The organism is Streptomyces sp. Y309, from assembly GCF_056712025.1.
On the sequence record NZ_CM160048.1, the window covers coordinates 8,636,356 to 8,865,927 of the forward strand.

The 229,572-nt window shown below is 72.1% G+C and carries 187 protein-coding genes, 7 pseudogenes and 1 riboswitch (2 of these 195 cut by a window edge); of the genes and pseudogenes, 98 read left to right on the forward strand and 96 right to left on the reverse strand.

The annotated features are described in order from the left end of the window. Window positions 1-8 (reverse strand): annotated as a pseudogene (locus AC0KTA_RS36370) (BNR repeat-containing protein) (it extends 1,398 nt beyond the left edge of the window). 17 nt (window positions 9-25) lie between these two features. Next, window positions 26-1,501 (reverse strand): glycoside hydrolase, encoded by a 1,476-nt coding sequence (locus AC0KTA_RS36375; RefSeq protein WP_481052449.1) that lies wholly within the window; start codon window positions 1,499-1,501, stop codon window positions 26-28. A 313-nt stretch (window positions 1,502-1,814) separates the two neighbouring features. On the opposite strand from AC0KTA_RS36375, the pseudogene AC0KTA_RS36380 reads away from it, so the two are divergent. Both AC0KTA_RS36380 and AC0KTA_RS36385 read left to right on the forward strand, forming a co-directional pair. Continuing rightward, window positions 1,815-1,982: pseudogene (locus AC0KTA_RS36380) on the forward strand (MFS transporter); the annotation flags it as partial. A 95-nt stretch (window positions 1,983-2,077) separates the two neighbouring features. Further along, entirely contained in the window at window positions 2,078-2,776 is a 699-nt protein-coding gene (locus tag AC0KTA_RS36385; RefSeq protein ID WP_481052450.1) for a DUF1326 domain-containing protein, read from the forward strand. 587 nt (window positions 2,777-3,363) lie between these two features. Here the strand turns inward: AC0KTA_RS36385 and AC0KTA_RS36390 are convergent. Then, window positions 3,364-3,906 carry a GNAT family N-acetyltransferase gene (locus AC0KTA_RS36390; RefSeq protein ID WP_481052451.1) on the reverse strand — a complete coding sequence of 181 codons (543 nt, stop codon included), beginning with the start codon at window positions 3,904-3,906 and terminating at the stop codon, window positions 3,364-3,366. Between the two features lie 291 nt (window positions 3,907-4,197). On the opposite strand from AC0KTA_RS36390, the gene AC0KTA_RS36395 reads away from it, so the two are divergent. From AC0KTA_RS36395 to AC0KTA_RS36405, 3 genes and pseudogenes are all read left to right on the forward strand, one after another. Then, the gene (locus AC0KTA_RS36395) at window positions 4,198-5,055 is read left to right on the forward strand and encodes a hypothetical protein (RefSeq protein ID WP_481052452.1); all 858 of its coding nucleotides are present in this window, start codon (window positions 4,198-4,200) and stop codon (window positions 5,053-5,055) included. Window positions 5,056-5,097: 42 nt separating this feature from the next. Further along, window positions 5,098-5,628 (forward strand): carboxymuconolactone decarboxylase family protein, encoded by a 531-nt coding sequence (locus tag AC0KTA_RS36400; RefSeq protein ID WP_481052453.1) that lies wholly within the window; start codon window positions 5,098-5,100, stop codon window positions 5,626-5,628. Window positions 5,629-5,712: 84 nt separating this feature from the next. Then, a pseudogene (locus AC0KTA_RS36405) lies at window positions 5,713-5,998 on the forward strand (MFS transporter); the annotation flags it as partial. Window positions 5,999-6,379: 381 nt separating this feature from the next. Here the strand turns inward: AC0KTA_RS36405 and AC0KTA_RS36410 are convergent. Next, complete coding sequence (locus AC0KTA_RS36410) at window positions 6,380-7,090, reverse strand: ArsR/SmtB family transcription factor (protein ID WP_481052454.1); 711 nt, start codon at window positions 7,088-7,090, stop codon at window positions 6,380-6,382. Window positions 7,091-7,156: 66 nt separating this feature from the next. Here AC0KTA_RS36410 and AC0KTA_RS36415 point away from each other — a divergent pair, with 66 nt between their 5' ends. The 5 genes and pseudogenes from AC0KTA_RS36415 (at window position 7,157) to AC0KTA_RS36435 (ending at window position 10,540) form a co-directional block, all read left to right on the forward strand. After that, window positions 7,157-7,810, forward strand: a complete 654-nt coding sequence (locus AC0KTA_RS36415) for a flavin reductase family protein (RefSeq protein WP_481052455.1) — start codon at window positions 7,157-7,159, stop codon at window positions 7,808-7,810. Window positions 7,811-7,830: 20 nt separating this feature from the next. After that, window positions 7,831-8,679, forward strand: a pseudogene (locus tag AC0KTA_RS36420) (transposase); the annotation flags it as partial. A 100-nt stretch (window positions 8,680-8,779) separates the two neighbouring features. Next, window positions 8,780-8,923, forward strand: coding sequence for a hypothetical protein (locus AC0KTA_RS36425; protein ID WP_481052456.1), 144 nt, complete (start codon window positions 8,780-8,782; stop codon window positions 8,921-8,923). A gap of 688 nt (window positions 8,924-9,611) precedes the next feature. After that, entirely contained in the window at window positions 9,612-9,767 is a 156-nt protein-coding gene (locus AC0KTA_RS36430) for a hypothetical protein (RefSeq protein ID WP_481052457.1), read from the forward strand. Between the two features lie 353 nt (window positions 9,768-10,120). Beyond that, entirely contained in the window at window positions 10,121-10,540 is a 420-nt protein-coding gene (locus AC0KTA_RS36435; protein ID WP_481052458.1) for a nuclear transport factor 2 family protein, read from the forward strand. A 251-nt stretch (window positions 10,541-10,791) separates the two neighbouring features. Here AC0KTA_RS36435 and thpD read toward each other — a convergent pair whose 3' ends face one another. The 6 genes from thpD to AC0KTA_RS36465 form a co-directional block, all read right to left on the reverse strand. After that, window positions 10,792-11,715, reverse strand: a complete 924-nt coding sequence (gene thpD / locus AC0KTA_RS36440; RefSeq protein WP_481052459.1) for an ectoine hydroxylase — start codon at window positions 11,713-11,715, stop codon at window positions 10,792-10,794. Beyond that, window positions 11,708-13,714, reverse strand: coding sequence for a primary-amine oxidase (locus AC0KTA_RS36445; RefSeq protein ID WP_481052460.1), 2,007 nt, complete (start codon window positions 13,712-13,714; stop codon window positions 11,708-11,710). The genes thpD and AC0KTA_RS36445 overlap by 8 nt, the downstream gene beginning before the upstream one ends. 10 nt (window positions 13,715-13,724) lie before the next feature. Further along, window positions 13,725-14,471: a thioesterase II family protein gene (locus tag AC0KTA_RS36450; RefSeq protein WP_481052461.1), complete on the reverse strand. Its 747-nt coding sequence runs from the start codon at window positions 14,469-14,471 to the stop codon at window positions 13,725-13,727. Next, window positions 14,464-17,472: an amino acid adenylation domain-containing protein gene (locus tag AC0KTA_RS36455; protein ID WP_481052462.1), complete on the reverse strand. Its 3,009-nt coding sequence runs from the start codon at window positions 17,470-17,472 to the stop codon at window positions 14,464-14,466. Before AC0KTA_RS36455 ends, AC0KTA_RS36450 begins: the two co-directional genes overlap by 8 nt. Before the next feature lies 1 nt (window position 17,473). After that, a complete protein-coding gene (locus AC0KTA_RS36460) occupies window positions 17,474-18,754 on the reverse strand; it encodes an acyl-CoA dehydrogenase family protein (protein WP_481052463.1) in 1,281 nt (426 codons plus the stop codon). A gap of 217 nt (window positions 18,755-18,971) precedes the next feature. Beyond that, window positions 18,972-19,895: a LysR family transcriptional regulator gene (locus AC0KTA_RS36465; RefSeq protein ID WP_481052464.1), complete on the reverse strand. Its 924-nt coding sequence runs from the start codon at window positions 19,893-19,895 to the stop codon at window positions 18,972-18,974. 268 nt (window positions 19,896-20,163) lie between these two features. Between AC0KTA_RS36465 and AC0KTA_RS36470 the strand changes: the two genes are divergently transcribed. Continuing rightward, on the forward strand, window positions 20,164-20,361 hold the full coding sequence (locus AC0KTA_RS36470) for a hypothetical protein (protein WP_481052465.1): 198 nt from the start codon (window positions 20,164-20,166) through the stop codon (window positions 20,359-20,361). Window positions 20,362-20,432: 71 nt separating this feature from the next. Further along, complete coding sequence (locus tag AC0KTA_RS36475) at window positions 20,433-21,245, forward strand: EamA family transporter (protein ID WP_481052466.1); 813 nt, start codon at window positions 20,433-20,435, stop codon at window positions 21,243-21,245. Between the two features lie 523 nt (window positions 21,246-21,768). Here the strand turns inward: AC0KTA_RS36475 and AC0KTA_RS36480 are convergent. Both AC0KTA_RS36480 and AC0KTA_RS36485 read right to left on the reverse strand, forming a co-directional pair. After that, a pseudogene (locus AC0KTA_RS36480) lies at window positions 21,769-21,921 on the reverse strand (HNH endonuclease); the annotation flags it as partial. Window positions 21,922-21,945: 24 nt separating this feature from the next. After that, the gene (locus AC0KTA_RS36485; protein WP_481052467.1) at window positions 21,946-22,419 is read right to left on the reverse strand and encodes a Haze protective factor 1; all 474 of its coding nucleotides are present in this window, start codon (window positions 22,417-22,419) and stop codon (window positions 21,946-21,948) included. A gap of 370 nt (window positions 22,420-22,789) precedes the next feature. Here AC0KTA_RS36485 and AC0KTA_RS36490 point away from each other — a divergent pair, with 370 nt between their 5' ends. Then, entirely contained in the window at window positions 22,790-22,954 is a 165-nt protein-coding gene (locus AC0KTA_RS36490; protein WP_481052468.1) for a hypothetical protein, read from the forward strand. Window positions 22,955-22,978: 24 nt separating this feature from the next. Here AC0KTA_RS36490 and AC0KTA_RS36495 read toward each other — a convergent pair whose 3' ends face one another. Further along, window positions 22,979-23,962, reverse strand: a complete 984-nt coding sequence (locus tag AC0KTA_RS36495) for a Rid family hydrolase (protein ID WP_481052469.1) — start codon at window positions 23,960-23,962, stop codon at window positions 22,979-22,981. A gap of 62 nt (window positions 23,963-24,024) precedes the next feature. On the opposite strand from AC0KTA_RS36495, the gene AC0KTA_RS36500 reads away from it, so the two are divergent. From AC0KTA_RS36500 to AC0KTA_RS36515, 4 genes are all read left to right on the forward strand, one after another. Beyond that, the gene (locus tag AC0KTA_RS36500; RefSeq protein WP_481052470.1) at window positions 24,025-25,023 is read left to right on the forward strand and encodes a helix-turn-helix transcriptional regulator; all 999 of its coding nucleotides are present in this window, start codon (window positions 24,025-24,027) and stop codon (window positions 25,021-25,023) included. A 480-nt stretch (window positions 25,024-25,503) separates the two neighbouring features. Further along, a complete protein-coding gene (locus AC0KTA_RS36505; protein ID WP_481052471.1) occupies window positions 25,504-25,659 on the forward strand; it encodes a hypothetical protein in 156 nt (51 codons plus the stop codon). 285 nt (window positions 25,660-25,944) lie between these two features. Further along, window positions 25,945-26,673 carry a hypothetical protein gene (locus tag AC0KTA_RS36510; RefSeq protein ID WP_481052472.1) on the forward strand — a complete coding sequence of 243 codons (729 nt, stop codon included), beginning with the start codon at window positions 25,945-25,947 and terminating at the stop codon, window positions 26,671-26,673. Between the two features lie 516 nt (window positions 26,674-27,189). After that, on the forward strand, window positions 27,190-28,023 hold the full coding sequence (locus AC0KTA_RS36515) for a PIG-L family deacetylase (RefSeq protein WP_481052473.1): 834 nt from the start codon (window positions 27,190-27,192) through the stop codon (window positions 28,021-28,023). Window positions 28,024-28,147: 124 nt separating this feature from the next. On the opposite strand, the gene AC0KTA_RS36520 is transcribed toward AC0KTA_RS36515, so the two are convergent. From AC0KTA_RS36520 to AC0KTA_RS36530, 3 genes are all read right to left on the reverse strand, one after another. Continuing rightward, on the reverse strand, window positions 28,148-29,428 hold the full coding sequence (locus AC0KTA_RS36520; protein WP_481052474.1) for a low temperature requirement protein A: 1,281 nt from the start codon (window positions 29,426-29,428) through the stop codon (window positions 28,148-28,150). Between the two features lie 314 nt (window positions 29,429-29,742). Then, entirely contained in the window at window positions 29,743-30,294 is a 552-nt protein-coding gene (locus tag AC0KTA_RS36525) for a GNAT family N-acetyltransferase (RefSeq protein ID WP_481052475.1), read from the reverse strand. Between the two features lie 100 nt (window positions 30,295-30,394). Further along, the gene (locus tag AC0KTA_RS36530; RefSeq protein ID WP_481056689.1) at window positions 30,395-31,693 is read right to left on the reverse strand and encodes an MFS transporter; all 1,299 of its coding nucleotides are present in this window, start codon (window positions 31,691-31,693) and stop codon (window positions 30,395-30,397) included. 185 nt (window positions 31,694-31,878) lie between these two features. Here AC0KTA_RS36530 and AC0KTA_RS36535 point away from each other — a divergent pair, with 185 nt between their 5' ends. Then, window positions 31,879-32,628 (forward strand): AraC family transcriptional regulator, encoded by a 750-nt coding sequence (locus AC0KTA_RS36535; RefSeq protein ID WP_481052476.1) that lies wholly within the window; start codon window positions 31,879-31,881, stop codon window positions 32,626-32,628. Between the two features lie 37 nt (window positions 32,629-32,665). After that, complete coding sequence (locus AC0KTA_RS36540; protein WP_481052477.1) at window positions 32,666-33,259, forward strand: helix-turn-helix domain-containing protein; 594 nt, start codon at window positions 32,666-32,668, stop codon at window positions 33,257-33,259. 27 nt (window positions 33,260-33,286) lie between these two features. On the opposite strand, the gene AC0KTA_RS36545 is transcribed toward AC0KTA_RS36540, so the two are convergent. Further along, window positions 33,287-33,658 carry an ArsR/SmtB family transcription factor gene (locus tag AC0KTA_RS36545; protein ID WP_481052478.1) on the reverse strand — a complete coding sequence of 124 codons (372 nt, stop codon included), beginning with the start codon at window positions 33,656-33,658 and terminating at the stop codon, window positions 33,287-33,289. A gap of 108 nt (window positions 33,659-33,766) precedes the next feature. On the opposite strand from AC0KTA_RS36545, the gene AC0KTA_RS36550 reads away from it, so the two are divergent. Further along, on the forward strand, window positions 33,767-34,408 hold the full coding sequence (locus tag AC0KTA_RS36550; protein ID WP_481052479.1) for a GNAT family N-acetyltransferase: 642 nt from the start codon (window positions 33,767-33,769) through the stop codon (window positions 34,406-34,408). Window positions 34,409-34,542: 134 nt separating this feature from the next. Here the strand turns inward: AC0KTA_RS36550 and AC0KTA_RS36555 are convergent, their stop codons facing one another. Beyond that, complete coding sequence (locus AC0KTA_RS36555) at window positions 34,543-35,034, reverse strand: glutathione peroxidase (protein WP_481052480.1); 492 nt, start codon at window positions 35,032-35,034, stop codon at window positions 34,543-34,545. Between the two features lie 16 nt (window positions 35,035-35,050). Next, a complete protein-coding gene (locus AC0KTA_RS36560; protein ID WP_481052481.1) occupies window positions 35,051-35,899 on the reverse strand; it encodes an ABC transporter permease in 849 nt (282 codons plus the stop codon). Between the two features lie 128 nt (window positions 35,900-36,027). On the opposite strand from AC0KTA_RS36560, the gene AC0KTA_RS36565 reads away from it, so the two are divergent. The 5 genes from AC0KTA_RS36565 to AC0KTA_RS36585 all read left to right on the forward strand — a co-directional run bounded on the left by AC0KTA_RS36565 (window position 36,028) and on the right by AC0KTA_RS36585 (window position 39,922). Then, the gene (locus AC0KTA_RS36565; RefSeq protein WP_164327118.1) at window positions 36,028-37,113 is read left to right on the forward strand and encodes an S-(hydroxymethyl)mycothiol dehydrogenase; all 1,086 of its coding nucleotides are present in this window, start codon (window positions 36,028-36,030) and stop codon (window positions 37,111-37,113) included. Continuing rightward, window positions 37,113-37,787 carry an MBL fold metallo-hydrolase gene (locus AC0KTA_RS36570; RefSeq protein ID WP_481052482.1) on the forward strand — a complete coding sequence of 225 codons (675 nt, stop codon included), beginning with the start codon at window positions 37,113-37,115 and terminating at the stop codon, window positions 37,785-37,787. The genes AC0KTA_RS36565 and AC0KTA_RS36570 overlap by 1 nt, the downstream gene beginning before the upstream one ends. Window positions 37,788-37,909: 122 nt before the next feature. Then, complete coding sequence (locus tag AC0KTA_RS36575; RefSeq protein ID WP_481056690.1) at window positions 37,910-38,305, forward strand: GNAT family N-acetyltransferase; 396 nt, start codon at window positions 37,910-37,912, stop codon at window positions 38,303-38,305. Window positions 38,306-38,493: 188 nt separating this feature from the next. Beyond that, window positions 38,494-39,210, forward strand: a complete 717-nt coding sequence (locus AC0KTA_RS36580) for a DUF2470 domain-containing protein (RefSeq protein ID WP_481052483.1) — start codon at window positions 38,494-38,496, stop codon at window positions 39,208-39,210. A 91-nt stretch (window positions 39,211-39,301) separates the two neighbouring features. Next, on the forward strand, window positions 39,302-39,922 hold the full coding sequence (locus tag AC0KTA_RS36585; RefSeq protein WP_481052484.1) for an isochorismatase family protein: 621 nt from the start codon (window positions 39,302-39,304) through the stop codon (window positions 39,920-39,922). Here the strand turns inward: AC0KTA_RS36585 and AC0KTA_RS36590 are convergent. After that, a complete protein-coding gene (locus AC0KTA_RS36590; protein ID WP_481052485.1) occupies window positions 39,903-41,012 on the reverse strand; it encodes a 2-dehydropantoate 2-reductase in 1,110 nt (369 codons plus the stop codon). The two genes, AC0KTA_RS36585 and AC0KTA_RS36590, sit on opposite strands and share 20 nt — an antisense overlap. A gap of 117 nt (window positions 41,013-41,129) precedes the next feature. Between AC0KTA_RS36590 and AC0KTA_RS36595 the strand changes: the two genes are divergently transcribed. Then, on the forward strand, window positions 41,130-41,771 hold the full coding sequence (locus AC0KTA_RS36595) for a CGNR zinc finger domain-containing protein (protein ID WP_481052486.1): 642 nt from the start codon (window positions 41,130-41,132) through the stop codon (window positions 41,769-41,771). A 196-nt stretch (window positions 41,772-41,967) separates the two neighbouring features. Further along, on the forward strand, window positions 41,968-42,372 hold the full coding sequence (locus AC0KTA_RS36600) for a hypothetical protein (RefSeq protein ID WP_481052487.1): 405 nt from the start codon (window positions 41,968-41,970) through the stop codon (window positions 42,370-42,372). 349 nt (window positions 42,373-42,721) lie between these two features. Here AC0KTA_RS36600 and AC0KTA_RS36605 read toward each other — a convergent pair whose 3' ends face one another. Both AC0KTA_RS36605 and AC0KTA_RS36610 read right to left on the reverse strand, forming a co-directional pair. Continuing rightward, the gene (locus AC0KTA_RS36605) at window positions 42,722-43,036 is read right to left on the reverse strand and encodes a hypothetical protein (RefSeq protein ID WP_481052488.1); all 315 of its coding nucleotides are present in this window, start codon (window positions 43,034-43,036) and stop codon (window positions 42,722-42,724) included. Between the two features lie 109 nt (window positions 43,037-43,145). Then, on the reverse strand, window positions 43,146-44,342 hold the full coding sequence (locus AC0KTA_RS36610; RefSeq protein ID WP_481052489.1) for a lactonase family protein: 1,197 nt from the start codon (window positions 44,340-44,342) through the stop codon (window positions 43,146-43,148). 249 nt (window positions 44,343-44,591) lie between these two features. Here AC0KTA_RS36610 and AC0KTA_RS36615 point away from each other — a divergent pair, with 249 nt between their 5' ends. The 3 genes from AC0KTA_RS36615 to AC0KTA_RS36625 all read left to right on the forward strand — a co-directional run bounded on the left by AC0KTA_RS36615 (window position 44,592) and on the right by AC0KTA_RS36625 (window position 46,844). Next, the gene (locus AC0KTA_RS36615; RefSeq protein ID WP_481052490.1) at window positions 44,592-45,716 is read left to right on the forward strand and encodes a hypothetical protein; all 1,125 of its coding nucleotides are present in this window, start codon (window positions 44,592-44,594) and stop codon (window positions 45,714-45,716) included. Window positions 45,717-45,875: 159 nt separating this feature from the next. Then, on the forward strand, window positions 45,876-46,568 hold the full coding sequence (locus tag AC0KTA_RS36620; protein WP_481056691.1) for a TNT domain-containing protein: 693 nt from the start codon (window positions 45,876-45,878) through the stop codon (window positions 46,566-46,568). Between the two features lie 33 nt (window positions 46,569-46,601). Further along, a complete protein-coding gene (locus tag AC0KTA_RS36625) occupies window positions 46,602-46,844 on the forward strand; it encodes a hypothetical protein (protein ID WP_481052491.1) in 243 nt (80 codons plus the stop codon). Between the two features lie 74 nt (window positions 46,845-46,918). Here AC0KTA_RS36625 and AC0KTA_RS36630 read toward each other — a convergent pair whose 3' ends face one another. From AC0KTA_RS36630 to AC0KTA_RS36645, 4 genes are all read right to left on the reverse strand, one after another. Further along, window positions 46,919-48,250: a bifunctional folylpolyglutamate synthase/dihydrofolate synthase gene (locus tag AC0KTA_RS36630; protein ID WP_481052492.1), complete on the reverse strand. Its 1,332-nt coding sequence runs from the start codon at window positions 48,248-48,250 to the stop codon at window positions 46,919-46,921. 83 nt (window positions 48,251-48,333) lie between these two features. Next, complete coding sequence (locus AC0KTA_RS36635) at window positions 48,334-49,494, reverse strand: GTP-binding protein (protein ID WP_481052493.1); 1,161 nt, start codon at window positions 49,492-49,494, stop codon at window positions 48,334-48,336. A gap of 9 nt (window positions 49,495-49,503) precedes the next feature. Further along, window positions 49,504-49,674: a 50S ribosomal protein L32 gene (gene rpmF, locus AC0KTA_RS36640; RefSeq protein ID WP_481052494.1), complete on the reverse strand. Its 171-nt coding sequence runs from the start codon at window positions 49,672-49,674 to the stop codon at window positions 49,504-49,506. A gap of 93 nt (window positions 49,675-49,767) precedes the next feature. Continuing rightward, complete coding sequence (locus AC0KTA_RS36645) at window positions 49,768-50,133, reverse strand: DoxX family protein (RefSeq protein WP_481052495.1); 366 nt, start codon at window positions 50,131-50,133, stop codon at window positions 49,768-49,770. A 144-nt stretch (window positions 50,134-50,277) separates the two neighbouring features. Here AC0KTA_RS36645 and AC0KTA_RS36650 point away from each other — a divergent pair, with 144 nt between their 5' ends. From AC0KTA_RS36650 to AC0KTA_RS36660, 3 genes are all read left to right on the forward strand, one after another. Next, on the forward strand, window positions 50,278-50,931 hold the full coding sequence (locus AC0KTA_RS36650; RefSeq protein WP_481052496.1) for a helix-turn-helix domain-containing protein: 654 nt from the start codon (window positions 50,278-50,280) through the stop codon (window positions 50,929-50,931). A 137-nt stretch (window positions 50,932-51,068) separates the two neighbouring features. Next, on the forward strand, window positions 51,069-51,947 hold the full coding sequence (locus AC0KTA_RS36655; RefSeq protein ID WP_481052497.1) for a MerR family transcriptional regulator: 879 nt from the start codon (window positions 51,069-51,071) through the stop codon (window positions 51,945-51,947). Continuing rightward, window positions 51,944-53,152 carry a glycosyltransferase gene (locus AC0KTA_RS36660; RefSeq protein ID WP_481052498.1) on the forward strand — a complete coding sequence of 403 codons (1,209 nt, stop codon included), beginning with the start codon at window positions 51,944-51,946 and terminating at the stop codon, window positions 53,150-53,152. The genes AC0KTA_RS36655 and AC0KTA_RS36660 overlap by 4 nt, the downstream gene beginning before the upstream one ends. A gap of 106 nt (window positions 53,153-53,258) precedes the next feature. On the opposite strand, the gene pdxR is transcribed toward AC0KTA_RS36660, so the two are convergent. Further along, complete coding sequence (pdxR, locus tag AC0KTA_RS36665; protein WP_481052499.1) at window positions 53,259-54,728, reverse strand: MocR-like pyridoxine biosynthesis transcription factor PdxR; 1,470 nt, start codon at window positions 54,726-54,728, stop codon at window positions 53,259-53,261. Window positions 54,729-54,775: 47 nt separating this feature from the next. Between pdxR and AC0KTA_RS36670 the strand changes: the two genes are divergently transcribed. Both AC0KTA_RS36670 and AC0KTA_RS36675 read left to right on the forward strand, forming a co-directional pair. Further along, on the forward strand, window positions 54,776-55,228 hold the full coding sequence (locus AC0KTA_RS36670) for a carboxymuconolactone decarboxylase family protein (RefSeq protein WP_481052500.1): 453 nt from the start codon (window positions 54,776-54,778) through the stop codon (window positions 55,226-55,228). A gap of 125 nt (window positions 55,229-55,353) precedes the next feature. After that, window positions 55,354-56,583 carry an MFS transporter gene (locus AC0KTA_RS36675; protein ID WP_481052501.1) on the forward strand — a complete coding sequence of 410 codons (1,230 nt, stop codon included), beginning with the start codon at window positions 55,354-55,356 and terminating at the stop codon, window positions 56,581-56,583. Here AC0KTA_RS36675 and AC0KTA_RS36680 read toward each other — a convergent pair. The 3 genes from AC0KTA_RS36680 to AC0KTA_RS36690 all read right to left on the reverse strand — a co-directional run bounded on the left by AC0KTA_RS36680 (window position 56,479) and on the right by AC0KTA_RS36690 (window position 59,576). Further along, a complete protein-coding gene (locus AC0KTA_RS36680; protein WP_481052502.1) occupies window positions 56,479-57,600 on the reverse strand; it encodes a glutathione S-transferase family protein in 1,122 nt (373 codons plus the stop codon). The two genes, AC0KTA_RS36675 and AC0KTA_RS36680, sit on opposite strands and share 105 nt — an antisense overlap. Further along, window positions 57,597-57,968, reverse strand: a complete 372-nt coding sequence (locus AC0KTA_RS36685; RefSeq protein ID WP_481052503.1) for a hypothetical protein — start codon at window positions 57,966-57,968, stop codon at window positions 57,597-57,599. Before AC0KTA_RS36685 ends, AC0KTA_RS36680 begins: the two co-directional genes overlap by 4 nt. Window positions 57,969-58,091: 123 nt before the next feature. Then, entirely contained in the window at window positions 58,092-59,576 is a 1,485-nt protein-coding gene (locus AC0KTA_RS36690; protein WP_481052504.1) for a cytochrome P450, read from the reverse strand. 110 nt (window positions 59,577-59,686) lie between these two features. Between AC0KTA_RS36690 and AC0KTA_RS36695 the strand changes: the two genes are divergently transcribed. Continuing rightward, the gene (locus tag AC0KTA_RS36695; protein WP_481052505.1) at window positions 59,687-60,304 is read left to right on the forward strand and encodes a TetR/AcrR family transcriptional regulator; all 618 of its coding nucleotides are present in this window, start codon (window positions 59,687-59,689) and stop codon (window positions 60,302-60,304) included. A 69-nt stretch (window positions 60,305-60,373) separates the two neighbouring features. Here AC0KTA_RS36695 and AC0KTA_RS36700 read toward each other — a convergent pair whose 3' ends face one another. The 3 genes from AC0KTA_RS36700 to AC0KTA_RS36710 all read right to left on the reverse strand — a co-directional run bounded on the left by AC0KTA_RS36700 (window position 60,374) and on the right by AC0KTA_RS36710 (window position 62,382). Continuing rightward, entirely contained in the window at window positions 60,374-60,877 is a 504-nt protein-coding gene (locus tag AC0KTA_RS36700; RefSeq protein ID WP_481052506.1) for a hypothetical protein, read from the reverse strand. After that, window positions 60,877-61,089, reverse strand: coding sequence for a hypothetical protein (locus AC0KTA_RS36705; RefSeq protein ID WP_481056741.1), 213 nt, complete (start codon window positions 61,087-61,089; stop codon window positions 60,877-60,879). Before AC0KTA_RS36705 ends, AC0KTA_RS36700 begins: the two co-directional genes overlap by 1 nt. A 66-nt stretch (window positions 61,090-61,155) precedes the next feature. Further along, the gene (locus tag AC0KTA_RS36710) at window positions 61,156-62,382 is read right to left on the reverse strand and encodes an MFS transporter (RefSeq protein ID WP_481052507.1); all 1,227 of its coding nucleotides are present in this window, start codon (window positions 62,380-62,382) and stop codon (window positions 61,156-61,158) included. A 64-nt stretch (window positions 62,383-62,446) separates the two neighbouring features. Here AC0KTA_RS36710 and AC0KTA_RS36715 point away from each other — a divergent pair, with 64 nt between their 5' ends. Next, a complete protein-coding gene (locus tag AC0KTA_RS36715) occupies window positions 62,447-63,043 on the forward strand; it encodes a CGNR zinc finger domain-containing protein (RefSeq protein WP_481052508.1) in 597 nt (198 codons plus the stop codon). Window positions 63,044-63,133: 90 nt separating this feature from the next. Further along, window positions 63,134-63,628: a winged helix-turn-helix transcriptional regulator gene (locus AC0KTA_RS36720; protein ID WP_481052509.1), complete on the forward strand. Its 495-nt coding sequence runs from the start codon at window positions 63,134-63,136 to the stop codon at window positions 63,626-63,628. A 16-nt stretch (window positions 63,629-63,644) separates the two neighbouring features. Here the strand turns inward: AC0KTA_RS36720 and AC0KTA_RS36725 are convergent, their stop codons facing one another. From AC0KTA_RS36725 to AC0KTA_RS36740, 4 genes are all read right to left on the reverse strand, one after another. Beyond that, on the reverse strand, window positions 63,645-64,313 hold the full coding sequence (locus AC0KTA_RS36725; RefSeq protein WP_481052510.1) for a response regulator: 669 nt from the start codon (window positions 64,311-64,313) through the stop codon (window positions 63,645-63,647). Between the two features lie 37 nt (window positions 64,314-64,350). Continuing rightward, window positions 64,351-65,901, reverse strand: a complete 1,551-nt coding sequence (locus tag AC0KTA_RS36730) for a sensor histidine kinase (RefSeq protein WP_481052511.1) — start codon at window positions 65,899-65,901, stop codon at window positions 64,351-64,353. 73 nt (window positions 65,902-65,974) lie between these two features. Continuing rightward, window positions 65,975-67,324 (reverse strand): ABC transporter permease, encoded by a 1,350-nt coding sequence (locus AC0KTA_RS36735; protein ID WP_481052512.1) that lies wholly within the window; start codon window positions 67,322-67,324, stop codon window positions 65,975-65,977. Continuing rightward, window positions 67,321-68,139 carry an ABC transporter ATP-binding protein gene (locus AC0KTA_RS36740; RefSeq protein ID WP_481052513.1) on the reverse strand — a complete coding sequence of 273 codons (819 nt, stop codon included), beginning with the start codon at window positions 68,137-68,139 and terminating at the stop codon, window positions 67,321-67,323. The genes AC0KTA_RS36735 and AC0KTA_RS36740 overlap by 4 nt, the downstream gene beginning before the upstream one ends. A gap of 395 nt (window positions 68,140-68,534) precedes the next feature. Here AC0KTA_RS36740 and AC0KTA_RS36745 point away from each other — a divergent pair, with 395 nt between their 5' ends. Beyond that, window positions 68,535-68,954 carry an SGNH/GDSL hydrolase family protein gene (locus tag AC0KTA_RS36745; RefSeq protein WP_481052514.1) on the forward strand — a complete coding sequence of 140 codons (420 nt, stop codon included), beginning with the start codon at window positions 68,535-68,537 and terminating at the stop codon, window positions 68,952-68,954. Window positions 68,955-69,045: 91 nt separating this feature from the next. Here the strand turns inward: AC0KTA_RS36745 and AC0KTA_RS36750 are convergent, their stop codons facing one another. From AC0KTA_RS36750 to AC0KTA_RS36765, 4 genes are read right to left on the reverse strand one after another with little or no spacing between them, the layout of a single operon-like run. Beyond that, the gene (locus AC0KTA_RS36750; protein WP_481052515.1) at window positions 69,046-69,960 is read right to left on the reverse strand and encodes a DUF6734 family protein; all 915 of its coding nucleotides are present in this window, start codon (window positions 69,958-69,960) and stop codon (window positions 69,046-69,048) included. Further along, the gene (locus AC0KTA_RS36755) at window positions 69,957-70,859 is read right to left on the reverse strand and encodes a hypothetical protein (RefSeq protein WP_481052516.1); all 903 of its coding nucleotides are present in this window, start codon (window positions 70,857-70,859) and stop codon (window positions 69,957-69,959) included. The genes AC0KTA_RS36750 and AC0KTA_RS36755 overlap by 4 nt, the downstream gene beginning before the upstream one ends. A 6-nt stretch (window positions 70,860-70,865) precedes the next feature. Continuing rightward, window positions 70,866-71,438, reverse strand: a complete 573-nt coding sequence (locus tag AC0KTA_RS36760) for a hypothetical protein (protein WP_481052517.1) — start codon at window positions 71,436-71,438, stop codon at window positions 70,866-70,868. A 33-nt stretch (window positions 71,439-71,471) separates the two neighbouring features. Further along, complete coding sequence (locus AC0KTA_RS36765; RefSeq protein ID WP_481052518.1) at window positions 71,472-73,586, reverse strand: twitch domain-containing radical SAM protein; 2,115 nt, start codon at window positions 73,584-73,586, stop codon at window positions 71,472-71,474. Window positions 73,587-74,140: 554 nt separating this feature from the next. Here AC0KTA_RS36765 and AC0KTA_RS36770 point away from each other — a divergent pair. Together AC0KTA_RS36770 and AC0KTA_RS36775 are read left to right on the forward strand one after the other, a co-directional pair. Beyond that, window positions 74,141-75,373, forward strand: coding sequence for a GNAT family N-acetyltransferase (locus tag AC0KTA_RS36770; protein WP_481052519.1), 1,233 nt, complete (start codon window positions 74,141-74,143; stop codon window positions 75,371-75,373). Window positions 75,374-75,475: 102 nt separating this feature from the next. Beyond that, window positions 75,476-76,333: a maleylpyruvate isomerase family mycothiol-dependent enzyme gene (locus tag AC0KTA_RS36775; protein ID WP_481052520.1), complete on the forward strand. Its 858-nt coding sequence runs from the start codon at window positions 75,476-75,478 to the stop codon at window positions 76,331-76,333. Window positions 76,334-76,363: 30 nt separating this feature from the next. Here the strand turns inward: AC0KTA_RS36775 and AC0KTA_RS36780 are convergent, their stop codons facing one another. Next, on the reverse strand, window positions 76,364-77,512 hold the full coding sequence (locus AC0KTA_RS36780) for a serine hydrolase domain-containing protein (protein ID WP_481052521.1): 1,149 nt from the start codon (window positions 77,510-77,512) through the stop codon (window positions 76,364-76,366). A gap of 16 nt (window positions 77,513-77,528) precedes the next feature. Continuing rightward, a complete protein-coding gene (locus AC0KTA_RS36785; protein ID WP_481052522.1) occupies window positions 77,529-77,720 on the reverse strand; it encodes an ASCH domain-containing protein in 192 nt (63 codons plus the stop codon). A 146-nt stretch (window positions 77,721-77,866) separates the two neighbouring features. On the opposite strand from AC0KTA_RS36785, the gene AC0KTA_RS36790 reads away from it, so the two are divergent. Then, on the forward strand, window positions 77,867-78,499 hold the full coding sequence (locus tag AC0KTA_RS36790; RefSeq protein ID WP_481052523.1) for an SRPBCC family protein: 633 nt from the start codon (window positions 77,867-77,869) through the stop codon (window positions 78,497-78,499). After that, window positions 78,499-79,614, forward strand: coding sequence for an LLM class flavin-dependent oxidoreductase (locus AC0KTA_RS36795; RefSeq protein WP_481052524.1), 1,116 nt, complete (start codon window positions 78,499-78,501; stop codon window positions 79,612-79,614). Before AC0KTA_RS36790 ends, AC0KTA_RS36795 begins: the two co-directional genes overlap by 1 nt. Here AC0KTA_RS36795 and AC0KTA_RS36800 read toward each other — a convergent pair. Then, window positions 79,596-80,348: an HD domain-containing protein gene (locus tag AC0KTA_RS36800; protein ID WP_481052525.1), complete on the reverse strand. Its 753-nt coding sequence runs from the start codon at window positions 80,346-80,348 to the stop codon at window positions 79,596-79,598. The genes AC0KTA_RS36795 and AC0KTA_RS36800 overlap by 19 nt on opposite strands. A gap of 65 nt (window positions 80,349-80,413) precedes the next feature. Next, window positions 80,414-81,001, reverse strand: a complete 588-nt coding sequence (locus AC0KTA_RS36805; protein ID WP_481052526.1) for a TetR/AcrR family transcriptional regulator — start codon at window positions 80,999-81,001, stop codon at window positions 80,414-80,416. A gap of 75 nt (window positions 81,002-81,076) precedes the next feature. Between AC0KTA_RS36805 and AC0KTA_RS36810 the strand changes: the two genes are divergently transcribed. Next, window positions 81,077-82,066 (forward strand): alpha/beta hydrolase, encoded by a 990-nt coding sequence (locus AC0KTA_RS36810; RefSeq protein ID WP_481052527.1) that lies wholly within the window; start codon window positions 81,077-81,079, stop codon window positions 82,064-82,066. A gap of 47 nt (window positions 82,067-82,113) precedes the next feature. Beyond that, window positions 82,114-82,899 carry an NAD(P)-binding domain-containing protein gene (locus AC0KTA_RS36815; RefSeq protein WP_481052528.1) on the forward strand — a complete coding sequence of 262 codons (786 nt, stop codon included), beginning with the start codon at window positions 82,114-82,116 and terminating at the stop codon, window positions 82,897-82,899. A 119-nt stretch (window positions 82,900-83,018) separates the two neighbouring features. Here AC0KTA_RS36815 and metG read toward each other — a convergent pair whose 3' ends face one another. Beyond that, window positions 83,019-84,596, reverse strand: coding sequence for a methionine--tRNA ligase (metG, locus tag AC0KTA_RS36820; RefSeq protein ID WP_481052529.1), 1,578 nt, complete (start codon window positions 84,594-84,596; stop codon window positions 83,019-83,021). A 318-nt stretch (window positions 84,597-84,914) separates the two neighbouring features. Here metG and AC0KTA_RS36825 point away from each other — a divergent pair, with 318 nt between their 5' ends. After that, complete coding sequence (locus tag AC0KTA_RS36825; RefSeq protein ID WP_481052530.1) at window positions 84,915-86,132, forward strand: MFS transporter; 1,218 nt, start codon at window positions 84,915-84,917, stop codon at window positions 86,130-86,132. Between the two features lie 48 nt (window positions 86,133-86,180). Here the strand turns inward: AC0KTA_RS36825 and AC0KTA_RS36830 are convergent, their stop codons facing one another. Together AC0KTA_RS36830 and AC0KTA_RS36835 are read right to left on the reverse strand one after the other, a co-directional pair. Then, window positions 86,181-86,816: an alpha-ketoglutarate-dependent dioxygenase AlkB gene (locus AC0KTA_RS36830; protein WP_481052531.1), complete on the reverse strand. Its 636-nt coding sequence runs from the start codon at window positions 86,814-86,816 to the stop codon at window positions 86,181-86,183. 97 nt (window positions 86,817-86,913) lie between these two features. Further along, complete coding sequence (locus tag AC0KTA_RS36835; RefSeq protein WP_481052532.1) at window positions 86,914-109,383, reverse strand: amino acid adenylation domain-containing protein; 22,470 nt, start codon at window positions 109,381-109,383, stop codon at window positions 86,914-86,916. Between the two features lie 89 nt (window positions 109,384-109,472). Here AC0KTA_RS36835 and AC0KTA_RS36840 point away from each other — a divergent pair, with 89 nt between their 5' ends. Continuing rightward, complete coding sequence (locus tag AC0KTA_RS36840; protein WP_481052533.1) at window positions 109,473-109,628, forward strand: hypothetical protein; 156 nt, start codon at window positions 109,473-109,475, stop codon at window positions 109,626-109,628. A 232-nt stretch (window positions 109,629-109,860) separates the two neighbouring features. Here AC0KTA_RS36840 and AC0KTA_RS36845 read toward each other — a convergent pair whose 3' ends face one another. After that, on the reverse strand, window positions 109,861-110,733 hold the full coding sequence (locus tag AC0KTA_RS36845) for an aldo/keto reductase (protein WP_481052534.1): 873 nt from the start codon (window positions 110,731-110,733) through the stop codon (window positions 109,861-109,863). Between the two features lie 395 nt (window positions 110,734-111,128). On the opposite strand from AC0KTA_RS36845, the gene AC0KTA_RS36850 reads away from it, so the two are divergent. Beyond that, window positions 111,129-111,791 (forward strand): NADPH-dependent F420 reductase, encoded by a 663-nt coding sequence (locus AC0KTA_RS36850; RefSeq protein WP_481052535.1) that lies wholly within the window; start codon window positions 111,129-111,131, stop codon window positions 111,789-111,791. On the opposite strand, the gene AC0KTA_RS36855 is transcribed toward AC0KTA_RS36850, so the two are convergent. From AC0KTA_RS36855 to AC0KTA_RS36875, 5 genes are read right to left on the reverse strand one after another with little or no spacing between them, the layout of a single operon-like run. Continuing rightward, entirely contained in the window at window positions 111,736-112,809 is a 1,074-nt protein-coding gene (locus AC0KTA_RS36855) for an ABC transporter ATP-binding protein (RefSeq protein ID WP_481052536.1), read from the reverse strand. The genes AC0KTA_RS36850 and AC0KTA_RS36855 overlap by 56 nt on opposite strands. 19 nt (window positions 112,810-112,828) lie before the next feature. Continuing rightward, complete coding sequence (locus AC0KTA_RS36860; RefSeq protein WP_481052537.1) at window positions 112,829-113,875, reverse strand: ABC transporter ATP-binding protein; 1,047 nt, start codon at window positions 113,873-113,875, stop codon at window positions 112,829-112,831. After that, window positions 113,875-114,861 (reverse strand): ABC transporter permease, encoded by a 987-nt coding sequence (locus AC0KTA_RS36865; protein WP_481052538.1) that lies wholly within the window; start codon window positions 114,859-114,861, stop codon window positions 113,875-113,877. Before AC0KTA_RS36865 ends, AC0KTA_RS36860 begins: the two co-directional genes overlap by 1 nt. After that, complete coding sequence (locus tag AC0KTA_RS36870) at window positions 114,858-115,793, reverse strand: ABC transporter permease (RefSeq protein WP_481052539.1); 936 nt, start codon at window positions 115,791-115,793, stop codon at window positions 114,858-114,860. The genes AC0KTA_RS36865 and AC0KTA_RS36870 overlap by 4 nt, the downstream gene beginning before the upstream one ends. Window positions 115,794-115,807: 14 nt before the next feature. Continuing rightward, the gene (locus AC0KTA_RS36875) at window positions 115,808-117,547 is read right to left on the reverse strand and encodes an ABC transporter substrate-binding protein (RefSeq protein ID WP_481052540.1); all 1,740 of its coding nucleotides are present in this window, start codon (window positions 117,545-117,547) and stop codon (window positions 115,808-115,810) included. Window positions 117,548-117,678: 131 nt separating this feature from the next. Here AC0KTA_RS36875 and AC0KTA_RS36880 point away from each other — a divergent pair, with 131 nt between their 5' ends. The 13 genes and pseudogenes from AC0KTA_RS36880 (at window position 117,679) to AC0KTA_RS36940 (ending at window position 133,057) form a co-directional block, all read left to right on the forward strand. Next, window positions 117,679-119,040 (forward strand): aminopeptidase P family protein, encoded by a 1,362-nt coding sequence (locus AC0KTA_RS36880; protein ID WP_481052541.1) that lies wholly within the window; start codon window positions 117,679-117,681, stop codon window positions 119,038-119,040. Between the two features lie 131 nt (window positions 119,041-119,171). Further along, window positions 119,172-120,326 carry an NAD(P)/FAD-dependent oxidoreductase gene (locus AC0KTA_RS36885; protein WP_481052542.1) on the forward strand — a complete coding sequence of 385 codons (1,155 nt, stop codon included), beginning with the start codon at window positions 119,172-119,174 and terminating at the stop codon, window positions 120,324-120,326. A 34-nt stretch (window positions 120,327-120,360) separates the two neighbouring features. Then, window positions 120,361-120,681 (forward strand): (2Fe-2S)-binding protein, encoded by a 321-nt coding sequence (locus AC0KTA_RS36890; RefSeq protein ID WP_481052543.1) that lies wholly within the window; start codon window positions 120,361-120,363, stop codon window positions 120,679-120,681. After that, on the forward strand, window positions 120,662-122,272 hold the full coding sequence (locus AC0KTA_RS36895; RefSeq protein WP_481052544.1) for an FAD-dependent oxidoreductase: 1,611 nt from the start codon (window positions 120,662-120,664) through the stop codon (window positions 122,270-122,272). Before AC0KTA_RS36890 ends, AC0KTA_RS36895 begins: the two co-directional genes overlap by 20 nt. Window positions 122,273-122,397: 125 nt before the next feature. Beyond that, complete coding sequence (locus AC0KTA_RS36900; protein ID WP_481052545.1) at window positions 122,398-123,306, forward strand: dihydrodipicolinate synthase family protein; 909 nt, start codon at window positions 122,398-122,400, stop codon at window positions 123,304-123,306. Window positions 123,307-123,363: 57 nt separating this feature from the next. Beyond that, window positions 123,364-124,368: a proline racemase family protein gene (locus AC0KTA_RS36905; protein WP_481052546.1), complete on the forward strand. Its 1,005-nt coding sequence runs from the start codon at window positions 123,364-123,366 to the stop codon at window positions 124,366-124,368. Beyond that, window positions 124,365-125,780, forward strand: coding sequence for an aldehyde dehydrogenase family protein (locus tag AC0KTA_RS36910; RefSeq protein ID WP_481052547.1), 1,416 nt, complete (start codon window positions 124,365-124,367; stop codon window positions 125,778-125,780). Before AC0KTA_RS36905 ends, AC0KTA_RS36910 begins: the two co-directional genes overlap by 4 nt. 47 nt (window positions 125,781-125,827) lie before the next feature. Beyond that, window positions 125,828-126,529, forward strand: a complete 702-nt coding sequence (locus AC0KTA_RS36915; protein ID WP_481052548.1) for a GntR family transcriptional regulator — start codon at window positions 125,828-125,830, stop codon at window positions 126,527-126,529. Window positions 126,530-126,769: 240 nt separating this feature from the next. Next, entirely contained in the window at window positions 126,770-128,035 is a 1,266-nt protein-coding gene (locus tag AC0KTA_RS36920) for an alpha/beta fold hydrolase (protein ID WP_481052549.1), read from the forward strand. A 23-nt stretch (window positions 128,036-128,058) separates the two neighbouring features. Further along, on the forward strand, window positions 128,059-129,249 hold the full coding sequence (locus AC0KTA_RS36925; protein ID WP_481052550.1) for a M6 family metalloprotease domain-containing protein: 1,191 nt from the start codon (window positions 128,059-128,061) through the stop codon (window positions 129,247-129,249). A 22-nt stretch (window positions 129,250-129,271) separates the two neighbouring features. After that, window positions 129,272-130,882, forward strand: coding sequence for a murein biosynthesis integral membrane protein MurJ (gene murJ, locus AC0KTA_RS36930; RefSeq protein WP_481052551.1), 1,611 nt, complete (start codon window positions 129,272-129,274; stop codon window positions 130,880-130,882). A gap of 183 nt (window positions 130,883-131,065) precedes the next feature. Further along, window positions 131,066-131,575, forward strand: coding sequence for a VOC family protein (locus AC0KTA_RS36935; protein WP_481052552.1), 510 nt, complete (start codon window positions 131,066-131,068; stop codon window positions 131,573-131,575). Window positions 131,576-131,697: 122 nt separating this feature from the next. Further along, window positions 131,698-133,057, forward strand: a pseudogene (locus AC0KTA_RS36940) (ROK family transcriptional regulator). A 114-nt stretch (window positions 133,058-133,171) separates the two neighbouring features. Here the strand turns inward: AC0KTA_RS36940 and AC0KTA_RS36945 are convergent. Continuing rightward, complete coding sequence (locus AC0KTA_RS36945; protein ID WP_481056692.1) at window positions 133,172-133,888, reverse strand: TetR/AcrR family transcriptional regulator C-terminal domain-containing protein; 717 nt, start codon at window positions 133,886-133,888, stop codon at window positions 133,172-133,174. 177 nt (window positions 133,889-134,065) lie between these two features. On the opposite strand from AC0KTA_RS36945, the gene AC0KTA_RS36950 reads away from it, so the two are divergent. From AC0KTA_RS36950 to AC0KTA_RS36960, 3 genes are all read left to right on the forward strand, one after another. After that, window positions 134,066-135,706 (forward strand): CocE/NonD family hydrolase, encoded by a 1,641-nt coding sequence (locus tag AC0KTA_RS36950; RefSeq protein WP_481056693.1) that lies wholly within the window; start codon window positions 134,066-134,068, stop codon window positions 135,704-135,706. A gap of 323 nt (window positions 135,707-136,029) precedes the next feature. Continuing rightward, a complete protein-coding gene (locus tag AC0KTA_RS36955; RefSeq protein ID WP_481056694.1) occupies window positions 136,030-137,754 on the forward strand; it encodes an ABC transporter ATP-binding protein in 1,725 nt (574 codons plus the stop codon). Between the two features lie 125 nt (window positions 137,755-137,879). Then, a complete protein-coding gene (locus AC0KTA_RS36960) occupies window positions 137,880-138,698 on the forward strand; it encodes a maleylpyruvate isomerase family mycothiol-dependent enzyme (protein WP_481052553.1) in 819 nt (272 codons plus the stop codon). 81 nt (window positions 138,699-138,779) lie between these two features. Here the strand turns inward: AC0KTA_RS36960 and AC0KTA_RS36965 are convergent, their stop codons facing one another. Together AC0KTA_RS36965 and AC0KTA_RS36970 are read right to left on the reverse strand one after the other, a co-directional pair. Next, window positions 138,780-141,089, reverse strand: coding sequence for a collagenase (locus AC0KTA_RS36965; RefSeq protein WP_481052554.1), 2,310 nt, complete (start codon window positions 141,087-141,089; stop codon window positions 138,780-138,782). Between the two features lie 265 nt (window positions 141,090-141,354). After that, the gene (locus AC0KTA_RS36970; RefSeq protein WP_481052555.1) at window positions 141,355-141,612 is read right to left on the reverse strand and encodes a hypothetical protein; all 258 of its coding nucleotides are present in this window, start codon (window positions 141,610-141,612) and stop codon (window positions 141,355-141,357) included. A gap of 175 nt (window positions 141,613-141,787) precedes the next feature. Here AC0KTA_RS36970 and AC0KTA_RS36975 point away from each other — a divergent pair, with 175 nt between their 5' ends. The 5 genes from AC0KTA_RS36975 (at window position 141,788) to AC0KTA_RS36995 (ending at window position 144,404) form a co-directional block, all read left to right on the forward strand. Further along, window positions 141,788-142,195, forward strand: a complete 408-nt coding sequence (locus AC0KTA_RS36975) for an XRE family transcriptional regulator (protein WP_481052556.1) — start codon at window positions 141,788-141,790, stop codon at window positions 142,193-142,195. A gap of 153 nt (window positions 142,196-142,348) precedes the next feature. Continuing rightward, a complete protein-coding gene (locus AC0KTA_RS36980; protein ID WP_481052557.1) occupies window positions 142,349-142,633 on the forward strand; it encodes a hypothetical protein in 285 nt (94 codons plus the stop codon). Window positions 142,634-142,801: 168 nt separating this feature from the next. Beyond that, complete coding sequence (locus AC0KTA_RS36985; protein ID WP_481052558.1) at window positions 142,802-143,722, forward strand: trypsin-like serine peptidase; 921 nt, start codon at window positions 142,802-142,804, stop codon at window positions 143,720-143,722. 54 nt (window positions 143,723-143,776) lie between these two features. After that, on the forward strand, window positions 143,777-144,226 hold the full coding sequence (locus AC0KTA_RS36990; protein ID WP_481052559.1) for a cytidine deaminase family protein: 450 nt from the start codon (window positions 143,777-143,779) through the stop codon (window positions 144,224-144,226). A 22-nt stretch (window positions 144,227-144,248) separates the two neighbouring features. Continuing rightward, window positions 144,249-144,404 (forward strand): hypothetical protein, encoded by a 156-nt coding sequence (locus tag AC0KTA_RS36995; protein ID WP_481052560.1) that lies wholly within the window; start codon window positions 144,249-144,251, stop codon window positions 144,402-144,404. Window positions 144,405-144,609: 205 nt separating this feature from the next. On the opposite strand, the gene metE is transcribed toward AC0KTA_RS36995, so the two are convergent. Then, window positions 144,610-146,928, reverse strand: a complete 2,319-nt coding sequence (gene metE / locus AC0KTA_RS37000; protein ID WP_481052561.1) for a 5-methyltetrahydropteroyltriglutamate--homocysteine S-methyltransferase — start codon at window positions 146,926-146,928, stop codon at window positions 144,610-144,612. Window positions 146,929-147,090: 162 nt separating this feature from the next. Continuing rightward, window positions 147,091-147,308, reverse strand: a riboswitch (cobalamin riboswitch). Window positions 147,309-147,401: 93 nt separating this feature from the next. Beyond that, window positions 147,402-148,031: a class I SAM-dependent methyltransferase gene (locus AC0KTA_RS37005; protein ID WP_205035544.1), complete on the reverse strand. Its 630-nt coding sequence runs from the start codon at window positions 148,029-148,031 to the stop codon at window positions 147,402-147,404. A gap of 36 nt (window positions 148,032-148,067) precedes the next feature. Between AC0KTA_RS37005 and AC0KTA_RS37010 the strand changes: the two are divergent. After that, window positions 148,068-148,979: pseudogene (locus AC0KTA_RS37010) on the forward strand (IS5 family transposase). Window positions 148,980-149,069: 90 nt separating this feature from the next. On the opposite strand, the gene AC0KTA_RS37015 reads toward AC0KTA_RS37010, so the two are convergent. From AC0KTA_RS37015 to aceA, 3 genes are all read right to left on the reverse strand, one after another. Next, entirely contained in the window at window positions 149,070-149,939 is an 870-nt protein-coding gene (locus AC0KTA_RS37015) for a 3-hydroxybutyryl-CoA dehydrogenase (RefSeq protein WP_481052562.1), read from the reverse strand. Next, window positions 149,936-151,525, reverse strand: a complete 1,590-nt coding sequence (aceB, locus tag AC0KTA_RS37020) for a malate synthase A (protein ID WP_481052563.1) — start codon at window positions 151,523-151,525, stop codon at window positions 149,936-149,938. Before aceB ends, AC0KTA_RS37015 begins: the two co-directional genes overlap by 4 nt. Window positions 151,526-151,632: 107 nt before the next feature. Further along, window positions 151,633-152,919 (reverse strand): isocitrate lyase, encoded by a 1,287-nt coding sequence (aceA, locus tag AC0KTA_RS37025; RefSeq protein ID WP_481052564.1) that lies wholly within the window; start codon window positions 152,917-152,919, stop codon window positions 151,633-151,635. A gap of 232 nt (window positions 152,920-153,151) precedes the next feature. Here aceA and AC0KTA_RS37030 point away from each other — a divergent pair, with 232 nt between their 5' ends. From AC0KTA_RS37030 to AC0KTA_RS37050, 5 genes are all read left to right on the forward strand, one after another. Further along, window positions 153,152-154,639, forward strand: coding sequence for a short-chain fatty acyl-CoA regulator family protein (locus AC0KTA_RS37030; protein ID WP_481052565.1), 1,488 nt, complete (start codon window positions 153,152-153,154; stop codon window positions 154,637-154,639). Window positions 154,640-154,679: 40 nt separating this feature from the next. Then, window positions 154,680-157,784, forward strand: a complete 3,105-nt coding sequence (locus AC0KTA_RS37035) for an AfsR/SARP family transcriptional regulator (RefSeq protein WP_481052566.1) — start codon at window positions 154,680-154,682, stop codon at window positions 157,782-157,784. Between the two features lie 186 nt (window positions 157,785-157,970). After that, window positions 157,971-158,705, forward strand: coding sequence for a CHAP domain-containing protein (locus AC0KTA_RS37040; protein ID WP_481052567.1), 735 nt, complete (start codon window positions 157,971-157,973; stop codon window positions 158,703-158,705). A gap of 130 nt (window positions 158,706-158,835) precedes the next feature. After that, window positions 158,836-159,480 (forward strand): M15 family metallopeptidase, encoded by a 645-nt coding sequence (locus tag AC0KTA_RS37045; protein ID WP_481052568.1) that lies wholly within the window; start codon window positions 158,836-158,838, stop codon window positions 159,478-159,480. Between the two features lie 79 nt (window positions 159,481-159,559). Next, a complete protein-coding gene (locus AC0KTA_RS37050) occupies window positions 159,560-160,522 on the forward strand; it encodes an ArsR/SmtB family transcription factor (protein ID WP_481052569.1) in 963 nt (320 codons plus the stop codon). Between the two features lie 109 nt (window positions 160,523-160,631). Here the strand turns inward: AC0KTA_RS37050 and AC0KTA_RS37055 are convergent, their stop codons facing one another. Beyond that, window positions 160,632-161,084, reverse strand: a complete 453-nt coding sequence (locus AC0KTA_RS37055; protein WP_481052570.1) for a hypothetical protein — start codon at window positions 161,082-161,084, stop codon at window positions 160,632-160,634. A 315-nt stretch (window positions 161,085-161,399) separates the two neighbouring features. Between AC0KTA_RS37055 and AC0KTA_RS37060 the strand changes: the two genes are divergently transcribed. The 4 genes from AC0KTA_RS37060 (at window position 161,400) to AC0KTA_RS37075 (ending at window position 168,071) form a co-directional block, all read left to right on the forward strand. Further along, window positions 161,400-162,533 (forward strand): radical SAM protein, encoded by a 1,134-nt coding sequence (locus AC0KTA_RS37060; RefSeq protein WP_481052571.1) that lies wholly within the window; start codon window positions 161,400-161,402, stop codon window positions 162,531-162,533. A 79-nt stretch (window positions 162,534-162,612) separates the two neighbouring features. Continuing rightward, window positions 162,613-165,534 (forward strand): class IV lanthionine synthetase LanL, encoded by a 2,922-nt coding sequence (gene lanL / locus AC0KTA_RS37065; RefSeq protein ID WP_481052572.1) that lies wholly within the window; start codon window positions 162,613-162,615, stop codon window positions 165,532-165,534. Between the two features lie 5 nt (window positions 165,535-165,539). After that, entirely contained in the window at window positions 165,540-165,641 is a 102-nt protein-coding gene (locus tag AC0KTA_RS37070) for an ALQxL family class IV lanthipeptide (RefSeq protein ID WP_481052573.1), read from the forward strand. Window positions 165,642-165,779: 138 nt separating this feature from the next. Further along, on the forward strand, window positions 165,780-168,071 hold the full coding sequence (locus AC0KTA_RS37075) for a M14 family zinc carboxypeptidase (protein ID WP_481052574.1): 2,292 nt from the start codon (window positions 165,780-165,782) through the stop codon (window positions 168,069-168,071). A 6-nt stretch (window positions 168,072-168,077) separates the two neighbouring features. Here the strand turns inward: AC0KTA_RS37075 and AC0KTA_RS37080 are convergent, their stop codons facing one another. Next, window positions 168,078-168,752, reverse strand: a complete 675-nt coding sequence (locus AC0KTA_RS37080; RefSeq protein ID WP_481052575.1) for a response regulator — start codon at window positions 168,750-168,752, stop codon at window positions 168,078-168,080. Further along, on the reverse strand, window positions 168,745-170,847 hold the full coding sequence (locus tag AC0KTA_RS37085; protein WP_481052576.1) for a sensor histidine kinase: 2,103 nt from the start codon (window positions 170,845-170,847) through the stop codon (window positions 168,745-168,747). Before AC0KTA_RS37085 ends, AC0KTA_RS37080 begins: the two co-directional genes overlap by 8 nt. Before the next feature lie 171 nt (window positions 170,848-171,018). Between AC0KTA_RS37085 and AC0KTA_RS37090 the strand changes: the two genes are divergently transcribed. Together AC0KTA_RS37090 and AC0KTA_RS37095 are read left to right on the forward strand one after the other, a co-directional pair. Continuing rightward, window positions 171,019-173,163, forward strand: coding sequence for an AfsR/SARP family transcriptional regulator (locus AC0KTA_RS37090; protein ID WP_481052577.1), 2,145 nt, complete (start codon window positions 171,019-171,021; stop codon window positions 173,161-173,163). 188 nt (window positions 173,164-173,351) lie between these two features. Continuing rightward, the gene (locus AC0KTA_RS37095) at window positions 173,352-174,227 is read left to right on the forward strand and encodes an alpha/beta hydrolase (RefSeq protein WP_481052578.1); all 876 of its coding nucleotides are present in this window, start codon (window positions 173,352-173,354) and stop codon (window positions 174,225-174,227) included. Window positions 174,228-174,282: 55 nt separating this feature from the next. Here AC0KTA_RS37095 and AC0KTA_RS37100 read toward each other — a convergent pair whose 3' ends face one another. The 10 genes from AC0KTA_RS37100 to AC0KTA_RS37145 form a co-directional block, all read right to left on the reverse strand. Continuing rightward, window positions 174,283-175,305 (reverse strand): SDR family oxidoreductase, encoded by a 1,023-nt coding sequence (locus tag AC0KTA_RS37100; RefSeq protein ID WP_481052579.1) that lies wholly within the window; start codon window positions 175,303-175,305, stop codon window positions 174,283-174,285. Between the two features lie 2 nt (window positions 175,306-175,307). Then, window positions 175,308-177,137: a thiamine pyrophosphate-requiring protein gene (locus AC0KTA_RS37105; RefSeq protein WP_481052580.1), complete on the reverse strand. Its 1,830-nt coding sequence runs from the start codon at window positions 177,135-177,137 to the stop codon at window positions 175,308-175,310. Window positions 177,138-177,184: 47 nt separating this feature from the next. After that, window positions 177,185-180,322, reverse strand: a complete 3,138-nt coding sequence (locus tag AC0KTA_RS37110) for an FAD-binding and (Fe-S)-binding domain-containing protein (protein WP_481056695.1) — start codon at window positions 180,320-180,322, stop codon at window positions 177,185-177,187. Window positions 180,323-180,610: 288 nt separating this feature from the next. After that, window positions 180,611-181,621 (reverse strand): non-homologous end-joining DNA ligase, encoded by a 1,011-nt coding sequence (gene ligD, locus AC0KTA_RS37115; protein WP_481052581.1) that lies wholly within the window; start codon window positions 181,619-181,621, stop codon window positions 180,611-180,613. Further along, the gene (locus AC0KTA_RS37120; RefSeq protein ID WP_481052582.1) at window positions 181,618-182,316 is read right to left on the reverse strand and encodes a DNA polymerase ligase N-terminal domain-containing protein; all 699 of its coding nucleotides are present in this window, start codon (window positions 182,314-182,316) and stop codon (window positions 181,618-181,620) included. The genes ligD and AC0KTA_RS37120 overlap by 4 nt, the downstream gene beginning before the upstream one ends. A gap of 21 nt (window positions 182,317-182,337) precedes the next feature. Continuing rightward, complete coding sequence (locus tag AC0KTA_RS37125) at window positions 182,338-182,928, reverse strand: hypothetical protein (RefSeq protein ID WP_481052583.1); 591 nt, start codon at window positions 182,926-182,928, stop codon at window positions 182,338-182,340. Window positions 182,929-182,978: 50 nt separating this feature from the next. Beyond that, window positions 182,979-184,433, reverse strand: a complete 1,455-nt coding sequence (locus AC0KTA_RS37130; protein WP_481052584.1) for a sensor histidine kinase — start codon at window positions 184,431-184,433, stop codon at window positions 182,979-182,981. Beyond that, a complete protein-coding gene (locus AC0KTA_RS37135) occupies window positions 184,430-185,128 on the reverse strand; it encodes a response regulator (protein ID WP_481052585.1) in 699 nt (232 codons plus the stop codon). Before AC0KTA_RS37135 ends, AC0KTA_RS37130 begins: the two co-directional genes overlap by 4 nt. A gap of 158 nt (window positions 185,129-185,286) precedes the next feature. Beyond that, complete coding sequence (locus tag AC0KTA_RS37140; protein WP_481052586.1) at window positions 185,287-186,513, reverse strand: acyltransferase family protein; 1,227 nt, start codon at window positions 186,511-186,513, stop codon at window positions 185,287-185,289. 67 nt (window positions 186,514-186,580) lie between these two features. Then, window positions 186,581-187,402, reverse strand: coding sequence for an SGNH/GDSL hydrolase family protein (locus AC0KTA_RS37145; RefSeq protein ID WP_481052587.1), 822 nt, complete (start codon window positions 187,400-187,402; stop codon window positions 186,581-186,583). A gap of 271 nt (window positions 187,403-187,673) precedes the next feature. Between AC0KTA_RS37145 and AC0KTA_RS37150 the strand changes: the two genes are divergently transcribed. After that, window positions 187,674-188,981 (forward strand): aminotransferase class V-fold PLP-dependent enzyme, encoded by a 1,308-nt coding sequence (locus tag AC0KTA_RS37150; protein ID WP_481052588.1) that lies wholly within the window; start codon window positions 187,674-187,676, stop codon window positions 188,979-188,981. A gap of 79 nt (window positions 188,982-189,060) precedes the next feature. Here AC0KTA_RS37150 and AC0KTA_RS37155 read toward each other — a convergent pair whose 3' ends face one another. The 3 genes from AC0KTA_RS37155 to AC0KTA_RS37165 are packed head-to-tail and all read right to left on the reverse strand — an operon-like array spanning window position 189,061 to window position 192,287. Beyond that, complete coding sequence (locus AC0KTA_RS37155; protein ID WP_481052589.1) at window positions 189,061-190,614, reverse strand: helix-turn-helix domain-containing protein; 1,554 nt, start codon at window positions 190,612-190,614, stop codon at window positions 189,061-189,063. Between the two features lie 36 nt (window positions 190,615-190,650). Next, window positions 190,651-191,445 (reverse strand): SAM-dependent methyltransferase, encoded by a 795-nt coding sequence (locus AC0KTA_RS37160; protein WP_481052590.1) that lies wholly within the window; start codon window positions 191,443-191,445, stop codon window positions 190,651-190,653. Further along, a complete protein-coding gene (locus tag AC0KTA_RS37165; RefSeq protein WP_481052591.1) occupies window positions 191,442-192,287 on the reverse strand; it encodes a helix-turn-helix domain-containing protein in 846 nt (281 codons plus the stop codon). Before AC0KTA_RS37165 ends, AC0KTA_RS37160 begins: the two co-directional genes overlap by 4 nt. A 128-nt stretch (window positions 192,288-192,415) precedes the next feature. Between AC0KTA_RS37165 and AC0KTA_RS37170 the strand changes: the two genes are divergently transcribed. Both AC0KTA_RS37170 and AC0KTA_RS37175 read left to right on the forward strand, forming a co-directional pair. Beyond that, window positions 192,416-194,386 (forward strand): helix-turn-helix domain-containing protein, encoded by a 1,971-nt coding sequence (locus AC0KTA_RS37170; protein ID WP_481052592.1) that lies wholly within the window; start codon window positions 192,416-192,418, stop codon window positions 194,384-194,386. A gap of 147 nt (window positions 194,387-194,533) precedes the next feature. Beyond that, the gene (locus AC0KTA_RS37175) at window positions 194,534-196,798 is read left to right on the forward strand and encodes an ATP-binding cassette domain-containing protein (protein WP_481052593.1); all 2,265 of its coding nucleotides are present in this window, start codon (window positions 194,534-194,536) and stop codon (window positions 196,796-196,798) included. Here the strand turns inward: AC0KTA_RS37175 and AC0KTA_RS37180 are convergent. Beyond that, on the reverse strand, window positions 196,771-197,382 hold the full coding sequence (locus AC0KTA_RS37180; RefSeq protein WP_481052594.1) for a helix-turn-helix domain-containing protein: 612 nt from the start codon (window positions 197,380-197,382) through the stop codon (window positions 196,771-196,773). The genes AC0KTA_RS37175 and AC0KTA_RS37180 overlap by 28 nt on opposite strands. 139 nt (window positions 197,383-197,521) lie before the next feature. Between AC0KTA_RS37180 and AC0KTA_RS37185 the strand changes: the two genes are divergently transcribed. Further along, entirely contained in the window at window positions 197,522-198,004 is a 483-nt protein-coding gene (locus AC0KTA_RS37185) for a DinB family protein (RefSeq protein WP_481052595.1), read from the forward strand. Between the two features lie 58 nt (window positions 198,005-198,062). Here AC0KTA_RS37185 and AC0KTA_RS37190 read toward each other — a convergent pair whose 3' ends face one another. Next, window positions 198,063-199,208: an RNA polymerase sigma factor gene (locus AC0KTA_RS37190; protein ID WP_481052596.1), complete on the reverse strand. Its 1,146-nt coding sequence runs from the start codon at window positions 199,206-199,208 to the stop codon at window positions 198,063-198,065. Window positions 199,209-199,252: 44 nt separating this feature from the next. After that, the gene (locus AC0KTA_RS37195) at window positions 199,253-199,660 is read right to left on the reverse strand and encodes a YciI family protein (RefSeq protein WP_481052597.1); all 408 of its coding nucleotides are present in this window, start codon (window positions 199,658-199,660) and stop codon (window positions 199,253-199,255) included. Window positions 199,661-200,078: 418 nt separating this feature from the next. Here AC0KTA_RS37195 and AC0KTA_RS37200 point away from each other — a divergent pair, with 418 nt between their 5' ends. The 7 genes from AC0KTA_RS37200 to AC0KTA_RS37230 all read left to right on the forward strand — a co-directional run bounded on the left by AC0KTA_RS37200 (window position 200,079) and on the right by AC0KTA_RS37230 (window position 205,442). After that, window positions 200,079-201,302 (forward strand): cytochrome P450, encoded by a 1,224-nt coding sequence (locus AC0KTA_RS37200; protein WP_481052598.1) that lies wholly within the window; start codon window positions 200,079-200,081, stop codon window positions 201,300-201,302. Beyond that, window positions 201,302-201,496 (forward strand): ferredoxin, encoded by a 195-nt coding sequence (locus AC0KTA_RS37205; protein WP_481052599.1) that lies wholly within the window; start codon window positions 201,302-201,304, stop codon window positions 201,494-201,496. The genes AC0KTA_RS37200 and AC0KTA_RS37205 overlap by 1 nt, the downstream gene beginning before the upstream one ends. Window positions 201,497-201,564: 68 nt before the next feature. Then, entirely contained in the window at window positions 201,565-202,119 is a 555-nt protein-coding gene (locus tag AC0KTA_RS37210; RefSeq protein WP_481052600.1) for a GNAT family N-acetyltransferase, read from the forward strand. A gap of 120 nt (window positions 202,120-202,239) precedes the next feature. Next, window positions 202,240-202,704 carry a hypothetical protein gene (locus tag AC0KTA_RS37215; protein WP_481052601.1) on the forward strand — a complete coding sequence of 155 codons (465 nt, stop codon included), beginning with the start codon at window positions 202,240-202,242 and terminating at the stop codon, window positions 202,702-202,704. Window positions 202,705-202,767: 63 nt separating this feature from the next. Then, complete coding sequence (locus AC0KTA_RS37220; RefSeq protein ID WP_481052602.1) at window positions 202,768-203,331, forward strand: DoxX family protein; 564 nt, start codon at window positions 202,768-202,770, stop codon at window positions 203,329-203,331. 136 nt (window positions 203,332-203,467) lie between these two features. Continuing rightward, entirely contained in the window at window positions 203,468-204,100 is a 633-nt protein-coding gene (locus tag AC0KTA_RS37225) for a GrpB family protein (RefSeq protein ID WP_481052603.1), read from the forward strand. Between the two features lie 16 nt (window positions 204,101-204,116). Beyond that, window positions 204,117-205,442 carry a deoxyguanosinetriphosphate triphosphohydrolase family protein gene (locus tag AC0KTA_RS37230; protein WP_481052604.1) on the forward strand — a complete coding sequence of 442 codons (1,326 nt, stop codon included), beginning with the start codon at window positions 204,117-204,119 and terminating at the stop codon, window positions 205,440-205,442. A 4-nt stretch (window positions 205,443-205,446) separates the two neighbouring features. On the opposite strand, the gene AC0KTA_RS37235 is transcribed toward AC0KTA_RS37230, so the two are convergent. Further along, window positions 205,447-206,505, reverse strand: a complete 1,059-nt coding sequence (locus AC0KTA_RS37235) for a LacI family DNA-binding transcriptional regulator (protein ID WP_481052605.1) — start codon at window positions 206,503-206,505, stop codon at window positions 205,447-205,449. A gap of 214 nt (window positions 206,506-206,719) precedes the next feature. Between AC0KTA_RS37235 and uriH the strand changes: the two genes are divergently transcribed. Continuing rightward, the gene (gene uriH / locus AC0KTA_RS37240) at window positions 206,720-207,667 is read left to right on the forward strand and encodes a uridine-preferring nucleoside hydrolase UriH (RefSeq protein WP_481052606.1); all 948 of its coding nucleotides are present in this window, start codon (window positions 206,720-206,722) and stop codon (window positions 207,665-207,667) included. Next, complete coding sequence (gene uriT, locus AC0KTA_RS37245) at window positions 207,664-209,115, forward strand: uridine transporter UriT (RefSeq protein ID WP_481052607.1); 1,452 nt, start codon at window positions 207,664-207,666, stop codon at window positions 209,113-209,115. Before uriH ends, uriT begins: the two co-directional genes overlap by 4 nt. A gap of 3 nt (window positions 209,116-209,118) precedes the next feature. Here uriT and AC0KTA_RS37250 read toward each other — a convergent pair whose 3' ends face one another. After that, window positions 209,119-209,661: a cytochrome P450 gene (locus AC0KTA_RS37250; protein WP_481052608.1), complete on the reverse strand. Its 543-nt coding sequence runs from the start codon at window positions 209,659-209,661 to the stop codon at window positions 209,119-209,121. Window positions 209,662-209,846: 185 nt separating this feature from the next. Next, window positions 209,847-210,881: an amidohydrolase family protein gene (locus AC0KTA_RS37255; protein ID WP_481052609.1), complete on the reverse strand. Its 1,035-nt coding sequence runs from the start codon at window positions 210,879-210,881 to the stop codon at window positions 209,847-209,849. A gap of 253 nt (window positions 210,882-211,134) precedes the next feature. Here AC0KTA_RS37255 and AC0KTA_RS37260 point away from each other — a divergent pair, with 253 nt between their 5' ends. Next, window positions 211,135-211,806 (forward strand): TetR/AcrR family transcriptional regulator, encoded by a 672-nt coding sequence (locus AC0KTA_RS37260; RefSeq protein WP_481052610.1) that lies wholly within the window; start codon window positions 211,135-211,137, stop codon window positions 211,804-211,806. On the opposite strand, the gene AC0KTA_RS37265 is transcribed toward AC0KTA_RS37260, so the two are convergent. From AC0KTA_RS37265 to AC0KTA_RS37320, 12 genes are all read right to left on the reverse strand, one after another. Then, entirely contained in the window at window positions 211,776-212,519 is a 744-nt protein-coding gene (locus tag AC0KTA_RS37265; protein WP_481052611.1) for an ABC transporter ATP-binding protein, read from the reverse strand. The genes AC0KTA_RS37260 and AC0KTA_RS37265 overlap by 31 nt on opposite strands. Window positions 212,520-212,620: 101 nt before the next feature. Next, the gene (locus tag AC0KTA_RS37270; protein WP_481052612.1) at window positions 212,621-214,402 is read right to left on the reverse strand and encodes a branched-chain amino acid ABC transporter ATP-binding protein/permease; all 1,782 of its coding nucleotides are present in this window, start codon (window positions 214,400-214,402) and stop codon (window positions 212,621-212,623) included. Continuing rightward, complete coding sequence (locus AC0KTA_RS37275) at window positions 214,395-215,273, reverse strand: branched-chain amino acid ABC transporter permease (protein WP_481052613.1); 879 nt, start codon at window positions 215,271-215,273, stop codon at window positions 214,395-214,397. The genes AC0KTA_RS37270 and AC0KTA_RS37275 overlap by 8 nt, the downstream gene beginning before the upstream one ends. After that, window positions 215,270-216,517 carry an ABC transporter substrate-binding protein gene (locus AC0KTA_RS37280; RefSeq protein WP_481052614.1) on the reverse strand — a complete coding sequence of 416 codons (1,248 nt, stop codon included), beginning with the start codon at window positions 216,515-216,517 and terminating at the stop codon, window positions 215,270-215,272. Before AC0KTA_RS37280 ends, AC0KTA_RS37275 begins: the two co-directional genes overlap by 4 nt. Window positions 216,518-216,650: 133 nt before the next feature. After that, a complete protein-coding gene (locus AC0KTA_RS37285) occupies window positions 216,651-217,610 on the reverse strand; it encodes an esterase/lipase family protein (RefSeq protein ID WP_481052615.1) in 960 nt (319 codons plus the stop codon). Window positions 217,611-217,639: 29 nt separating this feature from the next. Further along, entirely contained in the window at window positions 217,640-218,443 is an 804-nt protein-coding gene (locus AC0KTA_RS37290) for an enoyl-CoA hydratase/isomerase family protein (RefSeq protein ID WP_481052616.1), read from the reverse strand. Beyond that, window positions 218,440-220,164 carry a CocE/NonD family hydrolase gene (locus tag AC0KTA_RS37295; protein ID WP_481052617.1) on the reverse strand — a complete coding sequence of 575 codons (1,725 nt, stop codon included), beginning with the start codon at window positions 220,162-220,164 and terminating at the stop codon, window positions 218,440-218,442. Before AC0KTA_RS37295 ends, AC0KTA_RS37290 begins: the two co-directional genes overlap by 4 nt. After that, complete coding sequence (locus AC0KTA_RS37300; protein WP_481052618.1) at window positions 220,161-221,750, reverse strand: AMP-binding protein; 1,590 nt, start codon at window positions 221,748-221,750, stop codon at window positions 220,161-220,163. Before AC0KTA_RS37300 ends, AC0KTA_RS37295 begins: the two co-directional genes overlap by 4 nt. A gap of 88 nt (window positions 221,751-221,838) precedes the next feature. Continuing rightward, the gene (locus AC0KTA_RS37305; protein ID WP_481052619.1) at window positions 221,839-222,573 is read right to left on the reverse strand and encodes an SDR family NAD(P)-dependent oxidoreductase; all 735 of its coding nucleotides are present in this window, start codon (window positions 222,571-222,573) and stop codon (window positions 221,839-221,841) included. After that, the gene (locus AC0KTA_RS37310) at window positions 222,570-223,643 is read right to left on the reverse strand and encodes a hypothetical protein (RefSeq protein ID WP_481052620.1); all 1,074 of its coding nucleotides are present in this window, start codon (window positions 223,641-223,643) and stop codon (window positions 222,570-222,572) included. The genes AC0KTA_RS37305 and AC0KTA_RS37310 overlap by 4 nt, the downstream gene beginning before the upstream one ends. Beyond that, window positions 223,640-224,095 carry a Zn-ribbon domain-containing OB-fold protein gene (locus AC0KTA_RS37315; RefSeq protein WP_481052621.1) on the reverse strand — a complete coding sequence of 152 codons (456 nt, stop codon included), beginning with the start codon at window positions 224,093-224,095 and terminating at the stop codon, window positions 223,640-223,642. Before AC0KTA_RS37315 ends, AC0KTA_RS37310 begins: the two co-directional genes overlap by 4 nt. Before the next feature lie 59 nt (window positions 224,096-224,154). Further along, window positions 224,155-225,342 (reverse strand): thiolase family protein, encoded by a 1,188-nt coding sequence (locus AC0KTA_RS37320; RefSeq protein ID WP_481052622.1) that lies wholly within the window; start codon window positions 225,340-225,342, stop codon window positions 224,155-224,157. A gap of 248 nt (window positions 225,343-225,590) precedes the next feature. Between AC0KTA_RS37320 and AC0KTA_RS37325 the strand changes: the two genes are divergently transcribed. The 3 genes in view from AC0KTA_RS37325 to AC0KTA_RS37335 are tightly spaced (each overlapping or abutting the next) and all read left to right on the forward strand, a layout consistent with a single transcriptional unit that may run on beyond the window. Then, the gene (locus AC0KTA_RS37325) at window positions 225,591-226,880 is read left to right on the forward strand and encodes a beta-ketoacyl-[acyl-carrier-protein] synthase family protein (RefSeq protein ID WP_481052623.1); all 1,290 of its coding nucleotides are present in this window, start codon (window positions 225,591-225,593) and stop codon (window positions 226,878-226,880) included. Next, window positions 226,877-228,688, forward strand: coding sequence for a CoA-transferase (locus AC0KTA_RS37330; protein ID WP_481052624.1), 1,812 nt, complete (start codon window positions 226,877-226,879; stop codon window positions 228,686-228,688). The genes AC0KTA_RS37325 and AC0KTA_RS37330 overlap by 4 nt, the downstream gene beginning before the upstream one ends. Further along, a protein-coding gene (locus AC0KTA_RS37335) for a 3-oxoacyl-ACP synthase III family protein (RefSeq protein ID WP_481052625.1) crosses the window boundary here: on the forward strand, window positions 228,685-229,572 show its 5' portion. It continues 183 nt past the right edge of the window; only the first 888 of its 1,071 coding nucleotides appear in the window; its start codon is at window positions 228,685-228,687; its stop codon lies off the right edge, out of view. The genes AC0KTA_RS37330 and AC0KTA_RS37335 overlap by 4 nt, the downstream gene beginning before the upstream one ends.

Genomic DNA, 229,572 nt, shown 5'->3' on the forward strand with positions numbered 1-229,572 from the left:
AGCACCATCGCCGCCACCACGCCCCTCACCGGACCACCCCGTCCACCTGGATCGTCTGGACGGCGCCCGCCGCGAACGGCACGCGTACGAGCTTGCCGCTCACCGTGAGGTCTTGGCGCCGCGTGTACCGGTCGCCGGATCCCGACGTCAGCGTCGACCAGCGGGTGGCCGTGCCGTTCGGCACCGTGGCGAACGGCGCGAGGTTGAACGTCAGGTTCTGCGCGGCACCGTTGTTCGCGGCAACGATCACCAGGCGGTGCGCGGCCGGGTCGTGCGCCGCCACCGCGTAATCCACGCCGGTGTTGATGATGCGCATACCGGGCCGGATATGCCGGGTGAACTGTGCCAGCACGTACAACTTCGTCTCCACGGCGCCGGCCTGCCCCGAGTTGCCGTCGTAGCGGATCGCACCCCAGCCGGCCGTGGGGTCCATCACCTGCCAGTAGCACCAGGCCGTCGGCTTCAGCCAACGGAAGTCCGCCAGCAGGCAACGGGCCGTCATCATGCCGCTGCCGTTGTTGTCACCGTGCTCGGAGTTCCACAGGATCTTGCCCGACGCGCGCACGTCGTTGCCCAGCAGATCACGACGGCCGCTGAGGCCCTGGTACCCGTGCACGTTGACCTGGCGCACCCGGCCCTTGGTGGCCGAGTCGAAGCTGTTCCAGGTGGTGCGGGCGAGGTCGTAGCTTGTCTCGTCGGATGCCGAGACCGCCACGCCACTCAAGCCAAGCCGGTCCAGCTCGGTGCGCAGGTTGGCGATGACGCTGCGCTGAGTCGTCGCGTCGATGTGGCAGCCCTCCTGCTTGCCGTCGGCCTTCCACCAGTTCGACGACGGCTCGTTGAACGGGTCCACCGTCCGGAAGGTCACGCCCCACTGGTCGCGGGCGCGGCGGGCGGTGGCGGCCAGGTGCAGCGCGTGCTGGCGGTGGTTCCACGACTGGAGGTTGTTGCCACCGTCTGCCGCGCCGGACGGGTTGTGGTTCGAGCACATCCACCACATCGGCGAATTGGCGAACAGCTCGCTCATCGCGCCGCGCTGGGTCGCCTTGACCAGCATCGCGCGCTGCTTGGCGTCGGCGTTCCAGTTCCACGCCGAGGACGCCGGGTCCTCGTTGCGCCAGTCCTGCCAGAAGCCCTCGATCTGCTTGAACCGCGGGATGTTGGGCGAGACGGCCATGCGCGCGCCGCCGACGTCGTTCCAGCTGCACGCGCCGAGGTTGTAGCGGGCGATGTTCATGCCGAGGCCGGGCAGCGAGGCGCCGTTGTAGCTGACCGTCTTGGTGGTGAAGAACAGGTCGGCGAAGTCGTCCCGGTTGCCGAACACGTTGGCCCACCAGGCGAGGGAGGTGCCCCAGCCTTCCCAGGCGCCCTGATCGGAGGCGGGGTCGACGCCCACGGTCGCGTCGGCTCGCGCCACGCCGGTGCCGAGGGTTCCGGCCGCGACCGCACCGCCGGCCGCGGCGAGCAGGGTCCGGCGGTTGATCCTTGCCGGCAAATCCATGGTGCTCTCCTCGTTGAAAGGTGACGCGGGCAGCACCGTGCGCCGTGACGCAGCGCTGTCGCCGCCCCCTGGCGGAGTGATGACGACACTTCAATGGCATGGCGTAGTGCCGGTCAACGGGACGAACAGGATCGATCAGAGTCGAACGAAACCGACCGGCCTCACGAGCTCACAGCTCCAAAGGCCCCAAAGGCGCGGTGGGGCCGAAGTGGGCGGTGGGGTCGCCACCCTCGCGGACACCAAGCTGCCGCCCGTCGTCGAGCCCCGCCGCGGCAGAGTGGACGTACGCGGTGCTGTATCCGTCACCGCGGGTCTCGCCCTCGCGGCAGGTCTGCTGTGGCTGTCGGCCGTCGAGCCGACCGGCACGTTCGCGGTCGACGTCCTGCCTGCCTCTCTGGTCGGCTCGGCCCTTGGCCTGGCAGCCCTAGCCGGTCGGCCGCCCGGGGTGGCGGCGCAATGCTTGCCACCCTCACAACTAGGCACCCCCTAGAGGTAGTTGACGTGCTGTTCGTCGGAGCTTAGTCTCACCGGTGAAGATACCCCCCAGGGGTACAGCTATAGATCAGGAGGACCGCCATGTGCACCACGTCCGCCGTATCGCAAAGCACGCCCGCCGTCGTCCGAGCGGGTACAAATGACAGCGCGCTGCCCGACTGGCACTTACGGGGCGAGTGGTTCGACGTATGCAGCTGTGCGCTGCCCTGCCCCTGCACGTTCGCCCAGGCGCCGACCCATGGAGACTGCCTCTTCACGCTCGTCTGGCAGGTTCGCGAAGGACACTTCGGCGACGTGCGCCTGGACGGCTTGGGCGTGGTGGCGCTGGGCGAGTTTGCCGGGAACATGTGGGTCGGCGACCCGGACGCCACGATGAAGGTGATGCTCTACATCGATGCCAAGGGCGACCAAGCCCAGCGAGATGCGCTTGAGCAGATCTTCGCCGGTCATGTCGGCGGCTGGCCGGGCCAGTTCGGCTCGCTCATCAGCGAACTGCGCGAGGTGCGGTACGCGGCGGTCCACTTCGACGCCGCCGAGGATCTCTCGTACTGGAGGGCCGGCGTAGCCGACAAGGTCGCCGTCGGTGCCACCGCCCTCACCGGACCCACTGCCGACCCCTCCCGCCGCGTCCAGCTGGTCAACGCCCCGGGCGCCGAGGTCGGGCCCGGCCAGATCGCCACCTGGGGCGTCGTCGAGAGCGACCGCGCGGAAGGGTTCGACTTCTCCCATGAATACCGCGGTGGATCCAGCAAGCACTTCCCCTTCGACTGGCGCCCTTGATCGCGGGCAGGGACAGGAAGGCGGTGTGGGGGGGCTCGTCCGGCGGCTGATCGGCGGACCCGGGGCGGTCGGCGCGGTCGGCCACACCGACCAATATTCCGGCCCCGTGCCCAGACAACCGGCGTATTCATGCCATGGCGTGCCTGTGCCGTGGCGCATGCACGTCGCGGTGTGAACGCGCAGCCCCAGCACGTGGATTGAGTCGCGGTGCCCCGACACCCTGAGGATAGGTGCCGCCAGCGGGCGGTGCCGCACCCTGTGTGAAGGAGAGACCTCAGTTGAGTATGTCGCTGAGCACCCCCGTGGAGCGAAACACGGGGCACCCGTCCGCCGCTCGATTCCGCATCCACGCCTGTGGCGCACACCGAGCAATTGCCCGGACGTCGAGCCGGGCGCCGCTTCCGGGCATGTGGCACCCCCGTCGTTCTGGATCAGCACAGCTCCGCTGGCGTCCGCCGGAGAGCTGACGAACTCGGGCTGCTGCACGGGTACCGTGCCGGACTTCTCGACTCGGGGATCTTCTCGGAAGTGAGGTGCCCGCAGAGGATGCCCGCAGGGAGGTACGGATTGGTGCCCCTGATGACTCGTCATGTCGCAGCTATCAGCGCCAGCAGCAGCCGGTCGTAGACGTCGGCCACATCCGCCTCCTGCCGCCAGGGTTGCAGCACTCGGGCGGCGCTGCAGACGAGGTTCAGTTCTCCACCACCACGCGGCTCCTCCAGTCTTGGAGGAGCCGCTGGGCTCGTTTGCAAGAGCCCCTGCCGGTTGTAGAAGCGGATGGCATCCGCGTTGGTGGCGATGACGTCGAGCCGGAACTCCTGTGCCTCGCGCTTCACGGACTCGGCGCGGACAGCCTCGAACAGGCGCGTCCCGGTCCCACCGCCCCGCTGGTCGGCCCGTACCGAAAGGCTTTCCAGGACACCGGTCTTCGCTCCTCGCTCCCAGGACCCCGGCTGCTGTTCCTGAACGCGAGCCATGGCATAGCCGACGAGTTCGGCATCGGCTTCAGCTTCGGCGGCAAGGACGAAGGCATCCGAGGAGGCAAGCCACGTCGCGTACTTTGCCCTGCGGTTCCTCCACGATGCTTCGGGGGACAGCGAAGGCGAGAGCTGTTCCAGATGCCCGGCCACGGCCACATGGTGGCGATGCAGTCGGCAGTCCGATGGGTACAGCGGTGGCCACGCCGGTACGGCTGAGTGTCCGGCGTGGTGACGGCGCCTCCACAAGCCTCTCGCCTGCCCCTCGATGCGCCGCAGTTGCCTTTCCCTGCCGCGCGTCGGCAGATGCACTGACCCGTCCACGCACGCCCCTCGCGAGATTTCGACCATCGAGGTATCCGTAATACCCCCGGGGGGTATATGGTTCTGATCGTCGTCCTGAACGGGCAACGCCAGAAGGCGCATCACACCAATGGAGATGTCATGAGGAATCACTCCGGCCACGACCAGAGCAACCACGGCGGCCACGCCGGCCACGCCGGAGCCCAGCCCGGCGGGCTGTCGGTCTCCGAGAACGGGTACACCCTCGAGCTCGACTCGACGATTCTCGGCGCCGGCGTGCAGCCGGTCAGCTTCCGGGTGATCGGCCCCGACGGGCAGGCGGCGACGGAGTTCATAGCCGAGCACGAGAAGGAACTGCACTTCATCGCCGTCCGGCGCGACACGGCCGGGTTCCAGCACGTGCACCCGGTGAGGGACGGGAAGGGCACCTGGAGCGTCGAACTAGCCCTGGAACCAGGGGACTGGAGGCTCTTCGCCGACATCCACCCGGCCGGCCACGACGGGACCATGACGCTGGGGATCGACGTCGCGGTCGCCGGGCCGTACGACCCGCTGCCGCTCCCCGACGCCACCGGGATCGCGCAGATCGGCGAGTACACCGTCGCGCTCGACGGCGAACTCCTGCCCGGCGAGGCGAGCGAACTGACTCTCACCGTCAGCCGGAACGGTCGCCCCGTCACCGACCTTCAGCCCTACCTGGCCGCGTACGGGCATCTGGTGGCACTGCGGGTCGGCGACCTGGGCTACCTCCACGTCCACCCGGAGGGCGAACCCGGTGACGGCACCACCGCACCAGGGCCCGGGATCTCCTTCATGGCGGTCGCGCCTACGGCCGGCACCTACCGCCTGTACCTGGACTTCCAGCACAACGACGTCGTCCGGACAGCCGAGTTCACGGTGCGGACCACCTCGACCACCCCCAGCCCGGACGCGACATCCCAAGCCGCACCCAACCACGGCAGCCACCACCACGACCACGGCGGCCACGCACACCACTGACCGCCACCGCCCCCAGACATCCCCCACATCGGAAGGAGCGTCATGCCTCGCCTGACCCGACTCACGCCCGACACGGCGGTCGGCGCTTCGCGCGACCTCCTCGCCGACCTGGTCTCCCGCCATGGCCAGATCGGCGACATGGTCTCCACGATGGCGCACTCGCCGGCCGTACTCGGCGGATACCTGCAGCTCAGCCGGGCCATGGGACGAGCCAAGCTCGACCGCAGGATCAGCGAACGGATCTCGATCGCCGTCCAGGCCGTGCAGGGATGCAAGCTGTGCCTCGACGCGCATGTAAGTGCCGCCCGTGCCCTGGGAGTTGACGAGGAAGAGATCGAGCGAGCCCACGCGGGCACCTCGGCCGATCCCGCGATCGCGGCGATCATCACCATCGCCCTCCAGATCTATCGCGAGCCGACGTCGATCACTGACGAACAGGTCATCGCGCTGCGCGAGCACGGCTACAGCGACCGCGCCATAGCGGACGTCGTCGGCGTCGTCGCCCTCAACATCCTCACCGGTGCCTTCAACGTCCTCGCGGGCCTCACTCCCGGAGGCGACATCGATGCCTAGCCAGGACACCCCCGCCTGTACGCGCGGGGCACGGCCGCCGCCCCGGGGCCGTGCCCCGCCGCATGGACACGGAAGGAACCCGTCATGCGACTGTTCGCCATCCGCGACTACCGCCACCTGTTCGGCGCCCAGGTCATCGCCTTGTTCGGTACCGGACTGACCACATTGCCCTCGGGTTGCTCGCCTACGACGTCGCAGGACCGCGTGCCGGCATGGTCCTCGGCACCGCCCTGACCATCACAAGATGGTCATGTACGTGGTCATAGCCCCGCTGGCCGCCGCGGACGTCGACCGACTCCCCAGGAGAACTCTGCTGGTCCTCCTCGACGTGGTCCGCGGTGCGGTGGTCCTGGCACTGCCGTTGGTCAGCCTCTTTCGAGCCGATGCAGGCCTGGAGTCGCTACGTGCTTGGGTGGTTCACGAGGCGTGGGTGACTGACTTGCCACTGCGTCGAACGCGTTCGGGGCACCATGATCACCGGTGATGGGGCCGGGCTGGCAGGCTGCGCTCGTGGCCCTCAACGATGCCTGGACGCCGGTTAGGCCGAAACCACCCCCGCGCAGACCAGGGAGGCTGCCGTATTCCAGTGCTGGTGGCCTCGGAACCGGCCCCATCCCGCCGAACTCTAAGCGCGGGGTCTGACAACCGGGTCGCAGCATGGAGAACGTGCTCTCAGCTTGTTCTTTATGCTCCGGACGATGTCCCGAAGATGATCGCCCGGACGGGTAATCGTCGGACATGAAGAACAAGCTCAGCGAGCCGTGAGTGCCTCGTCAGTCAGTCCCAGGTGCCGTCGGAAGGCGTCGCGCCCCTGGTCCGTCAGCCGCACGACACGGGAGCCTTCGGCCGGCAGGAGCCAGGATTCCTGAACCGCATGGTGGAATACGGCCGCGGCGACCGCGCCCGCCAGATGCAAGCGCCGCTCCGTCCAGTCCAGGCACGTGCGTACGTGTGGTGCCGTTTCCTGGGTGATGCCCGTGTCCGTGAGCCATGCGGCGCCCGAGGGAGTAAGGGCCGGGCCGAACTCCCAGTCCAAAAATCCCTGTTCGGTCATCGCATCGGTGATCGCCACGGACAAAGAGCCGCCGAGATGGTCGTAGCAGATGCGGGCGAAGGCCACGGCACGGTGCTGGCGGGCAGCAACGAGCGAGCGGACCGGGACGAGCTGCTGCGGTGCCCGGGCGGCAAGGGCTTCGATCATCTCGGCGATGGCGGGGTCCGCCAGGCGCACATAGCGGTGCCGACCCTTGCGCTCCTCGGCCAGCAGGCCGCCGGTCACCAGCCGGTTCAGGTGGCTGGTCGCTGTGGACGGTGCGATCCCCGCGAGCTGTGCCAGTTCCGTCGCTGTCCATGCGCGGCCGTCGAGCAGTGCGAGGCAGATAGCGGCGCGGGTGCGGTCGGCCAGCAACGCCCCCAGGGCGGCGAGGTCCGGTTCCTTGGCGTACATATCGGGGCTGATCACAGCACCATTGTCGTCAGCCGATGCTTCGACGCACATCGAAACGTCCCGCCCCTAGCGTCTTGAGGCATGACGACTGACACCCACCGAGTGGTCCGGCCGAGCATCCTCTACTTCGGCACGCCCGTGGTCCTGCTGACCACCGAGAACGATGACGGCACGGTCAACCTTGCCCCGATCTCCTCCGCCTGGGCGCTGGGACAGCACATCGTCCTGGGCCTGGGCAGTGAGAGCCAGACCGCGCGCAACCTAGCGGCGCGCTCCGAGCTGGTGATCAACGTTGCCTCGCCTGAGCTGTGGGAGCAGGTGGAGCGCCTGGCACCGCTCACCGGGGCCAACCCGGTGCCCGAGAGCAAGCGAGCGGTGTACCGGTACGAGTCCGACAAGTTCGCCGCGTCCGGGCTCACCCCGGCCGATTCCCACATCGTGAAGCCGCCGCGGGTCGCCGAGTGCGCGCTGCAGTTGGAGGCACGGGCCCGCGCACTGACGCCGGGCGGAGCGGGGCTCTTCTTCAGCGTCGAGTGCGACGTGCTGCGCGTCCACGCCGACGAACGCATCGTCGTGCCGGGCACGCACCACATCGACCCCGCTCTCTGGAGCCCGCTCATCTACAACTTCCGCCACTATCACGGTCTGGCACCGGAGGTCGGGTACGGCTTCCGCTCAGAAACGGTGAACACATCGACCCGTGCTGCAGTGTGCTCCGACCAAGGACACACCTGACCAGCACGAAGGCCGTCGGGATGAGTCTGCTGCATCACGCCGCCCGGCGGGAGCCGTTCACTTTGGCGTCACACTTCCGGGATGACTTCTACGCGTGCCTGACCGCCCGTCGCGGCGAACTGTTCGAGCTCACCGATGCCTTGTTGTGTGGTGACGGTCCTGTGACAACGCCGGTGGACCTGACACTGTTGCCCGAGCACCGCCGTGGTCACGGCGCACTTGTACGACGCGCTCAATCGCGGCCGCGTTGACGCCGGGCGGCCGCGGTGGATCCTTGCCGCGCTGCCGCAGCCGAAGGCGGCTGACAACCGGCTCGTCCTGGCCGTCGACGTCAGCAACTGGCTGCGGCCGGATGCCCCCACCAGCGCGGAGCGGCTGTTCTGCCACACCTACGGCCGAGGCCGCGACCAGCACCCGCTCCGCGTGGATCGACCATGAAGGCGAACTCCCCCTCATCGAGGGCACGTTGAGCCGACTCCAGGTGACCATCTGCCTGGCGGCGGCGTCCCGCTGCCGGTCTGGCTGTGGTCCTCGAAGACCGGTATGACCGCCGCAGACGTCGATGTGCGCCGGCAGGCGTTCCTCCGCAGATTCGATCTTGAACACACCTTCAGGATGGCCAAGCATACGCTCGGCTGGACCCGCGCCCGAAGATCCGCACCCCCGAGGCGGCGGACCGGTGGACGTGGTTGATCATCACCGCCCACACCCAACTCCGGCTCGCCAGGACGCTCGCCGACGACATTCGTCGCCCCTGGGAGAAGCTCGCCGAGCCGACCCGGCTTACCCCGGCCCGCGTCCGCCGGGGGTTTCGGAACCTCCGTGCGCACTTGCCGAGGCTGTCGCACGGCTCCTGCCCGGTGAAGGTCAAGAGCGATTCGTTGTTCGGTTCCGAGGATCAGGGAGGCGTCGGAACCTTGGCTGGTGGGGCGGAACTTCTTGTCGTGCGACCGTGAACGTGATCTTGAGATGCCGCGGGATGTCCGGGAGTGGCTGCCGCCCGAGCACCTGTGCTGGAAGGTGCTCGACGTCGTCGAGCTACTTGACCTGTCGGTGTTCGAGAACAGCTACCGTGACGACGGGCGGGGCGGGGTGGCCTACCGCCGAACGTGACCAGGTCAGACCATAGAGAACAAGCTGAGGGCAGGGGCACGGAAGTACAGGCAGAGCGGAAGCACGGCAACGGCTCCCCACAACCGCCCGCCGTTGCTCACACTACGTCAACGAGCGTCGGCCTCCGGTGAGGTCGTCACGCGAACGCCACACTCCCAAAGCTTCTGTCGGCGTAGCTGAAGAACCCGGGTGGGAGCGGAGCTCCGACCTGTGGCCCCTGACAGCTGGAACCCTCATACAGGTAGGGGTGCGGTCAGTGTCATTGCCCACGTCGCCTCTACTGGCGGCTACCACGTAGCAGACCCTGTCGAGGGGGTCGCGGAGGCTGCGCTCCTCAGATCCCACGGTATAGTAGAAGGTGCCGGTAGCAGCCTGTGCGCTGAGTGGCACAGTCACGGTGAGAATCCCGGCGGCAGCCAGAACACCGAGGGCACGACTCGCCTGTCGCATCATTGAGGTTCCCCTTCGCCGTGAGGGCACGGACGGAGCACTTGGTCGGCGTCTGCACACTTGGAGGCCAGACCATCGTTGTCCTGTACGTGGCATTCGCGCAGTCCCTCATTCGGGTGAAGCGAGAAGCTCTGAGCCGCAGCTGCGTACCTGCTGCACCCGGCCAAAGGTCGTGATGGCTGCTTGAACCTTGGCTGCGGGACCATGGTGGGGGGCGCGGGGTCCGGGAGTCGTGTTCATGGGCCGCCCCACCCGCGCCAATCGGGCGCCTCTTGCTGCTTCGGGGATTCCGAGTCCGACCGATCTGCAGCAGGAGACCCTGGTGCCGCTGTTGTATGCGCTCGCGCCCGGATCGCTCAACTCGTCCGACGTGTCGTGCGATCAGGTCAAGTAGCTCGACGACGTCGAGCACCTTCCAGCACAGGTGCTCGGGCGGCAGCCACTCCCGGACATCCCGCGGCATCTCAAGATCACGTTCACGGTCGCACGACAAGAAGTTCCGCCCCACCAGCCAAGATTCCGACACCTCCCTGATCCTCGGAACCGAACAACGAATCGCTCTTGACCTTCACCGGGCAGGAGCCGTGCGACAGCCTCTGCCCTGCCCGGCCCGTGCGCCGAATCCGGACTTGTTCCTGACATGCGCTATGCCTCGCGGACCAGGTGCCTGCCACATCGCGGTGCGAAACAGCACCGCAGCCTGTTGAATGACAGGCCGGATCTTGAGGCGCGAGTGACGGAGCAGTCATGGGCGAGACAGAGAACACGCGACTGATGCAGCACATCTGCGCAGGGCTGGCCCAGGGGGACGGCAGGCCCCTCGCTGAGAACCTCGCCGACGACTTCCGCTGGACGATCATCGGCACGACGAAGTGGTCCGGGACCTACGAGGGCAAACAGGCCGTCCTCAATGAACTCTTTCGTCCGCTGCTCGCCCAGTTTGCAGACTTGTACACGAACACAGCGCAGCGTTTCATCGCCGCCGGCGAATACGTAGTGGTGGAGTGCCGTGGCCGCGCCACAACCATCGATGGGGAGCCCTATCACAACACGTACTGCTGGGTTTGCCACATCAAAGACGGAAAGCTGCAAGCACTCACCGAGTACTGCGATACCGATCTGATAGCGAGAACGCTTGGAGAACCAGGCAAGCCGAAGCCCCGATGATCAAGACAGCGGAGCGGGGAGTCGCGTTAAAGACGTTCCTCATGGAAGGGGCTTCGAGGCTCGGTGTGACTTTCCCGCCCACGCTGCGAGCCTGGTACCGGCTTCACGACGGCATCGACGATCCCGCGTGCGGAGGGCTGACGTGGGTGGACCCCCGCGATGAACGCCAGTTTCCCGAGGGCCGGATCCTTCTGGACGGGCCGCGCTGATGCCAGGTGGCTCGGCAGGAGCAATGTCAGGGCAGGTTCGGTTCAAGGGGATGGAGGGCCGGCCGGTGCGCCCGACGCGGCGGCGCTCACGGGGGTGAAGTCCCGGGCGGCGATGAACGTCGGGCGGCGTGCGGGTGCGGCGAACGGCTCGGCCAGAGGGTTGGCCACGCTGTTGTAGACGATGAAGACATTGGACCGCGGGTACGGCGTGATGTTGCCGTTCGAGCCGTGCATGCAGTTGGAGTCGAAGAAGACGGCCCCGCCGGCCGCTCCGGCGAACTGCTCGATGCCCCCGTCCCTGGCCAGTTCCGCCACCGCCTCGTTGTCCGGCATCCCCACCGTGACGCCGTGTGTGCGCAGAGAGTTGCGGTAGTGGTCGTGTGGGGTGCGGCCGACGCAGGGCACGAAGGTGCGGTGCGAACCTGGAATAATCATGAGGCTGCCGTTGTAGTGCAGGTTCTCGGTCAGTGCGAGGGAGACGCTGAGCGCCCGCGGTGCGGGCATCCCGTCCTCGGCGTGCCAGGTCTCGAAGTCGGAGTGCCAGTGGAAGGGGCCGCCTGCGAACCCCGGCTTGTAGTTGACCCGGCTCTGGTGGACGTACACGTCCGAACCGAGGATGTGCTGGGCCGGGCCCAGCAGCCGGGGATCGCGCACCAGGCGGTCGAACGTCTCGCTGATGCGGTGCGCTTCGAAGACCGAGCGGACCTGCTGGGAGCCCTCCTCGATCACGGTCCTGTCGTCACCCTGCCAGCGCGGGTCGGCGGCCAGGGCGGAGACATCCCGGGTGAGTGCGGTGACTTCGTCGGGGTTGAGGAGGCCGGGCCGCACCAGGTAGCCGGTCCTGTCGTACGCGTCGAGCTCGGCCGCGTCCAACGGCCCGTCGTCAGCACTGCCCCAGACCACGGGGTCGGTGCGAGACAGGCTTGGGGCCCGCTCGTCGAGTCGGGTGCGATAGCGGTCAGTCATGTCGGTGCTCCGGGGCCGGAAGGTCGAGTGCGGGGTTGCCGTCGAAGAACCCGTGGGGCCGCAGCGAGAAGCCGGTGCTGACCACGGGCATCGCGGGCCAGTCCTCCGGACGTACGACATGGTGCTCACCAAAGGTGTGCCAGAGCACCACGTCGGCCTCGCTCAGCGGGCGGTCGTGGGCGACGAAGGCGGGCAGGCCGTCTCCGCCGCGGCTCTGATAGGGATAGTCACCCGCCGCGTACATCTGCCGCGGGTCGTAAGCCGTCACCCACAGGTGCCCATAGCTGAACCGGGCGCGGTGCCACTGTGCCGTGCCCGCGGGCTGTATGGGCAACAGGCCGGACTCCGGCACCAGCTTGTAGCCGACCGGCTCGCCGAGGCCGTTGTGTACGCGCGGATTCACCACGTTCCAGAACCGTCCGGTGGCGGGCCGCGCGACCCGCTGCTCCGCCTCCTTCTCCGATGCCAGGAGCGTCGCCTCGGTCCGCCAGCCGTTGCCGAGCGGATTGCCGCGGCCGCCCGGCAGCGGCACGGAGTCGACCTCGTACACCGAGTTGTGGTCCCCGTCCACGCCGATGTCGATCCGCATGTTGAAGAAGTGCTGGTGGTGCGGGCCGTACAGTCCCGGCGCGACGGCTGCCCCCGAGGCGGGCCGCGCTCCGAGGAAGGCGCCGGTGGAGATCATGCCGGTGAGTTTCACTTCGAACCTGACGGTGCCGTCGACCGAAAAGTACCAGAAGTAGCCGTACTGGTAGTTCCCCAGGACCGCGAAGGTGGAGACGACGAGGCGGCGTTGCCGCCGCGTCACCACCTTCCCGGTGCGGAAGTCGGTGTGCTTCCAGGCGATGCCGACGTCTTCTTCGTGCATGCAGACGGCGTTCTTCCGGACGACCGGCTCGCCGGCCTGGTCGTGCGTCGTGGCGTCGAAGTAGCGGATCTCGCCCAGGCAGTCGCATCCCGGCTCCAGGGAGTTCACCATGAAACCGGCGCCGTACTCTCCTTCGTCAAAGGCCCTTTTGTACCGGTGGGTGAGTCCGGGATCGCCGTACGGGGTGTAGATCTCCGCCAGCGCGGCCCGGTGGAACACCGGACGGACCCGCCCCTGGTCCTCGTATCCGACCTGGTGCATCACCAGGCCCTCGCGGACGGTGAACCCGATCCGGAAGCGCCACTTCTGCCAGCGCACGGCATACCCGTCGACCTCGAAACTGGGCCCTTCGGGCTGGGAGATCGCGACGGGCCGCAGGTCCTGGCGTACGCGCGCCTCGGCGGGCCAGTTGCCGGGCCCCGGCGCTCGCGCGTCCGGGTCGTAGTTCCCCGACAGGGGCGGCAGTGGCACCACACCGCTGTCGATGACCTGCAGGACGTTCAGGGAGTCGAGGTCCACGAGTGCGACGAGGTTCTCCACGGGGCGGGCGTAGCCGTTGTCTAGGGGGTGCGCGCGGACGAAGGTCAGGGCGTAGGCCAGCCGCCTGGCCGTGCGGTCACGGCGTTGCTCCATCGCGCCCTGGCGTCGCTCGGCGGGTCCGCCGCGTTCGACTGTGGCGTCTTCCTCTGTGGTGTCTTCCTCCGTGGCGTCGTACGGCCACGCGTCGATCATCGCCAGCGACAAGTCGTCCACGTTGCGTCGACGCATCGCCTCCTGCCAGTGAGGGTCCCCGCGTACGGCCTCGCCGCACTGGGTGAACTCCTCGTCCGTGATGGGGGTGTGCGCTCCGGGGATCTCCTCCCAGCGGACCACTTCGGCGGCCGTGAGCGAGACGACGGCCTCGTAGGTCAGACGCTCCTTTCTGTCACGCAGCACCATGAAGACCTCCCTGGGCAGGCGGCGGTCCTCGCCCTGGGCGCGCAGCTGCCGCTTGTCCGGTTCGTGGAGGGTGATCGCCACGAACCGGACGTCGGCGGTGAGTTCACGCCGTTGTCGCAGGATCGATACGGCCCGGCGTATCTCGTCCGCGGTGAGTGGTGCCAGCGGATGCGGGGGTGCCGAAGGGGTCACACCGTCTCCTTCACGTTCGCAGTGCGGCGTCCAGGTCTTCGCCGATCGCACGCAGGACACCGGCACGCGCGTCGTCGAGATAGAAGTGACCGCCCGGGAATATCCGCTCGACGCACCGCTGTCCGCCAAGGTGCGTCAGCCGCGCCCACTCCCCGAGGAGTTCGTGCCGGACGGTGTGGTCGGCCTCGCCCGCGTACACGGCGACAGGGCAGGACAGTGGTGCGCCGTCGCGATGGGTGTAGGTCTCGGCGACGCAGTAGTCCGCCCGGAGCCGGGGCAGCAGGATGCGCAGCAACTCCGGTTCCTGCAGTACGTCTTCGGGTGTGCCGCCCTGCCGCAGCACATCGCGCAGGAACGCGTCGGCGGGCAGCAGATGGCGGTCGGCCGCGTGCTCGGCCACGCGGTGGGGAGGGGCGCTGCCCGACGCCAGGAGCAGCACCGGCGGACGGCCCCGGCGCTGCATCTCGCGTGCTGTTTCGTAGGCGACGACAGCGCCGAGGCTGTGCCCGAACAGGGCGTAAGGAACAGGGTCCGGGCCGTCCTGCAGTGCGCTGAGCCAGTCGCTCACGTCCGCCGTCACGGCGTCCATGTCCCGCAGGGGTGGCTCTCGCAGTCTGCTGTCGCGTCCCGGGAGTTCGGCGGGGAGCACCTCGATGTCCGGCGCCAGGCCCGCCGACCACGCGCGGTAGGTTCCGGCGCTGCCGCCCGCGTGCGGCAGGCAGATCAGACGGGCCCGGCACGCCACCGCTTCACGCACGGCTGCAGCGCTCCGGGGCACCATCGGGGCGGACATCGCCGTCGTGACCGCCATGGCCGTCGCGGCTGAGTGCCTCGGCAAGGGCCTTGACGGTGGGCGCTGCCAGGAAGGTCTCCAGATCGACGCGCAGGTCGAGTTCGCCCCGCACTCGGGAGACGAAACGCGCCGCGTGCAGCGAACTGCCTCCGGCGGCGAAGAAGTCCTCGCGCGTTCCCAGGCCCGGCACTCCGAGAACTCGGGCGGCAAGGCGGGCCAGCTCCCCTTCCAGACCGGGGCGTGCGCCGTCTTCCTCTGCACCGGCTCGCGGCAGCAGGGAAGGCAGCGTGTCGTGGTCCACCTTGCCGTTGGGGGTCAGAGGAAAGGCGGGGACGAAGGCGATGCCCGAGGGCACCATGTACGACGGCAGCGTCTGCCGCAGGTAACCGCGCAGCTCTTCCTCGTTCGCCGCGTCCGCCCCGTCGGGGGCGACGGGAATCACATACGCGTCGAGGCGCCCCGCGGCGGCCCTGACCACGGCCGACCGCACATGAGGGTGGCGTTCGAGCGCGGCGCGGATCTCGCCGGGCTCGATCCGATGGCCACGGATCTTGACCTGGTCGTCGAGCCGCCCGAGGAACTCAAGGGCTCCGTCGGCACGCAGCCTCACCAGGTCGCCCGTCCGGTAGAGCCGTGCCCCGGGCGCGCTGGTGAACGGGTCCGGCAGGAAGCGCTGCGCGGTCAGGGCGGGCCGGTGCCGGTAGCCGCGGGCGACGCCGGCACCGCCGACGTACAGCTCACCGGGGCAGCCCACCGGAACGGGTGTCCCCGTCTCGTCGACGACATAGACGCGGACATTGGCGAGGGGCGCCCCGATCGGCACCGCGGTCGCGGCGTCCCGCGGACCGCACCGCCAGTGCGTGACGTCGATGGCGCACTCGCTGGGGCCGTAGCAGTTGTGCAGGGCCGCGCCCGTGCCCGAGCGCTCAAAGCGTGCGACGAGGGCGGACGGGAGCGTCTCGCCGCCGCAGAAGACGTGCCGCAGGCCACCCACATCGGCGAGGCCCGGCTCCCGTTCGTCGAGCAGCAGCTCCAGCACGGAGGGCACACAGGTGAAGGCTGTCACGCCCGTGTCCGCCATCGTCCGCAGCAGCCCTCCCGGATCGCCGGCCGCCCGCGGCGCCGCAAGGACCAGGCTCGCGCCCGACATCAGCGGGGCGAAGACCTCCCAGATCGAGGCGTCGAAGCCGAGCGCGGTGTGCTGGAGCACCGCGTCCCGCGGCTCCAGCGGGAACATGTCACCATCCCAGTACAGCCGGTTGACGAGGTTCCGGTGCTCGACCTCCACGCCCTTGGGGGTCCCGGTGGAGCCGGATGTGTACACCACGTACGCCAGATGCCGGGCCGTCGCCTGGGGCGTCACCCGGTCCGTCGGCTGCCCGTCGAGCAGCGTCCGGACGCGGTCGACGGCGAGCACCGGCGCAGCGGAGTGGGAAAACCACGCGCGAAACCGGTCCTGCGTGAGCACCGCGACGGCACCGCTGTCCCGCAGCAGGAAGGCAGTGCGCTCGACCGGATGCTCCGGATCCAGGAGCAGACAGGCGCCACCGGCCTTGAGTACGGCAAGGATGGCGACGATCGCGTCGACGCCGCGCTCCATGCAGATGGCGACCGGGTCGTCAGGGCCGGCACCGTGAGCGCGCAGCACGTGTGCGAGTTGATTGGCCCGGGCCTCAAGTTCCTGGTAGGTGACCGTGGTTGCCCGCCCGCGCAACGCGATGCGGTCCGGGTGCCGTGCGGCGGCCTGCTCGAAGAGGTGGTGCAGGCAGGTGTCGTGGGGGTAGGGGGCAGCCGTTTCGTTGACCGTTGGGGGCATCCTCCTGTGCAGGAGGCGGGCGAGGTCTGTGGGGCGTGGGGCCTTCTCCCACAGGAGGTGCGGCTCGGTGTCGGTGGGAGCGGGCCGTGGCAACGGGCCGTGCCCCGCGGCTCCGACGCGCGCCTCCTCGGCCAGAAAGCGGAGGTAGCACCGTGCCGAGGGCGAGCCGTCAGCGAGGCCGGACGCGCCGCACACCTGCAGGGCATGGGCGACGCAGTCCCGCACCACCGGCCGCACCGCTTCCTGGACGGCTTGAGCTTCGTACGCCGATTCCGCCAGGGTTTCGTACGTCCATTCCTTCGTCCCTTCCTTCATGGTCCGGCCCTCGCTGACGCCGGCGTCGAGACGCATGAGCTGGGCGTCGATCTCCAGGCGCAGCCCCTCCAGGCGGGCACGCTGCATGGCGATGGGGAAGGCTATGGCCTGGTAGTTGCCGATGGGCTTCCCGAACTGCCGTCGGTTGCGGGCTCGTTGGCCGGCGGTGCGCACCGCGGTGAGGCCGAGTCCCACGAGGTGGGCGCTGCGCAGCAGATCCGCCGCGGTCCACAGGGGCCCCGGGGGCAGCCGTCGCGACGGGGACGGCTCGTCGGGCACCACTATCTCGACGGCCCGTCCTGCCGGGGTGACGATCTCTTCCTTGCGCAGCTCTTCGGTGGCAACGGCACACACACCTGATGCCGGGTCCTCGGGCGGGCCGCCGGGCAGGAGAAGGACATCCGGGGCCGCGTCGGTGAAGTACGCGGCGCGGCGGTGGGCGGTGGGCGGCACCGGCGCCAGGACGCCCACCGTCATCTCGCCCTGGAGCAGGGCGTCCAGGGGCTGGGGTGCCGCGTCCAGGGACTGGGATGCCGCATCCAGGGGCTGGGGTGCCGCGGCGGTGAACCACAGCGCGGCGATCACGGTGTCCAGCACATCACTGGGCCACAGCCCCCGGCCCAGCTCCGTGGCCAGCAACCCGGCCTCGCGCCAGCCCGCACCCATGCCGCCCTGACTGGCGGGTACGCACAGGCCGTTCCAGCCGCGCCGCGCCATGGCCCGCCGTGCCCGGACCACGCGGTCGCCGTCGGCCTCGGAGTGCCGAGTGTCGACGGACCACGCGGCGGCGAAGTCCTGAGTGAGCTGCTGCCTCCATGCGGTGGAAACAGGCACGTCAGGACACCTCCCAGGGGTCGCCGCCGTCCAAGAGCTCGGTGGCCACGGTGGTCAGCAGGACCTCCGACGTCCCGGCAGCGAGGGTCAGCCCCGGCGCTTCGCGCACAGCGAGGGCCAGATCAGGAAAGTGAGCGTCGTCAAAGTCGGCGTCGTCGCGCGGCCGCTTCGGCGCCGGACCGAGCAACTCCCAGGCCAGCCAGGCCACACGCTGCGCCAGTTCGCTGGCCCACCATTTGGCCGCCGCGGCCGCTGCGGCGTTCTGCCGCCCGTGCGCCAGGTCGCGCACGGCCCGCCACGACAGCATGCGGGCGGCCCTGATCTCGGCATCGAGGCGGCGCAGACCGTGCTTCGGGGTGGCCTCGGCCAGGCGGCCCCCGGCCCGGAGCGCCGCGGTCAGTTGGTCGAACCAACGCCTCGCCCTGCCCGCGAAGTTGACCCCGGTGCGCTCGAGGCCGAGCGCCTCGGTGAGCAGCGACCAGCCCTGCCCGGGGCGTCCCACCAGGGCGTCGGGCGGCAGCCGCACGTCCCGCAGGCGCACCCGGAAGAGGCGTTCGTGATTGAGCGTGCCGATCGGCTCGACCCGGATGCCCGGATCCCGCAACGGCACGATGAACAGGCCGATGTCGGCGAAGCGCGCGCCTCCGTCGGCACTGCTGGTGCGCGCGGCTGGATCGCCGTCGGTGCGGGCGGCCGGATCGTCGGTGCCGCGAGCGGCTGGATCGTCGGTGCCGCGCTCGGCTGGATCGTCGGCGACGCGGGCGGCCAGGATGCCGAACTCGGCGAGCGACGTCCGCGCGTTCCAGCTCTTGACGCCGTTCACGCACCAGCCGTCGGACACCGCGACCGCCCGGCTCGCGAGCCCGCCGAGGTCGCTGCCGACGTCCGGTTCCGTATACAGCACGGAGAAGACCGTGGTGCCCCGGGCCATACCCGGCAGGTACCGGCCGCACTGCTGTGGTGCGTCCGCCGCGAGAAGGGTGGCCCCGGCGTTGTCGATCGTGTTCACGCGGGCGCTGTCGGGGATTCCGTGCAGGGCCAGTTCCTCGGCCACCACGGCCGAGGCGTACGCACTGAGGCCAAGGCCCCCGTAGCGGCGCGGCCAGTGCGGCGCGAGCACGCCACGCTCGCCGAGCGCCTCATAGACCCGGGCCGGATGCGGGCACTCATCCGCGCCGTCGGCCCACACCCGCCTCAGCTCTTCGCGAGCGAAGGGCCGGGCGAGGAGCGCCCGGAGGTGTGCGCGTAGGTCCGCCTCGTCGACGTGCGCTGGATTGCCCACGACAGCCCCCCGTCGGGTACCGCGGCGACCGGGCACCTGCCGCCTCTGACAGGGCAGTTGACAAGGCCGCGGCCGCTACCGCATTTCATGGGAACATCCCCGACAGCGCCGCCGTCAAGGCCAGAGCAGCGGCGACCCCCATGTTTCGGCCATGTGACGAGCGGTGTGGGTGCGCCGTCGGCGCTGCGCGCGCCCCCGCCGTTCTTCGTCGTGCCCCTCAGTCGGCGAGTCGGCCCTGCTCCGCGGCCAGGGTGTCGAGGAGGAACGAGGCCGCCGCGATCGCGGGATGGTCCCGGCTGCCACTGCGCGTGACGCTCAGCAGCCGCCGCGACGGCTTGACCCTGCCGGTCAGCGGTGTGCGCACCAGGCCGAGAGCCGGGGGCAGCTGGGCCGCGTTCGGGACCAGGGCGATGCCCAGACCGTGCGCGACGAGGCCACCGACAACATTCCAGTCGAGGGCCTGATGGGCGATGCGGGGAGTGAACCCGGCACTGCTGCAGGCGGCCAGCACGATGTGGCGCACCGAGCTCCCCGCCGGCCCGACGATCCATGGTTCACCCGACAGGTGCCGCAGCGTCACCGCGGCGCGGCCCGCGAGGTGGTGGTCTCCGGGCGAGAGCAGGTCGAAAGGGTCGTCGAGCAGGGGGTGCTGCTCGAACCGGCCGTCGCTCAGGGGCGGGTTGTCCACGGTCGCTTCGACGACGGCGAGGTCGGCGTCACCGGAGAACAGCAGGTCGAAGCAGTCGCGAGGCTCGGCTTCGAGCACCTGGACCGCCAACGCCGGCCAGTCCCGCGTCAGTCGCGCCGCCAGCGGGGCGAGCAGGGCGAACACGGCGGTGGGGAAGCCCGCGAGCCGCAGCGGCCCGCCCGGCGTCGCGCTCATCGCGGCGTGCATACCTGCCTGGGCCTGCTGCCAGTAGCGCTCGATCCGGTCGGCGTGCCGCAGCAGGACCCGGGCGGCGGGGGTGAGGCGTACGCGGCGGCCATGGGGTTCGAGCAGCGCAAGCCCCACGTCCCGGCTCAGACGGCGCACTTGCTGTGAGGCGGCCGAGGGCGACAGGTGCAGTGCCTCGGCGGCGGCCGTGACGGTGCCGTAGTGAGCGATGGCGCGGAGCACCGCGAGCCTGCGTAAATCAACCATGAACGTGGTGTACACGATGCCGTGCAGAAATCGAACCTGGACTCGTACGGTGCGCGGCTTGAGACTTGCTGTGCCGACAGCTCGCCGGGAGCTCGCCAGGAGCGTGCCTCGCCAGGAGCTTGCGGAGAGAGTGAGCGCGCGGACGCCTGCGCGTGCCCGCGCGGAGACCTTCATGCGCCCCGTGAGGACCGGGTGTCGCGCAGCCGTGCGGGAGTGGCTGCGCGTGCGCACGAGGGACGGCCCGCACCTGCCCATGAGGAGAGTCTCCATGTCCACGTGCCCCTACTGCGGTTGGCCCGACGACAAACCGGCGGAGACCCTCTCCCAGCACGGCACCGGTGAGGGCGTCACCGTGTGGACCCGGTGTGCCTGCGGATCGCTGCAGGCCAGACAGCTGACGGCAGGGTCCGTGAGCATCGCCCTGCGCGGCCCGCCCACCCACTCCTCTCAGCCCGGTACCAGGTGAGCTGAGCGATGCCGACGGGGGATGTCCGGCACACGTCTGCTCACCTCACACCCCGCACTGCGGGGATCTGCATGGTCCTCTGCAGCGCCCTCGCCATGCAGGGCAGCCAGGCGGCGGCGAAACTCGCTTTCGCCGCCAGCGGCCCCCTGGTCGTCACGGCACTGAGGTTCGGCTTCGGCGCGAGCATGCTGTGGGCACTGTGGCGCCCGCGGCTGCCCGCCGACCGTTCGACCGCGTACCTCACGCTCGCCCTGGGCACGTCCCTGGCCGGGGCAAGCACGACCATCTACCTCAGCTTCGACCGGCTCCCCCTGGGTATGGCCGTCACCCTGCAATCACTCGGCGCCCTGCTGATCTCCCTGCTCACCGCACGCCGCGGCCGACATGTGATGTGGGCGCTGCTCGCTGCCGGCGGCGTCGTCCTGATCAACTACGACCCGACCGGCACGCTGTCCGGAACCGGCACCGCCCTCGCCCTCGCGTCAGCGGCCTGCTGGGCGGCGTACATCCTGCTCAGCGCCCGTGTCGGCGCCCGCACGACGGGAGCCGGAGCGCTGGCCCTCGCCAGCGCGTGGGCGGCGCTGCTCACCCTCCCGTTCGCCGCGGCCACACACCCGCACGCATTCCTCGATGTACGGGTCCTGGGCACGGGCCTTGCCGTGGCGTTGCTCAGCACGGTGGTGGCCAACTCCCTTGAACTCCAGGCCCTGCGCCGTATCCCGCCACGCGTCTTCGGCGTCCTGGTGAGCCTGGAACCAGCCATGGCCGCACTCCTCGGCCTCGTCATCCTGGGCGAGCAACTCAGCCTCGCGCAGTGGACCGCGACAGCCATCATTGTCACGGCCTCCATCGGCGTCAGCACGGACAGGGCCTCGGCCGGTTGATGCCGGTTGATGCCGCGAGCCGCTTGTGCATCGCATCGAGTTCCTGGTGCGACGCGGCCATCTCGCCGCGCACAGCCGCTTCTTCCCGTGCCAAGCGCGGGAAGAGAGTCCCCACAACACGCCCCGGCTCTCCTCAAGCGCCTTGGATGCCCTGAGCGGACCCGTTCGAGATCGTGGCACCATGTGCGGCATGACGACGAGCCGAAGGGTCCATGCCGCGTAGACGGCCAGGGCACATCCGGGCCGACACCGCCCGCCACCGGACACCAGATGCAAAGCCAGTCATCGACGGCTTGTCCTCACGCGCACTGTCCGAGATCTTCCGTCTCGAGCACACTCTGGATCGCATGTATGATCTTGGTGTAACTCCGGTGCAGGGCACGGGAGTACACGCGTCTGTGGTCCAAGGCAAGACGTCCATCATCCGATGGGAAATGCAGGTGCAAGGCCTGCCGGGCGCTCCGCACACGAAGGTCCCCTCACTCGGTGAAGTGAGGGGACCTTCGCCGTTCCCAGGGGCCGGTCAGGCGGCGGGCTCGTAGTCGACAGTGGTGGTCGGGCAGTCCTCCGCCAAGCCGAGCAGGGCCTGGCGTTCAGTGTCGTCCTTGTCGGCTTTGGATCTGTTGGAGGCGGCCGAGACGGCGATCAGCGTGTCCGGGGAGCCCTGGTCGTTCGCGCCGGGCGGGGGCAGGCGCCGGGCTCAGGCGGCCTCGAAGCAGATGACGTACTCTTCCAGGCCGGTGATCGGGTACACCTCCCCCTGCAGACGCTCAAAGGCCTCCCGGGCCGTATCCCTGCCCTTCGCCCATACCCGCACGCGGTACTCGCGGTCGGCGTCCAGAAGTTGGGTGCACAGCTCCGGCTCGGGCCCGTCGATCGTGGAAACCACGAGATCGCCGCTGTAACTGGCGAAAGGCCACGACCCCAGCTCGGTGAACTCCGGCCCGGGGGCCGGGGGTTCGCTTCCGCACCGCAGGGTCACCGCCGCGTCGTGGGACGGGGCATTGCTGTTGAACACCAGCGTGCCGTCCCCGACCGTGACAGCACACTCGAAGTCGATCTCCAGCTCCCAGCAGGCAGGCCGCTCGGCCTCCGACGGCCTGCGCATTTGATCAATGGCAAACATCCCCCTGTCCAGGCTCGCGATTCCTGAGACACCGCGGTCGACGGCCATGCCGTTCTCCCTCCTCCTGCACCGCTCCCTCCCCAGCACTCCGGGGCCCTCGGCGCGATCGGCAGCAGAGCGCCGAGCGCACTTTCACCACATCACAGCCACCACCAGGTGCGCGGCTCACCGACGACTTGTCCTACCTCCGGCGGCCTCGTACGCCAGGGCCTCGGTCAGCTCCCGCAGGCGGTCGACGTGTCCGTGCCGACGGCGACCGCGTCGACTCCCGCAGGAAGACCCCCGGATCGAAGCGCTCCCACACCTCCTGGGCTGTGCTCCCGCCGAAGGGGCTCATGCCCCATACTTGCGACGGACACCACCGCGTCACCAGGGCCTCGGCTGCTCGACGGCGGTGCTCTTCGTCGAGGAGCCCGCGATGACGGCTGACAAGCCGATGGGCCTCGTCTGCAACGCTGATGCCATCCTGCTGAACACAGCTTCGATGCCGGCCGCGAGAAGCTCGCCCAGCCTGGGCAGGCTGGCACGCAGCAACGCAGCCACCGGCCCGATCAACATCGGCATGCTGATCGTCCGGGGCTGACGGAACTCGATCCGTGGGTTCGTCCTATTCGGGAATGGTCGCTACTGCGTCGATCTCCACGAGCGCGCCCGGGCGAGCGTGGCCCGCGGTGGAAACGACCGTGATGGCCGTGCGGTGATTGCCCCACACTGATTGCGAGGCCGCGTATCCCACCTGAGCGTCGACCCCGTCGGCGAGATAGATGTTGAGTTTGGCGACATGCTCGGGACCGGTGCCTGCGGCGGCAAGTACGGTCAGTACGTTGCGCATTGCCTGAGCGGTCTGCGCCTCGATGCCGTCGAGCAGCTTTCCGGAGCTGTCGGTGCCGAGCTGGCCTCCGACATGGAGCATCCGGGCGGCGGGTGTGATCACGCCTTGGGTGAAGGCAGGGTTGCGGTGGAGCTCTTCAGGGTCGAGGTGCGTCGTCTTGGCGGTCATGGGCTTCTCCCGGCGGGTGTCTGGGTTTGTGTGCAGGTGCAGGTAGAGGTCACGCAGCAGGCAGACCTCGGACAGGTGGTGGATCAGCTCGCGGTGGATGTGCAGCACCAGGTCGGCCATGGGGATGTCGGGGAAGGGTTCCTTCGCGCCGACCGGGATCCGGAGCCCGGCGTCGCCGAGGTCGCGTACCCCCGCCAGCCAGACGTCGAGTTGGGTTTCGAGCTGGTCGAGCGCCATCTTCGCGCTGCCGGCGAACTCCCAGGTTTCGTACGACGCCGTCGGCGCGCCGAAGTGCGCCGCGTTGCGCGCGGCGAGCACGCCGACGATGACATGGCCGAGCCGCCAGGCGATCGTCGTGAAGGGCGCGGGGGCCGGCTGGGGGGAGGCGTATTCCAACGTGAAGGCTCCGGCGCCGAGTTGCATGGGAGCCGTCGAGCTGCCGCGCGGCCGGATGCTCCAGGCATCCGGAACCGGCGACCAGAAGTACTCATCGTCGGTGAGACCGTCGAGCCGGGCCCGCAGTTGATGGTTCCAGTGGAACTCAAGCTGCTCGCGTAGCGACCGGTTCACATCGAGTTCGTTTGCGTCCATGGAGTCACCGTGACACCTGAGGCGGACAGGATCGGTCCGCTATCTCTGGCAATGTGGGTGGCATGAACGGGGCAAGCGGTGACGGGCGAGATACGACGGAGCGGGTGCTCACCCTGCTCGGGCTGCTACAGCAGCGCCAGGTCTGGAGCGGCCCCGAGCTCGCCGAGCGGCTCGGGGTCACGACGCGCACGGTACGGCGCGATGTCGAGCGGCTGCGCACTCTCGGCTATCCGGTGCATGCCGGCCAGGGCGTCGGCGGCGGCTACCGACTCGGCCCTGGGCAGGACCTGCCGCCGCTGCTTCTCGACGACCAGGAGGCGATCGCCACCGCGGTCTCGCTGCTCGCCGGCGCGGGTGGCGCGGTCGCCGGCGCCGGCGACTCCGCGCTCCGGGCGCTGACCAAGCTCGATCAGGTGCTGCCTACCCGGCTGCGGCACGAGGTGCGCGCGCTCTCCGGCTCGGTGGAGTCCTTTGGCGGAGGCCGCACGCCGGTCGACCCGGAAGTGCTCATGATGCTGGCCAGAGCCTGCCGCGACGAGGTCGAGGCCGGCTTCGACTACCCGTCCGGGAGCGAGGTGCGACGGCGACGGGTCGAGCCCTACCGCCTGGTCGCTTCCGACCGGCGCTGGTACCTCCTCGCCTACGACCTCGATCGCGACGACTGGCGCAGCTTCCGCGTCGACCGGATGACCGAGGTGGCTGCCCGGACCTGGCGCTATTGCCCGCGCGCGGCACCCGACGCGGCGGCGTACGTGCAGGAGAGTGTGGCGAGTCGGGTCTACCCGCACCGGGCGCGCTTCCTCGTGCACGCGTCGGCCGACACGGTGCGCGCGCAGATTCCGGCGTCGGCGGCCGTCGTACGACGGCGAGGCAGCGAACGCTGCGAGGTGCTCAGTGGCGCCGCCAGCCTCGACGCCGTGCTCATGCACGTACTCCTGCTGGGGCACGACTTCGAGATACTCGACCCTCCGGAGCTCGGGAGCCGCTGCCGCGCGCTGGCGCAGCGACTGCTGGCGGCCGGTGCAACGAACTCACCGGCGCCGGAGCGGCCGCCGACGTAGGGGCGGGGGCGACCGCATTCGCCGCGGTGGGGCAGGGGGGCGTCCCGAGCACCTGCTTCACGGAGGGCCATCAGCAACTTGGCGACGCGGAACGGTGCGGGTGGCTTGCCGGTCCGCAGCAGCGAGGGGTTGTCGTGGAGCGACTGGGCGAGGTTGCGGCGGCCGGCCCGTGAGCGTGCCGCACCTGGTCCGGACCGTAGGAGCGGGGCGCGAGCCGGCAGTCGAGGGGGAGTTCGATCAGCTCGCTGGTCCGCGTGCCGCTCAGCACGGTAATTGCGAGGATCCTTGCCTTCGCCCTGGCAACGGGCGCGTTGTTGACCACGGCGGGAGCGAAGGACGCGCTGGTCACCGAGGCCGACCTGGAGGACGACTGGACCCAGGTGAAGGACGCGGCCACGTGGCGTGACTCGCTCCTCATCGGCAAGGTGAAGGCGGCACACGGACGGGTCGCCCACCACGCTGACGCTCGACGTCGCCGCTGTGCGCTTCGGCCCGAACGCCCTCACCGTCACCGGCGGTGGACTCGACGGCCTCGAGGGCGACACCACCGAGCAGGCCGCACGTCAAGGAACTGACCGGCTCGAGGACGTCCTCGCCGGCCGAACACCGCCCGCTCAGCCCAGCGATGTCGACTGACGACGTTCATGCCGTGGCATAGCGACGACAGACGCGAATCCACGGTCGTCTCGTCGGCTACGGCTCCGCTCTTGGCGCTGCCGGAGCGATCGAAGCGGTGATTACCTTGTTGAGCCCGCACCATCACGCGGTGCCACCGACGGCGAACCCGCTCGGCGGAGCGATCGCAACCCTCGTCCTGCCTTCTCGCACTGCGCGTGGCGGCGTCCCTTCGTACCGCTGGCGTCCGTCACAGGCGGCGTTTCACCCGCGACTCGGGGGAGCGGCGTATGCGATCTTGCGGACATGGCGCATGACGAGACAGACAGCAGCGGGCACCACAACGGGCTGCCGCTGACCATCGCGGCGGTCCTCTTTCTTGTGCTGCGGCTGTTCGCCGTCGCCGACTACGACTGGCACACCGCCTTCGCGGTGCTGCACACCATGGACGTGGACGACAGCATCAGCATCGTCATGGGCACCCTGATGGCCGATCCGCTCGCCGCGGCCGTCTACCTCGCCCTGCTCACCCCCATCGCCGTCCTGTGGCTGTGGCTGAGCCTGCACGAGGCCCGACAACTCGACGCGGGGGTCACGGCGCAGAGCCGGCCGAGACGACTTGGCCTGAAGAGCGGGGTCCTCCTCCTACTCGGCGCTCTGGTGCCACTCAGCGCGTACGTCTGGTCCTTCCACGCATGGTGGCTGCCCCTGGCCGCCCTCGCCATCGGCATTGCGCTGTTCGCCATCGGCCGCGGGACGAAGGCCGACGGGCGGTTGCAGCAGCTGGCCCGGTGGACAGGCCGCCGCCTTGGGCTGCTGATCCTGGTGGGATGGCTCCTCGCCGCAGCGACCGTCAAGACCCCCTGGGTTCCTCTGGAGCGCGTCGACCTGCGCGACGGGGCCCACGTGCGGGGATACGTCCTGCAGGCCGAACCCGGATTCCTCAAACTGCTGACCGAGCGCCACCGGGAGTTCCGCATCCTCACCGACCACGAGGTCACCTCCAGGGAAGAAATCCAAGGGCACGGGGAGTGAGCCCGTTCTGTCTTGAACGCTGCGGGTCAAGAGGGCTGGTGTGGGGGCGGGTTGAGGTTTCACCACCGGTCGGGGGTTGATCCCTTCGTGGTGGTCATCCGTCATCGGGAGGCCTCGGCTTTCGTGAGGACGAGCAGGGCCCCGCAATAGCGCGGTGGCGCGTTTCGGGTTCAGGCGGAGCTCGGCGAGGATCCTCCAGTTCTTCAGGTCGGCGATGGACTGGATCCGCCAGACCCAAATCCAGAGAGCCCCATCAACCGCGTGGGGGCCGCCTTCACGAGACACAGGAGACACCCGCATGACCCGGATCACCCTCACACCGGTGGAGGTGATCCGCCGCGTCGGGAACAGCCGGTCCGGCCGGCACGGTTGCATCGACCGAGGGCACGGCGCCGTACGGGCGGGGGAACACGGAGACCACAAGGTCGACCGCCCCACCAGGATCCGGGCCCCCGGGATCGCGGTACGCCCGCCGCGCGCTCGGACCAAGACGTATTTCTGCAGGAGGACTGTTTCATGACTGACCGGCCCTTGACGCTCATGGCAGTACACGCCCACCCCGACGACGAGGCCACCGGAACCGGAGGGGTCCTCGCGCAGTATGCGGCGGAGGGCATCCGCACGGTTCTCGTGACGTGTACCGACGGCGGTTGCGGTGACGGACCGGGGGGTGTCAAGCCGGGTGATCCCGGGCACGATCCGGCGGCCGTCGCCTTGATGCGCCGTCAAGAGCTTCAGGCGAGCTGTGACGTCCTGAAGGTCAGCGATCTGGAGATGCTGGACTATGCCGACTCCGGGATGATGGGCTGGCCGAGCAACGACGCCCCCGGATCCTTCTGGCAGACCCCCGTGCAGGAAGGCGCCGCCCGACTCGCGGAACTGATGCGGCACTACCGGCCCGATGTGGTCGTCACCTACGACGAGAACGGCTTCTACGGTCACCCCGACCACATTCAGGCCCACCGCATCACGATGGCGGCGCTGGAGATGACCGCGCTGACACCGAAGGTGTACTGGACGACGATGCCCCGCTCGGGGATGCAGCGGTTCGGCGAGATCATGCGCGAGTTTCATCCGGACATGCCGGAGCCGGATCCTGCCGAGGCCGCCGCGATGGCCGAGATCGGCCTCCCCGACGACGAGATCACCACGTGGGTGGACACCACCGCGTTCAGTGGTCAGAAGTTCGACGCGCTGGCCGCGCACGCCAGTCAGGGCGAGAACATCTTCTTCCTCAAGATGGGCAAGGAGAGGTTCGCCGAGTTGATGGGCATGGAGACCTTCGTACGTGTCAACGACGCCACGGGCGCCGCCGTACCCGAGAACGATCTCTTCGCCGGACTGCGCTGATCCGCCCGTCCGACCGGGGCCCGGGGAAGCTCATCGACCGCACGGCGCGATCGAGCGGGTCACACAGGTCCGGGTCGCGCGTGTCGATGGTCTGCTGTGATGCCTGGTGCAGACGGTGCCCTGGCTACCGCGTACCGATCTCTTCCAGCATGTGCTGTTGGTGGCGGTGGCCGATCGTCTCGTAGCCGAGCACGGTGACGAACGGCGCGAGCATGACCACGAGCAGACACACCGCGATGGCCACGCCGGCGGCGGCCAGCAGGATTGCGGCGAGCAGCACGGCAAGGGTGAGGGAGATCAGGAGCAGGTGGAAGGGGTCGGCGGCGGACAGCAGGAGGGTGTGCAGCAGATAGACCATGAGGAGGTACAGGCCGACCGGGAGGGCCAGGGCGAGGACGACGGCCGTGCCGGAGATCTTGGCGTGGTGCTCCATGTACAGACCCGCCACGTGCAGGCCCGCGCCGGCTCCGGCGATGCCGATGAACAGGGGGATGTGGCCGTAGCCGAAGAGGTATCCGCGGCTGCGGCGGTGCACCAGGATGTCGCCGAACGGCGTCATGAAGTACATCCACCACATGCCGAAGGTCAGGCCCACGCCGGCGATGACGACGGCGATCGCGTTCCAGGTCCAGTGCGTGCCGTCGCCGCCGCCGAGGAGGTCGCCGGAGGAGGCGACGGTGCCGACGACGCCCTCGCCGAGCGTGATGATCGCGAAGAGTCCGTAGCGTTCGGCGACGTGGTGCGGGTGCCAGGGTGTGCCGCCCGCGGAGCCCTGCGTGAGCAGCGGCAGGACGAGTTCGAGGGCGCCCAGGACGCCGAACGCAACGAAGACTGCGGCGATGGGCGGATGGACGAAGGCCACGACGATCCAGCCGGCCTGGGCGATCACCGTCCAGCGGATGTTGGCCATGCCGACGTCGTGGAACGGAGGGGACTGCCGGGCGGCGCGCCACCACTGGAGCACCATCGCGATCCGCATCACTACGTAGCCGATGACCATGGCGCGCAGTTCGAGGTGGCCGCCCTCCTCGACGGAGTGGAACAGCGCGGGCAGGCCGAGCGAGAACACGACGACGCCGATCATCTGCACCATCGTCAGGGCCCGGTAGAGCCAGTCGTCGGTGGCGAAGGCGGAGGCGAACCAGCTGAAGCTGATCCAGGCGACGCTGATCGCGAACATTGCCAGTACGAAAGCGATGACCGCTTGCCCGGCGTGCCCTTCGGCGACCATCTCGGCGAACTGGGACGCCGCCGTGCCGACCGCCACCACGAAGGTCAGGTCGAACAGCAGCTCCAGTGGTGAGGAGACCCGGCCGTGCTCTTCCGGGTCACGGCCGGTCATCGGAACCAGCCGTCGCGACAGGGAATGCGCGCCAGGCTCGCTGGTGTGCTGGGGATCGTTCATGCGCACCATCTTTTCCAACACCGCCGCTCGGTGTGCTCGCGCCGCACGGGGCGAGCTCCCCCGGCCGCCGCAAAGTAAGTCGGTGGCGGCGAGCCCGAGCCCGCGCCAAGGACTAAGTCCGGGAGTTCAACGCGGCCCTCGCCCCTTGGCGGCGCGATCCCGCGGTACGCGACTTCATCCACCGCACCCGCAAGGAACTCGGCGTCGCCGGAGCTCCTGCAGCTGCGCCGGCTGTGACATGCCAGTCCCTCAGCCCCTCCAAGTCGAGACCGACCGGCGGGATCGCCGCCGGTCGGCCCGAGGGAGGGGGACGGCTAGCGCTGGGTGAAGTCTGCCGCCACGGCGCGGAACCTTGCCGTGGCCGCGTCCGTGCTCGGGGCTGTGTCTGCGGTCCAGCGCCGTAGTCCGGCCTTCTCCAGGACGCGGACGGATGCCGGGTTGGACAGTTCCACGGTCGCGTGCACGGCGTTCACGCCGGGTGCGGTCAGGGCGAACTCGACCAGCGCACGGGTGGCTTCGGAGGCGTAGCCGCGGCTCTGGCGGGAGGCGACGATGCCGTAGCCGATCTCCAGGGCGCCGTCGGTGGGCGGCCAGAACAGTCCGATCGAGCCGATCGCCTGGCCCGTGGCGCACTCGATCACCAGGCGGTGGCCGTAGGCGGTGAGGCCCTCGGGGTGCTCGGTGAGGAAGCCCGCGATGACGCGGTCGCCCTCGGCGGGGAAGTCCTCGGCCCAGTCGGCGAGGCGGGGGCCGTCGACTACGGCGGCGAGTTCGGCCCGCGACCACGGGCGCAGCACGAGCCGCTCCGTGGTCAGTTCGGCGCCGGTCACCGAGAAGGTCGAGAAGGAAAAGGACGGAGAAGACATGCGGTACTCCAGGTCGTTTCAGACGACCGGGCCGCGGTTCACAGTCCGTGCGCGGCCCGGACAAGGGCATGCTGATGACGGGCCCGGCAGGCCATATTCATCAACCTCCCTCGTCGGAGCGGCAGTCGGTGGCGGGCGCGGGGTGTGCGCGCGCCGAGAGATCGTAACAAGGGAGCTCGGGCGCCGAGCGGGCGGCCGCCTCGCCAGGGGTGCGGGCGGCCACCTTGCCGCGAGTGGGCGGCTGGACAGGGCTCGCGGTGGGCGGCGGGTCGGGCGTCGCTTCCGGCATGGCCGGCTCGCGCAGCGGGCGCAGCAGGAGCCAGCCGACGGCGGGCAGGGCGATCAGCGGTGCGAGGGCGATCTGGAGGGAGGTCGCGTCGGCGAGGGCGCCGATGAGGGGGCTGGCGACGCCGCCGACGCTGACGGTCAGGCCGAGCGTGACGCCGCTGGCCGTGCCCACGCGTCGCGGCAGATAGTCCTGGCCGAGCGTGACGTGCAGGGAGAAGGGCACGTACAGACCCGCGGACGTGAGCGCGACGAATACGTAGAGCGCGGGACCCGGGACGAGGACGACCCCGGCGACCGCGAGCACGCTCAGCGCGTACGACCACCGGACCACCGTGACGCGGCTGTGCCGGGTGGCGAGCCGTCCCCCGGCCACCGTGCCCACCGCGCCGCCGAGGTAGAGCACGAACAGCGCCGCCGTACCGGAGAACTCGCTTCCGTGGGTGCGCTCGCGTACGTACAGCGCAATGAACGCGCTCAGGCCGACGAAGACGATCGAGCGGCACACCACGGCACCGGAGAGCCGGAGGAAGGACGGCCAGTCGTCACAGCCGGCGGCATCCCCGCCGCGCGTCGCCGCCGTCGCGGCCCCAGGTGCGCGCAGCGCCCGCAGCGCCGCCGCGCACAGCACCGCGCCCGCGAGGGCGGGCACGACGAGCAGCGGGGACGCGCCCAGGCCACCCGTGGCGACGACGGCGGCCACCAGCAACGGTGCCGTCGCGAAGCCGATGTTGCCGCCCAGCGAGAACCACCCCATCGCGGTGTGGCTGCCACGGCTGGCGACGCGCGCCACGCGGGCGGCCTCGGGGTGGTACGCGGCGACGCCGATCCCGGAGACGGCGACGACCGCCAGGGTCAGGGCGTAGGAGTCGCCGACGCCGCTGAGCGCGACACCGGCGCCGCCCACGAGTGCGCTCACCGGCAGCAGCCACGGCATCGCCCACTTGTCGGTGAGCGCCCCGAACAGTGGCTGCACCACGGACGAAAGGAGGGACGCGGCGAGGACGATGCCGGAGGCGGCCGCGTAGGAGTAGGCGCGCTCGGCCACGAAGAACGGTACGAGGGCGGCGACGGCTCCCTGGTAGACGTCCACGCAGGCGTGGCCGAAGGACATCAGGGCGAGGGGCTTGTTGCCGGTCTTGTCTTGGCTGTTGGTCCGGTCTCTGTTGTCTCTGTTGTCTCTGTTGTTGGTCTTGTCTCTGGGCACCCGTTGATCGTCGCGATGTCACCCGGTGTCGGGCTTCCGATAAAGTGCCAGCTTGTATCGATTACCCGCCAGGTGCCGAGGTGGTACGCCCCATGCCGGAAGCCGTCCGCCACACCCCCAAGGCCCCCACCCACGTCCGCACCCTCGCCGCCGGGGAGCGCATCGACGCCCACCGGCACGACGACCACCAGATCGTGCTGCCCGGGTCCGGGGTCGTCGCCGTCACCACCGAGGCCGGTACGTGGTTCGCACCCGGCACCCGCGCCATCTGGGTCCCCGCGGGCACCGTCCACGCCCATCGCGCCCACGGCCGTCTGAACGCGTACTTCGTCGGCCTGCCCCCGGACGAGAACCCGCTCGGCCTGGACGCCCCCACCGTCCTGTCGGTCAGCCCGCTGCTGCGCGAGCTGATCGTCGAGTACACCCGCGTCCCCGCCGACACCGGCCCCCGACGCCGCCGGCTGCGCGCGGTCCTGCTCGACCAGCTCCGCGCCTCGCCCCAACAGCCCATGCAACTGCCCACCCCGGCCGACCCCCGCCTCGCGGCCGTCTGTGCGCTCGTCCACGACCAGCCCGAAGACCCCCGCACGCTCGCCGCCCTGGGGGCCGCGACCGGGGTCGGCGAACGCACCCTCAGCCGCCTCTTCCGCTCCGAACTGGGCATGACCTTCCCGCAGTGGCGCACCCAGTCGCGCCTCTACCACGCCCTGCGGATGCTCGCGGACGGTACGCCCGTGACCACCGTCGCCCACCGCTGCGGCTGGTCGTCGACGAGCGCGTTCATCGACGTCTTCCGCCGCTCCTTCGGCTACACGCCCGGCACCCACAACCGCCGCCCCTGACCCGTGGGCCGGCGCCGCAGCTGCTTAGGATGCCGTCATGGCTGCTCCGGACCCCTCGACCCGTCCCTCCGCGCGGGATCCGGAGCTGGGCTTCCCACCGCCCGGCGAGGTGCTGCACCGGCTGCGTACGCAGCGGGGCATGTCGCTGCGTCAGGTCGCCGCGGAGTGCGGGCTCTCGGTGTCCTTCCTGGCCTCCCTGGAGCGCGGCGAGACCGACATCGCGCTGGAGCGGCTCGGCCGGCTCGCGAAGGTCTTCGACCACGACGTCGGCTCGTTCCTCGGCTTCTCCCGGGGCCGGGCCACCCCCTCGGTCTTCCCGAGGGAGGAACAGGAGACGCTGAACCGGGCCCCCGGCGTGGTCTACCGCGTGCTGCGCTCGCCGGAGCTCGGATACCAGGTCGTCACGGGCGACTTCCAGCCCGGCCACGGCCTCACCGAGGACCTCCAGCACGAGGGCACCGACCTCGTCATGGTCACCAGGGGCACCCTCGTCGCCCGCTACAACGGCGTGGACCACGAACTGCGCGCCGGGGACTGCATCCAGTGGTCGGCCGGACATCCGCACACCTTCCGCAACGACGGCGAGGAACCGGCCCAGATGGTGGTCGTGCTGTTCTCCAGCCTCTACTGAGGCCTCGCCTGCCTGCCGCGGGGCGGATCAGCGTGCGGCGGTGGTCAGCAACTGCCCCATCGCGGCCAGGACGGACGGCTCGACCCGGTAGTACACCCAGGTCCCGCGCCGCTCGGAGCTGAGCAGCCCGGCCTCCTTGAGCTTCTTCAGGTGGTGGGAGACCGTCGGCTGTGAGACGCCCACATCGGAGATGTCGCACACGCACGCCTCGCCGCCCTCGTGCGAGGCGATCAGCGAGAACAGCCGCAGCCTGACCGGGTCGCCGAGTGCCTTGAACATCTTCGCGGTCCGCTCGGCCTCCTCGGCCGTGAACGGCCGCTCGGTCAGCGGCGGGCAGCACGGCGCCACGGAGTCATTGTCATTGAGGACCGGTAGCTCTACCACGCTCGACTTCGGCATACGCCAATATTGACATCCATCGAAGCGGCAGGCAAGCTTCCCCTCTCGCCATGAACAATATTCTGGACTATCGTGCAATTTAACGCACGCGATTCTTGGGAGGGACTCATGGACGTCGCGGAACTGGTCAGGACCTGGGTGGCGGGCTGGGCCGTGTCACGGCGGACGCCCCGGCCGACGGAGCTGCCTTGGGGGCTGTACGTGGATGTGGAAGTGGACCACCCCAAGGAAGTGGGCCGCCATGTGCTGCCCGAGCCGAGCGCGGCCGCGGTGCGCGCGGCGGCCGCCTCGGTCGAGGCGCCGTACACCTGGCTCAAGTTCCCCGCGGAACCGCACGACGCGGAACCGTGGCTTCCCGAGGGCTGGGTGGTCGACAAGGAGGAGTCGGGCCACCTGATGGCCGTCGATCTCCGGCCCACGGAGCCGGTGGTGCCCGACGGCTACACGGCGTCCGTCGAGATGAACGACGGCGTCACCTTCGTGCGGGTGCACGACGGGGCGGGCGAGCTCGCGGCCCAGGGGCAGATGGCCGTCCTGGGGCACGCGACCGTCGTGGACCGGGTCGTGACGCAGGAGGCGTACCGCCGCCGCGGCCTCGGCGGCTTCGTCATGCGCACCCTCGCCGACGAGGCCCTGGCTCGCGGGGCGGGGCTGGGTGTCCTGGGTGCGACCGACGAGGGCCGTGCGCTGTACGAGACGCTGGGCTGGCACCTGAGCGCGCCGCTGGCGGAGTGCGTCTACCGGCCCTGAGCGAGGCCCTCAGCGTGGCCCGGCGGGCAGGCCTGAAGAGGCCGGGCCCTGAGCGTGGGCCTAAATGGGCCGGGCCCCGAGCGTGGGTGCGCCCGCACCGAGCGGACGGGTGCGCCCACGCCGCGCAGACGTCTTCAGGCGGGGAGGTTCGCCTCGATGGCGGCGACGACATCGGGGGAGTCGGGCTCGGTCCGCGGGGAGAAGCGGGCGACGACCTCGCCGTCGCCGGAAACCAAGAACTTCTCGAAGTTCCAGCGGATGTCGCCGCTGTGGCCCTCGGCGTCCGCCGTCGTGATGAGCCGCTCGTACAGGGCGTGCCGTCCGTCGCCGTTCACGTCGACCTTCTCCGTCATCGGGAAGGTCACGCCGTACGTCGCCGAGCAGAACTCGGCGATCTCGTCGGACGTGCCGGGCTCCTGGCCCATGAACTGGTTGCAGGGGACGCCGAGGACGGTGAAGCCGCGCGCGGCGTACGTCTCGTGGAGGCGCTCCAGGCCCGCGTACTGCGGGGTGAGCCCGCACTTGGAGGCGACGTTGACGATCAGGACGGCCTTGCCCCGGTACTGGGGGAGGTCGGCGGGGCCGCCCTGGAGGCTGTCGATTTCTACTGCGTCGTAAACAGACATGAGGCCGAGCGTACGCTCAGCCGGCGCGGCCGGACGCGGCGCCTCCCGGCCTCTGACCGGGGTCATGGGACCGGTCGCCGGAGGCCGCGGGCTCGTCGCGGTGGAGCCTTCCGTGCGCGATGAGCTCGACGGTCACGGCGACGGCCACCGCCTGTACGGCCATCAGGGCGATGAGGACGAAGAGCTGGACCGCGCCCGCCTGTACCGGCGTCGCGCCGCCGAGCAGCATGCCGACGAACGCGCCGGGCAGCGTGACCAGGCCGACCGTGCGGGTCTGGTCGAGGCCGGGCAGGAGCGCGTCGGAGGCGGCGGGGCGGATCACCTCCAGGCGGGCGTCGCGTGCCAGCAGGCCGAGGGCGAGGCCCGCCTCGAACTCGCCCGTGCGGGTGCGCAGTTCGTCCAGGGCGCGGCGGCCGCCGAGGACCGTCGCCGTGAGCGCGCCGCCGATGAGGATGCCGGTCACGGGGATCATCGCGATGCCGTGGACGGGGACGAGGCCCGCCAGGGTGAGGGCGGCGACGACCGGCACGACGGGCGCGGCGATGGGCACCGCCGCCCACCACCAGGTGCCGTTCGGGGTGATGCGGCGCCCCGCCGTACGGGTGGCCACGGCGAACATCAGCAGCAGGAAGGCGAACAGGGCCGCCGTGTGGTGGACCACCCAGCCGATCACCAGGGACACCGCGGCCAGTTGGGCCGTGGCCCGCACCCCGGCCACGAGGATCTCCCGCGCCCGGCCCCGCGAATCGTCGGGCGAGAGCCGGAACACGGCGGCCGTCGTCGCCGCGGCGAGCAGGAGCACCAGAAGGACGACGGCGAGCGTCGCGTTGACGGGCAGCAGGGTCTGAGCAGCGATTTCGCGCACGTTCTCACCCTAGGCGCGGGGGGCCGTAGGCTCCTCGTACCGGCGTGTTCGCGGCCCCTCGGGCCGGCGGTGCCGGACGGAACGTACGCAGGCGAGAGACGTACGCAGGCGAGAGAAGGGCGAGAGTCATGGCGCAGCAAGTGCGGGGCGTGATCGCACGCGCGAAGGGCGAACCGGTGCGGATCGAGACCATCACCGTGCCGGACCCGGGGCCGGGCGAAGCCGTGGTGAAAGTCCAGGCGTGCGGGGTCTGTCACACGGACCTGCACTACCGCGAAGGCGGCATCAACGACGACTTCCCGTTCCTGCTCGGCCACGAGGCGGCGGGCGTCGTGGAGTCGGTGGGCGAGGGTGTCACCGAGGTCGCGCCCGGCGACTTCGTGATCCTCAACTGGCGTGCCGTGTGCGGCCAGTGCCGCGCCTGCAAGCGCGGCCGCCCGCAGTACTGCTTCGCCACGCACAACGCGAAGCAGAAGATGACCCTTGCCGACGGCACCGAGCTCGCGCCCGCCCTTGGCATCGGCGCGTTCGCGGAGAAGACGCTGGTGGCGGCCGGGCAGTGCACCAAGGTCGACCCGGCGGCGTCCCCGGCAGCGGCTGGTCTGCTCGGCTGCGGGGTGATGGCCGGACTCGGCGCCGCGATCAACACCGGTGGCGTGGGGCGCGGCGATTCGGTGGCCGTCATCGGCTGCGGCGGCGTCGGCAACGCCGCCGTCGTGGGGGCCCGCCTGGCCGGAGCGGCGAAGATCATCGCGGTGGACATCGACGACAGGAAGCTGGAGACCGCGCGCGGGCTCGGCGCGACGGACACCGTCAACTCGCGTTCCGGGGACCCGGTGGAGGCGATCCGGGAGCTGACGGGGGGCTTCGGCGCCGACGTCGTCATCGAGGCGGTCGGCCGCCCGGAGACGTACGAACAGGCCTTCTACGCCCGGGACCTGGCGGGCACCGTCGTCCTGGTCGGCGTGCCCACGCCGGAGATGCGGATCGACCTGCCGCTGCTCGACGTCTTCGGGCGCGGCGGCGCGCTCAAGTCCAGTTGGTACGGCGACTGTCTGCCCTCGCGGGACTTCCCGATGCTCATCGACCTCTACCGGCAGGGGCGGCTCGATCTCGACGCGTTCGTGACCGAGACGATCGCGCTCGACGAGGTCGAGAAGGCCTTCGAGCGGATGCACCACGGCGACGTGCTGCGCTCGGTGGTGGTCTTCTGATGGCCACCGAATCCACCGGACCCACCGGTACGTCCGCGTCGGCGGGTGGCGCGCGCGTCGACCACCTCGTCACCTCCGGCACGTTCTCGCTCGACGGCGGCACCTGGGACGTCGACAACAACGTCTGGATCGTCGGCGACGACCAGGAGGCCGTCGTCATCGACGCCGCCCACGACGCCGAGGCCATCGCCGCCGCCCTGGGCGGGCGCCGCCTGGTCGCGATCGTGTGCACGCACGCCCACGACGACCACGTCGACGCCGCGCCCGCGCTCGCCGACCGCACCGGCGCGCCCGTCCTGCTGCACCCCGCCGACCTGGAGCTGTGGAAGCTCACCCACCCGGACCGGACGCCGGACGGCGAGCTGGCCGACGGCCAGGAACTGACCGTCGCCGGAACGGTGTTGCGGGTCCTGCACACCCCCGGGCACTGCCACGGCGCGGTCAGTCTCTACGCGCCCGCGCTCGGCACCGTCTTCACCGGGGACACCCTCTTCGCGGGCGGACCCGGCGCGACGGGCCGCTCCTTCAGCGACTTCCCGACGATCGTGGACTCCATCCGCGACCGGCTCCTGACGCTGCCGCCCGAGACGGTGGTTCGCACCGGGCACGGCGACAGCACGACGATCGGCGCGGAGGCGCCGCACCTGGAGGAGTGGATCGCGCGCGGTCACTGACGCAACGCGTGACACATCCCTGAGGAACGCGTGACACACCCCGAAGGCCACCTGGGTGCACCCCGGGTGGCCTTTTCCGCACTGCTAGCCTGTAGCAGGTGAACAGCATTAGTGACCATTACATGATGCGGGTGGAAATCCCCTCCGTGGAGACCTATCTCCGGCTGCGGGTCGAGTCCGGGCTGAGCGCCAGGACGGTGGAGGCGGCCCGTGCCGGACTGCCGAACACCTGGCACGCGGTGACCGTCCACTGCGCGGGCGAGGCCGTCGGAATGGGGCGCGTCGTGGGCGACGGCGGCTGCGTCTTCCAGATCGTCGACATGTGCGTCCTGCCCGCCCATCAGGGCCGCGGCCTGGGCAAGCGGATCATGGCGGCGCTGGTCGACGAACTCGAACGGCGCGCGCCGCAGGGGGCGTACGTCTCACTCATCGCGGACGGCGACGCCAGCTTCCTGTACGAGAAGTTCGGCTTCCGGGCGACGGCGCCCGAGTCGATCGGGATGCATCGCTGGACCTGACGGCGAGGGGTGCGGATCGGAGGGCGTCGCGTCGCGGCGCCCTCCTCGGCGTCCGCGGCTTTCTCCGTGGTGTACGCCGCGCCGTCACGGCGTACGCCGCGTCCTCACGCAACTCGCAGGTCACGCGTGCTGGCAGCACTTCGCGATCTCCGATAAGTTAGGCAAGGCTTACCTAATGGAGGTTGAGGATGGGTGTCCGACACGTCAGCACGACCATGCCCACCGCGGCGGCGCGCGCCCGCTCCGTGCTCGCCACCGCCTGGTCCTGCGCGGTGACCACGGAGATCGGCAGAGACGACCTCGTCGGTGCCCACACCGTCAGCGAGCGGGGCACGGTGCTGCTGCACCCGCCCGAGGACAGCGCGCTCGCCGCCGCCCTGATCTGCGCGCCGCGCGGCGAACCGTCGACGCTCGTCGAGTTCGCGGACGTCGCGCCGGTGCCCGTCAGGGACCGGGTGCGCTCCCGGCTCTGGCTCTCCGGAACCCTCACGGCCACCCGCGACCACCTCGTGTTCGAGCCGGCCTGCGCCGTACTGCACGACGGACAGGGCCGCACCGGAATCGACCTCGAGGAGTTCGCGCTCGCCGACCCGGACCCGCTCGCCCTCGCCGAGGGCCGGCTGCTCACCCACCTCGCCGACGCCCACCCCGAGGCGGTCGAGCAGCTCACCCGGCTCGTCGCCGCGGACAGCCTGTCCGGCGTCGTCGCCGTCAAACCGCTCGCCATCGACCGGCACGGCCTGACGCTGCGCCTGGAACGGGTCAGCAGCCAGGCCGACGTGCGCCTGCCGTTCTACGAACCCGTCGACGACCTGGGCCAGGTCACCGAGCGCATGCACGCGCTGCTCACCAAGGCCCGCCTGCTGCGGCGGCCCGTGCTGCGGCCGGCTCCACCGGAGTCCTGAAGGAGTCTTGAAGGGGCATGGCCCGCCTGGGCCCTGTAGAGACACGGGGGCCGGTGCGGGACGCCGGTAACCCGCAGGGATGATGGGGCACATGAGTTCTGCCACCGCATCCTCGAGCCAGTCGACGCCCGCCGGATCCGTCCCTGCCCGGCCCGTCGAACCCGTCGAGGCCCTGATCATCGTCGACACCCAGTCCGGCTTCGTCGTCGGCGACGAAGCCGTGCCCGACGCGGAGCGTCTGCTGCCGCGCATGGAACAGCTCCTCGCCAAGGCGCGGGCGGCGGGCGCGCTCGTCGTCCAATTGCAGAACGACGGCCCGGACGGCGCCCTCGACGAACGCGGCACGCCCACTTGGGAGACGCACTTCCCGGTCGACGCCGAGCGCGGCGAGCTGGTGTTCCACAAGACCGTCGACGACGGCTTCGAGGAGACCGAACTGGAGGACGTGCTGCGGGCGGAGGGCGTCGGCGCGCTCGCCGTCTGCGGTGTCATGTCGGAGATGTGCGTCAGCGCGACGTCGCGCACCGCCCTGGACCTCGGCTTCCGGGTGGTCATCGCGCACGACGCGCACGCGACGTACGACATTCCGGCGGCGGCGGGCATCAGCGACGTCGTTCCGGCGGCGACCGTGTCGCGCGTCGCGGAGTGGGCGCTCGGCGACGAGGTCGAGATCGTGCCGAGCGTGGACGACGTCAGCTTCGTCGCGCTGTAGGCGCGGCGGCCCGACGCTCGGGTGAAGCCCTGTCGTTCCGGCACCGGAACGACAGGGCGCGACAGGGGCGTACGGCGACGGCCTCAGCCCTTGCCGCCGCCACCCGTCTCCCCGGACCGCGCGGCCAACACGCTCGCCACCTCGTACAAGTACCGGTGGACGGGTGTCGGCGTCCCGTGCGCTCGCCCAGGCGCACCACCGAACCGTTCCACGCGTCGAGTTCGGAGGGGCGGCCGGCGCGGATGTCGCGCTGGAGGGACGACGTGCCCGCTGCGGGCTGCTGGTCGATGAAGTCGAGCGTCCGGGCCACGATGTCGTCCGGCAGCCGGACGTCCATGGCCCGCGCCACCCGCTCGATCTCCGTCATCCCTTCGACCAGCAACTGCCGCGTCCCCGGCCGCGAGCGCAGCACCCCGAACGGGGCGTCCGCCACCGTGCCGAGCCCGCCGAAGGGCACCACGAACAGGAACTTGGCCCACAGCTCGGCCCAGATGTCGTCGGGCACCGAGGCGTTCACACCCGCATCGGTGAGCGCGGCGCGGAGCCGCTCCACGCGGGGCGTGGCGCGGTTGTCCCACTCGGTGAAGGCCAGGGCACCCGGACCACCCACGTGCCGCACCCGGCCCGGGCCGTCCAGCTGCGCCAGGATCTTCGCGGTGCCGGGCAGCACCGCGTCGCGCCCGACCTCACGAGCCACCTGCTCCGGCGCCTCGACGCCGTTCTGCAGCGTCACGACCGCTGTCCCGGGGCCGATCAGCGGTTTCAACGCGGCGATGGCGGGCGGCAGTTGCCAGGTCTTGACGCACAGCAGGACGACGTCGACCTCTCCGATGTCACGCGTGTCGTCGCTCGCGCGCACGGGCGTGACGGTGAAGTCGCCCGCCGGGCTGTCCACCGTCAGGCCGTCGCGCCGCAGCGCCTCCAGGTGGGCGCCCCGCGCGACGAACCCGACGTCGTGCCCGGCCTCCGCGAGGCGTCCCCCGAAGTACCCGCCGACGCCACCGGTGCCGACCACCGCGACCTTCAGCGCCCCACCCTGCGGTGCTTCGCCCTTCAACGCCCCGCCCTTGTCCCGCACGGTATCCGTCACGAAGAACCTCCCCTGGCTCCCGCTCGCCGCAGACGAGCCCGGCCGTGCGTCCGCAGGCCGGTCGCCCCACCTTAATCCAGTTACTGGTTAAAGCAGTAACACTGCTAGCGTACGTCCATGGCGCAGGCGCACACCGGCCGTGAGGCACGCCTCGGCGGCCCGCACACCGACGACACGGCGAGCCCGGCCGACCGGCGGTTCCGCCTGCACGGCGGCCGGCCGTCGCTGAACTTCACCGCGACCCTCGGCAAGCGCGCCCACGCACCCGTGGAACGACTGCGGGAGCCGTCCGACCTCACGCGCTGGTTCCACGCGGCCGAGCTGACCACGGATCACATCCCTGTGTCCCGCGCCGAATTGACGAAAGCTCGGGCGCTCCGCGAGGCGTTGTACCGGCTGTTCACGGCGGTACGCACCCCTGCCGCACCGCCGCCCGCGGACGTGGACGCGGTCAACGGCTGGGCGGCACGCCCGCTCCCGGGCACCGGCCTCACCCTCGGCGCGGGCGGCGTGCTCCGTCCGGCGCCACCGGCACTCGACACCCTCGGCCTGCTCGGCCTGCTGGCCCGCGACGCCGCGGACCTCCTCGGCGGCCCTCTCGCCGACCGCATCCGCGAATGCGCAGCCGCCGACTGCTCCCTGCTGTTCGTCGACGAGAGCCGGGCCGGTGCGCGGCGCTGGTGCTCGATGGACGCGTGCGGGGCGCGCGCGAAGATGGCGGAGTACCGGGCCCGCCGGAGGACCGGGTCGGCCCCCTGAGGCTCAGAACCTGTATTTGAACCCTGCTCACGGGGCTGCTGAGGCTGGTTACGTGAGGCCCCGCCGTCCGCAGGGCTGCGGCGTGTCACGTTTTGCCGACCTGTTTCGTCAGTACTGGAAGGGCGAGGGCGGATGCGATCCATGGACTACGTGGCCCCGCCAACGCTGAGTCATCGACAGCAAGGGCAGGAGATTCATGCGTATCAAGGGGATGCTCAAGGCCAGTGGCGTCATGGCGGCGGCAGTCGTCGTCTCCTTAGCCACGGCCACGGGGGCACATGCCGACGGCGGCGACCTGTGGACCGACGACGACAACCCAGGCGGCAAGCTCTCCTTCAACAGCGAAGGCGACAAGACAAAGGTCTGTGACACTGATGCGGACGGCTGGAGCGCGATCGGCTACGTCATCAACCCGAACGGAAGCACCCGCTACTCGATCAGAGCCCGCGGGGACGGCAACTGCAACGGTCGAAGCGCCGACGACGGCGGCCGGTACAACCTCGCCGACGGCACCAAGTACACCTTCCGCATCTGTCTCGATCACGACGGTTCAGGCACCGGTGACGACCGCTTCTGCGACAACCACAAGTGGCGCGCGTGAGAGCCTGAACTGGAAGGCTCCACGCTGAGCTGGGCGCCGCGGCCGCGCCCAGGGGAGAACGGCGGCCTGCTGGGCGGCCACCAGCGCAAGCTCCAGCAGGCCACTACCTCAGAGCCCAATCCTCAGGTGATCTTGCGCCAGCGTCGCGTTGGGCGTCTGTGCGCACGGCTGGCTCGGTACGTTCAGAAGTCACGATGGTGTGGCAGGCGCCTTGCGGAGAGCTCTCGGATGCTCCACGCGCCCAGGTGGTGCGCCTTCCCGCCGACGCCTCACCCCCCAGCCCGCCCACCCCACGGCCGCCCTTCCACGGCCAGGCGAAGCCCTGAAAGCAGCATGATGCGCCGAGGCCTCACGGCAGCCAGTGGTCCGGCACCGAGCTCGATGCCACGACATCGTCCAGCACCCGGTCCCTCAACTCCTCAGCGATCCGGTTCGACTCGTTGATCAAAGCCAGCACCAGGCTGCCCGACTCATCGGACACGACTGCGGTCTCAACGTCTTCCAGGAGCTTCGCAACATCACGGGCAAGCTCCTCACGGACGACTGCCTCGCCGTCATCACGGCCGTGCAGTTCCTCGGGGGCGAGCGCCAAGGCGATGCCCAGCAACTCGCGGTTACGAGAGGCCATATCCCGAATCGCGCGGTCCAGCGATTCGTTCAGCACACCTCCGCAACGACGTGCCACGCGCGGAGTCACCCTGCAAGACAGCATGATCAATGGATCGAAGACGGGTTCTCAGCCAACGGCCTGCCTCTCCCATCCCCCCGCGCCGCTAGAGCGGCAGCGCGCACACCGCGACCGGCGCCGCGAACGGCCTGCCCGCGAGGGCGAGTTCGCCTGTGGCCGCGGCCACGCGGAAGACGCTCACCGAACCCGATCGCTGGTTCGCGGTGAACAGCAGACGTCCCGACGGGGAGAGCGCGAGGTGGCGGGGGAAGTCGCCGCCCACCGGCACCGTGCCGAGCAGCCGCAGCCGCGCGCCGTCCCGCTCGACGGCGTACTGGGTGAGGGAGTTGTCGCCGCGGTTGGCCAGGAAGGCGAAGCGTCCGTCGACGGTGACCGCGAGCTGGGCCGGGTGGCTCGTGACGCCGGGCTTCGTTCCTGTGGGCTGCGGTTCGCCGGGCGTGAGGCGGCCGGTCGCGGGATCGTAGCCGCAGACCACCACCGTGTTGTCGAGTTCGTCGGCGAGATACGCGAACTTCCCGGAGGGGTGGAAGGTGAGGTGGCGTGGCCCGGCGCCCGGCCGCACCGTCGCGTACGAGACGCGGCTGAGCTTCCCGGCCGCCGTGTCGAGCCGGTAGGTGTAGACGGTGTCGGTGCCCAGGTCGACGGCGATGACGTGTCGGCCGTCCGGGGCGGTGAGGAACTGGTGGGCGTGCGGGCCCTGTTGGCCGGGTCCGGGCGGCGGGGTGGAGTGCGTGACGAGGTCGGTCCGCTCGCCGAGCGCGCCGGACGCCTCGATGGGGTGCACGGCCACGCTGCCGGACGTGTAGTTGGCGCTGAGCAGCCAGTCGCCGCCGGGGTGCACGGACAGATGGCAGGGGCCCGCGCCGCCCGTGGAGCGCGTGCCGAGCACCCGGTGGGCGCCGTCGGGGGAGAGCGCGATCGCGGTCACCCCGCCCTGTTCCCGCTCGTTGACGGCGTACAGCGTCCGCCCGGACGGATGCGCCGCCAGATACGAGGGGTCCGGCACGCCGCCGAGCGTGCCGCTGCCGGTGACCTCGCCGGTCTCGTCGTCGTACGTGGCAAGCCCGATGCCCGTGCCGCCGCCCGGCTGGGACGTGTACGTGCCCAGGAACAAGGGCCGTTGCGCACGCGCCGCCGAACCGGAACCGGCCGCGGCGCCATGAGGTGCTTTGCCACGTGACCCGGCGGGCGGCGGTGCGGCGGCCGCGCCGGAAGTGACCGCGCCGGAGGCGACCGTCGTCGCCGCGGCGAGGGTCGAACCGATGAACCGCCTTCTGTCCATGACTGCACCTCGGGGTGGGGGCCGGTGGCGTCGGATCTGGCAGACACAGTGGCCCTCGAACACCTCAACAGGCAATAACCGCAACATGAGTTACACGGTGTGCAACGAGCCCCATCAGTCGTGTGGACCAGTTCCTTCCGCCATGCGGGGGAGGCGGTTGGCCCGCGGGAGCGATGTGCGGGGCCGGGGCTGCAGGGAGGGTCGGATCCAACTGCACCTCGAACACCGAACCGCATCCCGGAGGACAACGTGGCGCTCCCGCCCCGCACCGCCGCCAGACAGGCACCGCCCGCACCGACGTCACGCGCAGGCGCGCGGCCCGCGCCGCCGTGGCGGCGGCCCACGTGGGCGCCGCGCGCGGTCGCCGTGTGGAGCGTGCCCTACGCGGCGGTCCAGGTCGGCTGGGCAGCGTCGGGCACGTGGGTGCCGGTGACGCCGAAGGAGCCGTATCCGGTCGCGCTGCTACTCGCCGAGGCGCTGTTCGCCCTGCTTGCGGGCGGGGCCGCCCTGGCCACCACCAGGACGCTCGGGCGGGCCGGACGGACCACGGTCGGTGTCGCCCTGGCCGTGCTGATCCTCGCGCTGGGCTGGGGCACCCCCGCGCTGCCGATCACCTTTGTGACGCTGGCGTCGGGTGCCGGCGTGGACAGCGTCACGGGCCTGGTCCATCTCCTCCTGAACACGTCGGGCACGGCGCTGCTCGTGCTCGTCGCCGTGTCGTACCGCCGCCGCCTGCGCGGCAGATGTCCCCGCTGCAACCAGTCGCATCCTGGCGCAATGGATGGCTCGCTGGCCCACCCGGCCGCCTCGGTCGCGTCGCTGCGGACACGCGTCGCGGCGTACGTCCTGATGTGCGGCCTGCTGCCGTGGGCCGTCGTGAAGACGATCTGGCTGTTCGGTGGTGACGCGATCGGCGTGAGCGGTGAAGCGTGGCAGGACCACATGGAGTCCGAGGCGACCGGGGCGGCCAAGCCACTCGCGGCGGTGGGCGTCGACGTGACCGTGCTCGCCGCGTTGCTCGGCGTCTTCCTGCTGGCCGGGCTCATGCACCGCTGGGGCCAGGTGTTCCCGCGCTGGACGCTGCCGCTCTCCGGCCGCCGCGTGCCGCGCCTGCTGCCCCTGATCCCGGCCTGGCTGACGGGCGGTGGCCTTGCCCTGTACGGGACGCTGCTCACCGTGGCGGCTCCGCTCATGGCCGCCGGAGTCCTGGAACGGCCGGAGCCGGACGGGGTGTTCACCACCAGTACGGGGATCACCTGGATGGTGGCGTTCGGCGGTTACGCCTTCGGCGGGCTCGGGTGGGCGCTGCTGATCGCCGCGCGCTCGTACGCGGCCCGTACCCGGCCGCACTGCGTTCAGGCCGAGGAGGACTGAGCCGAAGAGAAACCAGCCGAAGAGGAATCAGCCGAAGACGACTCAACTGAGGCGCGCCGACACGAGAGTTGACCACTGAACGCCACAGCTCCGCTACCGTGTGCGAGTGAATCTTGTTCTCGCACTGACGTGAGGAGCCACTGAGTGGACCACAGCCGTCTGATCCGGATCCGTACGACCCTGGCCGCGATGGGGGTGACGGCCGCGGTGGTGACGGCTGTGGCCGCCGCGCCCACCGCGAGCGCCGCGCCGCCCGGCCCGTCGGCGCACAGCTCGGCACCAGGGGCGAAGCCGGAGCCCTGCACCGGCGCCTTCCAGGGCGACGCCCGTCTCGGCCCCAAGTGGCTGCCCCAGAAGTGGGAGAGGCCCGTCGGTCCGCTCCTGAAGAACTGGAAGCGCACCGGCAAGCTCACCCCCGCCGCCTTCCTGAAGAAGTACTGGGAGGGCCCGGCCGACACCGGAAGCTGGAAGTACCCGCCGAACGACGGCTTCGAGACGGTCAACGGCCAGGTCGACAAGCACCCGGAGGAGCTGGAGAAGGGCGAGCTGCTCGACCGCTTCGGCTCCGAGTACGGCTCGTTCCTCGCGCCCGCCGGGGACTCCTACGCCGAGCGCGCGCTGCCGCCGCAGAACCTCAACACCCGCGACGCCGCGTACGCCTGCGACTATCGCGTCTACAAGGTCGCCAAGCCGTTCTACGCCTGGCAGGGCGGCATCGCCCCCTGGTTCGAACAGCCCGGCGGCGGCGAGCAGATCAAGCTCGACCCCGTGTTCCTCGACCCGGGCGAGGGGCAGCGCCTGAACGTGAAGTGGCTCCTGGAGCACGGGTACCTCGAGCCGGCCGCCGGCTAGCGGCAGGACGAAGACGACAGGACCGGCAAGACAGTGGACGTTCACGAACTGCTGGCCGCCCTGCGCGCGGCGGGCGTGCCCGACGGCTACTACTGGATCGAGGGCGTCCACGAACCGGCCCCCATGCCCCCGGACTTCGCGTATCTGCGCAGGGAACGCGAGGACCAGGGCGGGGCGTGGGAGACCGGGACGTACGAACGGGGGCAGCATCACCCGCTGGCCCGCGACAGGGACGAGGCGGAGGCGTGCGCGCGGCTGTTGCGCCTGCTGACCTGAACGCCGGTGGTCCGGCCGCGTGCCGGTGGTCCGACTGAACGCCGATGGTCCGGCCCCATGCCGTTGGTCCGGCGTCAGCCCGGCGGGAGGCCCAGCAGGGTCCGGGTCTCACCCACCAGGGCCAGCGAGCCGATGACCACGATCTGGCCGCCGGGCCCGGCGAGCCGCGCCGCGTGCCGCAGGGCCGCGGGCAGGTCCGGCGCACGGTGGACGTGCGGGCGGCCGGCGACGAGGCGGGCGAGGTGGTCCGGGTCGGCGGCCTTCGGGGACGCGGTGCGCGTCAGCAACAGGGGCCAGTCCGGGGGAAGTTCCGCGAGCATCTCGTCGGCCGCCTTGGTTCCCTCCACCGCGAAGACGAGTACGGGGGTCCGCCCCGCGTCCGTCATCCGCACGATGTCCGGGAGCACGGCGGCCACGCTGTGCGGATTGTGCGCCCCGTCCATGAGGACCGACCCCGACCAGCCGTCGAGACGGGCCGGGCGCACCAGTTCCAGGCGGCCCGGCCACGTGGTGGCCGCGAGCCCGGCCCGCAGTCGGTGCTCGGTGAAATCGGGCACCAGGCCGCGTTCGCGCAGGGCGTCGATCCCGGCGACGGCCAGGGCGAGATTGCGGTGCTGGTGGGCACCGCGCAGCGGGCAGGGCAGATCGCGGTGGATCCCGAGGGGAGTGCCGACCTCCACAAGGCTTTCGTGCGCGGTCGTGTCCGCCGACGGCGTGGCACCCGCCGACGCCGCGGCGACCCGGATCTCCTCGCCGAGCCGCCACACCGTAAGACCGCTGTGCTCGGCGAGCACCCGCCGTACCGTGCACGCCGCCTCGGGCGGCAGCTCGCCGAGGATCACGTGGTCGCCGTCCCGGACCACCCCGGCCTTGGCCCAGGCGATCTCCGCGTACGAGTCGCCGAGGAGGTCGGTGTGGTCGAGGGCCACATTCGTGATGACCTTCACGCCGAGGTCGAAGGAGTTCACGGCGGTGTCCCGGCCTCCGGCGCTCGCCTCCATCACGGCCAGGTCCACGCCGACCCTGCGGTAGTGCACCGCTGCCGCGGCGGCCCGGAAGGCGGGCGCGTCGAGCGGATCGCTCAGCCGCCGGGCCGCGGCGTCGACCTCGCTGTAGGCGGCGGCGTACGCGGCGTGCGAGGCGGGCACGTTGTTCACGCGGATGCGTTCGGTGGCTTCCTGGAGCGGCGGGCCCGGCATGCTGCCGACGCGCAGCCCGAGCGCGGCCAGGCCCGACACCGCGAACGCGCAGGTGGACCCCTTGCCGTTGGTGCCGACGACCAGCATGCCCCGCAGCCCTCGGTCCGGCCGGTCAAGGGCGGTGAGCAGCGGAGGCAGATAGTTCTTGAGCGGCAGTCTCACCGCCCGGCGTGCGGCGGTGAGATCGCGGGCTCGCTGATAGTCCATGGCAGGAGATGCTGCCGTAACCGAGTCGCCGCCGCGTAACCTAGTCGCCGCGGCGCAACCGAGTCGCCGTGGCGCGGCCGGTCTCAGGAAGCGGCGTCCCAGGCCGGGAACGGGTCCCGCGCCGGAAGTTCCTCGCCCTCGGCCATCAGGCACGCGGACAGCGCCGACCGCAGCGCCGCCGTCCGCAGCCCGGTGCCGATGAACACGAGCTCCTGGCCGCACACGGCGTCGTCGTGTGCGTCGTCGTCCGCGTGGTCGTCTGCGTGGTGCGCGCCGGTCGGCTCGAACCGCGCGACCGACCCGGCCTGCGACCAGAGCCCGGTCACGCGCGGGCGGCTCGCGAGCCGGAAGAACCCCTTGGAGCGCAGCACCTGCCCATAGGTGCCGCTGTCCATGCCCTTGGTGACGAACGACCACAACCGCTCGGGGTGGAAGGGGAGTTCGGCCCGGAAGACGGTACTGGAGATCCCGTACTCCTCGGTCTCCGGCACGTGGTCGCCGTTCAGCTCCCGCACCCAGCCCGGCGCGAGCTGCGCGCGCTCCAGGTCGAAAAGTCCGGTGCCGAGAATGTGCCTGAGGTCCACCCGCCCCTGCGTCGCGGTGACGACGCGGGCGGCCGGGTTGAGGCGCGCGAGCGTGGCTCCGAGCCGGTCGGCGTCCTCGGCGGTCACGAGGTCGAGCTTGTTCAGGACGATGACGTCGGCGAACTCGATCTGGTCCATCAGCAGGTCGCTGACGGTGCGCTCGTCGTCCTCGTACTGATCGAGCCCCCGCTGGACGAGCCCGTCGCCGCCGGTCAGTTCCGGCAGGAAGTTCGCCGCGTCCACGACGGTGACCATCGTGTCGAGGCGCGCGAGATCGCCGAGCGTCGCGCCGTCGTCGCGCGGGAAGGCGAACGTCGCGGCGACCGGCATCGGTTCGGAGATGCCGCTGGACTCGATGAGCAGATGGTCGAAGCGGCCCTCACGGGCCAGCCGGTCGACCTCCTCGAGGAGGTCGTCGCGGAGCGTGCAGCAGATGCAGCCGTTGGTCATCTCGACCAGGCGCTCCTCGGTGCGCGAGAGCGCCGCCTCGCCGCCGCGCACCAGCGCGGCGTCGATGTTGATCTCGCTCATGTCGTTCACGATCACCGCGACGCGCAGGCCGTCGCGGTTGCCGAGGACATGGTTGAGCAGGGTCGTCTTGCCCGCGCCGAGAAACCCGGACAGGACGGTCACCGGCAGCCGGCCGTCGTCGGACGTCATGGAGTGTGCTCAGCTCCCCGGCTGGATCAGCCCGCGCTCGTACGCCTTCACGAGCCGCTGCGGTACGAGATGGGTGACGCCGTCGACCGTCACGGGAACCAGCTGCGACGTGCTGGCCTTCCACTGCGCGCGGCGGTGACGCGTGTTGCTGCGGGACATCTTCCGCTTGGGTACGGCCATGGGGTCCTCCAGGGGTGGTGGGTGCGGGTGGGGGAGCCGGTCAGGGACGGCCAGAGGCTACATGAAAATGGATCCCATTAACAAAAAGTGCCCTTACGCGGTGAGCGCCACCGCCGTCGCCCACGCGATGTAGCCCGCGTTCACCGCAAGCCGCGCCGCGACCCCCCACGGGCTGTTGAGCGCTCCGGAGCGCGTACGCGTACGGCAGGCGGCGTCGACGTGCGAGACCTGGAACACGGTGAGGAGCCCGGCAGCCGTCCACGCGCCCGCCACACGCGTGTGCGGCGCGGCGAGCAGCAAGGCGGTGCCGAGTTCCGCCAGCGCGCTGCCGATGACGAAGATGGCGGGATGCGGGAGCCACACGGGGACCAGGGAACGGAAGTAGGCGGGGAACGCGAAGTGCGCGAGGGCGGTCGTGGCGAGGAACAGGGCGAGGGCGAGGGCCGCGAGGGTCGACATGCGCCGATGATCGGGGCGCGGCTGCGGCGGCGTATTGAACGGAACGATTGCCTTGAACAGAACGATTGCGCGGGGTCGGGGCGGGTTCCGCTGCTCGCCGTCGCAGGCGGGGCCGCCGTCTTCGCCGAGTCCCGTGCGTACGAGGTGACTCGGCACCGTCATCCGGCGTGGAAGGTCGTCCTGCCGGTGCGCGGGGACGTGCGCGTGGACGGGAGGGTCGGCGCGGGGGTGCTGGTGCCGCCGCAGTACGCGCACACGTGCGCCACCTCGGCCGGCTTCGTCGCCGTCTTCCTGGACCCGTGGTGCGTGCGGGCCGACCGGTCGGGGCCGACGTGGCTGGACGCCCGGGGCGTGCGGCGGCTGGCCGAGGCGTCGGGGGCGTACGCGGACGCCGGTGCGCCCGGCCGGTACGCGGACGCCGACGTCCACGGCACGCGCGTGGACGTCGACGCGCTGCGCCGCGAACTCCTCGCCCTCACCGGGCCGCCCGCCCCCGTCGACCCGCGCGTCCTGCACGCGGTGCGGAGCAGCGCGCGGGCGGACCGGCTCGACAGGGTCGCCGCCGAAGTCGGCCTCTCCCCGACGCGACTGCGGGCACTGGTGCGGGCGGAGGTCGGAGTTCCGCTCGGGGTGATGCGCCGGTGGCGACGGCTGCGTACCGCCGTGGGCACGCTGGTGGACGGTGGTGGAGCCATCGCGGACGCGGCCGGCGCCGCGGGCTTCTGCGACCAGGCCCACCTCACCCGCACCGCGCGCACGCTCATCGGCCGCACCCCCGCGTCGCTGCTGCCGCGCTGAACCTCGTCGGCCGCCCCCCCCCGCGTCGCTGCTGCCGCGCTGAACACGGCACCGGCGTCCGGCACCGCCCGCCGCTGCCGGTTGACCCTCACGTCACGTCAGGCTGCACGCTGTACGGCGACGAAAGGGCGACGATCATGAGCTACACCGTCGGGCAGGTCGCCGGCTTCGCCGGAGTCACGGTCCGTACCCTGCACCACTACGACCGGACCGGACTGCTCACACCCAGCGAGCGCAGCCCCGGCGGCTACCGCCTGTACGGCGACCCCGACCTGGCCCGGCTCCAGCAGATCCTCTTCTACCGCGAACTGGGCTTCGCGCTCGACGAGATCGCCGAGATCCTCACGGACCCGCAGGCCAACGCCCTCGACCAGCTCCGCGCCCGGCGCCGGGCGCTGCGCGAGCAGATCGGCAAGCTGGAGCGGCTCGTCGAGGTCGCCGAGCGCGCCATGGAGGTGCAGCGGACGGGCGTCCGGCTGAGCCCGCGCGAACGGTTCGAGGTCTTCGGCGAGATCACCTTCGACCTGAGCTACGCCACCGAGGCCGAGCTCAAGTGGGAGGGCAGCGCCGGCCACAAGGAGGCCATGGCCCGGGCCGCCGCGCACTCCAAGGAGGACTGGGCCCGCATCATGGGCGAGGCCGCGGCCTGGTGCGACCGGATCCTCGCGGCCGTCGACGCCCACGAGCCCGCCGACGGCCCGCGGGCCCGCGAACTCGCCGAGCAGCACCGGCAGCACATCAGCCGCTGGTTCACCGACTGCCCGCCCGACATGCACCTGCGCATCGCCGACGACTTCGTCACCGACGCGCGGGCGTTCGCCCTGGTGATACCGCCCTCGCAGCAGCGTCCGGGGCTCGCCTTCTATCTGCGCGAGGCGGTCCGCGCCAATGCCGCCGAGGTACGCGGCGACACTCAAGGCCGACGTGACCGACGTGAGGCTAAAGCTAAACCTGAGGTTGAGAGTTCCAGGGATGGTGACCCTGCGGGCGGCGCGCGTGGAGGTGACGGCCGATGAGGATTCTGCTCACCGCCGCCGGTTCGTACGGCGACATCGCCCCGTACACCGGCCTCGGCGCCCGCCTGCGCGCGGCGGGCCACGACGTCGCGCTCGCCACCCACGACAGCTTCGCGCCGCTCGTGCGCGGCGCGGGTCTGCGGTTCCGTCCGCTGCCCGCCGACGCGAGAGCCCCGGGCCCGGGGGCGGGACGGCGTGAGCTGATGCGAACGGCGAGCGCCTTCGTACGCGATCTCGGCGCCGGGCTCGCGGATGCCGTCGAGGAGGGCGACGAGCTGCTTGTCCTGTCCACGACGACGGCGCCGCTCGGCTGGCAGCTCGCGGAGGCCCTCGACGTGCCGACGATCGGCGCGTACCTCCAGCCCACCCATCCGACCCGGGAGTTCGGGCCCGTGGTGAGCGGTGCCCGTTCCCTGGGCGGCTGGGGCAACCGGGCCATGGCCCGCTTCTCGCTGCGGATGGTCGACCGCGTCTACGCCGACGCGGTCAGGGACCTGCGGTCCCGCCTCGGCCTGCCCGCCGTCGCCCCGGCCGCCGTCCGGGCCCGCCGGGAACGAGAGGCCTGGCCGGTGCTGCACGGCTTCAGTCCGGCGGTCGTACGACGCCCGTCCGACTGGCGCGCCGGGCTCGACGTCGTCGGCAACTGGTGGCCGTACCACGACCCGGCCGCACAACTGCCGCCCGACGTCGAGGACTTCCTCGGCTCCGGCCCAGCGCCGGTCTTCATCGGCTTCGGGAGCATGGCGGCGGGCGAGGGCGAGCGCCTGGGCGAGCTCGCCGTGGCGGCACTGCGCCGCGCCGGGCGTCGCGGCGTGCTGCAGTCCGGCCGGGCGGGTCTGGCCGCTTCCGGCGACGGGATCCTCACGGTCGGCGAACTCCCGCACGCCCTGCTCTTCCCGCGTATGGCGGCCGTGGTGCACCACGCGGGCGCGGGCACCACGGCGGCGGGACTGCGCGCCGGTGTCCCGGCCGTGCCCGTACCCGTCACCGCCGACCAGCCCTTCTGGGCCGCCCGCCTGACCGCGCTCGGCGCCGCCCCCGCTCCGGTCCCGTTCAAGGACCTCACCGCGGACCGTCTCGCCGACGCGCTCGGCCGCGCGGTGCGCGAGGACTCGTACGCGTCCGCCGCCGGAGCCGTCGCCCGCGCGATGGCGGCGGAGGACGGAGCGGGCCGGGTCGCCAAGGCCGTCGAAGGGCTCGGCTGAGGCTGAGGCCGAGTCGTGCGGGGGCGAATCTGTGTCATGCGCGGGATGATCGGAAAGGCTCCCGCGTGGGATCGGCGACGGGCTCCCGAGTGGGATCGGCGAGGGGCTACTTCGTGGGATCGGCGACGCTCAGGGCCAGGCAGAGGGCGTGCAGGGCGGCGTCGAAGGCGTGCTCGGGAGGGGTGCCGTAGCCGATGACGAGGCCGTCGCGGGGCGGCATGGTGCTGTCGGGGTGGCGGTAGGGGGCGAGTCCGTCGAGGGCGAGCCCCTGGCGGGCCGCCGCGCGGACCGCGTCCGGCTCGGTGCCGGGCGGGAGTTCGAGGACGGCGTGCAGCCCGGCGGCGATACCGCTGACCTTGATATGCGGAGCCTGCGCGGCGAGGGCGGCGACGAGCCGGTCGCGTCGGCGGCGGTAGTTCAGCCGCACCCGGCGCAGGTGCCGGTCGTAGGCGCCGCAGGCGATGAAGTCGGCGAGGGTGAGCTGGTCCAGGGACCCGGTCCACAGCTCGCGGGGGCCCTTGACGGCGAGGATGTCGGCGACGAGGTGCTCGGGCACGGCCATCCAGCCCAGGCGGAGCGCGGGGGACAGGCTCTTGCTGGTGGAGCCGAGGTAGATCACGCGGTCCGGATCGAGGCCCTGGACGGCGCCGACCGGCTGGCGGTCGTATCGGAATTCGCCGTCGTAGTCGTCCTCGATGACGAGCCCGCCATGGGCGCGTGCCCAGTCGACGACGGTGGCACGGCGCTCGGGGTGCAGAGGGCCGCCGGTGGGGAACTGGTGGGCGGGCGTGAGCAGAACGGCGGTGGCACCCGTGCCGGGCAGTTCGTCGATGACGGCGCCCTCCGCGTCCACCCGAAGGGGGACCGCGCGCCGTCCGGCCGACGTGAGCAAGGAGCGGTGGAAGTCGAGTCCGTACGCTTCGACCGCCACCGAGCCGTCCAGGACCTCGGCCAGCATGCTGAGCGCGTGGGCGAAACCGGCACAGACGATGACGCGGTGCGGGGCCGTGCGCACGCCGCGGGCCCGCGCGAGGTATGCGGTGAGCACAGTGCGCAGCTCCGGGCGGCCGCGCGGATCGCCCACGCCAAAGGCGTCGTTGGGCGCCGCGTTGAGGGCGCGGCGTGCGGAGGTCTGCCAGGCCGAGCGCGGGAACGTGGCGGCGTCCGGTGAGGTGGGCATCAGGTCGTGGGCCGGGCGGCGCGGCGACGGGGCGGAGCGGCGGGAGCGGTCCGGGGGCAGGGGAGTGCTGCGCCGCGCGACATAGGTGCCCGACCCCTGACGTGCCGTCAGCCAGCCCTCGGCGACCAGCTCGCCGTACGCCTCGCCGACGGTGTTGAGGGCGATGCCCAGATCCTTGGCCAGGCTCCGGTACGGGGGCAGCCGGGTGCCGGGTTCCAGGCGGCCGGAGCCGATGGCCTCGCGCAGGGCGTGCATCAGCTGCTCGCGGAGGGTGCCCTCGCCGGAGAGCTCCAGGTGGAGGTCGGCACCGGCCCCCGGGGCGGAGGTGCTCGACTCGGGCTCCGCTGCCTGGTCCGGCTCACGCCCTCGTACCGAATTGCCCCATCGATTCGCCATGGAAATGCACCATACCCTGGGGCTATCCGGCTCCTACGGTTCATGGCATGACAACAGTTGAGATTCCCCAGCGCATGAACTTCGCCACCGTCGCCCCCAAGGTCTTCAAGGCCGTCCTCGCCCTTGACGCCGCGGCCCGCCAGGGCCTCGACCCGGTGCTGCTGGAGCTGGTGCAGATCCGTGCCTCGCAGATCAACCGGTGCGCGTACTGCATCGACTACCACACCGGTGACGCCCGCAAGGCGGGCGAGAGCGAGGACCGCATCTACCAGCTCAGCGGCTGGCAGGAGTCCAGCCTCTACACCGCGGAGGAGCGCGCCGCGCTGGCCCTGACCGAGGCGGTCACCGTGCTGCCCGAAGGCGTCCCGGACAGCGTGTACGACGAAGCGGCCCAGTACTTCGACGAGCAGACGCTGGCCCAGCTCATCGCGCTGATCTTCACCGTCAACGCGTGGAACCGGATGAACGTCAGCACTCGCAAGACCCCCGGCACCGAGTAACCGGGTCCTTCCCTCACCACGGGCGGTGGCCGCCCCGCAGGTCGGCCACCGCCCGTGGCATGTCCAGGCACACCCCGCTTTCCGAATCCCCGACATCTCCGAAGTTCCGAAAGGACGTACGGACCATGACCGTCACAGCCACCGACGCCGACTCACCGGATGCGGACGCCAACTCGCCGGATACAGAAGTGCGTTCGCCACTCAAGGGATGGCTCGCCGTCCTCGCCGTGACGCTGGGCATCTTCTCGCTGATGACCTCCGAGCTGCTGCCCGTGGGTCTGCTCACACCGGTCGGCGCCGACCTCGGCGTGTCCGAGGGCACGGCCGGGCTGATGGTGACCGTGCCGGGCCTTGTGGCCGCCTTCTCGGCGCCGCTCGTCACCGTGGCCACCGGCCGCGTCGACCGGCGCCTCGTGCTGATCCTGCTCATCGGCCTGGTCGGCGCGGCCAACCTGGCCTCCGCCTTCGCCACGAGCTTCGCTCTCGTCCTGGTCGCCCGCTTCCTGATCGGCGTCAGCGTGGGCGGGTTCTGGTCGATCGCGGGCGGCATCGCGCTGCGCCTCGTCCCGGAAAGGCATGTTCCGCGCGCGACCGCCGTGATCTTCGGCGGTGTGGAGACCGCCTCCGTGCTCGGTGTCCCGACGGGTACGTTCATCGGTGATCTCAGCGACTGGCGCACGGCGTTCGCCGTCGTCGGCGCCCTGGGTCTGCTGGCGCTCGTCTGCATGGTCTTCCTGCTGCCGGCCCTCCCTCCGGAGCGCACCGTCACACTCGCCGACCTGCCGCGCGTGTTCCGGTCCAACGCCGGTGTACGCGTGGGCATCGCCATGACGTTCCTGGTCATCACGGGTCACTTCATCGCGTACACCTTCGTCCGCCCCCTGCTGCAGGACCACGGCGTCGACGACGGCAGCATCAGCCTGCTCCTGCTGGTCTTCGGGGTGGCGGGCATCTGCGGCAACTTCGCCGCCGGGGCACTGATCGGCCGGCACCTGAGGCGGACCGTCGGGGCCATCGCCGTGGTCCTGGCCGCGGCGATGGCCCTGTTCGCCCTGACGTCCGGCGGCGCCACCATGTCCGCCGGAGCGCTCGTCCTGTGGGGCCTGGGCTACGGTGCGGTCCCGGTCACCCTGCAGACCTGGATCCTCGATGCCGCACCCGAGGCCACGGAGGCCGCCTCGTCGCTGTACGTCTCGATGTTCAACCTGTCCATCGCCCTGGGCGCCCTGTTCGGCGGCCTGACCGTCGAGTCACTGCCCCTCACCGCCGTCCTGTGGATCGGCTGCGGACTCGCGCTCCTCACGCTGCTCGTGCGCGGGCGCGGGCGTGGAACGGCCGACGGCCGGAGCAAGTGACCCCGAGACCGCCTCGCCGCGCGGCACCGGTCCCGGCGCCGTCCCCGCCCCGAACGGGCTCCCGCCGAGCTCCTGCCGGTGATGCGGCGTCAGCCACCCGGCGAGGTCCGGCCCGAGGGGCACGATGCCGGTCGGGTTGATGCCGGTGTGCACTTGGTAGTAATGCCGCTTGATGTGGTCGAAGTCGACCGTGTCGCCGAAGCCCGGGGTCTGGTACAGATCGCGCGCGTACGCCCACAGCACCGGGTCCTCGGTCAGCTTCCAGCGGTTGCACTTGAAGTGGCCGTGGTAGACCGCGTCGAAGCGCACCAGCGTCGTGAACAGGCGGATGTCCGCCTCCGTGATGCTGTCGCCGACCAGATAGCGGCGGTCGGCGAGGCGCCGCGAGGTCTCCTCAAGCCGCCGGAACACATCCCGGCACGCGTCCTCGTACTCACTCTGGGAGGAGGCGAAACCGGCTCGGTACACGCCGTTGTTGACGTCTCGGTAGATGCCCTCCATCACGTCGTCGATCTCCGGCCGCAGCGGCTCCGGGTACAGATCGGGGGCGCCGGGGCGGTGCAGGGCCGTCCACTCCGTGGCGAGGTCCAGGGTGAGCTGCTGGTAGTCGTTCGTCACGAGCTTGCCGCTCGGTACGTCCACGATCGCGGGCACGCTCACACCGCCGGGATAGTCCGTCTCGCGTGCGTCGTACGCCTCGCTGAGATAGCGGATGCCGAGGACCGGGTCGCGGCCGTCCGGGTCGAGGGTGAAGCGCCAGCTCCGGTCGTCCTGGATCGGGTCGGCGACCGCCAGCGAGAGGGCGCCCTCCAGGCCGAGCAGCCTGCGGGAGACGAGCGCGCGGCTCGCCCAGGGGCAGGCGCGGCTCACCACCAGGCGATAGCGCCCGGCCTCCACCGGCCAGCCGTCCCGGCCGTCGGCCGTGACGCGGTCGGTGAAGTGGCTCCGGGAGCGCTTGAACGGCTTCTTGCCGTACGCCTCGTTGCTCGCCGCCGTCTGCTGCTCCGCTGCGCTCACCGCAGGCTCCCTTCGCGACGCGAGGCCGGGGCGGGCGCGGGCCCGGCGGGCCCGCCGGTGTCGGCAGGAGGGTGCATGGGGGTGTCGGCGGGAGGATGCGCGGCGTCGGCGGACACGGGAGGATGCGCCGCGTCGTCGGACCGGGGAGTCGGGCCGGGCGGCGCGAGGTCGTAGATCCTGTTCAGCAGCGCGGCCTCGTTGCCCGCGAGGCCCGCGCGCCGCAGCGCCTCGTCGGCGTCCGCGATCGGCACGGCGAGCAGCGCCGCGGTCTGCGCCGTCACCGGTCCGTCCAGGGCGGCGCGTGCGGTGTGCAGCAGCCGCAAGCACGCCTGCGCGGCGGCCAGTTCGGGGTACGTCGTGCCGGTCATGTCGGTTGGCTCCTTAACGCGCGGGTTCCATGGGTCGAAGGTGCAACTCCCACTCTTGCGCACGGGTCTGACAATTGCCCTTCAACCACCACGCGCGCCGCCCCGCGGAAGGCCACCGCGGCGTCACCCGGACCGGCGCACCAGGCGCATCCGCAGCCCCTCCGGCATGAGCGTCAGACGCTCGGCGACCCGCAGCCGGTAGCCGGGCTCCGGCACCAGGTCGTAGCGGCGCAGCAGCAGCGCGAGCACCAGCGTCGCCTCGTGCAGCGCGAACTGACGGCCGATGCAGGCCCGCGCGCCGGTGCCGAACGGCTTGAAGACGTGCGGCGGCCGGGCGCGCACCGCGGCCGGCGTGAACCGGTCGGGGTCGAACTCCTCCGGCCGCGCGCCCCACGCCTCCGGGTCCCGGTGCAGCAGCACCGTCAGGACCAGTGCCCAGGCGCCCCGCCGCAGCGGATGCACCCCGCCGAGCACCGTGTCCTGCCGGGCCTCACGCGAGAACGCCGGCGCGGTGGGCCACAGCCGTAGCGACTCGTCGAGCACGCGGCGTACGTAACGGAGCTTGGCCACCTGCTCGTACCCCGGCGTCTCCGCCTGCCCCCACACCTGGTCGACCTCCTCCCGCGCGCGGGTGAGCACGTCGGGGTGGCGCGCCAGGTAGTGCAGCGCGAACGACAGGGCACCCGACGTGGTCTCGTGACCGGCCACCAGGAAGGTGATGACCTGACGGCGGATGTTCTCCGGAGACAGCCGTTCGCCCGTGTCGGGGTGGGCGACGTCCAGCATGCGGTCGAGCAGGTCGCCGCGGGCGCCCGAGGCGTCCGCCGCGCGCCGGGCCGCGACGACCTCGTCCACGGTCCGGTTCAGATACGCCCTGTTGGCGGCGTTGCGCCGGTCGGCGCCGCGCAGGAGCAGCGGCGCGAGGGCGGGCGGCATGAGGTTGCGGCGCTGGGCGTGGGAGAGCGTGCCGACCATGGCGGTCACGAAGGGGTGCGGCCGGGTCCGCTCGAAGGAGCCGAAGTCGTGCCCGAAGCCGGTGCGGGCGATCGTCTCCAGCGTCAGCTTCGTCATGTCCCCGGGGACGTCCACGGCCCGCCCCGCGGCCGCCTCACCGTCCCAGCGCGCCATGAGCCGCCGGGTCACGTCGAGCATCAGCGGGTGATAGCCCGCCATCGCGTCCCGGCTGAACCCGGGCGCCAGGATGTCGTGCGCCAGCTGCCAGTTGGGCTCGTCGTTGTACGCGGTGAACAGGCCGTCTCCCGCGACGGGCCGCAGATTGGCCACCCCGAGCCCCACGTGCTTGGCGAACCGCGCCTCGTGGGCCAGCTCGCCCGCGAGCCCCGCGCCCCAGACGAAGACGATCTCCTTGCCGAAGGCCTTGCGGCGGAAGATGGGCCCGAGACTGCGGCCGATGCGCATCGAATCCTGCACGGGGGTGCGGAGGTTCACGCCGAGCACGTCGCCGACCAGCGGCACCCGGCGGGGCGGGTGCGGTATGCGGCGCAACTGGGGCCAGCCGGCCTCCGCGCCGCGAAAACCCTTCGGCAGGTCCCCGCGCCCCGGCCCACCACTTCCCGTCGGCCGCGCCGGCTCCGTCTTCTGTGCCATGGCCGCCATCTCCCTTGCGCACAGGGCCCGTTGGCGCCTGTTGTACGTGGATTCAATACGGGCTTCCAGTCTGGTCCTGTTGTTGAACCGACGTCAAGTAAGCTGCGGGCATGGCCGCGAACCCGCAGGAGCGCACGCGCCGCAGGCTCAGCACCGAGGAGCGCAGGGAGCAGCTCCTGACCGTGGGGGCGCGGCTGTTCGCGCAGAATCCGTACGACGACGTCTGGGTCGAGCGGGTCGCCGAGATCGCGGGCGTCTCCCGCGGGCTGCTGTACCACTACTTCCCGACCAAGCGGGACTTCTTCGCCGCGGTCGTACGCCGCGAGAGCGAACGCATGCTGCGCCTGACGGCCGCCGAGCCGGGCCTGCCCGTGCGCGAGCAGCTCGGCGCCGGCCTGGACGCCTTCTTTGGGTACGTGGAGGGCCACGCCCAGGGCTTCCGCGCCTTCCACCGCGCGGAGGCGGCCGGGGATCCCGTGGTCCGCGAGGTCTACCGCGAAGGTCTCGCCGCCCAGGAACGCCGGATCCTCGCCGCCCTCGCCGCGGACCCCGAGACCGCGCCCCTGACGGCCGAGCTGCCCGCCGTGCGCCTGGCGGTGCGCGGCTGGCTCGCCTTCATGGTCGCCGTGTGCCTGGAGTGGCTGGAGGAGCCGGAGCTGACGCGCGCACAGGTGCGGGACCTGTGCGCGCGAGCTCTGTTCGGGGCGATCCTGCCGCGGGACTCGTGACGCGCGCCGGGGCAGGAGCGACGCGGGCTGCGCCTTCGTGACTCCCGCCGGTTCGCTGCGCGTTGAGACTCACGCGGGCAGGAATCCCGTGCCGAAGTGTTCCGTCAGGGCCTGCCGGGCGTCCTCGGCGTCGTCGGCGAGGCGCTCGGCGGCCCACAGGAAGAAGTCGTCCGCGACGGTGTCGATCCAGTCGTACGTCGGGTCGGCGGGCCCGGGATCCGGTGCCGGGTAGCGCAGTTCCAGCTCCGGGCCGCGCACCCCGAATACGGTGAACAGCCGGTACCCGTCCGGCTCGGACGCCTGCCGCACCGTGACCGAGGAGCAGTCCCACCACTGCGGCCCGTACTGCAGCCAGAGCGTTGTGCCGCCTGCCCCCGTGGCGTACAGGGCGGCCGCGACGGGTGCGTCGCCGCGCCGGGAGGCGTCCGTGAGATGGACGAAACCGTGGCAGCGGCCGGACGCGGGCGTGAGCAGGCCCGTCGCGGTGTCCAGCGACCAGACACGGCCGTGCCGGTCGTAGTCCTGCAGCACGACCGCGGACGGCGGTGCGGCGGGGTTTCCCATGGCAGGCATCAGTTGCGGCGCTCCAGTCCGAGCTCCTGGTCGACGGCGGCGCTGCTGCGCACCGCCGCCTCGATCACGGCCGCCCAGCTCCCGTACCTTGCGTACTGTTGGTCGGCCGTCGGTCCCAGCGGGTTGCCGTACTTCTTCATGTTGCGTGCTTCCGCCCGCTCCTCGGGCATCATCTTCCGAATGGCGCAGACGATGGTTCCGGGCTGGTGCACGGCTCGTCGAGACGAAGCGGACGTTACGGCCGTACGTGTGCGTGGGAGCCGTGTGGCGTCGGCGCGTCAGGGTGACGTACGAGTTCCCTGGGTGGGGCGATGTGTGTGTCCCTTTTGCGGCCCGGGGCGAGCCGCGCTGAGTGCCCAGAAGCCCAGCGCGGCGAGGACTTCGAACCCCGCCGCCACGACGAGCGCACCGGAGAGCGACCAGGTGGCGATGGGGCCGCCGATGCCCGCGCCGATCGCGTACCCCGTGATCTTCAGGCTGGCGCCGGTGGTGAAGATCTGGCCGCGCAGACGCGCGGGGGCCTCCCGGTGACGTACCGCGAAGAGCGCCGTGAGCTGCGGGCCCGCCCCGGCTCCGGCGACCGCCATCGCGGCGAACAGCGCGAGGGGCGACACGGTCGCGGCCAGGAGCAGCGCGACGCCGAGGGCGAGGGTGCTGGCCAGGATCGTCGCGTCGGGCCGCAGCAGTCCGGGGCGCTTGGCGAGCAGGGCGTTCGCGGCGAGGGACGCGGCGGCGAGGGCGGCCAGCAGGAACGTCCCCGATCCGGTGTCGCCGAGGGCCCGTTCGCCGAGCAGGGGAGTGCAGGCGACCAGCATTCCGACGCCGACGTACGACAGGACGGAGGTGAGGGTCGCGCGGGCGAGGGGCCGGGTGCGGCCGATGGCGCGGAAGCCGGCCACCAGATCGGCGACGACCGGCCGGGGATGCGGGTGAGGGGCGGCCCGGAGATTCCGCGGCAGCGTCCACGCCGTCGGCAGCGCGAGGGCGATCAGGGTGAGGGACACGACGACGCTCGCCGAAGCGCCGGACACCATCGCGACCGCGCCCGCCAGGGCCGGACCGGCCAGGCTCGCGAAGTCGTACGTCAGCGCGTCGAGCGCGTTGGCGCGCGGCAGGCCCTCGGGGGCGGCCACGCGCGGGAGCTGCGAGGTCCACCCGCCGGCGAGCGCGGGCCCGAGCAGCCCGCCGCACACGGCCACGGCGAGGACGACCGGCAGCGGCAGCCGCCCGAGGCTCAGCAGGATGACGAGCAGGGCGAGGCAGTACGCCGCCAGCGCACCGGCGAGGAGCCGCCCCGGACGCACCGCCCTGTCGAGCATCGCCCCGAAGACCGGCCCGCCCACGGCGGCCGAGACGGTGATCCCCGACAGGAGCGCCGACGCGGTGGACGGCGACCCCGTCACCGACAGACCCACCAGGAGCAGCGCGGGACCCGACATCTCGTCACCGGCGCGCGCGGCGGTGGCTCCCGTGAGGTACCACACCATCCTGTAACGTCTTGACATTCACATCACGTTACAGCGTAACGGGAGACGAAGCCATGGGCGTTACTCCGTTACCCTCACCTTTGTGAAGAAGCCGAACGACGACGGCGCGCGGCCGTCGAAGGACGAGTGGTCCACCCGCCATTCCGTGCTGCGGTCCGCGCAGCGCACCGCGGCGCTCGTCAACGCCCTCAGTGCCGACGAGCCCGGGACCGGCACGGTCGAAGCGGTCCTGCGCGAGTACGGCGAGGACGTCCCGCTGGACGTGTCCGCCGCGGACGTGCGGGAGATGCGCGCGGTGGCGGCGCGGCTGCGCGAGGTCTTCGCCGCCCCCGACGTCGACACGGCCGCTGCCCGCCTGAACCGGCTCCTGGCCGAGGGCTGCGGCCCGGTCCGGCTCACCGCGCACGGCGGCGGCACCCCGTGGCACATCCACCTGGACGGCGACGACGACGCGCCGTGGGCGGAGTGGTTCCTCGCGTCGTCCTGCATGGCGCTCGCCGTCCTCGTCTGGGACCGGCAGCGGCCTCCCGGCGGCCTGTGTGCGTCACCGACCTGCGCCAACGTGTACGTCACCGGCGGCAGCGGAACGACGCGTCGCTACTGCTCGCCGCGGTGCGCGACGCGCGAGCGGGTGGCCGGCCACCGCCGCGCCAAGGAGCGCCGCTCCGACGGGAGTTGAGCCCGCGGCGGCACACGGCCGGGTGCACGGTGAGTGTCCGGTGAGCGCCGGAGGGCGTACGCATGCGCGAACCCTTTCTATGCTGACCCCATGAGGCGGACATCCTTTGCCAACTGGCCCTGCTCCATCGCGCGCACCATGGATCTGCTCGGCGACTGGTGGACGCCGCTCGTGCTGCGTGAGGCGTTCTACGGAGTCACGCGGTTCGACATGTTCCAGCAGGAGCTGGGCATCGCGCGCAACACCCTCGCCGACCGCCTGCGGCGCCTCGTCGACGAGGGCCTCATGGAGAAGCGCCCGTACCAGAGCGAACCGGTGCGCCACGACTACGTACTCACCGAGAAGGGCCGCGACTTCTTCGGTGTCCTCGCCGCCATGAACAGCTGGGGCAACCGCTGGCTCAGCGGCGACGACGGCGCACCGGTCGTCTTCCGCCACGAGCCGTGCGGCCACGACAGCACCGCCGAGGTGGTGTGCGCGCACTGCAAGGAGCCGATGACCTCCGAGGACACCCGCCCCCGGATGGGCCCTGGCTTCCCGTCCCGCCTGGCCGAACGGGCCGAGGTGCGCAAGAGGTTCGCCTAGGGGGTGGCGTTGAAGTTCAGTCGAGCCGGTCGAGGTAGTGCAGGACCGCGAGGACGCGCCGGTGCTGGGAGTCGGTTCGGGGCAGGCCGAGCTTGTCGAAGATCGCGGCGGTGTGCTTCTCCACCGCCCGGCGGGAGACGCCGAGTGTGTCCGCGATGGCCGCGTTGGTGCGGCCCTCGGCCATGGCGGACAGCACCTCGCGTTCCCGTCCGGTGAGCGGGGCCAGTGCCTCGGCCGTGCGGCGCGCGGCCAGGAGTTGGGTGACCACCTCCGGATCGAGCGCCGTGCCGCCGTCCGCGACCCGGTGCAGCGCGTCGACGAACTCGTCGATGTCCACGACGCGTTCCTTGAGCAGATAGCCGAGTCCGGCGAGGCCGCCGGCCGCGAGCCGGTCGGCGTATCGGGTCTCGACGTACTGCGAGAAGAGCAGCACGCCGAGGTCCGGATGGCGCTCGCGGAGTTCCAGCGCGGCGCGCAGGCCGTCGTCGCGGTGGGTCGGCGGCATCCGGATGTCGGCGACCACGGCGTCCGGGCGCTGCTCCTCGACGGCGGCGACCAGGGCCCCGGCGTCGCCGACGGCGGCGACCACGTCCAAGCCGCGGTCGCGCAGGAGCTGCACCAGGCCCTCGCGGACGACGGCCGCGTCCTCGGCGACGACGACCCGCAGCGGTGCGGTGGGTGGCATGCACTCTCCCCTGGTTACGGGATTCACCGTGCCCCCGTCAGGACGTCCGACTTGGGGTCGGACCCGCTGCGGGGAAAGGCAGTTCGACGGTGATGGTGGTGGGGCCGCCATCGGGGCTGACGATCAGCAGCCGTCCGTCCACCGTACTGATCCGCTCGGCGAGGCCGGCGAGCCCGGTTCCGCCGGCGCCCCGTGTCGCGCTGTGCAGGCCCAGGTGCGCGCCACCTCGGCCGTCGTCCCGGACGGTGAGCCGGAGTACGGCTCCGGCGGGCGCGGTCTCGATGCGCGCCCCGATCCGGACGGCGGTGGCTCCGGAGTGCCGGGCGGCGTTGGCGAGCAGCTCGGCCGCGCAGAAGTAGGCGATCGACTCGATCGCCTCCGGCGGCCGCAGGGGAAGCTCGGTCTCCGCCGTGGCCGGGATCCCGGCCCGTGCGGCCAGGGTCTCCAGGGCCACGTCGAGACCGTCGTCGAGGGCCGGCGGGTGGATGCCGCGGATGAGTTCGCGCAGTTCGCCGATCGCGGTCCTGGACTCGGCGAGCGCGGTGTCCACCAGCTCGCGCCCGGAGGCGAGTTCGGGCTCCGCACCGGGCACCCGGGCGAGGCGCTCGCGTGCCCGGGCGAGCGTCATCGCCACCGCGATCATCCGCGCCTGGGCGCCGTCGTGCAGGTCGCGCTCGATCCGGCGGAGGGTGGCGGCGGAGTCCTGCACGGCGAGCGCGCGGGTGTCCTCCAGAACGTGGACGCGGGCCTCAAGGCGGCCGGGCCCGAGCAGGGCCCGGGCCATCGGCCGGACGGCCAGGTCGAGCAGCGCCCGGGTGCACCAGGTGGCGAGCGCCATCGGCAGGAGACCGGCCAGGCCGGTCAGCAGCGCGGCCGGCCAGTTGTCGAGCTGGACGCCGCCGAAGCCGAGTCCGAGACCGCGCCGGCCGTCGTCCGACGGGACCAGCCACCACCAGAGCGGATAGGTCAGCGTGATGAGTCCGTACAGGCGAATCGTCACGAGCATCAGCAGCAGGAGTGCCGCGACCGGCAGGAAGGCGAGGGTGAAGGCGGCGGAGCGCCAGCCGTCGGTGTCACTCAGCGCGGCACGGGCGCGTGCCAGCGGCCCGCCGCTGGAGCGAGGCCGGCGGGGCGGTGGCTGGATCCGCTCGCCCAGGAGTCCGCCGAGCAGCGCGCGGTGCACGGCCCCGGCGCCGCGCGCCGCGAACGGTACGGCGACCAACAGCACCGGGCCGACCAGGACGACCGCCCCGAGCAGACCCGAGGCGAGCAAGAGCAGCAGCACGGTCCCGCAGAAGATCCCGGGCAGCGGTGCGAGCAGCGCGTACGCGGCCTCGCGCGGCGTGCCGAGAGCCATGCGGAGCAGGCCCCGCGTCAGCCGTCGCGTCCGTGGGCGCCGCTGCGCCGAGCCATCGGGCGCCGCCCCGCCGCCGGTCTCGAAGCCGCGCCCGCCGCCGGTGCCGGGAGCCCGCTCGGCGGGGGTGTCGGACTCGGCGGGGGTGTCGGAGGCGGGCTCGGAGGGGGTGTCCGAGGTGGGCTCGGCGGGCCGAGGGCGGTCAGGGGGTTGCTGGTGGGGTGGGGGGTTCATGGTCGTCTCTCTCGGCGTGGCACGCCGCCTCGAAGCGGCTCTCATTGTCACCGACCGCTCTCCTGGAGGGCCGTCAATTGCTGTGGCGGGTCAGGCCGTCCATCGGCCGCACCCGCAGCATCCGCAGCAGGGGCGCACCCGAGGAGAGTCCGACCAGCACCGCCCCGCACAGCGCGACAGCGAGCCAGGCCCAGCCCGGCACCCCGCTCAGCGGCGTTCCGACACGGGCGCCGAGCGGCAGCATCACCGCGCAGCCCACGGCCACCCCCGCGCCGACCCCGGCCACCGTGACGATCGCGCCTTCGGTCGCGATCATCCGGACGATCTGCCGCCGCTCCGCGCCGACCGCGCGCAGCAGCGAGAACTCGCGCAGCCGCTCCAGGGTCACCATCACCAGGGTGTTGGCGGCGACCAGTCCGGCGAAGCCGACGTACAGCAGCGTGCCGAAGACCTCACCCCAGTCCCCGGACCCTTCCCCGGATCCGGTGAACGAGGACAACTTGGCCACCCCGAACGCCGTGACCAGCGCGACCGGGGTGATCGCCGCGGACAGCCGGCGCGCCCTCGCCCGCGTGCCGGCCTCCGCCAGCTCCCCGGGCGCCCCGCCGAACGCCCGCAGCAGAGGGGCGCACAGCGCGATCGTGCACCGCCCGATCCACGGCCCGGCGAGGCCGATCGCGATCAGGTAGGCGAACACGACCACCGGGATCACCTCGCCCGCGTCCTCGGCCGGGCCCACGGCCGCGACCACGGTCACCACGACCGCACCGGCCAGGGCGACCAGGGACGCCAACCCCCGTACCCTGCCCGCTCGTTCACCGCCCTGGACCAGGGACTCGGCGAGCGCCGCCGACGGCCGGGCACGGGACGCCCGCCAGCCCCCGATCAGACCGCCGAGCTGCGCGCAGACCAGCAGCACCGCGCCCGTGGTGACCGGCGACTGCCACCCGAGACGGAAGGAGACACCGGCCGGGGCCATGCCGTGCGCGACCAGGCCGTCCAGCCAGCAGCGGCCGAGCAGCGCCCCGAGCCCGTATCCGACGGGCAGCGCGGCGAGCGCGGCACCGAGCGCCTCGACGGCGACCATCCTGCGGACCTGCTTGGGCTCGGCGCCGATCGCGCGCAGCAGGGCGCTCTCCCGCCGGCGCTGAGCCACCGCAAGCGCCATCACCTGGCCGATCACGAAGATGCCCAGATACGCCATCATCTGGCTGAAGGCGATGCCCATGTCGGAGAGCTCGGCGAGCTGTGCGCGGGCGGCCGCATCGGCCCCCGGCGGCGCGGTCGACGCCGAGACCGTCAGCGCGACGCACGCGGTGACCACGGTCGCGGTGAGCACAAGCGCCGCGAACGTACCCGCCAGGGCGGACGGGCGGGAGCGGACGGCCGCGGTGGCCAGACCGGTGGGACGCAGGACGCTCATCGGACCTGCCCCTCCGCTGCCGCGGCGGCGCGCGCGACGCTGTTCGGGGCGACGGTTGCGGCGGTCGCGTCGACGGTTTCGGCGTTCGTGGCGAGGGTTGCGGCGTTCGCGGCGTCGGTTTCGGCCCCGCTGTCCTGGACAAGGCGTCCCTGGACAAGCCGCCCCTGGGCGAGCCGCAGCACCCGGTCCGCCCGGGCCGTCACCGCGGGATCGTGCGTGACCACCACGACGGTCGCCCCCTGCTGGTCCACCGCCTCGCGCAGCAGGTTCAGGATCTCGGCGCCGGTCTCCTGGTCGAGGGACCCGGTCGGCTCGTCGGCGAAGACCACCTCGGGCTCGGTGATCAGGGCCCGGGCGATGGCCACCCGCTGCTGCTGCCCGCCCGAGAGCTCGCCGGGACGGGCGTCCGCACGTCCGTCCAGGCCGACCCGGGCCAGCAACTCCCGCGCGCGGGCCGGATCGCGGCGCCGCCCGTCGAGCCGGAGCGGCAGCAGCACGTTCTGCTGCACGGTGAGCGCGGGCAGCAGATTGAACGACTGGAAGACGAACCCGACATGTGCACGCCGCAGCCGGGACAGGCCGCGCTCCGTCATCTCGCTGATCACCCGGCCGCCGAGGCGCACCACCCCGGAGGTGGGCCGGTCAAGACCCGCGGCGCACTGCAGAAACGTCGACTTGCCCGAGCCGGACGGGCCGATCACAGCAGTGAGCGAGTGCCGTGGCACCTGGACGTCCACCTCGCACAACGCGTGCACCGCACGCTCACCGCTGCCGTAGGACCGGCTGACTCGCTCCAGCTCAAGCACGTTGTTCATGCCATCGACGCTACGAATTCGCAGCTCAGAGCCACAATGGCGCGCTCCCCCGGAAAAGGGGGTTCGGTTCTTCCGAACCCCGCACGATGAACTTACGTCCGGCTCGTTCGCCTCTCCTCGTGGGCCTCGACGAAAGGGCACAGGCATGTCTTCGGCCATGCGTAAGACGACGAAATCTCCGGTGGTACGGCGACTGGCCGCCGCGGCCGTCGCGTTGGGCAGCTGCCTGGCGCTCACCGGCCCGGCGGGAAGCGCCGACGCGGCGCCCGCCGACCCCGTACCGGCCGTCTTCTGGGGACGAACCGGCCGCCAAGTGCGGCGAGTTCCTCGCGTCCGGGGACGGAAAGCAGTGGCTGGACGATCAGTTCGAGCGGGTCGGATGGGACCTGGAGGAGATGTTCGAACGCATCAGGTACTTCGCCCCCGACGCGGAGCCCGTCCTGGTCGGCTACCCCCGGCTCGTGCCCGAGGACACGAAGAAGTGCCTGACCCCGGCGCCCGGTCAGACCGAGCTGCCGCTCGCCGACATCCCGAAGGACGCCATGCCCGTCTTGGACCAGATCCAGAAGCGGCTGGACGACACGATGAAGAAGGCCGTCGCGGACGCCGGTGCCGACTTCGTGGACTTTTACGACCACACCGGGAACAACACGGCGTGCGACGGCGTCAACCGGGGCATCGGGGGCCTGCTGGAGAACTCCCAGATCGGCAGCGGCGACCAGTGGCTCCCGTGGTACGCGCACCCCAATGAGAGGGGCCGCGACATCCAGGTCGAGCGCGTGGCCGACAAGGTCGAGCAGGTCCTCAACCGGTAAGGGGCACACAGCTCCCTGCTGAGGCCGGCCGCACCGGCTCACGCCGGTGGCAGCGACCGCCGTGCCGGTGCGCAGTCCGGTGGCCCCGGTGCTACGGGTGCGGCAGGCCGTCAGCCATTCGAAAGTGTTCCCGCAGGAGCTCGGACCTCGCGAGTACCTTCGCGACTTGCGGGTAGTCCCGTCGCACTCTGCGGGCGTACCGTGCGCAGAGTTCCCTTCTCTTCCCAGGGTCGTTGTGCAGGAGGGACTTCGCGTTCCACAGGTGGGTGAATGTCGTGTTCTTCCGTCCGGACCACAGCTCGGCCCCCGTGTAGTCACGAAGGAACGAACCGATGCGCACGCCGCTCGCCTTGGCGCACATGGGCAGCAGCCGCTGCTCCGCGAAGATCGGGTGTGCGGGCACCGACCCGTCGGGCTCCGACCGGACGGGGTTGCCCGCCATGAACGACAGCGCCCGGTCGGCGTATTCATCCTTGAACGCGTCTTTGGTGAAGAGAAGCAGCGCGGCGCTGCAAGGAGCGACCGACCAGTCGAGGCCGCTCCAGTCGAATCCGGGTGGTGCGACGAGGCGGTCCCGGCCGACGTAGGCGGCGAAGCCGAGTGACTCCTCGTGCAGGCTCATCACTTCCGCGGTGACGAGCTGCCGGATGCCGTCCCAGACGATGAGGTCGATGTCCATGACGCAGCACGGCGCTGTCTCCTGCCGCAGAGCCACGATCTTCCCGAAGGACCAGAAGACGCCGCCGTTGATCGTCTGAGACGCCGACTCCAGGAGTCGGGCATCGACCCCGCCGTCCCAGAGGTCCAGAAGTCCGAGCCGGTCGTAGAACTCCTGGCCCGCAGGATCCGTATAGAGCCGGATCACTCCGTTGTGCCGACGCCACTCCAGGGCCGACAGGACGGTCGTGAGGACCTCGAAGTCCTCCTGCCGGTAGGGGGAGCCTTTGGCCCGCGAGACGTAGTAATTCGTGGTCGGCCGGGTGGAAACGACGTGGATCGCCTTCACGACAGGTACTGCCGGATGCTGGGCATGTGACGCAGCATTCCTACGAGTTCGGGGTAGTCGCGGCGGATCCGGGTCACGCACCGCCGACAGAATGACTCCCGGCAGTCCGGGTCGCTCTTGAGCGCGTCCTTGTACGCCCAGACGTGGGTGACCAGTCGGTTCCTCGCACCGTCGGCCATCGTCTCGCTGTTGAGCTCGGGCCTGGGCCAGTCGAGGAAGTACGCCGGTCGCACCCCCAGTCTCAGCGCGCACATCGGCAGCAGCCGCTGGGCCACGAACACGTCGTGGACCGGCAGACGGCTCTCGGCCTCCTGCCGGATCGGGTTCCCCAGGATGAACTCCATCGCCTTGTCATGGAACGTCTCGGTGAGCCGGTCGGCCGCGTAGTACGTCAGCGAGGCGTTGCACGGGGGCGCCTCCCAGTCCCACTCCTCCCAGACGTAACCCGTGGGCGTGCTCAACTCGCACCGGGGTCGGTACACACCGTGGTGCAGGGGTTCCTGGTGCAGTGCCATGAACTCCGAGGTGATCAGGGTGTCGAGCGCTCCCCAGACGACGAGGTCCGTGTCCAGCGAGACGAAGGGTGCCGCCTCTGCCCGGAGGGCCGCGACGCGTCCGGCCGTCCAGAACACGTCGTGGTTGATGGAGGCGGGCAGCGATTCCAGCACGTCCGTGTCGATTCCGCCCTCCCACAGTTCCGTCATGCCGAGGCGCCGGTAGTACGCCTCCCCGACACGGTCGGTGTACAGCTTGATCGGGCCGTTGAAGCGGCGCCAGGCGGCCGCCGAGAGGATGGTCGTGAGGAGTTCGAAGTCCTCCACCTCGTAGCCGTCGGGGCCCTTCAGCCGCCCCAGGTACGGCACGGACGGCAAGGTGGAGTTGACGTGGATGGCCTTCATCCGGCGTCAGAGCTGCGGGCGGCCGGTGAGCCGGTTGACGACCTCTGCCAACTGGGCCAAGGCCGGGCGGACGCTCGGGGGAACCATCGAGGCGCGCAGCACGAACGGGACCTGCCCCCGGTCGATCCTCATCGCCACCTCGTCGCCCTCCGGAGGATCCTCGTCCTCGACCGGGAACCACAACGTGATCCGGGCGTTCGCCGACGTGATGGCGACCGAACCGACGAGCGAGTCTGGAACGTACCCCTCGTCCGCGTTCGACGGGAGCTCCATCAGGGACTCGACGTCCAAGTGCCGAGCCAGGGCCGCCAGTTCCTCGGGGCGAATCGCCTCCGAGAACCGTTCGTCGACGTCCCGCAGCTCGTCCACCTGGGTCACCTCGGCCTCGCCCCCGGAAGGGACCGAAGCCCGGAAATCGACCCGCTGTCCCGGGCAGCCGCCGGAGATGTACAGGTCGATCGTCACGTCGTCGGCGGCAGCGCCCTCTTGATCGCCCTTCGGCCCGCCGGCCAGCCGTGCGACCGCGGCCTTCATGCGCTCGACGTCGGGCCGCGTAAAGGATTCGATGGTTACCCTCATGTCGTCCTCGTCCTCGTCGTGAAGCGGTCGGGCCTAGATGAGATCCAGGCCGATCGAGAAGACCTCGGCCGCGAGCGGCGCCGAGACACAGATCCGGTTGACGTGGCGCTGCAGCGCCGGTCCGGTGTTGTTGTCCATGACCGTTCCCGTGTTGACGGGGTTGCGGCTCGGGCAGCGGGTGTCGGAGTACTCGTCCGGATTGCCGAGCATGTGGCCGAACTCGTGCGCGGCGACGTCGCCGCTGTCGGACGTGTCCCACGTCGTCATGTCGGTCTGGGCAGGGCCTTGGCGCACCCGGACGACGTGGTGCGGGCTGGAGGTCACCCACTGCACGTCAACAGTGATGACAGAGCTGCCGTAGGGCCCGGCGCAGACGAAGTGGTTGCTCCACTTGTTCTCGATGCCGGTCTCCCACGTCTGGCGCAGCGTCGCCATCGTGGCGGGCGGGATCCCCGCGTCGGGGTTGAGCTGGATCCGTACCGTGACGGCGGTGCAGTTCTGGAAGTACGCGGCGTTCCAGGCGAAAATGCACTCGGACACCCGGAATCCGCGCTGGCCGACGTAGGGGCAGGGGCCCGCGAGGGCCTCGGGGCCTTCGGCGGGCTCGGGGGCATTGTGCGACACGACGACTCCCTTCGCCGCCACCGGATCGGGAGCGACAGGCTGGGAAGCGGATGAGGGTGAGGGTGCGGACCTCGGCCGGGGCGGCCCCGACGAGCCGGACGCGCCGGGCGTGAGGTAATCGCTGTACTCCGGCAGCGGATCGACGCCGTAGAACGCGTCGGTCCTCCGGGTCAGATCCAGGAACTCGGCGAAGAGGCTCGGGGAATAGGGAACCGAGTCGATCCGGTGGAGGACGTTTCGCGCGTACGCCCGCGCGTTGTTCGCCTTGAAGTCGAACGCGTCCGACGGTGTCGCCCCACCCGCGTCGCCCAGCGCGCGCAGAAAGCCCTCGATGCGCTCGCGCGCCAACTGCCGGAGCTCGGGCGGCAGCGTGGAGATCCGGTGGACCGCCGGCACCGTGGCGATGTAGCTGGAAATCGAGTCGGCGTCGGCGAACTCCCCCGACAGGACCATCGCGTAGTACGCGGGCAGGTCGAACAGGTTGAGGTTGGTGATCGTGTTGTGCAGGTTGACGGTCGTGTTGGGCAGGGACTTGATCTCCGTGAAGTGGCGGAACACGTCGTCGAAGTCGCTGTGCATGCGCACGTATTCTGTCGTCCGCCGCGTGCCGTCGAGGCTGATGTTGAAATGAACGTGCCGGAATCGCGACAGGTGCGGGCGGATGTCGACCTTTCCCGAGGTCAGCGTGGAACCGTTCGAAATGATCTCCACGGACACGTCGTTCGACAGCTCGCTGAGCACGTCCAGGAAACGGGGCTCGTTGATGGGATTGCCCCCGTGGAACGTGACGATACGGATCGGGTTCGCCCGGATGAAGCTGATGACCTTGTCGATGTCATTGCGCCGGTACCCGACCGGCTCCACGCCCAGCATTCGGTGGCGATCCGAATTCAGCCGTGTGCTGAGCTTGTCGAAGCACATCCGGCAGCTGTAGGTGCAGAGGTTGCTGAGGGCGATCAACAGATACTGCGTCCGACTGACGTCGCCGGTCGTCTCGTCGTAGGCCTCCGCGACATCCCGCCAGCGGAATTTTTCCTCGTAGTAGTTGTGGACCGTCGGCTGGCGCGTTGCCTCGTCGAGGCATGCGCGGCAGCCCTCCGGCACCTCACCGCGCATGAACTGCCGGCGGGCGAGACGCATCTTTTCACTGTTGACAAGCCCGGACACGTCGTCGACCAAGCCCAGACGACCGGCCTGCGGCCCCTTGTCCTCGCAGCAGATGACCGACTCGCCATCGGCCCAGATGGCCAGCGAGACGAAGGGGGCGATGCAGAGCGGAGTCCTGTTCTCGGGCTTCTGATTCATCACGGCTCCCGGCGGGTAGCGGATGAAGAACGTCAGCGGTCGGCCGGGGAAACCGAACCAGCCTCGTCGTACGGCATTCTCTCGGAGGAATCCGGGAGTCCGCCATGGGGAATAAGTATCCATAGTTGAAGACCGGCCATACCGCGCGCCACAAGGGCGAGCAGATTCGCTGCCTAACTCGTGGGCAGCGCCTGGGAGATGACTGTTCTCGTCCCGCACTCGCTGATCCTCAGTGCACAATTTTTACGTCCGAAATGGCTCGTTTCCTATTCGGAAGCATTGGGAACAGGAGTGCTATTCAGGTATGCGATTATCGCGGCACGCGGCATAAGTATCCCGCTTCCCTCGCGGGCGAAGAGCTGGGTCTCGCTGGTGGAGTGCGTGCCCATCACGCCGATGCGGAGGGCCTGGGCCAGGGTCACCACAGCATGGGGTCCGTTTCTGGTTCGGGGGCTCCGGGCAGGCCGGGCGGCACGGCCGCGGCGACACCTTGTAGTCCACGTGCGCGGCCTGGTGAGCCACCAGCCAGCTATCGGTGGGGCTTGCTACGGCAGGGGTGGGTGAGGGGCGGTCATGCCGGAGGTCGGCGGAGGGAACCACCCTCCGAGCCCAACCACCGCGACTGACCTTCCGGCGCCGGGTTGGGATCGGGCTGTGCTGTGACCGGCCGCGGGCCCTGGCGTAATTCGCTTGCCCTGGCCGCGGGGCAACGCTGCACTGTGGCCGGACACCACGAGTTGTGGTGCCGGTATGTCGAGGAGGCAGTGGCGGCAATGGAGATTCGTTCCACGACCGATGAGGACTTTGACGTCTTCGTCGACACAGTGCATGCCGCGTTCGGGCGCTTCCCGGAAACCCCGGTCGAGGGCGGCGGGCTGTGGTGGTCGGCGCTCGAAGTGGACCGCTGCCTGCTCGCGCTGACGGCGGACGGGCGGCCTGTCGGCACCGCCGCCGCGCACTCCTTCGAGCTCACCCTGCCCGGTGAGACCCTCGTCCCGGCCGCGGGGGTGACCGCCGTCGGCGTCCTGCCCTCGCACCGGCGCCGGGGCGTGCTCAGCGCGATGATGCGGCATCAGCTCGCCGGGCTGCGGGCCCGCGGGGAGTTCCTGGCCGTGCTGCTGGCCTCGGAGGCCCCGATCTACGGCAGGTTCGGCTACGGTCCTGCGACGTACACGGCGCAGCTGACGGTGCCGCGCCACCAGGCTGCCTTCGCCGTTCCCCGGGCGCGAACAGTGGCCGACGCGCCGGCGATCGGCTCGGACACCGGCTCGGTCGAGGTGCTGCGTCGTGCCGAGTGCGGCGAGATTCTGGAGGAGGTCTACGACCGGTACCGCCGCGTCCAGCCGGGCGCGTTGTCCCGGCCGCACCGCTGGTGGGCCTTGCGCGCGGGCCAGCCCCCGATCTCGCCGGCGCCGCGCTACATCGCCGTGCACCGGGACCGCGACGGCGTCCCGGACGGGTACGCCAGCTACTCGATCGGCGAGCCCCAGACCTTGACGGTCGACGAGACCGTTGCCACCGACGACGCCGTCTTCGCGGCGCTGGCCCGGTTCGTATTCGGACACGACCTGGTCTCTCGCGTCGTGTTCAAGCATGTCCCGCCCGGGCACCCGCTGCGCTGGCAGTTCGCGGACTTCCGCGCCGGTGAGGTGAGCGGTGACACCGACTGGCTCTGGGTGCGGCTGCTTGACGTCCCGCGTGCGCTGACCGCGCGCGGCTGGTTCATGGACGGCGAGCTCGTCCTCGACGTCGAGGACCCGTTCCTTGGCGAGCGCGGCCGCTATCTGCTGACCGTCCGGGACAGCAAGGCCGACTGTGTCCCCACGGACCGGGAGCCCGACCTGTCGCTGGACGTGAGCGACCTGGGCTCGGTCTGCCTCGGCGGCACCGCCCCGAGCACGCTCGTTCGGGCCGGACACATCCGGGCCCACCGCCCGGGCGCGGCCGCCCTCGCGGACGCCCTCTTCCGCGCCGAGCGCTCCCCGCACTGCCTGCACTGGTTCTGACCGCGCTCGCAAGCCTGGACGGGTCGGGCCGACTTGCGGCGCGAGCGGCCCAAAGGGGGATATTCGGTGGTCAACCGAGTACGTGGTTGGCAGGCTTGGGTGATGAACTCCCAGCTCAATGACGTACCGGGCCATTCCTGGCTCGGTACCCCGATCGACGCCCGCCCTCTGTTCGCTCTGGAACACGCCGCGCTGATGGCGACCCTGCGCGGCCTGGCGCCCGCCGACTGGGGTGTGACCGCGGTGCCGGGCTGGACCGTGCGGGATCTCGCCGCCCATGTGCTGGGCGACTGCTATGGGCGCCTTGCCCGTGACCGCGACGGCCACGGTGCGGGGCCCGCCTTCGCGCCGGGGGAGACCCTGGAGGCGTTCATCCACCGCATCAACCAGGAGTGGGTGGACGCATTCTCCCGCGTGAGCCCGGCCGCGCTCACCGACACCCTGGACCTGATCGGCGGGCAGACCGCCCGGTTCTTCGAGGCGACCGACCTCGGATCCCCGTCGCTGGGTGTGTCCTGGGCCGGTGTCGACCCGGCACCGATGTGGCTGGACAGTGCCCGCGACTTCACCGAGTTCTGGGCGCATCGCCAGCAGATCCGCCACGCCATCGGCCAGGACACCGACCCCGATCCGCGGTTCCTGGCCGTGGTCCTCGACACGTTCATGCGGGCCCTGCCGCACACGCTGCGCGAGGTGGACGCACCCCTCGGCACGCAGATCCAGGTGCGGATCGACGGGGCGGCGGGCGGCAGCTGGACAGCCACGGCCACCGGGGATCGCTGGTCGCTGGCCCAACCGGACACCGGGCGTCCGGCGGCGCTGCTCAGCCTGGACACGGAGACCGCCTGGCGCCTGTGCACGCGCGGCATCCAGCCGGCCGACGCGCTGGCCCGCGCCCGCGTCGACGGCGACCGTGAACTGGCCGAAGCCGCTTGCCGGATCGTGTCGATCGTCTACTGACTGCTGGGCGGCGCTAGGTGGCGGGGGTGCCTAGGCAAGGTGGGACCGGATCTCGTCCGCCGCAAGCCGCGCCGCCCGGTCCGCCTCGCCGCCCACCAGACGCGTGCGGGTGAGCGCGAAGGACAGGCCGCGCTCGCGGTCGGCGAAGGCGATGCTGCCGCCGCTGCCGTGGTGACCGAAAGCCGTTCGCTCGCCGCCCATGTCGGGCAGCCCCAAGAAGTAGCCGAGGCCCTTGGTGAACCGGCCGAGCAGCATCTGGTCCTTGCCCTGGACCGCGACCGCGGTGGCCTGCTCCAGGCGCTCCGGTGAGATCAGCCGTACGCCGTCGACCTCACCCAGGAGCGCGGCGTACATCCGCGCGGCGGCGCGGGCGGTCGTGGTGCCGCCCGCCGGGACGTCGGCGAGCAGGAAGCCGCGGCGGTTGGCCAGTTCGGCGGTGGTCCACACGCTCCGGTTCGGTGCGACGAGGCGGCGGAAGGGCACGGGCGGGGGCAGATTCTCCAGCCAGGCCGCCCAGTTGCCCTCCACGAGCGGTGCGACGCGGGGCAGTTCCGCTTCGGGAACGCCGAAGTACAGCTCGTCCGCCACGCCGAGCGGCTCCGTCACGTACGTACGCAGCGCACTGGCCGGAGTCAGGCCGGTGACGCGGCGTACCGGCTCGCCGAGGATCCAGCCGAAGGTCCAGCCGTGGTAGCCGCTGTCCGATCCCGGCTCCCACAGCGGCTTCTGGTCCGCGACGAGCGCGCACATGGTGTCCCAGTCGCACAGCTCGGCCGGGGTGATGCCGGGCGGGAGCTGTGGGATCCCGATCGTGTGGGTCAGGGCGTGGCGGACGGTGGCCCGGTCCTTGCCGTGGGCGCCGAACTCCGGCCAGTAGTGGGCGATCGGGGTGTCGTAGTCGAGCAGGCCCCGCTCGGCGAGTACGTGCACGAGCGTGGCCATGAAGCCCTTGCCGATGGAGAAGCCGTGGACCAGGGTGTCGGGCGCGAGCGGGAGAGGGGCGCCGGGCCCCGGCGTCCGATCCCCGGACGGGGCGTACGTGCCCGCGCAGGAGTCGACGATCTGCTCCCCGCCCACGTACGCGGCGACTTGCAGGCCGCTCTCCGCGCCGGACTCCACGAGCCCCTGGAGGAGGCTGTCGACCCGGGCCCGCACATCCGCACTCTCGTCGCGACTCACCCGGGCATGATGGCACTCAAGGCCGCACCGCCCGGAAGGCCAGGCACACCACGAGCGTGTCGTCCGTGACCGGTGTCCCCTGGTCCGCCCAGTAACGCCGGTGTCCCGCACGCCAGCCGGCGAGGGAGGTGAAACCCTCGCCCTTGGCGTCGGCATGGGCCCAGGTCACCTCGGAGAAGGCCATCATTCCGTTGACTCGCGGCCACATCGTCCTCCGCCCTTCCCCTCACCTCACCCGCGGGTCCGTCGGCGCCGACACCGAGGCGCCGGTTCGGCGGGTGTCGTGGCCGACCTTAGAGGTGCCGGGCCGACAACTCCTTGACACGTAAGTACAGTTGAGCAACTCTGCTGGTCATGGAGTGGACAGGGGTACGTTACGCGGAGGGGCCGACCGTCGAGGTGCGCACCTGGATCGACGCGCCGCCCCAGCGGGTGTGGGCCATCGCGAGCGACATCGCGCGGATGCCGGAGCGGAGCGAAGAGCTGCAGGCCGTGGAATGGCTGGACGGAGCCGTCGCCCCCGTGTGCGGGGCGTGCTTCGCCGGGCACAACAAGCACGAGGCGTTCGGCGAGTGGACCACCGTGTCCCACGTGGTCGAGTGCGAGGCGCCGCGCGTCTTCGTGTGGGCGGTGACCGATCCCGAACACCCCACCGCCACCTGGCGGTTCAGCCTGCGGGAGCGCGACGGCGGCACCGAGCTCTCGCACTGGATGCGGATGGGCCCGGCCCGGTCCGGGGTCTCGCTCGCGATCGAGCGGATGCCGGAGAAGGAACAGAAGATCGTCTTCGTACGGATGCGGGAGCTGGAGCGGGGGATGAGCGCGGCCGTCGAGGCCATCAAGGCGCTCGCGGAGTCGGCGGCCGACAGCGCAGACAGCACCGAGAGTGCCGACAGCGCCGACAGCGCTAGGAGTACGGGCACTCGTACGGGAGGCGGCACCGGTGCCGGAGGCGGCATCGGTGCCGGAGCGGAGCGTGACGCCTGATGCGTACCGCCACCACCATCGAGGCGTCCTGCGGCGACTGGCAGGACACCGTCGCCTACGTCACCGAGGCCGAGAAGCTCGGCATGGACATCTGCTGGGTGGCCGAGGCGTGGGGCGCCGAAGCACCGTCCCCGCTCGGCTACTTGGCGGCCCGGACCGATCGCATGCTGCTCGGCTCCGGCATCATCCAGCTCGCCACCCGCACCCCCGTCGCCATCGCCCGTGCGGCGATCACGCTGTCCAACATCTCCGGCGGCCGGTTCCTGCTCGGCCTCGGCCCGTCCGGGCCGCAGGTCGTCGAAGGGCTGCACGGGGTCCCCTTCGACCGGCCGCTGGCCCGGATGCGGGAGACCGTCGAGATCGTGCGGCAGGCGGCTTCCGGGGAGAAACTGGCATACGAGGGGCGGGAGTTCACCATCCCGCTGCCGGGCGGGGAGGCCAGGCCGATGCGCCTGTCCCTGCGCGCCGAGCACGACCTGCCCGTCTACCTGGCCACGCTCTCGCCCCGCATGCTCCGCCTGACCGGCCGCGTCGCCGACGGCTGGCTCGGCACCAGCTTCGTACCCGAAGGCGCCCAGGCGGCCTACTTCGACCACCTGGACGCCGGACTCGCCGAAGCGGGCAGGCAGCGGGCGGAACTCGACATCTGCCAGGGCGCGGAGGTGGCGTTCGCCGACGACGAGGACGCGCTGCGCGCCCTGGTCGCCGGGCGCAAAAAGGAACTCGCCTTCAGCCTCGGCGGCATGGGTTCGGCGTCCACGAACTTCTACAACGACGCGTACAGCCGCCAGGGCTGGGCCGACGTCGCCGCGGCCGTGCGCGAGCGCTGGCAGGCGGGCGACAGGGACGGTGCCGCGCGCCTGGTCAGCGACGAGATGGTCCTCGCGACGACGCTCATCGGCACCGAGGACATGGTGCGCGAACGGCTGCGGGTGTGGCGGGCGGCGGGTGTCACCACGGTCCGCTTCTACCCGGCCGGTGACACCCTCGACGCGCGCCTCACCACGCTGGGCCGGGCCCTCGACCTCGTACGGGACATGGATCCGGCGCCGGACGGGGATCCCGCACGGGACGTCGTAGACCGGCCGGGCGAGTATCAGGCCGACGGGTCGTAGCCCTCGTAACCCTCGTAGTCGCCCCAGCCGGGGGACTGCGTCACCTGTTCCCACGTCGGCCAGTCCGTCCCCGTCCGCTGGCGCACCAACTCGCCGGGGAGGGTGAACATCGGCGCCTTGCCGGACTTGGCGAGGGCCTGGCCGAGGATGGCGTCGCGCAGCGCGGGGACCGTGTGCAGGCGGGGGAGCACCGCGTGCACGCGGTCGGCGTACCCGTCCGGAAGCTCCTTCGGGCTGCCCGCGACGTCCAGCCGCGCCCCGGCGCTCACCAGCGCGATCTCCGGGCGCTTGCGCAGCGCGATGGTCTCCGTGGTGTGCAGCGCGATGGCGTCCCAGACGACCTCCACGCGGTCGGCCGCCACGCCCTCACGGGTGAGGAACTCGGCCGCGACATCCGCGCCGTCCACCTCGAATCGCTGCTGCCGGTCGCCCTCGGCGCTGAGCCCCGCGTCGTGCAGCACGCAGCCCAGGAAGAGCAGTTCGTCGTCGTAGTCGCGGCCGGGCAGCACCCCGTCCCGCTCGCCGGCATACCGGCCGTAGAGGTAGGTGCGCAGGCTGTGGTTGAAGATCACGGGGGACTCCAGGGAGCGGGCGTGGCGCACCGCCCGCGCGGCCAAGTCGGTCCGGGGAAAGGGGAATGCGTCGTATCCGTCGAACTCGGCGTGTCCGTCGAACTCTTCGTATGCGTCGGACTCGTCGTGCCCGTCGAACTCTTCGTATGCGTGGTCGTCCATGACTGACGATTCTTGAACCGCCCACGGATGTCCGCAATGACGAGAAGCCCACCTATTCTGCCAAGCTATTCCGCCGAGCCCGCGGGGCCGGGATCGTCGGCGAAGTGCGGCAGCACCATCTCGACCAGTGCGGCGACGTCGGCGTCGGCCATCGGCCTGCCCGTCATGCCCATCCGGTGGAGCAGGACACCGACCACGACGTCGATGAAGAACAGGACCCGGTGCTCCGGCTCGCCGAGCGCGTCCTGGAACGCGAGCCGGTACGGGTCCTGCAACCGCGTGGACAGGATCTCGCGCAGGGCCGGGTCGCTGACGGCGTCACTGAACACACCGGCGAACGCGTCGCCCACCCCGGGCTCGGCGATCTTCGCCGCGATCCAGTGGATGATCGAGGTCATGAGCTCGGCGCGACCGGCGCTTTCCAGCGGCGCCGGGCCGAACGCGTCCAGGAGGCAGTCCACGATCAGTTCGCCCTTCGACGGCCAGCGCCGATAGACCGTCGACTTCGCCACCCCGGCTGCGGCGGCGATGCGCTCCACGGTGGCGCGCGCGTAGCCGAGCTCCTCGACCGTGCTCAGCGTCGCCGCGAAGACCGCCGCGTTGAGGCCGGCGCGCGGCCGACCGGGCGGCCTGGAGGAAGTGTGCGACGTCATACCCGCACGATACCTGTTTCCGCTACCTTAGGTATCGATACCGGAAGTCGCGAAACTCTGGGCGAGGGGGAAGACATGAGCGAGGTCACTGCCACGGAGCGGCCGCCGGAGCCGGATTGGCTGGCGATGACAGCCGAGGAACTGATCGCCTACCGCGACGCGGAGAACCGCTTTCGCGCGTCTGCCGCGGCGCGTGCGATCACCGGCGAACCGGATCCCGGCGCCGCGGTGGGGTGGCAGCGGGTGGCGCTGCCCGGCCGCGAGCTCCCGGTCCGGGTGTACCGGCCAGCCGCCGGGCGCGACAGCGAAGCAGGCCCAGGCGGAGCAGGCCGAGGCGAAGCAGGCCCGACCGGCCTGCCGCTCGTGCTCCATGTGCACGGAGGCAGCTTCGTGGGCACGGCGGTGCAGAGTGACTGGGTCAACAGCCATCTCGCCGCCCGACTGCCCGCGGTCGTCGTCTCGGTCGAGCACCGCCTCCTCGACCCGGGAACTCCGCTGTCGGCGGCCGTCGACGACGGCTGGGACGTGCTCCAGCACGTGGTGCGGCATGCCGCGCAGTGGGGCGTCGACCCGGCGCGGACCGCCGTCTTCGGCGAGAGCTGCGGTGGGTTGATCAGCGCCCTGGCGGCGATCCGGGCCCGCGAGTCCGGCCTGCGCCTGCGGGCACAGGTGCTGGTCAACCCCGCCGCCGATATGACCGGGACGATGCTCGAGCACGCCTCGGTCACCCGGCACGCCCACACCCCGACCCTGGCCGTGCCCCAACTGCGCCTGTTCCAGCGGCTCGCCGTGCCACCGGGAACCGACCCTCGCGTACTCTCGCCGCTGTACGCCGACGACCTGAACGAGCTCGCACCGGCGCTCGTGGTGGTCCCGACCCACGACCCCTTGGCCGACCACGGCCGCCGCTACGCCGAACGACTGCAAGAGGCGGGGACACCCACGCGGCTCACCGAATACGCCGGAGCGGGGCACGCGTTCCTGAGCTTGCCGGGCCTGGCACAGCAGGCCGAGGCCGCGCGGGCGGAGATCCTCGAGTTCCTCGGGGCCGCACTCACCGCGTGACCCCCAACAGACACCATGCCCGCAACACACCATTGCCCCAACACACCATGGAGGAAGACAGAGTGAAGCGCATCGGCATCGTAGGGGTGGGCGAGATCGGCCGGGCTCTCGTGGAGGGCCTGTGCGACGGGCCCGGCGAACCGCCTGAGGTGTTCCTGTCCCCCAGGGGAGCGCGCACGGCCGCGGAGCTTTCCTCGCGCTACGAGGGCGTACAGGTCTGCGCCGACAACCAGGACGTGGTGGACCGCTCCGAGGTGGTGATCATCGCCGTACGCGGACAGGACCGGAACGAAGCACTCGCCGGGCTGCGGGTGGACGACGACAAGACGGTGGTCAACGTGATGTCCGGCGTCGCCAACGACGACCTGCGCCGGATACTCGCCACCGACGCCGTGCTGGTACGCGCCATCCCGCTGCCTTCCGTACGCGAACGCCGCTCCGTCACGGTGACGTATCCGTCCCACCCGGTGACGGACGCGCTCTTCGAACTCCTCGGCGGGGCGCAGCCGGTCGCGGACGAAGCGGCCTTCGACGTCTTCTCCGCGCTGACGGGGACGCTGACCACCCACTACGCGTATCTCGCCACGCTCACGTCGTGGGCCGTCGGCCACGGCATCGCCCCCGAGGCCGCCGACCGCTACGTCCGCGGGCTCTTCCAGGGCGTCGGCCGCGCCCTGAGCGACGAGACACGCTCCCTGCACCAGCTCGCCGCCGACCACGAGACCCCGAAGGGCAACAACGAACGCATCCGCACCACATGGTTCGACCCGGCCAACTCACAGGCACTCGACAAGGCTCTCGACGACCTCCTCGCCCACCTTAGGCGGCTCTGAGGCAGCGCTGAAGCAACTCTGAATCAGCACTGGGTCACCGGGTGAAAGGCTCGCACCGGCCCTCACACCCGGACCCCGGTGCAGCCACCCCGTTCAGCCCTCCCCGTTCAGCCCCCCGCTCAGCCCTCCGCGTCACCGACCCGCGCGAACAGTGGCCGCGCCACCGGCAGCCGCCCGTCGACCTCCGCGCACTGCGCCGCCACCCGCGCCGCCGACTCCGGTACGAGGGGCCCGAGTTGATCCGCGAGCGTGCGGCACGCGCCGACCAGTGCCGTGAGTACCCCGTCGAGCCGCTCGCCCGCCTCCCGGTCGCCCGCGCGCTCGGCCTTGGCGAGCGCCCACGGCCGGGTGGCGTCGACACAGCGGTCGGCCTCCTCCACGATCCGCCAGGCGGCGGCCGCCGCCCGCCGGAAGTCGAAGTCCGCCAGGGCGTCGTCGACATGTCCGGACACCTCACGACAGGCGGCCGTAAGCCGTTCCGTGCCCTCGGCCACCCCTGTGCGCCGCTCCGGCACGCGGCCCGCGCGGAAGCGGTGGACCATGGTGACGACCCGGTTGACGAGGTTTCCGAGCCCGCTGGCGAAGTCGGCGTTCGCCCGCGCGACGAGCCGCGCGCGGGTGAAGTCCGCGTCGCCGACGCGCGGCACGTCCCGCAGCAGCCACCAGCGCACCGCGTCGGTGCCGAACTCGGCCACCAGCTCCGCCGGATCGACCGTCGCGCCGGCGGACTTGCTGATCTTGCGGCCGTCGACGGTGAGATAGTCGTGTACGAGGATGTCCGTGGGCAGCGGCAGGCCCGCCGACAGGAGCATGGCCGGCCAGTACACGGCGTGGAAGCGGACGACGCCCTTGCCGACGAGGTGGGTGCGGCGGGTACTGCCGGTCCACCACCGGTCGTACGCGGGGTCGTCGGTGCCGTAGCCGAGGCTGGTGACGTAGTTGCCGAGGGCGTCCCACCAGACGTACACGACCTGCTCCGGGTCGTCCGGCACGGGGATGCCCCAGCCGCGGGCGCGGGTGTGCGAGCGGGACACGGAGAAGTCGCGCAGGCCGCTGTCGATGAGGGCGAGCACCTCGTTGCGGCGGACGGCCGGTTCGACGCGCAGCCGGCCGGAGGAGATCAGTGCGCGCAGGCGGTCCGCGTACCGGGACAGCCGGAAGAACCAGTTCTCCTCGGCGACGAGTTGAGGCTCGGTGCCGTGCTCGCCGCAGCGTCCGTCGACGAGTTCGGCGGGCGTGTAGAACTGCTCGCAGCCCACGCAGTACAGGCCTTCGTAATGCTTGCGGTAGAGGTCACCGGAGGCGGCGCAGCGCCGCCACAGCCGCTCCACGCCGACACGGTGGCGCGGGTCGCGGCTGGTGCGGATGAAGTCGTCGAAGGACAGGGCGAGCGGGCCGCGCATCGCGGCGAACGCCTCGGCGTTGCGGTCCACCAGGTCCTGCACGGGGACGCCTTCGGCGTCCGCCGCCAGCACGTTCTTCAGGGAGTTGTCGTCCGTGCCGGTGAGGAAGCGGACCCGGTCGCCGCGGTGGCGGCGGTGGCGGGCCAGCACGTCCGCCTGGACGAGTTCGAGGGCGAAGCCCAGGTGCGGGCGGGCGTTGACGTACGGGATGGTCGTGGTGACGTACGTGGTACGTGACGTGGCCGGTGCCGGGGGCAGGGGCGTGGTCGGCCGTGTGGTTGGCGGTGTGGTCATGGGAGCCTCCAGGATCTCCAGGGGGAGAGGCGGGGCTCCGCAGCCGTTCGGAACGAGGCCCCGTCTCGGGGCCTCGGACACGCGCGTCCGGAATCAGCGGCCCCGTCGGCGGGGCATCATGGCGACACGGAACTCGGGCGTGATCATGCGGCGATGCTAGCAGCGGGGGCGGCGGCCGGGCCGGGCATTTTCTCGCGGTCCGCGCGGGTTCCCGTGGCCCGCGCAGGGCTCACTACGGCGTCGATTACCTGCCAGACCACAGGCATTCCCTCCTGTTGAACTGACGGGCATACACCCGAACCCCGCCAGGACGGAACCATGCCTCGCGCCTCCACGACCACCCCCGCCACCCCCGCCGCCGAGCACCTCCACGCCCGCTCGACTCCCCGTTCCCCACTGCTCGGTTGGCTCGCCGTCGCGTCCGTCACCGCGGGCATCTTCGCCATCGTCACCGTGGAGATCCTGCCGATCGGTCTGCTGCCGGAGATCGGGCACAGCTTCCGCGTCACGGACGGGACGGCCGGGCTGATGATGACGATGCCCGGCTTCCTCGCCGCGCTGTCCGCGCCGTTGGTGACCACGGCCACGGCCCGCGTGGACCGGCGCACCATGCTGTGCGCCTTCATGGCGCTCCTCGCGGCGGCGAGCTTCCTCGTGGCGGTGGCTCCCGCCTACTGGCTCGTTCTCGTGTCCCGCGTCCTGGTCGGCGTCACCATCGGCGGGTTCTGGTCGATCGGGGCCGGGCTCGCCGGGCGGCTCGTGCCGCGGGAGTCGGTGGGCCGGGCGACGGCGGTGATCTTCTCGGCGGTGCCGCTCGGGTCGGTGCTCGGCGTGCCGGTCGGCACCTTCGTGGGCGACGCCGCGGGGTGGCGAACGGCCTTTGTCGCCCTGGGAGTTCTGTCCGTGGGCGTCTGGGTGGTCATGCTCGTGGTGATCCCCCCGCTGCCGCCGGAAGAGGCACTGCGCGGGTCGGTCCTGCGGGACGCGCTGCATGGCGCCGGCACCCGCTGGGCCCTGCTCGTGACGGCCCTCGTCGTCCTGGCGCACTTCGGCGCCTACACGTACGTGACGCCGTTCCTGCGGCAGGCGACGGACGTGGGCCCGGGACTGGTCACCGTGTTTCTGCTGGCATACGGAGCCGCCGGGATCGTCGGCAACTTCATGGGCGGCGCGGCAGTGGTGCGGCGGCCGCGGGCCGCGTTCGCGGGGGCCGCAGGTCTGATCGCCGTCGCCACCCTGCTGCTGCCCGTCCTCGGGACCCGGCCGGCCGGGGCGGTCGTGCTGCTGGTGGTCTGGGGGATCGCGTACGGGGCCGTGCCGGTCTGCTCGCAGGCCTGGTTCGCCGCGGCGGTGCCCCGCGCTCCGGAGGCGGCATCGGTGCTGTTCACCGCCTCGTTCCAGGCGACGTTCGCGCTCGGTGCGCTCGCGGGCGGCGTGGTGGTCGACGGGGCCTCGCTGTCGGCGGTCATGGTGCTGGGCGGGCTGACGGCCGTGCTCGCGGTGGTGGCGGTGGGACTGCGCGGCCGCAAGGGCTGACACCCAGGGGGAGGCGCTCCCGCCGCGGGACTCCTGGTTCGCTCCGAATCAGCGGCCAGTGTGCTGCAGCAGCGTGCGGAAGGTCACCGACACGCGCCGTCCGCGGGGGACCCGCCCGGTCACGCCGGGGTCGCTCTTGCGCGCGGCGATGGCATGGCGCCAAGTGAAACGGGCCGGACCCGTCATGACCAGCAGGCTGCCCGGCGCGAGCGGCACCGCCAGCTTCGTGCCGTCCTCGGGATGGGTGAAGTCCATCAGGCAGCTGGAGCCCAGCGATATCGCGGCGATGACCGGACCGAAGCACGGCAGGCAGTCGACGTGGGCGCTGATCCCTTGACCCGGCTGGTACTCGTTGACGATGACCTGCTCCGCCTCACGGTCCATCAGGCCCTCTCCCACCAGACGGGCGGCCGCGTCCTGGGCCCATGCCGGAAGCGGTGGCGCGGCTGTCCCCTGGTCGGCGGCCACGCTGCGGCGGCCGTAGTCGTAGCGCTGGCCGTAGTGCTGCACGCGCCGCTTCAGCTGCGCCGACCAGGCCGCGGCGTCAATGTCCGAGAGCAGGGACTCGCAGGCGTCGGGAGTGAGCCAGTCGGCGGCATACCGCAGGCCCGGCACCGTGGCGGGCGGCCGCGGCTGGGGTGCGACATCGATGCCGAGGGAGAGTTGGCCGGAGGTCTCAGACATCTCCGAACAGTAGCCACTCCCGTGCGCGGGGCCACAAGAGTGCTGCAGAGCCGGAGCCCGGGGTGTGCAGGGAACCCCCGCACACCCCGGGAGACAGTCAGCGGCCCCCGTCCGCGGCGAGTTCGGCGAACGCCTCGACCAGATGATCGGCGAAGGACTCCATGTCCGCGGCGGCGACGGAGCTCCGGTGGACCACGCCGAGCTCCAGCACCCCGGCCTGCACGTGGGTTTCCACGACGACGGGCACCTGGCCGAGCATCGAGTCGGGCAGCGTCACGAGGGTCATCGGGCGGGGCCGCACGTAGGCGCCGCCCAGCTTGGTGAGCCCGTCGTTGCCGCTGGCCACGTGCTCCACCAGGACCGGCGGCTCGGGCAGCGCGCGCACCTGCGACACCGCCGGGGTCGCGGGGCTCAGGTGGCGCAGCACCCCGTACCCGATGCCGTCGTTGGGCACCGAGCGCATGGCCGCGGCGACGCCCGGCAGGGTCTCGGCGACCGTGGCCCCGGGCGCCACGCGCAGGTAGGCCGGGAACAGATGGGTGAACCAGCCGATCGAGTCGGTGCGGTCGCCGTGCCACAGCGCGTTCGGCGCACTCCCCATGCCCACGGTGCTCAGGAAGGCGTCGGGCGCGCCGCGCCACCGCGACCAGGCCACGGCGACCGCGGCCATCGCGGCGTGCTGCCCGCCGGGGCCGTTCTCGGTCAGCTGCGCCCCGACCCGGTCGGCGGCGAGGGTGCGGCGCACCAGTCCAGGGGGCGTGCCCGGCGTACCGTTCTCCGGCAGGGGCTGCGCGCCGGCCGCCGCGCTCAGGATGCCCTTCCAGTACGGGAGTTCGCCGGCGACCTCGTCGGAGGTGGCCATGGCGCGCAGCAGCCCGGTCCACTCGCGCCAGGCGGCCCGGGGCGGGGCGGCCGGGACCTCGCCCGCGAACGCGGCGTTGAGGTCCTCGATGAGCGGCACGAACGACGTGGAGTCGTAGACGAAGTGGTGGATCGCGAGGACGACGATGCCCGGCAGGTCGGCGCCGCGGTCGTAGAACCGGACCCGCAGCACCGGGCCGCGGCCTGGGTCGACGTCCGCGAGCAGCTCGTCGAGGTCGGCCTCCAGATACGTCTGCAACTGCTCCTCGTCCAGCGGCGGCAGCACCCGGGCGTCGACGAACGGGGCGCTCTCGCGTTCGACGCACTCGATGCGCCAGCCGAGGCTGTTGCGCCGGAACCGGTAGCGCAGCGGCTCCTGGAGTTCGACGAGGCGCTCGAACGCCGCCCGTACCTGGTCCGCTCCGACGCCCGCCGTCGTCTCCAGGATCACCGGAGTGACGAAGTCCCGGGCACCCCCGGGCGCGGCGGCCAGCAGGGCCGCGACCAGAGGAGCCGGCGGGACCGGCTCACGCGGCACGCGCACCGTGGGCGCGGCGGTGGCGATGGCGGGCGCGGCGACGGTGGCAGCGGGCGCGACAACGGTGGCGGCGGCGGGCTGGGGGACGGCGCCCTTCGCGGCGACGGTGGCGAGCTCGCGCAGGACGGGGTGGCTCAGCACGTCGTGCGGGGTGAGGGGAAGACCGGCCCGCGTGGCGCGCGAGGCGATCCCCACGCTCAGCAGCGAGTCGCCGCCGATCCGGAAGAAGTTGTCGCCCGGCTCCACCCGCGCGACACCGAGCAGCTCGGCCCATATCCCCCCGAGGATCCGCTCGGCCTCGCGTCCCGCCTCGTCGAGGACGGCCCCCGGGACCACGGCCGTCGTCACCGACGTCAGCTCGTTCATCGTGTCGTTGTCGGACATGTCCCTCTTCCTGATCGTCTGGCGGTCGAGCTTTCCGTTGCTCGTCCTGGGCAGGTCGGCGTGGCGCCGTACGCGGCCCGGCACCATGTAGGCCGGTAGCGCGCCGGCCACCCACTGCGTCAGCTCGGCCTCGTCGGGCAGGTCATGGCCGGCGACGTGCGCCACCAGGAGCGGGGCGCCGGAGGGCTGTTGCTCGCCGAGGACGAGGGCCTCGCGCACGCGCGGGTGCGCCAGCAGTGCCCGTTCGATCTCGGCGGGCTCCACGCGGTAGCCGCGCAGTTCGAGCTGGTGGTCGGCGCGCCCCTGGAACTCCAGGCTGCCGTCCGCGCGCACCAGGGCCAGGTCACCGGTGCGGTACATCCGGGCGCCGGGCTCGGCCGCGAAGGGGTTCGCGACGAACCGGGAGGCGGTGAGGCCGGGCTGGTGGTGGTAGCCGCGGCCGACGTGCGCGCCGCCGATGTACACCTCGCCCCGCTCGCCGCGCGCCACCGGCAGCAGACGGTCGTCCAGGATGTAGACGCGGACGTTGGGCAGAGGCCGGCCGATGTCCGGGATGACGTCGGGGGCGGCCCCGGCGGCCGCCACCGGCGTGGCGGTGGCGAGGACCACGCACTCCGTCGGCCCGTAGCCGTTGATCAGCACGAACGGTGTGTGCCGCGGCGGCCGCACGCGCAGCAGGTCACCGCCGGTGAGCACGCGGCGCAGCGCGAGGTCCGGCACCTCGGGCAGGTCGGAGAGGACGGCCTCGGCGAGCGGCGTCGGCATGCAGGCAACCGTGACGCGGTGCGCGGCCAGTTCCCCGAGGAGGGCCTGAGGGGTCTGCAGGGGATCGGCGACGAAGTACAGGGTGGCACCGTGGTACAGGGCGGACATGACCTCGAACATCGCCAGGTCGAAGCCGGCGGCGGCCATCTGCGCGACGCGGTCCCCGGTGTCGAGCCCGGCCTCCCGGCCGTACCAGCGCAGGACGTTGAGCAGACCGCGGTGCTCGACCTCGCAGCCCTGCGGGAAGCCCGTCGAGCCGGAGGTGTGGACGACGTAGGCCAGGTTGTCCAGGCCGGCCCGTTGCCGCGGTGCGGTGTCGGCGTCCGCGTCCGTGTCCCGGCCCGGCCCGGTGTCGCCGATCCGGACGACGGCGGTGCCGTCGCCGCCGGGAGCGGTCATGCCCTCGCCCACGACCAGGACGGACGCGGTGATCCCGGCGAGGATGGAGTGAACGCGCCGTTCGGGCACGGCCGGGTCGAGGGAGGCGATGGCGGCGCCCGCCTTGTGCACGCCGAGCCAGCCGACCACCAGGTCGGCGCCGCGGGCGGCGAGCACCGGGACGGTGCTGTCCGGTCCGACGCCGTGTGCTGCCAACCGCCGGGCCAGCCGGTTCGCGCGCCGGTCGATGTCGCGGAAGGTGTGGCTGCCCGCGGCGTCGATCACCGCGAGCTCGTCCGGCCGCCGCGCGGCGTGCGCCTGGAAGACCTCGCTCACCAGGCGCGTGTCCTCCAACTCGCGGTGCTCGCCGATGAGGATCGAGAGGTCGGCGGTGGCGTCGTCCTCCAACTCGCGGTGCTCGCCGATGGAGATCGAGGGCTCGGCGGTGCCGCTGTCCCCGTCGGACTGCTCCACCAGGTGGGCAGGGTCGTACTGCTCCACCAGGTGGGCGAGCTCGTGCAGCGGCCGGTCCGGGTCGGCCATCACGGCCGCGGCGATGGACTCGAAGAGAGCGGCGAGGCGGCGTGCGGTGGCGGCGTCGAACAGGTCGACCGCGTACTCCAGGTAGCCGGTCATCGGGCTGTCGTCCTGGTCGTACAGACCGAAGGTGAGGTCGAACTTCGAGGTACCCGGGGCGACGCCGGAGACCCCGGCGAGGTCGTCCGCGAGGGCCTGCGGGCGCAGACCCGCCAGGTCGAGCGAGGCAGCGGTGGTGTTCTGGTGGGTGTAGCAGACCGTGAACACCGGGTGCCGCGAGGGGTCGCGGTGGTCGGCGTCGGCGACGATCTTCGCGAACGGGATCTCCTCGTGGTCCAGGACCCCGGTGGCCGTGGTCGAGCACCGGCCCACCAGTTCACGGAAGCTCAGCCGCGGCTCCACCTTCGTACGGAACGGCAGCAGGTTGTTGAAATAGCCGACCAGGTCGTGGGTCACGGGGTTGAACCGGCCCGTGGTGGCGGCGCCCACGACCACGTCCCGCCGGCCTGCCCACAGGTGCAGCAGGGCGTCGACGACGGCGAGCATGGTGACGAAGCTCGTCGTGCTCTCGCCCGCGCTGAACGCGCGCAGCCGCCGGGCGAGTCCGTGGTCGAGCGCGAACTTCACGGTGTCGCCGCGGAAGGACTGCACGGCCGGGCGCGGGCGGTCGAGCGGCAGCTCCTCGACCTCCAGATCGCGCAGCTGCTCGCGCCAGTACGTGAGGCCGCGCTCCATGCGCTCCGTGTCCAGCCACTGACGCTGCCAGGCCGCGAAGTCCGCGTACTGCACAGGCAGGTCGGGCAGGTCGGCGCGGTGCCCGGCGCGCCGTGCCGTGTAACAAGCGGACAGCTCGCGGTAGAAGACGGCCGGGGCCCAGCCGTCGAAGGCGATGTGGTGGAAGGTGTGCAGGGACACGTGGTCCCGCTCGCCGAGCTTGATCACCACGGTGCGGAGCAGCGGCCCCCGCGCGAGGTCGAAGGGCGCCGTCGCCTCCGCCGTGATCGCCCGCCCCAGCTCCGCGGTGCGCTCGGCCTCGGGCAGCGCCGCGAGGTCGAGGAACGTCAGGTGCGGCTCGGGCAGGTCGGCGAGCGCGTAGGGGCGGCCGTCCTCGTCCAGGATGCGGGTGCGCAGGACTTCGTGGCGGCCCACCACGTCCCGTAGCGCGCCGGTGAACGCGTCGAGGTCGAAGTCACCGGTGTAGCGCGTGTTGACGGGGAGGTTGTAGAGGGGCGTGCCCGGCTGGAGCCGGTCCAGGTACCACAGCTGCTCCTGGTTGAAGGAGAGCGGCAGCCGGCCCGGGCGGGGGAGCGGCGTGATCGTCCAGTCGTCGTGCTCGGTCCCGGCGGCGCGCAGGGCGTCGATGCGACCGGCCAGCGTCCGCAGCGTGGGGTGCTGGTGCAGGTCGGCGAAGGTGAGGTGGACGCCGAAGTGCCGCTCGGCGTCCCGCAGGACGGTGATGCCCGCGATGGACGTGCCGCCCAGCTCGAAGTAGTTGGAGTCCGCGTCCACCCCGTCGGCCTTGAGGACACGCGTCCACAGCGCGGCCAGGGTGCTCTCGGTGTCTTCGGCCTGTGCGCTCGGTACCGGAGCCGGAGCCGGAGCCGGAGCAGGCTGCCGGGCCGGTTGCGGGGCCGGGGCCGCCGCGTCGCCGCGCTCGGGCCGCGGACCGCCCGGCGGCAGGCACCAGCAGGACACCTCGTCCGCGTCGAAGGGATACGTCGGCACCTCGATGCGGCGTGCGCCGGTGTCCGCGTAGTACTGGTTCCAGTCCAGGTCCACGCCGAGCGCGTAGAGCGCGGCGAGCGCCGAGAGCACGCCGTCGCGTGAGGGGTCGGCGAAGAGACGGACGACGGGCAGCTCGGGGACGACCCGGGAGAGCTCCCGCGCCAGCGTGCCGTCCCTGGCCGGCTCGACCACCACGGCGCCCTCCTCGACGAGGTTGCGCGCGGCGTGCCGCAGCCCGGCCTCGTCGACCTGGCCGGTGAGGGAGGACTCGGCCGCCTTGCGGCGGGCCTCGTCCGCCGTCGCCGGGTCCTGCACCGACCGCACGGCGAGGTTGCCGACGCCGGAGCCGACCAGGCGCGCCTCGGTCAGGCCGAAGGAGCGCGCGATCTGGTAGACCGCGAGCTGCCGGGTGAGCAGTCGGGCGCCGGGCGTGCCCTCGGTGGCGTCACCGGCGTCGGCGAGCTCCGGGAAGGCCGCACACAGGCTGGTCCACGCGGTGTCGTCCAGGTCCGCGTCGCCGGAGAACAGCAGCACGAGCGGGGCCGACGGTGTCGGCTCGCGCTCCTCCAGGCGGGCCGCGCGCAGCAGGGCGGCCAGTTCGCGCTTGTCGCGCGCGACGCCCGCCCAGCGGTACGGATGGTCGTCACGGCCCCGGTTCAGCGCGTGGGCGATGTCGGACAGCCGGTGGTCGGTCGTGTCGAGGAAAGCGGCGACGCGTCGCGCGTAGGCCGCGAGCGCCCGGGGGGACTTCGCGGAGAGGGTGACCAGTTGGGCCGCCGGTTCCCGGCCCGCGGGCTCCTGGGCCGTGGCGGGCGGCTCCTCGATGACGGCGTGCACGTTGGTGCCGGTCAGGCCGAAGGAGCTCAGGCCCGCCCGGCGCGTCGTGTGCGGCGCGGGCTCCCAGGGCGTGGCGTCGGCGTCGACAGTGACCGGGCCGCTGAAGTCGATGAGCGGGTTGGGCGTGCTGAAGTTGGGGTTTGGGTACCGGGTGCCGTGCCGGAGCCCGGCCAGGACCTTGAAGAGCCCGGCGACACCGGCGGCGTGGTTGAGGTGGCCGATGTTGCCCTTGATGCCGCTGATCCCGAACGGGTCGGTCAGCCCCACCTCGGCACAGGCCTGCCGCAGTCCCTCGGCCTCGATGACGTCGCCGAGCCGGGTGCCCGAGCCGTGGCACTCGACGTAGTCGACGGGGCCCGAGCCCGCCTGCCGCCAGGCCTCGACGATCGCGTCCGCCTGGCCCTGGGCGCTGGGCGCGCTCATGCTCGTGGCGCGCGAGCCGTTGTGGTTGACGGCGACGCCGCGGATCACGGCGTGGATGTGGTCGCCGTCGGCGAGCGCGTCGGACAGGCGTTTGAGGACGACGACCCCGCCGCCCTCCCCGCCGGTGGAGCCGTCGGCCCCGGCGTCGAAGGGACGGCACACGTTCTTCGTGGACGAGATGCCGAGCATGGGCACGTAGTCGCTCTCCGGCACCATCGCCGGGTACAGACTGAGCCCTCCGGCGACCGCCAGGTCCACCTGCTGGTCGCGCAGGTAGTCCACGGCGACGGAGAGCGCGGTCAGGCTGCTGCTGCACGCGGTGTCCACCACGAGCGCAGGACCGGCGAAGTCGAAGAGGTAGGAGACGCGCGCCGCCGTGGCGGACGGGTGCGAGCCGAGGAGCTGCTGCGGGTCGTCCTCGGTGTACAGGCCGGAGTAGTGGGGTTCGGGGGTGGTCATGACGACCGCCGTGTTGGAGCCCTTCAGCTCACCGGGCGCGTAGCAGGCGTTCTCGATCGCCCGGTGGGTGAGCTGGGCGGCCATGCGCTGGTGGGGGTCCATCAGCTCCGCCTCGCGCAGCGACAGATCGAAGAACCGGTGGTCGAAGAGGTCGATGCGGTCCAGGTAGCCCATGTGCAGATAGCCCGCGTCCGCGGGTGCGCCGGCGTAGTGGACCCGCTCCATGCCCGGCGCGCGGACGCTGACCCGGCTGTCGAGCAGGTTCCGGTGCAGGGTGTCCAGGTCGTCGGCGTCGGGGAGGGCGAGGGCCACCCCGATGACCGCCACGGCTTCCCGGCCGGAGTGGCTCGGGTGCGTCATAACTCGCCTCGTTTCGTCGGTGGTTTCGCGGTTGGTGTCGCGGGTGGTTTCGCGGTCGGGCCGGTTGTCGACCAGGCGTGCCATCGCCTCGACCGTCGTGTGCTCGAAGAGGGCGCTCAAGGGCACCTTGTGGGGGCCGAGTCCGGCCAGCCGGCGGCTCAGCGTGAGCAGGGAGAGGGAGGTCCCGCCGGCCTCGAAGAACTTCTCGTGCACGCCGATCTCGTCCCGGCCGAGCAGTTCGGCCCAGATCGCGGCGACCGCCCGCTCGGTGGCCGTACGCGGCCGCGCGAGCGCGACCGGGTGCCGGGCCTCCGGGCGCGGCGGGGACGGCAGGGCGCGGCGGTCCACCTTGCCGTGGCGGGTGAGCGGGAAGGTGTCCAGCGGGACGAAGGCGGCGGGGACCATGTACGGCGGCACACGCCGCGCCACGTGGGCGCGCAGCTCCTCCGGTACGAGGGCCGCGAGGCCTTGGGCGCCTTCGGTGTGTGCGTCGCCGGTGCCCGCGGCCGGTACCACGTAGGCGATCAGTTGCTGCCCGCCGGCGCCCCCGGGGGCCTCCCGGGCGACCACGGCCGCCCCGCCCACCTCCGGGTGTGCCATGAGGGCCGCCTCCACCTCGCCGGGCTCGACACGGAAGCCGCGGATCTTCATCTGGTCGTCGGCGCGGGCCTTGAACACCAGCTCCCCGTCCTCCGTCCAGGCCACGACGTCCCCGGTCCGGTACATGCGCTCACCGGGCGGCCCGAACGGGCAGGCCACGAACCGCTCCGCGGTGATCCCCGGCCGGTGCGTGTAGCCTCGTGCCAGGCCCGAGCCCGCCAGGTACAACTCGCCCTCCACGCCGGGCGGGACGGGCCGCAGCAGACCGTCGAGGACGTACACCTGTGTGTTGTCCAGCGGACGCCCGATGGGGACCACCGCACCGACCCGGTCGGCGGAGGCGAGCCGGTGGCAGGTGGCGTACACCGTCGCCTCGGTCGGCCCGTAGGCGTTGACGACCGTGGTCCCCGGACAGGCGCGCAGTACGCGGGCCACCGCGTCCGGGGGCACCTGCTCGCCACCGGTCAGCGCCTCGCGCACCCCGGTGAAGCTCTCCGGCCGTTCCCCGGAGATCACGGCGAAGAGCCCCGCCGACATGCACACCCCGGTCACCCGGTGCTCCGCGACGAGCTCGGCGAACATGTCGACGTCGAGCTTCCCGGGCGGAGCCACCACCGCGGTGCCGCCGTTGAGCAGCGGCACCCACATGTCGTACCCGGAGATGTCGAACGTCGGCGCCGAGTGCAGGAGCACCCGTTCGTGGGCGCCGCCCGCCCAGCCCCGGTCCGCCGCGAGGTCCACCACGGCGCGGTGGCTGACCCCGGCGCCCTTGGGCACGCCGGTGGACCCGGAGGTGTAGATGACGTACGCGAGCCGGTCCGGCAGTCCCGCGTCCGGCAGGTCGTCCCCCGCTTCGCCGGACACGGCCGCCGCGGTGGCCGGATCGTCCAGGACCAGGCGCGGACACCCCGTCTCGGGCAGATCGGCCGCGGCGCCGGAGGTGGTCACGAGCAGCACGGGGTGCGCGTCGCGCAGCATCGACGCCAGGCGCTGCGCCGGGTCGTCGTGGGCCAGCGGCACATACACCCCGCCGGCCTTCAGCACGGCGAGGACCGTCACCACGTACTCCGGCGACCGGGGCACGGCCACGGCCACCGGCGACTCGCGGCCCACGCCGCGCCGCACCAGCGTGCGGGCGAGCCGGTTGGCGCGGACGTTCAGCTCTCGGTACGTCAGGGACTCGGCGCCCCGCACCAGGGCGACGGCGTCCGGTGTCTCGGCGGCCCGCCGCTCGAAGAGCGCCGGGACTGTCACCGGCGGTGTGGGCGCGGCGGTGTCGTTGATGTCGCGCAGCAGGTCCCGCTCGGCGGACGTCAGCGCGTCCACCGCGTCGAGCCGGGTCCGCGGACGCGTCGCCAATTCCCGTACGAGGCAGGCGAACCGGTCGGCCAGGGCCGTGACCGTGGCGCGGTCGAAGAGGTCGACGGCGTACTCGACGAGCCCGGAGAGTCCCTGCCCGGCCCGCCGCTTCTCCTGGGTCGGCTCTCCGAGCTGGAAGAGCAGGTCGAACTTCGCGGTCCCGGTCACGACCGGTTCCGGGGTGGCCCGCACCTCGCCGAGTTCGAGGCCACCGCTCGCCTCCTGCCAGGAGAACGCCACCTGGAACAGCGGGTGGTGGGCGGTGGACCGCTCCGGGTTCAGCGCCTCGACGAGCCGCTCGAAGGGCACGTCCTGGTGGTCGTAGGCCTTGAGGGCCTTGTCCCGCACCTGCCGCACCACGTCCTCGAACGACGGGTCGCCCGACAGATCCGCGCGCAGCACCCAGGTGTTGACGAAGAAGCCCACCAGCTCCGCCAGCCCGTCGTCCCTGCGCCCCGCGATGGACGACCCGACGGTCAGGTCGTCACCGCCGCTCATCACGTGCAGCAGCACCGTGAGGGCGGACTGGAGCACCATCGGTACGGTGGCGCCCTGGGCGTGGGCCACTTCCTTGACGGCGTTCACGGTGTCCGTGTCGAGGGTGAAGGCGACGGTGTCACCTCGATGTGTGGCCACGGGGGGACGGGGCCGGTCGAGGGGGAGGGACAGCGGCTCGCGCACGCCGTCCAACTCCTCGCGCCAGTACGCCAGTTGGCGCGTGAGGAGGCTGTCGGGGTCGTCCTCGTCGCCGAGCAGCTCGCGCTGCCAGAGCGTGTAGTCGGCGTACTGCACCGGCAGTTGGTCCCAGTGCGATGCCTCGCCTTGTTGTCGGGCGGTGTAGGCGGTGGTCAGGTCGCGGGCCAGGGGTGCCATGGACTCGCCGTCGGCCGCGATGTGGTGCATCAGCAGGATCAGGACGTGTTCGTCCGGTCCGAGGCGCAGCACGCACGCCCGCACCGGAAGCTCCGCCGACAGATCGAACCTGCGGCTCACCTCCCCGGACACCGCGGCGGCCACCGCGTCCGGAGCGACGTCCCGTACGGGCACCTCAAGGCTGACGCGGTCCTCCGGCACGACGACCTGGGCCGCGTCGCCGTGGTCGTCGGCGACGAACAGGGTGCGCAGGCTCTCGTGCCGCGCCACGACGTCCCGTACCGCCGACGCCAGCGCCGCCACGTCCAGTCGACCGCGGAGCCGGACCACGAGCGGAAGGTGGTACGTCGGCAGCGGCTCCAGCTCGTCGAGGAACCGCAGGCGCTGCTGGGCGAAGGACAGCGGTACCCGCTCGGGCCGGACCTCGGCCCGGCGCAGGGCCGGACGCGACGGGTGCGTGTGCGTGCCGACGCGTTCCGCGAGGCGTGCCACGGTCGGTGCCTCGAAGACCGCCCGGATGGGGACGTCCACGCCCAGGGCCGCCCGCATCCGGTTCACCAGCCGGGTGGCCAGCAGCGAATGCCCGCCCAGGTCGAAGAAGCCGTCGTCGATCCCGACGCTCTCGATCCCGAGCACCTCGGCGAACAGCGCGCACAGCACTTCTTCCCGGTGGGTGCGGGGCGCCCGGAAGACGGTGGCGGACTGGAGCTCGGGGACCGGGAGTGCCCGGTGATCGAGCTTGCCGTGGGGGGACAGCGGCAGGTGGTCGAGGGTGACGAAGGCGCTGGGCACCATGTGTGCGGGCAGCAGGTCGGCGGCGAACGCCCGGAGCTCGGCGGGGCCGGGCCGGGAAGCGCCGCCGGCGGTGGGCACGACGTAGGCGACCAGCCGACGGGCGTCCGCGGCACCGTGGGCCGTCACGGCCGCCTGGCCGACGTGCGGGTGCGAGGTGAGGGCGGCCTCGATCTCGCCGGGCTCGACGCGATGGCCGCGAATCTTGACCTGGGCGTCGGTGCGGCCCAGGTACTCCAGTTCGCCGTGGACGTTCCGGCGGGCCAGATCGCCGGTGCGGTACATGCGCTCCCCGGCGGGGCCGAACGGGTCGGCGACGAACCGCTCGGCGGTTGCCGCGGGCCGCCCCCGGTAGCCGCGGCCGACCCCGGCACCGGCCAGGTACAGCTCGCCGACGGCGCCTTCCGCCAGGGGCGCGAGGCCCGGACCGAGGACGTAGGCGCGCAGGTTGCCCAGCGGACGCCCGATGGGCACGCCGGACGCGTAGGAGTGGTCCGGCCGCAGGGTGTGCGTGGTGGCGTAGAACGTCTCACTGGGGCCGTAGCCGTTGACGATCCGGGCCCGCGGCCAGTGGGCCCGTATTCGCTCCACCAGCGCCGGGGACAGCGCTTCCCCGGCGAGGACCAGTGCGGCCGGGCGCGCGCGGTCACCGAGCTCGTCGACGAGTTCGGCGAAGGCGGAGGGCACCGAGCTGACGACGTCCAGGTCCCAGCCGTCGCCCTCGGCCAGGGCGAGGACGTCGCGGACGATCTCGACGCACCCGCCGGTGGTGAGCGTGGCGAACAGTTCGAAGGCGGCGACGTCGAAGCTGATGGAGGTGGCGCTCAGCATCCGCCGGCCGGGCCCGAGGCCGGCCCGCCGGACCAGCCCGTCCAGGCCGTTGACGACGTTTGCGTGACTGAGGGCCACTCCCTTGGGCCGCCCGGTGGAGCCCGAGGTGTAGACGACGTACGCCAGGTGATCCGGGCGCGGGGCGGCAGGAACCCGCGGGCCTTCGGCGGCCGTTGCGCGTTCCGCCTCCTCGAACAGGAGGGCCGGCGTGGCCGTCCCGGGCAGCCGCTGGAGGGTGTCGGCGTCGGTGAGGAGCAGGCGCGGCGCGGCGTCGGCCAGCACGTGGCCGAGGCGGGCGGCCGGGTGGGCCGGGTCGATCGGCAGGTAGGCGCCCCCCGCCTTCATGATGCCGAGGACGCCCACGACCAGGGCCGCGGTGCGCGGCAGGGCGAGGGCCACGACACTCTCCGGGCCCACGCCGTGCCCGGCCAGCGCCCGTGCCAGGCGGTCGCTGCGGGCATCGAGCTCGGCGTAGGTGTGGGTGACGTCGCCGCACACCACCGCGACCGCGTCCGGCGTCCGCGCGGCCTGCCGTGCGAAGAGCGCCGGGATCGTCGCGTCCGGCACGGCCGTGTGCGTGGCGTTGAGCGTGCGCAGCACCCGCTCCCGCTCCTCGGGCGCGAGTACGTCCACCGTGCTCACCAACGCGTCGGTGTCGGCGGCGAGTTGGGTGAGGACGTGCCGGAACCGGTCCGCGAGGCCCCGGACCGCCTTGGCGTCGAGCGTGTCCCGCTGGTGCTGGAGCGTCAGCCGCAGGTGGGGGTCGGCGGCGGCCATCACGGTGAGCGGGTAGTGCGAGCCGGACAGCGGGCGGATGCCGGTGACCTCCACTCCCGCGGCCGCCATCGCCTCGCCGAAGCCCACCCGGTCCACGGGGTACGACTCGAAGGCGACGAGGCTGTCGAACAGCACGCTCGTACCGGTGGCCCGGTGGATCTCGGTGAGGCCGTGATGGTGGTGGTCGAGCAGTGCCGCCTGACGGTCCTGGAGGCCGGTGAGGAGGTGGGCGAGGCTGTCGCCGGGCCTGCAGCGGACCCGCACCGGCAGCGTGTTGATGAACGCGCCGGCCATCGCGTCGACGTCGGGCACGGCGGCCGGGCGGCCGGACACCGTGGCGCCGAACACCACGTCGTCCTGGCCGGTCAGGGCGCCGATCAGCAGCGCCCAGGCGCCTTGGACCACGGTGTTCAGGGTGACGCCCAACTCGGCGGCCCGCGCGGAGAGTCCGCGGGCCAGGTCCACGGGGACGGGCACCTCGATCTGGCCGAACCCTTCGGCCTCGGGCTCCGTCGGCTCCGTCTTCGCCGTCTCCTCCGATTCGGGTTGCGGCGCCGCCGCGCCCCGCCCTGCTGCCACCACGGGGGCGAGGAGCGTCGGCTCGGTCACCCCTTCCAGTTCCTGCGCCCAGGCGTGCGCCGCCGCCTCCTGGTCCTGCCTGGCAAGCCAGGTCAGGAAGTCCCGGTAGCGGGGCGGCGCGGGCAGTGCGGAGGCATCGCCTCCGGCCCCGTACAGCCGCAGCAGGTCCTGGGTGAGCACCGGCAGCGACCAGCCGTCGAACAGCAGGTGATGGGCGGTCAGGACCAGCTCGAAGCGGTCGGGGCCGCGCTTCACCAGGGCCATGCGCAGCAGGGGGGGCTCGGTGACGTCGAAGGGCTTGCGCAGGTCCTCGGTCAGGAAGGCCTCGAAGGCCGCGCTCCGCTCGGTGTTCCCTTCACCCGCCTCTCCGGCTGCTCCGGCTGCTCCCGCTGCTCCGGCTGCTCCCAACTCTCCGGCGTCTCCGGCCTCTTCGGCCAGGTCGATGTCACGCCAGGGCAGCTCGACGCCGTCCACCACGACCTGTACGGGTTCTCCGTCGGCGGCCGCGGTGAAGGCGGTGCGCAGATTCGCGTATCGGTCAAGGAGAGCCTGCCCGGCCGCCCGCATCCGCGGGGCCTGGACCCGCCCCCGCAGGTGCAGGACGAACTGGACGACATACGCGTCCGGCTCCCCGTCGGCGTACTGCGCGTGGAACACCAGGCCCGACTGGAGCGCCGTGAGCGGCCACACCTCCGCGAGCTGCGGATACCGGCGCTCCCATGCCTCGATGTCGTGCTGGCCGACCGGCACCAGCGGCACGTCCGAGGGCGTGAGCCCGCCCGCGTCCGGCCGGTCGGCGTGGCGGGCGAGCCCGTCGAGGGCGGCGGCCCACAGGTCTGCGAGTTCCTGTATCCGCTCACGGGACACCGCGCCGGTGGCGAACTCGAACTCCGCGTCGAGGCACGGCCCGTGCGCGGTGTCGACGACCATCGAGTTGATCTGCAGGGCGGTGAGCGCGGGCATGTCCGGGGCCGTCTCGCCGGTCGGCGCGCCCAGGTCGGTGACCTGTGTGAAGCCGAGGCCGCGCAGATGTTCCGGCATGTCGGTGGGGGAGAACCGGCCCAGGTAATTGAAGCCGATCTGGCCGGTGGAGTGCGCGCGCAGCGCGGCGGCCGCCCGCGGGTTGAGCTCGCGCAGGAGGCCGTAGCCGATGCCGTCGTCGGGCACGGCCAGGAGCTGTTCCTTGACGGCCTTGACCGCGCCGCCCGCCGCGGCACCGCCCGCGAAGGCCTCGTCGAGATCGCATCCGGCCACGTTCAGGCGGACGGGGTACATGCTGGTGAACCAGCCCACCGTGCGCGACAGATCGGCTCCCGGAATCGCCGCTTCCGTGCGTCCGTGGCCTTCGAGGCCGAGGAGGAGCGAGGGTTCCTCGTCCGGCTGCGAGAGTGCGTCGTCGGCCGGGGAGGGTGCGTCGGCTCCCTGGGCGCGGCGCCAGCGGGCGACGGCGAGGGCGAGTCCGGCCAGCAGGCCGTCGTTGACCCCGCAGCGGAACGCCGTGGGCACGGCCGTCAGGAGGGCTTCGGTGACGGACGCGGGCAGCCGCAGGCGCACGGTGTCCACCGTGGACCGGACGTCCACCGCGAGGTCGAACCGGCGGTCGCCGAGGGCCGGATCGGGCCCGTCCACGACGGCGAGCCACCGGGGCAGCTCGGCCGCCCTGCGCTCGCTGTTCGCCTCGGCCACCAGCGCGTGCGCCCACCGCCGGAACGACGTGCCCACCTCAGGCAGCACCGGTGTCCGGCCCGCGCGCACCGCGCCCCAGGCGGCCGCGAGGTCCGGCAGCAGGACGCGCCAGGACACCCCGTCCACCACCAGGTGATGCACGACGACCAGAAGCCGCCCCGCTTCGCCGGCGGGGCCCGGGTCGAACCAGACGAACCGCGCCATCACCCCGGCCGCCGGATCGAGCAGGTCCGTCGCCGCGGCCCGCTCGGCCGCCACCGCCCGTTGCCACCACGTGCCGTCGGCCGTGTGCTCCGGCCCGCAGTCCACGTGGCGCAGCAGTGCCGCCGTGTCGACCGTGCCCGGTGCGGCGACCAGCAACTGCCCGGCCGGTTCCGCGTCTTCGTCGGTCACCAGGCGGGCACGCAGCATGTCGTGGTGGTCGACGACCGCGTCCAGGGTGGCGAGCAGCCCGGCCCGGTCGATGCCCTCGGGCAGGTCGAGCAGGACCGCCATGGAGAACCGGTCGGTGTCGCCGCCGCGCTCGTGGATGTAGCGCGCGATGGGCGGCAGCGGCAACAGCCCCCTGCCGCCGCCGTCGAGTTCGGCGAGGACCGGCGCTCCGGCGCCGTCCTCGTGGCCGGTGGGAGCGAGACGGGCCAGTTCGGCGATCGTCCGGTGCTGGAAGATCTGGCGCGCGGTGACCTCCACGCCCCGGGTGCGGGCGCGCGAGACCACCTGGATCGAGCGGATGCTGTCGCCGCCGGACGCGAAGAAGTCGTCGTCGACGCCGACCCGGTCCAGGCCCAGGACCTCGGCGTACACGTCCGCGAGTACCTGTTCCCGCGGGGAGCGCGGCGCCCGGTAGGCGTCGGTGGCGAACTCGGGCTCGGGCAGCGCCGACCGGTCCAGCTTGCCGTTCGGTGCCAACGGCAGTTGGTCGAGCATCACGTACGCCGCCGGGGCCATGAACTCCGGCAGCCGGCCGGCCACGAACCGGCGCAGCTCCGCGGCGGACACCCCGACGTGGAAGTCGATGTCGCCGGTGCCCGCGATGCCGCCCTCGGTGACGCGCACGACGTACGCCACGAGCTGACGGGCGCCGCCCGGCTGCTCCCGCACGGCCACGACGGCCTGCGCCACACCGGGGTGCGCGGTGAGCACGGCCTCGACCTCGCCGGGCTCGATCCGGAACCCGCGGATCTTCATCTGCTCGTCCGTGCGGCCCTGGTAGACCAGGTTGCCCTCGCGCGTCCAGGTCACGAGGTCGCCGGTGCGGTACATGCGCTCACCGGCCGCGCCGAACGGGCAGGCCACGAAGCGTTCCGCGGTCAGGGCGCGGCGGCCCAGATAGCCGCGGGCCAGCCGGTCGCCGGCGATGTACAGCTCGCCGGGCACCCCGGTGGGCACCGGCCGCAGCGCCGCGTCCAGGACGTACAGACGGGTGTTGTCCAGAGGCCGCCCGATCGGCACGACCGTGCCCACGTCGGCCGTCTGGCGCAGCGCGTGCACCGACGCGGCCATGGAGGCCTCTGTCGGCCCGTAGGCGTTGACGACCGCGGTGCCCGGGCAGGCGGCCAGGACGCGCTCGACGGCGCCCGGGGGCAGGACGTCGCCGCCCGACCACACCTCGCGCACGCCCGTGAACGCCTCGGGCCGCTCCTCGGCGACCACCCGGAAGAGCCCCGCCGTCAACAGCAGCCCGGTGACCCGGTGTTCGGCGATCACCTTCGCCAGGCCGGCCGGGTCGTGCGCGCCCGGAGGGGCCACCACGATCGTGCCACCGCGCAGGAGCGGCACCCACAGCTCGTACGTCGAGGCGTCGAAGGCCTGCGTCGAGTGCATCAGGACGCGCTCGTGACCGCCCGCGAAACAGCGGTCGAAGGCCAGACGCACCACGCCGCGGTGGGTGACGCCGACGCCCTTCGGGGTGCCGGTGGAGCCGGACGTGTGCATCACATAGGCGAGGTGCTGCGGCGACAGGCGGGCGGTGCCGTCCGCGTCGTCGTTGTCGGAGCCGTCGTCGAGGTCCAGCTGGTCGAGGAGCACCTCCTCACACCCGTGCGGGGGCAGCACGTCCCGCGTCGCCGTGTCGGTGAGGACGAACCGCGGGTCCGCGTCCGCCAGGACGAGGCCCACGCGGCCGCTCGGGTAGCGGGGGTCGACGGGCACATAGCCCGCACCGGCCTTCAGCACGCCGAGGAGCGCGACGACCAGCTCGGCCGAGTGCGGCAGCGCCACCGCCACGAGGTCGTCGGGGCCGAGACCGCGCCGCACCAGCGCGCGGGCGAGCCGGTTGGCCCGTGCGTTCAGCTCGCGGTACGTCAGCGAGCTGTCGCCGTGCACCACCGCGGGGGCGTCGGGCGTCGCCGCGGCCCGCTGCTCGAAGAGCGCGGGAATCGTCAGGTCCGGCGTGGTGACGTCCGTGTCATTGAAGGTGCGCAGCAGCCGGTCGCGCTCTTCGGCCCCCAGCACGTCCACCGTGCGCAGCCGCGCACCCGGGGTCGTCGCCAACTCCCGTACGAGGCGGGTGAACCGGTCCGCGAGGGCCTGGGCGGTGCTCCGGTCGAACAGATCCGTGGCGTACTCGACGCCGCCCACGACGCCACGCCCGGGGGTGTCGGCCAGCGTGAACGCGAGGTCGAACTTCGCGGTACCGGTCGGGACGAGGCCGAAGGCCGAGCGGAGCCCCGGCACGTCGAAGACCTGGCCGCCGGTGCTGTGCCAGCCGAACATCACCTGGAACAGCGGGTGATAGGCGGTGGACCGCTCCGGGTTCAGCGCCTCGACGAGCCGTTCGAAGGGCACGTCCTGGTGGTCGTAGGCCTTGAGAGCCTTGTCCCGCACCTGCCGCACCACGTCCTCGAAGGACGGGTCTCCCGACAGATCGGCCCGCAGCACCCAGGTGTTGACGAAGAACCCGACCAGGTCCCGGAGCTCCTCGTCGGTCCGCCCGGCGATCGGCACGCCCACGGTCAGGTCGTCACCGCCGCCCATGAGGTGGAGCAGGACCGTGAGGGCGGACTGGAGCACCATGGGTACTGTGGCGCCCTGAGCGTGGGCCACTTCCTTGACGGCCGCCAGGACATCGGCGTCGAGGACGAATTCGACAGTGTCGCCCCCGTGGCTGGCCACCGGCGGACGCGGCCGGTCGAGGGGGAGCGGCAGCGGCTGTCGTACACCGGCCAACTCCCCGCGCCAGTACGCCAGTTGGCGTGTGAGGAGGTTGTCGGGGTCGTCCTGCTCGCCCAGGAGGTGGCGCTGCCAGAGGGTGTAGTCGGCGTACTGCACCGGCAGTTGGTCCCAGTGCGGTGCCTCGCCTTGTCGTCGGGCGGTGTAGGCGGTGGTCAGGTCGCGGGCCAGGGGTGCCATGGATTCGCCGTCGGCCGCGATGTGGTGGATCAGGAGCACCAGCACGTGCTCGTCCGGGCCGCGGCGCAGCACGCACGCCCGCACGGGCAGCTCCGCTGACAGATCGAACCGGTACGCGGCTTCCTCCGCCACGGCGGCGTCCACCGCATCCGGCGCCACCTCCCGCACCGGCACGTCGAGGACGACGTCGTCCTCGGCCACCACGATCTGCGCCGCGACGCCCTGGTCGTCGGCGACGTACAGCGTGCGCAGGCTCTCGTGGCGTACCACGACGTCCCGCACCGCCGAGGCGAGCGCCGCCACGTCCAGCTCACCGTTCAGAGGCAGCACGTAGGAGAGGTTGTACGTGGCCGAAGGGCCCTCGTAGCGGTCCAGGAACCACAGGCGGTGCTGGGCGAACGACAGCGGCACCCGCTCGGGCCGGACGTCGGCCCGCCGCAGCGGCGCACGCGCCGACCCGGCCTCCGCGCCCACGCGCTCGGCGAGACCCGCCACGGTGGGCGCCTCGAAGACCGCCCCGATCGGGACGTCCACGCCGAGCACCGCACGCATCCGGTTCACCAGACGGGTGACCAGCAGCGAATGCCCGCCCAGGTCGAAGAAGCCGTCGTCGATCCCGACGGCCTCCACCTCGAGCACCTCGGCGAACAGCGCGCACAGCACCTCCTCCCGCACGGTGCGCGGCCCGCGGCCCGCGGACTCCGCGCCGGTGCGGTCGGGTGCGGGCAGCGCGCGCCGGTCGAGCTTGCCGTTGGGGTTCAGCGGCACCTCGGCGAGGGGGACGACCACCGACGGCACCATGTACGCGGGCAGCCGCGCGGCGACGAACGCGCGCAGTTCCCCGGAGGCCGGCGCGGTGGCGCCCGGCTCGGGCACCACGTAGCCCACGAGGCGCCGGTCACCGCCGTGGGCGTCGCTGACGACGACGGCCTGGGCCACGTCGGGATGCTCGCTCAACGCGGCCTGCACTTCGCCGAGTTCGACGCGGAAGCCACGGATCTTGACCTGGTCGTCGGCGCGCCCGTGGAAGACGAACTGCCCGTCACGGCCCCGGGTGACGACGTCCCCGGTGCGGTACATGCGGCGGCCGGGCTCCCCGTACGGACAGGCCACGAAGCGTTCGGACGTCAGGCCCGGACGGCCCAGGTAGCCGCGGGCCAGGGAGTCGCCCGCCACGTACAGATCTCCGGCCACTCCCGTGGGGACGGGGCGCAGCGCGGCGTCGAGGACGTACAGGTCGGTGCGGGCGATGGGGTGGCCGATGGGCGGCGTGCGGCCGTCGGCGGCCAGCGGGTCGCTGAAGGTCACGATCGCCGTGGTCTCGGTCGGGCCGTAGGCGTTGACCATCTGCCGGCCGGTGGACCAACCGGTCACGAGCTCGGGGGTCGCCGCGTCGCCGCCGACCGCCAGCGAGGTCACGGTGGGCAGCGAGCCGGGCGGCAGCGCGCCGAGCACGGCGGGCGGCAGGAAGACATGCGTGATCCGCCGCTCGGCGATCGTCCCCGTCAGCGGGGCGCCGGGGGCGAGCCGCTCCTGCGGGGCGAGGACCAGCACGGCGTCGGTGAACAGCGCCATCCAGACCTCGTAGAGCGAGACGTCGAAGCTCGGTGAGGCGAACTGGAGCACGCGGCTGTCGGCGGTCAGGCCGAGGCGCCGCCGCTGCGTGGCGACGAGGGCGGCGATGCCGGAGTGGGTGACGGCCACGCCCTTGGGCCGCCCGGTCGACCCGGAGGTGTAGATGACGTACGCGGCGTCGGCGACGGACAGGGCGGCGCCCCGCTCGTCGTCGGTCACCGGGCCGTCGTCGTGCCGGGCCACCGTGGCGGCGGTCCCGGGGTCGTCCAACCGCAGGACGGGCACGGCCAGTTCGGGCAACTCCGCCGCCGTGGCGGCGTCCGCCACGGCGAGCAGGGCGCCGGAGTCGGCCAGCATGTAGGCGATCCGGTCCGCGGGATAGGACGGGTCCACCGGCAGATAGGTCCCGCCGGCCTTCATCACGGCGAGCAGCGTGACCACGAGGTCGGGCGAGCGGCCCAGCGACACCGCCACCGCCGTCTCACTCGTCACCCCGCGCCGCAGCAGCTCACGCGCGAGCCGGTTGGCACGGGCGTCCACCTCCGCGTACGTCAGTGACTCCTCGCCGCACTCGAGGGTCACCGCGTCGGGCATTGCGCGGACCTGCTGCTCGAACATCCCGGGGAAGGTGCCCTGTTCGACCGGCGAGGCGGTGTCGTCCGCACCATTCAGCAGCTGCGTCCGTTCGGCGGACGTGAGCAGGTCGAGCCCGGCGACGGTCACGCCGGAGTCGGCGGCGATCTGCCCGAGGATGTGCGCGAGGCGCTCCGCGACGTCCTGGGCGGCCGCGCGGCCGACGAGGGGAGACCGGTACTGCACGGCCACGCGCAGGAGCGGCGCCGTGGTGACGGTCACCGTGAGCGGGTAATGGGTGCCCACCGACGGGCGGACGCCGGTGACCGCGAAGGAGCTGCCGCCCGCGTCGCCGTCCTCCACCGTGTAACTCTCGGACGTCACCAGCGTGTCGAACATCTGGCCCGTGCCCGTGACCCGGTGGATGTCGGCCAGTCCGCAGGTATGGCCGTGCAACGCCTGCTGCCGCTCGCGCATGCCGCGCAGCACATCCGCGACGGTGTCCGTGGCCGCCAGACGCACCCGCACCGGGAGCGTGTTGACGAAGAGACCGGCCATCGCCTCGACATCCGCCACCGCCTCCGGACGCCCCGGCACGGTCGCGCCGAAGACCACGTCCTGCCGCCCGGTGAGGGCGCCGAGGAGCAGCGCCCAGGCACCCTGCACCAGGGTGTCCGGCGTGATGTCCAGCGCGTCCGCCCGCCGGGACAACGCGTGCGCGGTCTCCTCGGGCAGGGGCACTTCGACCTCGCCGTGGCCGTCGGCCGGGGGATCCGCCGTGACGACGGGCGCAAGAAGCGTCGGCTCCGACACCCCTGCCAGCTCCTCGGCCCACACCTGGGCAGCGGCATCCCGGTCCTGCTCGGACAGCCACACCAGAAAATCGCGGAATTCGGCATTCCGGGGCACGGCGGACGTGTCCCTACCCGCCGCATAAAGACGTTGCAGATCCCTCACCAGAACGCGCAGCGAAAGCCCGTCAAAAAGAACTTGATGAGCCGTCAGAATCAGCTCGTACGACTCTTCCCCGGTCCGGGCCAGAGCCATCCGCAGCAAGGGCGGCACACTGAAGTCGAAGGGCTTACCCAATTCCTCCGACAACAACGCATCCAAGGATTCCGGGGCGGTCGCTCCTGTCTCCCCGTCCGTCAAGTCCACCGCGCGCCACGGCAACTCCACCCCGGCCACGACGGCTTGAATCAGATCTCCGTCAACGCCCGCCATGAAAGCCACGCGCACATTCGCATGCCGGTCCAGAAGGGCCTGCCCGGCCGCCCGCAACCGCTCACCGTCCACCGGCCCCCGCAGGTGCAGCACGAACTGCATGCGATAGGCGCCCTCAGCGGAGTCACCCAACAGCGCATGAAAAAGCAGCCCCGACTGCAACGGGGTCAGCGGCCACACTTCCGTGAGGCCTGGACAGCGCCGCTGCCACTCCTCCATCTCGCGCGGCCCCGTCGGCACCAAGGACACGCCGACCGTCCCGAGCCGCCGGTCGGGCTCGGCCACGACCTGGCGTACGACCCGCACGAACCGCTCCGCGAACCACTCCGCCCGCCGCCGGTCGCACGTGGCGTCGGCGTACTGGAGCACAGCGGACACCCCACCACCGGAGCCCACGTCAAGGGGGCGGTGCAGGGCGAACGGAAGCCCCTCGGCGCCCTGGCCGTCCGGGTCCCGTTCCCGCATCCGCCGGATCAGCTCGGCGAACGACGGATCGTCCTGCCACAGGGCCGCGGGGATCGCCGAGGCATCGGTGAAGAGCCACACGGGCCCGCCGTCGGCCCCGCCGGCTCCGGTGGTCGTGACGGCCCCGGCGATGGGCAGCCCCACAGCCAGGCCCTCGCTCCCGCCCTCACTCTCGCCGAGCCGCCGCAGCAGCACCGCGAACGCCGCCTCCAGCACACTGAGGGCTGTGGTGCCCCACTGGAGGGCCAACGCCTCGACCGCGTCCAGGAGTTCGCCGTCGAGGCCGAATTCCACCGTGCCGACGGCGCCCTTGACGGGGTCCGGCCCACGCCCGGGCGGACGGCCTCCCCGGCGAGCGGCGTATGCCGTCTCCAGGTCCCGCACGAGCGACGCCGACCGCCCGGCCCCGTCACCCGCGCCTTCGCCGCGCACCGGGAGGTTCACCACATGCTCGTCGGTGCCGCGCCGGACCAGCCCGGCGGTGCCACCGCCTTCGGTGTCGCCGCCGTCTTCGGCACCCGTGACCTCCAGGACCGCCGACGCCAGCGCGTCCGCGTCCAGTTCGCCCTTCAGGCGCAGGACGAGCAGGTCCGCCCGGACCGTCGTCGAATCCACGTGGCGTTCCGTGAACCACGCCCCGCGTCGCACCGAAGATAAACAGATCACCGAGTCAGCTCCTGTTCCTCGCATACCGGAACAGACCCGTGATGGATCTGATCCGCCCGCCGTTGATGCGCGAAATGAAAGGCAGCGTTCCGCGGTTGGCTCGTGCCGGAACGGTCGAAGTCGGCATGCCCGCCGGCATTCACGACGCCGCCGCGACAAAGTATCCCGGCGGCGCGGCTGTCCCGTCGACATGACAACAGAAATCCGCCTGCTATTCAGCGAATTGCGCTCAGAAGGTTTCGGCGGCTTCCTGGCTCACCGCAGCAAGGTGGAGCGGGGAGCCCTCCCGGGGCCGCTCGCGAGCTTTTCCCCCACCGAGCGGGAGAGGTTGCTGTCCGCCGAGCGATACATTGCAGAACCCACGTAAGGATCAAGGTTCTCGGCCGGCGCTCACCGTCGTGCGGTGAGCGCCGGAGGCGGCGTGTCTCAGACCGCTGCCGCGAGCGCCTCGTACTGCGCGTCCGTCAGGCTGATGCCCGCGGCGTCGGTGTTCTGCTCCAGGTGCGCCACCCGGGACGTGCCGGGGATCGGCAGGATCACCGGCGAGCGGCGCAGCAGCCAGGCCAGGGCGAGCTGCGACGGGGCGGCGCCGTGCTCCTTGGCGGCGGCGTCGAGCGGGCCGCCCGGGCGGGCGAGTTCGCCGGTGGCGATCGGGAACCACGGGATGAAGGCGATGTTCTCGCGCTCGGCGTACTCGAGCACGTCCTCGGAGCTGCGGTTGACCAGGTTGTACTGGTTCTGCACGGAGGCGATCTCGGCGTGCTCGCGGGCCGCCTTGAGCTGATCCACCGTCACCTCGGAGACACCGATGTGGCGGATCTTGCCCTCCGACTGCAGCAGGGCGAGCTCGCCGATCTGGTCGGCGAGCGGCACCTGCTCGTCGATACGGTGCAGCTGGAACAGGTCGATGCGCTCCACACCGAGGTGGCGCAGGCTCAACTCGGCCTGCTGACGCAGGTATTCGGGACGGCCGACCGGGCGCCAGTCGCTCGGGCCCGAGCGGGTCAGCCCCGCCTTGGTGGCGATGACCAGGTCGTCGGCGTACGGGTGCAGGGCCTCGCGGATGAGGACCTCGTTGACGATGGGGCCGTAGGAGTCGGCGGTGTCGATGAAGTTCACGCCGAGCTCCACGGCGCGGCGCAGTACGCGAACGGCCTCGTCCCGGTCCTTGGGCTCGCCCCAGACGCCCGGTCCGGTGAGCTGCATGGCGCCGTAGCCGAGGCGGTTGACGGGGAGGTCGCCGCCGAGGGCGAAGGTGCCCGAGGCGTCGGCAGGGCGCGAGGGGTTCGAGGTGCTCATGGGAGCGGTCCTTTCGCAACGTGCGTACGACAAGATGTGTGACTCCGAACCTATGCGTAAGAACAGGTGAAGAGCGGATTCGGCCGTGCACGGGCAGCCGCCGGGACCGTGCGCGGCGGGCCGGTGCCGTGTGGTACCGGCCCGGCGTCACGTCGGACAGGACAGCCGAAAGCCGCAGGTGGGAGCGGGCTCCTCGCCGATCCGGCCACCTCACGAGCGGCGTCAGCCCAGCTTCTTCAGGAGCTCCGCGGCGCCGCACTCCGGCGGACGCGCCACGCACGCGCGGCGGCCTCCACATATTCCCGCAACCCGGCGGAAATAGTGCCGACGACCTCGCGGTTGCAGCCCCACATGCGGCAGCGGCACCCGGTCGCGGCACATCCCTGGAGGACCCCATGAAGATCGGCATCATCGGCGCGGGCAACATCGGCGGCAACCTCACCCGCCGTCTGACCGCCCTCGGCCACGACGTGTCCGTGGCCAACTCCCGCGGCCCGCAGACCCTCACCGCACTCGCCGAGGAGACCGGGGCCACGCCCGTCACCGTCGCCGAGGCCGCGCGCGGCGCCGAGCTCGTCGTCGTGACGATTCCGCTGAAGAACGTTCCCGACCTGCCGTCCGGCCTGTTCGACGAGGCCGCCGAGGGCTTCGTCGTGCTCGACACCGGCAACTACTACCCCCAGCAGCGCGACGGCAGGATCGACGCCATCGAGGACGACGGCCTGACCGAGAGCCGCTGGACCGAGCGGCACATCGGCCACCCGGTGATCAAGGCGTTCAACGGCACGTACGCCTCGGACATCCTCGACAAGCCGCTCCCCAAGGGCGACCCCGAGCGGATGGCGCTGCCCGTGGCCGGGGACGACGAGGCCGCCAAGAAGGTGGTCCGCGACCTGATCGACGAGCTGGGCTTCGACACCGTCGACGCCGGCGGCATCGACGAGTCCTGGCGCCAGCAGCCCGACACCCCGGTCTACGGGCTGCGGGCCGGCGTCGCGGCGGTCACCGAGGCGCTCGCGGCGGCGTCCCCCGAGCGTCCGGCGACGTTCCGGGCGTAACCGCGGCACCGTCGTGTGCCGTCCCCTCGGGGAAGTGGCAGGCGACCTGCCGCGCCTCGCCCGGCGTGGCGATCCGCAGCACCGGCGCCTCGGTCCGGCAGATGTCCTGCGCCTTGGGGCAGCGGGGATGGAAGGTGCAGCCGGGCGGGGGCGCGGCCGGGCTCGGCGGGTCGCCCAGGAGCGTGATGCGCTCGCGGGCCCGCTCGGCCGCCGGGTCGGGCAGCGGCACGGCGGACAGCAGCGCCCGGGTGTAGGGGTGGGCCGGGGCCGCGTACACCCGCTCCTTGGCGCCGATCTCGACGATGCGGCCGAGGTACATGACGGCGACGCGGTCACAGACCCGCTTGACCACCGACAGGTCGTGGGCGATGAAGAGGTAGGCCAGGCCCAGCTCCCGCTGCAGCCGCTCCATCAGGTTGACGATCTGGGCCTGGACGGAGACGTCGAGGGCGGAGACGGGCTCGTCGGCGACGACGAGGCGCGGCCCGGTGGCCAGCGCCCGCGCGATGCCGACGCGCTGAGCCTGGCCGCCGGAGAACTCGTGCGGATAGCGGTCCCTGTGCTCGGGGATGAGCCCGACGAGCTCCATCAGTTCGACGGCGCGCCTGCGGGCGTCGGCGGCCGAACTCCCTTGCACCAGAAGGGGGTCGGAGATGATCCGGGCCACGGTCTGGCGCGGGTTGAGGGAGGAGTGCGGGTCCTGGAAGACCATCTGAATCTCGCGGCGCAAGGGCCGCAGCGCACGCTGCGACAGATGGCTGATGTCGCGGCCGTCGTACGCGACCGTGCCGCTGGTCGGCTCCAGGAGCCGCACGATGGTGCGGCCGGTGGTGGACTTGCCGCACCCCGACTCCCCGACGAGGCCGAGGGTCTCGCCCGCGCCCACGTCGAAGCTGATGCCGTCGACGGCGCGCACCGGGGCCGTGCCGCGCCGCCTGGCCGGGAAGGACGTCGTCAAGTCCCGTACGGAGAGGAGCGGTTGAGGGGCGGTGGTCGTGAGGTGGGTCGCTGTGGTCATGAGGTGACGCCTTCGTGAGTCAAGAGGTGACGCCTTCGTACGCGGGGAAGTGGCACGCGGCCGGATGGCCGGACGGGCCGTGGAGCAAGGGCTGTTCCGTCTCGCACCGCAGCCGTTCGCTCGCGGAGGAGGCCGCGGCCCGTGGGCAGCGGGGTGCGAAGGCGCAGCCGGGGGCCGGGGTGAGCAGGGAGGGCGGGCTGCCGGGGATGGCCCGCAGCGGCTCGTCGTCGGCGTCGTCCAGGCGCGGCAGGGAGTCGAGCAGGCCGCGCGTGTAGGGGTGGGCGGGGGTCGCGAACAGCGTGTCCACCGGGGCCTGTTCGGCCGCCCGGCCGCCGTACATCACGAGCACGTCGTGGGCGACCCGGGCGACCACGCCCAGATCGTGGGTGATCATGACGACGGCGAGGCCGCGGTCCTGCTGGAGGCGGGCGATCAGCTCCAGGATCTGCGCCTGGACGGTGACGTCCAGCGCGGTGGTGGGCTCGTCCGCGATGAGCAGCTCGGGTTCGCAGGCGAGGGCCGTCGCGATCATCACGCGCTGGCGCATGCCACCGGAGAACTGGTGCGGATACTCGCCCGCCCGGCGCTCCGGCTCGGGAATGCCGACCTCGGCGAGCATCTCCACCGCCCGCCGCCGGGCCGCCGCGCGACGGGAGCCGAAGTGGACGCGGTGGTGTTCGGCGATCTGTTCGCCGACCGTGTAGTACGGGTGCAGGCTGGAGAGCGGGTCCTGGAAGATCATGGCCATGCGGCGGCCGCGCAGCCGGTTCAGGCCGCGCTCGTCGAGGCCGACCAGCTCCTGGCCGTCGAGGCGGATGGAGCCGCTGACGTCGGCGCCGGTGTGCAGGCCGAGCACGGCCAGGGAGGTGACGGACTTGCCGGAGCCGGACTCTCCCACGATGCCGAGGGTGTGCCCCCGCCGCACCTCGAAGGAGAGGCGGTCCACGGCCTGGACGGGCCCGCGCGCGGTGCTGAACGCGACGCTCAAGTCGCGTACGGACAGCAGGGGTTCGGAAGTGTCCGGCCCGGCAGGACCGGGCGCGTCCTCGTGGGACAGCAGGGTCATCAGAACCTCACTCGCGGGTCGACGACGGCGTACAGCAGGTCGACGGCCAGGTTGGCGACGACGATGAAGGTGGCGGCGAGCAGCGTGACGCCGAGGATGACCGGCTGGTCGCCGGTGGACAGGGCGCCGTAGAAGAGCCGTCCGATGCCCGGCAGGCCGAAGATGGACTCGGTGATGACGGCGCCGGCGAGCAGCCCGCCCAGGTCCATGCCGAAGAGGGTGAGGATCGGCGTCATGCCCGCCCGCAGACCGTGCTTGACGACGACGGTGCGGCGCGGCAGCCCCTTGGCGCGGGCCGTGCGGATGTACGGCTCGGCCATCGTCTCGATCATCGAACTGCGGCTCTGGCGCGCGTACATGGCCGCGTACAGGATGGCGAGCGCGAGCCACGGGAGCAGCAGGTTGGACGCCCAGTCGACGGGGTCGGAGCCGAAGGGCACGTACTGCGGATAGGGCAGCAGGTCCGCCGTCCGGATCAGCCCGTAGATCAGCATCATGGACGTGAAGTAGACGGGCAGCGAGGCGGCGCCGACGGCGCCGACCATGAGGAGCTTGTCGGTGAGGGTGCCCTTGCGCAGCGCGGCCGTCACCCCGGCGGTCAGGCCGAGCGTCAGCCACAGCACGGCCGCGCCGAGCGCGAGCGAGGCGGAGACCGGCAGCCGGTCCATCAGCAGGCCCCACACGGACTCGCTGTTCTCGTAGCTGTAGCCGAGGCACGGGAAGTCGCAGTGCAGCGCGTACTGGCCGGTGCCGATGGCGCGGCCGGTGAAGATGCCGGCGAGGAAGTCCCAGAACTGCTGCCAGACCGGCTGGTCCAGGCCCATGTTGGCGCGGATCGCCGCCAGGCGTTCGGCGCTGCACGACTTGCCGCAGGCCGCGGCGGCCGGGTCGGACGGCAGGACGTAGAAGATGGTGAAGGTGACGGCGGCGACGGCGACGAGCACGCCGGTCACGGCGAGGAGACGGCGGCCGATGTAGAGGATCATGTGCGGCTTCCCCTCGGGTCGAGGATGTCCCGCAGCGCGTCGCCGAGCAGGGTGAACGCGAGCACGGTCAGGAAGAGACAGGTGCTCGGGACGACGAAGTACATGGGATCCGTGTCGTAGAAGGCGACGCTCTCGGCGATCATCTGGCCCCAGGAGGGCGTGGGTGGCCGGACGCCGACGCCGAGATAGCTCAGCGCCGCCTCGGTGGCGATCATCCCGGGGATGATCAGGGTCGTGTACGCGATGACGGGCCCGGCGACGCCGGGGAGGATGTCGCGGCTGAGGATCCGCCAGGGCCCCGAGCCGCCCACGCGGGCGGCGTCGACGTACTCGCGGTGTTTGAGCGAGAGGGTCTGGCCGCGCACCACGCGGGCGATGCCGGGCCAGCCGAAGAGGCCGATCACGGCGGTCATCAGGAGGATGCGGTTGACGTCCTTGGCCACCGACATCATCGCGATCATGAAGATGAGGGAGGGGAAGGACATGGTCAGGTCCATGATCCGGCTGAGGACGGCGTCGACGCGGCCGCCGAAGTAGCCGGCGGCGATCCCGGCCGCGGTCCCGGCGACGACGACGATCCCGGTCGAGGCGAAGGCGATGAGGAGGGAGACCTGGGCGCCGTGCACGACCCGGGCGAACAGATCGCGTCCGGTGACGGGTTCGACGCCCAGCCAGTGCTCGGCGGAGATCCCGCCCAGCGGCCCGATGGGCTGCCCGCCCAGATAGGGGTCGACCGCGGTCTTGTCGAACTCCTCGGGCGACCAGCCGCCCAGAGCGCTCAGCAGCGGAGCGGCGACCGCCATCACGACGAACAGCGCGACGATGACGAGCGCGATCTTCGCGGAGGTGCGGCGGCGCAGTTCCGCGCGGGCTGTCCGCCAAGGGCCGCTGCCCGCGGCGACGACCGGTGTCGGTGGGGTGAGGGTGGTCATGGTCGTGCCGCCCCTCAACCCTGGCTCTTGGAAGGGTCCTTGAGGCCGACCGTGGCGTAGTCGAGCTGGCCGCCGAACGATGTCTGGCCGTACGCGCCCGCGATGTTGGTGCCGAGCACCAGCGGCCAGCGGCGCACCAGGACCGGCACGGTCGGGGCCTTGGCGAGGATCTCGCCGTCCAGCTCCCGCCAGGCGGCGGCCGCCTTCTTGGCGTCGGTCATGGCGGCGATCTCGTCGATGCGCTTCATGGTCGGCTTGTCGCGGAACAGGGAATGGTTGCCCTGGTTGCCCTTCTCCTTGATGAACCGGCCGTCGAAGACGAAGGGCAGGAAGGTGGAGCCGGACGGGTAGTCCGGACACCAGCCCGTGTAGACCATGTCGGTGCGGTTCTTGGTGTCGCCGATCGTGGCGTAGAACGCGGACGGGTCGACGGTCTCGATGGTGACCTTGATGCCGGCCTTGCCGAGCGACTGCTGTATCGCCTCGGCGCGGCCCTTGTCCCCGACGGAGACGGTCATCTTGGTGGTGAAGCCGCCCGGCTTGCCCGCCTCCTTGAGCAGCTTCTTGGCCTTCTCGACGTCACCCTCCGCGGGGATCTTCAGGGTGTCGGGCTGCTTGCCGTCGAAGAGGCCGGCCGGCATGTAGGCGGTGGAGGGCTCGTTGAAGGCGGGCCCGCCGGACGAGGTGAGCACCGACTCCTTGTCGAGGGCGTACTGCACGGCCTGACGGACCTTCACGTCGTCGAACGGGGCCCGCCCGGTGTGCATTTGAACCATGTCGGTGCAGTTGGTGGACTCGGCGATCAGCCGCTTCTTCACCTCGGCGCTCGGCAGCACCTTGGCGGCGCTCTCCGGCCGCACGGCTCCCCAGGACACGGCGGAGGCGTCCGCGCCCTGCGAGGCGATGAGCCGGTCGTCGATCTGGTTGGCCTTCAGGCCCATCACCATCATGAGCTTGTCCGGGTACGCCTTGCGCACCTGGTCGGTCGACGGGCTCCAGTGCGGGTTGCGCACCAGGACCAGCTTCTTCCCGCGCTGGTACGACTGGATCTTGTACGGCCCCGAGGAGAAGGGCCTGTTGTCGTACCGCGGCCCGTTGTCCCGCTTCTTCGGCACCGGCGCGAACGTCGGCATCACGGTGACGTTGCGGAACTCCGCGAAGGGCTTGCGCAGTTCGAAGACGATCGTGTGGTCGTCCGGGGTCTTGATGGAGTCCAGGTGCTTGCCCTCGGCCGGGCCCCGGTAGCCCTCGGCCCCGGTGAGATAGCGGGCCGCGTAGTCGGCGCCGCCGGGCAGGTCGGGGGAGAAGGACCGCTCCACGTTGTACTTGATGTCCTGGGCCGTGACGGGGGTCCCGTCCTCGTACTTGACGCCCTTCTTGAGGCGGAAGGTCCAGGTCCTGGCCCCGTTGGAGGGGGTGCCGAGATCGGCCGCGAGGTCGGGCACGAGCTCGCCGCCCGCGGTGCCGGGTGCGGCTTTGTACGTGACGAGGGTGCGGTACAGCAGCCGGGTGCCGAAGTCCATCGTGCTCACGACCCAGTTGCGGGCCGGGTCGAGGTGCTCGAAGTCCTGGTTGGACAGGACGGTCAGAGTGCCGCCCTTCTGGGGAGTGCCGCCAACTGCGGCGCCTGCATTGGCAGTTGCTGGGTTCTTGCCGCCGCGCCCCTTGCCCGGAGAGCCGGAACAGCCCGCCGTGCCGAGGGTGACGGTCGTCGCCAGGACGGCGGCGACTGCGGTGAGGGTGCGCTTGTTCATCAGTGGTCACTCCGAGAACAGTCGGCCAGCCCGGAAAGGTGGCTGGAATGTGACCGGTAACATAGTAATGTGAAATTGTACTGGCAAGGTGTCATCCCGTCCGTTACTCACCTGTGTCCGAAGGGGGTCTCGTGAACGAGCCCGCAGCGACCGGCATCCGCACGGTCAGCCACGACCTTCCCGCCTCACCCGAGTTCGCGTCCTTCATGGCCCGCGACTGGGCTCCCACCCCGCTGCCCGACGGCATCCGGCTGCCCGCCGCCGGCCTCACCCCGGCCCGCCGCGCCCGGCTCTCCGCCCGCTTCCCCGGCGAGCGCCTGATCGTCCCGGCGGGCGAGCTCAAGGTCCGCGCCAACGACTGCGACCACCGCTTCCGCCCGCACAGTGCCTACACCTGGCTGACCGGCCTGTCCGGCGAGGACCAGGCGGGCCATGTGCTGGTCCTCGAACCCGACGGTCCTGCCGGCCATGAGGCGGTGCTGCACCTGCGCCCCCGCTCCCCGCGCACCGACAACGGCTTCTACCGCGACCGCCGCTACGGCGAGTTCTGGGTCGGCCGCCGCCCCGACCTCGCGGAGGCCGAGCGGATGACCGGCATCCGGTGCATGCGGCTCGACGGCCTGCCGCCGGGCCGGAACGCCGCCCGCGACAGCGAACTCGCCTCCGTGCTGAGCGAGTTGAGGCTGGTCAAGGACGCCTGGGAGATCGGTCAGCTGCAGCTCGCCGTCGACCACACCACGGCCGGCTTCGAAGACGTCGTACGCGCCCTGCCGCGCGCCCTCGCCCACCCGCGCGGCGAGCGCTGGATCGAGGGCGTCTTCGGGCTGCGCGCCCGCGCCGAGGGCAACGGGACCGGCTACGAGACCATCGCCGCGTCCGGCGCCCACGCCTGCGTCCTGCACTGGATACGCAACGACGGCCCCCTGGACGCGGGGGAGTTGCTGCTGCTCGACGCGGGCGTCGAGACCGACAGCCTCTACACGGCCGACATCACGCGCACACTGCCGCTCTCCGGCCGCTTCTCCCCGGTCCAGCGGCAGGTCTATGAGCTCGTCCTCGCGGCGCAGGACGCGGGCATCGACGCGCTGCGGCCCGGCGCCCGCTTCCGCGACTTCCACCGGGCCGCCATGCGGGTCATCGCCGAAGAGCTCGTGGAATGGGGGGTGCTGAAGCACGCCGACGGCGACTTCCACCGGCGCTACACGCTCTGCAGCAGCGGTCACATGCTCGGCCTCGACCTCCACGACTGCGCCCAGGCCAGGGCCGACGCGTATCTCGACGGCGTGCTCGAAGCGGGGCAGGTGCTCACCGTCGAACCCGGCCTCTACCTCCAGCCGGACGACGAGACCCTGCCGCGCGAACTGCGCGGCATCGGGGTGCGCATCGAGGACGACCTCGTCATCACCGAGGACGGGGCCCGGCTGATGTCGGGCGCCCTGCCGAGGACGCCGGACGGCGTGGAGGAGTGGATGGGCGCCTTGCTGGAGGGCTGACGTCGAAGGTGCCGCGGTGGCAGGGGTGACGGCCCAATGGGGCCGCGGCGACAACCTGGCGGGGCCGCGGCGACAGGCGACAGTTGCGCGAAAGCCTTGGCATTGTCTGTGCCATGTGAAATATTACTGACGTGCTCACGAGAAACTCCTCGGACGTCATCGTCGTCGGCGCGGGCGTGGTCGGCGCGGCCTGCGCGTACTACGCCGCGCAGGCCGGCCTCACCGTCACCGTGATGGACCGCGGTCCGGTCGCGGGCGGCACCACAGGCTCCGGCGAGGGAAACCTCCTGGTCTCCGACAAGGAGCCGGGACCCGAACTGGAACTGGCCCTGCTCTCCGCCGAGTTGTGGCGGGAGCTGACCGAACTGCTCCCGCCGCAGATCGAGTACGAGGCCAAGGGCGGCCTGGTCGTCGCCTCCGGGGAAGAAGGGATGCGCGCCCTGCGCGCCTTCGCCGCCGGGCAGGAGACGGCCGGGGTGCGGGCGGAGGAGGTGCCGGGCGACCGGCTCCACGACCTGGAGCCGCACCTGGCTCCCGGCCTCGCGGGCGGCTTCCACTACCCGCAGGACGCGCAGGTCATGCCCGCCCTCGCCGCCGCCCACCTGCTGAAGGCGGGCGGCGACCGCGTGCGCCTCAGGCTCGGTGAGGAGGTCACCGGCCTCCTCACCGGCGGCAACGGAGAAGTGCGCGGGGTCGCGACGGCGACCGGCGAGCTGCACGCCGCGTACGTGGTGAACGCCGCGGGCACCTGGGGCGGCGAGGTCGCCGCACTCGCGGGCGTGGACCTGCCGGTCCTGCCCCGCAGAGGCTTCGTCCTCGTCACCGAACCGCTGCCGCGCGTGGTGCGGCGCAAGGTGTACGCGGCCGACTACGTCGCCGATGTCGCCAGCGGCTCGGCGGCGCTGCAGACCTCGGCGGTCGTCGAGGGCACTCCGGCGGGCCCGGTCCTGATCGGCGCCAGCCGGGAGCGGGTCGGCTTCGACCGCACCCTGTCCACCGAGGTGCTGCGGCGCCTCGCGGCCCAGGCGACCGCGCTGTTCCCGGTCCTCGCCGGGGTCCGGGCGATGCGGACGTACGCCGGGTTCCGGCCCTACCTTCCCGACCACCTGCCCGCGATCGGGTCCGACCCCCGCGTGCCCGGTCTGCTGCACGCCTGCGGGCACGAGGGCGCGGGCATCGGGCTCGCCCCGGCCACCGGGCTGATCGTGGCGCGGTGCCTGACCGGCGGTGAACTGCCCTTGGACACGGGCCCGTTCGATCCCAGACGCTTCGCGGCCACAGTCTGACCCCCGCGCTCGCAGATACGAGAGGAGGCCCACCGTGGCCCGTGCCCGTACCCCCGCCGACCTGGTCGGCGCGCAGCCCGGACCGCCGTTCGAGATCACCTTCGACGGCCGTCCCGTCACCGCCCTGCCCGGGCAGTCCGTCGCCGCCGCGCTGTGGGCCGCGGACATCCTCGCCTGGCGCACCACCCGGGTGGGCGGCCGACCGCGCGGCGCCTTCTGCGGCATCGGACAGTGCTACGACTGCCTCGCCACCATCAACGGCTCGCCCAACCGCAGGGCCTGCCTGGTGCCGGCCCGCCCCGGCGACGCGATCACGACCCAGGAAGGACACGGCCATGACCGCCTCGGCGCCTGAACCGGCCGGACCGGACGGATCTTCCGGATCGGCCGGGCCTTCTGGACCTTCCGGACCGTACGACCTCGCGGTGATCGGCGCGGGCTCGGCCGGCCTCGCGGGGGCCGTGACCGCCGCCGAACTCGGCCTGTCCGTCGTCCTGTTGGACACCGCGACCGGCACCGGCGGGCAGTTCTACCGTCACCCGGCACCGGCCGTCGGGGCGCTGCGCCCCGAAGCCCTGCACCACGACTGGTCCGCCTACGCCGATCTGCGCCGGCGCCTGGAGGCGAGCGACGTGACCCGTCTCGGCGGGCACCACGTATGGACCGTCTCCCGGGAGGGCGACGACTCGTGGACCGCGCACGCCGTCACCGGGGCCGACGGCTGCGCGGAGCGGCCGGTGCGGGTGCGGGCCCGGGCCGTCCTCCTGGCGACCGGTGCGTACGAACGTCAACTCCCCTTCCCCGGCTGGACGTTGCCCGGCGTGGTGGGGGCCGGGGGAGCCCAGGCCATGCTCAAGTCCGGCCTCGTGCTGCCCGGCAGGCGCGTGGTCGTGGCCGGCAGCGGCCCCCTGCTCCTCGCGGTCGCCTCCTCGCTGGCCGCCGCCGGAGCGCGGGTGCCAGCCGTGATCGAGGCCTCCGGCTATCTGGCGTACGCACGTCACCCCCGCGTTCTCGCGGCCAACCCGCACAAACTGGCCGAGGCGGTGGTGCACGGCAGTGTGCTGCTGCGGCACCGGGTGCGGCTGCGCACCCGCAGCGCGGTCACCGAAGTGCACGGCCGCGACCGGGTGGAGGCGGTCACGGTCGCCCGGCTCGACCGCGACTGGCGGCCGCTGCCGGGGACGGGGCGACGGGTCGCGTGCGACGCGCTCGCCGTGGGGCACGGCCTCGTACCGCAGATCGAACTGGCCACGACGCTCGGCTGCGCGACCCGCACCACCCCGGACCGCGCCACCGCCCTCCTCCTGGACGACCTTCAGGAGACGTCGGTGCGAGGCCTGTGGGCGGCGGGAGAGACCGGCGGCATCGGCGGGGCCCAACTCGCCCGCGTGGAAGGTGAATTGGCGGGACTCGCGATCGCCGCCCGGCTGCGCGCCCGCCCCGCCCACGGCGGTCGCGTCCGGGAACTCCGGCGCCGCCGCGACCGCATGCGCGCCTTCGCCGACGCCATGGCCGCCGCGCACGCCCCCGGACCGGGCTGGTCGCGCTGGCTGACCGACGACACGGATGTGTGCCGGTGCGAGGAGGCGACCGCGGGCAGCATTCGCGCGGCGGTCGCCGATCTCGGCGCCCGTGACGCGCGCACCGTCAAGCTCCTCACCCGCGCGGGCATGGGCTGGTGTCAGGGGAGGATGTGCGGGGCGGGCGTGGCCTGCCTCGCGGCGGGCGACGGGCCAGGGGAGCCACCCGCCGAACGCCGCCCGTTCGCGGTGCCGGTACCGCTGGCGGCGCTCGCCTCGCTCGACGAACAATCCGCCGGGCCCGCCGCACCAGCCGAGCCCGCCGAACCAGCCGGACCCGACGGACACGGACCCGCCGCCCCCGATGAACGCGCGGACCCTGCCGATCCGTCCGCACCCGGCTCGGCCCCCCGTCGCCCCCACTGACCCCCAGATCCACCGCCCCCCACGCACCCATACATCCACAGACCCGTAAACCCGCCGGCCACGGCCCCCTTGTGGTCGCCGCGCATTTCAATAAAATGTCACACACTATAGAGAGGTCGTCCGACATGACCGTCACCACCTGGAACACCACCCGCCCCTGGCGCGGCGTCATGGTCGCCACCGCGCTGCCGCTGCGGGACGATCTGGCCGTGGACTACGACGCCTACGCCGAGCACGTCCGCTGGCTGATCGACAACGGCTGCGACGGCGTCGTCCCCAACGGCTCGCTCGGCGAGTACCAGACCCTCACCGACGACGAGCGCGCCCGCGTGGTGCGCACGGCCGTCGAGGCGGCGGGCGACGCGGCGCGCGTCATGCCCGGCGTCGCCGCCTACGGCAGTGCCGAGGCCCGCCGCTGGGCCGAGCACGCGGCCGAGGCCGGCTGCGGCTCGGTCCTGCTCCTTCCCCCCAACGCCTACCGCGCCGACGAGCAGGCCGTGCGCGCCCACTACGCCGAGGTCGCCAAGGCCGGGGTGCCCGTCGTGGCGTACAACAACCCGATCGACACCAAGGTCGACCTCACCCCCGCGCTCCTCGCCGAGCTGCACCGGGAGGGCTCGGTCGTCGCGGTCAAGGAGTTCTCCGGCGATGTGCGCAGGGCGTACGAGATCGCCGAACTCGCCCCGGAACTGGACCTGTTGATCGGCGCAGACGACGTACTGCTCGAACTCGCCGTGGCCGGAGCGGTCGGCTGGATCGCGGGCTACCCGAACGCCCTGCCCGCCTCCTGCGCCGAGCTCTACCACGCGGCCGTCGCGGGCGACCTGACCACGGCCCTGCCGCTCTACCGCTCCCTGCACTCCCTGCTGCGCTGGGACTCCAAGACCGAGTTCGTGCAGGCGATCAAGCTGTCCATGGAGGTCGTCGGCCGCCGCGGCGGCCCGGTCCGCCCGCCGCGCTCCCCGCTCGCCGAGGAGATCAGGACCCAGGTCCTTGCCGCCACCGAGAAGGCCGTCGCCCACGGTCACCGCTGACGGCGACCACCCGCTCCGCACCGCTGACCGCGACCACCCGCTCCGAAAGGACTCCCTGTGCGTACGCGTCATGTCTTCCACGCCGTCGACTCGCACACCGAGGGCATGCCCACGCGCGTGATCACCGGTGGCGTCGGGGTCATCCCCGGCGCCACCATGGCCGAGCGCAGGCTGCACTTCATCGATCACCTGGACCACCTCCGTACGCTGCTGATGTACGAGCCGCGCGGCCACTCCGCGATGAGCGGGGCGATCCTCCAGCCGCCCACCCGCCCCGACGCCGACTACGGCGTGCTGTTCATCGAGGTCTCCGGCCTGCTGCCGATGTGCGGCCACGGCACCCTCGGAGTGGCCACCGTCCTGGTGGAGACCGGCATGGTCGCGGTCACCGAACCGGTCACCACGGTGCGCCTGGACACCCCGGCGGGGCTGATCCCGGTCGACGTGCGCGTCGAGGACGGGGCCGCCAGGTCTGCCACGATCACCAATGTGCCCGCGTTCTGCGCGGGCCTGGAGCGCAAGGCGGAGGTGCCCGGCTTCGGCACGGTCACCTACGACCTCGCCTTCGGCGGCAACTTCTACGCCTTCGTCGAACTCGACGCGCTGGGCCTGCCGTTCGACCGCTCCCGCAAGAACGACCTGCTCGCCGCCGGGCTCGCCGTCATGGACGCCATCAACGCCTCGCCGGACCGGCCCGTCCACCCGGAGCGGCCGGACATCGCCGGTGTCAAGCACGTCTACCTGGCCGCGCCCGGCTCCGACGCCCGCCACTCGCGGCACGCCATGGCCATCCACCCGGGCTGGTTCGACCGCTCGCCGTGCGGCACCGGCACCTCGGCCCGGATGGCTCAGCTGCACGCCCGCGGCGAACTGCCGCTGGACCGCGACTTCGTCAACGAGTCCTTCATCGGTACGCGGTTCACCGGCCGGCTCGTCGCCGAGGCCGAGGTCGGCGGGGTGCCCGCCGTCGTACCGACCATCACCGGGCGCGCCTGGCTCACCGGCACCGCCCAGTACTTCCTCGACCCGGACGACCCCTTCCCCGGAGGCTTCCTCCTGTGACCGCCGAATCCCCTCTGTCCGCCCAGTCCGCCGGGTCTTCCGCGGCCTCGCTCACCTCCCGCAACCCGGCCGAACCGTCCGACGTGGTCCTCCGGTTCACCGCCCCCGGTGCCTTCGCCGCCGTCGACACCGTCGAGCGGGCCCGCGCGGCCAAGACCGGCTGGCTGCTCGGCGGAGCCGCCGCCCGCTCGGCCGCCCTCGGCACGGTCGCCGCCGCGGTCGAGGCCGCGGCGGAGGAACTGGCCGCGCTCGCCGTCCGCGAGGTCGGCAAGCCGCTCACCGAGGCCCGCGCCGAGGTCGCGCGCACCGCCGCGATCTGGCGGTACTACGCCCAGGCTCCGTACGAGTCCGCCGGCGCCGTCCACGAGCCGGCCGCCGGTGCCGGGCTGCTGCTGACCCGCCGTCGGCCGCACGGCGTGGCCGGCCTCATCACCCCGTGGAACTTCCCCTTCGCCATCCCCAGTTGGAAGGCGGCCCCGGCGCTCGCCGTCGGCAACGCGGTCGTCCTCAAGCCCGCGCCGGAGGCCACCGCCTGCGCCCAGCGCCTGGCCGAGATCGTCCAACAGGCCCTGCCCGCCGGGGTGTTCACCGTGCTGCCCGGCGCCGCCACCGAGGGCAACGCGCTCGTCTCCGCCTCCGACGTGGTCTCCTTCACCGGCTCCACCGCCGTCGGCCAGGCGGTCGTGCACACCGCCACCGCCCGCGGCATTCCGGTCCAGGCCGAGATGGGCGGCCTGAACGCGGCCATCGTCCTCCCGGACGCCGACATCGACGTGGCGGCCGCGCACATCGCCGCCGCCGTCGCCGGATACGCGGGCCAGAAGTGCACCGCCACCAGCCGCGTCATCGCCGTCGGCGCGGCGCTCGACCCGCTGCGCGAGGCGCTCTCCGACGCGCTGCGGGCCGTCCCGGTCGGCGACCCCGCCGACCCGGCCACGGTGTGCGGGCCGCTCATCGGCGCCCCCGCGCGCGACCAGGTCGGCGACGCCGCGCACGGCCTGAACGTGCTCGCGGGCGGCACCGTGCCCGAAGGGCCCGGCTGGTACGCGGCACCGACCCTGGTGGAGAAGGTCCCGTCGGGGCACCGGCTGCTGTCCGAGGAGGTCTTCGGCCCCATCGCCGCCCTGCTGCCCGCCGAGGATCTCGCCCATGCCGTCCGGATCACCAACTCCGTGCCCTACGGCCTGGTCACCTCGCTGCACACAGCCGACCTGGACACCGCCCTGACCGGGCTCGACCAGCTCGACACCGGGATGATCCGGGTCAACGCCCCGTCCACCGGCGTCGACTTCCACCTGCCCTTCGGCGGCGCCAAGGCATCCAGCCACGGCCCCCGCGAGCAGGGCCGCGCGGCCCTGGAGTTCTATGCCACGACCCGGACTTACACCCTGTCACCTGCGAAAACAACGTGACATTGTACCCTGGTGATCCGCTCCGCCATGAAGGGATCACTACCGCCATGGGTCACCTGAAACAGCGCGACCTCAACGCCACCCGCGAGCGTCTGCGGGACCAGGTCGCGCACGCCCTGCGGGCCGCCCTGATCTCCGGCGAGCTGCGGCCCGGCGAGGTCTACTCGGCCCCGGTGCTCGCCGAGGACTTCGGCATCTCCGCCACGCCGGTGCGCGAGGCCATGCTCGACCTGGCCCGCGAGGGCCTGGTCGAGCCCGTCCGCAACAAGGGCTTCCGGGTCACCGAGGTCAACGAGCGCGACCTCGACCAGTACACCGAGATCCGCGCCCTGATCGAGATCCCCATGATCGGGCGGATCACCCGGTCCGCGACGCGGGAGGAACTGGAGGCGCTGCGGCCGGTGGCCGAGGAGATCGTGCGCGCCGCCCGCGACCACGACCTCATCGGCTACCTGGAGGCCGACCGGCGCTTCCACCTCTCCCTGCTCGCGCTCTCCGGCAACGACCGCCTGGTCGAAACAGTCGGCGACCTGCGCAAGCGGTCCCGTCTCTACGGCCTGAACGCCCTGGACGAGCGCGGCGAACTGATCCCGTCGGCGGAGGAGCACGTGGAGCTGCTCGACCTGATGCTGGCGGGCGACGCCAAGGCCGCGGAGAAGTGCATGGCGAAGCATCTGGGGCATGTTCGGTCGCTGTGGGCGAAGAATGGGCCTGCGGCGGGGGCGGGTAAGCGGGGCGCCGCCCGCTGACGGGAGACGGGCCTCCCTGGCGCGGGTCGATGCTCGGGGCAGGCCCGTCCTAAGCGCTCCGTTGAACCTGCCGGCCGGTGGGGGCTGGTCGCGCTCACGCGGCGGAGCCGCATATCGACACAGCCCCGCGCCCCTAACGGGGCGCCTCTGCACGCTCGGGCGCCCCTAACGGGGCGCCTCTGCACGCTCGCATGCAATGTCACACGTCATGCTTTAGTTGTCGACCTTGGAAAGGGGACCATGAACCCCGCGTACGCGACCGTCGATCACGTCTTCGCCGTCCCCCTGGACCACTCCGCACCCGGCGGGCCGACCATCCAGGTCTTCGCCCGTGAGGTCGTCGACCCGGCCCGCGCGGGGGAACGGCTGCCGTGGCTGCTGTATCTGCAGGGCGGACCGGGCGGCAAGTCCCCGCGCCCGTCCGCCGGTTCGCCCGGCTGGCTGGACCAGGCGCTCAAGACCCACCGCGTGCTCCTGCTCGACCAGCGCGGCACCGGCCGCTCCACACCCGTCACCGCCCGGGCCGCCTCCCGCTTCGCCGACTCGGCCCGGCTGGCCGCGTACCTCGGCCACTTCCGTGCCGACGCCATAGTCGCCGACGCCGAGCTGATACGCCGTCAACTCTGCGGCGACGAGGCCTGGGAGACCCTCGGCCAGAGCTACGGGGGATTCATCACCCTCACCTATCTGTCCCGGGCGCCCGAGGGCCTCAAGGCCTGTTACGTCACCGGCGGCCTGCCCGGACTCACCGCCCCCGCCGACGACGTCTACGCCCGCACCTACCCGCGCGTGCGCGACCGCGTGCGCGACCTCTACGCCCGCTACCCGGGCGACGCCACCCGTCTGCGCGAGATCGCGGACCTGCTCGCCGCCACCGAGGTCCGCCTGCCCGACGGGGACCGCCTCACCCTCCGCCGCCTGCGCACGCTCGGCCTCGTCCTCGGCATGGGCGACGGATTCGAGCGGATCCACTGGCTGCTGGACGAAGCCCTGGACGCGGAAGGGGAGTTGACCGACACCTTCCTGCACCAGGTGACGGCGGTGACCGGCTTCACCGACAACCCGCTGTTCGCGGTGATGCAGGAGACGCTCTACGGCCAGGGCGCCGGGCCGACCGGCTGGGCGGCGGCGCGGGCGCTGGAGGACTTCGCGGAGTTCACCGAGGACGCGGACCCGCTCCTGCTCACCGGCGAGATGATCTACCCCTGGATGTTCCGCGACATCGCGGGTCTGCGCCCCTTCGCGGACGCCGCCGACCTGCTGGCCGAACGCGCCGACTGGCCCCCGCTGTACGACCTCGGCCGGCTCGCCGCCAACCAGGTCCCGCTCGCCGCCGCCGTCTACCACGACGACATGTACGTGGACGCCGGGCTGTCCCTGCGCACCGCCCGCCAGGTCGGCGCCGCCCGGGTCTGGGTCACCAACGAATGGGAGCACGACGGCGTCACCGCTTCCGGCGGCCGCGTGCTCGAGCGCCTGACGGCGATGGCCGCAGGCCGCGCATAGGTTTCCTCACACCCGGGAGAGACATGCCCGCACAGCCCCTCCGCCCGCGGCCGTTGGCCGCGGCGTTCGCGCTCGTCACCTGCCTCACCACGACCGCCCCCACCGCGGACGCGGCCACTCCGCCCCGGCCCGCCGCGCCCGCCGCGGACTGCGCGCTGCCCGGCCGCACCGGCTGGACCGACGAAGGCCACGACACCGACCCCCGGCAGTTCCAGCGCGCCACCGGCACCCGCAAGGTCCTCACCCTCTTCGTCGACTTCCCCGACGCGCCCGCCACCGACTCCACGCGGACCTACGCCGACCAACTCGCCCCCGCCGCCCCATGGTTGAAGCAGGCCAGCTACGGCCGCTCCCGGCTCGCCGTCAGCTCGCTGCACCGCTGGATCCGGATGCCCGCCGCCTCCACCTCGTACGGATTCGAGCGAGGACTGACCTTCGAGGCGCACGAGAAGTACGTACGCGACGCCATCACCGCCGCCGACCCACACGCGGACTTCTCCCGCTACGACATGGTCTATGTCGTCCCCGCCAGGACGGCGGCCGCCATCTCCTTCTCGCCGACCTACCTCTACGACCCCGCAACGCCCGGCGTCGTCGCCGACGGCAGGCGCGTCCGGTGGGGGATCACCTTCGGGCAGGACCTGTGGCGCTGGGGACACAAGGTCGCCGCCCACGAGACCGGCCACACCTTCGGCCTGCCCGACCTCTACGCGTTCTCGGGCGACACCCACCGGTACGCCGGCGGCTGGGACGTCATGGGCAACATCGCGGGACGCGCGCCGCAGTACCTCGGCTGGCACTCCTGGAAGCTCCGCTGGATCCGTGACGGCCAGGTGGCCTGCCTGCCCGCGAACGGACGGCGCACCGTCCGGCTGACTCCGGTGGAGCGCCCGGGCGGCACCAAGATCGCCGTCCTGCGCACCGGCGAGACGACGGCGTACGTGGCCGAATCCCGCCGCGCCGAGGGCCACGACCGCACCGCCTGCTCCACCGGCGTCCTCATCTACAAGGTCCACTCCGCCACCGAGACCGGCGAGGGCCCCATCAGAGTCATGAACCCCGAATCGTCCGCCACCCCACCTCCCGGCTGCACCTCACTGGACCTGGCCGCCCACGCCCCCGGCCAGACCTTCACCGACCCCGAAACCGGCGCGAGGATCACCGTCGTCTCGGGCGGCGGGGCGGGCGACACCGTCCGGCTCAGCAAAACGTGAGAGCAATTGCTGACAGCAGCTGATGGCCGTCGGCACCGTCGGCACCGTCGGCACCGTCGGCACCGTCGGCACCGTCGTCTCCCGCGCGACCGGCCTGATCCGGCAGGTCCTCCAGGCGGCGGCACTCGGCACGGGCTTGCTGGCCGGCACGTACAACACGGCCAACACCGTGCCCACCGGCCTGTACACGCTGCTGATCGGCGGCGCGCTCAACGCCGTGCTCGTGCCGCAGCTCGTACGGGCCCGCGCCACGCAGCCCGACGGCGGCCGCGCCTACGAGCAGCGCCTGGTCACCCTGGTGCTGTGCGTCCTCGCGGCGGGCACGGCGCTCGCCGTGTGGGCGGCCCCGCAGATCGTCGGCCTGTACATGCGCGACACACCACAGAGCCACGAGGCCTTCGAACTCACCGTCGTCTTCGCGCGGTTCCTGCTGCCGCAGATCTTCTTCTACGGCATGTTCGGGATGCTCGGCCAAGTCCTCAACGCCCGCGAGAAGTTCGGCGCGATGATGTGGACGCCGGTCCTGAACAACGTCGTCCTGATCGGCATGTTCGGCGCCTACCTGACGCTGATGACCGCGCCGGACCGCGTCGAGGACATCACCGCCTCCCAGGTCCGGCTCCTCGGCCTCGGCACCACCATCGGCATCGCCCTGCAGGCCCTCGCGCTCATCCCGTACGTCCGCGAGGCCGGCTTCCGCTTCCGGCCGCGCTTCGACTGGCGCGGCGCGGGCCTGCGCAAGAGCGCCCGCGCCGCCCGCTGGACCCTGCTGTTCGTGCTCGCCAACCAGGTCGCGCTGACCGTCGTCACGAACTACGCCAACGCCGCAGACCAGCAACTGCCCACCGCCGGCGCCGGATACACGGCGTACTCGTACGCGCAGACCATCTGGCTGCTGCCCCAGTCCATCGTGACCGTCTCCCTGGTCACCGCGCTCCTGCCACGGCTGAGCAAGGCCGCCGCGCAGGGCCGCACCGACGACCTGCGCGGCGAACTGTCCCGCGCGCTGCGCCTGACCGGCGTCGTGATCGTGCCCGCCGGGTTCTTCTTCCTGGCGCTCGGCCCGCAGACGGCGGCGCTGCTGTTCGGCCACGGCACGGCCGACGCGGCGGCCACGCGGCCGCTCGGCCAGATGCTGCAGGCCTTCGGCCTCGGCCTGGTCCCGTTCTCCGCCCAGTACCTGCTGCTGCGCGGCTTCTACGCCTTCGAGGACACCCGTACGCCGTTCTGGATGGCGGCGTGGATCGCCTCCGTGAACGTCGCCCTGGCCACCGCCTGCCACCAACTCCTGCCTGCCCGCTGGGCGGTCGTCGGCATGGCCGCCGCGTACACGGTGTCGTACGCCGTCGGTCTGCTGCTCACCGCGCGACTGCTGCGCCGACGCCTCGACGGCCGCATGGACGGCAAGCGGCTGGCGCGCACCTATGGCAAGCTCACCCTGGCCGCAGCCCCGGCCGGTGCCCTCGCCTGGCTGGTGGCCCGCGCCTGCGCGAACTCGGCGGGCACCACGAACACCGCGACGACAGCCCTCGCGCTCACCGCGGGCGCCGCCGCGCTGGTCGTCGGATACCTGCTGCTCGCGCGGCTGCTGAGGGTGGGTGAGCTGCGGCTGCGCCTGCATGCCTCCCGCTGAATCAACGAATCAATCGGCGGTGGCCGTCAGGAGCGCGCGGCGCCGATGAAGCGGGCGGCGCTGGCCCGCGACGCCGAAGCTGGTGCGGTGCGGTCCCGGTTGACCTGAAGCTTGGTTGAAGTTCTACGTTCTTCTCATGAGCCCGGCGGGACCGCATCGCCGGGCCGGTACGAGGAGACCCCCATGGCCACGCAGCAGACCGCGCCCGCAGACCGCACCGAGCAGGCCGCACGCAACGCGCCCGGCCGCTACCGTCACGCCGTGGTCGCGCACATCATGATCGACGGCGCCGCGCGCGCCATCGACTTCTACGCCCAGGCCTTCGGCGCCGAAGAGGTCTTCCGCGTCGCACACCCCGACGGGCGGGTCCTGCACGGCGAGATCAGCGTCCACGGCTCGCTGGTCATGGTCGGCGACGCGGACGGCCCCTTCGTGTCGCCGGTCCGGGCCGGGGGATCGACGACCGGCCTCCATGTGTACGTGGACGACGTCGACGCCGTCTTCGCGCGGGCCGTCGACGCCGGGGCCGAGTCGCTCCAGCCGCCCGCCGACATGTTCTACGGCGACCGGAGCGCCATGCTGAGGGACCCCTTCGGCCACATCTGGGTGTTCCTCACGCACCAGGAGGACCTCGACCCGCGGGAAGTCGCCCGCCGCGGCACCGAATTGCTGGCCTCGGGCGCCTTCGGGTGAGCCGTGCCGGGGCGCTCGGACGGTGCGGGCGCAGGGTCTCCAGGCCGCCGGCGTCGATCTCCCTTCACGTCTTAATTCAGGACGTCGCGCACGGGTATGTTGCGGGCGGGGAGAGGAGCCACATGGCCGAGCGGAACAGCCGAACCGTGCGTGACCTGCGCCTGGGCAACAGGGCGACGGTGCTGCGCCGGTTGTACTTCCACGGACCGATGAGCCGCCAGGCACTCGGCGGCGCGACCGGACTCAGTTCGGGCTCCGTGAGCAACGTCGTCGCCGAACTCACCGCCGACCACCTCCTGGAGGAGGCCGGCGTCGTCGAGTCCGACGGCGGTCGCCCCCGCACCCTGCTGCGCGTGGCCCCCGGCAGCGGCCACCTCATCGGCGTGGACGTCGGCGAGACCCGCGTCCGCGTCGAGGCCTTCGACCTCTCCCTGGCCGAACTGGCCCGCAGCGACCGCCCGTTGCCCCCGACCGGCCACGACGTCGAGGCGATCGTGGGCCACATCCGCGACGGCATCGCGGAAGTGACCGCGGCCGCCGGGCTCGCGGCGGGCGAGGGGCCCGGCGGATCGCGCGGCGGGGGCGGCTTCGGCGGCGGGGGCCTCATCGGCGTGGGCGTCGGCGTCCCCGGCATCGTCGAGACGACCGCCGCCGGCGGCGCCCTCGTGCACGGCCAGACCATCGGCTGGGACGCCGTCCCCCTGGAGGCACTGCTGCGCGAGGACGTCCAACTCCCGCCGGACACCGCGTACTTCATCGACAACGGCGCCCGCGCGCTCGGCCAGGCCGAGATGTGGTTCGGCGGCGGGCGCGGCGTACGCGACGCCGTCATCGTCCTGTTCGGCTCCGGTGTCGGCGCGTGCGTCGTCACCGACGGTGTCATCCACGGCGGTGCGCGCGGCGGGCCCGGCGAGTGGGGTCACCTGACGGTCCATGTACGCGGACGGCGCTGCCGGTGCGGGGCGCTCGGCTGCCTGGAGGCGTACGCGGGGGCGGAGGCGCTGCTCGACCGCTGGCGCGAGGCTGGTGGTGAACTGCCGTCCGGCGTGGGGGAGGAGAGCGGGGTGGCCGCCCTGCTCGCGGCCGCCTGCCCCAACGGCACCGATGGCGGCATCGGCGCCCCGGATCCCGTGGCGCGGGCTGTGCTCGACGAGACCGCCGAATACGTGGGCGCGGGCATCTCCGGCCTCGTGAACCTCTTCAGCCCCGAACGCGTCCTCGTCGGCGGCTGGGCCGGCCTCGCCCTCGGCCCGCGCCTGCTCCCGGGCGGTCCGCGCCCACGCCGCCGCGTACTCGCTGCGGCATCCCGCCGCCCGCGTCACCGTCGAGCTCGGCGAGCTCGGCCCGGACGCGGTGGCCGTGGGCGCGGCGACGCTGCCGCTCGCGGACTTCCTGGCGCGGGGCGGACGGCGGCGGGTGGAGAGCGGGGAAGTCCCGGGCGGAGGGCCTCTGTTGGGGCCCGCATCCCGCGCGGCGTTCTGACCGGTACGTTCCCCGCTGCCGCTGCCGCTGCCGCTGCCGCTGCGGGTGACCTCGCCCAGCTCGAGCGGGCCGCCCGCGTGCCCCAGGCCATCGGTGAGGAATTGAGGAGGGGGATCAGCCGGTGTCGAGGCCGTCGATCAGGCGGTTGAGGAACCGGGTGAAGGTGGCTTCCGAGGTGAGGGGCCGCCCGGGTGCGGAGAGGGCTTCGGCGAGTTCCGGATGGCGGCCGTCCGCGGCGACGGCGGTGAGGTAGCGGGCTTCGGCCGCGCTCCGGTCGGGGGATCGTGCGGCCGCGGCCTGAGCGATCTCGTGGCTGACGTGTCCGGCCACGAAGGCGGTGAGCTGGGCGACGATCTCCAGCTTCGCCGCACCGTCGAGCCCGGTGGGCCGCAGGGCGGCGAGGGCGTGTTCCAGAAAGGCCAGGGTGCGGGGGCCGGGGGTGCGGCGGGTCGACAGGGCGGCGGGCAGCCAGGGGTGTCGCAGCATGAGATCACGCTGGAGGTGGGCGATGGCCTTCAGGTCGGCCCGCCAGTCGCCGGTGAGCGGGTTCGTGGTCGGCAGTTCGCCACTGACGTGGTCGACCATCAGTTCCAGCAGCGTCTCCTTGTCGGGGGCGTAGCTGTAGAGCGACATGACGCCGGCTCCGACCTTGGCGGCGACCTGCCGCATGGTGACTGCATCGAGGCCCTCCGCGTCCGCGAGGGCGACGGCTGCCGCCGTGATCGCCTCACGGCTGAAGGAGGGCCTGCGGCCCCTGCGTGGCTCGGCGGGACGCAGCCAGAGCTGTTCGGGGTCGACTCCCGTGGCGCCGGGTCCTCCGTCATGAGGCACGGTCTCGCGCTCCTTCCCCTCGTTGTCGTGGCGGCCCTTGCCAAGGTCATCCAAGCATCCTCTATTCTCGTACAACGTACGAGAATGAGGAGAAGAACCATGCCCTCACGCATGCCCGATGCCGTGGCCAGGCCGGCCTGGGTGCCACCCGCCGGAAAGCCGCCCCTGTCCGCACGGATGATGAGGGCGACCTGGCGAGGCCTCCCGGCCAGGCGGCACGACGTGGGGTGGGAACCGGGGCTCGTGGTGCCGGCCGCCGACGGGAGCCCGTTGATCACTGATCACTACTTCCCGCGCGCGGCGGGCGACTTCCCCACCCTCATGGTCCGCTCGCCCTATGGCCGAGGCCTGCCGTGGTCTGCCATGTACGGTCTGCTCTTCGCCGAACAGGGCTTTCACGTCGTCCTGCAGAGCTGCCGCGGTACCGGTGGTTCGGGCGGCGCGTTCGACCTGTGGCGCAACGAGCCCGACGACGGCCGGGCCGCGGTGTCGTGGCTGCGCGAGCAGCCCTGGTTCGACGGAACACTGGGGACCGTCGGCCCCAGTTACCTGGGCTACGTGCAATGGGCCCTCGCTCTGGACCCGCCGCCGGAACTGAAGGCGATGGTGGTCCAGGTGGGCCTGCACGATCCCTACGCCCTGTTCCACGCGGACGGTGCGCTGCGCCTGGAGAACGCCCTCACCGTCGGCATGGGCATGACCTACCAGCACCAGGGCGTGGCATCGTTCCTCAGGGCGACGCTGCGCCTGCAGCGCCGTATGCGCGACGTCACCGCCGCGCAGCCCCTGCGCGGGGCGTACGCGGCCGCCCTCGGGGGCGAAGTGCCCTGGCTGGACGACGTGATGACCCACTCGGACGCCACGGACGCGTACTGGCGCGGCGCGTCGCTGGCGGAGCCGGCGGAGCGGCTCGGCGTGCCCACGAGCCTGATCACCGGATGGCACGACGGGCTGGCCGACCAGACCTTCGAGCAGTACGAGCGGCTGCGTCGGGCCGGATGCGAGACCGCCCTGCTCGTCGGCCCCTGGACCCACACCTCGGCCCTGCAACAGGGCTGGCCCGAGGTGTTCGCCGAGAGCCTCGCGTGGCTGCGCGCCCACCTGCACGCCGACCCCTCCGGCCTGCGCCCCACCGCGGTGCGCGTGCACGTCGGCGGCGAAGACGCCTGGCGGAACCTCGACGACTGGCCGCCCGCCCCCGCCGCCACCTCCTGGTACCCCACCCCGGGCGGGCATCTCACCCGGCACGCCCCCACGGACTCCGCACCACTGACGTCGTTCCGCTACGACCCGGCCGACCCCACACCGTCCCTCGGCGGCCCGCTGCTGTCACGCACCGCCGGCCCGCGCGACAACAGCACCCTGGAAGCCCGAGCCGACGTCCTCACGTTCACCGGCCCCCCGCTGACCGAGCCCGTGGACATCCTGGGCCCGGTCTCCGCACGGCTGAGCATCTCCACCGACACCGGGTACACCGACGTCTTCACCCGCTTGTGCGACGTGGACCCGCAAGGCCGCTCCGTCAACATCTGCGACGGTCTCGGCCGGCTTCGCACGACCGAACCTGTGCCCTCGCAGGTCACCGTGCCGATGAGCGCCACCGCCCATCGCTTCGCCGTCGGCCACCGCATACGCTGGCAGATCAGCGGAGGCGCCCATCCGCGCTACGCCCGCAATCCCGGCACCGGGGAGTCGATTGCGCCGGTGGACGCCACCACGTTCCCGCCGGTGCGCATCACCCTCCACGCGGACTCGGCGTTGACGCTTCCCCACAGCTCCGGGCCCGCGTCGTGCGCCGACCCCGCGGAGAAAGACTGACGAAGCCGTCGGGGCCCGGGAGAAGCGATCGCTTGTGCTGTGCGGTCAGGCGGGACGCGTGCTGACGCGTCCTGTCGTGTGTGACTAGTCCAGAACCGACGTTCGACAAGCAGCCGCATCCCGAGAGAGACCCGACCGCCCCGACTGCCCCGACCGACGACCCGACCGACCGCGAGGACGCCATACGCACCAAAAGCACCGAAGACGCAAAGAAGGTGAGAGAAACCGCAAAGGAGGCGAAAGACGCCAAGGGCGCCAAGGGTGCCAAGAACGGCAAAGACGCCGAAGTCGAACGCCTCCCCGCCAAGGAGACCTGGACCGTCCTGTACCGCCACTTCCGCCCGCACCGCGGAGTCGTGGCCCTCGGCGCGCTGTTCACCCTGATCGGCGCCGCCGCCGGTCTGGCCCAGCCGGTCGCCATCGAGCAGTTGGTGACGCGGCTCTCGGACGACGAGTCGATCGCCTCGATCCTCATCCTCCTGAGCGGACTCCTGGTGATCGGCACCGCGGTCGACTCCCTCGGCAGCTACATCCTGGAACGCACCGCGCAGTCCGTCGTCCTCGACTCACGGCGGTCCCTCATCGGCCGCCTGCTGCGGCTGAAGGTCGCCGAGGTCGAGCGCGTACAGCCCGGCGACCTGATGTCCCGCGTCACCTCGGACACCACGCTGCTCCAGGCGGTCACCACCCAGGCCGTGGTGTCGGGCTTCTCCGGCGCCCTCACCGTCGTCGCGACCATCGTGATGATGGCCCTGATGGACGCGGTGCTGCTCGGCGTCACGCTGGGCGTGATCGTCCTCATCGGCGCCGCAACCGCCCTGGTCATGCCGAAGATCTCCAAGGCCACACAGCGGGCCCAGGAAGCCGTCGGCATGATCTCGGCCGCCCTGGAGCGCGCCTTCGGCGCCTTCCGTACCTTGAAGGCCTCCGGTGCGGAGCAGCGCGAGGCGGCCAAGGTCGAGGAGGCGGCGCGGGAGGCGTGGCGGCACGGGGTGAAGTCGGCCAAGTGGCAGGCGGTGGCGTGGAGTTCGATGGGATTCTCCATCCAGGTCTCGTTCCTCGGGGTGCTCGGCGTCGGCGGCTCGCGCGTAGCCTCCGGCGCGATCTCGGTCGCGACACTGGTGGCGTTCCTGATGCTGCTCTTCTACCTGATCGACCCGGTGAGCCGCCTCATCGAGGCCGTCACCCAGTACCAGGTGGGCTCCGCCGCCGTGGCCCGCATCGTGCAGGCGGAGCGGATGGAGACCGAGGAGACCGAGGAAGGCGCCGCGCCCTCGCCGTCGGACGTCCCGGCCGCCGAACGCGCGCCTGCCTCCGTCCTCTTCGAGGACGTCACCTTCCGCTACCGCCCGGAACTCCCGTACGTCCACCACGGCGTGAGCTTCGCCGTCCCCGGCCCCGGCATGACCGCCTTCGTCGGCCCGTCCGGCGCGGGCAAGACGACCGTCTTCGGGCTCGTCGAGCGGTTCTACGAGGCGACGGGCGGCCGCGTCCTCGTCGACGGCAAGGACGTACGGGAATGGCCGCTCGCCGAACTGCGCGCCACCATCGGGTACGTCGAGCAGGACGCCCCCGTCCTCGCGGGCACCCTGCGCGAGAACCTCCTGTTCGCCGCGCCGGACGCCACCGAGGCCGACATCCACGACGTCCTCGTACGCGGCCGTCTCGACGCCCTCGTCGAGAAACTGCCCGACGGCCTGGACACCGTGGTCGGCCACCGCGGCTCCAAGCTCTCCGGCGGCGAACGCCAGCGCGTGGCCATCGCCCGGGCCCTGCTGCGCAAGCCCCGGCTGCTGCTCCTGGACGAGGCGACCTCGCAACTGGACGCCGTCAACGAACTCGCCCTGCGCGACGTAGTCGCCGAGGTGTCGCGGGACGTGACGGTCCTCGTCGTCGCGCACCGCCTGTCGACGGTCACACTGGCGGACCGGATCGTCGTCATGGACGCGGGCCGGGTGCGCGCGGTGGGCACGCACGACGAACTGGTCCGGGCGGACCCGCTGTACGGGGAGCTCGCGGCGACGCAATTCCTGGCGACGTCGTCCTGAACGACAGGGGCTTGACCGGGACAGAGGGCGGCCGCACGCGCGGCCGCCCTCGGCGCTCCGCGCCGGGGAAAGTGCCGGGGAAAAGTGGCAGGCCCCGGCGCCGGACCGTCGCCTATCGTGACCCCATGACCGACTTGACCTTGGACCGCTACGCCGCCGAAATCATCGCGCAGACCGAGCAGTTGACCGCATCGCTCAAGGGCGCGGACCTCGCCGCCCCGGTGCCGACCTGCCCCGGCTGGAGCCTCGGCGACCTGCTGCGGCACTTGGGCGGCGCGCACCGCTGGGCCGAGGAGATCGTCCGGAGCCGGGCGACGGGCCCGGTGCCGGACGACCAGGTGAACGACGTGTCCGGCGACGACCGGACGGACACCGGCGCCCTCACCGCCTGGCTGGACGAGGGCGCGGCGCTGGTCGCGGACGCCCTGCGGGAGGCGGGACCGCACGCGCCGGTGTGGACGGTGGCGCCGGACGGCACCCCGGTGTTCTGGGCGCGCCGCATGACGGTGGAGTCGGTGGTGCACCGCGCGGACGCGGTCGCGGCCGTCGACGGGACGTACACCCTGGACCAGGACGTCGCCCTGGACGCCCTGGCCGAGTGGCTGGGCTTCATCGAACTGCCGCAGGTCTACGAGTCCGCGGAGGCGATGCGCGGCCTGCTCGGCCCCGGCCGGACGCTCCACTTCCACGCGACGGACGCGGGCCCCGGCGCGGCGGGCGACTGGCTGATCGACCTCACCGGCGAGGCGCCCGCCGTACGGCGTACGGATGCGACGGGACGTACGCACGGAGAGGCAGCCGTGACCCTGCGCGGGACCGCGGCGGCGCTGCTGCTGCTCATGTACCGGCGGGACTCCGTCCTGGCGGACGCGGTGGAGATCGACGGGGAGCGGGGGCTGTTCGAGGAGTGGCGTGAGGGGGCCAGCGCCTGGCTCCGGAGGTGACGGCTCAGGGGTTGACAGGGGTGCCTCGGGCGAGGCGGGCCGAGGCCTCGCCCGAGGACGTGCCCTGACGGCGACGGCTGGTCAACGGCGCAGCGGGCCCTCGCAGTGGAACTTGGAGGTGCCGCCACGGCCGTCCGACCAGATGTCCACTTCACCGAACGAGCAGTTCATGTCGGTGAGGTTGTTGTCACCGCCCTTGGCCCGGTCGAGGATGAAGTAGTCGACCGTCTCGGACATTTCCTTGAAGACGAGGTCTCCGTTGCCCGCGTCGGTGAGCCGAGCCGTGACGCTTCCGGTGCAGGCGAAGCGCGGCCGGTCCTGTGAACCGCCGGGCGCGCACTGCGGTGTGATGGCGGTCGTCGCCTTGAAGGAGTCGCGGACCCGGTCGGCCGAGGTGGCGTGCAGCTTGTCCACCGGGACGTACTTGGTGTCCGGCACGAACAGGTCGTCGACGTTCCTGATCTGCTCGTCGAGGAACGCGTCGTACTCCCGCTGCAGGTTCGCGTCCCGGCCGAGCCGGTCGCGCCAGGCGTCGAAGGCCGCGGGGTTGTCGGCGCGCAGCAGCCGGTACATCTCCTTGAGCAGGGAGGGGTGCTTGGCCCACAGGTACTCGAAGAACGTGCCCGCGTAGTTGTAGAAGCGGAAGCCGTCGCCGTCGTACGTGGCGTGCAGGATCTGGTGGACGCTCATGCGCGGGCCGCCGTTCGCGGTGTCGGCGATGATGCCCTTGACCAGGGACTTGCGGACCTTGACGCCGTCGTCGCGGGTGGCGCCGTCGAAGAACTCCGCGGTGCCCTCGTCCATCGCCGTGGTCCGGTCGCCCTGGTACCACGGGCCCTCGCCGAAGAAGCCGGGCACCGCCCAGCGGCCGTTGAGGTAGTGCGTGTACTCGTGCCGGAACAGCTCTTCGAGGGTGAGGGAGGAATCCTGGGGGACGCGCCGCTGGTAGGTGTAGAACGTGGCGCCCTTCTCGATGTACATGCCGCCGTTGTCGGTGCTCAGGCCGGTCAGGAGCGGCTGGAAGTTCTCGTACTCGGCCCGGGAGGCGTAAAGGACCACGCGCAGGTTGGAGTTGGGGTCGCCGGTCAGCGGGGCCTGGGAGCCGATCACCCGGTGGAATTGGGCCTTGACCTGACTGCTCGCGTAGTAGAGCTGGTCGACGGTGGCGCGGTCGAGCGCCGAGCGCACCACGATCCCGTCCGTGCCCTGCTTGCCGTAGCTGTACGTGCGGGGAAACAGCCGCTTCTCGATGTCCTCCCGGCAGACCTTGTACGGGGCGCAGGCGTCGAACTCGACCAGCCAGGTGGCCACCTTCGCCCACGGCGCGCTGAGGTCGCCGAAGTTGCGGGCGGTGACGTCGAGCAGCGGGCCGAGGCCGGAGACGATCTCGGCGCGGATCGCGTCGACCTGGCCCATGCGGCCGTACTCGAGAAGGGTGTCGCGCACCACCCAGGCGTTGTCTGTGCCCTTGAGGTGGGTGTGGCCCGCGAAAGCCTTGAAGGCGGCGCGGTAGGAGGGGTCGGCCGCCACGGCGGCGTGGAAAGCGGTGTCCTTGTTGCCGGGGTAGATGCCCAGGTAGTTGAGGGAGAGGCCGGCGAGCGCGGCCCCGGCCCAGGAGCGGTCCTTGTGGGTGTCCGGGCGGTCCGCGTCCATGGTCCTCAACACCCGGTTGATGAGCGGCAGTTGGTGCTGACGCAGGCCCGGCGCGCTGGCCGCGTACAGGGCCTCGCGGAGCGTCTCGGCATTGGTGCGGGTCGCGTCGAAGGTGCGGGCGGCCGAGCCGAAGGCGTCGACGGCCGCGCGCATGGCGGCGACGGTCGGCGGGTCGGTGACGTCGATCTCGTCACGGGAGAAGTCGTGGTACGCGACGGCGTGCAGGTACGTGAACATCTCCAGGAGGTGGCTGCCGTTCTTGCCGTCGTGGCCCGCGGCGAGCGAGCCGATGCGGCGGGAGACGGCCTGAACGTGCGCGTCGGACATCACCGGGGCAAGGCGCTGGTCCCAGGTCCAGATCAGCGAGCGCAGGCAGCCGTCGGCGGTGACCGCGGGGTCGGCGAGGAAGTCCGCGAAGGCCTCCGGTGACAGCCGGGTGACGTCGTCGAGGCTGCACCCGGCGGCCGCTGACCGGTGCTTGGGCTTGGGCGTGCGCGGGCCGGGGATACGGCCGTCGGTCAGGCCGCCCGGGGCGGGGATCTGCCCGGCCGCGGGCTTGGGCGCCTTGGCCAGGCGGTCGGCGTGGTCGTACGGGTCGGGCTTCGCGGCGCCGGGGCCGAGTGCGGCGGCCGGGCGTATCGCGTCCGGGGACTGGGCGGAGGAGTCCGCCTGTCCGAGCGGGGCGGCGGTCGCGCACAGCGTCACCGCTGTCGCGACGGTGAGCAGGGATCTGCGCACGGTTCTCGACGTTCTCGGCGTGCGCGACGTTCTCGACGTACGCGAAGTTCTCGAAGGAAACACAGAGGGCTCCCGGTGTGGGGGTGGAGGGAAAAAGTGGGCAGGGCTGTCGCGCTCGTGGCCCAACTGCCCTGCCCCTGGCGGTGCTTGGCATGCTCGCGCCGCCATGTGATGTGTAACGTAGTAATGTGAAATTGCACTGACAACCCCCTTGCGGCCGTCAGTTCGAGAAGGACCCTCGGCCGCCACCTGGCCGTGGGGAGCCCTAGTCGTGGTAGTCGTGGATGCGCCAGCCGACGCCGGGGAGTTCCTCGAAGAGTTCGGCCGCGACGAGTTCCTCGGCCTGCCGCCGCGGTGCCCGTGCGTCGACCACGAGTCTGAGCTCCGTCGACGTGATGACGCGGTCGGTGGGGTTCCCCGCCGACCAGCAGATCGCGGAAACGTAGAGGCGGAACGCCCCGTCGGACAGGAACCGCACCCTCCAGTTCCATGGGAACCGCTCATCGATGTGCGCCCACGGCATCGGCGCCCCTTTCCTCGGCGTTGACTGCTCCTCGGCTGTTCTCTTCTCGTATACAGGATGTCTACGGAAACGCACGGGGCTTTCAGGATTCGCGTCACGGCGTTCCCGGGGGATGGCGTATCCGCGGTTTGTGGCGTAGGCATGAGCAGGCCGACAAGCAGGCAGGATGAGCCTCATGGGCGAGCAGGAGCGGACGGACTTCAACGACCTCGTGCGCGAGCGCCGGGCCGAGCTGGGCATCAGTCTCCGGGAGTTGGAGGCGCGGTCCGTCGACCCGGAGACCGGGGAGCAGGCCCGGTTCGGGTGGATCTCCAAGGTGGAGAAGGGGAGGGGGATCGACGCCCCGCCCTCGGCGCTGTTGCGCGCCCTGGCGGTGGGCCTCGCGCTCCCGCTGCGGGTGCTTCAGGAGGCCGCGGCGGCGCAGTTCCTCGGCATGACGTCGTACGTGTGGAGCGAGGACCGGACGACGCGGGTGCTCGCCGCGCACATCGAGGAGATGTCGGACGCCGAGCGCCGGCAACTGGCGGACATCGCGGAGACGTTCGCACGCAGGCGCGCGCGGAGTGAGGGTGCGCCGGGGTAGTGCGGGGCGTCGGCACGCAGCGACTCCCTCTGGCCGCCGGGTGGCCGGTGTGGCACAGTCGGTGATCCGCCGCCTGGGGGGCGCAGCCGGATCCCACCGCTCACGGTCTCTGCCGTGCGGCGGCGGTGACGAGTGTGGCCGCGAAGGGCTGGGATGGCAGACGACGACGCGCAGCGACGCGACGAGCAGCGATGCGATGAGCAGCGATGCGACGAACCGGGCGAGTTGAGCGAGCCGCGGGCGGAGTTCGACATGGAGTTCGTCGACTCGCTGCCGGGCGGCCGGGCCGTGATCCCGGTGGAGAGCCGGGGGCGGTTCACCTGGCTCGTGGTCCGCGGGCACATGTCGGAGCAGGCGCGCCGCGAGTTCGTACAGGAGGTCCAGCACATCGTGGGCCGCGGACTCTGGCAGCAGAACTGGCCGCCTGAGGCGGACTAGGTTCCGCCTGGCGCGTCTGGTGGGAAACGCAGGCGGGCGTGGCGGGCGCGCCCTTGTGTCACAGGTCGTCGACAGCGCCAACCGGAGAGGCAGGTCTCCTCTCTTGCAGGGCGGACCGACAGCAGCCCCTGTCGTCCACCGCCCGTATCGACCGAGGAGACATTCGCCATGACAGAGACACCCCCTTCCGTGATCCGGCGCCTTCGTGGCCGGGCCACGGGACTCGCCGTGACCGGTACGGCCCTCGTCCTGGCCGCCCCGATCCCGGCGACGGCCGCGGTCGCCCAGGACCGGGCCGCGTCGTCCGACCCGGTCTCCGTCATGAAGTACACCGCCGAGGAACGCAAGGACGCCCTCGCGTACTGGACGCCCGCCCGCATGAAGGCCGTCGGCAAGTCCGTGGACCTCGGCCCGACCGGGCCGAAGGCCAAGCCGTGGCGAGGCAGTACGTTGAAGACCGTCGGGCGGCTCTTCTTCGTCAACGCGAACGGCGCCGACACCTGGTGCACGGCCACCGCCGTGAAGAGCGCCAACAAATCCGCCGTGCTGACCGCGGCCCACTGCGTGCGCCGGGGCTCCTCTCCCTTCAACACCAACACCGCGATGGTGTTCGTACCCGGCTACAGCAAGGGCAAGAAGCCGTACGGCGTCTTCGCGGTCCGCTCCGCCGCGACCCCGCGCAGTTGGGAGACGGACTCCGCCAACGACATGTCCGCGCTGGCCGTCGACCCCGGCAAGAACGGCAAGAAGCTCACCGATGCCGTGGGCGGCCAGGCCATCGCCTTCAACCGCCCCGTCGGCGGCACCATTTCCGCCTTCGGCTACTCCGCCACCCGCCCGCAGCTCGGCGAGGAACTCCTGCACTGCGTCGGCAAGGCGAAGAAGAAGCACGGCGGCCAGGCCATCCCCTGCGACATGAGCGGCGGCGCCAGCGGCGGCCCGTGGCTGGCCGACTTCAAGGCCACCACCGGCACGGGCGTCCTCGTCTCGGTCAACAGCTCGCTGGACTCCCTGACACCGACCGAGATGCAGGGAGAGGTGTTCGGGGCCACGGCGAAGAAGGTGTACGACCGGGCCCAGCGCGGCTGACACACGGGCGAAATGCCTTTCACCCGCCGCGCCAGGTGTCCGTAGCCTGCGGGCATGAAGATCCCGTTCCGCGCACTCACCGCAGCCGACCAGGAGCTCATCGACCTCGCCCGCGCCGTCGTCGACGCGAACACCGACGGCGAGGACGGAATCCACACCATGGGCGCCGCGGTGCGAGCCGCCGACGGCAGCATGCACCGCGGCATCAACGTGTACCACTTCACCGGCGGGCCCTGCGCCGAACTCGTCGCGCTGGGCAACGCGCGCGCCTCCGGCGCCCGGCAGCTCACCACGATCGTCGCCGTGGGGAACATGGGGCGGGGCGTCGTCGGGCCCTGCGGCAGGGACCGGCAGGTGCTGTTCGACTACCACCCGGACATCCGCGTCATCCTGCCCACGGAACATGGCCTCGGCAGTGTCCCCATCAAGGACCTCATGCCGTTCGCCACCGCGTGGAGCCCCGAGGGCGGATCGATCGCGTACGAAGGTGACTCGACCCGTTGAGCTACGAAGGTGACTCGACCCCATGAGCCCTGAACGACGAGCCGGGGCGGGCCGGGGGGTGAGTGCGGTGGTCGTCGACAGCGCGGGCCACGTCGCCCGCGCGCCCCGGCCCGCCGTCCTGGCGGAAGCGCTCCGCCTGCCCTTCCGGGACGAGACGTTCGACGGCGGCAGCCGCTGAGTTTCGATGCCGAGAACGCGGCCGAGCAGCTCGGCCGCGTCTTCGACGTCGTCGACATCCAGCGATGGGGCCGACCCGTGGTCCACCTCCCCGACCGCGCCGCGCTCACGCTCTATCTCCGCGGCCAGGGGACTGTCCGAACAGGACGCACCCGTGGCCGCGAACCGGCTCGAGACGCCGTTGTCCGGCGAGGTGAAGCCCCCGGTCAGGACGCGGGCAGCTCCCCGCGCACCGTGCGGGCCGCGGTCACCAGGTTCTCCAGTGACGCGCGGGTCTCGGGCCAGCCGCGGGTCTTCAGGCCGCAGTCGGGGTTGACCCACAAGCGCTCGGCCGGGATGGCCTCGAGCCCCTTGCGCAGCAGGGCCGCGGCCTCGTCGGTGCTGGGCACGCGCGGGGAGTGGATGTCGTACACACCCGGACCGGCCTCGCGCGGATAGCCGTGCCCGGCCAGCTCGCGGGCGACCTGCATGTGGGAGCGGGCGGCCTCCAGGCTGATGACGTCGGCGTCGAGGTCGTCGATGGCCTGGACGATGTCGCCGAACTCGGCGTAGCACATGTGGGTGTGGATCTGGGTGCCGGGCCGTACGCCGCTGGTGGTGAGGCGGAAGGACTCGGTGGCCCAGTCGAGGTAGGCGGGCCGGTCGGCGGCGCGCAGCGGCAGCGTCTCGCGGAGCGCGGGCTCGTCGACCTGGATGATCGAAGTGCCCGCCGCCTCCAGGTCGTCGACTTCGTCGCGCAGGGCGAGGGCCACCTGGCGGGCGGTGTCGCCGAGCGGCTGGTCGTCGCGGACGAAGGACCAGGCGAGCATGGTGACGGGGCCGGTCAGCATGCCCTTGACCGGGCGGTCGGTGAGGGAATTGGCGTACGACGTCCAGCGCACCGTCATCGGCTCGGGACGGGAGATGTCGCCCGCCAGGACCGGCGGACGCACATAGCGGGTGCCGTAGGACTGGACCCAGCCGTGCTGGGTGGCGAGGTAGCCGGTGAGCTGCTCGGCGAAGTACTGCACCATGTCGTTGCGTTCGGGCTCGCCGTGCACCAGGACATCGATCCCGGTCTTCTCCTGGAAGGAGATGACCTCGCGGATCTCGTTCTCGATGCGCTGTTCGTACCCTGCGGTGTCGATGCGTCCCGCGCGCAAGTCGGCGCGGGCGGCGCGCAGTTCGGTGGTCTGCGGGAACGAGCCGATGGTGGTCGTGGGCAGCAGCGGCAGCGCGAGGTGGGCGCGCTGGACGGCGGCCCGCTCGGCGTACGGCTGTGAGCGGCGGCCGTCGGCGTCGGTGACGGCGGCGGCACGGGCCCGTACGGCCGGGTCGTGGGTGATCGCCGATCCGGCGCGGGACGCCAGATCGGCCCGGTTGGCGGCGAGTTCGGCGGTGATGGCGTCGGTGCCCTGCGCCAGGCCCTTGGCGAGGGTGACGATCTCGGTGGTCTTCTGCCGGGCGAAGGCCAGCCAGCGCAGGATCTGCGGGTCGATGTCCCGCTCGGCGGCGGCGTCGATCGGGACGTGCAGGAGGGAGCAGGAGGCGGCCACGTCGACGCGGTCGGCCAGGCCGAGGAGGGTGCCCAGGGTGGACAGGGACTTCTCGAGGTCGTTGATCCAGATGTTGCGGCCGTTGACCACGCCGGCGACGAGGCGCTTGCCGGGCAGTCCGCCCACCGCGGCCAGCGCGTCGAGGTTGGCGGCCGCGGCATCGGTGAAGTCGAGGGCCAGGCCGTCGACCGGGGCCTTCGCCAGGACGGGCAGGGCGTCGCCGAGCCGGTCGAAGTAGGAGGCGACGAGGAGCTTGGGCCGGTCGGTGAGGGCGCCGAGGTCGCGGTAGGCGCGCGCGGCGGCGTTGAGTTCGGCCGGGGTGCGGTCCTGGACCAGGGCGGGCTCGTCGAGCTGCACCCACGCGGCGCCGGCCGCGCGGAGATCGGCGAGGACCTCGGCGTACACGGGCAGGAGCCGGTCCAGGAGGGTCAGCGGCTCGAAGTCGGCGGCCACGCCGGGCGCGGGCTTGGCGAGCAGCAGATAGGTGACCGGGCCGACCAGGACCGGGCGGGCGGCGAGGCCGAGCGCGAGGGCCTCTTTGAGCTCGGCGACCTGCTTGGCGGAGTCGGCGGTGAAGACGGTGTCGGGGCCCAACTCCGGCACCAGGTAGTGGTAGTTGGTGTCGAACCACTTGGTCATCTCCAGCGGCGCGACGTCCTGGGTGCCGCGGGCCATCGCGAAGTAGCCGTCGAGGGCGTCGGCGTCGACGGCCGCGCGGTGCCGCCGGGGGACAGCGCCGACCATGACACTGGTGTCCAGGACGTGGTCGTAGTACGAGAAGTCACCGGTCGGCACCTCGTGGATGCCGGCGTCGGCCAGTTGCCGCCAGGTGGCGCGGCGCAGCTCCGCCGCGGTCTCCTTGAGGGCGGCCGCGGTGACGCGGCCCTTCCAGTAGCCCTCGATGGCCTTCTTCAGTTCACGGTTCGCGCCCTGGCGGGGGTAGCCGTACACGGTGGCCCGTGCTGCCGCGGCTGCGGACTTCGCTGTCACGGAAATCTCCTTCGCGAGATGACTCCTGAGAATCCCGGGGACGGGACACGGACGCGAAGGGATGACAGACCGGACCGGCCGCACCGGCGCCACTGGCGCGATGCTCCGTCCGATATGCACGCCGACCCGCCCACGAGGTCACCGGGATATCCGCACGCGATGGTCACGTGCGGGCAACGGGCAGGTCTTCGGACTCGCGGGCACATCTGCCGGGGCAGATTCCTACTGGCCGTCGCTTCCCGGATCCGCGGTCGGATCCAGTGCGTATGACGGCGGTCGTTCCCACTCACCGCTGCGGGGCAGTCCCGGATTCCCACCGGGTTCCCTCTTGCGACGCGCCTGCCTGGCGGGCAGGGCGAACCAGCTGCACTGATCAGCCTAGGGGGTGTCTGATAATTCCGGTCTGATCAGCGAGATTCGGCTGAGCTGGCAATCCGGAGGTGCGCCGATCGGCTGGGGGGACTGGGCAGTGGCTACGAACGGCGGGCCAGTAGATGGGCGTCGAGGAAGCCCCGATCAGAGGATGGATCGTGGAGCAGCCGGGCGAAGGGATCGAGCCCAGCATCGCCCAGCAGTTCGGCGAGGCGATCCACCGGCCAGCTGTAGGCGGGCGCCACCTTGTGGTCGAACCGGACCGGTTCTTGTCCGTCGGTCCCGAAGAAGGAGACCAGGAGCAGACCGTCCGGTGCCAGGACGCGTACCTGTTCGGCGAGCAGCTCCGGTAGTTCCCCCGGAGGGGTGTGAATCATTGAGTAGTGGGCCAGTACGCCGCCGAGCGCGGCGTCCTCGATCGGCAGGGATTCCATCCGCGCCTCTTGGAAGCGCAGCGCCGGATGGGCCTGCCGGGCGTGGTTGACCATGCCGGGGGCAAGGTCTAGTCCGAAGGCGTCCAGGCCGAGTTCGTGCAGCATGGCTGTCAGATGTCCGGGCCCGCACCCGACGTCCGCTGTCCGCAGGTTGCCCGTCGCGCGCACCAGTTCGGCGAAGGTGCCGATCATCGCCCGGGAGAAAGGCTGTGTTTCCAGCCGGTTTGCGAACAGCGATGCGTACAGCTCGACGACACCGTCGTAGGCCGTCCTGGTCTCGTCCTGATGATTCGCCACGGGCAGGACTCTATAGCCGGTCTGATAATTGATCTTGTGGCAGGTCGAGGTGAGTTGACGGATGCGGCATGGAGGCGGATAGAGCCCCTTTTGCCTCAGGTGGACGGACGGGGCCGTCCGTGGCGTGATCACCGGCAGGTGGTCAACGGGGTGCTGTGGCGGCTGCGGACCGGGGCTCCGTGGCGGGATCTTCCCGACCGGTTCGGGCCGTGGCAGACCGTCTACGAGCGGTTCGCCCGCTGGGAGGCGGACGGCACCTGGGCACGGTTGCTGGAGCACGTTCAGGTCCGCGATGACGCGGTGGGCCGGGTGGAATGGACCGTCTCCGTCGACTCCACCATCAACCGAGCCCACCAGCACGCAGTCGGCGCCCGCAAAAAGGGGATGTGAACGGGGACGAACTGGAAGATCCGGGCCGCTCGCAGGCGCGCCAGGCCCTCGGCCGCTCCCGAGGCGGACTGACCACCAAAGTCCATCTCGCCGTCGATGGCCGGGGCCTGCCCCTGTCGATTGTGCTCACGCCCGGCAACGTCAACGACGCGACGGCGTTCGGCCAGGTCCTCGACGGCATCCGCACCCCGCGCCTCGGCACGGGCCGCCCGCGCACGACACCGGACCGTGTGCTGGGTGACAAGGCGTATTCCAGCAGGGCCATCCGCCATCTGCTGAGGCGCCGGGGCATCGCTGCCACGATCCCCGAGCGCCGCGACCAGGCGGCGAACCGCCACCGACGCGGAGCCCTCGGCGGCCGGCCGCCGGCCTTCGACAAGGTCACCTACCGCGACCGCAACGTCGTCGAACGATGCTTCGCCCGCCTCAAGCAGTTCCGCGCGATCGCGACCCGGTTCGACAAGCTCGGCGACCGCTACCGTGCCGGAGTTGTCCTGGCTTCCTTGATCCTCTGGCTCCGCGAGTCCACGGGGTAATCATTTGTCAGACAGGCCCTAGGGGGCGGGTGCCGTCTTGGGCAGTGCTGCCCGGATGCCGGAACGTGAGATGTGCGACACGGAGTTCGGCCCGGCGGCGGCCCCGGGCCCCTCAGCCCCGGTCGTAGGTGTGGAACCCGCGGCCGCTCTTCCGGCCGAGCAGCCCCGCCTCCACCATGCGCTGGAGCAGCGGCGGCGGGGCGTACAGAGGTTCCTTGAACTCTTCGTAGAGCGACTCGGCGATGGACGCGACCGTGTCCAGGCCGATCAGGTCGGCCAGCTTGAGCGGCCCCATCGGATGGGCGCAGCCCAGCTCCATCCCGGCGTCCACGTCGGCCGCGGTGGCGAATCCGGACTCGGCCATGCGGATCGCCGAGAGAAGGTACGGGACCAGCAGGGCGTTGACGACGAACCCGGCCCGGTCCTGGGAACGCACGACGGTCTTGCCCAGGGCCTGCGTGGCGAAGTCCTGTACGCGGGCGACCGTTTCGGGGGCCGTGTGCAGCGAGGAGACGACCTCGACCAGGGGCAGGACGGGCACGGGGTTGAAGAAATGCAGCCCGAGGACGCGGTCGGCGCGCCGGGTCGCCATGCCCAGGCGCATGACCGGGATCGAGGAGGTGTTGGTGGCGAGGATCGCCTCTGGGTCCTCGACGATCTTGTCGAGGGCAGCGAACACCTCGGTCTTCGCCGTGGTGTTCTCGACCACCGCTTCGATGACGAGTTGGCGGTCGGCCAGGTCGTCGAGGCTGCCGGTGAACACCGTTCGGGCCAGGGCGTCCTCGGCGGAGACGCGGTCCAGTTTGCCGCGCTGGACGGCGCGTTCGAGCGAGACGGCGACGCGTTCGCGGGCGTCCCGGGCGGCGACGGCGTCCGCCTCGCAGACCACGGTGTCGAGCGCGGCGCGGGCGCACACCTCGGCGATTCCGGCGCCCATCTGGCCGCCGCCGACGATGCCGACGCGGCGGATGGCTGTGGTCATTTCTGTCCCTCCGGATGGTCCACGAGGTGGCGGGTGTAGGCGTCCGTGGTGAAGAAGGCGGGCAATTCCCGTGCGAGAGCGGTGCGTTCGAAGAGCGCGCGGACCTCGTCGACGGGAGCCCAGGGGTACTCCGCGCCGAGGGAGGCGAGTTCGGCCTCCAGCAGGTCCACGACCGTGGCGCGTTCGACGACCCGGTGCCGCAGCCACTGCCAGATCTGCACGCGGGCCATCTCGGCGGTGGCGGCGTCCTCCATCAGCCCGTCCAGGGCGACGGCTCCCCGCCCGCGCAGCCATGCCGCGAAGTACCGCACGGCGGCCGCGATGTCGGTGCGGATGCCCTCGGGCGTGGGCGGCCCGCTGACCCGGCGTACGTTGAGCAGCTGCGCCGCCGTCACCTCGACGTCGCCGCGGGTGCGCTCGATCCGGTGCGGGCGGGTGCCGAGCACCCCGTCGAAGACCTCGCGGCAGACCGGGACCAGCGCGGGATGGGCGACCCAGGAGCCGTCGAAGCCGTCCTCGGCCTCGCGTTCCTTGTCGAGCCGCACCTTGGCGAGGGCGGCCTGCCGGGCCTCGGCGTCCTTGGCGGGCACCTGGGCGGCCATGCCGCCGATGGCGTGGGCACCGCGCCGGTGGCAAGTGCGCACGAGGAGTTCGGTGTAGGCGCGCATGAAGGGGGCCGTCATGGTGACCTTCGCCCGGTCGGGGAGCAGGAAGTCGGTGCGGTGCCCGAAGGTCTTGATGAGGCTGAACAGGTAGTCCCAACGCCCGGCGTTGAGGCCGGAGCTGTGCTCCCGCAGCTCGTAGAGGATCTCCTCCATCGCGAAGGCCGCCGTGATGGTCTCGATCAGGACGGTGGCCCGGATCGTGCCGCGCGGGATGCCGAGGAGATCCTGGGCGAGGACGAACACGTCGTTCCACAGCCGTGCCTCGCCGCGGCTCTCCAGCTTCGGCAGGTAGAAGTACGGGCCGTACCCGGCGTCGATCTGCCGCTGGGCGCAGTGGAAGAAGTAGAGCCCGAAGTCCAGCAGCGAGGCGGGTGCGGGGCGGCCGTCGAACTCCAGGTGTGCTTCGGTCAGATGCCAGCCGCGCGGGCGCACGACGACGGTCGCGAGCCGCTCGCCGAGCCGGTACCGCTTGCCCTCGGCCGTGCTGAAGTCGATGCGGCGCTCGACGGCGTCGAGCAGATTGAGCTGGCCGCCGACGATGTTGTTCCAGGTGGGGGAGGTCGCGTCCGCGAAGTCCGCCATCCACACCTGGGCACCCGAGTTGAGGGCGTTGACCGTCGCCCGGCGGTCCGGCGGCCCGGTGATCTCCACCCGGCGGTCGGTGAGACCGGGCGCAGGGGGTGCCACCCGCCAGGAGTCGTCGGCGCGGACGCGAGCAGAGGTGAGGGAGAAGTCGAGCGGCGATCCGGAAGCCAGCCGGTCCTTCACCCGCACGCGTTCCTTCAGTATTTCGAGCCGGCGGTCGGCGAAGGCACCGACAAGACGGCCGACGAACTCCAGGGCTTCGGGGGTGAGGACTTCGTCGTGCCGGTCACCGGGTGCGCCGAGCACCTGGATCCGTCCGGTCAGGGTGGTGGGCATGGGGTCTCCTTGGCGGAAGCGGGACAGGAGAGCGCCCCGAAGGGGCGCGGGGAACTGCGCGACCAGCCACTGACGGCCCGCAGATCCGCACCGGCACAGCGAAGCGCCTAGTGGAACTGCTCGGCCTCCGTGGACCCGGCAAGCGCCGTGGTGGAGGAGGCCGGATTGACCGCGGTGGAGACGAGGTCGAAGTAGCCCGTACCAACTTCCCGCTGATGCCGAACGGCAGTGAACCCGTGCCGCTGCGCGGCGAACTCCCGCTCCTGGAGGTCGACGTACGCGGTCATGCCGTGCTCGGCGTACCCGCGGGCCAGGTCGAACATGCCGTGGTTGAGGGAGTGGAACCCGGCCAGGGTGATGAACTGGAACCGATAGCCCATCGCGGCCAGCTCCCGCTGGAACTTGGCGATCTGGTCGTCATCCAGGGCCGCCTTCCAGTTGAAGGACGGCGAGCAGTTGTAGGCGAGCAGCTGCTCGGGGTGCTCGGCATGAATGGCCTCGGCGAACTCGCGGGCCTGAGCGAGGTCCGGGGTGCCGGTCTCCACCCAGATCAGGTCGGCGTACGGGGCGTAGGCGAGGCCGCGCGCGATGACCGGGGCCATGCCGTTCTGGACCCGGTAGAAGCCCTCGGCGGTGCGCTCGCCGGTGACGAACCGCGCGTCGCGCTCGTCGACGTCGCTGGTGAGGAGGTTGGCGGCGAGCGCGTCGGTACGGGCGACGAGCACCGTCGGCACGTCGGCGATGTCGGCGGCGAGACGGGCCGCGTTGAGTGTGCGGATGTGCTGGGCGGTGGGCACCAGGACCTTCCCGCCGAGGTGGCCGCACTTCTTCTCCGAGGCGAGCTGGTCCTCGTAGTGGATCCCGGCCGCACCGGCGGCGATCATCGCCTTGGTCAGCTCGAAGGCGTTGAGCGGACCGCCGAAGCCGGCCTCGGCGTCGGCGACGACCGGCGCCAGCCAGTCCACTTCACGGTCGCCCTCGCTCGTGGCGATCTGGTCGGCGCGCAGCAGCGCGTTGTTGATCCGGCGCACCACCTGCGGCACCGAGTTGGCGGGGTAGAGCGACTGGTCGGGGTAGGTGTGTCCGGCCTGGTTGGCGTCGGCGGCGACCTGCCAGCCCGACAGGTAGATCGCCTGCAGGCCCGCCTTCACCTGCTGCACCGCCTGGCCGCCGGTCAGCGCGCCGAGCGCGTGGATGTAGTCGCATTCGTGCAACTGCCGCCACAGCCTCTCGGCGCCGCGTCGGGCGAGCGTGTGCTCCTCACGGACGCTGCCGGAGAGCCGGACGACCTCCTCGGCGGTGTACGTGCGCTCGATGCCCTTCCAGCGGGGATCACTCGCCCACCGCCGGGCCAGCTCCTGCGCCGTTTCCGCCGTCGTCCCTGCCTGCGCCATGACCGTCTCCCGGAGAATCGTGAACTGTGCGAATACCTGGCACTGAGTGCCGATCGACCTCTCTGAACTGCGGCTCCGCTGCGTTCTTCGGGCCGCACACACGACTGTTCCATCAGGCACTCAGTGCCAACAACCAGGGAAAGCTGCTAACTTCTGCGCATCTTCCTCCGCCGTTCTGCCAACTCTGTTAAGCAGCACGGGCGATCGTGACCTGACCGGGAAGGAGCCACGGATGAGCAAGACGTACGCGGGCCCGAGGCTGCGGCGGCTGCGCGAGGAACGGCGCATGAGCCAGGCCGACCTGGCCCGGACCCTCGGCATCTCGCCGAGCTATCTGAACCAGATGGAGCACGACTCCCGCCCGCTGACCGTGCCCGTGCTGCTGCGCCTCACGGAGGCCTTCGGCATCGACCCGGGCTTCTTCTCCGAACGCGACACCAGCCGGCTCCTTGCCGACCTGCGCGACGCGCTCACCGGCGAGGTCTCCGCCGGCCGGGTGTCCGCGACCGACCTCGCGGACCTGGCCTCCCGGATGCCCGCCGTGGCGACAGTCCTGGTGGACCTCGGCCGACGCAACCAGCACCTCACCGAACGGCTCTCCGAAGCCACGGAGGGCCGGGGCCCGGTGGCGGAGGCGCAGCCCCGCTCCGCACACGAGGAGATCCGGGAGTTCTTCTACCGTCGGCAGAACTACCTGCACGACACCGACCTCGCCGCCGAACAGCTCGCCACCACGATCGGCATCCGCCCCGGCGAGGTCGTACGGGCCCTGTCCGCCCGCCTGGCCGAGCGGCACGGGGTGCGCCTGGCAGCGGACTCCGACCGGCTCCTGCACCACTACGACCCGGCGGCCCGGGTCCTGCACCTCTCCGGCCGGCTGCGCCCCGGCCAGCAGGCCTTCCGGATGGCCACCCAGCTCGCGCTGCTCGAGTACGCCGACGAACTCTCCGCGCTCGCCTCGGAGGACTTCGCACCGGACTCCGCCGCCTGGCCGCTCGCCCGCATCGGCATCGCCAACTACTTCGCCGCCGCCCTGGTCCTGCCGTACCGCCGTTTCCACAGGGCCGCCGAGGAATTCCGCTACGACATCGAGCGGCTGACCGACCACTTCGGCCTCGGCTACGAAACCATCTGCCACCGCCTCAGCACGCTGCAGCGGCCCCGGCTGCGCGGCGTGCCCTTCTCCTTCGTCCGCGTGGACCGGGCGGGCAACATGTCCAAACGCCAGTCCGCCACGGCCTTCCACTTCTCCCGCGCCGGCGGCACCTGCCCGCTGTGGAACGTGTACGAGGCGTTCGCCGCCCCCGGCCGCATCGACGTCCAGATCGCCGCCATGCCCGACGGGCAGCGCTACTTGTGGACCGCCCGCGCCGTCACCCGGCACCGCGGCGGCTGGGGTGAGCCCGGCAAGACGTTCGCCATCGGCCTGGGCTGCGAGATCCGGCACGCCTCCCGGCTCGTCTACTCCGAGGGCCTCGACCTCGACAACGTGTCCGCCGCCGTCCCCATCGGCATGGGCTGCCGCCTGTGCGAACGCACCGACTGCCCGCAGCGGGCCGTGCCGCCCTTGGGCCGCGAGCTGGCGATCGACGAGAACAGCAGCACCTTCGTCCCGTACCCCGTGGCCGGAAAGCAGCCGGGCCTCGGCACCGGCACCAGACGCCAGAAGGTCGGACTCGCCCCAACTCGTGGCCCTGCCAAGGATGTTGGAGGACCATGAGGCGTGAGCAGTGTCGCTGACGCCTTGGGGGAAAGAACACATGGCAGTGGAGTACCGCTTGCTCGGGCCGGTCGAAGTGCTGTGGGAAGGCCGTCCCCTGCGGGTGGGCGGGCCCAAGCCCCGTGCCCTGTTGGCCGCGCTGCTGCTGCGTGCCGGCCATGTCGTGCCCGCCGATGTGCTGGTGGACGTCGTATGGGGCGAGGAGCCGCCGGAGACGGCCCGGGCGCTGATCCAGACGTATGTCTCGGCCTTGCGGCGGGCCCTGCCGGAGGAGCGCCGGGGGGCGATCGAGACGCGGGCGCCGGGCTATGTGATCCGGCCCGACGCCGGGGCCGTCGACCTCGGGCGGTTCGAGGAGACGGCCGCGGCCGGGCGGCAGGCCGCCGCGCACGGGGACCATGCCGGCGCGGCCCGGTTGTTGCGTGACGCCCTCACGCTGTGGCGCGGTGCCGCGCTGGGCGGGGTCGGCGAGGCGTTGCGGAGTGAGGCGGTACGCCTGGAGGAGGCCCGGCAGGCCGTACTCGAAGAGCGCATCGCCGCCGAACTCGAAGTCGGGGGGCGGGAGAGCGAGCTGATCACCGAGCTCAAGGGGCTCGTCGGCACCCACCCCACCAGGGAGCGGCTGCGCGGACAGCTCATGCTCGCCCTCTACCGGGTGGGGCGGCAGGCCGACGCCCTCGCGGTGTTCGAGGACGGACGTGCCGTACTCGCCGGGGAACTCGGCATCGACCCCGGGCCGGAGCTCGGCCGGCTGCATGGCGCGATCCTCAGGGCCGACCCCGTGCTGCTGCGCGCCGAGGGCGGTGCGGCGGCCACCGACGTCTCGGCGCCGCAGGTGCCCGCCGCGCCGTGGCCCGTGTGCCTGCTGCCCGCTGCCATCGGGGACTTCACCGGACGGAAGGCCGAGATCGCCGAGGTCGTCGACGGGCTCACCGCACCCCGGGACGCGACCTCCGTCGTGGTGGTGTCGGGGCCGGCCGGCGTCGGCAAGTCCGCCCTCGCGGTGAGGGCCGCCCACCTGGCCATGGACGCCTTCCCCGACGGGCAGTTGTACGGCGAACTGCAGGGCACCGGGGCCCCCGTGCCGCCCGGAGACGTCCTCGGGAGGCTGCTGCGCGCGCTGGGTGCGGCACCGCCCGAGGATCCCGCCGAGCGTGCCGACCTCTTCCGCGGCCTCGTCGCGGGGCGCCGCCTCCTGCTGGTCCTCGACGACGCGGGCAGCGAGGCTCAGGTGCGGCCCCTGCTGCCGGGCAGCGCGGGCTGCGGCGTCCTCGTCACCTCGCGGGCCCGGCTCGGCGGCCTCGACGGGGCCCGGCGCACCGACCTCGCCGTCCTGGACGAGGCGCGCAGCCTTGAGCTGCTGGCCCGGGTCACCGGCCCCCAGGGCGCGACGGACGATCCCGCCGAGGCGGCCGCGGCCCGGCGCATCGTCACCCTGTGCGGTGGTCTGCCGCTGGCCCTGCGGATCGCCGGGGCCCGGCTGACCACCCGCAGGCACTGGACTCCCCGCCTCCTCGCCGACCGCCTCGAAGACGAACGGCGGCGCCTCGACGAGCTGGCCGTGGGCGACCTGGAGGTGCGGGCCAGTCTGGGGCTGAGCTACGAGTCGCTCGATCGCGACGCCCGCACGGTGCTGCGCCGCCTGGCCGTCCTCGGCCCGTGCGACGCGGCCCCTTGGATGGTGGCGCTGCTCGCCGACGGGGCCGAGGACGATGTGGAGGAGCTGCTCGAACGGCTCGTCGACGCGCAGCTGCTGGACTGGACGGGGACCGACTCCGCCGGTCAGTCGCGCTATCGGGCCCACGATCTGGTGCGGGTGTACGCCGCGGAGCGGGCCGAGGCCGAGGACGCGGTCGAGGTACGCACGGCGGCGGTGGGGCGGGCGCTCGCCGCCGGACTGCGACTGGTGGAGCGGGTCGCGGAGGAGGCGCCTTCGGGGATAGTCGTGCTGCGGCCCTATCTCGGAGGTTCGGCGAGCGTCAACAGGTCCGCCGGCGGGGCCAAGGCGGAATGGGGCGAGGCGGGCACGCGAGGCCGCGGACCGGTCGCCGACGTCGGTGCGGCGACCACGCGGCGGGCGCTCGCCGATCCGTTCGCCTGGTTCGAGGCCGAGGCCGACACGCTCGCCACGGCCGTCGAGCGCGCGGCGGCCTTCGGCCTGCACGCCCTCGCCTGCGCCGCCGCGACGGTGCTGTGCTCGTCGTCGTTCGCCGTCGGCAACCGTTTCGACGCCTGGTGGCGCAGCCACGACGCCGCTCTCGCCGCCGCCCGGCGCGCCGAGGACCACGCCGGCGAGGCGCTGCTGCTCATCGGCCTGGGTCAACTGCGGTTCGAACAGGACCGGTACGCCGAGGCGCAGGAGTACTTCCGGCAGGCCGAGCCCCTGTGCGCCGCCATAGGGGATCTGCACGGCCGGGCCGCCGCCCTCGCGGGTCTCGGCGGCAACCTGCGCGAGCTGGGCCGACTGGACGCCGCCGACGAGGCGTTGGACGGCGCCGTCGACGTCTTCCGGCGCCTGGGCGACGACGCGGGCATCGGCCTTGCCTGTCGGCTCCGCGGCTCCGTACGCCTCGAACTCGGCGACCACGACGGCGCGTCGGCACTCCTGGACGACTCTCTGCGGGCCTACCGGAGCCTGGGCAGCCGACGAGGTGAGGCGCTCACGCTGCGCACACTGAGCCTCGTACACCGCTCGCTCGGAGCGTACGAGGAGGCCGAGCGGCACGCCGGGCGGGCGCACGAGATCCTCGCGGGTCTCGGCGATCCGCTGATGGCGGCGTACGCCGAACGGGCCCGCGCCAAGGCCCGGTTGAGGCTGGGACGTACGCGGGAGGCAGAGGCGGAGCTGCTCGGTGCGCTCGACGTCTGCCGGGCATACAGGGACCGGTTCGGCGAGGCACTGACCCTGCGCACGCTCGGCGAGTGCGCTCTGGCCGACGGGCGGCACCAGGAGGCGGAGCAACGGCTGGCCGCCGCCGTGTGCCTGTGGGACGCACTGGAGCTACGGCTGCCCCGGGCCCGCACGCTGCGTGATCTCGCAACCGCCCGCGAGGCACTGGGCGACAGGCAGGGGGCGGCGGCACTGCGTACGGAGGCGATGTCCGTGTTCACGGAGTGCGGGGCGCTGGAGCGGACTGAGCTCTGAGCGGACTGAGCTCTGAACGAGGTGAGCTCCGGACGGGGTGAGCTCCGGACGGGGTGAGCTGTAAGCCGCTGGAGCCGTGTTGCGGAGGACTTGGAGGCAATTTGCAGAAGCCTCGGCGAACCTCGTTGGCGTCGGAGGGAAACAGCCTCCGGCGCCAACGGGGAATCAACGGGGAAAGGACCATCGATGTCCAGTACGAAGCACAGCACCACCGCCGACCCGGCGCCCGCCTCGGCACCCGGCAGGACCTCCCGCTCGACGAAGAAGCCCGTCTTCCGCCGCCCGGCCGTCATGCTTCTGGTCACCGGCCTCGCCGGCGGCGCCGTCGCCGCGGGGTCGCTGACTACGACCGCGTCGGCCGCGGCGAGCCCTCTGCGCACGAAGATCGTCAAGAAGGCCACCGCGGAGAAGAACAACCCGAAGCACAACCGTGAGGCCGCCAACAACTGCAACTTCTACAGCGGGTACTACAAGCCCAGCGGCAACGGCAACTGCCGCCAGTCGACCGACGGCGTGCGGTGGCGCTCCAACGAGTGGTGCGCGGACTTCGCCCGCTACGTGTGGAAGAAGTCGGGTGCCAAGACCAAGGGGCTCACCCCGTTCGCGGGCTCCTTCTACCGGGCCGCCAAGACGCACGACACCGGCAAGTGGCACAAGCGTGGTTCCTACGTCCCCAAGCCCGGTGACGTGGTGCTCTTCGACTGGGACGGCCGCAAGCCGAGCCTCGGCAACAACGGCTGGGACGTCGACCACGTCGGTGTCGTCACCAAGTACCGCAAGAGCGGGAAGAAGTTGACGACCATCGAGGGCAACACCACCAAGACGGCGAGCGGCGGCGGCAAGGAAGGCGTCTACAAGCGCACGCGGCACAACACGGCGCCCGGCCGCGTCGTCGGCTACGTCTCGCCGGTCAAGAGGTAACACGCACCACCGGCCGACAGGGCCACCGAAATGGGGGGTGCCCCGGGGACAGCCGCATCGGCCGCTCCCCGGGGCACGGGTGCGCACCGGCCGCCGACACCGCCCGCACGCAGGACGACAAGGACGTGACATGCCCCCGATCATTCTCATGAATGCGCCCGAAGTGGCCCACATGCCCGTCGCCGAGTGCGGAGAACCCCTGGTCGACCTGAGGGAGTTGTGCCATCTCGAAGTGGACCCGCGGCAGGCGGATCCGGACGGGGCCTATGCCATGGTGCGCGAGTCGGTCGCCCTGCGCCTCGAGAGGGCGGCACGGCTGCTGCCCGACGGACTGCGGCTGCTGGTCACCGAGGGGTACCGGCCCCTTGCCCTGCAGGCCCGGTACTTCGACGCGTACGCGGCCGAATTGCGCCGGGCCAACCCGGACTGGCCGGACGACCACCTGCGCGCCCAGGCCAGCCGTTCGCTGGCGCCGCCCGAGATCGGGCCGCACGTCGCCGGTGCCGCGGTGGACCTCACCCTGTGCACCGCGGACGGCCACGAACTCGACCTCGGCACGGCGGTCGACGCCAGCCCGGAAGCCAGTGCCGGAGCCTGCTACACCCATGCCCCGGGCATCTCCGACCGAGCACGCCGCAACCGGCTCATCCTGTGCGCGGCGCTCACCACGGCGGGAATGGTCAACTATCCGACGGAATGGTGGCATTGGTCCTACGGCGACCGCTACTGGGCGCTGCTGAGCGGGGCCCCGGCGGCCCGGTACGGGCCGGTATGAGCGTACGTAACTGAGTTCGTACGTAGCTGAACAGGCGTCGTACGCAGTGACAGCTGTGATCGGGGGACACATGCTGCGCATGCACTTCACCGCATCGGACCTCGCCCGGACGCGGGTGGCGAGCGCTCCGGCCCTGATGTGGGAGACCGTACTGAGCACCCACTGGCTCCGGGACGGCTGCGCCGGCCTCCTCGGAGCCTGGTGGCGCGGGCAGGTGCGACCGCACCTGCCGTGGCCCGCCCGGGCCCTGGCCGAACTGATCCCGAAGCAGGGCTACTTCCCGGACTTCCTCACGCCGCACACCGTCACCCTGAGCCTGGCCGAGGCGGTGGAGCCCGTCCTCCTCACCCCCAAGGACGAGGTGCGGCAGGACATGGAACTCCTCGCCGCCGACTGGCCGTTGTCGCCGTGGGGCCGTGACCTCCACAGCGGTCTTGCCCCGGCGCTCGCCCGCCTCGACCAGTCCTTCCGGGACTACCAGCGCGTCGCGATCACACCGTTCCGCGGCAGGATCGTGTCTCACACCGCACGTGAACGGGCACGGGCCGGCCGGCTCCTCGCCTCCGGCGGGGTGGAGGCGCTGCTCGGCAACCTGTCCCCGTCCGCGCGGTGGCGCGCGCCGGTCCTCGACATCGACTATCCGGCGGACCGCGACCTGCACCTGGAAGGGTGCGGGCTGCTGCTGGTGCCCTCCTACTTCTGCCGTTCCCACCCGGTGACGCTGGTGCGCTGCGAGGAGGCGCCGGTCCTGGTGTACCCCCTCGGCCATGAACCGTGGGACACCGAGGCGTCGGACGACGCGCGCGACACGCTCGCCGACCTCGTGGGCTCCAGCCGTGCCGCGGCGCTGGAGGCCGTCGGCGAATGCTGCCAGGGCAACACCAGCCAGCTCGCCCGCCGCGCAGGCCTGCCGCTGTCGTCGGCCAGCGAGCACCTCACCGTGCTGCGCCGCGCCGGCCTGATCGTCAGTTCCCGCGAGGGCAACAGCGTGCTCCACGAGGTCACCCCGCTGGGGGCCTGCCTGCTCGAGCGGTACCTGTGATCACACGTCCGTGCCCTGCGCGCTCTTGCGGCCCACGCAGCAGCGTCAGCAGCATCCCCCCGGATCCGTTCCGGGGGGATGTCCCTACGCCAGGGTCAGAACGTCCGGGTCAGAACGTCCGGTTCGAGATCCACGTGGCCTGGCTGCCGGGATTGGCCACGTCGGTGCTGACCCCGCTGAGACGGCGGTCGCCGTCGAGGGAGCCGATGTAGCGGCCCTTTGTGCCGTTGGTCCAGGCGATGACGAACTCGATGTACCTGCCGTCCACGAAGCCCTGCTCGAAGGTGCCCGTCGTGCTTCCCACCGAGGCGGTGCCGGTGAGGTTCCCCAGGGCGTCCTGGCGCACGTCGACGGTGGGGTGCAGCCCATTGCTCTGGGTGATGCCCCAGATCCCTGAGGCATCGAAGGCGGGAGCCTCCTTGATGGATGAAGCCTCCTCGACGGATGAGGACGACGCCTGTGCGGGGGCGGCCGAGGCGACGGCGGCGGGAGCGAGCGTGAGACCGCCCAGGCCGGCGGCGAGAACCGCGGCGAAGGCGGGGAGGACGAGTTTGGCGTTCATGCGAAGTCCCTTCATGGGGGGCCACTTGTGCCCGTGTGTGTTGGCGTAAGTAGCCCCGGAGCCGCTAGGGAGCTCAACCCCCGAAAGCTCGGGATACCGGCTCGCTCCGCTCCGGGACACCATCGGTCTGCGGCCCCGATCGGGGGCCAGCATCGGGCCCTCCGGAGGTCTGCCGCAAGAGCGGCCCGAAGCGGCCGCAAGAGCGGCCTAAGGCAACGGACAGAGTCGTCACCACCATGGTGAACACCGGGGGCACACCGCCGGGTGCAACAGCTCTCGGCCGTGTATGGACGCAGCGAAGGAGGTGCTTGTCGGATGGGCAGTGAAGGGACGACGACGCAGGTCGCCGCAGGCCCCAGAGACGTCATCTGGGACATCACCTATGCCTGCCCGCTGCGCTGCACGCACTGCTACTCGGAGTCGGGCCGACGGCCCAGCCGGCAGCCAGGCCATGACGACATGCTGCGGCTCGCCGACGCGATCATCGCGCTGCGGCCGGGTGTGGTCTCGCTCGGCGGTGGTGAGCCCCTGCTGGTCAAGGGGATCCGCGAGATCGCGGAGCGGCTCGCGGGGGCGGGGATCCAGGTGGTGATCTACACGGGCGGCTGGTCGGTGACACGTCGTCAGGTGGAGGAGCTCGCGCCGGTGTGCCACCGCTTCGTGGTGAGCCTGGACGGGGCGACCGCCGAGGTGCACGACCGCATACGGGGCAGGAGGGGATCCTTCGAACGGGCGCTGCGCACGCTCGCCCTGCTCGACGAAGTCTCCCGCGAGCGGCGTGAACAAGGCCTGCCGGGCCTCCAGTTCGGCATCGACACGGTCGTGGTGCGCAGCAACTTCGACCAGCTGGACGCGTTCTGCACGCAGATCGTGCCGCGCTTCCCCGAGCTGCGGATCCTGATGTTCGGGGCGGTGATCCCGGCGGGTCTGGCCAGCCGGACGGGTTTCGTCGAGCACGAACTGCTCCTGGACGCCCAGGTGGCGCGTCTCGGCGGCGAGGAACTGCCGGCCCGGCTGCGCTCTCTGGCGCCGCCGTCCGTGCTGGTCCTGACGTCCGACAACCAGGAACTGCAGATGAATCCGCGCCAGGTGGCGCGCGGCCTCGGATTCCAGGTCATCCAGGTGGAACCGGACGGGGGCGTGCGCGCCATGCCGGTCTATGAGGGCACGGTGGGCAATCTGCTGACCGACCCGGCGGAGGCGATCTGGCGGCGCGCGGTCGCGCGGTGGAACGACCCGTTCGTGGTCCGGACCCTGTCCGGGGTGCGCACGGCGGCCGACTGGGCGCAGGCGCTGCGGCGTATCGACCACCGCTTCGGTTCGGACGACGACCGGTCCCGCATCGACCGCCGACCCGCCTTCGTCCCTGTCGAAGCCGAAGCCGAAGCCGAAGCCGAAGCCGAAGCCGCGGAACGTCCGCTTTCCGACGGGGCGGCGGGCGGGGGCTGACATGAGGCGGACAGCGGAGGCCGGGACCGACATGCGGGGGACCGGGACCGACACGACACGGGCAACGGAGGCCGGTGACATGACTGCGATGCCGGAGCGCGAAGCACCGCACCCGGGCGACGAGAGGGTACTCGTCGACCTGGTGGAGGCGGTCCTCGCCCGTGCGCGAGCGGGAGCGGACAGCGGCGCCGAGTGGCGGACGCGCACGGGGGACTTCTGGTGCTACGTCACGCCCTCGGGGGACGATCCCCGGCTCCAGGGCTGGAAGCTGCACGTGTCGGCGACGCCGCTGTCGGCGCCGATGGTGCTGTCCCGGGCGGCGGAGGTGCTGGTGCGCCACGGGAGCCGGTTCAAGTTCGCCAAGTCCGTCGACCGGGCCGCTGAACTCGTCTCACACCGCTGTGCGCGCAGCGGGGGAGGGAAGTTCCTCACCGTCTACCCGGAAGGGGACGCGGAGCAACTGCGCGATCTGGCCGGAGAGTTGCACCGGGCCACTCAAGGTCTGCCGGGCCCCGGCATCCTCTCCGACCGGCCGTGCTTCCCCGGCAGTCTGGTGCACTACCGGTACGGGGTGTTCGGCGGCGTGCCGGTGCTCGGCGACGACGGGCTACGGGGCGCGATGCTGGTCTCGCCCGATGGGACGCTCGTCCAGGACCGGCGACGGGCCTGGTTCGCGCCGCCGGAGTGGGCGCCGCGCGATCCGTTCGCGCCTCGCTCGCCCGACGCGTCCCGCTCGCCCGACGCGTCCCGCTCGTCCGACGCGCCCCGCTCCTCGGAGGCCCCCGCCGCACCGGCCGGCGGCGGTGGCGCGCCGTCCTCGGTGCTGCTCGACGGCCGGTACCGGGTGCTCGGTGTGATCCGGCACGCGTTCGGTGGCGGTGTCTACCGGGGGGTCGACACCGCCACCGGACACGCCATCGTCGTCAAACAGGCACGTCCGCACACCTCGGCCACGCTGACCGGCCAGGACGGGCGCGACCGGCGACGCCACGAGGCCGCGATGCTGGACCGCTTCGCCGACAGCGGTTTCACCCCGCGCCCGGTGGCCCTGTTCGAGCAGCAGGGCGATCTGTTCCTGGTGCAGGAGGCCGTCGCGGGCACGACCCTGCGCGAGTGGGTACAGGAGCGCATCGTCCCCGACGACGGTGGAGCGTGGGGGCTGCCGCTGCCCGACGCCCTGCGCATGGCGCGCCGACTGGCCGTACTGATGCGCACGGTGCACGCCGAAGGCTGGGTGCTGCGGGACTTCAACCCGAGCAATGTGATGGTGGCCGACGACGGTGAACTGCGCCTGATCGACCTGGAGATGCTCGCCCGCCAGGGCGGACCGGCCCTGCGCATCCACACCCCCGGATACGCGGCGCCGGAGCAGGTCGCCGCGCCGCGGTACGGCTCCCTGCCCAGGACCGAGTCCGATCTCTACAGCCTCGGCGCCACCCTGTTCCATCTCGTCACCGGCGCCGACCCGCTCCCGTCGGACGACGACCCCGGCACCCCTGACCACAGCGAGCGGATGCGGGCCTGGCTCGACCGCATGGCGCCCGGCAGCGCGGCCGCGCTCCGGCTCACCCCCCTGATCGTCTCCCTGCTGGACGAGCACCCGGCGCGGCGCCCCGGCATGGAGCAGGTGCTCGCCCACCTGGACGAGCAGCCCGGTCTGGACGAGCAATCCCACCTGGCCGAGCAGCCCGGTGACACCGCCGAAGAAGCCGTCCACGTCGCCCGCGCGGCACGCCGCCCCGACGACGCCGAGCTCAAGCGGCTCACCGCGGACGGCATCGGTCATCTCGTCACCACCATGGACCCCGCGTGTGCGGACCGGCTCTGGCCCCCCAGCGAGGCGGGCGCCGTGGCGGACGCGTTCAACGTCCAGCACGGCGCGGCCGGAGTGCTCGGTGTACTCGTCCGCGCGTACGCGGCCGATCCTGCTCCGGACGTGCTCGCCGCCGTCCGGTCGGCGGCGACATGGATCAGCCGCGCGGAGGGCCGCGAACCGCGTACGCTGCCGGGGCTGTACTACGGACGGTCCGGGACCGCCTGGGCCCTGCTCGACGCTGCCGAACTCCTCGAAGACGACGGGCTGTTGGGGCACGCCGAGGAGCTGGCCGAGCGGGTCCCGCTGCGCTGGCCCAGTCCCGACGTCTGCCATGGCGTGGCCGGGGCCGGCCTGACCCAGCTCCGGTTCTGGGAGGCCACCGGCGAGCAGCGCTTCCTGGAGCGGACAGCGCGCGCGGCCGACGAGGTGGCCGCCATGGCCGGGCGGCAGGACGGGCTGCTGCGGTGGACCATCCCGGCGGACTTCCTGTCCGGCCCGCACGACATCGCGCACTACGGGTTCGCCCACGGGGTGGCCGGCATCGGAGCGTTCCTGCTCGCGGCGGCGCGGGCCACCGGCAGCACCGCGCACGAGAAGCCGGCCGTCGAGGCGGCACACACGCTCCTGTCGGTCGCCGAACTCGTCGACGGTGCCGCGTACTGGCGCAGCGGCGAGAAGGGCAGCCCGCGCCGGACGCACTGGTGCAGCGGCTCGTCGGGGGTGGGGTCGTTCCTGGTGCGCGCCTGGCAGGCCACCGGCGACGAGGCCATGCGCACGGCGGCCCATCAGGCGGCCGTCGCGGTACGGCGCTCGCGCCGGCGGGTCGGTACGGCCCAGTGCCACGGGCTCGCCGGGGACGGCGAGTTCCTCCTCGACCTGGCCGAAGCGACGGGGGACGCCACTTACCGGGAGTGGGCCGAGGAACTCGCTGTCGCGATCCAGGTCCGCCAGGTCGTACGGAACGGGCACACGGTCGTCCCCGACGACACGGGGACGCGAGTGTCGGCCGACTTCAACACGGGCCTGTCCGGAGTGCTCGCCTTCTTGCTGCGCCTTGCCCACGGAGTCCCCCGACTGTGGCTGCCGCGGTCGCTCACCGCGCACAGCCCTCACGACTCCGGCACCGCGGCGGCATCGGCCGTCGCCGTGCCGGTCGCCGCCGACCGAGAACTTGAGAGGAGGTGAAAGCAATGGAGTTTGACGTGAACGCACTTCAGCTTCTGGAAGAAGAGATGCCTGAGGAAGGCGCCTGGCCGCCGCCGACGAGGGGCACCTGCTGCAGCACCTTCTGACGGTCTCGCCGTCCGTGGCCACCGGTCGCACCCTGACGCGACCGGTGGCTGCCGTCTGTCCCGGGCCGGCCGCCGACGACGGCGGCGCGGCGGCGTACGAGGGGAGAAGGCGTGGCGGCGTACGAGGGGAGAAGAGGAATGGGCACTCGCACTCGACACAGGCAGGCCCGCAGCATCCGGATGCTGGTCGCGGCGGCCGTCGCCGGACCGCTGCTGACGCTGCCCACCCCGGCACCGGCTCCGGCGGCCACCGCGGCCTCGGCCGCGGACACGGTGCGCGCGGCCCGCCCGGTGACCCGGCCCTGCTTCGCCGCGCCGCTGCCCGCACGCACCCCCGGCGTCAGAGCGCGCGTCGTCACCGCCACGGTCGACGGGGTGGTGCGGGCCAGGCTGACGCCCCGGGGCGGCCCGGGAGGCGACTGGGACCTGGCGGTCTTCGACAAGGACAGCGGGGGACTCGTCGACGCCTCGGCGGGGCCGCGGAGTCGGGAACTGGCAGTGGGCTCCGTCCGCAAGGGCCAGCGGCTGTGGGTGCAGAGCTGCCGCTACTCCGGCCGCGGCGGCCCGGCCTCGCCGCAGGTGGAGTTCCTGCCGCAGCCCGGACAGGCCGGACCCGCGCGCCGGGCGACGGCCCCGTCTGCGCGACGGCCCGCCCCGGCTGTGGGGCGGTCCACCACGGCTGTGGGGCGTTCCGCGCTGCCCTCGGGCCGCTCCCAGTACCGTCATCTGTACGAGTACGACTACGAGGTGAAGGAACTCGCCCGCACCCACCCCCTCCTCGTCCGGTCCTTCGTCCTGCCCGAACCCTCCGTCGAGGGCCGGGACGTGAGCGGCATCGAGATCTCCGAGCGGGCCGGCGGCACCGAGGACGGCAAGCCGGTCATGCTCACCCTGGGCCTGCACCACGCGACGGAGTGGCCCAGTGGCGAGATGGCCCTGGAGTGGGCGTACGAGCTGGTGGACGGCGAGCGCCGCGACCCGGCGATCCGCGCGCTGACGGCGCGGACCCGCAGCGTCATCGTGCCGGTGGTCAACCCGGACGGCTTCTCCGTGTCCCGTGAGGCCGTGCCCAAGGGCGACTTCTCCCGCTTCGACTACGAGAACAAACGCAAGAACTGCCGGGCCGCACCGGCACCACCGCCGTTCAGCGCCGGGCCGTGCGCGGCGAATCCGGCCGGACGTGACCGGGGCGTGGACCTCAACCGCAACTACGCCGGCTTCTGGGGCGGCCCGGGTGCGTCGCCGTTGTGGCACGACAACTACTTCCGGGGCCCTGCGCCCTTCTCCGAACCCGAGACCCGCAACGTGCGGCACCTCGTGTCGACCCGGCAGGTCACCGACCTGGTCAGCCTGCACACCTACGGCAACCTGGTGGTGCGCCCGCCGGGCACCGAGGACACCCGGGCACCGCTGGACGAGCCGGAGTACCGGGCGCTCGGCGCGCGCCTGGCCTCCCGCACCGGGTACCGCAACGTGCAGGCCTGGCAGCTGTACGAGGCCACGGGCATGACCGAGGACTGGTCGTACTGGGCGACCGGCGGCTTCGCCTTCACCCTGGAGACCGGGCCTTCGGCAGCCCATCCGACGTACGCGGACGGGGTGACCGCCGAGTACACCGGCACCGCCCCGGCAGCCGGTGCGGGCAGGGGCGGCGTCCGCGGGGCCCTGCGCGATCTGCTCGCGCACACGGCGGACCCGGCGGCGCACGCCACCCTGACGGGTTCGGCGCCGCGCGGATTCCGGCTGCGCCTGCACAAGACGTTCCGTACCCCGACGTCACCGGTGCGGCAGCCGGACGGCACGAACGGGCCGCCGATCCAGGTCACCGACACCCTCAAGTCGACACTGCGGGCTCCGGGGGGCCGGTTCACCTGGTCGGTGAACCCGTCCACCAGGCCCTACGTGGCGGGCCGGTACGGCCGGGATCCACAGGCACCGGCACAGACACCGGTCGAACTGCCCAATCCCGCGGGGTTGCCGCCGCAGAACACCCACTACCCGGCGGACCCCGCTGCGGACCGCATCCCGTTCACCGTGCAGCGGCCGCCCGCCGCGGACAACGACCGCATGATCCTCACGGCGGCCTGGAAATCCACCGACACCGACTGGGACCTCTACCTCCTCGACGCCTCCGGCAGGACGGTGGCGCAGTCGGTGACGGGCGGGGCCGCCACCGAACGGATCGTCATGGCCGAACCGCCGCCCGGCAGATACACCGCCGTTCTCGTCAACTTCCAGCAGGCGGACGCGGCCGTCCCCGACGACTGGAAGGCCCGCGTCGCCTTCACGTCCCCGCCGCCCGCCACCCACGGCCCGACCGAGGCCTACACGCTCAGCTGCTCCGACCGCTCCGGCCGCCTGCGGGCGAGCACCGAGGTGACGGTGGGCCGGGGCGAGCGGGCCGACGTGGGCGCTGTGTGCGGGCGCTGAGGCCGTCTAGTTGGGGCCGTACCGGAGAAAGGTTAGGACCGCGGTGACTCTGTGGTGCAGCGTCGGCTCCGCGGCGAGGCCGAGCTTCGCGAAGGTCGAGTTGACGTGCTTTTCGATCGTCGACTCCGACAGGGCCAGCTGCTCGGCGATGGACCGGTTGTTCATTCCCTGCGCCATGTGCCGCAGCACATCGAGCTCCCGGCGGGTGAGCTGCGCCAGCGGAGCGTCGGCGGTGCGGATATGGCTGCCGACCAGGACCTCCACGATGCGCGGGTCGATCACCGACCGACCGCCGGAGACCTCACGCAGGGCGCGCAGCAGCTCGTCGAGCTCCCCGATGCGTTCCTTCAGCAGATATGCGAGCCCGTTGGTTCCCTGCTGGAACAGGGCGAACGCGTACTGCTCATTGGCGTGCTGGGAGAGCACGACCACGCCGATGTCCGGGTGGCGGGCGCGGATGGAGTGTGCCGCGGTGATGCCCTCGGTGTGGTGGTGGGGAGGCATCCGGATGTCGGCGATCACCGCGTCCGGCCGGAAGCGTTCGACGGCGTCGAGGAGTTCCTCCGCGGTGCCGACGGCCGCGACGACATCGACCTCGCCGGTGTCCTCCAGGAGCCGCCGGGTGCCCTCGCGCACCAGGTAGTGGTCTTCGGCGATGATGATCCGCATCCGGTCAGACATGGGCCTCCTCCCGACGTCGTTCGGTGAGCCGTGCGCACACGGTGGTGCCTCCGCGGGGGCGGTTCTGAATGGTCAGTTCGCCGCCGACGGCCTCGATCCGGTCCCGCATCCCCGTCAGGCCGGAGCCGGGCCGGGAACCCGCGGGCAGGCCGACGCCGTCGTCGCTGACGTCGAGCAGCAGCATCCCGTCGGCCCGTGCGATACGGATGGTGACCTGGGCCGCGTCGGCGTGCCTGAGGACATTGGTCAGGGCCTCCGAGACCAGGAAGAAGGCCGCCTCCTCGATGTCGCTGGCGAACCGGGCCGAGCTCAGGGACGGCTCGACCTCGACGGTGACCGGGATGGGCAGCCTGCGGGCCTTGGACGTCACGGCGGCGGCCAGACCCTGGTCGGTGAGGACCGGCGGATGGATGCCGTGGGCCAACTCCCGTAGTTCGTCGATGACCCGGCAGGCGTCGTCCTGGATCTCGGTGAGCGTGGTGTGCACGGTGTCGCCGTCGCGGCAGAGCTGGTTGCGGGCGAGCCGCAACTTGGCGACGAGCGCGACGAGTTCCTGCTGGGTGCCGTCGTGGAGGCGGCGCTCGATCCTGCGCCGCTCGATGTCCTGAGCGTGCACGATGCGATTCCGGGAGGCGTTGAGCTCGCTGGCCTGGCGCTGCACTTCGTCGACCCGGGTGGCGAGCTCGGCGGTGAGCCGCGCCTTGTGCACGCCCAGCGCCGCCTGCCGGGCCAGCGTGCTGATGACGTCCAGGTCTCCGGCGGTGAGGCGCCTGCCCTCGGTCTTCGCGCCGTACTCGATGCAGCCGAGGACGTCGTCGCCATGGCGCAGGCGTACCTCGGCCCAGGGGCCGGTGCTCTCGCCGGGCACGCTGTCCACATAGGCCACCGCGAGCGGGGGCGCGCCCGGTTCGGCGGCGTCGAGCCGCACCCGCACCCAGCTCAGGTCGAGCCCCTCGCGCAGGCTGACGGCCAGTTGGGGCGCGAGCCGCCGCACGTCGTAGGCGTGCTCGAGGGTGGTGCCGAACTGCACCAGCAGATCGAAGTTGGACGGGCGCGCGCCGAACACCTTGCGCGCGGCCCACTGGTGGAGCCGTCGCAGCACCGGCTGGAACAGCATGGCCGCGCTCACCGCGACCAGCACCGCGAGCCCGACGGGCAGATACTGTCCGGCGGTGAGCCCCAGCGCGGTGGCCATGCCCAGATACCAGCCGCCGATGATGGTCCACAGCAGTCCGTGGACCACCGAGCGCCGGATGCCGAGCTCGATTCCCGGCAGCCGGTGGCGGAAGGCCGCGTACAGGAGTCCGGCGGAGACGAAGATGTACGGCAGCGCCCCGAGCACCGAACCGACGAAGTACGTTCCGCCCGTGTCGCCCTGCCACAGCCGGAGCACCCGGCTGGATCCGCGGGCGACGAAGACCGCGAACGCCACGGCCGCGACGAGGATCAACCGGCCCCGGCCGCCCACCGGTTCACGCTCCCGCCGCACGCCGTCGGGCCCGGCCGCGCGCGCCCTCGCACGCGAGTCCAGCAGCAGGCGCACGACGAGCAGACCGGCGCCGACCGCCGGCATCCATGCCTCCGGCTGCACGAGCAGCCGGTACCGCAGCGGGTCGGACAGCGGAAGCAGCATCAGCGTCGGTGGCCAGGCGACCAGCAGCCACAGGGCGCGCAGCACGACACGCTCATGGGCGTACCGGATCCGCCCGTCCGGCAGCAGGGCGAAGAGCCGGGCGACGAACACGGTCGCGACCACGTCCGCCACGCGGGCGCACAGCAGACCGGTCCACGCCGCGGAGGTCGTGGAGAGGGGAATGCCCGGGGGGCCCGCTTCGGCGAATTGATGGACGGTGAACCGGATGACCATGCCGAGCAACGGCCAGCACGCGGCCGCCATCAAGAGGCGGGCCACCGGATGCGCGGGCGCCCGCAACCACAGCGACACCCCGGCCACGTAGCAGGGCAGTACGGCCCCCACGCTCCACGGAAGGGTCTGCGAAGCCGAGATCGAGGCACCGACCGACACCGAGTAGAGCAGCCCAAGTCCGCTGCAGGCCGCGAAAGCGCGCACCGGCCACCCCGCACCCTCTGCCATCGCACAAGTCTCGCCCGGCGCCTGCCGCGCTGTACAGGAAGCCTGCCTTACCGCCCCGATGGAGGACAGCCTCCAGGGCGCGGCGAGGCTGACCGGATTCTCCGCCGCCGCACACCTGAGCAGACTCTCCCCGTAGGCCCCGCCCGCGCGGGCGGAACAAGGGGGGAACCGATGAGCACCGCACAGATGGAACAGACGGAGACACCGGCACCCGGTTGTACATGGCAGGAGTGGACCGCCCCGCCGCTCCTGTTGCGAGGCCCGGCCGCGGGCACGACGGCGCGGGTGGGGCGCGCGGAGAACGAGATCCTGCGTCCCCGCCAGGGGCGGCGCCTGACCATGCTGTACCAGCTCATCGGTGAACCCGCCCGGGCCCTGGCGGTCCACCGCCGCACCGCGCTCGGCGAGGTGCGGACCCCGGACGAGATCATGACGGTGTGCTGGGCCGCCGCCGCGCACTGCTCCCGGGGCGAGCTCCGCCGGGCACGTGCGCTCGCCCGTCTTGCCGGGCGCGGACTGCACGGATGCGACGACGCGTTCGCGCACGCCGTCGCGCACACCACGGCGGCCGGGGTCGCGGCGATCGACGGCCGGGTGACGGTCGTCGAACACCACAGGGAGCGGGCCCTGAGTGCCGCGGAGGCGTCCGGGGACCCCCTGCTCATGCTGTTCGTCCGGCTGCGCGCCGCCCACGAAAGCATCGAGCAGGGGGAAGGGCCGGCCGTCCTCGCCACCCTGAACGCCGCCCTCGCCGCGGCCGGCACCGGCCCCGTCCGGGCCGATGCGCCGGTGGTGCTGCTGGCCGGCTGCCTGCGCGGCGCCGCGCACCTGGCGCTCGGCGAACTCGACCAGGCGGCCGCCGACTTCGACAGCGCGCTGATGGGCTACCAGCGCCTGGACGAGGCGGTGGGCCACGGCGGCCTCGGCGCACAGGCGCTGCTCGGGCTCGGCGACGTCCACCGGGAACGGGGGGACCTGGGCCCGGCACGGGCCGCGTACCAGGAGGCGGTGGTCCTCACCGAACGCTCCGGCGACCGTCAGGTCCTGGCGTCCGCGCTCACCGGACTCGCGCTGGCACGCGGCGGCACCGAACCGCGCGCGGCGGCCCCGCTGGCTCGTCGCGCCGCGGCGGAAGGTGCGGGCCGGCCGCGCATCCGCGCCCTGGTGGCGGGCGGCTGGGTCGCGCTCGCCGACGGCCGGCCGGAGCCGGCGGCGGAAGCGGCCCGGCAGGCCGCGGGCGAACCGGGGGCGCAGGCCTGCCGCGCGGTGTTCGCCGAGATCCTCGAACTGGAGGCGATGTGCGCGCCGGACGCCCGCACCCGGCAGCGGCTGCTCGCGGACGCCGAGGCCATGTGGCGTGCGGCGCGGCGCCCCGTGGCCGCGGCCCGCCTCGCCGTCGCCCGCGCCCGCCTCGACGGAGCGGACACGCCGGGCCTGCGGGAAGCCACCGCCCGCCTGCGCCAGTTCGGGGTCGGCGAGGCGGCGGCCGACGCGGCCGGTCTGCTCAACCGCTCGGCGGCGGCAGGACAGGCAACGGTGAGCGTGCGGGTCCTCGGCGGGTTCCAGGTGATCAGGGACGGCCGCCCCGTCGGAGCCGACGAGTGGCAGTCGAAGAAGGCCCGGGACCTCCTGAAGTTCCTCGTGGCCAGGCGGGGCCTGCCCACGCCCCGCGAGCTGGTGGTGGAGGCCCTGTGGCCGGACGAGGAACCGGCCCGCTGCGCGAACCGCCTTTCGGTGGCCCTGTCCGTCCTGCGGCTCGTGCTCGACCCACGGCGCCTGCGGGCCCAGGACCACTTCATCGCCGCCGACAAGCACGTCATCGCCCTCGCCCGGCTGCGGGTGGACGTGCAGGACTTCCTCGCCGCGGCACGGCACGCGCTGGGCTGCGCCGAATCCGCGGGCGGCCACGGCTTCGCCGCGCTCGCCATGGCCGAGAACCTCTACGGCGGCGAGGTGCTGGAGGACGACCCGTACGTCGAGTGGGCGGCCGGGCTGCGGGAGGAGGCACAGGCGGTCTACCTCGAACTCCTGGCCCGCCTTGTGGCGGCGGCCGCCGAACGCGGCGACCACTACGCCGAAGTCTACTACCGCCTGCGGCTGTTGGAACGCGACCCGTACGACGAGGACGCACACCTCGGCCTGGTGCGGCTGCTGACCACGGCGGGCCGGCACGGCGAGGCACGGCGCCGGTACCTGCTGTACGCCGCCCGCATGCGCGAGATCGACGTCGCCCCGTCGCCCTGCCCGCGCGCCGGGCACCGGACGGGCCGGCTCTCCTCCGCCGAGGCCTGGCCGACAGCGGGCCGACGCTGGTAGGTGCGGCGCGATGTGCGCCAAGCGCTTCGCTGGAAGGCGAAGTGCACAAGTGGAGGGGCTCGTACGGGTAGTGCGGATGATCTTGCCGTGCGTAGGGTGAAGCACCGGATATCAGATGCCTGTCCGAGGTGGCGCCGGGACCGGGGCCGTGCCGCCGATGCCGCGCGGGCCCAGAGAGTGACCAGAGAGTGAGCAGACAGATGCAGCCGACCTTCGTCTTGGTGCACGGAGCCTTCGCGAACTCCTTCTCCTTCGCGCCGCTCCAGGCCGAACTCGGCCTCCTCGGGCACCGTTCGGTCGCCGTCGACCTGCCCGGCCACGGATTCGGGGCGACCTACACCCGCGCCTATCAGGCGCCGCAGGACCCCGCAGCGCTCGCCATCGCGCCCGGCTCGATCAAGGGCGTCACGCTCGCCGACAACACCGCGCACCTGATCGGAATCCTGGAACGGGCCAAGCGGAACGGCCCCGTGATCCTCGTCTCGCACAGCCGCGGCGGCATCACGGCGACCGCCGCGGCCAACGCGCGCCCCGACCTCATCGACCGCATCGTCTATGTCTCGGCCTGGTGCCCGGTCGAACTCGACGTCAGCGACTACTACGCCGAGCCGGAGATGGCCACGGTCGACGCCGCTTCCATGGCGCTCGCGATGGCCGGGAACCCGGCCGAACTCGGCCTGCTCCGCGTCAACTTCCGCACCGCGGATCCGGCCGCCCTCGCCGCGTTCAAGGCGGCCTTCCTCGCCGACGGCACCGACGAGGAGTTCCTCACCTTCCTCAACGCCTTCCAGCCCGACGAGAACCTGGACGTCGGCACCCCCGCCGACCGGGCGCAGGCCGCGACCTGGGGCCGCATCCCGAAGACCTACGTACGGCTGGCCGACGACACGAGCCTGCCGCTCGCCCTGCAGGACCGCCTCATCCGCGAGGGCGACGCGCTGACACCGGAGAACCCGTACGACGTCCGCACGCTGGCGGGCAGCCACCTGAAGTGGCTCACCGACCCGGCACCGGCGGCCCGCGTCCTCGGTGAACTCGCCGCGCCCTTGGAGCCGTCTGCCTGATCCGATCCGAACCGATCCGGCTCAGGATCCGGAACCGGAACCGGAAGGAAGTTGCCTACGCTCTCGAGATCCGGTCCCGCACCCGCCGCCGCAGTGCCGTCCTGGCGGTGGCGGCGGCCGCGATCGCGAGGGCGGACGCGGTGGCGAGCGGATGGCGGGCCAGGGCGGACTCGACGGAACGAGGGTGCGCTGTGTCGTCGAAGACGCCGTGGGCACCTTGATCGCTGTCCCGCGGGAGGTCGGCCGGCTGGAAGAGATTGCCGCGTCCGGTGGGAGGGCGGCGCTCTGCCTGCTGGGAGTCGAAGCCCGTGCGGGCCAGGTAGCGGTCGAGGAGGGCGGGAGCCAGCCGGTTGGCCCAGATGGCCGCCACGGTGGACGCGCCCACGTAGTACTGCTTGCGGCGCGGATGGTCGGCGGCGTACACGATGGCGCGGGCGGCGACCTCGGGCTGGTAGATCGGCGGGACCGGGCGGGGATGCCGGGGCAGGCGGGTGCGGACCCAGGAGAACTGCGGTGTGTTGACGGCGGGCAGGTGGACCACCGTGACGCGCACGCCGCTGCCCCGGTGCAGGAGTTCGGTGCGCAGCGACGAGGTGAAGCCGTTGATGGCGTGCTTGGCGCCGCAGTAGGCCGACTGCAGCGGAATGGACCGCTCTGCCAGGGCGGAGCCCACCTGGACGATGGTGCCGCGATCCCGCGGCGCCATCCGCTTGAGCGCCGACCGGGTGCCGTTGACGAAGCCGAGGTAGGACACGTCCGTGACCCTCCGGTACTCCTCGGCCGTGACTTCGTCGAAGGGCGCGAACACGCCGACGAACGCGCAGTTGATCCACACGTCGATGGGGCCGAAGGCCTGCTCCGCGGCGTCCGCCGCGGCCTCGACCTGCCGTGCGTCGGCGGTGTCGGCGACCTGGATCAGGGCACGACCGCCCAGGGAGTCGACCTCGTCGGCGGCGGCCTGGAGGCCGGCCCGGCCGCGGGCGACCAGGACGACGTCGGCGCCGCGCCGCGCGTACAGGCGGGCGGTGGCGCGGCCGACGCCGGCACTGGCGCCGGTGATGACGACGGTCTCGGGCATGGTCAGCGGGTTCCCTCCTCTCCGGCGCCCGGCCGGTCCTCGCGGTGGCGGCGGCCCGGCAGCATCTCCTGGACCTTGGCCTTGAAGCCCTGGCGGACCATGGCGGCGCGGTCGCTGTCGCCCTTGAGGACGGAGGCCGCGGCCGCCTCGATCTGGTCGAGGGACGCGTGCGGCGGGATGGGCGGCACGGCCGGGTCGGTGCGGAAGTCAATGACGCACGGCCGGTCGGCGGCCAACGCCGCCTCCCAGGCGCCCCGCACGGCGTCCGGCTTCTCCACCCGCATGCCGTCCAGGCCCAGCGAGCGGGCGAAATCGGCGTAGGCGACATCGGGGATGGACTGCGAGGGCAGGAACTGCGGGGCGCCCGACATGGCGCGCATCTCCCAGGTGACCTGGTTCAGATCCTGGTTGTTGAGGACGGCCACCACCAGGCGCGGATCGGCCCACTCCTCCCAGTACTTGGCGATCGTGATCAGCTCGGCCAGGCCGTTCATCTGCATGGCCCCGTCGCCCACGAGGGCGATCGCCGGACGGTCACCGTGCGCGAACTTGGCGCCGATCACGTACGGAACACCCGGACCCATGGTGGCGAGCGTCCCCGACAGCGAACCGCGCATCGCGCCGCGCAGCCGCAGATGGCGGGCGTACCAGTTGGCGGCAGAGCCGGAGTCCGCGGCCACGATCACGTCGTCGGGAAGCAGATCGTTGAGGGCGTGGGCGACGTACTCGGGGTTGATCGGATCGGCATCGACCGTGGCGCGCCGCTGCATCACCTCCCACCAGCGGGCGGTGTTCTTCTCGATCTGCTTGAGCCAGCTGCGGTCCTCGCCCTGCCGCAGAAGCGGCAGCAGCCGGCGCAGCGTCTCGCGCGCGTCGCCGACCAGGTTGATCTCGAAGGGGTAGCGCAGGCCGACCATGTGCGGATCGATGTCGATCTGCACGGCGCGTGCCTGGCCGAACTCGGGCAGGAACTGGGTGTAGGGGAAGCTGGACCCGATCACCAGCAGGGTGTCGCAGTCCCGCATCAGCTCGTACGACGGCCGGGTGCCGAGGAGGCCGATGGCACCGGTGACGTACGGCAGGTCCTCGTCGAGGACGTCCATGCCGAGCAGCGCCTTGGCGACGCCCGCGCCCAGCCGCTCGGCGACCTCCATGACTTCCTCGCGGGCCCCGCGCGCGCCCTGCCCGACGAGGACGGCGACCTTCTCGCCCGCGTTGAGCAGGTCGGCGGCGCGCTCGATGTCCGGGTCCGACGGGACCGGCGCGTACGGGGCCATGCCCAGGCTGGAGGGCACCATCTTGAACGCGTGGTCGGGCGCGGAGTAGTCGAGCTCCTGCACGTCCGCCGGGACGATGACGGCCGTCACCGAACGGCGGGCGATGGCGGTGCGCATGGCCCGGTCGAGCACGTTCGGCAGCTGCTCGGGCACGGTGACCATCTCGCAGAAGTCGGAGGCGACGTCCTTGTAGAGGCTCACCAGGTCGACCTCCTGCTGGTAGGAGCCGCCCATGGCACTGCGGTTGGTCTGTCCCACGATCGCGACGACGGGCACGTGGTCGAGCTTGGCGTCGTACAGACCGTTGAGCAGATGGATGGCGCCGGGCCCCGAAGTGGCCGCGCAGACGCCGACCTTGCCGGAGAACTTGGCGTAGCCGACGGCTTCGAAGGCGGACATCTCCTCGTGCCGGGACTGGATGAACCGCGGCTTGTCGTCGGCCCGGCCCCAGGCGGCGAGCAGCCCGTTGATGCCGTCGCCGGGGTAGGCGAAGACGTGCTCCACGTCCCAGGCGCGCAGACGCTCCAGGATGTGGTCGGAGACCTTCATCGACATGGTGCTGACCTTTCCGGTGGGGTCGCTGAGGGTGGTGCTGTCGGGGGTTACGTACGACGACGGAGGCGCCGCACGACGCCGCGGCCGGCCGCGGCGGTGACCGCGCCCGTCAGGGCGGCGGCGCCCGCGGCGGCCGTCCACCGGCCCGCGGGCGAGGGCTCGGGCGGCCGCTGCGCGGCGGTTTCGGGATGGTCACCGGGCACGTTTCCGTCGAGGCGATGGTCACCGGGCGCGCCTTCGTCCAGGCCCAGGGCCAGGGCCTCCGCGAGGTGCAGCGCCCGGCGGCCGGTGCCGCCCTGCTCGATCTGTAGGCGGCAGCTGAAGCCGTCCGCGAGCAGCAGGCTGTCGGGGGCGGCCGCGCGGACGGCGGGCAGGACGCCCTGTTCCGCGACGGCGAGGGACACCTCGTGGTGGCCCCGCTCGAAGCCGAAGTTGCCCGCCAGACCGCAGCAGCCCTCGTCGAGGAACGAGGCGTCGAGACCGGCGCGGCGCAGCAGTTCCCGGTCGGCTTCGGCTCCCATGACCGCGTGCTGGTGGCAGTGCGTCTGCACGGTGGCCCCCCGGGCCGGCGCGGACGGCCGCCAGTCGTCGGGCGCGTACTGCACGAGATGTTCCGCGAAGGTGCGGAACTGCCCGGCCAGGCGCCGCACGTCGTGGTCCGTGGGCAGCAGTTCGGGCGCGTCGGCGCGGAACACCGCGGCGCAGGACGGTTCGAGACCGATGACGGGGGTGCCCGCTTCGAGGAACGGCCGCAGCACGCGCAGCGTCCGGCGCAGGACCTTCTTGGCGACGGGCAACTGGCCCGTGGAGATCCACGTCAGTCCGCAGCAGACGGGTTCGGTGGGGACGGCGACACGGAAGCCCGCGTCCTCCAGGACGCGCACCGCCGACATCGCGATCGCCGGGTGGAAGAAGGTGGTGAAGGTGTCGGGCCACAGCACCACGGTGTGGGGATCGCTCGGGTCCGGCGCGTCCGCGCCGCGGGCCCGCCACCACTGGACGAACGACTCCGGCGCGAACACCGGCGCCCGGCGCGCACCGTCGACACCGGCGAGCCGCTTGCCGACGCGGGCAAGCCCCGGCGCTTGGAGCACGCTGTTGACCAGCCCCGGGGCGACGCGCGAAAGCCGCGCCCACACCGGCAGCCACCCCAAGGAGTAGTGGGCGGCGGGCCGGACGCGGCCCGCGTAGTGATGGGCGAGGAACTCGGCCTTGTACGTCGCCATGTCGACGCCCGTCGGGCAGTCCGACTTGCAGCCCTTGCAGGCCAGGCAGAGATCCAGCGCGTCGCGGACCTCGCGCGAACGCCAGCCGTCGGTGACCGCCGAGTCCGCGTGGCCGTCGAGCATCTCGAACAGCAGCCGGGCCCGCCCCCGCGTGGAATGCTCCTCCTCCCGCGTGACCCGGTAGGACGGGCACATCACGCCGCCGTGGTGGCTGCGGCAGTTGCCGATCCCGACGCAGCGCAGCACGGCCCGGGTGAAGGAGTGCCCGTCCTCGGGATAGCCGAAGTGCGTCTCCAGGGTGGCCGGCCGCCAGGCGGCCCCGAGCCGCAACTGCCCGTCGACCGGACGCGGGTGAACCACCTTGCCCGGGTTCATCCGGTCGTGCGGGTCGAAGAGGGCCTTGACCTCGGCGAAGGCGGTCACGAGCCGCTCGCCGAACATCCGGGTCAGCAATTCGCCCCGGGCCTGGCCATCCCCGTGCTCCCCGGACAGCGACCCGCCGTAGCCGACGACGAGGTCGGCGGCGCGCTCCAGGAAGCCCCGGAAGTCGGCCACGCCGTCGGCACTGGTCAGCTCGAACGGGATCCGGGTGTGCACACACCCCTGACCGAAGTGCCCGTACAGCGAGGGATGGCCGTAACCGAAGTCGTCGAACAAGCCCTTCAAGTCACGCAGATAGTCTCCGAGGCGCTCGGGCGGAACGGCGGAGTCCTCCCAGCCCTCCCAGGTCTGCCGGTCGTCCGGGGGCCGGGCGGTCACGCCGAGCCCGGCCTCGCGGGCCTTGAGCATCCTGTGTTCGCGCGCCGGGTCGTCGGAGAACGCGACGGTGGAGTCCTTCTCGTCGCGTCCCACCGCGCGCAGCAGCGCGAGCGCCTGCTCGTCGACGTCGTCCTGACTGTCGCCGCTGAACTGCAGCATCAGCCAGCTGTTGCCCCCGGGAAGGGCGTCCAGCGACGCGAGGTAAGCGCCCTCCTCCCGCATGAGCTGCGCCATCCGGTCGTCGAGTGCCTCCAGAAGGGTGGGCGCACAGTGCTCGAGGAGCCGGGGCACGTCATCGGCGGCGCCGCAGATGTCGTCGTACCCGAGGACCAGCAGCGACTGGCAGGGCGGCACGGGCACCAGGTCGAGCTCGGCGTGCAGCACGGTCACCAGCGTGCCCTCGCTGCCCACCAGGGCCCTGGCCACGTCGAAGCCGTTCTCCGGAAGGAGCGAGTCCAGGTTGTAGCCGGAGACGCGGCGCGGGATCTTCGGATAGCCCCGGCGAATGTCCGCCAGATACTCGCCGACGACGCGCTCCAGGCCGTCGTAGATCTCGGCCCGGCGCCCTCCTTCCGCGACGATCCGCGCGCGCTCCTCCTTGGACGTCGGACCCACCCACATGCGGAGGCCGTCCGGCGTGAGGACCTCCAGGCGGCGTACGTTGTCCACGGTCTTGCCGTACGCCTGCGCGGACCCTCCGCACGCGTTGTTGCCGATCATGCCGCCGAGGGCGCAGTGGCTGTGGGTGGCGGGCCTGGGCCCGAACTGCAGGCGGTGCCCGGACAACCGCCGGTCGAGCTCGTCCAGGACGATGCCCGGCTCCACCACGCACGTACGCGCGTCCGGGTCGACCGCCACCAGCGCATGGCAGTACTTGGTCCAGTCGATGACGACCGCGGCGTTCGTCGCCTGCCCGGCCAGGCTCGTGCCCCCGCCGCGGGACAGCACCGGAGCGCCGAAGCGCGCGCACACCCGCACGGCTTGTGCGCCCGCCTCCACGGTGCGCGGGACGACGACGCCGAGGGGGACCTGACGGTAGTTGGAGCCGTCGGTGGCGTACGCCCCCTTGCTGCCCGCGTCGAAGCGGATCTCCCCGTCCACCGCGGCACGCAGCGCCGCCGCCAGCCCGGCCGTGTCCACCGCTGGGGGAGCGTCACCGATGGCAGCGCGGCGCACCCGAGGGAATCCGCCCTCGTCCATCCGCTGCTCGGCCATCCGGGTCACTCCCTCCAGATCGGGCACGGAGCCGGTCGTACGGACCTCGGGCCGGGCGGGTACCCGTGGTCGCCGTACGCAAGGGCATGTGCGGCCTCCGGGTTCCCGGGCCCGGAACTTCTACGCGGGAGGTCCCCTGCCGGCGGGAGGTCTCCTCCCCAGGTTTGCCGCCATCCGGCTCTTCCGCATCAGCGCGGCGAAGCCCGGCCGCCGGCCGCCGCCACCACGCGCTCGCCGCAGGAACCCTCGTCGTGACCAGGTTCCTGCCCCCGGTCACGGCTTCCCGTGCTCCCTGACGACGTCGGCCGGACTCTTGTCCTCGCGCAGTCCCTGATAGCGGGGGTGGCGCAGCATGCCGTCGCGCGTCCACTCCGTGAAGGCGATCTGCGCCACGAGCCGTGGCCGCACCCAGCGAGCGGTCCGCTCCGCGACCCGGCCCTCGAACGGCGAGTCGGCCACCTGGAGCTCGTCGAGTCGCCGTCGCAGGGCGAGCAGGGTACGCCGGTCGAAGCCGGTGCCGACCTTGCCCGCGTACCGCAGCCGCCCGTCCTCGTAGTAGCCGATGAGCAGCGCGCCGATGCCCTCCCGGGAGCCCGCGGGCTCGGTGAAGCCGCCCACCACGAACTCCTGGCCCTGGGCGCACTTCAGCTTGAGCCAGTCCTCCGAGCGACGCGTCTGGTACGTGCTGTCGGCCCGTTTGGCGATGAGCCCCTCCCAGCCGCGCCGACACGCGTCGGCCAGCAGTTCGCGTCCGCCCTCGTTGCGGTGGGCGCTGAACCGCAGCGGCGCGCGAAAGGTGATCGAGCGGCGCAGCAGGGACTTGCGGGTGCGCAGCGGCAGCCGCCGGACGTCCGTGCCGTCCAGGCGCAGCAGGTCGAAGACGTAGTACGTCACCGAGACCTTGCTCGCCGCGACGTCGGCACGCCGGGTGAGGCCCATGCGCTGCTGGAGTCGCGCGAAGTCCGTCCGGCCGTGCGAGTAGGCGACGATCTCGCCGTCGATCGTGAAGTCCGCGCAGTCCTGCGCGGCGAGCGCGTCCACGATCTCCGGGTACGTGGCGTCGAGCCGTCGCCCGGAGCGGGACCGCAGCGTCACCGTGCCGTGCTCGCGCACCGAGAGCACCCGGATGCCGTCCAGCTTCCGCTCGAAGATCCAGCCCTGGGGGAAGTCACGCCGGTCACTGAGCGTCGCGAGCATGGGGGAGGCCGCGAGTTCGACGCCCGGCGCCGCCTCGCGAGTGCGGGCGTCCAGTTCGGGCGGCAGCGTGTCCAGCAGGCCGGTCATCCGTGCTCCTCGCCGTGCGACCGCCATGTCGGCGCGTCCGGCGCCTCGGCGACCTGGCGCAGCGTGCGGCCGCTGCGTGCCGAGCGGGCCCGCCGCGGATCGGGCGTGCCGCCGCCCGTCGAGCCGTGCCCGGTCCGTACGAGCAGCCACGTCGGCTTCCCGGATCCGCCGCTCTTCTCCTCACGGCCGTGGAACCGGGTGAGCGCGTACTGCCCGCGCAGCTTGTCGCCGTGCAGCACGAACGTGGCGTGACCGTTCTCCAGCGCCTGTCCGAAGGGCACCGGCCGGTTCCGCTTGTCGTGGCTGGTCGGCCGGTACGTGCCGTGGTCCCAGACGATGACGGTCCCGCCGCCGTACTCGCCCTCGGGGATCACCCCCTCGAAGTCCCTGTACTCCAAGGGATGGTCCTCGGTGGGGATGGCGAGGCGCTTGTCGTGCGGGTCGGTGGAGGGGCCCTTCGGGACCGACCACGACTTCAGTACGCCGTCGACCTCGAGGCGGAAGTCGAAGTGGACCGTGCTCGCGTCGTGGATCTGCACCACGAAGGTGGGCTCATCCGTCTCGTCGTCCGTGGCCGGCGCGGCCTCGTCCGTCGACGCGGCCTCGTCCTTCGCGGTGCGCTCGCCGCTCGGCTCGCTCGTCCGGTCGAAATGCCGTTTCCCGCGATAGGCCCGCAGTCCGTCCTTGTCGCTCACGGCAGCTCCCTTCTGTCGGGATCAGTCCACTGGATTACCTGCGGTAACGCCCTCGGTGCCGGTCGGTCGGCCCGGTGCCGGGCCGGGTTCGGGCACCACGTTGCCCGCCGCGTTGCAGCGGACGGTCCAGGGCGTCCCGTAGCCCTCTTCGTAGACCCGTACGTCCACGTCGGGGGGCTGTTTGCCGCCGGTCACCCGGGCGTTGGCCGCGGTGCAGATGATCTGGCTGAGCCCGAGGCCGCCGCCCCCGGTCATGTTCGCCACGGGCACGGGGAGGTGCAGATCCACGGCGCCGTCGGCGACCCGTGCGACCAGCCGCCCGTGGATCGGGGGCACTTCGGTGATCAGGCCGCGGGCGCGTTCGGCTGCGTCGGGGCCCTTGAGGAGCAGGTCGAGTGCCTGTTGCGGGGTCGCGGGGGTGTCGACGGCGCGGCTGACGGCCTGGATGCCGTACGGGCTGACGAAGTAGAGCTGGGCGTATTGGGTCGTGGATCCCGGCTCGCGCAGGCCGGACGCCGGGGCGCCGGCGCGGACCGGGCCGGTGGAGCCGATGCCGCAGCCCGCTGACAGCACACCCAACACGACTGCGAGACAGGCGAGTCGGCGCTTCACGGCTGGTCCTCCTCTCACGACTGGTCCTCCTCTCACGACTGGTCCTCCTCTCATGGCTGGTCCTCCTCCTGCGGAAGTGTGCGCGGGAGCGTGATCGTGAACACCGCGCCGCCGTCCAGGAGGTTGGCGGCGGTGAGGGTGCCGTGATGCAGGCGTACGTTCTCCGACGCGATGGCGAGTCCGAGGCCGCTGCCCTCGGAGCGGGTCCGTGCGGCGTCCGCCTTGTAGAAGCGGTCGAAGACATGCGGCAGGACCTCGTCGGGGATGCCGGGGCCGTCGTCGGCGACGTCGATCACCAGGGACTCCCGCGTGGCGGTCGCCCGGACGGTGACGGGAGCGGCGCCGTGGCGCAGCGCGTTGCCGATCAGGTTGGCGAGGACGACGTCGACGCGCCGCGCGTCGACCCGGAGGCGCAGATCGTCCTCGGGCAGCTCGGTGACCACCTCGTCCGGCTCGCGCCAGCCGCGCAGGTGCAGCGTCTTGTGGACGACGGTGCGCAGACTCACGTCGTCCAGGTGCAGCACCGCCGCACCCGCGTCGAAGCGGGAGATCTCCATCAGGTCCTCGACCATGCTGGTCAGCTTGCGGGTCTCGTCGCTGATGAGGAGGACCGCGTCGGCGGTGTCCGGAGGCAGCGTGCCGGAGCGGGCGTCCTCGTCGAGGGCGTCGGTGACGGCGGCCATCGCGGCGAGCGGGGTCCGCAGTTCGTGCGAGACGTCCGCGGCGAACCGGCGGGCCTTGGCCTCCAAGCGCCGCAACTCGGCGTCGTCCCGCTCCAGCGCGGCCGCCATGGTGTTGAACGTGCCGGTCAGCGCGGCGAGTTCGTCCTTGCCGACGATATCCAGGCGCGTGTCGCGGGCGCCCGAGGTGATCTCCTCGGCGGCCGTACGCAGCCGCCGCACGGGACGCAGCACCCGGCGGGCCGCGAACAAGGCGGGCACGACGGCGAAGGCGAGCGCCGGGACGGCACCCGCCCAGGCCGCCGTGATCAGGGCGGAGATGTCGGCCCGTTCGCCGCCCAGCGGCAGAACGGCGTAGGCGACGAGACCCGACGGTTTCTCCGCTCCTTTGCCGCGGCCGGCGTAGCTGACCGGCATGCCGATGAGCAGCCGGGGCCCGTCGGCGTGCTCCACGCGCTCGTAGAAGGTGGTGTCACCGCTCTTCGTCGCGGCGCGCAGGGCGCTGCCGACGTCGCCCGCGGTGCCGATGAGCGGCCCGCCGTCGCGGGAGACGGCCGTGTGCCGGCCGCGCGAGCCCGCGGCACGGTCCAGCTGACGCGCGAAGGTGCGCAGGTCCGCATCGGTGGGATCGGCCGGAAGGTTCGGGGCGAGCGAGTCGATCTGGAGGCGCAGATCGTGGACGGCGCTGTTCTGCGTACGGTCCAGGATCGCGCTGCGGGCCTGCCGGAAGGTGAGCGCGGCGGTGATCAGCGAGCTCAGCGCGGCAACGAGGACAAAGGCGACGACCAGGCGCGGGCGCAGGCCGCGGGGGAGTGCGAGCCTCATGCGGGCAGCGGGCCGAAGCGGTAGCCGAAGCCGCGCACCGTCTGGACGTACACCGGGCGGCGCGGGTCCTCTTCGATCTTGGCGCGCAGCCGCATCACGCAGGCGTCGACGAGGCGGGCGTCCCCGTAGTAGCTGTGCTCCCAGACATCCTCGAGCAGCTGCTGGCGGCTGAAGGTCCGCTCCGGGGCGGCACTGAGGAAGAGCAGCAGCTTCAACTCGGAGGGGGCGAGCGGGAGTTCCTCGCCCTCCTTGCGGACGATCAGCGCGTCGCGGTCGATCTCCAGACCGCCCACCCGGGTCGGCCCGGCACCTGCGCCGGTGTCGGCCTGGGCGGGGGCGACGCGGCGCAGCACCGCGCGCATCCGGGCCTCGATGACCGCGGCGCCGGCGGGTTTGACGACGTAGTCGTCGGCGCCCGCCTCGAGGCCGATCACGACGTCCATGTCGTCGCCGCGCGCGGACAGGATCACGAGGGGAACCCGGCTGGTCTCGCGGATGCGGCGGCAGACGTCCAGGCCGCTCATGCGGGGGAGCATCAGGTCGAGGAGCACGAGGTCGGGCTTGAAGGCGGCCAGGGCCTCGAGGCCGTCCTCGCCGGTGGCGACCGCCTCGGTCTCGTGCCCGTTGCGGGACAGGCCCAGGACGACACCGCGGCGTACGGCCGGATCGTCCTCGATCAGCAGGACACGGGCCATGTACGGGTCCTTTCCACAGGGAGAGTGCTGCGCCGGCGTTATGCGAGCTATCGGGTGGATCGCCCACTGTACGGGCGAGCGGGAGGCGTGGGGTGCGCTGCTCTTCCCGGGGTTTCCGGGAGCCCGGGGTTGTCCTGGGGTCCGGGGTCGTCCTGGGGTCACCTCAGCTCGTCGACATCGACCGTCCCCGCTCCCGCCACCGGCTCGGGCACGGCCGCCCACAGAACGGCTCCCGCCAGGGCCACCGCGACCACCGCGATCACCCCGCGCCTGCCCCGCGCCCACCCCACCCGGAACCGCACCGGATCCTCGACGAACCGCTTCGTCACCCCGGCGGCCACCAGCGAGACCCCGCTCGCGACGGCGGTCCCGCCCCAGTCCCCGAGCGCCGAAAGGCGCGGCAACAGCAGCAGGTACACCGGCCAGTGCCACAGATACAGGCTGTACGACAGCTGTCCCAGGCCGCGCGGCAGGCGGCTGCCCGCGATCCGTGCCGCCCGGGTGCCCGGCACCTGGGCCATCAGGACGATCAGCACGGCCGCGGCCAGCGAGTGGAAAAAGAGCCCGCCCCGGAAGAGCAGGGGCGCCTTCTCGCCCTCGGTCACCAACCACGCCACCGCAAGCCCGCACCCCAGGACCAGGCACACCAGCTCGGCCGCGCGGCGCGGCACCCGGCGCGCGAGGTTCCGCACCGGCGCGGTGGCCACGAACGCCCCGAGCAGCAGGGCGGCGCCCCGGGTGTCGGTGCCCTCGTAGGCGCGGGTGGTGTCCACCGCGGCACCGAACGAGACGGTCAGCGCGAGGGAGACCAGGGCACCCGCCCCGGCGAGCGAGGCCACGATCCGCTCACCCCACCGCCCCCGGGCGGCCACCGCCACCACCAGCGGCCAGACCAGGTAGAACTGCCACTCCACACCGATGCTCCACAGGTGGGCGAAGACGCGGGTGTCGGAGGCGTTCCAGTAGCCGAGCTGCTCGGTGATGTAGTGCCAGTTGACCGCCTGGGCCCCGACCCAGGGCAGGTCGTCGAGCGCGAAGCGCAGCTGCGCCGTGCTCCCCCATGCCCACGTGGCCAAGACGGTCACGATCACCACACAGAAGAGCGCGGGCAGCAGGCGACGGGCACGGCGGCCCCAGAACGCGGCCAGGGCGACCCGGCCGCGCCCCGCCGCCTCGCCGAGCAGCAGCCCGGTGATCAGGAACCCGGAGAGCACGAAGAACAGGTCGACGCCGAGGAACCCGCCCCGCAGATGCCCGGCGTGGAAGAGCAGCACGGCCGCGACCGCGAACCCGCGCAGCCCGTCGAGGGCGGCCAGGTGCGCACGGCCCACGCCGCCGGCGCGCGCGGCCGCACGGTGCCGGGCCTGCACCGTACGGCCGCGCACCGACCCCGGAGATGTAAGAGGAGACGAAAGAGACGAAAGGCGCGACGGCATGCAGTCGGCCGTCCCGTCACGCGGCACAGCGGAGCTTGCTGTACCGCTCGTCGCCGGTCCAGGACTTCTGGGCCCAGGAGTCCACCGACGCCGGCGTGAAGCCTTCCTGCTCGCCGAGCTTCCCGGTGAACCACTTGGCGAAGGCGGCCGCCCCCTGCTGGCAGTTGTGGATCCCGTCCGAGGCGCGCTGTGCCTTCCCCGCCGAGGCGTCGGTGCCCCACACCTGTGAGGCGTCGAAGTACGCCGCCGTGCCCCCGCTCTTCCCCGCGACGTCCGCGGCCACCTTGGGAGCGGTACGCATCTGCGCCTCGTGCTGCTTGTAGAACCCGTCGATCTTGATGGGCGGGGGCGAGACGAACACCACCTTGGCCCCGGCGTCCTTGACCGTGTCGACGACCTTCTCGTAGGCGGCCCGCTGCTGATCGCGGTTTCCCCAGTCGTACGTCGTGACTTGGTAGGCGACCACGGTGGGACGGAACGACTCGATGTCCTTGGCCAGTTGCTTCCACGTCGCGCCGGAGATCATCTGCGTGATCTTCTCGCCGCTGTCGACGACCGTGCCGCCACCGTCCGAGGAGGAGTCCTTGAACTCCACACCGCCGGCCTTCAGGGCAGCGCCCAGGGCGGGAGCCTCGGCGCCCGCGATGGAATCACCCAGCCACAGCACCTTCGTACCGGTGCTCGTCGTCTTGCTCTGCCCCTCGTCCTTGGTGCCGGAGCCGTTCTCGCCGCATCCGGCCAAGGTGAGGCCGAGCGCGGTGACTGCGGCGACCGCGCCGAGGGCGTGGCGCGCCGGGCGGTGAGGAAAGCGGGAACGGGACTTGTTGTTGCTGTTCATGCCCCTCAGCAGAACAGCCTTCGAGCGCCCCACCGCCCGCTGTCATCGTTTGCTCATAGTCCGGGCAAGGAGCGCTCATGAAGTCCGCCGCCGCTCCGGCTCGACGGCGGGTTTTCGGCTTTGTGTACGAAATCTGCGCTCTGTATTTCCCTGGGCCGTCGAGGTAAAAGGGTGGGCATGCTTCTTTCTCACGGACCTTGCGGACCTTGCGGACCTCACGGATGTTGCGGACCTTGTGGGCAAGATGGTTCCGACCGGCACGGGAACAGCCATGGTGAGTAGGCGGCATCTGCTGGCCGGGCCGGTCGGAGCGGCGGCCGTCGCAGCCTTGGGGCAGCCGGCCGGGGCGGTCCCTTCCGATCCTGCGGGCGAGGCGCGGGTCGTCGTGGACGGGCGGCCGGACTGGGACGCGGTGCGGGCGCAGTTCCGGCTGGAGCCGGGCTGGGTGAATCTGGCGATGTTCTATCTGGCGTCGCATCCACGCGTGGTGCGTGCGGCGGTGGATCATCTGCGCCGGCAGATCGACGCCAACCCGCTGTCGGTCACCGCGGGGCTGTCCCTGCCCGACGGCCCGACCGGGTGGCCGCGGGTCCGGGCCGCCCTGGCCGACTATCTGGGGGCGCGGCCCGAGCACCTCGCGATGACAGCCAGTACGACCGTCGGGCTTGGCGTGGTCTACAACGGCGTGCGTACCCGGCCCGGCCAGGAGTACGTGCTGACCGGCAACGACCACCGCTCCCACGTGGAAGCGGCCCGGCTGGCGGCGGCCAAGCACGGCGCCAGGGTGCGGCTGTGCTCGTGGTTCCCCGACCCCGCACGGGCTACCGCCGAGGAGATCACGCGTGCGATCCGGGAGCAGATCCGTCCCCACACCAGGGTGTTGGGCGTCACCTGGGTGCAGTCCAGCACCGGGCTGCGGATGCCGGTACGTCAGATCGCCGAGGTGGTACGGCAGGCCAATCAGGGCCGCCGGGACGCCGATCGCTGTCTGCTGGTGGTCGACGGGGTGCACGGACTGGCCGCCGTCGACGAGGACGGGGCACGCCTGGGAGCCGACGTGCTGGTCGCCGGAACGCACAAGTGGCTGTTCGGGCCCCGCGGGACCGGGCTGGTGTGGGTGTCTCCCCAGGTGCTCGACCAAGTGCGGCCGACGTTCGCCACTTTCATTCGCGGCGGCGGGGCGGCGCCCTTGTCCCCGGGTGGCTTCCTGGCCTTCGAGCACGCCTTCGCCCTTCCGGTGTCCGTCGCCTTCCACCGGACGCTCGGCCGGACCCGTGTCGCCGACCGCATCACGGAACTCTCCACCCGGGCCAAGCAGGGTCTGGCCCGCATCCCGGGCGTGACCGTGCACACCCCGTCGGCGCCCGAGCTGTCCGCGGGCATCACCTGCTTCAGCGTGCGCGGCCGCGGCAACGAAGAGGTGGTGGCCCTCGCCGCCGAGCGAAAGATCCGGCTGTCGCTCGCCTCCCACCACAGCCGGCCCTACCCGCGCATGGGCACCGGCATCATGAACTCACCCGACGACATCGACACCGCGCTGACCGCGATCGCCGACATCGCACGCGGGCACCGCCGGTAGGGCGCCTCGGCGGCGATGCGGCCAACTGGCAGGACGTCACCGGCAGTACGTCAATGGCGGCACGCCACCGGCCGTACGCCTAAGGCCGTACCCCTCGATACGTCCTGCCCCCGCGGCGTGGCAGCGCCTCCGGTACGTCGTCGGGCGAGGCGATCGTCTCCACGGCCAGGTGCAGCTCCGTCCTGGTCGTCGCCGACGACAGATCCAGGGTCAGGACCCGGCCGCACTCGGCGAGCCAGGTCGTGAGGGTCGTCCGGTGCAGGCCCAGCGCGGCGGCGGCGGGAGCCGTACGGCCCCGGTGTGCGAGCCAGCACCGGAGCGCGATGCGCAGGCGGGTGTCCAGCGGTTCGAGCAGCGCCGACGCCCAGCGGCCGGCGTGCTCGGGGGCGAGCAGGTCGGTGGGCAGGGGCGGGCGGGGACTTACCCGGGTGGGCGAGATTGTCGACGGGGGAGTGGCCGCCGACGAAGGAGTGGACGTCGATGGGGAAGCGGCCGCCGACGGGGGAGTGGCCGTCGGCACGGCGGCGGCCGGGGCTCGCAGGGCGAGGAGCAGTTGGGCCTGCACCGTGGGGTCGTCGAGATCGGCCGCGAGCAGCGCCCTGATGCCGCGCAGCCGTGTCCGTACCGTGCCCTCCGCCACGTCGAGGGCCTGCGCGGCGGCCAGAGCCGATCCCGAGCGCAGCCAGGCCTCCAGGGTGCGGCGCTGCTCGCGGTCCAGGGGCCCAAGGACGCCCGCGGACCAGTCGGCGAGCCGGTCACCCGGTACGACGCGCAGCAGCCCGTGCGCGCCCAGACCGGTCGCGGAGGTGAGGCAGCCGACGGCGGCGCTGTGGCGTGCCGTGCCCGCCTCGGCCCACGCGGTGGCGAACATGTCCAGGGGAGCGGGATCCGCCGCCCCGCCGGCCAGTTGATGCCGGTCGGCGACGCGGGCGACGAGCGAGAGCATCGCGTTGTGGTCCCCGTGGGCGCCGTGGAGGGCGACGACCACCAGCTCCGCCCCGTCCAGACAGATCAGCACGCGCGTGCCGCCGAGGACCGCGCCGGGCTGCGCCGCGCGCCACAGGGCCTGGTAGGCGGTGTGCACGGTGCGCCCGGCGAGCCGGTACACCGTGGCGTGCGTGGCGCCGCCGCCCAGCACCTCCGCGGCCAACTGGTCGTGGCCGTGCAGCAGCAGGCGCAGCACCGCGGAGTGCAGCCGCTGCTCGGCGCCGCGCACCTCGTCCGCCCGCCGGGCCCGCACCCGCAGCAGATCGGCGGTGGCCCGCGCGATGAGGCCCGCCTGGGAGGCGGACGTCCTGCGGGGGCCGAGGACGAGGACGGTGCCCGCGGCGTCGGTCACCTGGTGGATCGTGAGGTGCGGGTGGGCCTGGGGGTGCGCGGCGGCCCGCTCGCCCTCGGGCCCGGCCGAGTGCGGGGTGCTGTGGACGGCACCGGCGACCGGGTCCACGAGGACGGCCCAGCCGTCGGCCAGCTCGGCCGCTTCGGCGATCAACGCCGCGCCGGAGCGCGCGGCCGCCCGCGTGAGTCGGCGCATCATGCGGCCGGACAGGTCGTGCGCGGCGGAGGCGGGCGTGGCGGAGGCGGGCACGGGCGCCGCGACGTGCTGCGGACGGCCCGCGCCGCTCGTCGTCATGAGATGCCGCTCGTCGTCATGAGGTGCCGCTCGTCATCATGAGATCCGTGCGACGCCGCCCCAGCCCGCCCGCACGGTGAGGCGGCCGGTGGTCGCGTCGGGCCGCCAGTTGGGCCAGGACACATAGCCGGGCTCGACCAGTTCGAGGCCCTCGAAGAAGGCCACCGTCTGCTCCGGCTCACGGAAGATGTAGGGAATGGCGCCGGAGTTGTTGTACGCCTCCTGCACCTCCCGGTGCTTGTCGTCCGCGGCGGTGGAGTGGCTCAACGACACATAGCTGCCCGAGGGAAGACGTTCCACCAGTCGCCGTACGAGCGACAGGGCCTCGTCCCAGTCCACGATGTGGCCGAGCACATCGTTGATCACCAGGGCGATGGGCCGGGTCATGTCCAGGGTCTTGGCGGCGCCCTCCAGGACGGCGTCCGTGTCGCGCATGTCCGCCAGTACGTAGTCCATGGCGCCCTCGGGCGTGCTCTTGCGCATGGCGTGCACGTGCAGCAGGACGAGCGGGTCGTGGTCGACGTACACCACCCGGCAGTCGGGGGCGATGCGCTGGGCCACCTCGTGGGTGTTGTTGGCCGTCGGCAGGCCGGCGCCCACGTCGAGGAACTGCCGGATCCCGGCCTCGCGCGCCAGCCACGTCACCGTACGGATCAGGAAGCCGCGCGACTCCTGGGCCATCGGCTCGATCAGGGGGTACTTGTCGCGGTAGGCGTCGCCCGCGGCCTGGTCGGCGGGGAACCAGTCCTTGCCGCCCAGCCAGTAGTTCCAGACGCGTGCGCTGTGGGCGACGGATGTGTCTATCTGCTGGGGGTTGGTCGGCTCGGTCAAGGCAGTGCCTCTTTCGACTTGTCGGGATGGAGGGCGATGGCGCAGGAGTAGTCGAGGAGCAGGCGGTAGTCGGTCACGGTCGCGGTGGCGTCCCAGATCTCGGCGCTGCCTGCCGGGCCGCCCTCCCGGACCACGCGGTCGGGGATCTCCGGCGCCTCGACGCGGTAGACAGTGATCGCGGGCGTGCCGGTCAGGGCGTGCGGGGGCCCGTCCAGCGGGTGGATCTGCAGGGTCACGTCGGGCCCGTCGACGGCGGCCCGAAGAGCTGACATCTGCTCGGCCATGACGTCGTCACCGCCCACGCGGGTGTGCAGCGCCGCGGCCGACATCACGGCCCAGACGCGCGTCTGCTGTGCGCGCAACTGTTCTTGACGCTTCATCAGCAACTCGGTCCGCGCGTCCTTGGCGGCGGCGGACAGGTCCGGCCGCAGGGCGTCGTCGACCGCGCGGGCGTAGGCGCGGGTGCGCAACAGGGCGGGGACGAGGGCCGGTTCCCAGGCGCGGACCATGCTGGCGGCGGACTCCACGCTCATCAGGTCGAGTTGCCACGGATCCATGACGGCACGCCACGGATGCCACCAGCCGGGGAGGTTCGCCGTCGCGAGCTTGCCGAGGAATTCGTCGATCTCCGCGGCAGGTGATCCGTACGCCCGCAGCAGCGCGCGGACCTGCCCCTCGTCCAGGGACGTCTGCGCCTGCTCGATACGGCGGACGGTGACCGGGTGGGCGCCGAGCGCGTCCGCCGCGTGCTGACGCGTCAGCCCCGCCGCCTCGCGCAGGATTTTCAGCCGGGTGGCCAGAACGAGGTGCGCGAGGGTCGGGCCTGACCTTTCGCGGGCCACGAACTCTCCTTCCGGCACTCACCGCAACTTGCGGACAGTGCACACCTTGTCGCTTGCAATCTCTGTTCGCAACCCTTTGAGTGTGCAGGAAGACATCACCAACGCCTCGGGCAGAAGCGGGAGATGACGTGCTGACACTGGGCACGCTGGTCGGCAGGGCCGAGCTCGGGCTCGCCTTCGCCGGAGGGATCGACGCTGCCCGGTACGAGCAGGCCGGGGTGACCGGACTAACGGCCCTGACCCTCCATCAACTCCTGGAGGGCGAGCCGCAGCGACGCCTCGAGCCCGGATCCCTGGTCCTGGTCACCGGCCTGCCGTTCCGGCTCCGGGGCCACGCGGAAGTCGCGCTGGAGACGCTCGTGGAGCAGTTGGCGCTGGACAAGTGCGCCGGCCTGGTGGTGAACGCGACGTCCGGCGCCCATCAGCCGTTCCCGCAGGCGATGCGCGACCTGTCCACCGCACTCTCCATCCCCCTGCTGGTCACCACCGCGCCGCCGCGGGAGTGGGCCAAGGCGCGCCACCGCTTCCAGGAGAGCCGGCTGTCCGGTGCCGAGCGCCGCGCCGCTCAACTCGCCACGCTCGTCCAGCAGATGCCCGCCCAGCTCGCCGACCCGCGGGCGATGCAGCGCATCGCGGACTGGCTCGCGCGCGCCCTGCACGTGCAGGTGCTCGTCAGCGAACCGCAGCGCGTCCTGGCGGCCTCGCCGGCCACCGCGGCCGAGACGCTGGCACCGGCGATCATTCACCGGTCCGTCGGTGCCGCCGCCGAGGCGGCCGCCGGGCCGCACACCCGGCTCATCGCCCTCGCCCCGGCGCACGGAGCGGACACGGTGCTGGCCGTGGCCCGCACCTCGCCCCCGTTCGACGACGCCGATGTCCGGCTCCTGGGGCAGACCGCGAAGCTCCTCGGCCTCCTCGACCAGGCGCGCCGCGAGTACTGCGCGGCCGCCGACGCCTCGCGTGCGGCCAGAAGAGCCGCGGTGGAATTGCTCCTCGACGCCGAGGTCGACAAGGCGCGCCGGGTCATGGCCCCGCAGGCCCCCGGTCTCCTGGAGCCGGAAACGGCCCGCGTCTTCGTCATCGAGACCGCGCGCACCCACCGGGACGCCGTCGTACGCCGGTGCGAGGCCGTCACGGCGGGCCGCGCCCTGGTGATCGCGGATCCGCGTGAGGAGCGCCGGGTGCTGGTCGTACAGCCGATGCAGCAGCCCGCCCGGGCGGGGCGGGCCGGTGACGGCGCGTCCGGCGTATCCGTTGTGGGCGGCACGGCCGGGCTGCCCGGCGCGTCCGGAGTGCCCGCCGAACTCGCCCGCCTGGTCGCGGCCTTGGGGGCCGAAGCCTCCCTCAGCGGCAGCGGCATCTACTCCATGTCGATGCTCGCCGACGCACTCAAGGAGGCGGTCGCAGCCCAGCGGTTCGCCCTCCACCAGCCCGACGCGGTCGCGCTGTCCGCGCACCACACCGATCTGGTCGGCCTGCTCCCGCCGCGCGACGCGCAGCGCTGGGCCAGGCATCTCCTCGACCCGCTGATGCGGCACGAGGCCCAGTGGGAGCAGATGCGCGAGACGCTGGCCAGCGCCCTCGCCCACCCCTACACCGTCGCCGCACGGCGTCTGCATCTACACCGCAACACCGTCACGCGGCGCGTGACCCGGGCGGCGGAAGCGCTGCGCGTGGACTTCGGCACCGTCGCCGACCGCATCGCCGTCGGCCTGGCCCTGGAGCTGGTCACGCAGCGGGCACGCCCGGTGGCGTCCGCCGAGCCCGACGGAGAGCCGCCGACCCTCACCTCACTGCTGGCCGCACCCCAGGTGCTGGCCTGGGCCGACACCCTGCTGCACACCGCCCGCGGCGACCGCCGCGACCTGCTGGCCACCGCCACGGTCTGGCTCACCCACAACGCCCACATCGAACCGGCCGCGCGCGCCCTGGGCATGTCGGAGGCCACCGTGCGCTCCCACCTGCGTGCCCTGGAGCGGCACACGGCCCGGGACTTCAGCACCTTGAGCGGCCTGCGCGACCTGCAGTTCTCCCTGCACGTCGTGACCGGCGAGCTCGACGTCGCGGACAGCCGCGGCGTGCTGTGCCCGGCGACGTGAGGCGAGTTGAGGCGGCGTGAGCTGAGCGCGCCGCGAAGTCAGGGCGAGGCATCCGGCATCGCGAAAACCAGAGGCGCCCGGCGCCCCGACTGAGTACGGTGTACGCCAATCCTCTGGACAGCCGTGCGACCCGTACAAGGAGCACCCGTGAAGGTCACCCCTGCCGACAGCCACACCCTGATCCAGGTCCGCGGAGCGCGCGAGAACAACCTCAAGGACGTCTCCGTCGACCTGCCCAAGCGGCGGTTGACCGTGTTCACCGGAGTCTCCGGCTCCGGCAAGTCCTCGCTCGTGTTCGGCACCATCGCCGCCGAGTCGCAGCGCCTGATCAACGAGACGTACACCGCGTTCGTCCAGTCGTTCATGCCGAACGTCGGCCGCCCCGACGTCGACGAGCTGCGCAACCTCAGCGCCGCGATCGTCGTCGACCAGGAGCGGATGGGCGCCAACTCCCGCTCCACGGTGGGCACCGCCACGGACGCGTACACGATGCTGCGCATCATCTTCAGCCGCCTCGGCGTACCGAACATCGGCACCTCCGGCGCGTTCAGCTTCAACCTGCCCGAAGGCATGTGTCCGGAGTGCGAGGGCACAGGCGAGGTCTCCACGGTCGACGTCGACCAGCTCCTGGACCGCGAACTCTCCCTCAATGAGGGCGCCCTCACCCTCCCGCACCACGCGGTGGACTCCTGGGGCTGGCAGATCGTGGTCAACTCCGGTTTCTTCGACCCCGACAAGAAGCTGACGGACTTCACCGAGCAGGAGTGGGCGGACCTCCTGCACAAGGGCCCCGTCAAGGTGAAGGTCGGCTCCAACGGCTTCACGTACGAAGGCCTGATCAGCAAGATGCAGCGGACGCTGCTCGCCAAGGACCGCGACGGACTCCAGCCGCACATCAGGGCGTTCGTGGAGCGCGCCGTGGTCTTCGCCCGGTGCCCGCTGTGCGGCGGCACCCGCCTCACCCAGGAGGCGCTCTCCTCGAAGATCGACGGTGTGAACATCGCGGAGTGCTCCGCGATGCAGATCGACGACCTCGCCGACTTCGTCCGCTCCATCGAGGACGCCGGCACCGCACCGCTGCTCGCCAACCTCCTCGACCTGCTCGACTCGCTCACCGAGATAGGCCTCGGCTATCTCAGCCTCGACCGCCCCTCGGGCACCCTCTCCGGCGGCGAGGCGCAGCGCGTGAAGATGGTCCGCCACCTCGGCTCCAGCATCACGGACGTCACGTACGTCTTCGACGAGCCGACGATCGGCCTGCACCCGCACGACATCCGGCGCATGAACGACCTGCTCCTGCGGCTGCGCGACAAGGGCAACACGGTGCTCGTCGTCGAGCACAAGCCGGAGGTCGTCGCGATCGCCGACCACGTCGTGGACCTCGGCCCCGGCGCGGGCGCAGCGGGCGGCGAGATCTGCTTCACCGGGGACGTGGCGGGGCTGCGCGCCTCCGGCACCCTCACCGGCCGCCACCTCGGCCACCGCGCCCGGCTCCGCGACACCGTCCGCACCCCCAAGGGGCAACTGCCCATCGAAGGCGCCGACTTGCACAACCTCAAGGGCGTCTCGGTCGACGTGCCGCTCGGTGTCCTCACCGTGGTCACCGGTGTGGCCGGTTCCGGGAAGAGCTCGCTGATCCACGGCTATCTGTCCGGGCGGGACGGCGTCGTGGTCGCCGATCAGTCGGCGATCCGCGGTTCGCGCCGCTCGAATCCGGCGACGTACACGAACCTGCTCGGCCCGATCCGCGACGCCTTCGCCAAGGCGAACGGCGTCAAGGCGGCCCTGTTCAGCGCCAACTCGGCAGGCGCCTGCCCCAAGTGCAACGGCCTCGGGCTGCTCTACACGGACCTGGCGATGATGCAGGGTGTCGCCTCGGTGTGCGAGCAGTGCGAGGGCAAACGCTTCACGCCGGAGGTCCTCACGTACCACCTGCGCGGCAAGAACATCAGCGAGGTCCTCGGCATGTCGGTCGCCGAGGCGTACGACTTCTTTCCCTCCGGCCGGCCGCACACGATCCTCGGCCGCCTCGCCGACGTCGGCCTCGGCTATCTGCGCCTCGGCCAGCCGCTCAACACCCTCTCCGGCGGCGAGCGTCAGCGCCTGAAGCTCGCCATCCACATGGCCGAGAAGTCCTCCACGTACGTCCTCGACGAGCCCACCACCGGCCTCCACCTGGCCGACGTGGACAAACTCCTCGCCCTGCTCGACCGCCTGGTCGACGACGGCAACTCGGTCGTCGTCATCGAACACCACCAGGCCGTCATGGCCCACGCCGACTGGATCATCGACCTGGGTCCGGGCGGCGGCCACGACGGCGGCGAGATCGTCTTCACCGGCACCCCGGCCGAACTGGTCAAGGACGGCGACACTTTGACGGCACGTCACCTGCGGGAGTACGTCGGGTCGTGAGCGGCGGCTCGCTCGGACGGTGACAGGTGGGCGCGCTCTCCCTGCGCGCCGAACAGGGTGAGCAGCTCCGCGGGCCGGCCGTCGGCGCTGCCGATCCAATGCGGTACGCGGGTGTCGAACTCCGCGGCCTCGCCGACGCCGAGCCGGAACTCCCGCTCGCCGAGCACGAACCGGACGCGCCCGTCGAGGACGTAGAACCACTCGTATCCCTCGTGGGTCTGCAGGTTCGTCGTGGGCGCCCGTCCGGCGGGGGGATGGATCACCTTGTAGGCCTGAACACCCCCGGCGCGCCTGGTCAGCGGCACCACCGTCAACCCGTTCCGCCGCACGGGCCGCAGATGGACACGCGGGTCGCCGGTGGGCGGCGCCGCGACCAGGTCGTCGAGCGGGACGCCGTGGGCCCGGGCCAGCGGCAGCAGTTGCTCCAGAGTAGGGCGGAGCTTCCCGTTCTCCAGGCGCGACAGCGTGCTCGCCGTGAGACCGGTCTCGGTCGCCAGTGCCGCCAACGTGGCACCCCGCGCCTGGCGCAGGGCACGCAGGCGCGGCCCGACTCCGGCGAGAACGTCTTCTTCGGTGCTGCCCATGAGCCCAGCATGCGGATCCGCAACTTTCCTTGCAAGAACGGAATGGCGCTGACGATGCTGACCACGGAGGTGACCATTCAATGCTCACAACAGCCGTCACCACTCAACTGCTGGCGTTCCTCGCCGAAAAGGCGGCCCGATGAAGCGGGCGAAGGACACCGGGCCCCCGCGGACCGGCGCCGACGAGAAGGCCACCCTGGTGGGATTCCTCGACTATCTGCGCGGCGCCATCGCGGACAAGGCCGCGGACGTGCCGGAACCGCAGGTCCGCACCGGCGGGACGCCCTCCGGCACCAGTCTCCTCGGGCTGGTCAAGCATCTGACATGCGTCGAGCGGTTCTACTTCCTCGGTGAAGCGACCGACGACTGGGGCAGCTCCATGCGGCCGTCCCCCGAGGAGACGGTCGACGGCGTGCTCGCCGGCTACCGGGAAGCCGTCGAGCGGGCGAACCAGGTCATCGAGGCCTGCCCGGACCTGACGTTGCCCGCGCCGCGCCCTCCGCGCCGGGGATCGGCACCGTCCATGCGGTGGGTCCTGGTGCACATGATTGAGGAGACCGGCCGGCACGCCGGTCACGCCGACATCCTCCGCGAGCAGATCGACGGGTCCATCGGTCGCTGAGACCCGCGTGCGGACTCAGTCCCGACGAGCAGGACTCAGCCTCGACGAGCACAACCCGTCAGCTGCCCCTGCGGGCGTTGAGCCGGGCCGCCTGGCGCGTCAGGTGGTCGCGTTCGGCGAGGTTGGGCGCCTTCTGGGCCGCCTCGGCGTACAGCCGTGCCGCCGTCTCCAGGTCGCCGTCGCGCTCGTGGAGGTAGGCCGCCACCGCGGTGTGGCGGGGCAGGGTGTCGTCAAGGGCCGCGAGCTCCGCGAGGCCCGCGCGCGGTCCGTCGGCCTCGCCCACGGCCACCGCCCGGTTGAGCCGGACGACGGGACTGTCGGTGAGGCGCGCGAGCTCGTCGTACCACTCGACGATCTGCACCCAGTCGGTCTCCTCGGCGGTGGGCGCGTCGGCGTGGAGCGCCGCGATGGCGGCCTGGGTCTGGAACTCGCCGAGCCGGTCGCGGGCGAGGGCCGCCTGGAGGATCCCGACGCCCTCGGCGATCGACTTGGTGTCCCACCGGCCGCGGTCCTGTTCGGCGAGCGGCACCAGGCTCCCGTCGGGCGCGGTCCGGGCGGCGCGCCGGGCGTGGTGGAGCAGCATGAGGGCGAGCAGCCCCGCCACCTCGGGGTGGTCGATCGCGCCCGCGAGCTGCCGAGTGAGCCGGATGGCCTCGGCGGCGAGGTCGACATCGCCCGAGTAGCCCTCGTTGAAGACCAGGTAGAGGACGCGCAGCACGGTGGCGACGTCGCCGGGCTTGTCGAACCGCACGTCGGAGACGGTGCGCTTGGCCCGGCTGATGCGCTGCGCCATGGTCGCCTCGGGAACCAGGTAGGCCCGGGCGATCTGGCGGGTGGTGAGACCGCCCACGGCGCGCAGTGTGAGCGCGACCGCGGACGACGGCGTGAGCGACGGGTGGGCGCACAGGAAGTAGAGCTGGAGCGTGTCGTCCACCGCGGGCGCGGGCCCGGGCGCCGGTTCCTCGTCGACGAGGTCCTCACGCCGGCGGCGGGCGGTGTCCGCGCGGGTCGCGTCGAGGAACTTGCGCCAGGCCACGGTGACCAGCCAGCCCTTCGCGTCGCGCGGAGGGCCGGCGGGCCAGACGCGGACGGCCTCGACCAGCGCGTCCTGCACGGCGTCCTCGGCCGCCGCGAAGTCGGCTCCGCGGCGGACGAGGATTCCGAGGACGCTCGGTGTGAGGCTCCGGAGCAGGGCTTCGTTCATCTCATGAGCCCCTTCCGGGGTCGCTTCGGAAGTCACTGCAGTGGTCACTCCGTGATGGTGGGCTGCACGCCGTAGAACGGGCGCAGCTCCAGCCACTCGTGGATCGGCTTCCCGCCCGCGCCGGGGGCGGCCGACAGTTCCCCGGCCAGCTCGACGGCGCGCTCGTAGCTGTCGACGTCGATCACCATCCAGCCGGCGATGAGGTCCTTGGTCTCGGCGAACGGGCCGTCGGTGACGGGCGGGCGACCCTCGCCGTCGTACCGGACCCACGTCCCCTCGGGGGCGAGCGCCTGCCCGTCGACGAACTCGCCGGTCTTCTCGAGCCGGTCCGCGAAGTCCTGCATGTACTGCATGTGGGCCGAGATCTCCTCCGGCTTCCACTGGTCCATGGGTACGTCGTTGATCGCTGCCGGGGCGCCGCGGTAGTGCTTGAGCAGCAGGTACTTGGCCATCGTGGTTCTCCTCGGTACTGGTGCGGCCCATTGTGGTCGCGTTCACTGCGGGGACGGAGCCGGTCTCGGGTTCTCGACATCACCATCCAAACTTTTTTGGGCGTCGGCGGCAGGACATCAGGGGGAGCGGTCATCCGTCCGGCTTGTCCGACCTGTCCGGCAGGAACGCGCCATTCGTGTCAGCGACTGACATGCGCGGTCGGGCGGGGGAGGTGCGACTCCTGCGAGGTCGTGGGGTGGGGCGGCACGCAGACCGGTGCCGCAAAGCTCCGGTCGGTGTCATAAACCGGCCATCCAGTGGCACTCAGGGCCGACCGTGGCGAAGTTGGCCGAACCGGGCATGGTCAGAGTAGGTGCATGGGGCATGAAGTGGGACTCGGAACACCGGACGACCCGTCCGAGCACAACGGAGGCCTCCATGGTGCAAGCCACGCCCTTCCCTCAGGACCGTACCTGTCCCTATCACCCGCCCACCGGATACCGGCCGTTGAGCGAGCAGAGCCCGCTCAAGCGCATCACCCTCTACGACGACACCGAAGCCTGGCTCGTCACCGGACACGCCGAGGCCCAGGCCCTGCTCACCGACCCCCGGCTCTCCGCGGACCGGCAGAACCCGGCCTTCCCGCTGATCGCCCGGCGCTTCGAGCTCTCCCGCCGGGAGCCGCTCGCGCTGCTCGGCGTCGACGACCCGCTGCACAACAAACAGCGCCGCACACTGATCCCCACGTTCGGCGTGAAACGCGTCGCCGCCATGCGGCCCAGGATCCAGCGTGTCGTCGACGAACTCCTGGACGCCGTCGTCGCCCAAGGACCGCCCGCCGAACTGGTCGCCGCCTTCGCCCTGCCCGTACCGTCCATCGTGATCTGCGACCTTCTCGGTGTCCCGTACGCCGACCACGACTTCTTCGAAGAGGCGTCGCGCCGGATCCTGCGCAGCCCCACCGCCGAGGGGTCCGAGGCGGGCCGTCGGGAACTGATGGACTATCTGGGCGACTTGATCGACCGGAAGGCCAAGGCGGCCGGGGACGCGCCGGGCCCGGACGCCACCCCCGAGGGCGTACTCGACGAGCTGGTCCGCGAGCGGCTGAGCGACGGCACCCTGGACCGCGACGAACTCGTACGCCTCGCCCTCATCCTGCTCGTCGCCGGGCACGAGACCACCGCCAACATGATCTCCCTCGGCACCTTCACCCTGCTCGAACACCCCGACCAGCTCGCGGCCCTGCGCGCCGACCCGGACCTGACCCGCGACGCCGTCGAGGAACTGCTGCGCTTCCTGTCGATCGCCGACGGGCTCGTGCGCATCGCGACCGAGGACATCGAAGTGGCCGGGCAGACGATCCGCGCCGAAGACGGCGTGATCCTCTCCGCCGCCACCGTCAACCGCGACACCGCCGTCTATCCCGACGCCGACGCCCTCGACGTGCGGCGCAACGCCCGGCACCATCTCGCCTTCGGCTTCGGCATCCACCAGTGCCTCGGGCAGAACCTCGCCCGCGCCGAGCTCGAGATCGCCCTGCATTCGCTGCTCGCCCGCATTCCCGACCTGCGGCTCGCCGTGCCCGCGGACGAGATCCGGATGAAGCCGGGCGACACCATCCAGGGGCTGCTCGAACTGCCCGTCACCTGGGGGCGCGGCTGATGCGCGTCACCATCGACACCGGCGTGTGCATCGGCGCCGGTCAGTGCGTCCTGACGGCGCCCAAGGTCTTCACCCAGGACGACGACGGCTTCAGCGACTTGCTGCCCGGGTGCGAGGACGGCACGGGGGATCCCATGGTCCGGGAGGCGGCGCGAGCCTGTCCCGTGCGGGCCATCACGCTCGAAGAGGACTAGGCGGGTCCGTACGTCGCGTCGGCGCACCCCGCGCCGACGCGGCGTACCACCCACGGGACAATGACACGATGCGCATCCGAGCCGTCCACAGCAGCGAGTTGACCCGCCTCCAGGACATCGAGCGAGCCGCGGGCCGCTGTTTCCGCGACATCGGCATGGACGAGATCGCCGACGACGACCCGCCCGCCCTCGACGAACTCGCGCGCTACCGGCAGGCCGGGCGCGCCTGGGTGGCCGCCGATCCGGCCGACGTCCCCGTGGCGTACCTCCTCGCCGAGCCCGTCGACGGCAACCTCCACGTCGAGCAGGTGTCCGTGCACCCCGACCACGCGCGCCGGGGCATCGGCCGCGCCCTGCTCGAACACCTCGCGGACCGCGCCGCGGCCGACGGGCTCCCCGCGCTGACCCTCACGACGTTCCGGGACGTGCCGTGGAACGCCCCGTACTACGCGCGCTGCGGCTTCGTACTCCTCGACGAGGACGAACTCGGCCCCGGGCTGCGGGCCGTCCGCGAGAAGGAGGCCGCGCACGGCCTGGACCGCTGGCCGCGCGTGTGCATGCGGCGGTGGCACGGCAGGGGGCGAAGCGGCGCGACCGGGGTTGGGTCGGCGCGGCAGGGATGAACCGACACGGCAGAGGGCGAAGCGGCGAGGGGTGAAAACCGGCCTCAGTGAGCCGCAGTGCGGCCTGTGTCGGTCGGAGGGCTTCAGTCCGGGCCTGGTCTGGACCTACCATCGGTCGGCATGAGCGGGCGAGAGTTCCCCCTCGGGCGGCCGGAGCGCGCGCTCCGGTTCCGGAACCGGTTTCCGGCCGAGGCCGCCGCGGCGCGCACCGCGCGCCTCAAGGGTGCCCCTTGCCTGCTCGTGGCGCTGCTCTGCCTGGTCATGGCGCTCGGTCCCGTCGCCACCGTCTTCCCCGGGGACATGGGGCAGAAGGGCCAACGCGCCGCCGCGACCGAGCTCTTCGGGCCACCGGCCGACGCGCTCGAAGTCCGCAGTGAGGCGCGTGGCAGCGGTTGCCACGGCGGTGGCGAGCGCGAGGCGCCGCGCGAGGCCGTGCTCCCCGTACCCGAGCAGCCGGGCGCCCCCGAGCAGCGGGCCGGCTCCCCGCGCCACGACCCGGGCCGGGGCCTTGCCCGGCTCGGCGGTACCTCGCCGCCCGACACCACCGCCGTCGACCTGTACAGAACCTGCGTGATCAGAACGTAGAGGGCCCTCTCCTCCCTCACTCCACCCGTCCCCCTCCCCAACCGGCACAAGGAGAGATCCACCATGTCGTCACCTTCCACCACCCCCACACCGGCAAGTGCGCGGCACCGCCATGGCGGTGCCGCGGCCCTGTCCCCACAACCCGGCACCGACATCGGCTTGTTGCTGCTGCGCCTCGCGGTCGGCCTCACCATGGCCGCGCACGGTTCGCAGAAGCTCTTCGGCTGGTTCGACGGTTCCGGCCTCGACGGCACCGCGGGCTTCTTCGCCGCCGACGGCTACAAGGCCGCCAAGGCGATGGCCTGGGTCGCCGCGCTCACCGAGACCCTGTGCGGCCTCGGCCTCGCGATCGGCCTGCTCACCCCGCTCGCGGGCGCGGGCATCCTCGGCATCATGCTCAACGCCATCGCCGTGAAGTGGGGCGGCGGCTTCTTCAGCCCTGAAGGCATCGAGTACGACCTGGTGCTCCTGGCCGCCGCGGTGTCCGTGGCGCTCGCGGGCCCCGGGCGCCTCGCCGCCGACGAGCTCCTGCCCGTCCTGCGCGACCACCGGTTCGCACGCGGGGTCGCGGCCGTCGTACTCGGCGCGGTCTCGGCCGCGTTCGTGCTGGTGGTCCTGCGGGACTGAGCCCGCGACCGCTGTGGTGCGGGCCCGCTCGGCCCTTCGGGCGGGCCCGCACCCTCTCTCGCCGCTTGACGGGCGGCGGATTCCTGCCTTGGGTGTACGAGAACTGATGCCACGTCGAGGTCAGGAGCGGCAAGCCATGCCCGAGCAGGGGAACCACGACCCGGAGCCGCCCCGCGAGACGGGGTCCGCCGACCGCGTGCCCATGACCGCCGCAGAGATCGAAGCGGCCAGTCCGGGCGCGGCCGCCAAGCTCAACGACCGGGTCACGCTGGCGGAGTGCGACCCCCGCTGGCCCCAGGTCTTCGCGCGCGAGGCCGCACGCATCGGCGGCGCGCTCACGGACGTACGGCACACGATCGAGCACGTGGGCTCGACGTCGGTGCCGGGCCTGGCCGCCAAGCCGGTCATCGACATGCTCCTGACCGTCCCCGACCCGGGCGAGGAGACGGCGTACGTGCCCGCGCTCGAACGACTCGGCTACGCCCTCGCCGTCCGGGAACCGGACTGGTACGAGCACCGCGTGCTGCGCCGGCACGACCTCGCACCCGGCGCCGCGTCGGCGAACCTGCACGTGTTCCCGGCCGACTGCCCGGAGTCCGCCCGCATGCTCCGGTTCCGCGACTGGCTCCGCGCCCACGACGACGACCGCGACCTGTACGCCCGCACCAAGAGGATGCTGGCCGAGCGGACGTGGGAGTACATGCAGAACTACGCCGACGCCAAGACGGACGTGGTCGAAGAGATCCTCAAGAGGGCGGAGGAGGCGTAGGCACTACCATCCCGTCATGCGACCGGCTCATTACAGCGACGAAGACCTGGAACAACACTCCCTGTGCCGAAGGGTCGCGGACGACGGACAGCGCTCGGGATTCGAGCACGACGTGGACCGGATCCTGTACTCCACGCAATGGCGCGCGCTCGCGGGCAAGAGCCAGGTCGTCGCCAGCGGTGAACTCGGCGCCTACCACACCAGGCTGACCCACTCGATGAAGGTCGCCCAGCTGGGCCGGCGGATGGCCGAGCGCCTGGAGCGGCGCTACGGCGGCCCGAACCCGGCGCTGGTCGAGGCGGCCTGCATGGCGCACGACATCGGTCACCCGCCCTTCGGCCACGCCGGCGAGACCGCGCTGCGGGCGACGATGGACGAGCTGCACTTCGCGGGCGGCGTGCTCGACAGCTTCGAGGGCAACGCCCAGACCCTGCACATCCTCACCTTCCTGGCCGCGCACAAGTACCCCGGTCACCGCGGACTGCACCTCACCCGGGCCTGCCTGGACGCCGCGACGAAGTACCCCTGGGAACGCCTCCCGCGCGACGTCGACCCCGCGCGGCACGCCAAGTGGGGTGTGTACGCGGTCGACCGGGAGGCGTTCGCCTGGGTGCGGGCGGGCCGGAGCGACGCCGCGGTGCCGGTCGAGGAGCAGGTGATGGACTGGGCCGACGACGTCACGTACGCCTGTCACGACGTGGAGGACTTCTACCGCACCGGACTGATCCCGCTGGCCGCGCTCTTCCCGCCCCCGGGAGCCGCGGGCGGCGACACCGAGCGGGAGACGCGGCGCTTCCTGGACTATGTGGAGGCCAAGCGCCGCCGCGCCGGCGACGCCTTCGACCGGGACGAGGCGGTGCACCTGCTGGCCGGCATCGCCAAGGCACTGTCGGTGCCGGGGCCCTACGCCGGCCGGCACGAGGACGACGTCGCCGTCAACGCCCGCACCGCCAAGCTGATCGACCACTTCACCCGCGACATCGAGCTGGAGGTCGGCGGCCCGGCGGCGATCCGCCACGGCGCCCGGCTCGTCGTCCCCGCCGACCGCCGAGCCGCCTGCGACCTGCTCAAGGAACTGGTCTGGTGCTACGTCATCGACCGCCCGGCACTGGCCACCCAACAGCACGGAAAGCGCCGCATCGTCTCCGAACTGCTGCGCTGGACCAACGAATCCCCGGGGCTCCTGCCCACCGACCGGGCCGAGGAACTCGACCTCCACGGCGACCCGCTGCGCGCCGCGGCCGACCACGTCGCGTCCCTCACCGAAGACCAGGCCATGACCCTGCACCGCCGCCTGTCCGGCACCAGCCTGGGATCCGTCAGCGACGCCACCTGGCTGTGAGGCGTCACCGCTTCAGCGCGAGGCCCCGCTGTTCGCCGATGAGTTTCGGGGCCGAGGCTGCGGGGGCCGCGCTCGACTCCCGTACGACCAGCTCCGGTGCGAGCCGTATGGCCCGCTGCGGGCCTTCGGCGCCAGGTGCCGCCAGGCGTCGGTTCAGCAACTGCGTGGCCTCCGCGGCCAGTTCGGCCACCGGCTGACGGACGGTCGTGATGCCCGGTGCGGACAGCGCCGCCATCGGGATGTCGTCGAAGCCGGTGACGGCCACGTCGCCGGGCACGTCCGCGCCGAGCTGCTGCAGCCGCTGCAGCGCGCCGACAGCGATGAGGTCGTTGGCGCACACCAGCGCATCGGGCCGGGCGTCCCACACCAGGTCGACGGCCGCGCGGCCCCACTCCACGGAGAAGTCGCCGAGCGCGACCCGCCCCGGAGCCCCGGCGTCGAGGGTGCCGGAACCGGCCGCGTACGCCGCGCGCCGCTCGGCCGCCGCCGAAGCCGTCCCGTCGGCACCGAGGAAGCAGACGCGGCGCCGGCCCGCGGCGGCCAGATGATCGAGTACGAGGGCCATGCCCGCGGAGTTGTCGACGGCCACGGAGTCCGCGATGCCCGGGCCGCAGCCGCGGTCCATCAGGACCAGCGGCACCCGGGCGGCGGCCGCGGCCACCGCGTCGCGGCTGCGGCGCTCGTCGGCCGGGATGACGAGGAGGGCGTCGACGCGCCGGCTCAGCAGGTCGTCGATGTACTCGGCCTCGGCCACCGGATCGTCGTCGCAGTCCGCGAGCAGCACGGCGCGGCCCTCGGCGTGCAGGGCGTGGGTGAGCTCGCGCACGAGCGCCGGGTAGAAGGGATTGGTGATCTGCGGCAGGACCAGGCCGACGGTGCCGGTGGCGCGGCTGCGCAGGGCGCGGGCGGCGTGGTTGGGGCGGTAGCCGAGCCTCTCGGCGGCCTCGCGGACGCGGCGGGCGGTCTCGGCGCCGACGGGGCGGGTTCCGGCGAGGACCCGGGAGACGGTGGCGACGGAGCAGCCGGAGGCCCGGGCCACGTCCCGCAGTGTCACGTCCGCCACGTCTGTGCCCACCCCTTCGGTGAATTTCGGCAAACGTTATCAACGGCTGTCGGTCGCTACCAGGGTCCCTTTCGCGGTGAAGATCACAGCTTTGCCGCCCGGGGCGTGGCGCACGTCATTGACAGAATTCCTCCTCCTGCACAAAGTCTTCGGAGAACGTTTTCCCGAGCGCCGCTCCGCCGTGGCAGCTCAGCCGAACAAAGAGGTTCCGCCGATGGCCAGAAAGATCATTCTCGACTGCGACCCGGGACATGACGACGCGATCGCCATGCTCCTCGCGCACGGCAATCCCGACGTCGAGTTGGTCGCGGTCACCACGGTCGTCGGCAACCAGACCCTGGAGAAGGTCACCCGCAACGCCCTGTCCGTGGCGCGCATAGCGGACATCACCGGCGTGCCCTTCGCGGCCGGCTGCCCGCGCCCCCTCGTACGCACCGTCGAGACGGCCCCGGAGATCCACGGCGAGAGCGGCATCGACGGCCCCGTCATGCCCGAGCCCACCCTGCAGCTCGACCCCCGGCACGCCGTCGACCTCATCATCGACACCGTGTTGGCGCACGAGCCCGGCGAGATCACCATCGTGCCCACCGCGGGCCTGACGAACATCGCCCTGGCCGTGCGCAAGGAGCCCCGCATCGCCGAGCGCGTCCGCGAGGTCGTCCTCATGGGCGGCGGCTACCACACGGGCAACTGGAGCCCGGTCGCCGAGTTCAACATCAAGATCGACCCCGAGGCCGCGCACATCGTCTTCAACGCGGGCTGGCCCGTCACCATGGTCGGCCTCGACCTGACGCACCAGGCCCTCGCGACCCCCGAGGTCGTCGAGCGCATCGCGAAGGTCGGCACCGGGCCCGCCGTCTTCGTCAACGAGCTCCTGGACTTCTTCGGCGCCATGTACCTGCAGAACCAGGGCTTCGCGGCTCCGCCGGTGCACGACCCGTGCGCGGTCGCGTACGTCATCGACCCGAGCGTCATGACCGTACGCAAGGCCCCCGTGGACATCGAGCTCACCGGAACCCTCACCCTCGGCATGACCGTCGCGGACTTCCGCGCGCCCGCTCCCGCCGACTGCCGCACCCAGGTCGCCGTCGACCTGGACCACCAGCGGTTCTGGGACCTGGTCGTGGACGCCCTCGAGCGGATCGGCGACGTGCGCGCGTGAACATCTCCGTCACCGATTCCGTAGCACCCACCGCCACCCCCGGCGGCCGCCCCGTGCGGGTATGGGTGCTGGTCACCGCGCTGCTCGCGGCGTGTTTCGCCTTCCAGCTCAACGCGAGCATGCTCAGCCCCGCCCTGAAGAGCGTCGAGGACTCCCTCGGGGCGACCTCCGCCGAGGTGGGCCTGACCCAGACGGCCTTCTTCACCTCCGCCGCCCTCTTCTCGCTGTTCCTGCCGCGCCTCGGCGACCTCGTCGGCCGCCGCCGCGTGCTCGCCGCGATGATGGCGCTCATGGCCGTCGGCTGCGTCGTGGCCGCGCTGGCGCAGAGCGTGCCCATGCTGTTCGTCGGCCGCGTCATCCAGGGCGTGTCCGGGCCGACCGTGCCGCTGTGCCTGATCATGCTGCGCAACGAGGTCCACGAGCCGAAGCGGTACGGCACGCTGCTCGGCGTCATCACCGCCGTCAACGGCGGCATCGCGGGCGTCGACTCCATCGCGGGCGGCTCGCTCGCCGACCACTACGGCTTCCAGTCCGTGTTCTGGGTCATGGCCGTCGTGGCCGGACTCGCCATGGTCCTGGTCGCCACGCTCACCCCCGAGTCCACCGCCCGCGTCACCGGCTCCGATCGGCGCATGGACTGGCCCGGAGTGGCGCTCCTGGTCGTCTCCGTCGGCGCGGCCCTCATCGGCCTGAACGAGGCCGGGAAGCTCGGCGCCGCGAACTGGCCGCTGGTCGCCGGGCTCGCCGTCGTCGCCGCGCTCGCCTTCGCCGCGTTCTGGCGCGCCGAGGACCGCAGCCGGCACCCCCTCGTCGCCACCCGGCACCTGCGGCAGCGCTCCACGTGGGCGCTGCTGCTGACCACCGTCCTGACCATGACGGGCGTGTTCGCCGTCATGAACGGCATGATCCCCGCGTTCGCCCAGAACGCGGACGCCGGATTCGGGATGAGCGCCGAGCAGTCGGCCTGGTGGACCCTCACCCCGTACGCCCTCGCGGGCCTGGCCATGGGGCCGCTCGCCGGACGCCTCGCCGCCACGCACGGCTACGGCCGTGTCCTGCGCCTCGGCCTGATCGGCTCGGCCGCGACGGTCGCCCTGATGCTCCTCACCCTCCAGGCCGACTCCCGGCCGCTCCTGCTCGTCTCGTCGGTCCTCATCGGCGTGACGTACGCGGGCGTCGGCAACATCGTCCTGAACGGCCTCGGCATCGTCCTCTCCCCGAAGGAGAACCCCGGCTTCCTGCCGGGCCTGAACGCCGGCGCCTTCAACCTCGGCGCGGGCCTGAGCTTCGCGCTCCTGTACGCCGTCCAGACCGCGGCCGAACCGGCCGACAAGACCTCGGCCGCGGGCTACTCGGCGGGCATGATCGCCGGCGTGGTGCTGATCGCGGCGGCGTTCCTGACGTCCTTCCTCATCCCGAAGCCGGTGGCGGCGGAGGCGCACGAGTAGGGCTCAACGCAGGTGTACGGGCAGGCTGCGCAGCCCGTACACGATGGCCAGGGGATGGTAGGAGAGCTCGCCGGGGTCGACGGCGAGCCGCATCCGCGGGAAGCGTGCGAACAGCGCCGGGTAGGCGGTGCGCAGTTCGATGCGGGCCGGCTCCGCACCCAGGCATCGGTGCACGCCGTGACCGAACGCCAGGTGGTGGGTGTCCGCCGGTGCGCCCGGCGGCAACGCGCGATTGGCCCGCACCAGGGAGCACAGGACGATGTCTCCCCGGGGCACACGGTGGCCGCCGACGGTGACGTCCTGCAGCGCGTGGCGCGGGAAGGCCATCTGCACCACGGACAGTTCCCGCAGCAGTTCCTCGACGACCGTGTCCACCTGGGCGGTGTCCAGCACGCGGGCGCGGGCGGCCGGGTCCCGCAGCAGCGTGAGGGCGCCGAGGGCGATCATGGCCGCGCTCGTCTCGAGCCCACCGGTCAGCACGCCGTCGGCCAGTCCGGCGAGGGCCCGGTCGTCCAGGTGCCCGGCACGCCGGACGAGGCTGCCCAACAGGCCCTCGCCCGGTGTGTCCCGCTGCTCCCGGATCAGCTCTTCGAGCAGGGACAGGGCGCAGCGGCGACGCCCCGCTTGGCCACGTGGTCGAGCGCACGCCGCAAGAGGAGGATTCGTACCCGGTTCGTAAGGGCTGACCTGGCGCCTTCCATGCCGGGCGAACGAGGGCCCCCGTCGTGACGTCACGCCCCGTCGGCCAGGCCCAGGAGCCGTGCCGCGTTGCCCCGGAGCCAGTCGTGCGTCACCTCGTCGCCCAGGCCGAGGTCGGCCACCTCGCGCACGAGGGTGCGGACCGGGACCGAGTGGACCCAGGTGGCGGTGCCGAACATGACCTTGCGGCGCAAGGGGCCGGTCCCGTACAGGAAGAGCGGCTCCCAGCCGGAGCCGGGGCGGGCCATCCAGCTCGGACGGTGGGTGGAGAACTCCAGAGAGACGTTGCGGTGGCGCTGGGCCACCGAGATCATCTCCAGCATCCAGGGCCAGCCCCCGTGCCCCGCCACGATCCTGAGGTCGGGGTGGCCGCCCGCGATGGTGTCGATGACCCGCGGGTGCGACAGCTCGTTCGGACGGCCGGCGCACAGGTGGTGTCCGGTGTGGATCCACACCGGCAGGCCGAGCCGCTCCGCGGTGCGGAACACCTCGGCGTAGCGCGGCTTCCGGGCATCGACGCCGTCCCGGAACGCGATGACGACCACACCGCGCATGCCCAGGTCGCGGCAGCGCTCCAGCTCCTCGACGGCCGCGCCCGGGTCGTTGAGGTTCACGCCGGCCCACGCCTGCATGCGGTGGGGGGCGCGTGCCGCGAGGGCGGCGACGCGCGCGTTCACGCTGTCGCCGTCGGGCAGGATCGCGCTGGAACCCATCAGCACCTGGTAGGCGAGGCCCTGCTCGTCCATGGTGCGCACGAGGGCCGGTACGTCGAGGGTTTCGGGCTGATGGGCGGTGAGCATGTCGATGGCCGCATCCGGGGCTCCGGCCTCCAAGTGCCGCCGGTAGCCGGCGAAGTCCGCGCCGAAGACGGTGCACAGGTGGCGCCCGAAGGCCCGCAGATATGCCGGGGCCAGGCTCGTCAGGTCGCGGAAGTAGGCGCCCCAGGAGTCCCGGTCGTACGCCAGGGCGCACATGTCGACGGCACCCGAGCCCGGGGTGCCGCCCGCCGGGCTCTGCACGGCAGCCACACCGGTCTCGCCGTCCACCATGTGGTCCGCGTTGCTCATGTTGTTCACTGTCAAGGTCAACTCCCGTCCAGCCGTGGTCGGTACGGGCCCGTCCCGGTGTGTGAGCCTCCCCGAGTCCGGGCCCGGCAGCGCAGTACTCGAGGTACCGTTTTCTCCGCGTTCTTCCCCCTGGTCAGCACGCCGTTCGGCGTACAGGCCGTACAGTGGAGGCCGAACAAGACGTGTGCTCAAGGGCCGTCGACTGTCTTCGCGACGCCGAGTGCGGGCCCCTTCGAAGACGGAGAAGAACTCCATGATCGTGCCGACCGAGGAGCCCTTCCCCCGGCCGCCCGGGGGGCGCACGCGGAGGCAGATCGAACAGGTCGCCGCGGAGCTCTTCTACCGGCGCGGGTACGGGACCACGAGCGTCCGGGAGATCCTGGCGGAGCTCGGCATGACCCCGGCAGCCATGTACAACCACTTCCGGTCCAAGGAGGAGCTGCTCTACTCCATCGCCTCGCAGACCTGCGCCGAACTGGAGAAGCAGCTCGCGGCGGCCTTCCGGCGCGGACTCGGGGAACCGGCCCGCGAACTCTGGGAGGCGGCCAGGACCGTGACCGTGTTCCACACCACGTACCGGGTGGAGGCGGTGGTGAGCCGCTCGGAGGCGCAGCACCTGCCGCCCGCGCAGGCCGACCAGGTGCGCGGCAGCGAGCGCCGGGTGCGGCGGGAGTTCGAGGAGATTCTGCGGCGCGGCCTGAAGCAGGGCGTGTTCCGGATCGCGCTGCCCAGCGGCCGAGCCGCGGACGTCCCGGTCACCGCCAAGGCCGTGCTCGACCTGTGCATTCACGCCGGTCTCTGGTTCCGCCCGGAGGGCAGGCTCAGCGCCGAGGAGATCGCCGAGCAGTACGGCGTCCTCGTGCTGCAGGCGGCCGGGCTCACGCATGCCGAGATTCAGTCGCTGTCCGCGGCCACGCCCAAGTAGGCCTGGCGCAGCCGGGTCCCGTCGCGCAGCTCTGCCGCCGGGCCCTCGGCGACGATCCGGCCCGCCTGCAGGACGTAGGCCCGGTCGGCCAGTTCGAGGGTGCGCTCCACGGCCTGGTCGACGAGGAGCACGGTCAGACCCGCCGCGCGCAGCTCGCCGACCGCCGTCAGGACGCGGTCGACGGCGACGGGCGCGAGCCCCAGCGACGGCTCGTCGAGCAGCAGCATCCGGGGGCGGGACAGCAACGCCTGGCCCAGGGCGAGCATTTGCTGCTCGCCCCCGCTGAGCACCTCGGCCCGCTGCCGCAGCCGCTGGCCAAGGACGGGGAAGAGGCCGAACACCCGGTCAAGACGGGCCCGCTCCTCGTCGGCGGGCACCTTGCGCGCCCACAGCCCCAGTTCGAGGTTCTCCCGGACGGTGAGCCCGTGGAAGAGGCGCCGCCCCTCGGGCACGAGGGCCAGGCCGCGCAGACTGATGGCCTCGGGCCGGGCCCCCGTGATGTCGCAGCCGTCGAACTCGACCGTGCCCGCGTCGGCCCTGAGCAGCCCCGCGACCGCGGCGAGCAGCGTCGACTTGCCCGCCCCGTTCGCCCCCACCAGGCCGCAGATCTCACCGTCGCGCACCGAGAGCGTCACGTCCCGCACGACCGGCGCGGGCCCGTAGCCCGCGTGCAGCCCGGTCAGCCGCAGCAGCGGCGCGGAGCTTTTCGTCATGTCAACTCTCCCTGGAGGGCGGTCGGTTGGGCTCATCCGTCTGCGTACGTATGCCTCGTCAGCTGCGTACGTACGGTCGTCGGCTCCGTACGTACGGCCGGTCAGCGCCCCAGGTACGCGTCGAGCACCCGGTCGTCGTGCAGGGCCACGGCGGGCTCGGCCGAGATCAGGACGCGTCCGGTGTCGAGCACGGTGACATGGTCGGCGACGCTCGCCACCAGCTCGATGTGGTGCTCGACCAGGAGCACCGTCACGCCCTGGGTCCGGATGCGGCGCAACAGCCGGTCCAGCGCGGCGAGTTCGGTGTGCGTCAGGCCTGCCGCGGGCTCGTCGAGGAGCAGCAGCCGTGGGTGGGCCATCAGCGCCCGCGCGATCTCGAGCAGCCGCTGATTGCCGTGCGGCAGGATCCCGGCCGGGGCCTCGGCGTGCGCGGCCAGGCCCACGAACGCCACATGGGCCAGCGCCTCTTCGCGCAGCCGACGGGACTCGCGCCGGGCGTGGGGCAGCGCCAGCGCGTGCGCGAGGACACCGGCGCGCTCCCGGGCGTGGGCGCCGAGCAGCACGTTCTCCACGGCGCTGAGCTGCGGAAGGAGCAGCGGCGTCTGGAAGGTGCGCGCCACGCCGAGCCGGGCGATCCGCTCGGTGGGCCGGCGGCCGGTGTCCGTGTCGTCGAGGAGCACCCGGCCGGCGTGCGGACGCACCACGCCCGTCACGGTGTTGAGCAGCGTGGTCTTGCCGGAGCCGTTGGGCCCGACCAGCGCGTGAATGGTGCCGGGCCGCGCCGACAGGTCCACGCCGCGCAGCGCCCGCACCCCGCCGAAGGAACGGCGCACGTCCGTGGTGCGCAGCCACAGGCCGCCGCCCGGCGGGGCGGGCAGCGCGGGCGCCCCGACCGGGGCGGGGGCGGGGCGGCCCCGCAGCCTCGCCGGAAGACGCGCGGCGAGACGAGGCCACAGCGCGGCCCACGCCCCGGCGATGCCGTGCGGGGCGAAGGCCATCAGGGCAAGGAGCGCGCAGGCGTAGATCAGCAGCCGCCACTCCGCGAGCTCGTCCAGGAGCTCGGGCACGGCGAAGAACGCGAGCGTGCCGACGAACGCCCCGCTCATCCGCCCGGCGCCGCCCACGATCACGACGAGGAGGAAGAACAGCGAGAACTCGATGGGGAAGTCGTCGGGCGTGACCAGGCCCCGGGTGGTCGCGAGCAGCGCCCCGCCGAGCCCGGCGAGCGCGGCGCTGAGACAGAACGCGAACACCTTGAGCCGGACGGTCCCGGCGCCCACCGCGCGGACCGCGTCGGGTGCGTCGCGCACCCCGGTGAGCGCGCGCCCCGTCCGGGAGCGCAGCACGTTCCCGAGCAGCGCGGCGGACACGGCGACCACCGTGAGCACCAGCCAGTACAGCTCCTCCTCGGCGAACAGGGTGCCGCCGAGCTCGGGCGGCGGAACGCCGATGATGCCGGCGAACCCGCCGGTCAGGTCCCGCAGTTCGGTCAGGAGGCTGTTGACCACCATGGCGAAGGCGAGCGTGATCAGGGCCAGGTGCCAGGAGGAGAGCCGCAGCGCGGGCAGCGCCATCAGGCCGCCCGCCAGCGCGGCCACCAGCGTGGCGAGCGGGGCGGCGGCCCAGAACGACCAGCCGTGGTCGACGGTGAGGATGGCCGTCGTATAGCCGCCGACCGCCACTAGCGCGCCGTGGCCGAGGGAGACTTGGCCCGCGTATCCGAACAGGACGTTGAGGCCCATGGCGACGAGGGTGTAGATGCCGACGACGGTGGCGACGTGGAGCACATAGGTGTCCCGGACGAGGAGCGGCAGCGCGGCCGCGGGCCCGAAGAAGGCGGCGAGCCCGAGCGGCCGCAGCAGCTGTGCCATGCGGTCAGACACGGCGCAGCACCCCGCTCCCGCGCAGTCCCTCGGGGCGGACCATGAGGATGGCGAGGGTGACGGCGAAGAGGACGGCGGTCTGCTTCCCCGGCGAGACGTAGGTGGCGCCCGCCGCCTCCACCGTCCCGACGATCCAGCCGCCGACGAGCACCCCGCGGAAGTCGCCGATGCCGCCGATGACCGCGGCGAAGAAGCCCTTGACGAGCAGTCCGAAGCTCATCGCCACGGAGGCCAGCGTGAGCGGCGCCGCCAGGATGCCGGTGAGCCCGGCGAGCGCCCCGCCGAGCAGGAAGGCCCGACGGCTGAGCCGCGCCGGGTCGATGCCGCGCAGCCGGGCCGCGTCCCGGTCGGCCGCCACCGCCCGGTAGGCACACCCGGCGCGGGTGCGGGCGTGCAGCTCAAGGGCCGCGACCACGGCCAACGCGGCAAGCACGACGGCCAGTTGATAGCTGTTGAAGTCCACCCCGGCCACGGTGTGCGTACGCAGCGACAGCGGCGCGGGCGGGTCGATGCGGCGCGGCTCGTCGGTCCACAGCCGGCCGATGAGCTGGTTGACCACGAGCGAGAAGGCGAGCGTGGTGATCACCCAGCCCGCGCCGTGCGCCGTGCGCCGCAGCACCGGCGCCACCGCGACCCGCTCCTCGGCCAGGGCCACCGCGGCGACGGCGCAGACGGCGCACGCCGCGGCGAGCGGCCAGGGCAGGGCGGTGTGGGCGGTGACCGCGGCCATGCCCATCGCGCCCAGCATGACCAGGTCGCCCTGCGCGAAGTTGAGCACCTTGGTCGGCCGGTGCAGCACGACGATTCCCACCGCGACCAGGCCGTAGAGGCTGCCGAAGACCAGCCCGGGCACCAGGACGTCATTGATCATGCCGGGCCGCCCGGGGCCCGCTCGCGGAAGATCCCGCCCATCGACACCTTCTCCTTGGCCGACAGGAGCGAGGCGACGACGAGCGCCTCGTCGCCGATGCCGGTGTGCCGCTCGGCGGTGAAGGAGATCTTCCCCCGGATGCCGGGATGGTCCCGCACCTTGTCGAAGGCGGCCTTGAGCTTCTCCGGGGCGAGCGTCTTCTCCCGCTTCACCACCTTCGCCAGGAGCGTCAGGAAGTCGTAGTACGGCGACGTGGCCGCGGTGAACTCCAGCCCCTTGGCGGAGGGTTCGGCGAGGATCTTGCGCGCATAGGCTTTGGCGGGGCCCGCGGGCGGTGACCCGCCCTTGGGGTAGGTGAGGGAGGCGTACGAGGTGGTGTAGAGCCGCTCCATGAGCTCCTTGGGCACCTTGTCGTACGCCTCGATGTAGCTGAGCTCGTGCGAGACGGTCAGCGGGGCGTAGCCGGTCGCCTCCATGGCCTGCAGGGTGAGGACGGAGGTCTGCGGCTGCCCGCTGAACAGGCCCACGGCCCTGGCGCCGTCCCGGTCCAGCTTCTTGACGAACGGCGCCATGTCGGGGGTGCCCGGGCTGAAGACCTGCACGGAGGCCGGCTCGGTCCGGTAGCGGTCGCGCAGGACGGTGAGGAACGCCTGGCGTATGGACTCGCCGTACTCGGAGTTCTCCAGGAGCAGCCCGACCTTGCGCACGTCGCGCTCCTCGAAGAGGTGGCGGGCCACCGCCGTCGCCTGCTGCCGGGTGTTGAACACCAGTTGGTAGTGGTACGGGAAGCGGCTTCCGTCGCCGAGCGCGTCGGCCACGCCCCACGCGGACTGGAGCACCGAGCCGCGCCCGAACACACTGGCCGAGGCCACGGCCTGCGAACTGCCCGTGGGGCCGAGGACGAACTGCGGCTTGTCGCGCAGCAGCCGCCGGGCCACGATCGGCTGGGTGCCGGGCTTGCCCTCGTCGTCCGCTTCGAGGATCTTCAGCGGCTCGCCGAGCAGCCCGCCGGCCTTGTTGATCTCCTTGACGGCGAGGCGGGCGGCGGCATAGGCGGGCCGGTACGCGGAGGCCAGTACTCCGGTCTTGGGCTGGATCCAGCCGACGCGGGCCTGGCCGTCATTGTCGCCCGCTCCGCCGGAGTCGCCGCAGGCGGTGAGCGCGGAAGCCGCCCCCAGGCCCACCCCGGCCGCAAGTCCGATGCGGGCGCTGCCGCGTAACAGGTCGCGACGTGACAGTTCCATGGCGGTCTCTCTTCCCGTGCGTGGAGGTCGGGCATGGGTGCCGGACGTGGATGTCAGGCGGGTGTCGGGCCTCGCGGACAGGGCCGCTTCCCGGGGGGCGGACCCCCGGGAAGCGGTGTTCGGAACCGCCGGTTCAGCAGGTGGGCCGGAACGCCGGGTCCGCCGGACCCGGTCGCTCGAGCGCGTTCAACGCCCACTGCAGCGGGACCTTGTCGAGCGCGAGGTGATAGTGGTCGATCGTGGAATCAGGACACGTGTCCTGCACGGTGATGTTGGTGACCTGGCCGGAATCTCCCTTCAATTCAGCACTTGTGTAGGGAAGGATGAACTCGTCTCGGTTCGTGCTGATGGTGCTGTAGTGGACACCTTCTTCCACCTCGTGGCCCGCGTTGAGGTGCGCGAGGAACTCGGATCCATCGCTGTACTGCAGGCACGAGGGGCAGAGCGCGTTCGAGACCCATGGAGGCAGCTGCTCGAACACCGAGCGGTAGTCGGTTCCGTGGTTGGGCGGGCCGAGTGCGACGAAGTCGTCGACGTACTTGGCTCCGCCCTCGAAGCGCAGGTACTGCCGGGGCATGAGCCCGCCCGCGCTGTGGCCGACCAGGTCGGCCTTCTTGGCGCCGGTCGCCATCCGGACGCGCGTCACGAAGTCCTTGAGGTCCCGCGCCCCGTCCTCCAGGGCGGCCTGGCCGGGCAGCGGATACTTGTAGTCCTTGTCGGCCTTGCCGTAGGTGAGGGCGAAGACGCAGATCCCTTCCTTCTGCAACTCGGCCGAGAAGTACGGCCAGTTCATGCCCGGCGTCGCGAACAGGCCATGCACCAGAATCACGGGTTCCGGATGCTCCTGACTCGGCCTGCACCGCCAGTTGTTGGCTCCGGGCAGCGGAGGGTCGGGAATCTCGTCGGCCGCCCCCGCCCGGTCGGCCGGACCGGGCGTCCCGGCCGCCTCGCCCCTGGCGACGGGGCTCGACGGTTCGGACTGGGAGTGGGCGGGCGGGGGGAGGGTCAGCGCGGCCGCGGCGAGAGCGACCGCGCACACCAGCCGGGTGAGCACTTTCATCCGGCGGGTGAGTGGGGGGATGTCGAGAGTCAAGTGCGGCTCCTTCCATGCGGCCGAGCAGGTCAATACCCGGCGAACTGCGGAGGTCTTCGTTCACGGAAGGCCCGTGGGCCCTCCGCCGCGTCCTGGACCTCGGTGTGGGCGCGGGCGTGCGCGAGGTCCTGCAGGCGCAGGCCGTACAGGACCGGCTGGCCCCAGGCGGCCTCGCGCAGCGCCTTGTACCGGCCGATGGACGTGGTCGGTCCTTCGGCCAACTCCGCCGCCAACTGGTCGAGTTCGGCGGTGAAGCGCTCGGTGGGCACCGTCCTGTGCACCAGGCCGATGCGCTCCGCCTCGTCGGCGCCGACGAGGCGGCCGGTCAGATACAACTCGGTGGCCCGGGACGGCCCGACGACCCGGGGGAGCAGCACCGCGTTGCCCGGGTGACCGATCCGGATCAGTCCGCTGCCGATCCGCGCCCGCCGCGACGCGAGCCGGTAGTCGGCGGCGCAGGCGATCTCCGTGCCCGCCCCCACGGCGGCCCCGTCGATCCCGGCGATCACCGGCTTGGGGCAGACCACGACGGCCTCGCAGATCCGCAGATAACGCGCGTCCCCGGTGACAGGTTCCGCGGGCGTGTCCGGCGGGACGTCCGCACGCCCGCCGTCCAGATACGCCGCGACGGCCGCCAGGTCGTCGCCCGCGCAGAACACCCCGCCCGCTCCGGTGATCACCAGGCAGCGCACCTCCGGCTCGTCCGCCGCCCGGAGCACCGCGGCGAGCAGCGCCTCGGCGAGCTCGCGGTCGAGGGCGTTGCCCCGGCCCGGCCGGTCGAGGGTCAACGTGGCGACACCGTCGCGCAGCCGGCGGTGCAGTGGCCCTGTCATGGCTCACCTCCCTGGCCACCGGTCCCGAGGACCGTCAGCTCCAGCCAGGACCGGTGCTCCGGGCCGTGGTGGATCGTCTGCTCGGCGACCGCGGGGATGCTCTCCTGCCCCACGGGCCCGCCGGTGTTGAGATTCCGGTCGAACTGGGGGAAGTTGCTGCTCGACACATGGACCCGCAGCCGGTGCCCCGCGGCGAGCCGCCACGCGGTGTGCCCCAGGTCGAGCGCGAACGCGTACACGGCGCCCGGCCGCAGGAACCGCTCCGTGTCCAGGCCCTCGCGGTGGCGGGCCCGCACGATGCCGTCGGCGACGAGCACCGCCCGGCCGTCGGGGAAGACGTCGAGGAGCTTGCCGGTGAAGTCGGTGTCGGGCGCGCTGCTCCCGGCGGACAGGACCAGGCGCACGGGACCGGCGAGATCCATGTCCTCCGGCAGCGGCGGCGAGGTGTAGACGAGCACGTCCGGCCGCTGTTCGAGGTGGTTCTGGGCCAGCGGACCGGGCGCCAGATCGCCCAGGTTCAGCACCCGGCCGCCGTGGCTCGGCACCGGATCGGCCGGGTCGTAGCGGTAGTGCGCGGCGGGCTCCGGCCCCTCGGGCGGATCCCCGAGAGCGCCGCCGTGCCGCAGATACCACCGCAGCGGCGCGGCCCCGGGCGGCGGCCAGCTGTCCGCCGTACGCCACTGCCCCGAGCCCATGAGGAAGTACTCGACCCGCGGCACGTCCTCGTCCCGGCCCCGCAGATAGCGGTCGAAGAACCTCAGGTGCCTCTCGTCGAGCCCGCCGAAGCGGGCGGCCGCGGCGAGTCCGAAGTTCACCTCGCCCTGCACGGAGAGCAGTGAACCGAGGTGCGCCCAGCAGCCCATGAGCAGGTGGTGGTGGTCCGCGAGGGCCGCCACGTCCTGGTGCAGGCCGACGGTGGCCGCGTGGTAGATGTCGTACCAGCCGCCGACCGAGAGCGTGGGGATCCGTACGTCCGCGACCCGGCCGGCCGGGGCCTCGGCCGCGCCGGAGAGCATGTCGCGCAGCAGCGGCGGGAACTCCTCCAGGTCGAGGGCGTCGGTCAGGGGCAGCCGCTCCATCGCGCGCCGCGGATGACGTGCGTACGCGGCGATCGCCTCGATCGTCTTGCGCGGCGGCGGATCACCCGCCGCCAGACGCCGCCGCAGCCATTCCGGCGCCATCAGCACGACGGCCCAGCTGACGAGTTGGTCCAGGCGCAGCGCGCCGCCGGTGGCGCGGTCGTCGTAGGGGCCGACCGTGCACATGGCCGGGGCGATGGCCCGCAGATGCGGCGGCTGCTCCATGGCGCCGACCCACTGCGTGATCCCGAGGTAGGACGGGCCCACCATGCCCACGGCGCCGTCGCACCAGGGCTGGTCCGCGATCCACTCCACGGTGTCGTACGTGTCGAGGGCCTCCTGCCGCCACATGACCGGCCGCCACTCGCCGTCGGAGGCGAACCGCCCCCGGGTGTCCTGGAGGACGACGGTGTAGCCGGCCTCGACGGCGATGGTCGCGGGCAGCACGTCCAGGGCCGCGAGGCGGCGCTTGTCGTAGGGGCCCCGGTAGAGCAGCGCGGGCGTCGGCCCTTCGCCCGGCGGGTGCCAGACGTCGGCGCGCAGCACGACGCCGTCGCGCATGCGGGCGGGCACGTCGCGCTCGATGACCTCGACGCGGCCCTCGCCCCAGGGTGACGGGCCCGCCGGTCCGGCGGTGCTCATGGCCGACAGCTCCTTCCCACGGGCTCACGCCGGACCTCGATCCCGGCGGCCTGCCGGTCCCACGCCCCGGCCGCCACGCCCTGCTCGCGCAGCACGTGCTTGCGGATCTTCGCGGTCGGGGTCCTGGGCAGCTCGTCCAGGACGCGGACGTAGCGCGGCACCATGAAGTGCGCCATGCGCGGCAGCAGATACGCGATCAGACCGGCGGGATCGATGGTGCGGCCCGGCGCGGGCGCGACCGCGAGGAGCACCTCGTCCTCGCCGTGTTCGCCCGGGACGGCGACCGCGGCCGCTTCCCGCACCGCGGGATGGGCCATGGCCTCCGCCTCGACCTCGAAGGACGAGATGTTCTCCCCCCTTCGGCGGATCGCGTCCTTGATGCGGTCGACGAAGAACAGCCGCCCCTGGTCGTCCTCCCGCACCGCGTCCCCGGTGTGGAACCAGCCGTTGCGCCAGGCGGCCGCGGTCGCCTCCGGCATGCCGTGGTACCCGTGCGAGAGCGACCAGGGCCGGTCGGCGCGCAGCACCAGTTCGCCGGTCTCGCCGGGCCGCACCGGCCGGTCGTACGCGTCGACCACGCGGACCTCGACGCCGGGACGCGGCCACCCGCACAGGCCCGCGCCCTTCGGCGCCCGCTCCGAGATCAGCGGGACCGACGTCTCGGTCATGTTGAACAGCGTGTAGACGTCCACGCCGAAGCGGTCCGTGAGCGCGGCGCCGTCCTCGCCCAGCGGGATCAGCCAGACCCACTTCAGCGGATGCTCGGTGTCCGCCGCCGACGGCGGCCGCTTGAGCAGGAAGGACGCCATGACGCCGAGCAGCGTGCAGCAGGTGACCCGGTGGGTGTCGATGACGTCCCAGAACTCCTCGGTGGCGAAGGAGTCCACGACGGCGACCGAGCTGCCGAGCAGCAGCATCCCGTACACCCCGATCGTCCCGCCGGCGTGGAAGAGCGGCAGCTGGACCAGATAGCGGTCCCGCTCACCGACGCGCCCGGCGAAGCAGGCGACGCACGCGGAGTAGTGATGGACGTACGAACACAGCACGCCCTTGGACGGTCCGGTCGTCCCCGAGGTGTAGATGATGCCGAGCGTGTCCCACGGCTGCGCGGCGACGGGCTCGAACGCGCCCGGCTCGGCGTGCAGTTGCTCCGGTCCGATGACCTTCGGCCGGCTGTCGCCGGGATCGATGTCCGCGAGCCTCGGGGCCAGATCGGGGTGGGCGACGACCACCGTGGCGCCCGAGTCGGTCAGCACGTGCTGGAGGATGCCGCCCCGGTAGGCGGTGTTGAGGGGCACGTGGACGGCGCCCGCCAGGTTCGCGCCGAACCACGCGAGCAGGGCGTCGGGGCCGTTGGGCAGCCAGGAGGCGACCCGGTCGCCCGGCCGTACGCCGTGGGCGGCGAGCGCGGCCGCGGCGCCCGACGCGCGTTCCAGGGTCTCGCGATACGTCCAGTGGCTGCCGTCGGCGAACACGGCGAAGACCCGGTCCGGGTGCTCGGCGGCGCGGGCGGTCAGCAGCCCGGCGACCGTGCAGGACGCGGCGTCCGGCACGCGCGGGTCGCCCATCGCGAGGATCTCGGTCATGGTCGCTCCCTGAGTCCCTTGAGTCCGGTGAGTCTCTTGAGGCCCTTAAGTCTCTTGAGTCCGGTGAGTCCCTCGGCCGCCGCCGTGCTCACGACCGCACCCATCCGCCGTCCACGAACAGGCACTGGCCCGTCACATAGCTGGCCTCGGCGGACGCCAGCCAGACCACGGTCGCCGCCACTTCCTGCGGCGTGCCGAACCGGCGGATCGGCTGGGTGCGGACGTGCTTCTTGCCGATCTCGGTGAGGTCGTCGGCCCCGCTCAGCATCGGGGTGTCGATGAAGCCCGGGCAGACGGCGTTGGCGCGCACCCCCAGCGGTCCCAGCTCGGCCGCGAGCGACCGGGTGAGCGTGGCCAGGCCCCCTTTGGACACGTCGTACGCCACCTGCCCGGAGATGCCGATCATCGCCACCGAGCCGAGGTTGACCACCGCGCCGCCGTTCTCGGCGAGCAGCGGAGCGGCCCGCTGCGCCAGGAAGAACGGCGCGCTGAGATTGACGGCGAGGACCAGGTTCCACATCTTCGGGGTGTGTTCCGCGAGCGAACCGCGATGTCCGACGCCCGCGTTGTTCACCAGCACGTCGAGGCCGCCCAGCTGCTGTTTGACGCGGTCCACCACCTCGGTGGCCCGCTCCCGGTCGGCGATGTTGGCCGGTACGGCGATGCCGCCGACCCCGGCCGCGACGTGTTCGGCCGCTTCCTCGTCGATGTCGTTGACGGCGACGGTGGCGCCCTCGGCGGCGAACCGGGCGGCGATGGCCGCGCCGATGCCTCTGCCGCCTCCGGTGACCAGGGCCGTACGCCCCTTGAGCAGACCGTTCATTCGTAAGCTCCCACGAGTCGGTCCAGACCTTGGTAGTGCCTCTCGTACCGGCAGGCCGTGGCATAGCCGACCGGGTGCCGGGCGGCGAGCGCCTCGGCGAGCCCGGTGCCGGTGGCCGGGGCCCGCACGGTCAACAGGAGTGCGTCGCTGCCCGCCCCGCAGCCGTAGCCGAGCAGTGCCACCCGGTCGCCGGGCGCCGTCAGTTCGAGGGCGCGGGCGAGGCCGAGCAGCGGTGCCGCCCCGCCCACGTCGCCGATGTCGTGCGCGACGACGCAGGCGGTGGCGGACTCGGCGGGGAGGCCGAGGTGCCGGGCGAGCCGGACGGGGGTGACGGCGTCCGGCTGCGGTCCGGCGAAGAAGCGCGGCGGCCCGGGCATCGCGCCGAGCTGCTGCCAGGCCGTGGTGCAGTGGTCGAGCAGTCCGATGCCGGTGGCGTTCATGACCGTGCCGCCGGTGCGGATGTGCCGCTCCCCGTCGACGCGGAAGCCGTCGTTGGTGTCCGAGGCCGCCGAGCCGGTGGCGTCCACCGTCGCGAGCGTGGCGTCGGCGGTGACGAGCACCGCGGCGGCGCCGGAGCCCGCGGTGAACTCCTGCGGGTCACCGGGGGCGATGTGCGGCCCGAGCGTGTCCGCGCCCACGGCGAGGGCCGCGTCGGCGAATCCGGCCCGCACCCAGGCGAGCGCGCACAGCAGCGCGGACGTACCGGACTTGCCGGAGAACTGCACATCGGCGGCGAAGCAGGACCGCGCGAGCCCGGCCATGTCCACCAGGAGCGCGGCACCCGCCTTGGTGAGGTACGGGCAGGTCTGCGAGCCGAAGAACACCGCGCCGGGTGGCGGTCCTTCGGCATTCCGCAGGACGAGCGCGGCGGCCTCGGCGGCCAGGGTCACGGCGTCCGCGTCGGGGTCGCAGACGCTCCGGTGCGTCACACCGCTGCGGCGCACCACGTCCAGCGGCAGACTGGCCCACACATCGTGGATCTCCTCCACGGCGAGCCGCCCGGTGGGCAGCGCGACCCCGATGCCGGAGATCCCCGCCCGGCCCGCCCTGCCGTTCGCCGAGCCGCTCACCGCGCCGCCCTCCGCGGCCGGAACTTGTAGCCGTACTGGTAGGGCCCCGAGGCCTCGCGCCGCCACTTGCGGACGACCAACTCGACCTCCGTGCCCTCTGCCACGGCGCCGGAGCCGTCGAGGAACTCGGCCTCGACGTCGACGAGTTCGGTGAGGACGCACGGTCCGTCCGCCAGGGCCACGATCGCGAAGGGCCTGCTCGCGCGTCCCGTGTGGCCGATCAGCGGGGTCTCGTCCTCGGCGGCGCTCACCACCTGCCCGCGAGGCGAGAGGACCGTCTCGGTCAGGTCCCTGGAGTGGCAGGCCGGGCACACCCGGCGGGCAGGGAAGAAGGTCGACGCGCAGCCGTCACAGCGGTTTCCCGCCAGGCGGTAGCGCCCGCCGCGCGAGCGCCAGGCCTTGGCCGGGGTGGGGGTCGCGTTGCGGTAGAGCGGTTCGGTGGGTGACCACATGACGGTACGTCAACTCCCTTGGGGTCAGAGCGCGACAGGGGCTCGGCGGAGCGGGCGGTTCACCGCAGCCGACGTAACACGGCGACTGCGCTGGTGGAGTTGGAGCCGCCCATGGACTGGCAGACCGCCACCTCGGCATCCGGCACCTGGCGCTCCCCGCTGCGGCCGCGCAGCTGCATCACCGACTCCACGGCGACGGTGATGCCGGTGGCCCCGGTGGGATGCCCGAAGCCGATGCGGCCGCCGTCGGTGTTGGCGGGGCAGCGGCCCTCCAGTGCCGTCTCCCCGTCGGCGACCGCCGCCGCCCCCTTGCCGGGCGGGAAGAGGCCCAGGCCCTCCATGTGCAGCGCCCCCATGACGCTGAAACAGTCGTGGACCTGGGCGAGCTGGACGTGCTGCGGCTCGATGCCCGCCTGCGCGTACGCCTCCTTGGCGGCCACCTGCGTCGGCACCGCCTCCGCGATGTCGGTGTCGCCGCAGGCGGGGTGGCCGAACTTGGCGGCGAGCACATTGGGCCCGGTGGCCTGCGCGATGCCCGCGATCGCGACGGGTTCGCAGGCACGCGGGGCGTCCCCCGCCCGCATCAGGACGACCGCCGAGGCGCCGTCGCAGGCGCGCCCGCAGGCAGCGCGGGTGATGGACCCCGACACCACCGGACTGTCCAGGACCTGAGACGCGGTGAGCTCGGGGCGCCCGTGGTCGACGGCCTGCGGATGGCGCCGGGCGTACCAGCGGTCCTGCACCACCCACTGGGCGATGGCTTCGTGCGAGGCGCCGTACTTGCGTACGTAGCGGTGGTGCATGAGCGCCATGAGGTCGACGTAGTCGAACCCGGCGGGGGTCTCGTACTCGGCGTCGGGGAAGTGCAGCATCGAGTCGGCGGTCGACGCGGCGTCCGACACCTTCTCCACCCCGACGACCAGGACCACCCGGGCCGCGCCGGACGCGAGCGCCGAGACGCCGTGCCGCAGCGCCACGGTGCCGCCCGCGCAGGCGGCGTTGACCTGGCTGAACGGGGCGGGGGACAGGCCCAGTTCGTCGGCCGCGACGGCGCCGATGTTCTGCTGCTCGAAGGTCTCCGGCAGAGAGACCGAGACGAAGCCGCCGTTCACCTCCCCGGGCGCGACCTGCGCGTCCGCGAGAGCCGCGTAGGAGGACTCGACCACCAGGTCCTTCCAGTCCCGTGCCGCGAAGAACCCGTGCCGGGTGACAGCGGCGCCGGCGATGACCACGCCCGTTCCGTCCATGTCTGACGCACCTCGCGAAGATAAATGAATGTTCATTAACGTCGAGGATGGCCACCGTCCTGTCAAGGCAGTGCGCATGAGGTTTCTCAGAAGCGTTCCGGGTTCGACGCGTGGTACCGCGGGTCTCGGCCCGCCGCCCCGAGGGGTACCTGCCGCCCCTGTCCCGCCCGGCCGCCGGACGGTGTGCTGGTGAAGAGCCCGTTCCGCGCAACTCGCCCACGAGAACCCGTCGTTGACAGGGAGGCCCCATGCTGCGTACCGACCGTGTGACCGGTACGGCATTCGAGAACGTGGTGATCACCGGTCTCGGTTTCGTCCTGCCGGGCGCCGACACCCCCGAAGGCGTATGGCGCCACCTGCGCGACGGCGAGTCCCAGTTGAGCGCGCTGCCGCCGGGCATCAAGGGAAACACCGGCGTCCACGGCGGCGGCAGACTGCGGGACTTCGACCACGCCCGCTATCTGCCCGACCTGCCCGACAACTTCGCCAAGCGCTACAGCCGGGAGATCCTCGTCGTCCTTTCGGCGGTCCAGAACGCCCTGCGCGACGCCGGGATGGAGGGGAACGGAGCGCTCGACCCGCTGCGTACGGGCGTCATCGCGTCGAGCTCCCGGGGGCCGGTCGAATGGTGGTCGCAGACCCTCTCGGGCGCGATCTCGGACGCCACCCGCCCCCCGGTCGCCCCGGGCCAGGGGGTGTTCGCCTCGCTCGCCGGGACCCCGGCGTCCCTGAGCGCCGTCCGGCTCGGCGCCCAGGGCCTGGTGTCCACCGTCAGCAACGCGTGCGTCGGCGGACACCAGGCCCTCGCCATCGCGGCGCAGGAGATCCAGCGCGGCGCCGCCGACGTCATGTTCGTCGTCGGTCACGAACTGCCCCTCGTCCCCGAGGTGTTGCAGGTCTACTCGGCGCCCGGCACCAGCGTCCTCTCCCGTGACACCGACCCCAAACGGGCCATCAAGCCCTACGACTTGCGCAGGGACGGCTTCGCCCTGGGCGAGGGCGCGGTCGTCGTCGTACTGGAGCGCGCCGCGCACGCCAGCGCGCGCAACGCACCCGTCTACGCGGCCCTGCGGGCCTGTCACAGCCTCAGCGAGGCGGCCCACGCGACCCGCATGGACCTGACCGGCAAGCGGTCCGCCCAGCTGATGGCCGAGACTCTGGATGCCATCGGCGCCTCCGCGCAGGAGCTGGACTACATCTGCGGCCACGGCACCGCGACCCGCTACAACGACCTGGCCGAGAGCCGGGCCCTCGGGCAGCTCTACGGAGACCGGCGCAGCGAGTGGGCGCCGCTCGGCTCCATCAAGCCCGTCTACGGCCATCTGCTCGGCGCCGCGGGCCTGTTGAACTGCGCGGCACTCGCCCTGATGCTCAAGGAGCAGTGCCTGGCCCCGACGATCAACTGCCAGGCCGTGGAACCGGAGTGCAACCACGACCACGTCGCCGAGGGCGCGCGGCCCGCGCAGCCGCGCCTGGTGATGTCGCTCGCCTTCGCCATCGGCAGCCAGAGCTCCGCGACGATCCTGGAGGCCGTGTGAACGCCCCCGGCCGCCCGGAGGTCCCCGGCCGCCCGGAGGTCCTGGCCCTCGGCCGTCCGGAGGTCCTGTCGGACCCGGACGAGTTGTGCCGGCGCCATCTGACGCCGGGCACCCACGTCCACATCGCCTCCACCATGTCCCGGCCCAACGCGCTCGCCCTGGCCCTCGCCCGGGTCTTCGGCGGCGCCGGCCGCTTCACCGTCAGCACCAACGCCCTGCACGCCGGGGTGCACGCGCTGACCATGGCCGACGTGGTCGAACGCGCCGTCATCGGCTTCGCGGGCGACACCGTGCCCACCTCACGGCCCAACCGTCTGTACGCGCGACTGCCCGAGGGCGACCCGTTCCCGGTCGAGGAGTGGAGCCTGCTCTCGCTGCTGCAGCGCCTCATGGCCGCGGCCACCGGCGCCCCGTACGCGGTCAGCACCTCACTGCGCGGGTCCGACCTGCCGCAGGGGCATCCGCCGCCCGCGACGGTGCCGGGTGGCGCGGACGGCGCGGGGGAGGGCGGCGCGGACGGCGTAGGGGCGGGTGGCGCAGGGGAGGGCGGCGGGCAGGCGCTGTTGCTTCCCGCCCTGCGTCCGGACTTCACGCTGCTGCACGCGCAGTGCGCGGACGAGGAGGGCAACCTCTACCTCTCCGGCCCCGTCGGCGAAGGCTGGTGGGGCGCGCTCGCCGCCCGGCAAGGGGTGCTCGCCACGGTGGAGACGGTGTGCGCCGGGCCGCCGACCGGGGCGGTGTGCCAGATCCCGGCGGGGAGGGTGCGCGCCCTCGCCGTCTGCCCGTACGGCGCCCACCCGCAGGGCCTCGCCCCGCTGGCCGACGCCGGGGTGGACGGGTATCTGGACGACTACGCCTTCCTCGCCGACCTCGCCGAGGCCTGCACGGAGCCCGCGGAGACCGCCGCGTGGTTCCGGCGCTGGGTGACCGGGACGGGCGGGCACGCCGGATATCTGGCCCGGCTCGGCGAGGCACGCCTCGCCCAACTCTCCCCGGAACGCCCGGGCAAGGGTGCCGTACGGGCAGGCGAGCAGTCGGCGGGACCTGCCAGTGAGCCGACGGGACCCGCCAGTGACCGCGAGCACCACTTGGTCCTCGCCGCTCGCACCATCGCCCGCACCGTGCGCGACCGCGGCTACGGCACCGTGCTCGCGGGCATCGGCGCGGCGCACATGGCGAGCTGGCTGGCGGCGCGCATGCTGCGGGCCGACGGCATCGCGCTGCAGGTGGTCAACGAGCTGGGCATGGTCGACTTCGCGCCGCAAGGAGGCGACAGCTTCCTCTTCTCTCAGCGCCACGTCCCCAACTGCCGCCAGCACGCGGGGACATGGGACGTTCTCGGCGGACTGGTCGCCGGCGGCGCGGGCCGCACGCTCGGCGTGCTCTCGGCCGCGCAGATCGACCGGCAGGGCCGCATCAACACCAGCCGCACGGCGAGCGGCGGCTTCCTGGTGGGCTCGGGCGGCGCCAACGACGTGGCCAGCCATGTGGAGACGGTCGTGGTGGCCCAGGCGTCGCCGCGCCGCTACCCCGAAGCGGTCGGCTTTGTCACCAGTCCCGGCTTCCATGTCAGCCGTGTGGTGGCCGAGTTCGGCTCCTTCGTACGCGACAAGAACACCGACCCGTTCGTGCTCGCCGCCTGGGCCCCGCCGCCCACGCTCGGCGCGGCCGCCGACCCCGCCGAGACCGTCCGCGCCCGCACCGGATGGCAGGCCGCGGTCGCCGACCCGCTGGACCACGAACAGCCCCTCACAGACGCGGAGTTGACCATGCTCCGCTCGATCGACCCCGAAGGGATCTACCGGTGACCCGCTCCGCCCCTGTCGTCCAGCTCGCCGGAGTCGGCCACGACTTCCCCGGCGAGCCCGTCCGCAACGACCACTTCACCAGCAGGCCCGAACTCGGCATCGACGACGCCTGGATCCTGCGGCACACCGGCGTCGCGGCCCGGCACTACCCGCCCGACGGCGAGCGGCACGTGGACATGGCCGAGCGTGCGGCCCGCCAGGCCCTGGCCACCGCCGGGCTGTGCCCCGAGGACGTCGACGTCGTCCTCGGCACCAGCGCCACCGCCCGGCCCCGCGTCAACCCGACGAGCCCCGGCAACAACTACATGGACGTCGCGCTCCCGGTGCAGCGCCGCCTCGGTGCGACGCGCGCCCTGTGCATGGACGTCACCGGGGTGGCCTGCGCCGGATTCCTGCATGCCTCCGCGGTGGCACGCGGCATGATCGCCACGTTAGGACACCGCACCGTTCTGATCGTCTGCGCCGAGAACCCCGAGCCGATCCTCAACCCCGGCTACCGCAACTCGGTGCTGTTCGGCGGGGGAGCGGCCGCCGGGGTGTGGCGCGCCGCCGACGACGGGGCGGACGGCCTGCACGCCGTGACCCTGTACTCCGACGCCACGCACTACGACGCCTTCGACATCGATGAGCACGACACGATGGTGATGAAGGGGAAGGTCGTCGGGGACCTTGCTCCCGGAGTCCTCGCCGACGCGACCCGGCGGGCGCTGCGGCAGGCGGACACCGGCCTGGACGACATCGACTGGATCATCCCGCACCAGGGCAACATCAACCTCATCCACGACGTGCAGGACGCGCTGGGCATCCGCGACGACAAGCGCGTGCTGTGCAACATCGAGCGCCGCGGCAACACGTCCAGCGTGAGCGTGCCCAGCTGCCTCTCC

Excerpts from the sequence above, each read along its gene's own strand:
- AC0KTA_RS36515 (WP_481052473.1), top strand. The coding sequence starts at position 27,190 with ATGACTGACCGGCCCTTGACGCTCATGGCAGTACACGCCCACCCCGAC.
- AC0KTA_RS36985 (WP_481052558.1), top strand. The coding sequence starts at position 142,802 with ATGACAGAGACACCCCCTTCCGTGATCCGGCGCCTTCGTGGCCGGGCC.
- AC0KTA_RS36565 (WP_164327118.1), top strand. The coding sequence starts at position 36,028 with ATGGCGCAGCAAGTGCGGGGCGTGATCGCACGCGCGAAGGGCGAACCG.
- AC0KTA_RS36755 (WP_481052516.1), bottom strand. The coding sequence starts at position 70,859 with ATGAAGGCCATCCACGTCAACTCCACCTTGCCGTCCGTGCCGTACCTG.
- AC0KTA_RS36535 (WP_481052476.1), top strand. The coding sequence starts at position 31,879 with ATGCCGGAAGCCGTCCGCCACACCCCCAAGGCCCCCACCCACGTCCGC.
- AC0KTA_RS36580 (WP_481052483.1), top strand. The coding sequence starts at position 38,494 with ATGGGTGTCCGACACGTCAGCACGACCATGCCCACCGCGGCGGCGCGC.
- AC0KTA_RS36720 (WP_481052509.1), top strand. The coding sequence starts at position 63,134 with ATGAGGCGGACATCCTTTGCCAACTGGCCCTGCTCCATCGCGCGCACC.
- AC0KTA_RS36920 (WP_481052549.1), top strand. The coding sequence starts at position 126,770 with ATGAACCCCGCGTACGCGACCGTCGATCACGTCTTCGCCGTCCCCCTG.
- AC0KTA_RS36660 (WP_481052498.1), top strand. The coding sequence starts at position 51,944 with ATGAGGATTCTGCTCACCGCCGCCGGTTCGTACGGCGACATCGCCCCG.
- AC0KTA_RS36465 (WP_481052464.1), bottom strand. The coding sequence starts at position 19,895 with ATGGTTGATTTACGCAGGCTCGCGGTGCTCCGCGCCATCGCTCACTAC.
- AC0KTA_RS36670 (WP_481052500.1), top strand. The coding sequence starts at position 54,776 with ATGACAACAGTTGAGATTCCCCAGCGCATGAACTTCGCCACCGTCGCC.
- AC0KTA_RS37045 (WP_481052568.1), top strand. The coding sequence starts at position 158,836 with ATGCCCCCGATCATTCTCATGAATGCGCCCGAAGTGGCCCACATGCCC.
- AC0KTA_RS37185 (WP_481052595.1), top strand. The coding sequence starts at position 197,522 with ATGAAGCGGGCGAAGGACACCGGGCCCCCGCGGACCGGCGCCGACGAG.
- AC0KTA_RS37145 (WP_481052587.1), bottom strand. The coding sequence starts at position 187,402 with ATGAACAGCAACAACAAGTCCCGTTCCCGCTTTCCTCACCGCCCGGCG.
- AC0KTA_RS36585 (WP_481052484.1), top strand. The coding sequence starts at position 39,302 with ATGAGTTCTGCCACCGCATCCTCGAGCCAGTCGACGCCCGCCGGATCC.
- AC0KTA_RS37305 (WP_481052619.1), bottom strand. The coding sequence starts at position 222,573 with ATGAACGGTCTGCTCAAGGGGCGTACGGCCCTGGTCACCGGAGGCGGC.
- AC0KTA_RS36980 (WP_481052557.1), top strand. The coding sequence starts at position 142,349 with ATGGCAGACGACGACGCGCAGCGACGCGACGAGCAGCGATGCGATGAG.
- AC0KTA_RS37180 (WP_481052594.1), bottom strand. The coding sequence starts at position 197,382 with ATGGGCAGCACCGAAGAAGACGTTCTCGCCGGAGTCGGGCCGCGCCTG.
- AC0KTA_RS36870 (WP_481052539.1), bottom strand. The coding sequence starts at position 115,793 with ATGACCACCCTCACCCCACCGACACCGGTCGTCGCCGCGGGCAGCGGC.
- AC0KTA_RS37105 (WP_481052580.1), bottom strand. The coding sequence starts at position 177,137 with ATGTCGATGAAGGTCTCCGACCACATCCTGGAGCGTCTGCGCGCCTGG.
- AC0KTA_RS37280 (WP_481052614.1), bottom strand. The coding sequence starts at position 216,517 with ATGGAACTGTCACGTCGCGACCTGTTACGCGGCAGCGCCCGCATCGGA.
- AC0KTA_RS37230 (WP_481052604.1), top strand. The coding sequence starts at position 204,117 with ATGCGACCGGCTCATTACAGCGACGAAGACCTGGAACAACACTCCCTG.
- AC0KTA_RS37265 (WP_481052611.1), bottom strand. The coding sequence starts at position 212,519 with ATGACGAAAAGCTCCGCGCCGCTGCTGCGGCTGACCGGGCTGCACGCG.
- AC0KTA_RS36685 (WP_481052503.1), bottom strand. The coding sequence starts at position 57,968 with ATGACCGGCACGACGTACCCCGAACTGGCCGCCGCGCAGGCGTGCTTG.
- AC0KTA_RS36695 (WP_481052505.1), top strand. The coding sequence starts at position 59,687 with ATGGCCGCGAACCCGCAGGAGCGCACGCGCCGCAGGCTCAGCACCGAG.
- AC0KTA_RS36600 (WP_481052487.1), top strand. The coding sequence starts at position 41,968 with ATGCGTATCAAGGGGATGCTCAAGGCCAGTGGCGTCATGGCGGCGGCA.
- AC0KTA_RS37110 (WP_481056695.1), bottom strand. The coding sequence starts at position 180,322 with ATGGACGAGGGCGGATTCCCTCGGGTGCGCCGCGCTGCCATCGGTGAC.
- AC0KTA_RS36805 (WP_481052526.1), bottom strand. The coding sequence starts at position 81,001 with ATGACGTCGCACACTTCCTCCAGGCCGCCCGGTCGGCCGCGCGCCGGC.
- AC0KTA_RS36675 (WP_481052501.1), top strand. The coding sequence starts at position 55,354 with ATGACCGTCACAGCCACCGACGCCGACTCACCGGATGCGGACGCCAAC.
- AC0KTA_RS36475 (WP_481052466.1), top strand. The coding sequence starts at position 20,433 with ATGGTCCTCTGCAGCGCCCTCGCCATGCAGGGCAGCCAGGCGGCGGCG.
- AC0KTA_RS37030 (WP_481052565.1), top strand. The coding sequence starts at position 153,152 with ATGAGCAAGACGTACGCGGGCCCGAGGCTGCGGCGGCTGCGCGAGGAA.
- AC0KTA_RS36770 (WP_481052519.1), top strand. The coding sequence starts at position 74,141 with ATGGAGATTCGTTCCACGACCGATGAGGACTTTGACGTCTTCGTCGAC.
- AC0KTA_RS37225 (WP_481052603.1), top strand. The coding sequence starts at position 203,468 with ATGCCCGAGCAGGGGAACCACGACCCGGAGCCGCCCCGCGAGACGGGG.
- AC0KTA_RS36790 (WP_481052523.1), top strand. The coding sequence starts at position 77,867 with ATGGAGTGGACAGGGGTACGTTACGCGGAGGGGCCGACCGTCGAGGTG.
- AC0KTA_RS37080 (WP_481052575.1), bottom strand. The coding sequence starts at position 168,752 with ATGTCTGACCGGATGCGGATCATCATCGCCGAAGACCACTACCTGGTG.
- uriH (WP_481052606.1), top strand. The coding sequence starts at position 206,720 with ATGGCCAGAAAGATCATTCTCGACTGCGACCCGGGACATGACGACGCG.
- AC0KTA_RS36995 (WP_481052560.1), top strand. The coding sequence starts at position 144,249 with ATGAGCCCTGAACGACGAGCCGGGGCGGGCCGGGGGGTGAGTGCGGTG.
- AC0KTA_RS37130 (WP_481052584.1), bottom strand. The coding sequence starts at position 184,433 with ATGAGGCTCGCACTCCCCCGCGGCCTGCGCCCGCGCCTGGTCGTCGCC.
- AC0KTA_RS36975 (WP_481052556.1), top strand. The coding sequence starts at position 141,788 with ATGGGCGAGCAGGAGCGGACGGACTTCAACGACCTCGTGCGCGAGCGC.
- AC0KTA_RS37090 (WP_481052577.1), top strand. The coding sequence starts at position 171,019 with ATGAGCACCGCACAGATGGAACAGACGGAGACACCGGCACCCGGTTGT.
- AC0KTA_RS37035 (WP_481052566.1), top strand. The coding sequence starts at position 154,680 with ATGGCAGTGGAGTACCGCTTGCTCGGGCCGGTCGAAGTGCTGTGGGAA.
- rpmF (WP_481052494.1), bottom strand. The coding sequence starts at position 49,674 with ATGGCCGTACCCAAGCGGAAGATGTCCCGCAGCAACACGCGTCACCGC.
- AC0KTA_RS37215 (WP_481052601.1), top strand. The coding sequence starts at position 202,240 with ATGAGCGGGCGAGAGTTCCCCCTCGGGCGGCCGGAGCGCGCGCTCCGG.
- AC0KTA_RS36925 (WP_481052550.1), top strand. The coding sequence starts at position 128,059 with ATGCCCGCACAGCCCCTCCGCCCGCGGCCGTTGGCCGCGGCGTTCGCG.
- AC0KTA_RS36935 (WP_481052552.1), top strand. The coding sequence starts at position 131,066 with ATGGCCACGCAGCAGACCGCGCCCGCAGACCGCACCGAGCAGGCCGCA.
- AC0KTA_RS36810 (WP_481052527.1), top strand. The coding sequence starts at position 81,077 with ATGAGCGAGGTCACTGCCACGGAGCGGCCGCCGGAGCCGGATTGGCTG.
- AC0KTA_RS36645 (WP_481052495.1), bottom strand. The coding sequence starts at position 50,133 with ATGTCGACCCTCGCGGCCCTCGCCCTCGCCCTGTTCCTCGCCACGACC.
- pdxR (WP_481052499.1), bottom strand. The coding sequence starts at position 54,728 with ATGGCGAATCGATGGGGCAATTCGGTACGAGGGCGTGAGCCGGACCAG.
- AC0KTA_RS37220 (WP_481052602.1), top strand. The coding sequence starts at position 202,768 with ATGTCGTCACCTTCCACCACCCCCACACCGGCAAGTGCGCGGCACCGC.
- AC0KTA_RS36415 (WP_481052455.1), top strand. The coding sequence starts at position 7,157 with ATGACGACTGACACCCACCGAGTGGTCCGGCCGAGCATCCTCTACTTC.
- AC0KTA_RS36725 (WP_481052510.1), bottom strand. The coding sequence starts at position 64,313 with ATGCCACCCACCGCACCGCTGCGGGTCGTCGTCGCCGAGGACGCGGCC.
- AC0KTA_RS36595 (WP_481052486.1), top strand. The coding sequence starts at position 41,130 with ATGGCGCAGGCGCACACCGGCCGTGAGGCACGCCTCGGCGGCCCGCAC.
- AC0KTA_RS36745 (WP_481052514.1), top strand. The coding sequence starts at position 68,535 with ATGTTCGAACGCATCAGGTACTTCGCCCCCGACGCGGAGCCCGTCCTG.
- AC0KTA_RS37200 (WP_481052598.1), top strand. The coding sequence starts at position 200,079 with ATGGTGCAAGCCACGCCCTTCCCTCAGGACCGTACCTGTCCCTATCAC.
- AC0KTA_RS36795 (WP_481052524.1), top strand. The coding sequence starts at position 78,499 with ATGCGTACCGCCACCACCATCGAGGCGTCCTGCGGCGACTGGCAGGAC.
- AC0KTA_RS36555 (WP_481052480.1), bottom strand. The coding sequence starts at position 35,034 with ATGTCTGTTTACGACGCAGTAGAAATCGACAGCCTCCAGGGCGGCCCC.
- AC0KTA_RS36510 (WP_481052472.1), top strand. The coding sequence starts at position 25,945 with ATGGCGCATGACGAGACAGACAGCAGCGGGCACCACAACGGGCTGCCG.
- AC0KTA_RS36950 (WP_481056693.1), top strand. The coding sequence starts at position 134,066 with ATGATGAGGGCGACCTGGCGAGGCCTCCCGGCCAGGCGGCACGACGTG.
- AC0KTA_RS36735 (WP_481052512.1), bottom strand. The coding sequence starts at position 67,324 with ATGAGCGTCCTGCGTCCCACCGGTCTGGCCACCGCGGCCGTCCGCTCC.
- AC0KTA_RS37275 (WP_481052613.1), bottom strand. The coding sequence starts at position 215,273 with ATGATCAATGACGTCCTGGTGCCCGGGCTGGTCTTCGGCAGCCTCTAC.
- AC0KTA_RS37255 (WP_481052609.1), bottom strand. The coding sequence starts at position 210,881 with ATGAGCAACGCGGACCACATGGTGGACGGCGAGACCGGTGTGGCTGCC.
- AC0KTA_RS36545 (WP_481052478.1), bottom strand. The coding sequence starts at position 33,658 with ATGCCGAAGTCGAGCGTGGTAGAGCTACCGGTCCTCAATGACAATGAC.
- AC0KTA_RS37195 (WP_481052597.1), bottom strand. The coding sequence starts at position 199,660 with ATGGCCAAGTACCTGCTGCTCAAGCACTACCGCGGCGCCCCGGCAGCG.
- thpD (WP_481052459.1), bottom strand. The coding sequence starts at position 11,715 with ATGACTGACCGCTATCGCACCCGACTCGACGAGCGGGCCCCAAGCCTG.
- AC0KTA_RS36730 (WP_481052511.1), bottom strand. The coding sequence starts at position 65,901 with ATGAACCCCCCACCCCACCAGCAACCCCCTGACCGCCCTCGGCCCGCC.
- AC0KTA_RS36800 (WP_481052525.1), bottom strand. The coding sequence starts at position 80,348 with ATGGACGACCACGCATACGAAGAGTTCGACGGGCACGACGAGTCCGAC.
- AC0KTA_RS36630 (WP_481052492.1), bottom strand. The coding sequence starts at position 48,250 with ATGGACTATCAGCGAGCCCGCGATCTCACCGCCGCACGCCGGGCGGTG.
- AC0KTA_RS37040 (WP_481052567.1), top strand. The coding sequence starts at position 157,971 with ATGTCCAGTACGAAGCACAGCACCACCGCCGACCCGGCGCCCGCCTCG.
- AC0KTA_RS37150 (WP_481052588.1), top strand. The coding sequence starts at position 187,674 with ATGGTGAGTAGGCGGCATCTGCTGGCCGGGCCGGTCGGAGCGGCGGCC.
- AC0KTA_RS36540 (WP_481052477.1), top strand. The coding sequence starts at position 32,666 with ATGGCTGCTCCGGACCCCTCGACCCGTCCCTCCGCGCGGGATCCGGAG.
- aceA (WP_481052564.1), bottom strand. The coding sequence starts at position 152,919 with ATGGCGCAGGCAGGGACGACGGCGGAAACGGCGCAGGAGCTGGCCCGG.
- AC0KTA_RS36970 (WP_481052555.1), bottom strand. The coding sequence starts at position 141,612 with ATGCCGTGGGCGCACATCGATGAGCGGTTCCCATGGAACTGGAGGGTG.
- aceB (WP_481052563.1), bottom strand. The coding sequence starts at position 151,525 with ATGCCCACCACCCTGACCGGACGGATCCAGGTGCTCGGCGCACCCGGT.
- AC0KTA_RS37100 (WP_481052579.1), bottom strand. The coding sequence starts at position 175,305 with ATGCCCGAGACCGTCGTCATCACCGGCGCCAGTGCCGGCGTCGGCCGC.
- AC0KTA_RS37075 (WP_481052574.1), top strand. The coding sequence starts at position 165,780 with ATGGGCACTCGCACTCGACACAGGCAGGCCCGCAGCATCCGGATGCTG.
- AC0KTA_RS37290 (WP_481052616.1), bottom strand. The coding sequence starts at position 218,443 with ATGACAGGGCCACTGCACCGCCGGCTGCGCGACGGTGTCGCCACGTTG.
- AC0KTA_RS36550 (WP_481052479.1), top strand. The coding sequence starts at position 33,767 with ATGGACGTCGCGGAACTGGTCAGGACCTGGGTGGCGGGCTGGGCCGTG.
- murJ (WP_481052551.1), top strand. The coding sequence starts at position 129,272 with ATGGCCGTCGGCACCGTCGGCACCGTCGGCACCGTCGGCACCGTCGGC.
- AC0KTA_RS36915 (WP_481052548.1), top strand. The coding sequence starts at position 125,828 with ATGGGTCACCTGAAACAGCGCGACCTCAACGCCACCCGCGAGCGTCTG.
- AC0KTA_RS37325 (WP_481052623.1), top strand. The coding sequence starts at position 225,591 with ATGCTGCGTACCGACCGTGTGACCGGTACGGCATTCGAGAACGTGGTG.
- AC0KTA_RS36700 (WP_481052506.1), bottom strand. The coding sequence starts at position 60,877 with ATGCCTGCCATGGGAAACCCCGCCGCACCGCCGTCCGCGGTCGTGCTG.
- AC0KTA_RS36500 (WP_481052470.1), top strand. The coding sequence starts at position 24,025 with ATGAACGGGGCAAGCGGTGACGGGCGAGATACGACGGAGCGGGTGCTC.
- AC0KTA_RS37155 (WP_481052589.1), bottom strand. The coding sequence starts at position 190,614 with ATGACGACGAGCGGCGCGGGCCGTCCGCAGCACGTCGCGGCGCCCGTG.
- AC0KTA_RS36575 (WP_481056690.1), top strand. The coding sequence starts at position 37,910 with ATGATGCGGGTGGAAATCCCCTCCGTGGAGACCTATCTCCGGCTGCGG.
- AC0KTA_RS37205 (WP_481052599.1), top strand. The coding sequence starts at position 201,302 with ATGCGCGTCACCATCGACACCGGCGTGTGCATCGGCGCCGGTCAGTGC.
- AC0KTA_RS36530 (WP_481056689.1), bottom strand. The coding sequence starts at position 31,693 with ATGTCCTTCGGCCACGCCTGCGTGGACGTCTACCAGGGAGCCGTCGCC.
- AC0KTA_RS36485 (WP_481052467.1), bottom strand. The coding sequence starts at position 22,419 with ATGGCCGTCGACCGCGGTGTCTCAGGAATCGCGAGCCTGGACAGGGGG.
- AC0KTA_RS36490 (WP_481052468.1), top strand. The coding sequence starts at position 22,790 with ATGACGGCTGACAAGCCGATGGGCCTCGTCTGCAACGCTGATGCCATC.
- AC0KTA_RS37210 (WP_481052600.1), top strand. The coding sequence starts at position 201,565 with ATGCGCATCCGAGCCGTCCACAGCAGCGAGTTGACCCGCCTCCAGGAC.
- AC0KTA_RS37015 (WP_481052562.1), bottom strand. The coding sequence starts at position 149,939 with ATGACCACAGCCATCCGCCGCGTCGGCATCGTCGGCGGCGGCCAGATG.
- AC0KTA_RS36785 (WP_481052522.1), bottom strand. The coding sequence starts at position 77,720 with ATGTGGCCGCGAGTCAACGGAATGATGGCCTTCTCCGAGGTGACCTGG.
- AC0KTA_RS36895 (WP_481052544.1), top strand. The coding sequence starts at position 120,662 with ATGACCGCCTCGGCGCCTGAACCGGCCGGACCGGACGGATCTTCCGGA.
- AC0KTA_RS36860 (WP_481052537.1), bottom strand. The coding sequence starts at position 113,875 with ATGACCCTGCTGTCCCACGAGGACGCGCCCGGTCCTGCCGGGCCGGAC.
- AC0KTA_RS36825 (WP_481052530.1), top strand. The coding sequence starts at position 84,915 with ATGCCTCGCGCCTCCACGACCACCCCCGCCACCCCCGCCGCCGAGCAC.
- ligD (WP_481052581.1), bottom strand. The coding sequence starts at position 181,621 with ATGACCGGCCTGCTGGACACGCTGCCGCCCGAACTGGACGCCCGCACT.
- AC0KTA_RS37085 (WP_481052576.1), bottom strand. The coding sequence starts at position 170,847 with ATGGCAGAGGGTGCGGGGTGGCCGGTGCGCGCTTTCGCGGCCTGCAGC.
- AC0KTA_RS36900 (WP_481052545.1), top strand. The coding sequence starts at position 122,398 with ATGACCGTCACCACCTGGAACACCACCCGCCCCTGGCGCGGCGTCATG.
- AC0KTA_RS37320 (WP_481052622.1), bottom strand. The coding sequence starts at position 225,342 with ATGGACGGAACGGGCGTGGTCATCGCCGGCGCCGCTGTCACCCGGCAC.
- AC0KTA_RS36850 (WP_481052535.1), top strand. The coding sequence starts at position 111,129 with ATGAAGATCGGCATCATCGGCGCGGGCAACATCGGCGGCAACCTCACC.
- AC0KTA_RS36690 (WP_481052504.1), bottom strand. The coding sequence starts at position 59,576 with ATGGCACAGAAGACGGAGCCGGCGCGGCCGACGGGAAGTGGTGGGCCG.
- AC0KTA_RS36495 (WP_481052469.1), bottom strand. The coding sequence starts at position 23,962 with ATGGACGCAAACGAACTCGATGTGAACCGGTCGCTACGCGAGCAGCTT.
- AC0KTA_RS37050 (WP_481052569.1), top strand. The coding sequence starts at position 159,560 with ATGCACTTCACCGCATCGGACCTCGCCCGGACGCGGGTGGCGAGCGCT.
- AC0KTA_RS37260 (WP_481052610.1), top strand. The coding sequence starts at position 211,135 with ATGATCGTGCCGACCGAGGAGCCCTTCCCCCGGCCGCCCGGGGGGCGC.
- AC0KTA_RS37070 (WP_481052573.1), top strand. The coding sequence starts at position 165,540 with ATGGAGTTTGACGTGAACGCACTTCAGCTTCTGGAAGAAGAGATGCCT.
- AC0KTA_RS36845 (WP_481052534.1), bottom strand. The coding sequence starts at position 110,733 with ATGAGCACCTCGAACCCCTCGCGCCCTGCCGACGCCTCGGGCACCTTC.
- AC0KTA_RS36760 (WP_481052517.1), bottom strand. The coding sequence starts at position 71,438 with ATGAGGGTAACCATCGAATCCTTTACGCGGCCCGACGTCGAGCGCATG.
- AC0KTA_RS36570 (WP_481052482.1), top strand. The coding sequence starts at position 37,113 with ATGGCCACCGAATCCACCGGACCCACCGGTACGTCCGCGTCGGCGGGT.
- AC0KTA_RS37055 (WP_481052570.1), bottom strand. The coding sequence starts at position 161,084 with ATGAACGCCAAACTCGTCCTCCCCGCCTTCGCCGCGGTTCTCGCCGCC.
- AC0KTA_RS36710 (WP_481052507.1), bottom strand. The coding sequence starts at position 62,382 with ATGTCAAGACGTTACAGGATGGTGTGGTACCTCACGGGAGCCACCGCC.
- metG (WP_481052529.1), bottom strand. The coding sequence starts at position 84,596 with ATGACCACACCGCCAACCACACGGCCGACCACGCCCCTGCCCCCGGCA.
- AC0KTA_RS36875 (WP_481052540.1), bottom strand. The coding sequence starts at position 117,547 with ATGAACAAGCGCACCCTCACCGCAGTCGCCGCCGTCCTGGCGACGACC.
- AC0KTA_RS36655 (WP_481052497.1), top strand. The coding sequence starts at position 51,069 with ATGAGCTACACCGTCGGGCAGGTCGCCGGCTTCGCCGGAGTCACGGTC.
- AC0KTA_RS37060 (WP_481052571.1), top strand. The coding sequence starts at position 161,400 with ATGGGCAGTGAAGGGACGACGACGCAGGTCGCCGCAGGCCCCAGAGAC.
- AC0KTA_RS36960 (WP_481052553.1), top strand. The coding sequence starts at position 137,880 with ATGACCGACTTGACCTTGGACCGCTACGCCGCCGAAATCATCGCGCAG.
- AC0KTA_RS36740 (WP_481052513.1), bottom strand. The coding sequence starts at position 68,139 with ATGAACAACGTGCTTGAGCTGGAGCGAGTCAGCCGGTCCTACGGCAGC.
- AC0KTA_RS36830 (WP_481052531.1), bottom strand. The coding sequence starts at position 86,816 with ATGTCTGAGACCTCCGGCCAACTCTCCCTCGGCATCGATGTCGCACCC.
- AC0KTA_RS36470 (WP_481052465.1), top strand. The coding sequence starts at position 20,164 with ATGTCCACGTGCCCCTACTGCGGTTGGCCCGACGACAAACCGGCGGAG.
- AC0KTA_RS36400 (WP_481052453.1), top strand. The coding sequence starts at position 5,098 with ATGCCTCGCCTGACCCGACTCACGCCCGACACGGCGGTCGGCGCTTCG.
- AC0KTA_RS37190 (WP_481052596.1), bottom strand. The coding sequence starts at position 199,208 with ATGAACGAAGCCCTGCTCCGGAGCCTCACACCGAGCGTCCTCGGAATC.
- AC0KTA_RS36815 (WP_481052528.1), top strand. The coding sequence starts at position 82,114 with ATGGAGGAAGACAGAGTGAAGCGCATCGGCATCGTAGGGGTGGGCGAG.
- AC0KTA_RS36430 (WP_481052457.1), top strand. The coding sequence starts at position 9,612 with ATGGGCCGCCCCACCCGCGCCAATCGGGCGCCTCTTGCTGCTTCGGGG.
- AC0KTA_RS36525 (WP_481052475.1), bottom strand. The coding sequence starts at position 30,294 with ATGTCTTCTCCGTCCTTTTCCTTCTCGACCTTCTCGGTGACCGGCGCC.
- AC0KTA_RS36635 (WP_481052493.1), bottom strand. The coding sequence starts at position 49,494 with ATGACGTCCGACGACGGCCGGCTGCCGGTGACCGTCCTGTCCGGGTTT.
- AC0KTA_RS36610 (WP_481052489.1), bottom strand. The coding sequence starts at position 44,342 with ATGGACAGAAGGCGGTTCATCGGTTCGACCCTCGCCGCGGCGACGACG.
- AC0KTA_RS36385 (WP_481052450.1), top strand. The coding sequence starts at position 2,078 with ATGTGCACCACGTCCGCCGTATCGCAAAGCACGCCCGCCGTCGTCCGA.
- AC0KTA_RS37295 (WP_481052617.1), bottom strand. The coding sequence starts at position 220,164 with ATGAGCACCGCCGGACCGGCGGGCCCGTCACCCTGGGGCGAGGGCCGC.
- AC0KTA_RS36775 (WP_481052520.1), top strand. The coding sequence starts at position 75,476 with ATGAACTCCCAGCTCAATGACGTACCGGGCCATTCCTGGCTCGGTACC.
- AC0KTA_RS36435 (WP_481052458.1), top strand. The coding sequence starts at position 10,121 with ATGGGCGAGACAGAGAACACGCGACTGATGCAGCACATCTGCGCAGGG.
- AC0KTA_RS37300 (WP_481052618.1), bottom strand. The coding sequence starts at position 221,750 with ATGACCGAGATCCTCGCGATGGGCGACCCGCGCGTGCCGGACGCCGCG.
- AC0KTA_RS36990 (WP_481052559.1), top strand. The coding sequence starts at position 143,777 with ATGAAGATCCCGTTCCGCGCACTCACCGCAGCCGACCAGGAGCTCATC.
- AC0KTA_RS36425 (WP_481052456.1), top strand. The coding sequence starts at position 8,780 with ATGCCGCGGGATGTCCGGGAGTGGCTGCCGCCCGAGCACCTGTGCTGG.
- AC0KTA_RS37315 (WP_481052621.1), bottom strand. The coding sequence starts at position 224,095 with ATGTGGTCACCCACCGAACCGCTCTACCGCAACGCGACCCCCACCCCG.
- AC0KTA_RS36865 (WP_481052538.1), bottom strand. The coding sequence starts at position 114,861 with ATGATCCTCTACATCGGCCGCCGTCTCCTCGCCGTGACCGGCGTGCTC.
- AC0KTA_RS37135 (WP_481052585.1), bottom strand. The coding sequence starts at position 185,128 with ATGGCCCGTGTCCTGCTGATCGAGGACGATCCGGCCGTACGCCGCGGT.
- AC0KTA_RS36855 (WP_481052536.1), bottom strand. The coding sequence starts at position 112,809 with ATGACCACAGCGACCCACCTCACGACCACCGCCCCTCAACCGCTCCTC.
- AC0KTA_RS36520 (WP_481052474.1), bottom strand. The coding sequence starts at position 29,428 with ATGAACGATCCCCAGCACACCAGCGAGCCTGGCGCGCATTCCCTGTCG.
- AC0KTA_RS36395 (WP_481052452.1), top strand. The coding sequence starts at position 4,198 with ATGAGGAATCACTCCGGCCACGACCAGAGCAACCACGGCGGCCACGCC.
- lanL (WP_481052572.1), top strand. The coding sequence starts at position 162,613 with ATGACTGCGATGCCGGAGCGCGAAGCACCGCACCCGGGCGACGAGAGG.
- AC0KTA_RS36375 (WP_481052449.1), bottom strand. The coding sequence starts at position 1,501 with ATGGATTTGCCGGCAAGGATCAACCGCCGGACCCTGCTCGCCGCGGCC.